Raw genomic sequence first — 177078 nt, 5'->3', positions numbered from 1 at the left:
CACGGGTAATGTCGGCGGCAGGAATTTTGCTGGCTGTAAGATCGCCGGAGTAGATCGTGGTGAACAGGTCCAGGCGAGCGCGATCCTCATCGTACGTGTAGCCATCAATGCGATACCGTGTATTGCGGATCGGACCTTCCTGGTAGAGGGGGAAGGTGCTGTCAAAATGGCCGGCCTCCTCCAGGCGTTCAAGGATCAAACGGGTAAAGATGTTTGCTGAGAAAGGCTCTTCGGTCGATAGGCCTTCTTCTACTTCGGCAACCAGCTCTTGATGGAACTCTGTAAGTGCGTCGTCACTCATGAACGATCTCCTTGAATGAACGCTTCAAGGGCCGCCGTTATATCTATAGAGAAAGTGGACAGCGCGCGAACATCAAGCGTGTAGGTGGCTTCAGTAATTGCTACGGGGAGTGAGGCTCGGAGCAGGCGCGGGAACCCGCCCGTAACAGAATAGCAGTCCATCCCACGCACCTGTACTCTTGGTGCACTGCGCGCAATATCATCCCCTGGTAGAAGGCCACGGCGCAGAATAGCGTTCTCGAAAGTAAGACGAGCGGCCTGGCTAGGCAGTCGGTCAGCGATCGCAACGATCAGGTCACGTAAAGTATGGCCATCTTGTGCTTCGACCATTCGCACATGAAGTAGCTCGAGCCGACGGAGATCAGTTGTGTCCAGTTGATCAAGTTTTGAGACCGTGATTGAGGCTGCGGGACCGATGGAGCTCTTGACTTCCAAGGCATGTCCAACTCGATCGAAGTCATGTAACCCGTCTCGTGGAGATGTCCATGTATCGAGACAGCCTGGATCAATAATCAAGAGTTTCTCTAGCACGACTAGCTCACCGATCAGTCCGACTGTCTCCCAGCGAGAGAGTCCATCATGCCGATCCCGAAGAAATTGGCGCCAAGCGTCAAGGCGAGCCAGAAACTGTTCTAATGCATCTGCACTGTTCGCCTGGACCGAAGCGGCAACAACATCTGCACAGATAGTCGTGAAAAGGTCGCGTCTTGTGCTGTCCTCGAGGGAAAGCACAAGAAAGATTCCTGACGCGTCTGGCACGGCATTCAGACGCATGCCACCAAGCTCGAAAAGAGCATCTGGTGCAGGGGCTGTCTGAAGCATCAGGCATGGCGCGCCATCCATCGCGCGCATCCCTGCAAGGATATCGAGGGGTACCTCCGTAGAGATAAGCTTCGACCGAAACTGATGAGCTACGGGCGCGGTCTGCGCGAGCTCATCCCAGGCATCGTTCAGTGCGGAAAGCCAAGTCATAGTTCCTCGCGCAGCAAGACACTGTTGAAAAGGAAAATACGTTTGTCAGCGGCATTACTATCGGGGAAGCTGACTACCACGCTGATAACCGGCCTATCAGCCGATTCGACCTTCGCTACTTCAGGATCGATGGGATAGATGATCAGGAGACCATTCTGCGGGTGTCGACCTCGAACCTTTCTGATGCACTCACCCGAGGGAACGTCAGTGTCGCCCAATCTGCGCGATCTGCGCTCCATATTCGTATGAGATAGAGCTTCTTCAAACTCCGCGTCGGTCAAATCGATAGCTTGATCAAGGGGACTGAGGGCCGTACCGATAATGAAGCGATCGGTGGGTAGAGGCCGTGCATTCCTTGGCTTTCGGGGTTCGCGCAGAACGCATTTACGCGACTGCTCCGCTATCGTGACCTCTTTCTTATTCCCTGTAGCGAGAAAGATTGTCCAGTCGGTAAGTTCGGGATGTTCCATCACCAACTGTGCATTGATATACGAAGCTAGAGCGCTGCCATTCAGCTGGAGGCTTTCCGGGGGGAAAGTGAGATCCTTGAGATATGCGGAGACTCTCTGTCCGGGAACGCCAGACCATAGTACACCGTCCGCCGTTTTTCCTGGCGGTCCGGGGCGAGCGGGATTTTCCGTGCCTTTTCCGAGACTGCGAATGAAGTCGTCAGTCACGTCGGCATTGAGATCCAGCGTCCTTTTGTCATTGAACATGACTGTCTGAATCTTGCCTTCACCGGCGTAGCTACTCTGACGTTCCTCAGCGTGGCGCTGCTTGTTCTTCGCGGTGACTTTCAAGACATCATGAACGGCAACCTTCAAACCGAATTCTTTCGGTGTGCCCCCCCTCTGCTCCATCTCGAAGAACTGAGCTCGCAGCTCCTTCTGAGCTGTAGCCACGTACCTGAACCAGTCCTCCATATCGGGAGTGGTATAGAGGCGGCAAAGGTCGGCAAAGCCCCGACGATAGCCGAACCACCGTCCCATCTGCAAAAGACTGTCATATTGATGAGATGTACGGAGGAAGTAGCTTGAGGACAGTCCCTCGAGCGTCAAGCCTCGTGAGAGCTTATCACCGCCCACAGCGATGACCGAAAGGCCAATACCTTTGTAGAGGTCATAATCGATGTCCGCCTTCGTCTTGCCATTCGCGGTGATCACCTTGATCTTGTCCGAACTGTCAGCAATTCGTACGCGGACCTGGTCCCAGGTAAGATCAATTGTGTTGCGGCCGTGCACGGTGGGCCTCACTGCGCGCGTTGTGGAGAAAAAGTCGGTGTCCCACACCCCCTTTAAGCGTCGCAGGGTCTCTTGGTCGCCATTCGAGATCATTGCGCGCACCGTATGCAGGTATCGCTCGACTTGGCGATGAACCTCTTCGTGCACGTCGACGAACCGCGAGACGTGGACAAGCATGGAGTTGTGCTCGGTGCATTGTCCGCGTGCCGAACGCGCGGCGCACGTAAGGAGGAAGCTGTCTATTGCTTCTTCCAGGCTGGGAGGGATGACGTCCTGTCCGTTGAATCGTGGCTTGAGCGTCTTGTCATGCTTTTCCGGTATCCAGTTCTCACCCAACTGATCGAACGGACGGACGAGAGGCAGACCGATGCTATCGGCATCGTCGGTTGTCCCGAAAACAGCTGCCGGACCAAAGTAATCATCCGGTGGGGTAAGAGCCGATATGAAGGTCGACGGGAAGAGATCAGGACCATAATCCTTCGCCGACCTTTCGTCGTGAATAAAGATATTTGCAAACGGTGTCGCTGTGTATCCCAAGTAGACGCGCCGCTCGAACTTCATCAGCAGCTTGCGTATTTCACCGTTGACGCGTTTGGGGTCGTATTCCTCCTTGAACGTGCCATCCTCAAGCAGGGGCTGGTCACCTGTATCAACCGAAGCCTGATCAGCCTCATCATCAATGACGAGGACAGGGGCTGTTTTTGCTAGAGCAGGCAGGCGGGCGATCCAATTGTTCAGATTTTCAAGCACCTTTGCGTTCTTCTTGACGATGAAAAGACAAGGTTTGCTGTCTGGTGAGAAGTTGGCTTGGTCCGCGAGCTTCTGACTGAAGTCCCCATTCATGTCCGCCATTGTGAGGCTATCGACGAGCAGAGGAGTGAAGGTGCCAACACCGATTGGCCTCAAGGGCTGGTTTGTCTGGCGGTTCTTTGGATTGGTGTCATAGCCTAAAACGTCAAGATCGAAGCGCTTCTGCGTCTGGAGACGCAGAATTTTGTGCATACCGGCGAGTACGATGATGATGCGGTATCCCGCATCCGCAGCGCGATTGACAACGCCTGCATAACTGGCGGTCTTGCCTGACTGCACATCACCAACAACCAACCCCCGCCAATCCCAGGTCCCAGCACGGCATGGGTCGTCCATGGCTTCGAGAATGCGAGCAGTGCTCTCCTTGAGCTCATTTCTGGAGTGTTCAGGCCACTTATCCTCCTCGAGCTTGCTGAGGTAGCGTTGCATGAAATGGCCTGCCTGCCTGCGCTCACCGACATACCAGGGCGCCGGACGGTCGCCTTCTTTACCCTTCAGGAAAAGAGCCGGTCCCTGTTCGGTGATAAAGATGGTCCAGAGTAATCGCGTTGCGGCTTCAATCTGCTCTGGGCTGACGGTCTGCTTTGTAGTTAAGGTGAAAATGGGGGCATCAAGTTCAAGAAGTTTTGTGATTGAGGTACGGTCGATCTTCTCACCGGCCTCTTTCTGAATTTGCAGAATTTTCCTCGCTCTCAGTGCGAGCGCCTCAACGACTTCAAACATTATTGCCCCCTAGTTTTCGTGTCAGTTCCACCTTGAGTCTTGCCAAGTCCCCGGGTAGGTTGAAAAGAAGAATGTCAACGCGTTGATCAAGCGTCATGCTCTCGGGCAGTAGGCGGCTCAATTCGGCCAACTGATCAGCCAGTGATGCTATTTCATCAGCATGCAGCGTCGGAGTTTCTCTACCCTCTGATTCAGAAACATCCAGCCAGATGCGTTCAACCGGGACACTTCTCTCGATAATGGACAGCATTGCATTCAGAGCGCGAAGTCCGCGAGCCGCCTCGCGGTAAGCGGCGATAACCGGATGATCCCGATTGATACGGTACAGCGTGCCGTTTGGCCCTTCAGTTGCCAGCCATACGGCGAGTGCTTCGCGTGCCCCCCCACGGACGCGTGGTCCCTGTCCACGAAACGCGAATACTTCGCGTGCTTCCTGTCTGCAACGTCCAGCTATCGCTGTCAGGCGGGCTCTGAGGGCTCCTGGCGGGCGGGCCTGTGATTTCCTGACGTCAATACGCCAATCCCGGTCCATGTCAGTTGGAAGGTCGATCTGAATACGAGCAAGACGACTGGTTTCGTCTCTTGTCCATGCTCGAGAGCCACCAAGTCCGAGCCAGCTGCCAGGTACGAGCAAGCGCTTACCCCGGTAGACGTAGAAGCCTTGGCGTGCAGCCCATCCACCAGGACCGCCCGCTGCCTCATACTCGCTGTCACTGGAGAACCGGTCACGATGGGGCAACACGCAGGGCTTCACGCTGAATGAAGAGCCCGTGAGCCTGATTCTTTCGACTGGCATGCTAATGGTGGCCGGATGTTGAGACTGGAAGGGGTCCCAGGCTTTGACCGGTCGTCCGTTGAGGATGATGACAAGTCGTTCGGCATCACCATTGATGAAACGATGAAATACCATGCCGAGATGGCCGCGGATTTCTTCCAGTCGAAGGTAAAAGGCCTCTTTGGAAAGACCAGAAAGGCCGCTCAGTTCATCGATGTTTTCCCACAACACGACCGTGCCAGATTGGAGGGAAAGCAGCTTTGCCACAAGCGAGTGATTCGGCAGCGGGTCTGGAACAGTGGCCACCCAGCCGCGTGCTGTAATGACCCCGACATCCATGGTGATTGCGGTGGTGCTCTCTGCCGTTCTGGAGACCACAGTCATGCGGCTGCTCTGAGAGAGCGACGCTGTTTTTAGTCCCATGCCGAAACGGCCGAGGTCGTTGTCACTTCTGACTGCCCCTGGGCTATCACCACCGAGCTGCATGGCCTCGGTGAGTCGTTTCTCGTCCATGCCGCTCCCGTTATCGAGCATGGCAGCAGTCGGATTTCCGTCGTTCCATTGAACGTCGACCTCGAGGACGGAGGCGCCTGCGGTGATGCTGTTATCGACCAGATCGGCGATTGCAGTTTCAGGGGAATAGCCCAACCCCCTGAGGGAATTGATCAGTGCGGAAGCCCTTGGTGAGATATCGACAGTACGTTCCGAGGCCATGTCAGGCGACCTGCCGATGAGTAGCATCTTTTTTGCCGGAGGTCCCTGCCAGCTGAGCCTTTCTATGATCATTGCCAGGCACAAGCCAAACATCCTGGATCGTTTGGAGTGATACTCCATCGTCATCGTCTTTGACGGAAATTCCTGGGCTTTCCCTATCCGTAAGATTCAGAACAACGGAAACTTCATTAGGACCAGCATCATAAGCATTCTTCACAAGCTCAAACACAACCAGCTTACGGCTGCCAATCAGTTCATCTCCAAGCAACTGAAGTACGTTAGCTCGCGGGCGAAATCGCTGCTTGAAATCTTCTTGATTGATGCTCACCCGAATTACCTAGTGCTAGAAACAGAAAAAGCCTCACAGGGAGGTTTTAAGCAATATTGAATGGTGGTGATTTTCATCGCTACAGTCCCTGTAGAGATCAAGGCGTTGGGCGGCCTCTTCAGTTTGGCCAGTATCCTATCCAGCCTTCAGCGACGCAACAATCGCTTCCATCACAGGGGAACATACCGCATTCCCCATGAGCTTGACCCTATCCCTACGGCTTACTTGCGGGAACTGATACTTGTCAGGGAAGCCCATTGCTTGGCGAAGCTCATCAGGCTGGAGCATGCGCATCATGTGGCCTTCCGGAGTCGGCTTCACGTAAGCAAATCGATCTACGGTGGTGATGGTACGTAGCGGCTCGCTCATCCGTTGCCAGCCACCGGCACCATCGGTGCCGTAGTAGACGATGAGGAAAGCCTTGTCCGGGCCAAGTTCAGCAATGGCGCGCTCTGCACGTGCCAGCGTGTCCTTGGCGCGGCGCTCGGTTCGCAGTGGGTTCATCTTGTAGGTGCCTTCCGGCGCCAGGATGTCCCAAACAGTCCGGTAGCTCGGGCGTAGCGGCAGGATCTCCTGCGACTGTTCCTGTAGGTCGGCGATCATGAATAGGCGGCGGCGACGCTGGGCGACACCAAATAGAGAGGCATCGATGATCTGCTCGTGCACTTTGTATTTGAGACGAGCCAGTTCGGCCTTGAGTTCGTCGTAGCGGGCCCAAGGTTTCATGTGGACGACGTTTTCCAGGGTGATCCAGCGCGGCTTCATGACTTCGGCGTAGCGGATGACCTGGAAGGCAGTGTCCTTGCTTTCTTCCGAGCGCGGCTTTGCACCACGGGCGCAGGTATGGTGGGTGCATTCAGGAGAGGAGATAAGCAGGTCGATCGGGCCGGTTTTGGCCAGAACCTCTTCGGGCGTGAGGCTGCGCAGATCCTGCTCGAAGACATGTGCGTCCTTGAAGTTGAGTTTGAAGGATTCTACGGCCGGACCCCAGAGGTCGACACCACCAACAATTGTGGCCCCAGCTTCACGAGCCCCCAGGCTGGCACCGCCAGCACCGCAGAACATGTCAAAAGCGCGTATCTGTTCCATTGGAAACTCTTCCATTCTTTCAGTCTCGCCAGGCTACCAGGTTCCCGGCATCATTCAACCAATTTTATGAACAAGGACAGTCAATGAGCGACAACCTGGTGTTTTCTCTGGAGCAGTTGGAAACCGCCGATCTGTTGATCGACGCAAGGTACGCCGGCGGGCGCAAAGGTAACGCAAGCGATGACCCTTTGACTAAGCTGTTGAGCCTAAGCAATGGCGGTGGCTTCCGGATTCGAGGGACGTACGAGGATCCTCGGTTGATCGTCCTGACCTCCAGCATGGAGGACTTGGACTGGCCGGATAATTTGGATCTGACGACGGGCATATTCACTTACTACGGGGACAACAAGAAGCCGGGACGAAAGCTGAATGAAACGCCTCGCCGCGGCAATTTTCTACTGGAGCTGGTGTTCAGCCGGTTGAATGCCGGTGAACGGGACAAAATTCCACCCATTCTGATCTTCACCAAGGCCGGCATTTACCGTGATGTGGTGTTCCGTGGTTTGGCTATACCGGGGGCCATTGGAAGCACGCACAACGATGACTTGGTTGCGGTATGGCACACCACCGCCGGGCAACGCTTCCAGAATTACAGGGCGACCTTCACTGTATTGAATCTGCAGAACACCCCCCGCGCTTGGCTGAACGACATTATCCATGAAGGGGTTGTAGGAGTCGACAGTAAGCATGCTCCTACAGAGTGGTTGAAGTGGATCAAGTCCGGTCAGTACACGCCACTGATTGCCAAGCGCTCACAGCCGGTACGCTCGAAGCTGGAACAGCTACCCTCCTCCACATCGGACAAGGCGATACTGGCCAAACTGCATCAGCACTTCCAGAGCAATCCCTATGCCTTCGAGCATTGCGCAGCTAATCTGGTCAGGCTGTGCCTGCCGAATACGGTGGAGCTGGATCTGACCAGGCCATTCCGCGATGGTGGTCGCGATGGTATCGGCAAGCTGCGTATCGGGCGCCCGGAAACGTCCGTGCTGGTGGATTTCGCGATTGAGGCCAAGTGCTACGGCCTGGGGAACTCCGTGGGTGTACGCGAGGTGTCGCGATTGATTTCCCGCCTTCGTCATCGTCAGTTCGGTGTTTTGGTAACGACGTCCTGGGTTAATCATCAGGCGTATTCAGAGATCGTGGAGGATGGTCACCCGGTGATGATTCTCTCAGGCAAGGATGTGATCGAGCTGCTGAAGGAGTCTGGTTTGAATACGCTGGACTCGCTCGGAAAATGGCTTGAAGCGACTTACCCGATCACTAAGGCCACCTGAATGTGCGCCGATATCCTCACGCCCGAAGAACGCGCCCGGATGATGGGGAAGATCAAGGGGCGAAACACGAAGCCGGAAATGGCGGTGCGCTCGCTCTGCCATGCGATGGGCCTGCGCTTTCGCCTGCACCGTAAGGACCTACCCGGCTCACCCGACCTAGTCTTCCCGAAGTACCGGCTGTGCCTTTTCGTGCACGGCTGCTTCTGGCACCGCCACCCGGGATGCAAGTACGCCTATACACCTAAGACGCGATTGGATTTCTGGCTGCCGAAGCTGCAGCGGAATGTGGAGAGGGACCGGAAGAAGGAGGAAGCGTTGAGGGCATTGGGGTGGCGAGTTGCGGTGGTTTGGGAGTGCGAGATACGCCAACCTGAAAAACTGCGACTGCACTTATTGAAGCTATTCGGCCAGCACTAACGATTTTGATTTCCAGCGAGTTGCCAGCTACACCCTCAGTAGGCAGGGAGCAGTACACCTATAATTTCGAATTCTGAGGGTACTGTAATGACCAAGCGCGAGCAGATTCCTTTCTTCACCGACATTATCGGGATCGTTTTCTTCTCGCTGTAACGCTGTTGATACCCTGCCTCCATCCCAAGCAAGGCCTTACGCTATCCATCGCGCCTGGACTGATGACAGCGCTCGTTGCAACTCAGATTCCTGGTGCTCTGAATATCGATCTAACCTCCAGTTGACGCTCGAATTGCACCAATTTACCGGGCAAACGCTGAGCCCTTGGTAGTGCAACAAAGAGGACTGGATCGAATTAACTGGGAGGTCGCTGGACGTACAGAATCGTTCGTGTAGCATCCCGCTTAAGCGCACCACACCGGTGTACCAAGGCGGTGTCACACTCGAGATTTTCAGCAGAGAAAGTCCTTTATAGTTAGGGACTTACGAAATTGAGGCGCCCACCTGCCATACCCCAGAAGGCAATTCAACCGCTGCGGCTGTCCCTTTCTAGACCTGACACGGTTCATCACATAGCTGGTATGAACCCGATTAAAAAGTTGATCTGCTATTCCTTGGCCTTGCCATTCTTTACTGATGATCTCTCGACTTTGCAATGCTATCGCGCCTAGTCACGCATCCATGCAGACATCATCAGACTGACACTCTTAAACCTAGACATTAGCTGATACCCGCAAAGGGTTGTCGATATCGTCTGAGCAGCGTGACGCCAACACTGCAACTACTCGTATGCACCGCAGCTGAAGTTATCACGGTGGATTGTCAAGCTACCGGGACCCGACTACATCCTGTCAGAACAGCCTAAAGGGGCTTATGGATCCCCCTTCATATGTATGGTCCGATTTAAAAAAAGGAACCCAAAATTTCCGGATTCTAGAATTTTTCTGGTGCATTTTTTACGTACAACCTCTACGTACAATGCAAAAACGAAAACCCCCGTAACTCATTGAATTACAGGGGTTTTCTGAATATGGCGGAGAGATAGGGATTCGAACCCTAGGTACCGGTGAAGGTACAACGGATTTCGAATCCGTCCCATTCGGCCACTCTGGCATCTCTCCAACGGCGCGCATCATAACAGCGTGGTTTAGGAAAGCAAAGCTCGAATCGAGATTTTTTTCCGTGCTATCAGATGCTTGCGTCGATTAAAGCGGTACGCCGAGACGATTGGCGACTTCTTCGTAGGCTTCGATCACGTCACCGAGGCCCTGGCGGAAGCGGTCTTTGTCCATCTTCTTCTTGGTGTCCTTGTCCCACAGGCGGCAGCCGTCCGGGCTGAATTCGTCGCCCAGGACGATGGAGCCGTCGTGGAACACACCGAACTCCAGCTTGAAGTCCACCAGCAAGAGGCCTGCGTCGTCGAACAGCTTGCTCAGCACGTCGTTGACCTTGAGGGACAACTCCTTCATGCGCGCCAGTTGCTCAGCGGTGCCCCAGCCGAAAGCCACGACGTGGGATTCGTTGATGAACGGGTCGCCCTTGGCGTCGTCCTTCAGGAACAGTTCGAACGTGTAAGGGTTGAGCTTGAGGCCCTCTTCCACGCCCAGGCGCTTGACCAGGCTGCCGGCGGCGTAGTTACGCACGACGCACTCGACCGGGATCATGTCGAGCTTCTTGACCAGGCACTCGTTGTCGCCCAACAGTTTGTCGAATTGGGTCGGAATGCCGGCCTCTTCGAGTTTCTGCATGATGAAGGCGTTGAACTTGTTGTTCACCATGCCCTTGCGATCAAGTTGTTCGATGCGCTTGCCGTCGAACGCCGAGGTGTCGTTGCGAAACAGCAGGATCAAGCGGTTGGCGTCGTCGGTCTTGTAAACCGATTTGGCCTTGCCGCGGTAGAGTTCTTCACGTTTTTCCATGATGGGCTCCGCTTTGAGTAAGGTGGGCTAGGCGATGTGTCGCCAGTCGAGCCCTGAATCTTGATCGGCCAGTTGCAGCCAGTCCGGGTCGCACCCTAGGGTGTCGACAAAACATTGCCGGGCAAGCGTCGGCAGGTTGTTCTTGCTGCTCAAGTGGGCCAGGACCAGGTGTTGCAGGTCTTGCCAGCCCAACTCATACACCAGGTACGCCGCCTGATGGTTGTTCAAATGTCCCAGCTCGCCGCCCACCCGCTGCTTGAGAAAGTAGGGGTAATGACCGCGCGCCAGCAGGTCTCGACAGTGGTTGGACTCGATCATCAACGCATCGAGGTCGCGGTAACCGTCCAGCACCTTGGAGCAGTAGGAGCCCAGGTCGGTGAGCACGCCAAAACGCCGCTCACCATCACTGAATACATACTGCGTGGGTTCCTGGGCGTCGTGCGCGACGGCAATCACATCGATGCTCAACGCACCGATTTGCAGTTGCTCGCCACCGGCCAGGAATCCTGCAGGCTCAATGGGTTTGCGCATCCCGCGCAAGGTGCCGCGACTGAGGTACACCGGAAGATTGTAGCGCCGAGACAGCAAACCCACGCCATGCACGTGGTCGGCATGTTCGTGGGTCACCAGAATCGCGCTCAGCTGCGAGGGGTGAACCCCCAGGCGCTGCAGGCGCCGCTCGGTTTCTTTTAAGGAGAAACCACAATCCACCAGCACATACGTGTCGTCGTGGGCGACCAGCGTGCCGTTCCCTTGGCTACCGCTACCGAGAACAGCAAAACGCATTGGCTCAGCCCAGGTTGTCCTGAATCACGCCCAACACTTTGCGCGCTGTTTCAGCTGGCGCAACGGTGTTGATGTTCTTCTCGACGGTGACTTGCACGCTTTCGCCAACCTTGCTCAAACGAACCTGGTAACGCTCGGCACGGGTCTCGATCTCTTCTTTGGTCGGCGCACTGCCGAACAATTTGCTGAAGAAACCTGGCTCTTCATCTTTACGCTCGGCTTTCTCAGCCACGTTGATGTAGTACAAGCCCAGGCTGCGGTTGATGTCTTCAACACGCCACGGGCCTTGCTCCAGGGCGCGACCAACACTGGCCCAGGCACGGTCCAGGTCTTCACCCAGGTTCAGCACCACGTTGCCGCTGCCGTCTTCGGTGAGGCTGACGCGGCTTGGAGTGTCGTAATCACGCGCGGCGAGCAGGGAAACCGAACCGCCCTTCTCGGAGATACGGCTCATGCTCGCCAGCATCTCGTCGACCAAGGCCGAATCGACGCCGGTGTTGACCGAACGGTTGGTGAAGTCCACGTTGGCGGTGCTGCCGGCAGGACGCTCGGCGCTCACCACGTAGACCTCACTGGTGTTGCGTTGCACGCCTGGCTCGATGCGCACGCGCACACGGGCTTCGCTGTCAGCGGCGACACCGCCAGCCTGCAGGCGCTTGGCCATGGTGGCGGACAGTTCGCTGCCCTGCTGCCATGCCGTGGTGAATTCACCGGTCTGCGGGCGCTGTTCGTCGATGCGGAAACCGTTGTCCTGGAAGAACTGCACGGCCACCGGCCAGACTTCGGCAGGTGGGCGCTGGGCTACGATCCAGCGGTTGTCACCGCTCTTCTGCAGGCTGTAGTCGCTGGCATCCGCCACGGCCGAGATCGGCTGTGGACGCGGCACCACGTACTCACCCTTGGTAGTGTCGTCAGCCACGTTACGCGGGATCGGCAGCAACGGGTCAAGGCGCTTGGCGACATTGACGTCTGGCGGCAGTTGCATCGGTTTGGTTGCTTGGGCTTCCAGGTAATCGCTACCGCGGTCGCGGAAGTAGCCTTCCGGGCCCCAGATCCAACCGCAGCCACTGGTGCTGGAGATAATCAAGGCAAGTGCGGAAAGTCCGGCCAATCGCTTCATGCGTAGTGCTTCCTCAATTAAACCAGGACGCCGGACTGGCGCAGGGCCTGTCGCAGCGGTTCGTGACAGGCTTCGCTGAGACGGGTGAGCGGCAGACGGATACCGTCCGGCATCAGGCCCATTTCATACAATGCCCATTTCACGGGGATAGGGTTGGATTCGATAAACAGTGTCTTGTTGAGCGGCATCAGCTTCTCGTGGATCGCACGGGCGGTCACGGCGTCACCTGCGATGGCAGCGGCGCACAGCTCGCTCATGGCACGCGGAGCCACGTTGGCGGTCACGGAGATATTGCCCTTGCCACCCAGCAGGATCAGCTCGACAGCGGTGGCGTCGTCACCGGAATACACCAGGAAGTCACTGCTCACGCCGGCCAGGATGTCCTTGGCGCGCTGCAGGTCGCCGGTGGCTTCCTTGATACCGATGATGTTCGGCACGGTGGACAGGCGGATCACGGTCGCAGCCTGCATGTCGCAAGCGGTGCGGCCTGGCACGTTGTAGAGGATCTGCGGGATATCGACGGCTTCGGCGACAGCGCGGAAGTGCTGGTACAGGCCTTCCTGGGTCGGCTTGTTGTAGTACGGGGTCACCAGCAGGCACGCGTCGGCACCTGCCTTTTTGGCGTTCTTGGTCAGTTCGATCGCTTCACGCGTCGAGTTGGCGCCCGTGCCAGCGATTACAGCGATACGGCCGGCCACGCGCTTGACCACGAATTCGATGACCTGGATGTGTTCTTCCACATCGAGGGTGGCCGATTCACCCGTGGTGCCGACCGCCACGATGGCGTTGGTGCCTTCTTGCAGGTGGAAGTCCACCAGTTTGCCCAGGCTGTCCCAGTCGAGATGACCTTGTGCATCCATGGGTGTGACCAGTGCCACCATACTGCCCGCAATCATGCAACCGCTCCTGCCGGAAAAAGAGAGCCGTAATGGTACTGGCGCCAAGATGCTTGCACAAGCAAAGTACCGCCTGAGGATGCGTTCTGGCGTAACTAAACGACAGGCAATGCCATCATTGGGCCAAAGCGTGGCTTGAAGCAGGCTGAAATACGCTCGATCACGTAATGAAAACGCCACCTCCTATCCCTTGGCGGCGCTTTTCGCTACCCTTCATGCTTTGATCGATACGGCCCTCACAGTATCGACCGCTCATCGTTTTAGGAAGGCTGCATGTCCACCCCCACAGTTCGCGAACAATTCCTTGTTATCAGTGCCCTCGGCGCCAACCCCATGGAGCTGACCAACGTCCTGTGCCGCGCCAGCCATGAAAACCGCTGCGCCGTCGTGACCTCCCGCCTCACCCGCCACGGCGAATGCAGTGCGCTGGTGTTGCAGATCTCCGGCACCTGGGACGCCCTGGCGCGCCTGGAAACCGGCTTGCCAGGCCTGGCCAAGAAGCACGACTTCACCGTCAACGTGGTGCGCAGCGCTGCCCTGGAAAACCGTCCGCAGGCCCTGCCTTATGTAGCCTATGTCAGCTCGGCCTACCGTTCGGACATCGTCAACGAGCTGTGCCAGTTCTTCATCGACCATAACGTCGAACTGGAGAACCTGACCTGCGACACCTACCAGGCCCCGCAAACCGGCGGCACCATGCTCAACGCCACGTTCACCGTGACCTTGCCAGCCGGCGTGCAGATCAGCTGGCTGCGCGACCAGTTCCTGGATTTCGCCGATGCGCTGAACCTCGACGCCCTGATCGAACCATGGCGCCCACAGAACCCAATGTAAGGAAGTAACCATGGCGGTTGTCATCGACCAACCCGTAGCCGATTTCGAAGCCCAGGCCACCAGTGGCCAGACCTTCAGCCTTGCGGCCCTGAAAGGCAAGCAAGTGGTGATCTACTTCTACCCCAAGGACAGCACCCCCGGCTGCACCACCGAAGGCCAGGGTTTCCGTGACCAGCACGCCGCGTTCAAGGCTGCCAATACCGAGGTGTTTGGCGTGTCGCGCGACAGCGTGAAGTCCCACGAGAACTTCAAGGGCAAGCAGCAATTCCCCTTCGAGCTGATCAGCGACAAGGACGAAGCAGTCTGCCAGCTGTTTGATGTGATCAAGCTGAAGAAGCTGTATGGCAAGGAATACCTGGGTGTAGATCGCAGCACGTTCCTGATCGACAAGGATGGCGTGCTGCGCCAGGAATGGCGCGGCGTGAAGGTTCCAGGGCATGTGGATGCGGTTTTGGCGGCGGCGCAGGCGCTGAACAAGGCCTGAAACGCGCGCTCATGGTGACGGCTTTGCTGCAGTGAGCGGGCTTGCCCGCCCACTGCACAGTCACAACAGGGGTGCGACTACCGGCTCCTGCCGCGGCCACGCATCCAGCACCGCCTTGAACAGCGTTGCCAGGGGAATCGCGAAGAACACTCCCCAAAATCCCCACAGCCCGCCAAACAACAACACTGCACAAATAATCGCTACCGGGTGCAGGTTCACTGCCTCCGAGAAGAGCAGCGGCACCAACACATTGCCATCCAGGGTCTGGATGATGCCGTACACCGCCATCAAGTAAATGAACTGGTCACTCCAACCCCACTGGAACAACGCGATCAGCATCACCGGCACCGTCACCACCACCGCGCCCACATACGGCACCACCACCGACACACCTACCAGCAGTGCCAGCAAGGCCGCATAGTTCAGGTCCAGGGCAATGAAGGCGATATAGGTCACGCCACCACAGATGATGATCTCGATCACCTTGCCACGGATGTAATTGGCGATCTGCCGGTTCATCTCCTCGGCTACACGGGTGATCAACGCCCGTTCGCGTGGTAGATAGCCACGCACCCAGCGACCGATCATGGCGCGGTCCTTGAGGAAGAAGAACACCAGGATCGGCACCAGCACCAGGTAGATCATGATGTTGACCAGCAGCGGAAGGCTGGACAGGGAAAAGGTCAAAGCCCACTGCCCGAATTTTCCGATCTCGCCGCGCGCCACTTCAATGGCCTGCAACACCTGCTCATCCGACACCAGGTGCGGGTATCGCTCCGGCAGCAGCAACAACAGCGACTGCCACTTGGCGAGCATGCCCGGCAACTCGTTGAACAAGGTAATCAGTTGGTGCCACAGCAACGGCAACACCACTACGATAAACAGCACCAGCAGCCCCATGAACAACGCAAACACCAGCCCCACTGCCGCACCGCCCGGCAGGCGCAAACGCTCCAGCGTGGTGACCAGGCCCTGCATCAAATACGCCAGCACCATCCCCGCCAGTACTGGCGCCAGCATGCCGCCCAAGGTGAGCACGGCCGTGAAGGCCAGAAATAGCAGGACCGCCAGCACCACGGCTTCTTCATCGGAGAAGTAGCGCTGGATCCAGTCTCGTAACACTTTGAACATCAATCAACCTCGGGTGATGGTGGGCAAACGGATCAGGCCTTGCGCAACCAGTAACGGTACACACCGGCGGCGTCTTCTTCATGCAGCAGGGTATGCCCGGCCAACTTGGCAAACGTGCGGAAATCCCGCTGGGAGCCGGCATCCGTGGCGATCACCTTAAGCACTGCGCCACTGGCCAACCGATTAAGCTCCAATTTGGCCTTGAGCAAAGGCAACGGGCAATTGAGGCCGCTGGCATCGAGTTCGGCATCGCAGGCTACAGCGTCGGTCATGGTTTTGCTCCGGGCATGGGTTGGGGTTGCTTAGAATATCTGGTCCGAAGCTCAGTGTCCGGCTACAGTAAGCTCTTTGTCGAAAGGCTCTGTGCATGACTTTTTTGCGCCCTACCCTGCTGACGCTGGCTTGCCTGCTGGCCTCCCCAGGCTTCGCTGACGACCTGCCGTCACTTGGCGACGCCAGTTCTGCCATTGTCTCGCCACAACAGGAATACCAACTGGGCCGCGCATGGCTGGCCTACCTGCGGGGCCAGGTCTCGCAGCTCAACGATCCGCAGCTCAAGGATTACGTCGAGACCAGCGTGTACAAGCTGGTGGAAACCAGCCAGGTAAATGACCGACGCCTGGAATTCATCCTGATCAACAGCCCGCAACTGAACGCCTTTGCCGCGCCCGGCGGTATCGTCGGGGTCAACGGCGGCCTGTTCCTCAACGCGCAGACCGAAGGCGAATACGCTTCGGTGCTGGCCCACGAATTGGCGCATTTATCCCAGCGCCATTTCGCCCGCGGTGTCGAAGCGCAACAGCGCATGCAGATCCCCATGATGGCCGCGCTGCTCGGCGGCATCATTGCCGCTGCTGCAGGCGCAGGCGATGCCGGTATCGCCGCAATTGCCGGCACCCAGGCGGCGGCCATCCAGGAACAACGCCGCTTCTCGCGCCAGAATGAGCAGGAAGCCGACCGTATCGGCATCGTCAACCTGGAAAAGGCCGGCTACGACCCGCGCTCGATGCCCACCATGTTCGAGCGCCTGATGCGCCAATACCGCTTCGATGCCAAGCCACCGGAGTTCCTGCTCACTCACCCGGTCACCGAGTCTCGGATCGCCGACACCCGCAACCGTGCCGAGCAAGCCAAGGCCGGCGGCAAGGAAGACAGCCTGCGCTACCAACTGATTCGTGCGCGGGTGCAACTGCAATACGAAGACACCCCGGGGCTTGCGGCCAAGCGCTTTCAGGCGCAATTGGACGAAAATCCAAAAAACGATGTGGCGCGGTACGGCCTGGCCCTCGCCCAGATCAAAGGCTCGCAGTTCAAGCAAGCGCGGGACAACCTGGCCCCGTTGCTGGCCAAGGCGCCCGCAGATATCACCTATAACCTTGCGCAGATCCAGTTGGACATCGACAACAACCACTTGCCCGATGCCCAGCAACGCACAGACAAGATGCTCACCCAGTACCCCAGCAACTATCCGCTGAACCAGATACGAGTGGACTTGCTGCTCAAGCAGAACCGCACCGCGGACGCAGAAAAAGCCTTGGACGGGCTGCTCAAGTCTCGCCCTGATGATCCCGACGTGTGGTACCAGGTCGCTGAGACACGCGGCTTGTCCGGCAACATCATCGGCCTGCACCAAGCCCGTGCCGAGTACTTTGCCTTGGTGGGTGACTTCCAGCAGGCCATCCAGCAACTGGATTTTGCCAAGCGCCGAGCCGGCAGCAACTTCCCGCTCTCGTCACGCATCGACGCACGCCAACGTGAGCTGATCGAACAGGAACGCCTGGTCAAAGGCATGATGAGCTAACGCTCTCGCCCACAAAAAAGCCCCGCCCTCGTTAAACGAAGGCGGGGCTTTTTATTGGCTGGGTCGCTTATTCAGCCAGTTTGAAGGTAATGAAGCTTGCGCGACCTTGACGCAATACGCGCATCGACACCGTACGGTTCTTCGGCAGCGCCTTGGCGATGTCGGCAAACTCCTTGGTGGTGTTGATCGCCTGATTGTTCAGGTGAGTGATCACGTCACCAGGCTGCAGACCGATCAGGGCCGCAGGACCGTCCTGCACTTCCTTGATCACCACGCCGCTCTTGAGATCGAAGCTCTTTTTCTGCTCATCGGTCAGTTCAACCACCGCGATGCCCAGGCGATTGCTGCTGCGCTCGGCACCCGGCTTGGCGTTGCCCAGGGCATCCAGGCTTGCGCCTTCTTCAGGAATGGCACCCACAGTCAGCTCAACGGTCTGGCGCTTGCCTTCACGGATCACTTCCAGCTTGGCCTTGCTGCCGGCCTTGAGGGCGCCCACCAGGTGCGGCAGGTCAGCCGACATCACGATCGGCTGGCCATTCATGCTCAGGATCACGTCGCCGACTTGCAGGCCACCCTTGGCCGCCGGGCCGTCATCCTGGATCTGCGCGACCAGGGCGCCAGCTGGCTTGTCCAGGCCGAAGGACTCAGCCAGGTCTTTGTTCACTTCCTGGATAACCACGCCCAACCAGCCACGGCTGACCTTGCCACCCGTTTTCAGCTGGTTGGAAACGTCCATCGCCACGTCGATTGGGATGGCGAACGATACGCCCATGAAACCACCGGAGCGGGTATAGATCTGCGAGTTGATCCCCACCACTTCGCCCGCCAGGTTGAACAGCGGACCACCGGAGTTGCCCGGATTGATCGGCACGTCGGTCTGGATGAACGGTACGTAGTTTTCGTTCGGCAGACTGCGACCGATGGCGCTGACGATCCCTTGGGTCACGGTATGGTCAAAACCAAACGGCGAACCGATGGCAACGACCCACTGGCCAGCCTTCAAGTCCTGGGATTTACCCAGTTTAAGCACGGGTAGGTCCTTGCCTTCGATCTTGAGCAGCGCCACGTCGGAACGCGGGTCAGTGCCCACCAGCTTGGCTTTGAGCTCACTGCGATCAGCCAGGCGTACCAAAATCTCGTCGGCATCAGCAATCACATGGTTGTTAGTGAGGATGTAGCCATCTGGCGAGATGATGAAGCCCGAGCCCAGGGACTGTGCCTCACGCTGGCCACCCCCACCGCGCGGGGCGCGTTGTTGCGGCATGCCACGCTCGAAGAACTCACGCAGCATCGGCGGCAGACCTTCCAGGTCCGGCATTTGCTGGTTGGAGACTTTGCGGTCCGGCAGTTTTTGCGTGGTACTGATGTTCACCACCGCTGGCGAGGCCTGCTCGACCAACTGGGTAAAGTCAGGCAGTTCGGCCGCTTGCGCAGGCAAGGCCTGGCCCAGCACCAATACCGTGGCGACTATGGATAGGTAGGATTTCAAACGTGGTATCGACATACAGCTCCCGTTACGACGAGCAGGGTTGAGCGAGAGGGTTCAAGAAACGCCGGAAACTGCCACCGACATCTTTGTTCCGCGAACAAAGCAAGGCCAGAGCCGACAAGCCCTGACCTATAAAAAACATGAGAGATTTTTGCAAGTGAAAATGCTGATCCGGACATTTCATGCTCTCGGCAGCCAACCTAGCGTGGAAGTACAGTGAAAGGTCAGGATGAACATAGGATTAACGACTCACGGCTTGGCGTCTGGCTTTTTCTCACCGCGCACCGACAGTGCGATACGTTCGGCGGTACCGATAGGGATTTCTCCGACAACCGTCACCATCATTTCGCCATCCACCGTGTTCAGCCGACGGGACACAGCAACCGTAGGCCCCAATTGGGTACGGGTTTCGGTCACGCTCGCGTCCTTGATCGGCTCAAGGAACACCGAGAATCGTGCCAGACCATCTTCGTACATCAAGCTGTCGAACGTCGCTTTGGTCTGGGCATCTTTATGCACGCCGCTCTTGGTCAGCTGAAAACCGGGTGGCAGCCATTCCATGTGCCAGGTCTCGATAGGCGCGACTCCAGAGGCGTCGCTTTTGGCAGCAGCCAGGGGGGTGCACTCGCTGCTGGGCTGCAGGTCGTGATCATTCGGCGAGGCTGAGGTGTCAAGGCGCGTGAACTGGAACCGCTCAAGTAACTGTCCCTGGTCATTGAGCAGCAACGACTTGAGGGGTAATGCGGTTTCACGGTCCAGGTGCAACTCAAACCCATAGCGATACTGGTCTCGCGGCGTGATTGAAACGATCACCGCATTACGACCGGCCACGCGGGATTTGCCGATGACGGCCAATTCATAGAATTCATTGAGTTTCTGCGGATCCAGCGCACGCGATGGGGCATCACGCGAACTGCCAATGCCGGCGACGAGGGTGCCGCTGACGCATTGAGTGCGACCATCTACACGCAGGACTTCCTGGGCAGAGCCGTCGAGCTGCAAGAGCCGCTCACGGACTTGACCATCCTGGACACGATGCCAGATGTCATGGGTAGAAAAACTGCCATTACGCTCGTAGACGAACGTACCTTGAAAGCTTTGCTGCTGCTCTGCACGCCCAAGTCGAGTCAGCCAGTCTTGGGCTTCATCGGCATGGGCGGGTAATGCAAGCCAACTACTGAGCAAAAGCGTAAGGAGCGGTATGGCGCGCATAGAGCTCCTTACGAATCAGCGGTTTTCCAAGCTTGCAGCGCGAGCATATGGCAGAGCGCTTTCAGTGCCTTTCAGCGCCGATTCCTGAGCGTGTTGGCGCAGGTAGCCCGGAAGACGCTGATCCTGCCAGCCGGATTGCCCTTGCAACACACCGTTGGCCATGGGGCCTGTGGCGTCAGAGCTTTCCTTGTAGCCGGCCAGAACTGCTGGGCCTTTGACTTGCGGACCGGCCATGACCGGTTGCTGAGTCTGCTGGGCCAGTTCGGCACCGGCGATTTCGTCCTGGTTGTACAGGCGAACACCGGCCAGTACGGCAACAGTCACCGAGGCAGCTACCGCTAGGCGACCCAGGCTACGCCATGGACCACGAGCAGCCTTAGCCGGAACGGCTTCATCAGCCAGTGCAGCAGAAACGGCCGCAGCAATATCCAGACGAGGGATTAGAAGATCCTTGTGCATCACCGCCCGAGCGACTTGGTAACGAGACCAGGTGTCACGGGTTTCGGCATCATCAAATGCATTGAGCACTCGACGAAGTTCCAGTTCATCCGCTTCGTTATCCATCACTGCGGACAGCGATTCCTGCAGGGCATCACGACTCATGGCGGTTCCTCTCTTGGCTGTCGCCGCTGTCTTTAGTTCTCTTGCAACAACGGTTGCAAGGCTTTATCGATGGCTTCCCGGGCCCGGAAAATCCGTGACCTTACAGTCCCCACCGGACACTGCATGACGCTCGCAATGTCTTCGTAACTCAGACCATCGAATTCACGTAAAGTTAACGCCGTACGTAAATCTTCTGGCAGTTGCTGAATTGTGCGATGGACGGTGCCTTCGATCTCGTCGCGCAGCAATGCACGCTCCGGCGACTCGAGATCCTTGAGGCCGTGATCACCATCGTAAAATTCTGCATCTTCTGAACTCACATCGCTATCGGGTGGGCGGCGTCCGCGAGACACCAGATAGTTCTTCGCCGTGTTGATGGCGATGCGGTATAGCCACGTATAAAACGCACTATCACCGCGGAAGTTGCCTAGTGCACGGTAGGCCTTGATAAAGGCCTCCTGTGCAACGTCCTGCGCTTCATGGGTGTCGTGCACAAACCGCACGATCAACCCGAGAATTTTGTGCTGGTATTTCAGCACTAGCAGATCAAATGCTCGCTTGTCGCCGCGTTGAACGCGCTCGACCAGCTGCTGATCCTCTTCCTGGGTTAGCATGAACACTCCTCGTTGTACTTGAAGGAGGCTTGCATAACTAAACGATCAGGCTTGCAAACATAGACTCGGTCTTTTCGCAAAAGTTCTCCCCCTTCAAGCAAGTTTCCGGCACGCACTGATTTGGCACACACGAAAAACGCAGCGCGGGCAACGCCGGCTGCGCGAATAATCTTGTCGCCGGTTTTCTGACGCGTCCAATGCTCCCGACGGGCCAATAAACTCAACGTTTTCCCAGCTTTCGGGCAACCTGCTATTGAGTCGGGGCTTATGCAAAAAGTTCCCGCTTCAATAACTGGCCGATTTTACCCTGGCCGTGCACCGTAATCTCACATTGCCACGAATGCCCGGCTATTGTGCCGGTCAGCCCCTCTATATACTAGTGGCCCGTGTGACCCTTTGATTCGCCGATCCAGGCGTCCTGTTTGCGCCACCTCTTCGGATCGCTTTTTGCGGAATCCTTCAAATGAGCCAACAGTTTCAACACGATGTCCTGGTGATTGGTAGCGGCGCGGCCGGTTTGAGCCTTGCACTGACCCTCCCCAGCCACCTGCGGATTGCGGTACTGAGCAAAGGCGACCTGGCCAACGGCTCGACATTCTGGGCCCAGGGTGGTGTCGCCGCCGTGTTGGACGACACCGACACGGTGCAGTCCCACGTCGAAGACACCCTCAACGCCGGCGGCGGCCTGTGTAATGAAGAGGCGGTGCGCTTTACCGTGGAGCACAGCCGCGAGGCGATCCAATGGCTGATCGACCAAGGCGTGCCCTTCACCCGCGATGAACACGCGGGCAGCGATGACGGTGGTTTCGAGTTCCACCTGACCCGTGAAGGCGGCCACAGCCACCGGCGTATCATCCACGCCGCCGACGCCACGGGCGCCGCCATCTTCAAGACCTTGCTCGACCAGGCCCGCCAACGCCCCAACATCGAGTTGCTGGAGCAGCGCGTTGCCGTCGACCTGATCACCGAAAAGCGCCTGGGTCTTGAGGGCGAACGCTGCCTGGGCGCCTACGTGCTCAACCGTGCCAGTGGTGAAGTGGACACCTACGGCGCACGCTTCACCATCCTGGCATCCGGCGGCGCAGCCAAGGTCTACCTCTACACCAGCAACCCCGACGGTGCCTGTGGCGACGGCATCGCCATGGCCTGGCGCTCGGGCTGCCGGGTGGCCAACCTGGAATTCAACCAGTTCCACCCCACCTGCCTGTATCACCCCCAGGCCAAGAGTTTTCTGGTTACCGAAGCCCTGCGCGGCGAAGGTGCACACCTGAAGCTGCCCAACGGCGAACGCTTCATGCAACGCTTCGACCCACGCGCCGAACTGGCCCCACGGGATATCGTCGCCCGCGCCATCGACCACGAAATGAAGCGCCTGGGTATCGACTGCGTATACCTGGACATCAGCCACAAGCCCGAAGCCTTCATCAAGACCCACTTCCCCACCGTCTACGAGCGCTGCCTGGCGTTCAATATCGATATCACCAAGGGCCCGATCCCGGTGGTACCGGCCGCGCACTACACCTGTGGCGGCGTGATGGTCGACCAGCATGGCCGCACCGACGTACCCGGCCTCTACGCCATTGGCGAAACCAGCTTCACCGGCTTGCATGGCGCCAACCGCATGGCCAGCAACTCGCTGCTCGAATGCTTCGTCTATGCACGTTCGGCGGCAGAAAACATTCTTGAACAACTGCCGCACATCCCCGTGCCGGCCGCCCTGCCCCGCTGGGATGCGAGCCAGGTCACCGACTCGGACGAAGACGTGATCATCGCCCACAACTGGGACGAGCTGCGGCGCTTCATGTGGGACTACGTGGGCATCGTGCGCACCACCAAGCGCCTGCAGCGGGCTCAGCACCGGGTGCGCATGTTGCTGGACGAGATCGATGAGTTCTACAGCAACTACAAGGTCAGCCGCGACCTGATCGAGTTGCGCAACCTGGCCCAGGTGGCGGAACTGATGATCCGCTCAGCCATGGAGCGCAAGGAAAGCCGAGGCCTGCATTACACCCTCGACTACCCCGAGATGCTGCCCGAAGCCCGCGACACTATCTTGGTGCCAACCACCTACGGCGGCTGAACTTCAAGCGCACCCGCAAGCGCCGATGCACATCGGCGGCCTGCGCGTCCGTGGGTACGCAGACCGCACGCACCCGCCACTGACCCGGCAGCCGGTAACGCAACACCACAATAAGCGGCAGCGCCAGGCTGTCGGGACGCAACTGCACCGCGTGCCAGCCACGCTCATCGCTGAGTAGCTGCCAGCCGTCTTCATCACGGCGCAGGCCACGAATCGACGAACGGTGAGTCAGCAGGACATGACGCGGCACAGCCCAGGCCGCATGCGCCAGGCAAGCGAGTATCCCGAGGCTTGCATAAGGCAGGTCGAGCAACAACAGCGCAGCCAACGCGAACAGCTGGGCAAGGAGGTACGCCGCCAGCAACAGCCGTGAGGCCTGCCAGCGGCATTCAAAGACGGGATTACTTGGGCTGGACACGATCCAGGATCATCCGAACCATGCGCTGCAGCTCAGGATCGTCGGATTCGGCACGTTCCATGAACCAGCCGAACATGTCTTGGTCTTCGCAGGTCAGCAGCCTGACGTAGAGGTCGCGATCCACCTGGTTGAGCGTTGCATACACCTCCTTGGTGAAAGGAACCAGCAACACATCCAATTCCAGCATGCCACGACGGCTGTGCCAGTAGAGACGATTGATTTCTACATCTTCGACCATGGAACGCTCCTCAAATAGGCGGCAAGTATACAGGCCCGACGACACCCGAACACTCGGCTTTGGTCGCCCATATGGAAACTATCCATTTGCCGGGCGCCCCTCTATGATGCACCCATGACTTTTTGACCTGCGATGACCCATGGCTGACTCTGCTTTCTTCTGCCCCCTGTCCCACGAAGGCGTTCTCGCCGTCCGCGGCTCCGATGCTGCCAAGTTTTTGCAGGGCCAACTGACCTGCAACCTCAATTACCTGAGCGAAACCCAGGCTAGTCTTGGCGCGCGCTGCACGCAAAAGGGGCGCATGCAGTCGAGCTTCCGCATCCTGCTGCAAGGTGATGGCGTACTGCTAGCCATGGCCACCGAACTGCTGGAACCGCAGCTGGCAGACCTGAAGAAATACGCCGTATTTTCCAAATCCAAGCTCACCGACGAAAGCGCCGCCTGGGTGCGTTTCGGCCTTGTAGGCGCAGATCAGGTACTCGCCGGCCTTGGCCTTGAGCTACCAGCCGAGACCGATACCGTTGCACGCACCGATACCCTGGTTGCCATCCGCGTATCCCCAGGCCGCGCCGAACTCTGGGTACCCGCCGAACATGCCGATGCCATACGCACCCAACTGGCCGCACAACTTGAAGAAAAACCCCTGAATGAATGGCTGCTGGGCCAGATCCGCGCCGGCATCGGCCAGGTCATGCCGCAAACCCGCGAACTGTTCATCCCGCAGATGCTCAACCTGCAAGCGGTCGGCGGCGTGAGCTTCAAGAAAGGCTGCTACACCGGCCAGGAAATCGTTGCGCGCATGCAGTACCTGGGCAAGCTCAAGCGTCGCCTATACCGCTTGAGCCTTGATGCAACCGAAATGCCCGAGCCAGGCACCCCGCTGTTTTCCCCCAGCCATAACAGCGCCATCGGCGAAGTGGTGATTGCAGCAAAAGCTGACCAGGTGATTGAACTTCTGGCCGTGCTGCAAGCCGAAGCAGCCGATAGTGGCGATGTGCATTTAGGCACACTGGAAGGCCCCGGTCTGCAACTGCTCGACCTGCCCTACACACTCGACCGTGATCGAGAGATCCAGCGTTAGTCGCCGTACCTTTTTGCAACACCCTAGAGAGCATGAATGAACAAGCTGGCGGAAAAAGTCCAACAGGCTTTGGTTACGGCCATCGACAACGATGACCTGGTTCTGCCGACTTTGCCGGAAGTGGCCCTGGAAATTCGCCGGGCCGCCGAAGATCCGGAGATCAGCATCAGCCACTTGAGCAAAGTGATCGGTCGCGATACCGCGCTGTCGGCGCGCCTGATCAAAGTGGTCAACAGCCCGTTGTTGCGCGCAACCCAGGAAGTGACCGACCTGCACACCGCCATCACCCGGCTGGGCACCAACTACAGCAGCAACCTGGCCATCGGCCTGGTGATGGAGCAGATCTTCCACGCCCGTTCAGAGGCGGTGGAACAGAAGATGCGCGACGTGTGGCGCCGCAGCCTGGAAGTGGCCGGCGTGAGTTATGCCCTGTGCCGCAGCCACAGCCAGCTCAAGCCAGACCAGGCGGCCCTTGGCGGCCTGGTGCACCAGATCGGTGTGCTGCCGATCCTCACCTACGCCGAAGATCATTACGAATTGCTCTCGGACCCGGTCAGCCTCAACCATGTGATCGACAGCATTCACCCCTTGCTGGGAGACAAACTGCTGCGTGGCTGGGATTTCCCCGAAATGCTCGCCAACCTGCCCGGCCAGTACCTGAACCTGGAACGGGATTCGGCCAGCCTCGACTACATCGACCTGGTACAGATCGCCGTACTGTATTGCCATCGCGGCACCGATCATCCGTTGGCGAGCGTGCCGGTCTCCAGCCTGCCGGCACTCAAGAAGCTACGGGTCGACCCCTACAGCGAGGTGCTGCGCGCCGAACTGGATGAAGCCCGCTCGATGTTCTATTGATCAACCGGCGATAAAACTTACCCGCACCTTCAGCCCAGCCTGTTCGCCATCGTGCAGGCTGATCTGCGCCAGGTGCGCGCGACAGATCTCGCCGACAATCGCCAGCCCCAGACCCGAGCCCATGCCCTGCTGGCTGCGGCGATAGAAACGTTCGAACACCCGGTCGCGCTCATCCTGGGGAATACCGGGGCCATCGTCTTCAACCTCCAGAACCGCCGGCGCCGTCACCCGCAAGATCACATTGCCGCCCGGCGGTGTGTGGGCCAGGGCGTTGTCTACCAGGTTGCTCAATAACTCATTGAGCAGTGTCGGCTCGCCGCGCAGCCAGACCGGCTCATCGGCCTCCAACGCCAATGCAACGCCACGGGCGTGGGCCAACGGCGCCATGGCCATCCCCAGCTCACGGGCCAACTGGCTGAGGTCCAACAACTGCGCGCCACCTTCGGCAATTGCCCGGGCGCCATTTTCGATGCGCGCCAGGGACAGCAACTGGTTGGCCAGGTGGGTCAGGCGATCGGTGCCCTGGGCAGCGGTTTCCAGGGTGCTGCGCCAGATCAGCGGGTCTTCGGCACGCAGGCCTAGTTCCAGGCGGGCCTTGAGCGCCGCCAAAGGCGTGCGCAGTTCATGGGCCGCATCGGCAATAAACTGCGCCTGACGCTCGAATTGGCCACGCAGGCGCTCGGTGAAGTGATTGAGGGAGCGCACCAACGGGCCGAACTCATGCTGCACTTCTACCAGCGGCAATGGGCGCAGGTCGTCCGGCTGGCGTTCTTCCACCGCTGTACGCAAGCGCTCCAGCGGGCGCAACGCAGCGCTCACGGCAAACCACACCAGCAACAACGCTCCCACGGCGAGCATGCCCAAGCGCAACAAGGTATCGGCCATCAGGCTGCGGGCCATGCTTACCCTGGCTTCGTCGGTTTCGGCCACGCGGATTTCCGCCATGCCGTTCATATTCGGTTCGGAGACCGCCTTGAGCAGGCTCACCACCCGCACTGGCTGGCCCTGATACACGGCATCGTAGAAGCGCGCCAACGCCGGGTAATCGTCGGTACGCGGCGTGCCCGGCGGCGGACCGGGGAGGTTTTCGTAGCCCGAGATCAGCTTCTGGTCGATGTCATTGACCTGGTAATAGATACGCCCCGCGCTGTCATAGGCGAAGGTGTCCAGGGCCACATACGGCACGTTGGCGCTGAGGGTGCCGTCCACCTGGGTCAAGCCGGCGGCGATAGTACGGGCAGAAGCCAGCAAGGTACGGTCGTAGGCCGTATCCGCAGCCTCGCGACCGTTCCAGTAGGCACTCATGCCACTGGCCAACATCAACAGCACCAGCAGCAGCGCCAGGTTCCACAGCAGCCGCCAGCGCAGGCTGCTGGGCTTATGCATCGCGGGCTTCCAGCAGGTAGCCAAGGCCACGGAAGGTCACGATGGCGATGGGCTGGCCGTCGAGTTTCTTGCGCAGGCGGTGCACGTAGATTTCGATGGCATCGGGGCTGGCTTCTTCGTCCAGGCCAAACACCTGGGAAGCCAGTTGCTCCTTGCTCATCACCCGGCCCGGGCGGGCGATCAGCGCTTCGAGCACCGCTTGCTCGCGGGATGTCAGAGTCATCAACTCACCCCCCACCGTGAAGCGTCGCGTATCGAGGTCATACACCAGCACGCCGCACGTTTGCTGGCGCTCGCCGCCCAACACGCTGCGTCGCAGCAGCGCCTTGACCCGCGCTTCCAACTCCGTCAGTTCAAACGGCTTGGCCAGGTAGTCGTCCGCGCCGAGGTTCAGCCCATGCACGCGGTCTTTTACATCGCTGCGCGCCGTGAGCATCAGCACTGGCAGGTTTTTCCCACGGGCCCGCAAGCGCGCCAGCACCTCAAAACCATCCATGCGCGGCAGCCCCACATCCAGGATCGCCGCTGCGTATTCCTCGCTGCTCAAGGCCAGGTCCGCCGCCACGCCGTCGTGCAATACGTCGACGGTCAAACCCGTGCTCTTGAGCGCCTGGGCGACACTTTCGGCAAGCTGCAGATGGTCTTCTACCAAGAGGACACGCATGGATTTCTACCTCGTTCAGGAGTGGTCGACGCCACGCTTTGCCGGGGAGTTTACAGGCGCCACCTGCCCTGTGAAGCCCGAAAACATTGAAAGGCCATTGAAAGGTTAGTGAAAGCTTCGCCCTTTAGCATCCAGCCACGGTGGGTCAGGCCTGCCGAGCGACCTGATACGTCGCGCCCGAAAAACGCCTCGAAGCGTTTTCGCCAAAATAAGAACAATAACGGAGTACACCACGATGCTGTCGACACAGCCCCAGGCTCTCGCGCCTGTGCGTTTCTCTCGCCTCACCCAGACCGCCCTCGCCAGTGCCGCTGCCCTTGCCGGCTTTTCGCCGATCAGCCAGGCTGCCTTCTTCGAAGACAGCAGCGCCACCCTCGAAACCCGCAACATGTACTTCAACCGCGATTTTCGCGACGGCACCAGCGCGCAACAATCCAAGCGTGACGAATGGGCCCAGGGCTTCATGCTCAACCTGCAATCGGGCTACACCGACGGCACCGTCGGCTTTGGCGTGGATGCGTTGGGCATGCTGGGGGTCAAGCTCGACTCCAGCCCCGACCGCACCGGCACCGGCCTGCTGCCAACCCACGACGATGGCCGCGCCGCCGACGAATACTCCAAGCTGGGCCTGACCGGCAAAGTGAAGATCTCCGCCACCGAATTGAAGATCGGTGCGCTGATCCCCGAACTGCCGATCCTCAAGCCCAACGACGGGCGCATCCTGCCGCAAACCTTCAACGGTGGCCTGATCACTTCCAAGGAATTCAAAAACCTGGTGTTCACCGGTGGCCGTCTGGATAAAGCCAAAGACCGCGACGACAGCAACTACGAAGACATCGCCCTCAACAACAAGAACAGCCGCTTCGTCAGCGGCGCCACCGGCAAGCACTTCAATTTCGGCGGCGCCGACTACAAGTTCGCCGACAAGATCACCGGCAGCTACCACTTCGCCCAACTCGACGACGTGTACCGCCAGCACTTCCTTGGCCTGGTAGCCGCCCGCCCGATGGGCCCCGGCACCTTCGCCACCGACCTGCGCCTGGCCATCAGTGATGACACAGGCAGCGCCCGTGGCGGCAAGATCGACAACACCTCCCTCAACGGCCTGTTCAGCTATGCCCTCAATGGCCATAAGCTCAGCGCCGGCTACCAGCACATGTCGGGCGACAGCGCGTTCCCGTATGTGGATGGCAGCGACCCGTACCTGGTCAACTTCGTCCAGATCAATGACTTTGCCGGCGCCGAAGAACGCTCCTGGCAGGCGCGCTACGACTTCGATTTCGTCAAACTGGGCATTCCCGGCCTGAGCTTCATGAGCCGTTACCTGTCGGGTGACAACATCAAGCTCAAGAACGGCGACACCGGCAAGGAGTGGGAGCGCAACAGCGAGATCAAGTACGTGGTGCAAAACGGCACGTTCAAGGACGTGGCCGTGCGCCTGCGCAATGCCACGTATCGCTCCAACTATTCAGCCCGTGATGCGGATGAAATGCGCTTGCTGGTCAGTTACAGCATTGCTCTTTGGTAAGTGTGCTCTGGTAAGTAGCACCCATAACAACAATGAAGGAGAAACCCATGACCCTTTCACTGCGTAAATTGGCCCTCGCCGCCGGCTGCATGCTGTTCGCCGGCCAACTGCTGGCCGCCGACGAGCCCAAGCGCCCGGAATGTATCGCCCCGGCCTCCCCCGGCGGTGGTTTTGACCTGACCTGCAAACTGGCGCAGAGCGCGCTGGTCAACGAAAAGCTGCTGAGCAAGCCGATGCGCGTGACCTACATGCCCGGCGGCGTGGGTGCGGTGGCCTACAACGCGGTGGTCGCCCAGCGCCCGGCGGATGCTGGCACCCTGGTGGCCTGGTCCAGCGGTTCGCTGTTGAACCTGGCCCAGGGCAAGTTCGGCCGCTTCGATGAAAGCGCCGTGCGTTGGCTGGCAGCGGTCGGCACCAGCTACGGTGCCATCGCGGTGAAAGCCGATTCGCCCTACAGGACCCTCGACGATCTGGTCAAAGCCCTGAAGAAAGATCCGGGCAGCGTGGTGATTGGTTCCGGCGGCACCGTGGGCAGCCAGGACTGGATGCAAACGGCGCTTATCGCCAAGGCCGCCGGGATCAACCCGCGTGAGCTGCGGTATGTGGCGCTCGAAGGTGGCGGCGAAATCGCCACCGCCCTGCTCGGTGGCCATATCCAGGTGGGCAGTACCGACATCTCCGACTCCATGCCGCACATCCTGAGCGGCGACATGCGCCTGCTGGCGGTGTTCTCCGAGCAGCGCCTGGACGAGCCAGAAATGAAGAACATTCCTACCGCCAAAGAGCAAGGCTACGACATCGTCTGGCCGGTGGTACGGGGTTTCTACCTCGGGCCAAAAGTCAGCGATGCCGACTACGCCTGGTGGAAAGAAGCCTTCGACAAACTGCTGGCCTCCGAGGAGTTCGCCAAGCTGCGTGACCAGCGCGAGCTGTTCCCGTTCGCCATGACCGGCCCGGAGCTGGACACCTACGTGAAGAAACAAGTGGCTGACTACAAAGTGCTGGCCAAAGAGTTTGGCCTGATCCAGTAATCGCCCCTCTGTAGGAGCGGGCTTGCCCGCGAAAAACGTCAACGATGACGCGTGCTGCCTGGATAAACGCGGTGTTCTTTCGTTCTTCGCGAGCAAGCTCGCTCCTACAAAAGCGGCCTAGGAGTCTCCTATGCTTTTACAACGCATTTTCGCCTCTGTGATGTTGCTGGTCTGCGCCGGCCTCGCACTGATGGCCTGGCCGTATCAGGCTGCATTTTCCTACGAACCAGTGGGGCCTCGCGCCTATCCGCTGCTAATGCTCGGCCTGATGAGCCTGGGGCTGATCTACATGATCATTCGCCCGCAGCCCACCAAACATACGGAAGAAGAACCCGCGCTAGACCGCGAAACCCTGATCAAGATCGCCATGTGCGTGGGCCTTTTGATCGTGTTCGCCGGCACCTTCGAGCCCCTGGGCTTCATCCTCAGCAGCATGCTGATCGGCATCCCCATGGCACGCCTGTATGGCGGCCGCTGGTTGCCGAGCGTGGTGATCGTCAGCCTCATGGCCATCGGCCTGTACCTGCTGTTCGACAAAGCCATGGATGTACCGCTGCCCCTGGGCCTGCTCGACGTTCTGGAGAACTGACATGGATACTTTCAGCTATTTGGGCCAGGGCTTCGGCGTTGCACTGTCCCCGTACAACCTGGTGACTGCGCTGTGCGGCACCTTGATCGGCACCGTGGTCGGCCTGCTGCCGGGCCTGGGTCCGATCAACGGCGTGGCCTTGTTGATCCCTATCGCATTTGCCCTGGGCCTGCCGCCGGAATCGGCGCTGATCCTGCTGGCGGCCGTGTACCTGGGCTGCGAATACGGCGGCCGTATCAGCTCGATCCTGCTCAACATCCCGGGCGAAGCTTCCACCGTGATGACCACCCTCGACGGCTACCCCATGGCCCGCAAAGGCCTGGCCGGTGTCGCACTGTCGTTGTCGGCGTGGAGTTCGTTCATCGGCGCGTTTATCGCCACCTGCGGCATGGTGCTGTTTGCACCGTTGTTGGCCAAATGGGCGATTGCCTTCGGTCCGGCGGAATATTTCGTACTGATGGTGTTCGCGATTGTGTGCCTGGGCGGCATGGCCGGTGACAAACCGCTGAAGACCTTCGTGGCGGCGCTGATCGGTCTGTTCCTGTCGGCGGTCGGTATCGACGCCAACAGCGGCGTGTACCGTTTTACCGGTGACAACATCCACCTCACCGACGGCATCCAGTTCGTGGTGTTGGTGCTGGGCCTGTTCTCCATCAGCGAGATCCTGTTGCTGCTGGAAAAAACCCACCGTGGCCAGGAAGCCGTGAAAGCCACCGGACGCATGATGTTCAACCTGAAGGAAGCGTCTGCGGTGTTCGTGGTGAATATTCGCTGCGGCCTGCTGGGCTTCATCATGGGCGTGTTGCCCGGTGCTGGCGCTACCTTGGCCTCGGCCGTTGCCTACATGACCGAAAAACGCCTGGCCGGTGCCAGCGGCAAGTTCGGCCAGGGCGACATGCGTGGCCTGGCAGCCCCGGAAACCGCCATTGGCGCATCCGCCTGCGGCGCCCTGGTGCCCATGCTGACCCTCGGCGTACCCGGCTCGGGCACCACGGCGGTGATGATCGGCGCACTGTCGCTGTACAACATCACGCCGGGTCCCCTGCTGTTCCAGCAGCAACCTGACATCGTCTGGGGCCTGATCGCTTCGTTGTTTATCGCCAACATCATGCTGGTGATCCTCAACATCCCGATGATCCGCATCTTCACCCGCATCCTCGCCGTGCCGAATTGGGCGCTGGTGCCGGTGATCGCCATCATCACGGCAATCGGTGTGTACGCGGTTCACGCCACCACCTTCGACCTGTTCCTGATGGTGGGCATCGGTATCTTCGGCTACATCCTGCGCAAGCTCGACTTCCCGCTGTCGCCAGTGCTGCTGGGCTTTATCCTCGGCGGGCTGATGGAGCAGAATTTGCGCCGTGCGCTGTCGATCTCCAACGGTGCGCTGGACATCCTCTGGTCGAGCCCGATCACCTTTGGTGTGTGGGTGCTGACCGCGTTGATGCTGATGTTCCCGCTGGTGCGTATCTACCGTAAACGTGCCCTGCAGCGTCGTGCCGTGGCCGATGTCTGAGGTCACCTTTAAACATTGGTGGGGAACACCGCTGGTCGGCCTGGCCGGCGGTTACCTGGCCAGCCTGGTTGGCTGGCCTTTGCCGTACATGGTCGGCTCGTTGCTGGCGATTATCCTGGTGCGTTGCCTCACCCCGTGGCAGTTGGCGGAGATTCCCGGCGGGCGCAAATGCGGCCAATGGGTGGTGGGGATTGGCATCGGGCTGCACTTTACCCCGGTGGTGATCGAGCAGGTGATGAGCCATTTCGGGCTGATCTTCTTTGGCGCGTTGGTGACCAGCCTGTCGAGCATCGTGGGGGTGTGGTTGATGCGGCGCAGCGGTGAAGACCGCGCTACTGCGTTTTTCTCCAGCATGCCGGGCGGCTCCGGTGAGATGGTCAACCTGGGCGCGCGCAACGGCGCGGTGCTCAGCCGGGTTGCGGCGGGGCAGAGTTTGCGGGTGTTGGTGGTGGTGCTGTGTGTGCCGGCGATCTTCAAGTATGTGCTTGAAGGCGGTGCGCCGCAGTTTCATCCGGCGCCGGTGAGTTGGCCGTGGTTGTTGATGTTATTTCCGCTGGGTGCGCTGGTGGCCTGGGGCTGGCAGCGTTTGCGTCAACCAAACCCTTGGCTGTTCGGGCCGCTGCTGGTGAGTGCGACAGCCAGTGTCGTGTGGGATTTGCACATCGGCCTGCCCGACGGCGGCAGCCAGATTGGCCAATGGTTGATCGGCAGCGGTTTGGGTTGCCACTTCAACCGGCAGTTCTTTCGCCGGGCACCTTCGTTTATGGCCCGCACCTTGGTGGGCACGGCCTTGACCATGGCGCTGGCCACATTGGCAGCGGTGGGTTTAAGCGCCCTGACCCACCTGGACCTGCGCTCGCTGACGCTGGGCATGATGCCCGGCGGGATTGCCGAGATGAGTTTGACGGCCGAGACCTTGCAACTGTCGGTGCCGTTGGTGACGGCGATGCAGGTGATGCGGTTGCTGTTTGTGTTGTTTTTGGCGGAGCCGTTGTTCAGGCGTTGGAATCGCCAGCCCGAAAATATTTAAAGCCTTGTCAGGATCCAAATGTGGGAGCGGGCTTGCTCGCGAAGGCGGTGTATCAGTGCCAGATTTGCTGCCTGACACTCCGTCTTCGCGAGCAAGCCCACACACACATTGGATTGTGGTCAGCCGCTAGAGCAGCGGCAACCGCCACTCGATCGGCGTCTCGCCGTTTTGCTCAAGAAACTTGTTGGTGCGGCTGAAATGCCCGCAGCCCAAGAACCCGCGATAGGCCGATAACGGCGACGGATGCACCGACGTCAGCACCAGGTGCTTGGTGGCATCCACCAGTTTCTGCTTGCCCTGGGCATGGGCGCCCCACAGCAAAAATACCAGGTGCGGCTGGTGCTGGCTGACCACCTCGATAATCCGATCGGTAAAGAACTGCCAGCCCTTGCCCGCATGGGCGTTGGCATTGGCGCGCTCCACGGTCATGGTGGTGTTGAGCAACAACACCCCCTGGTCGGCCCAGCTTTGCAGGCAGCCGTGGTTGGGGATGTCGATGTTCAGGTCGCGCTTGAGTTCTTTGTAAATGTTCACCAGCGACGGCGGCGTGGGTATGCCCGGTTGCACCGAGAAGCACAGGCCGTGGGCCTGGCCTGGGCCGTGGTAGGGGTCTTGCCCCAGGATCACTACCTTGACCTTGTCCAGTGGTGTGGAATTGAGCGCGTTGAAAATCAGCGGGCCGGGCGGGTAGATCTCTTTGCCGGCGGCGTGTTCCTGGCGCAAAAACTCGCGCAACTGGGCCATGTACGGCTGCTCGAACTCATCCCGCAGGGCGTGTTTCCAGCTGGGTTCGAGTTTGATACGGTCGTCTTCGGTCATGGTTGAATGGTCTTGTAAAAAAGAATGGAGCGAACCCTAGGAAAGCCGACCCCGCTTGTCAATTGATCTGACACACATCCGCCGCTTTCCTACCAAGGGATCATACTGATCCTTCACTTCCCCGAATGAGGTCATGATGAACCTGCACTTCGAAGAGCTGACCGGCAGTGACGGTGCCCGCATCGGTATCGCCAGCCTGGATGCGCCAAAGTCCCTCAACGCCCTGTCCTTGCCGATGATCCTGGCCCTGGGCGAACGCCTGGATGCCTGGGCCAAGGACCCGAAAATCGTGTGTGTGCTGTTGCGCGGCAATGGGCCCAAGGCCTTCTGCGCCGGCGGCGAAGTGCGCAGCCTGGCAATCGCCTGCCTTGAACAACCCGGTGTGGTGCCCGACTTGGCCGCAGCGTTTTTTGCCGCGGAATACCGCCTCGACTATCGCCTGCATACCTACCCCAAACCATTGATCTGCTGGGGCCACGGCTACGTGCTGGGCGGGGGCATGGGCCTGCTGCAGAGCGCGGCGGTGCGGATTGTCACGCCGAGCAGTCGCCTGGCCATGCCCGAGATCAGCATCGGCCTGTACCCCGACGTAGGCGCCAGCTGGTTCCTGTCGCGCCTGCCCGGCAAGCTCGGCGTGTTCCTGGGCCTTACCGGTGCCCACATCAACGGGCGCGATGCCCTGGACCTGGGCCTGGCCGACCGTTTTCTGCGCGACGATCAACAAGACGAACTGCTCGACGGCCTGCTGCAACTGAACTGGCAAGAGCAAACCGCCATGCAGCTCAACAGCCTGCTCAAGGCCCTGGCCCAGGAAGCCGTCGACCAGCAACCCGAGGCGCAATGGCTGCCCCGCCGCGCACAGATCGACGAATGGCTGGACGTCAGCGATGTGCGTTGCGCCTGGCGCGCCTTGAGCCCACTGCGCGAGCACAGTGACCCGCTGTTCAAGCGCGCCGGTACCACCTTGAGCGAAGGCTGCCCCCTGACGGCGCACCTGGTGTGGGAACAGATCCAGCGTGCGCGCCACCTGTCCCTGGCCCAGGTATTCCAGATGGAATACACCTTGAGCCTCAATTGCTGCCGTCACCCGGAGTTCAGCGAAGGGGTGCGCGCGCGGCTGATCGACAAGGACCAGACGCCCCACTGGCATTGGCCGGACATCAACCGCGTGCCGCAGGCGGTGGTCGACGCGCACTTTCACAAGGCGTGGGAAGGCCGGCACCCGCTGGCGGATTTGTCGGATTACTAAAGCGTTTACCCACAAAAAAGCGGCGCATCATGCGCCGCTTGCAGTACAGGCCTCTCAACGGTGACCGCCGCGGCCACCTCCATGATCGGAACCACGTCCGTGCCAACCATTACCACCCTGATCGCCCCAGCCTCGGTTTGGATAAGGGCGGTAACCGGCGCGGGGGCCGGCCGGGTAGTAGCGCGGTGCCGGTTGGTAATAACGCGGCGCCGAGTAGTAACGCGGTTGAGGCGCGTAATAACGCGGTGCAGGGTAGTAGTCACGGCGGTATTGATAGGCCGTGCCACCGCCGTAGTAGTACACCGGCGCCGGTGAGGTGTAGACCTCGGATCGATAGTAGCTCTGGCCTCCATCGTAGTAGGGCACACAAGCAGAAAGGGTTAGACCGAGTAAAGCGCTGAGCAGCAGTCGTCGATACATGGCGGCCTCCTGGACCGCGAAAGAGCACCTCCAGCGACGCTGGGGGGCGGCATTCAGCTTTCACTGAATGACGAAATATCTGACATCAAAAACCGAATCTGGTGCGCTTTGGTAACAGTTTGATACATCTGTGTAGATGAACGGATACAGCCCCATACAGCCACGCCTGAATAGGGTTTGCCTATCGGTAAGCTTTATCGATTCAGTAAATTTATGTGGCTCGAAACTTTGTCGATTGCGATGATGTCACTATGATATCGCGCGCTGCCAGGAGGCTCTAGCGTGCGCCCTTCGCTAATATCGCCGGATTCGAGCCATGAAAATCTCAAGTAAGCTGCTGCTTTCATTTCTACTGTGTGCGCTGGTCACCCTCGGGGTTGGCCTGCTGGGTATCAAAGGCGTCGTTCGACTGGCCTCCGCCCTGGAACTGACGTTCTCCAACAATCTGGTTTCGGTGAGTAACACAGCAGCTACCCTCAATGGCCTGGTCGCCCACAACCGTGGCCTGTATCGCTTGATGGACGCCAGCAAAGGCGATGTCGCCGCCCAAGACCGTGACCGTGTGCGCCAGGACATCGCCAACGAACTCAAGCGCAGCCAGGCGGCCTACGCCACCTACCGCGCCACACCGCTGGAAGACGACGAACGGGCGGCGGGCGACAAGCTCGACCAGATCTGGCCTACCTATATCAACAACTCCGAGCGCGTCATCGCGATGCTCGATGGCAACCAAGTCGAGCAGGCCCGCAGCCAGCTCAACTCGACCAACAATGAACTGTTTCGCGAGGCTCGCGAGCTGATCCGCGTGATGATCGACTCCAACAACCGCCAGATCAAGGAAGGCGCCGCCGCCGCCGATGACCTGCGCAACAGCGCGTTGACCTGGATGATCAGCGGCATCGTGCTGGCGTTCATCATTGCAATCGTCATTGGCGTACTGATCACCCGCCTCATCACGCGCCCCATTGCCCAAGCGGTGCACAGCGCCCAGCGCATTGCCCAGGGCGACCTCACCCAAGCCATCGTCACCAACCGCACCGACGAAGCCGGGCAACTGCTGATGGCCCTGTCGGACATGCAAGGCGGCCTCAAAAGCACCCTGGTGGAAATCGCCAACGCCTCCGACCAACTGGCGTCGGCGGCCGAAGAACTCAGCGCCGTCACCGATGAGAGCAGCCGTGGCCTGACCCGCCAGAATGACGAAATCCAGCAGGCCGCCACGGCCGTCAACCAGATGACCGCCGCCGTGGATGAAGTGGCCAGCAACGCCGTCTCCACCTCCGAAGCGTCACGCCAGGCCACCACCGAAGCCGAAGACGGCCGCCAGCAGGTGGAACAGGCCGTGACCGGCATGGGGTCGATGGTGAGTGAGATCAACGACTCCACCCAGTCGGTGGCGGACCTCGCCGGCCAGGTGCGTGAAATCGGCAAAGTGATCGATGTGATCCGCGGCATCGCCGACCAGACCAACCTGTTGGCCCTTAACGCCGCCATCGAAGCGGCGCGTGCCGGTGAACAGGGTCGCGGGTTTGCGGTGGTGGCCGATGAAGTACGGGCCCTGGCCCATCGCACCCAGACCTCCACCGTCGATATCGAAAAGATGATCGGCGAAGTGCAGGTTGGCGCCGATGACGCCGTGGCCGCCATGACCAAGAGCCTGACCTGGGCCAACAACACCCAGGTCCTGGCGCAGAACGCCGGCGAGGCGCTGCAACGCATTACCGCCAGCGTGGCGAAGATCAACGAACGCAACCTGGTGATTGCTTCGGCTTCCGAAGAACAGGCCCAGGTCGCCCGCGAAGTGGACCGCAACCTGCTGAACATCCAGGACCTGTCCACCCAGACCGCCGCCGGTGCGCACCAGACCAACGCCTCCAGCCAAGACCTGTCGCGCCTGGCCACCTCCTTCAATGTGCTGGTGAGCAAGTTCCAGCTGTAAGCGCTTCATTGCAGTGCATCGGCGCACCCGCGTGATGCACTCGCCCCTCCTCCTCAACGTCCCTCCTGGGGTGCCCGGCTGATAAACCGGGCATCCCAGCCACTTGGCACGACTCTCGCTTTGGCTCTGTCGTGCAGGATTGATAACAGGTTCGCGGCACCACAATTTGCAATGGCCGACTAGGGTTCCGGCTCGCGTAAAGCGAGTGGCTGGTCCGAGAGTTGGCGACCTCCAGTTGAGGTTACACGGCGGGATAAAAGCCCGGGAGACAAGCCACCGTTCACGGTGCCGCGTTGCTCCTGCTCGCCCTTGATCAACTGGAGAAGCCCCATGCCCTCGCTACGATTACCCGCCCTGCTCGCCGCCGCGTTTGCCGCCGTGTTGAGCGTCCAGGCCCAAGCCGCCCCCAAAGATCACTTCAGCGTGTGCTGGACCATTTACGCTGGCTGGATGCCGTGGGAATACGCCGGCAGCCAAGGCATCCTCGACAAGTGGGCGAAGAAATACGGCATCACCATCGACATGGTGCAACTCAATGACTACGTCGAATCCATCAACCAATACACAGCCGGCCAATTCGACGGCTGCACCATGACCAACATGGACGCCCTCACCATCCCCGCCGCCGGTGGCGTGGACAGCACCGCACTGGTGGTCAGCGACTTCTCCAACGGCAACGACGGCGTGGTGATCAAGGGCACTGGCAAGACCGTGGCCGACCTCAAGGGCATGAACGTCAACCTGGTGGAACTCTCGGTGTCCCACTACCTGCTGGCCCGTGCACTGGAGTCGGCCGACCTCACCGAAAAAGACCTGAAAGTGGTCAACACCTCCGACGCCGACATCGCCGCCGCCTTCAACACCGACCAAGTGCAGGCCGTGACCACCTGGAACCCGATGCTTTCCGAGATCAAGGCCAAGCCGGGCGTGACCGAGGTATTCGACTCCAGCAAAGTTCCGGGCGAAATCATGGACATGATGGTGGTCAACACCCAAGTCCTCAAAGACAACCCGGCCCTGGGCAAAGCCCTCACCGGTGCCTGGTTCGAAACGGTCGCACTGATGAACGCCAAGGGCGCCGCCAGCACCGAGGCCCTGGAACACATGGCCAAGGCTTCCGGTACCGACCTCAAGGGTTTCCAGGCGCAACTGGACACCACCAAGCTGTTCGCCACGCCCCAGGAAGCCCTGGCGTTTGCCACCAGCAAGCAATTGCCGACCACCATGCGCAAGGTCGCCGAGTTCTCGTTTGAACACGGCCTGCTCGGTGAGGGCGCCAAGGACACCAGCGCCGTGGGCATGAGCTTTGCCAATGGCGTGACCAGCGGCGACACCGCCAACCTCAAGCTGCATTTCGACCCCAGCTACGTGCAGATGGCCGCCGACGGCACGCTGTAAGAGGACCTGGCCATGCGCCTGATCAACCGTCACCCGGAACGCGCCAGCCGCCTGCTGTTGGTGTTGCTGCCCTTCGCCCTGCTGCTGTTCGCCTACTTCGTAGGCTCGGCCGAGCGCCTGGCAGACAACCCCAACGACAAGCTGCTGCCCAGCGCCATGCAAATGGGCGACGCCATAAAGCGCCTGGCCTTCAGCGCCGACAGCCGCACCGGTGAATACCTGCTGTGGCAAGACACTGCATCGAGCCTGCAGCGCCTGGCGATCGGCCTGGGGATCAGCGCCCTCGCCGGCCTGTGCCTGGGTATCGCCGCCGGCACCTTGCCGCTGTTTGGTGCCCCCTTGTCGCCGCTGCTGACGGTGCTGTCGATGGTGCCGCCGCTGGCGATCCTGCCGATCCTGTTCATTGTGTTTGGGCTGGGGGAGTTGTCGAAAGTGATGCTGATCGTCATCGGCATCACCCCGGCCTTGGCGCGAGACCTGGAACAGCGCGCGCGGGAAATTCCCGTCGAGTTGCTGGTGAAAGCGCAGACCCTCGGTGCGTCCACCTGGACCCTGATGCTGCGGGTGGTATTGCCACAGTTGCTGCCGCGCCTGCTGATCTCGCTGCGGCTGATGCTGGGCTCGGCGTGGTTGTTCCTGATCGCCGCCGAGGCCATTGCCTCCACCGACGGCCTGGGCTACCGGATTTTCCTGGTACGCCGCTACCTGGCGATGGACGTGATTTTGCCCTACGTGGTGTGGATCACCCTGCTCGCCTGGCTGATGGACTGGGGCCTCAAGGCCCTGACCCGACGCGCGTTCCCCTGGTACGAAGGAGCGCGGGCATGAGCTTTATCAGCGTCAACAATGTGTGGCAGCGCTATGGCGACCAGGTGGTGCTCGAAGGGCTCAACCTGCAGGTGGCCGAAGGGGAGTTCTGCACCCTGGTGGGCACCTCCGGCTGTGGCAAGTCCACCTTCCTGCGCCTGCTGTTGGGCCAGGAAACCGCGAGCAAGGGCCAGATCCTGCTGGACGGCCAACCGCTGGCCGCCGAGCCGGATGCCAGCCGTGGCGTGGTGTTCCAGCGCTATTCGGTGTTCCCGCATTTGAGCGTGCTGGACAACGTCGCCCTGGGCCTTGAGTTGCCCCGCTCGCGCCTGCTGGGCCGGCTGTTTGGCCAGGCCAAGCGAGACGCCCGGGAACAGGCCGCTGCGCTGCTGTATAAAGTCGGTCTCGGGCATGCCCTGGACAAGTACCCGGCGCAACTCTCCGGCGGTATGCAGCAACGCCTGGCCATCGCCCAGGCCCTGATCATGAAACCCCGCGTGTTGCTGCTGGACGAACCCTTCGGCGCCCTCGACCCGGGCATTCGCAAAGACATGCACCAGTTGCTGCTGGAGCTGTGGCGCGAAACCCGGCTGACGGTGTTCATGGTCACCCACGACCTCAGCGAAGGCTTCAGCCTCGGCACGCGCCTGCTGGTGTTCGACAAGGTCCGCGTCGACCCCCACGCCCCCGGTGCCTATGGCGCCCGCATCACCTACGACATCCCTTTGAACAGCGAACGCCGCAAGGCGCTCGCCGCTGAACTTGGAGCGACAGCCCAATGACCGATTCCACCCCACTGTTCCCACCGTTTGCCGAAGAAATGCTGCCCGGCGGCGGCCACCGTTCTTTCGTGCTCAAGCGCGGCCAACTGCTGCGCCTCACCGACCTGCGCGGCGGTGCCAACGTCAGCCTCACCTTGCTCAATGCCAACGAAAAAACCGAGCGCCTGAACCTGCCCGACAGCCTCAAATGCCAACACACCGCCAAGCTCACCACGGGCCACTGCCTGTACTCGGACATGGGTCGCGTGCTGGCCGCCATCACCGCCGACACCTGCGGCTGGAGTGACAGCATCGGCGGTGTGCTCTGCGCCAGCGAAGTCGCCGAAAAATACGGCCAGGGGCGCTATCAGGAGCTGCGCAATGGTTTCTTCCGCAACGGCACCGACAACCTGCTGGTGGAGCTGGGCAAGTGGGGCCTGGGCCTGTCCGACCTGCTGATGACCCTCAACCTGTTCAGCCGCGTCAGCGTGGATGGCGACGGCGGCCTGCACTTTGTGCCGGGCAATTCCAAGGCCGGTGACTACATCGAGCTCTACGCACCGATGGACACCCTGGTGGTGCTCACCGCCCTGCAACACCCGATGGACCCCAACCCCGTCTACGCGCCCCAACCGCTGAAACTGAGCTGGATGAACGCCGACCAAAGCGTCGCCGAACACTGCCGCACCTCGCGCCCGGAAAACGAGCGCGGCTTTATCAACACCGACCGTCTGTTCGCCTGAGGAGCCATCATGTCTATCGCATTGAAACAACCTGAGGCCGCGGTGTACCGCGCCACCATCCCCGCCGGCGAGCCGTGGCTGATGGAGGTCAAGGCCGGCCAGACCCTGCGCATCCTCGACCTTGAGGGCAACCAGGCGGTCGACACGCTGTTCTACAGCGTCAAAAACCCCAAGGAACGCTACGACGTGCAGCGCACCCTGCGCAGGCAGAACAGCGTGTACTTGGGCACCGGCAGCGTGCTGTATTCCAACCTGGGCCAGCCGATGCTGACCATCGTCGAGGACACCTGCGGGCGCCACGACACCCTGGGCGGCGCCTGCGCCCAGGAGAGCAACACCGTGCGCTACGCCCTGGAAAAACGCTACATGCACAGCTGCCGCGACAACTACCTGCGGGCCTGCGTCCACGACGGGCGACTGGGCAAGGGCGACATCGGGCCGAACATCAATTTCTTCATGAATGTGCCGGTGACAGCCGACGGTGGGCTGACGTTTGAGGACGGTATTTCCGCCCCCGGCAAGTACGTGGATTTGCGCGCGCAAATGGATGTGATCGTGTTGATTTCCAACTGCCCGCAACTGAACAACCCGTGCAATGCCTACAACCCCACCCCTGCGGAGCTGCTGGTATGGAACTGAAATTAAAGCGCTTGCGCCTTTGGCTGTTCACCCTGTGCCAATCCCGCGCCGGGCAGTGCCTTAACAAACACTGAGGGTCAAACATGTGGGAGCGGGCTTGCTCGCGAATACGGTGTGTCAGCAAGTGCATCTGTCACTGAAACTCCGCGTTCGCGAGCAAGCCCGCTCCCACATTTGGATCTCCACTGATTTCGGAATTTGCGCTGCGGACGACCGTAGCGTCACCTTCACTTTGCGGGACGGCCCGCAGGGTTTTGCCATGTTCGAAAAACTCTTGATCGCCAACCGTGGCGCCATCGCGTGCCGCATCCTGCGCACCTTGCGCGAGTTGCACGTCAAAGGCATCGCGGTGTACGCGCAAGCCGATGCCGCCAGCCTGCATATCCAGCAAGCCGACGAAGCCTACAGCCTCGGTGAAGGCGCGGCGGCGAGCACTTACCTGGCGGTGGAAAAAATCCTCGCCACCGCCAAGGCCTGCGGTGCCAAGGCCATCCATCCGGGCTATGGCTTCCTGTCAGAAAACGCCGCCTTTGCCGAGGCCTGCGAAAATGCTGGCATCGCCTTTGTCGGCCCGACGCCAGAACAACTGCGGGTGTTCGGCCTCAAGCACACTGCCCGGGCCCTGGCCAAGCACCACCAGATCCCGTTGCTGGAAGGCACCGAACTGCTCGACAGCCTCGACGCCGCCCTGCTGGCCGCCGACCAGGTGGGCTACCCGGTAATGCTCAAAAGTACCGCAGGCGGTGGCGGCATTGGCATGCGCGTATGCCGCAGCGCCGCAGAACTGAGTGAGTCCTTCGAAGCGGTCAAGCGCCTTGGGCAAAACAACTTCAGCGATGGCGGTGTGTTTATCGAGAAGTACATCCAGCACGCGCGCCACCTGGAAGTGCAGGTGTTTGGCGATGGCGCCGGTGAGGTCATCGCCCTGGGCGTGCGCGACTGCTCGGTGCAGCGGCGCAACCAGAAGGTGCTTGAGGAAACCCCGGCACCGAACCTGCCCGACGGCATGGCCGATGCACTGTGCGCGGCCGCCATCAGCCTGGCCAAGGCGGTGAATTACCGCAGTGCAGGCACCGTGGAATTTATCTTTGACAGCGCCGATGGCCGCTTCTACTTCCTTGAAGTGAACACCCGGTTGCAGGTGGAACACGGCGTCACCGAGCAGGTGTGGGGCGTGGACCTGGTGCGTTGGATGGTGCAATTGGCGGCGGGTGAACTGCCGCCGTTGAATGAGCTGGTATTGAAACCGCAAGGCCATGCGATTCAGGCACGGTTGTATGCCGAAGACCCAGGCCGGGATTTCCAGCCCAGCCCAGGCCTGCTGACCTGCGTGGAGTTCCCGGCGGCCGAGGGCCTGCGCATCGACACTTGGGTGCAAGCCGGTTGCGAGATCCCACCGTACTTCGACCCGATGATCGCCAAGCTGATCGCCTGGGCGCCCACCCGCGAACAGGCACGCCTGGATCTGCATCAGGCCTTGAGCCACAGCCAACTCTACGGCGTGGAAACCAACCGCGATTACCTGCGCCAGATCCTGCTCGCCCCGCCCTTCGCCAGCGGCCGGCCGTGGACCCGTTGCCTGGAAGACCTGGTCTACACCGCCGACACCTTCGAAGTGCTCAGCGCCGGCACACAAACCAGTGTGCAGGACTATCCCGGCCGCCTCGGTTACTGGGCCGTGGGCGTGCCGCCGTCAGGGCCGATGGACAGTCGCGCGCTGCGCCTGGGCAATCGTCTGCTGGGTAATAGTGACGGCGCCGCCGCGCTGGAAATCACCATGAGCGGGCCGCTGCTGCGCTTTAATTGTGCGGCGGTGGTCGCCGTCACTGGTGCAGACATTCCGCTGCTGCTGGACGATCAACCGGTGCCGATGAATACCGCGTTGCTGATCGCGGCCGGTTCGGTATTGAGCCTGGGCACCCTCGCCGGTGCCGGCGCACGCAGTTACCTATGCCTGCGCGGCGGCCTGCAAGTGCCGGACTACCTGGGCAGCAAAAGCACCTTCACCCTCGGCCAGTTTGGCGGGCATGGTGGGCGGGCATTGCGGGCCGGGGATGTGTTGCATCTGTTGCCGTTGACCGATGTGAGTGCGGGGCACCAGCTGATAGCCCAGCCATTGCCGCCCACACGCACCCTGCGGGTGATCTACGGCCCCCACGGCGCGCCGGAATACTTCAAGCCTGCGTACATCGACACCTTCTTCGCCACCCAATGGGAAGTGCATTTCAACTCCAGCCGCACCGGCGTGCGGCTGATCGGGCCCAAGCCTGAATGGGCACGCACCGATGGCGGTGAAGCGGGGCTGCATCCGTCGAATATCCACGACAACCCCTATGCCATCGGCGCGGTGGATTTTACCGGGGACATGCCGGTGATCCTCGGGCCGGATGGGCCGAGCCTGGGTGGGTTTGTATGCCCGGTGACGGTGATCGAGGCAGACCTGTGGCAACTGGGGCAACTCAAGGCCGGGGACAAAATCCGCTTCGCGCCCGTCAACCTCAAGACTGCCCGTGCGCTTGCCTTGAAATGGGATCAGGTGCCTGAGCCAAGTCAGCCCTCTCACGTCATCGAGTCGCCGGTGGTGCTGGACATCGGCCACGCTGACACGCGCCTGGTAGCTCGCCTTGCCGGTGATACTCACCTGCTGCTGGAGATCGGCGCGCCGGAGCTGGACCTGGTGCTGCGCTTTCGCGCCCATGCCCTGATGCAAGCCCTGCAAACCCTCGCACTGAAGGGCGTGATCGACCTGACGCCGGGCATCCGTTCGCTGCAGGTCCACTACCAGCCCGAACAACTGCCCCTCGCCGACCTGCTGGCCCTGATCGCCCACGAGTGGAGCGCCGTGTGTGCCACGCAGAACCTGCAAGTGCCCTCGCGCATCGTGCATTTGCCCCTGTCGTGGGACGACCCGGCGTGCCAGCTGGCCATCGAAAAGTACATGACCACCGTGCGCAAGGACGCGCCCTGGTGCCCGAGCAACCTGGAGTTCATCCGGCGCATCAACGACCTGGCCAACCTCGATGAAGTGCGCCACACCGTGTTCGATGCCAGCTACCTGGTGATGGGCCTGGGCGATGTGTACCTGGGCGCCCCGGTGGCCACGCCGCTGGACCCGCGTCATCGGCTGGTGACCACCAAGTACAACCCGGCGCGTACCTGGACCGCCGAAAACTCGGTGGGTATCGGCGGCGCCTACTTGTGCGTGTACGGCATGGAAGGCCCCGGCGGTTATCAGTTTGTGGGGCGGACCTTGCAGATGTGGAACCGCTACCGGGACGTGGCGGCGTTTGAAGGCAAACCGTGGCTTTTGCGCTTCTTTGATCAGATCCGGTTCTACCCGGTGAGTGCTGACGAGTTGCTCCAGATCCGTCGGGACTTCCCGCTGGGCCGCTTCGAGCTGGGCATCGAACAGAGCCAGTTGAACCTCACCGAATACCAGGCATTCCTGGCGCGCGAAGCCGAAGGCATCAGCGCGTTCCGTGAGCAACAGCAACACGCCTTCAACGCCGAACGTGAACGTTGGATCGCCAGCGGCCAGGCGCATTTCGACAGTGAAGAGCTGGCGGCGCCGATGGCGGATGACACACCGTTGCAGGCCAATGAGTACAGCATCGACAGCCATATCGCCGGCAACCTCTGGCAGGTGCAGGTGGCGACCGGCGAGCGGGTCGCGGCCGGCGATGTGCTGGTGATTCTGGAGTCGATGAAAATGGAGATCCCGGTGGTGGCGCCCTTTGCGGGCATCGTGCGGGAAATTCCCGTGCAACCGGGCAGCGGCATTGGCGCAGGCCAGCGGGTCGTGGTGCTGGAACGGGACTGACCAGCGCTGTATCGTGCAGGCATTGACCCGTCCTGCACGATGCTCCCATGACCACAGCAACCCTCTGCCCCGCCTGCGGCGCCCGTAACGACTGCTCCTTGGCTGACCCACGCACCGCAGACCAAGCCTGCTGGTGCTACAGCGTCACCATTGATCCGGCCGTGCTCCAAGCCCTGCCGCAGGAACTGCGCAACAAAGCGTGCCTGTGCCCGCGCTGCGCCCAGGCAGATGAGCAGCTGCGCACAACCGAGCGCTCGTAATGCGGGTTGATCGGTTGCTCAGCAATCTTCCTCGGTTCAATCGCAAACAGGTGCGCCTGTTGCTGGTTGAACGGCGGGTGACGGTGGATGGCGTAGCGGTTGGCGATCCTCACCACGAGGTGCGGGCATTCAGCCAGGTGTGCGTGGACGATGAGGTGGTGCAAGCGGGCAAGCCGGCGCGCTACTTCATGCTTCACAAACCCCAAGGGTGTGTGAGTGCCACATCGGACCCGCAGCACCCGACTGTCCTTGAGCTGCTGGATGAGCCGGATATCGACGATCTGCATATCGCCGGTCGTCTGGACTTCAATACCACGGGCCTGATGCTGATCACCAATGACGGCCAGTGGTCGCGGCGCCTCACGCAACCGCAGACCAAGCTGCCCAAGATCTATCGGGTAGAGACAGAACAGCCGATCGGCCCCGAGTACGCCGCCACCTTTGCGGCGGGCCTGTACTTTGCATTCGAAGACCTCACCACCCAACCCGCCGACTTGGAACTGTTGGGCCCGACGACAGCGCGACTGAGCATTATCGAAGGGCGTTATCACCAGGTGAAGCGCATGTTCGGGCATTTCGACAACAAGGTTATTGGCCTGCATCGGGAGCAGATGGGGCCTCTGGTGCTGGATGCTGAGCTTGCACCGGGCGAATACCGGGCACTGACCGACGAAGAAATCCGACAGGTCTGACGACCGTTCGGCCGGTGACGGCAAAAAACCGCTTCATCGCCTTGCGAGGTGCCACCTCTGCTGCTTGAATCACAATCACCAGCCAAATTATGACTGGCGAGTCGCCTATACCTCCAAGAAACACTTTGCCCGCCCGCAACGCTTGATCTGCGGACACCTCCGGCAAAATGCCCGCCATAACAACACCCGTCGACCAGCCTGTATCGGATCGACATGGGCCCTCACTTTCCAGGCGTATGCCTACCTGTCACAAAGCTCGTGCAGAGTGATCTGCGCGCCCTACCCGCTTGCCAGGAGTCTTACGACATGAGGCCAGAAATCGCTGTGTTGGATATACAGGGTCAGTATCGGGTTTACACGGAGTTCTATCGCGCGGAGAAGGCTGAAAAGACCATCATCCTGGTCAACGGCTCGATGGCCACCACGGCATCCTTCGCCCAAACCGTCAAAAGCCTGCACCCGCAATTCAATGTGGTTTTGTACGATCAGCCCTACGCCGGTCGTTCAAAAATCCATAACCGTCACGAGCAAATGCTGACGAAGGACGTTGAGGGCCAGATCCTCCTGGAGCTTATCGACCACTTCGCCGCCGAGCATGTGCTGTCCTTCTCCTGGGGCGGCGCCGCCACCCTCGTCGCCCTGGCCCACCGGCCACGGCGCGTGGAAAAAGCCGTGATCAGTTCGTTCTCGCCGGTGATCAACGCTCCCATGCGTGACTACCTGGAACGCGGCGTCGACTACCTGGGCAACCTTGACCGCGACCGTGTGGGCCACCTGGTCAACAGCACCATCGGCAAGCACCTGCCGTCGCTGTTCAAGCGCTTCAATTACAAGCATGTGAGCAGCCTGGCCGAACATGAATATGGGCAGATGCACTTCCATATCAGCCAAGTGCTCAACAGCGACCGGTTGTGCTACCTCAAGGCCGCCAGGCAGATCGACATTCCGGTGTTGTTTGTAAACGGTGAGTGGGACGAATACACCAGCGCCCAAGATGCCAAGCTGTTTGGCCAGCATGTGGCCAACAGCAGCTTCAGCACCGTGCAAGCCACCGGGCATTTCCTGGACATGGAACACAAAGCAGCGTGCAGGGATACCCGAGAGGCGGTGGTGGGGTTTCTGAAACCCGAGCGGCAAGTCAGTCGATTGCGGTATCACCAAGGCCAGACCCACCATGCCTTTGCGATTTGAAATGAACAACCCGGCAAACGCCCTCTTGTGTGGGAGCCGGGCTTGCCCGCGATGCAGGCACCTTGGTGTGGCAGGCATACCAAAGTGAAGCTATCGCAGGTAAGCCAGCTCCCACACAAGCATGCGTGAGGCACGTAACCCACACATTTTTGAAGAAAAACTTCAAATCCCGCCGAACATCTGGTACAAAGTCAGCCGCTCTGAGCGGGTATAGTTTAATGGTAGAACAGTAGCTTCCCAAGCTTCCGACGAGGGTTCGATTCCCTCTACCCGCTCCACTTAAATTCTGCGCCCGCGTCAGGTTGATTCTTGACGAGGGATGCATAAAAAAACCGGTCCTGGGTGGCCGGTTTTTTTATGCTTTCAATTCAAGGCTCACGTCTTGAAGCCCCTTAATCAATCATTGCCTATCAGCTCTGCAGAACGCCCGGCAATCGGCCTGGTTTGAACCATTCAGCTCAAACAGCATTAAGCCGCTCAACCATATCCGGGAAGCGCTCAACCAACTTGATCAACAGCGCCGCCTGAGCATTGGGCTTGGACTTAGACTGCTCCCAGTTTTTCAGCGTGTCAGGACTGGTCCTGATCTGCCGGGCGAATACGGGCTGTGACATGTGCAGCTTTTCACGGATGGAAATGATCTCAGCAGCCGTCACCTCTGGAGGCGCAAGGGCCTCCACTTCGTACTGACGAAGCGTAATCTTCCCCTGCCGGTGTTCAGCCATTTCGCCAACACCCTGCATCAGTTCTGCAAACAGATCGCGCTTTTTCATTTTCCACCTCGTTTTTTCAGCTCTGCCTCAATGGCAGCTTTCAGTGCTTTCTCCTGATCAGCGGTCAGGTTCGCCATTTCATCCTTGTCGTAGATCGCGAACATCCAAAACTGACCGTCATTCATCAGCCAGTAGTAAATGACACGCAGCCCACCACGTTTTCCCTTGCCTCGGCGAACATCCTGCCAGCGGAGCTTTCTGAAGCCTCCGGTACGTGGCATCACATCGCCTGCTTCAGGGTTCGCCTGCATTTCGGTCTGAAGCTGGCGATACTCATCGTCAGTCAAGTAGTCACCGACCGTGACGGTGAAGCTTGTGGTTTCGAAGAAGACCGTTTTCATAGGAAGAAGTATAGGCAAGTTGCTTACACTTAAAATAACTCATCCATGGGCCACCGTCATCCTCAGGGCGCGGCGTCGTGACAGGCGGTGCGGGGTCAGCCGCCCCGTAAATTCTTGTATCGCTGCTTGTATAACGAACCGAGACGAGGGATGCATAAAAAAACCGGTCCAGGGTGGCCGGTTTTTTTATGCTTTCAATTCAAGGCTCACGTCTTGAAGACCCTTAATCAGTGATTGGCCATTAGGATTAGACTTAGACTGCTCCCAGTTTTTCAGCGTGTCAGGGAACCCGACTTTCAATATGTAACGCGCCCTTATCCATCCAAAGGACGAACCAGGATGCGCACATCCGCCCCAGTAACTTCGAGGCAAGCCGTCAGAAAAGTCGTGGGATTGGTGCTGATCATCCCACTGCTGCTGCCGTTCATTCAGATTCCCTTCGATCTCAAAGGCCTGCCATCGATAGCCACCCTGGCAGGATCGTTCTATGGCGCGTGGTACGCACGGCAACATACCAGCCGAGGCGTGGCCATCAGCGCAGGAGGCTTGGCGCTACTCAATTTCGGCTCGTGGCTGGTGCTGTCGCAACCGTCGATCGTGTGGTTTATCGTCCAGGTCGCTTGGGCCTATGGGTCGGGCAACTGGATTCACTGGCGTTTTTAGCGGCCGCAGCATTTAGACCGCAAGAAACGGGTTTTCCCAACAGCGTGCAGGATGGACAGTGGCACCGGAGATATTCAAGGATTACGCCCATGTCATACGAATACAAACGCATGCCCTCCCCCGTCGGCCAGCTCACGCTGGTGGCGCGCAACGGCAAACTCAACGCCATCTTGTGGGAAGTCGAGCGCGCCAATCGGGTGCGGCTGGGCGAGTTGCACCAAGCCAATGACAACCCGGTGCTGCTGGAAACCGAGCGCCAGTTGCTGGAGTACTTCGCGGGCACCCGCAGGCATTTCGAGGTGGCGTTGGACTTTACCGGCACTGACTTTCAGAAACAGGTCTGGCACGCCCTATTGACCATCCCCTTTGGCGAAACCCGCAGCTACAGCCAGATCGCCCAGCAGATCGGCAACCCCAAAGCCGTGCGGGCGGTGGGGGCGGCCAATGGGCGTAACCCTATTTCCATCATCGCGCCGTGTCACCGGGTGATCGGTGCATCAGGCGGCCTTACAGGGTTCGCCGGAGGGTTGCAGGCCAAGCAATATCTATTGGCGCTCGAAGGCCCAGGCCAGGCGCAAATGACGTTCTGACAACTGACATAAAAAACGGCGACTGGAGATATTCCAGCCGCCGTTTTTTATGTCGCATGAAGCCCTCAACCGTCGCCTTGATGCCCCTTACCGTAGGTCGATGCCAACGCACGGGCCTTTTGCAGACGCTCCTCCAGCTTGGGCAACGTCTCATCCACCAGGGCCTTTATTTCCGGTACATCGGACGCTGCACCCTCCTGCTTGAACAGGGCAATGGCGTCTTCATTTTCCTTGACCTGCTGCGCGGTATAAGCGGCGTCGAACGAGTCGCCATCCTTGAGTTCGGGCATCAGGGTCTCAGCCTTGTCGACGATCTTCTCCCTCGGCGCCACTGGCAAGTCGAGCTTCTTGGCGATGGCTGCAAGATGCTGGTTGGCCAGGGTGCGCTCGTTGATCACCTCGATGGTGTAGTCCTTGATTTCCTGGGACGTGGTCTTGGCGTGGGCCATGCGACTGGTTTCGATATCGGCCATACCCTTGGCCGAAGCCTGCTCGATGAATTCAGCAGGCGACTGGGCGAAAGCATTGCTGGCGCCGAGGCCCAGCAGCATCGCGAAACTGGCGGTGCGTAACCGGATAGCCATGCGGCTCATGATGGGTTCCTCCAGGGCAAAAAATTGGTGCGGGGGAACACACCCCGCCTTGAATTCGAATTTTCAGGGCGGTAAAGGTTTAGAAAAAACTTGTTAGTGCGACGAACGGTTGCCAGCCAGATCCTTCTAATCACTATTCAACGCTCAACACCCCCTCCACCCGTCCCATCAACCACTGCAACCCCGCATCGCCACCCCGTCGTGCATGCCACGCCAATTCCAGCGCAAACGAGGGAATATCAAAGGGTGGCGGCACGGTCACCAAATGCTCGTGATCAATGTTGAGCACGCCCCTGGATGACACCGTCAAAATCAAATCCGTACCCTGGATCAACTGCGGCGCCACACCCCAATGCGGCAGGCTGATTGCCACATGCCGCCGCTCACGAATCGCGGTCAAAGCGCGCTCGATTTCCGGCGTGCCACTGCCGCGCATTTCCAGCAACACATGGGGGCGCGACAGGTAGGTGGGCAGGTCCAGCGTGCCGTTGTGCGGCAGGCTGTCACGGTCCACGAGGCAGGTGTAATGCTCCTCGAACAGCGCCGTGGTGCGCAGTTCGGCGGGCCGGTCGGGAAACACACCCGCAGCCAGATCAAGTTCGCCATTAAGCACGCCCTCGATCATGCCTTCACGGCTGGCCTGGATGATCTGCAAGTCGATACCGGGAGCTTCCCGACGCAGGGTACGCACCAACCTCGGTAGGAAAATCGCTGCGCTGTAGTCCGACATCGCCACACGAAACCGCCGCTTGGCCGATGCCGGGGCAAACCGGTTCGGCGCCAGCAAGGCTTGCACATGGGCCAAGGCTTCGCCCAGCGGTGTAGCCAATTCCAACGCTCGCGCTGTCGGCACCAGGCCACCGCCCTGGCGTACCAGCAATGGGTCAGCCAGCAAATCCCTTAAACGTGCCAGCGCGTGGCTCACCGCCGGCTGGCTCAGGTGCAAGCGCTCGGCGGCGCGGGTGACGTGTTGCTCAGTGAGCAAGGCATCGAGAATCACCAACAGATTGAGGTCGATGCGGCGCAGATCATTCATCAGCTGCATGCTCGGCATAAGAACTTGGAATTTAAATTTGCGCGATGAATAGCCTAGAGTCCAGCCAAACCTCTGGGAGATGTGCACATGACGACGTTGCATTGGGCGGGTGTATTGGCATTGGCGGTGATCGCCGGCGCGGTGGTGCCGTTTCAAAGTGCGATCAACGCCAACCTCGGGCGTGGCCTCGGCCATCCATTGTGGGCCACGCTGGCGTCATTGCTGGTGAGCATCATCGTGTTGCTGCCGGTGATGCTCGCGCTGCGTTTGCCGCTGCCAAGCCTGGCGTTTATCAGCAAGGCACCTTTGTGGATGTGGGCCGGGGGCGCATTTGGCGTGTGCTTTATTTCCCTGGCGCTGATGCTGTTGCCCAAGCTGGGCGCGTCGGGGTTTATTGCATTGGCGATTGCCGGGCAGATGCTCGCCTCGCTTCTGCTCGACCACTTCGGCCTGTTCGGCCTGGTGGAGCGCCAACTGACAACGCCCCGCATGGTGGGGGCGTTGTTGTTGATCGGCGGCGTGGCGTTGATTCAGTTCAGCGCCGCTCCCGCCCCTGCCATGGCGACATCGGGCTGATCAGCCTTTGTCGAGGGTGCGCAATTTTTGTGGCAGGCCCCACAGCAACAGCGCGGCAGCCAACAGTGCGCACACACCGATCACATACAGCGCCGGGGTGGTGCTGCCGGTGAGGTCTTTGATACGCCCCACCATCACCGGGCTGACAATGCCGCCGAATTGCCCCAGGGTATTGATCACCGCAATCCCGCCCGCCGCACCAGCCCCAGCGCCGGCCAGCAGCTTGGGCGGCAGGGTCCAGAAGGTCGGGATCGAAGCGATGATGCCGGCGCCCAGCATGCCCAAGGCAATGATCAGGAACGTGGTGTGGTCAGCAAAGATCCCTGCACTGAAGAAGCCCACTGCCCCCAGAACCACCAGACCGCAGACAAACTTGCGCCGCTCGCCGGTGGCATCCGACAACCGCCCGATCACCACCATGCTGATGGCACCGCACACATAGGGAATGGCGGTCAGCAGGCCGATCATCACCGGGCCCTGGGTACCGGCGCTGCGGATCAATTGCGGCGCCCAGAAGTTGAGGCCATAGGACGCGACCTGGATCAGGAAGTAGATAAACCCGAGCATCAAAAAGCCTGGGATGCGGATTGCCGACAGCAACGAACCGCCGTGCTGGTTCGGCTCATGCTTGGCGATACAGCTCGACAACAAGGTCTTCTCCGCCGATGTCAACCAATGCGCATCATCGATACGGTCCTTGAGCATCGTCAGCACCAGGAAACCCAAGCCAATGCACGGCAGGCCACCCAGCAGGAACAACCAGTGCCAGCCGCGCATCTGCAACACGCCGTCAAGGTGTTCCAGCACCAGGCCGGAGAACGGAGCCCCTACCAGGCCGGCGAAGGCCGACGCCAGGAACAGCATCGATGTGATGCGCCCACGGAAATGCTGCGGGAACCAAAGGGTCAGGTAGTACAACACGCCGGGCGCGAACCCCGCCTCCATTGCGCCGATCAGAAACCGCAGCACATAGAACTGCCATTCAGCGGTGACAAACACCATGGCCGCCGTCGCCAGGCCCCACGACATCATGATCCGCGCGATCCAGCGACGCGCGCCGACTTTGTACAGCATCATGTTGCTCGGCACTTCGAAGATCACATACCCCACCACAAACAACCCGGCACCCAGGCCGTAGGCGGTATCGCTCAAGCTCAGATCAGCTTGCAACTGGAATTTGGCGAAGCTGATGTTGATGCGGTCAAAAAACGCGAACAGGTAGCACACCATAATCAGCGGCATCAGTCGCCACGCAACCTTGTTTACCAAGGCTTTTACAGCGTCGGTTCCATCGGCCGGGCGTGCGCCGGCCTCGAAGATATTCGTGCTCATGCTTTCTCTCCAGCGGGCTGCTCGCAGGCGCCCGATTGTTGTTGTTGTCTGGTGCGGCGTTACAGCGTGGCGATGTACGCCGGCGGTGGATGCAGGTCGCAGTTGCGCCCGGCCTTGGCCACCTGGCCGGGCAATTCATGGCCCAGCAGCGCGGGCAGGCGCCGGGACATTTCCAGCAGATGGGGCAGGTTGATGCCGGTGGAAATCCCGACTTCTTCGCAAAGGTTTACCAAGTCTTCGGTGCAGATATTGCCCGACGCCCCCGGTGCAAATGGACAGCCGCCCAAGCCGCCAAGCGCCGCGTCGAAACGTCGAGCGCCAGCCTCATAGGCGGCCAGCACATTGCACAACCCCAAGCCACGGGTGTTGTGAAAGTGCAGGGTCAGGTCGCTGGCGGACACCCGCTCCAGCACCCGTTTTACCAGGCGCTCCACCTGACGCGGATTGGCCATGCCCGTGGTGTCGGCCAGGCTGATGCCTTGGATACCCAGTGCTTGGTACGCCTCGACGATTTGCACCACACGGTCCTCATCGATCTTGCCCTCGAACGGGCACCCAAAGGTGGTGGCAATGCTGCCATTGAGGCGTACCGGGTAGTCCGCGGCAAAACGCGTGATGTCAGCAAACGCCGCCAACGACGCCTCGCAGCGCATGCGCATATTGGCCAGGTTGTGGGTCTGGCTGGCGGACATCACCAGGTTCAGTTCGTCGGCGCGGGACTCGATGGCGCGCTGGGCGCCCTTGAGGTTAGGGATCAGTGCCACGTAGATCACGCCGGGCTTGCGCGTGATGCCCTGGAAGACCTGTTCGCCATCACGCAAGGCCGGGATGGCTTTGGGCGAGACAAACGAGCCGGCTTCGATCCGTGAAAAACCGGCGAGGGAAAGCTGGTCGATCAAGGCGATCTTGTCGAGGGTTTCGACCCAGGTCGGCTCGATCTGCAGGCCATCGCGCGGTGACACTTCCTGCACGATGAGCGCATCGGAATAATCGGCAATCATTGCACCACTCCCGAAGTTTTCAGGCGTTGGATATCGGCACCGGTCAGGCCCAGGCCGTCGAGAATAGCGTCGGTGTGCTGGCCCAGCGTGGGGCCTTGCCAGTTCACGCCGCCGGGGGTTTGCGAGAGCTTGGGCACGATGCCCGGCATCTTCACCGAGACACCGCCGGGCAACTCGGCATCCAGCAGCATCTCGCGAGCCTGGTAGTGTGGGTCGCTGACGATATCGGCCACCGAGTAGATGCGCCCGGCCGGCACTTCGGCGGCTTCCAGGGCGCTGAGCACCTGCTCGATGGGCAGGCTGCTGGTCCAGTGGGTGATCGCAGCATCGAGCAAACCGCTCTTGGCCGCGCGGCCATCGTTGTGGGCGAACTCGGGTGCTTGCGCCAGATCGGCACGGCCGATGGTGTTCATCAGGCGCTTGTAAATGGGGTCGCTGTTACCGGCGATGACCACATAGGCGCCGTCGGCGGTCAGGTAGGTGTTGGACGGCGCAATGCCCGGCAAGGCGCCGCCGCTGCGCTCACGCACATGACCGAGCATGTCGTATTCGGGCACCAGGCTTTCCATCAGGTTGAACACGCTTTCAGCCAGGGACACATCCACAATCTGCCCATCGCCCTGCCCGGTCTTGACCCACAGCAGCGACATCAGCGCGCCGATCACACCGTGCAACGAAGCCAGGGAATCGCCCAGGCTCACCCCCACCCGCGCCGGTGGCGAGTCCGGGTTGCCGGTGGTGTAGCGGATGCCTCCCATGGCCTCGCCGATGGCGCCGAAGCCTGGGCGATCGCGGTACGGCCCGGTTTGACCGTAGCCGGATATACGCACCAGGGTCAGCTTGGGGTTGAGGGCATGCAACACCTCCCAACCCAGGCCGAGTTTCTCCAGGCCACCGGGGCGCAGGTTTTCGATCAGCACGTCGGCATCGCCGAGCAGTTGCTTGATCAAGTCCAGGCCTTCCGAGGACTTGAGGTCCAGCGCCAGGGATTTCTTGTTACGCGATTGCAGGTACCACCACAGCGAAGTGCCTTCGTGCAGCTTTCGCCATTTGCGAAGCGGATCGCCCTGGCCCATGGCTTCGATCTTGATCACCTCGGCGCCAAACTCGGCCATCAGCCGGGCGGCGAACGGCGCGGCAATCAGAGTTCCGATCTCGATCACCTTGATACCGCTCAGGGGAGCCGTCATGGGGTGTACCTCTTGTTCTTGGAATGTGGGGCCAAGACTAGAGGGCAAGCCCAGGAGAAATCCAACCGTCAGTTGGCAAGGAGCGTTCGCGAAGCGCGAACGATCAAAGCATTATCTGTAGGAATTCGCGCCATTGCTCAGGTAATCAAAGAGCAAGCGGCTCACCGGCGACAACTGCGCCTCGTCACGCACCACCAGAATCAAGCGGCGATCCGACCAGTCATCCGTCAGCGGCACGGCATGCAAACCCAAGGCGCGGCCAAATAATTCGTAGGCCTTGAGCGGCAGGATGCCGATGCCCATATTCGCCTGGACCATGCGGCACATCGCATCGAACCCCGGCACATGAATGCGCAAGCGCAACATCTTGCCGGCTTCGCGAGCGGCGGCGTGGGTGCGCATATTGATCGAGCTGGCGGCATGCAGGCCGACGTAGTCACTGTCCAGGGTTTGCGAGAACGCCAGGCGCTCATGGGATGCCAATGGATGATCCGCCGGCATCAGCACCACCAGCTTGTCCAGGCGATAGGTCACGCTGGGCAGGCCCTTGGTATCGGTGTCACAGGAACAGATACCCAGGTCCGCCACGCCGTCGAGCACGCCTTGCACTACGCCGTTGCTGGGGCGCTCTTCGAGGTCGGTTTTGACTTCGGGGTGAAGCTCGGAAAAATCCCGCAGGTTTTCAGGCAGAAACTGGATGATCGCCGACAGATTGGCCAGCATGCGCACATAGCCGCGCACCCCGTGACTGTGTTCGCCCAGTTCCAGGCCCATCTTTTCGACGTTGAACAGCATCTGCCGCGCATGGTGCAACAGGGTTTCGCCAGCGGCGGTCAGGCCCATGCCCTTGGCGCGCCGTACAAACAGGTTTACGCCCAGCACCTGCTCCAACTCCATCAGGCGCTTGCTGGCGGCCGACACCGCAATGGCTTCGCGGCTGGCCGCACGGGTGAGCGTGCCCTCCTCAAACACTGCGACGAACAACTGCAGGGTGATCAGGTCCAGGCGACGCACCAGGCTCTTGTGCAACATCAGTGACGCTCATTGGCCAAGCGGTTGATCTGGGCCTGCTCCACCACCGGCTGCGGTGCGCCATGACTCACCGCCTGCAACATCGCCCGGCCTACGGTCTCGGTGCTCACCACCCAGCTGGGTTTAATCCGTCGAAGGAACGAGAGCAACGGCCCCAACACGGTATAGAAAGATTGATACAACGGCGTTTTCGAGCGCACACCATGCAGCGGCTGGATCACCCCAGGCCGAAACAGGTACACCGCCTTGAACGGCAGGCGCAGCAACGCGTTCTCGGTCTTGCCCTTGACCCGCGCCCACATCGACTTGCCCGTCTCGGAACTGTCGGTACCGGCGCCGGACACATAGATAAAGGTCATCTGCGGATTGAGCCGCGCCAGGGTGCTGGCGGCGACCAACGTGAGGTCGTAGGTAAGGTGGGTGTACTGGGTCTCGCCCATCCCCGCCGAGGAAACGCCGAGGCAGAAGAAGCAGGCATCGAAGCCTTGCAGCAGGTTCTCCAGAGGCTGGAAGTCCAGCATGTCGCCGTGCAACACCTGGTGCAGCTTGCCGTGCGCCTGGGTCAACGGCGTGCGGCCCACGGCGACCACTTCCTGGACATCGGCGGCCAGCAGGCATTCACGCAGCACGCCTTGGCCGACCATGCCGGTGGCGCCGAATAGTAGAACTCTCATGGGGGGACCTCAGCAGCAAGCTCAAGTTGAACGCAGTTCGCCTTGTAGCTTAACGCTTGCTGCCGGTGACTGCCCCTTTTAGAACGCGTTGCGGAAAATCTCCTCAATCTGACGCTGATCCGCCCGGCGTGGGTTGGTCAGCCCACATGCGTCCTTGAGCGCATTGGTGGCCAGCAAGGGAATGTCCTGCAACTTGGCGCCCAGTTCCCGCAAACCGGCGGGAATTTCAACGTCGTGGGCCAAGCTACGAATGGCGGCGATGGCGGCTTGGGCGCCCTCTTCATCGGTGATGCCCTTGATATCGGCACCCAGGGCGTGAGCCACGTCACTCAGGCGTTTGGCGCTGACGCTGGCGTTGAAGCTTTGTACGTGGGGCAGCAGCACCGCGTTGCATACACCGTGGGGCAGGTCGTAGAAACCGCCCAGTTGGTGGGCCATGGCGTGTACAAAACCCAGCGATGCGTTGTTGAAGGCCATGCCGGCGAGGAACTGGGCGTAGGCCATGTTTTCCCGTGCGTCCTTGTCGCTACCGTCGCGTACAGCCAGGCGCAGGTTGGCGCTGATCAGCTCGATGGCCTTGATGGCGCAGGCGTCGGTGATCGGTGTCGCTGCGGTGGATACGTAGGCTTCGATGGCGTGGGTCAGGGCGTCCATGCCGGTGGCGGCGGTGAGGCCCTTGGGCATGCCGACCATCAGCGCCGGGTCGTTGACCGACAACAGCGGCGTGACGTTGCGATCAACGATGGCCATTTTTACGTGGCGGCTTTCGTCGGTGATGATGCAAAAACGCGTCATCTCGCTGGCGGTACCGGCGGTGGTGTTGATGGCCACCAACGGCAGTTGCGGCTTGCTCGATTGATCGACACCTTCGTAGTCGCCGATATGCCCGCCATTGGTGGCACACAGGGCGATGCCCTTGGCACAGTCATGGGGCGAGCCGCCGCCCAGGGACACCACGAAATCACAAGCGCTTGCCTGCAACAGCGCCAGGCCTTTTTCGACGTTCTCAACATTTGGGTTGGGCTTGGCGCCGTCGTAGATCACCGAATCGATGTCCTGCATCGCCAGTTTCTCGGCGATCATGCTGGCCACGCCGGCCTTGGCCAAACCGGCGTCGGTGACGATCAGCGCCTTGTGAAAACCGTAGTTACGAATAGCGGTCATGGCTTCGTCGAGGCAGTCGGTGCCCATGATGTTGACGGCGGGAATAAAGAAGGTGCTGCTCATGGCGAATCCTCGGATAGCGGTTATGCCTACAGCATCGACCTCACTTGCCTACGCCATGTTGATCAGGATCAACGCCCGCTCGTGATAAAGTCGCCATCCAGCCGATTTCGAGTAGACCCGCCGCAATGAAGGATTTCCAGGATATTGACGCCCACCTTGAAGACTGGAGTACGTTGCGCAGCGCTATCGACTTCAACGCGATTCTGATCGGTAACGGGGCCAGCCGTGCGATCTGGGAAGACTTTGCCTACGACTCGCTGTTCGAAAATGCGCGCACCGTCGAAGAAAAGCCCTTGAGCCCATCCGAACTCAGCGTATTCGATGCCCTGCAAACCCGCAGTTTCGAGCAGGCCCTGGGGGCGTTGAAAACCACCAGCCGGGTCAACAAGGCCCTGGCCGTCAGCTCGGCCGCGCCGCGTAATCGCTACTACGCGATCAAGGAAGCATTGATCAACACCATCCACGGCGTGCATATCCCGTGGCGCCTGGTACAACCGTCGACGCTGGCGACGATCAACGCTGAACTGGCGAACTATTCCAAGGTATTTACCAGCAACTACGACCTGCTCAACTACTGGGCGATCCTGCATATGCCGGGCATCGACGACCTGTTCCGCAGCGCCGATGCCAGCTTCGACCTGCGCGACACCCGCACCGAAGCCACGCGCATCCTCTACCTGCACGGCGGCCTGCACCTGGTGCGCAACCTTGATGGCACCGCGCGCAAACTGCCGTCCACCGACAGCACCCTGCTCAGCAGTTTTGCCATCAACAACACCCTCAAGACCCTGGACGATGTGCCGTTGTTTGTCAGCGAAGGCAAGGTGGAGGAAAAGCTCAAGACCATCCGCAGTTCGGATTATCTGTCGTTTTGCTATGAGCAACTGCTCAACCATGAGGGTGCGTTGTGCATCTTTGGTCACGATCTGGGGACGCAGGATAAACACCTGGTGGATGCAATTCGCCAGGCCAAATTGACCACCCTGGCGATCTCGGTGTCAGGGCGCAGTGACGGGTTTATTCGCCAGCAGAAGCGGCGGTATTCGCAGTTGTTTGATGGGACGGGGGTTGAACTGAGGTTTTACGCGGCGCGTACTCATGCGCTGGGTGACCCCGCACTGTCCGTCCCTGTGGAACGCTGATCTCCAGAACAAAGGAGATCAACTGTGGGATTGCATTTCAAGTCAACGTCGCAGTCACTCTTCGGCGCTGTGCACCACCACCAGCAACTGCGCCTGCACCGGCCCAACCGACCTCAGCCGATGGGGCTTTTGTGCATTGAAGTGCAACGCATCGCCGCGCTCCAGAATCACCCGCTCGTTCATGAAATCCACTTCCACCTGGCCTTCATGCACGAACAAAAACTCCTCCCCCACGTGCTCCTTGAAGGTCTTGTCGGTGAACTCTGCCGGCGGGTAAATGATGAACGGCAGCAGGCTGCGTTCGCTGACCTGGTGGGCCAGCACCGCGTAACCCGGTGAGGTGTCCGGCCGTTCGTGGCTGCGCACCAGGCTGTAACTGTCGAGGCTGACGCGCTCTTCGCTGAACAGCTCTTCGACCTTCACGTTCAACGCCTTGGCCAGTTTCAACGCGGCAGCAATCGACGGCGTATTCAACCCGCGTTCGACCTTGGACAGGTAACTCTTGGTCATCCCGGTTTTTTCAGCCAGGGCCTCAAGTGTCACGCCAAGTTTTTTTCTCAATAATTTCAAACGGATAGACATGCGCTGCGATTAATCCATGCAGTAAGCGATACGCTGTGCTTGCCAATGACACAAAGTGTCATATAGCATCTTAAGTGTCATTTGTAGCCACCGAGGGCATCCGATATGGCCAAGACATTAGCACTCCCCAAAGACCAACTGGTCAAGCAAGCGCTGATCCAGATGCAAAACACCCTGGCGGATAATACGTGGACCGACCGCCAAAAGCTGGCGCTCACGTGTCGCATCCTGTTCGAGAACGGTCATGACTCTGGCCTGGCCGGGCAAATCACTGCGCGCGGGCCTGAGCAAGGCACCTACTACACCCAGCAATTGGGCCTGGGGTTTGACGAGATCACCGCCAGCAACCTGCTGTTGGTGAACGAGGATCTGGAGGTGTTGGAAGGTCATGGCATCCCCAACCCGGCCAACCGCTTTCACAGCTGGGTGTACCGTGGTCGACCGGATGTAAATTGCATCATCCACACGCACCCCACCCATATCGCTGCGCTGTCGATGCTGGAAGTGCCGCTGCAGGTGTCCCACATGGACCTGTGCCCACTGTATGAAGACTGTGCGTTCCTGGAAGCTTGGCCGGGGGTACCGGTGGGCAATGAAGAAGGTGAAATCATCACCGAGGCCTTGGGCGACAAGCGCGCGATCCTGCTCTCGCACCACGGCCAATTGAGCACCGGGGCGAGCATCGAGGAAGCCTGTGTGATCGCGCAATTGATCGAGCGCGCCGCCAAGTTGCAGCTGCTGGCAATGGCCGCCGGCACCATCAAGCCGATCCTGCCGGAACTGGGGCGCGAGGCCCATGACTGGATCTCCCGGCCTAAGCGCCATGGCGCCGCGTTCAACTACTACGCCCGGCAGAACCTGCGCAAACACGCCGATTGCCTGAACTGATTGCTCTATTTCCAGCGGAGAATCCCCATGTCCAGCCCCACCATTCACGGCATCATCGGCTATACCATCACCCCGTTCAGCCACGATGGCCAACACGTTGACCTCGACGCCCTGGGCCGCTCCATCGACCGCTTGATCGCCAGCGGCGTACACGCCATCGCGCCCTTGGGCAGCACCGGTGAGGGCGCGTATTTAAGCGATGCCGAATGGGACGAAGTGAGCGCCTACAGCCTGGCCAAAATCGCCCGGCGCGTGCCCACCATCGTCAGCGTCTCCGACCTCACCACCGCCAAGGCCGTGCGCCGTGCCCGCTATGCCGAGGCCAATGGCGCCGACGCGGTGATGGTGCTGCCGGCGTCTTACTGGAAACTCAGCGAAGCGCAAATCCTCGCCCACTACGCTGCGATTGGCGACAGCATTGGCGTGCCGATCATGCTCTACAACAACCCGGCCACCAGCGGCACGGACATGTCGGTGGACTTGATCCTGCGCATCATCAAGCAGGTGCCCAACGTGACCATGGTCAAGGAAAGCACCGGGGATATTCAACGCATGCACCAGTTGCATCGCCACACTGACGTGCCGTTCTACAACGGCTGCAATCCGCTGGCGCTGGAAGCCTTCGCAGCAGGGGCCAAGGGTTGGTGCACGGCGGCGCCGAACCTGATCCCACAGCTCAATCTGGCGTTGTATGACGCGGTATTGGCCAATGACCTGACAGCGGCAAGGGCGTTGTTCTACCAACAGTTGCCGTTGCTGGAGTTCATCCTCAAAGGTGGCTTGCCAGCGACGATCAAGGCGGGGCTGCGCCTGACCGGGTTGGACGCGGGAGATCCACGGCTGCCGGTGTTTGCGCTGGACGACACGGCGTGCAGTCAACTGAAGGCCCTGTTGGACGCCGCCTGAATAAAAACGCCCCGGCTCTTGTGAGTTCGGGGCGTCGGGTGGTGCGACAGACTCACGTCTTATCTTTGATCGTGCTCGTTGGGCCATTGGCTTTGACGCTTGCAATGCCATTGTCCCGCGCCGCTGTCGAGGAATACTGCTCGCTGTTGCCGATCACCTGGTGATTGGCAGCCTTGAGGTTGAAGTACGGCTGGCCATTGGTGGCCACTTTTCTCTCATAGCGCTCGTCATGCGGGCTGTTGGTCTGCACGGAAGCAATGCCGTTTTGCGCTGCGCTGCGAGTGCCGTAGCGCTCGCTGGTCAGAATGATTTCCGCGTTCGCCGCCTTCAATACGAAACGGAACTGCCCATCGCTGCTCTTGCTCAACTCATACCATCCAGCCATGACTTTCTCCTTTTTGAGTGGGATTTTGTTCACTAGCTCGTAGGAGTTAAGGCTTATGCCGGCGTTATTTCCAGCCGGGCATTGGCGACGACACATTTAACTAGAGACAAATGACAATGGTTCTCGATACCATTCGCGACTTTTCCACGTCGTGCTTCGTCAAGAAGGATCTCCATGTCTCGTCCCAAGCCCGACCCGTCGTCGGCCGATGCCTTTCGCGGGTTTTATACAGACATCCTGTATTTCCTGCGCAAACGCACGGACAACGCCAGCGACGCCGCAGACATGACCCAGGACGTCTTTACCCAGTGGCTGGACTACCGCGACCGCGCCAAGGTCGAGCAGCCACGGGCGTTTCTGTTCCAGATGGCGCGCAACCTGCTACGTGATCACTGGCGCAAACAGAAGGTGCGGCAAACCGTCCACCAGGACCAGGCCGCCCTGGACGCCGAGCCGGTCAGCGACGAGCAAAACGATCCCATGGCCGCCGCGCAACGGTTGCAACGCCTGGAACAGCTGAAAGAAGTCCTCGCCGAACTCTCGCCCCGCAGGCGAGAAGCCCTTATGCTGCACCGCTTCGAAGGCCTGAGCCAGGCGCAGATTGCCGAACGCATGGGCATTTCCACCAGCATGGTGGAAAAACACATCACCTTCGCCCTGCTGCATTGCAAGCGACGCCTTCAAAACGACCCCGGCACGGAGCAGCCAGAATGAACCGCCTGAGCGACATCGACGCCCTGGACATCGAGCACAGCGACACCATCGATGCCCAAGCCGCCAGCTGGTTTGCCCGCAACCGCAACGCGCCCGATCGAGCCGAGCGCAAGGCCTTTGCCGACTGGCATGCCAGCCCGGCCCATGCGCGCGCCTATGCCGAGTTCGAACAACTGTGGGCCGACCTGGCCCAGTTGCAGCAACTGAACAAACCCGTGGCGCTGCACAAGCGCAAACCGTCAATCCTGCGCCCGGCGCTGGCGGTGGCCGCCGCCGTGATGTGCGCAATGCTCACCCCCCAGATCGGCGCGCCCCGCACGCTGTATCACAGCCAGGTTGCCGCCCACGCCAAGGGCATGCGCACCCTGAACCTGCCCGATGGCAGCACGCTGTACGTGAATGCCAACACGCGCTTGCGCCTGGATTTCAGCGCGCACCAACGCATCGTGCACCTGGACAAGGGCCAGCTGTACATCGAAGTGGCCGCCGACAAGGAACGCCCCCTTTACGTGCAAGCCGGCGAGGCCAATGTGCGCGTGGTCGGCACCGGCTTCGATGTGCGCCGCAGCCAGCAGCAACTGGTGGTCAGCGTCGCCCACGGCCAAGTGGCCTTTGAGCCAGGCGGCAAAACCCCGGTCACGCTGCTCGGCGCCCAGCAACGCGCCAGCTACAGCTATGCCAAAGGCACCCTGCAGCAGCAAACCCTCACCGCCGAGGAAGTCGCTGACTGGCGCAGCGGCCACTTGGCGTTTCGCAACCGCGAACTGGCCAGCCTGATCGATGAATTGAGCCTGTACCGCCCGCAAGCACCGTTGCAGGTGAACCAGGCGGTGGCGCAGTTGAAGGTATCCGGCAATCTGGATGTGAATGACCCCGACGCCTTGCTCAACGCCCTGCCCGCCCTGCTGCCGGTAAAAACCGTGGCCTCGGCCGATGGCATCGTCAGGATCGAACCGAGCAAATAACCTCATTTGAGAATATTTTGCATTCGCAGGTGTGGATTTTTTTGTCTGCCCCGTCTTCTCCCGGTCTGCGTTTGATACGCACGCCTTTCAGGTCATTTGGCCACACCGGGGGATTTCATGTTTCGCGCGCCTTGCCACGCTTCGCACCTGTTTCTTCGACCGACGCTGATCGCGTCCAGCCTGGTTTTCAGCCTCGGTGCCCAGGCTCAATCGTTCACACTGCAACTGCCGGCCCAAGCGCTGGCCACGTCCCTGAGCCAGGTGGCGCAGCAGGCGAAAATCCAGCTGCTGTTCGATGAAGCACTGCTCAAGAACGTGCAGGCGCCGGCACTCAACGGTGAGTTCACCCCCGAAGTGGCGATTCGCACCCTGCTGCAAAACGGCGAGTTCACCCTGATCAAAGTCGGCAGCACCTACGTGGTAAAGCCCGAAGAGGCAAAAACCACCCAGAGCGGCGCGATCCAGCTGGACGCCCTGAGTGTGATCGGCACCGGTAACGCGGTGGACTCCAGCACCGTAGGCCGCTCTACCTTGAGCCAGGCCGATATTGACCGTTATCAGCCCGACAACATCCCTTCACTGCTGCAGACCCTGCCCGGTGTGTCCATGGGCGGTTCGCCCAAGCCGGGTGGCCAGACCATCAATATTCGCGGCATGGGCGATGCCGAAGACGTGCCGATGACCGTGGATGGCGCGACCAAAAGTGGCTTCGAGCGCTATCAGCAAGGCACGGTGTTCATCGAGCCCGAGCTGATCAAAAGCGTTGAAGTGGAGAAAGGCCCCTACTCGCCGTTCACCGGTAACGGCGGTTTTGGCGGCACGGTCAATATGATCACCAAGGATGCCCCGGACCTGCTCAAGGACGGGCGCAACTTCGGCGCGATGACCAAGTACGGCTACGCCAGCAACACCCACGAGCAGGTCTACAGCGGCGCGGTGTATGGCCGCACCGACGACGGGCGCATGGATGGCCTGGTCTACCTGACCAAGCGCGATGGCGACGATTTGAAGCTCGCCGGCACACCGCCCGACCCGCGCAATCAATACCCGATCAACCCCAAGCGCCTGCCCAACAGTGCACAGGATGTGGAAGGTGCGCTGTTGAAGGTCAATGCCCACTTTACCGATGAGCACAGCATGGGCCTGTCCTACTCCAGTGCCCGCAGCGAGCGCATGGCGCCGTTCTCGGCCAAGAGCTACCCGACACCGCCGACACAATCGGCCATCGACCGCTACGGCTACGAAGGCGCACTGAAGCGTTTTCTGGCCGACCGCGAGACCGTGGACACCACCTGGTCGGGCAAGTATCAATACCAGCCTCTGGACAACCCGCTGATCGACCTGAAGGTGAGCTACTCATTTTCCAAGACCGACCAAGTCGATGAGCGCGCCGCCAATGCCGTGATTGGCCTGGCCACCGGTGGACGCAAGATGGAAACGTCCTACGCCGACCGCATCCTTGAGCTGCGCAACATCAGCCTGCTGACCACCGGCCCACTGGAACACGCGGTGACCACCGGCGTGCAAATCCGCAAACACACGCGCGAAACCGAAAGCTGGATGCCGGGCGCGACCTATAACACCCCCAGGTACAACTACGGGCACTTCCAGCCGTACTTCATGCCCCACGGCAAGGTCGACACCCACTCGTTCTACCTGCAGGACGCGGTAACCATTGGCGATGTGACCATCACCCCATCCCTGCGCTACGACCACGTTCGCAACCGCGGCGAAGCCAACGATGCGCCGTACTACAGCAGCCCCGACCCCAGTGTCGGTCATGACTACAGCGACCGCACCTACACGGGTTGGTCGCCTCGTCTGGCCGTGTTCTGGAACATGACCCCGGATGTGGCCTTCTTCGCCAGCTGGAACCGCACCTGGCGTGCGCCGGTCATCGATGAACAGTACGAAGTACAAGGCCCCCTCAGCACCCGCAGCGCCACCAGCCTCAACCTCAACCCGGAGCGCATCACCGCGATTACGGCGGGTAACGTCACCCACTTCTCGGGCCTGTTCACCCGCGATGACAACCTGCAACTGCGCACCACGCTGTTTCACAACCGCATCGAAGACGAAATCATGAAGGCCACCGGCATCGGCTGCGAACGGCAACTGACCGTGCCCGGCAATATCGATACGGTGTGTTCCGACGCAGCGGCCAGGACCAACTATCGCAACGTCGGCGGCATGACCATCAAGGGCTTCGAGTTGGAAAGCTACTACGACTCCACGTACGTGTTCGGCTCTGTGACTTACTCTTGGGCGACCGGCAAACGCGACAACCCCTACACCAACCCCTGGGCCACCGACCTGCACGTATGGGCCCGGGATATTCCACCGGCCAAGTGGGTGGTGGTGCTGGGTACCAAGATCCCCAGCTGGGACGCGCAGGTGGGCTGGCAAGGCCAGTTCGTGCGCAAGACCGACCGCGTGCCCACCGACATCTACGCCGGCGGCCTGAACTCCACCATCGGCGACTTTATCTACGACCAGACCGAAAACCCCAGCTACGACACCCAGGGCCTGTTCGCCAATTGGAAACCCCAGCAGGCCGGGCTCAAGGGCACCGAGATCAACTTCACCGTCGACAACCTGTTCAACCGCAGCTACCAACCGGCCCTCAGCGGTGAAGGGGTGTACAGCGAGGGGCGCAACGCCAAGATCAGCATTACGCGTTACTTCTGAAAAACTGTACGGATAAATCCGTACCCAGCTGTAGGCCCGCAAACGGCGGGGGTTGTGGCTAGATGGGTGTCCCTTGAAGCCCTCAGCATTTCGGATTCGTCCCATGAGCTCCCGCGAAAATACCGGCATGGCCCTCGGCCTGCTGGGCGTCATCATCTTCAGCCTGACCCTGCCCTTCACCCGCATTGTGGTGCAGGAAATCCACCCGCTGCTCAACGGCCTGGGCCGCGCGTTGTTCGCAGCGATCCCGGCGGCGGCGCTGTTGCTGTGGCGCCGTGAGCAGTGGCCGACCTGGCGCCAGGTGCGCGGGCTGTGCCTGGTGATTGCCGGGGTGATCCTCGGGTTTCCAGTATTGTCGGCGTGGGCCATGCAAACGTTGCCTGCGTCCCATGGCGCGCTGGTTAATGGCCTGCAACCTCTGTGCGTGGCGCTGTATGCGGCGTGGCTGTCCCATGAGCGACCGTCAAAAGCCTTCTGGGCCTGCGCCGCGTTGGGCAGCGGCCTGGTGTTGAGCTACGCGTTGATCACCGGCGCCGGCAGCATCCAGGCGGGGGATTTGCTGATGCTCGGCGCGATTGCCGTGGGTGGCCTGGGCTATGCCGAGGGCGGCCGATTGGCCAAGGAGATGGGCGGCTGGCAAGTGATCTGCTGGGCGCTGGTGCTGTCTACACCGCTGTTGATCGGCCCGGTGTGGTACCTGGCGGCGCAGCATCAGGGGGCGATTTCCATGCGTGCCTGGTGGGCGTTTGGCTATGTGTCACTGTTCTCGCAGTTTTTGGGGTTCTTTGCCTGGTATGCGGGGCTGGCCATGGGCGGGATTGCGCGAGTCAGCCAGATCCAGCTGTTGCAGATCTTTTTCACCATCGCGTTTTCGGCGCTGTTCTTTGGTGAACAGATCGAGCCGATCACCTGGGTGTTTGCGTGTGGGGTGATTGTGACGGTGATGTTGGGGCGTAAGACCAGCGTACAGCCAGCGCCAGTAGTAAAGGCTGGCACAGTCTAAATGTGGGAGCGGGCTTGCTCGCGAAGGCGGTGGGTCAGTTGTAGATGTACTTGCTGACACACCGCATTCGCGAGCAAGCCCGTTCCCACAGGGGTTCTGCGTTCAGTTTAAGAAACCATCCGCCCGCAGCAGGGTTTCCAGGCAATGTTCGGTGATGTGGTAGAACGCCTTCAATTCCTGGATCTTCTCCAGCAACTGCGCGTTATCCACCGGCTCGGCCCGCTTCACCGCCAAAATCATCTTGTTCTTGTTGGTGTGGTCCAGCGAGATGAACTCAAACACCTTGGTCTCATAACCACAGGCTTCCAGGTACAAGGCGCGCAAGCTGTCGGTGACCATCTCGGCCTGCTGCCCCAGGTGCAAACCGTACTGCAGCATTGGCTTGAGCAACGCCGGGCTTTGGATCTGCAAGCGGATCTGCTTATGGCAGCACGGCGAACACATGATGATCGACGCTCCCGAGCGGATGCCGGTGTGGATCGCATAGTCGGTGGCGATGTCGCAGGCATGCAGGGCGATCATCACGTCCAGTTCGCTGGGAGCCACGCTGCGCACGTCGCCACATTTGAACACCAGCCCCGGATGCTCCAGGCGCGCGGCGGCGGTGTTGCACAGGGTGACCATGTCTTGGCGCAATTCAACACCGGTCACTTCGCCCTCGGCCTTGAGGGTGTTGCGCAAGTAGTCGTGGATAGCGAACGTCAGGTAGCCCTTGCCCGAGCCGAAATCGGCGACGCGCACCGGCTGGTCCAGCTTCAAGGGTGAAGTGGTGAGCGCATGGCTGAACACTTCGATGAACTTGTTGATCTGCTTCCACTTGCGCGACATCGACGGGATCAGCGCCTGCTTGGCGTCGGTTACGCCCAGGTCGGCGAGAAAGGGCCGGCTGAGGTCAAGGAAGCGATTTTTCTCGCGGTTGTGCTCCGCCGACGGCGCTTCGCGCAGTTGCTGGGGCTTGCTTTTGAACAGCGAGCTTTTGTTCTTCTTGCTGTATTCCAGCTGGGCTTCGTCGGTCAGCGACAGCAGGTGCGCGTTCTTGAACTGAGTAGGCAGCAACTCGGCAATCGCGGCAACGCCGTCGGCCTGGGGGAAGTTCTTGGTGATGTCGCGGGTCTTGTAGCGATAGACGAAGGACAGGCAGGGCTGTTCCTTGACGATTACCGGCTTGATGATCAGCCGCTGCAGCTCGGCTTCTTCACCGACGTACTTGGCCAGCACCAGCTTGATAAAGGCGTTCTGCGCGAGGCTGTCGCTGAGCAGTTCGATGAACTGGGCGTGATGATCGCTGACAGGTTGAGCGGTGACGGACATGAACAAAAACGCCTCGGGCTGGGAATGCCGGGCATTTTAGGGGGGATGGGGGTTTAGGGCACGGGGTTATTTGATCAACGGTAATGGTATTGCCAACACAAAAATAAAATGTGGGAGCGGGCTTGCTCGCGAATGCGGTGTGTCAGTCGATACATCCGGCGACTGATGCACCGCATTCGTGAGCAAGCCCGCTCCCACATCTAGAACTGCATTGTCTGGCTTACTCGAGTACGACCAGGCGGTTGGGCAGCTCGTTACGCGTCTGCGTCACCGGCACATGCACCTTGAGCAACTCGCCACAGGCTTCAATGCAACTGATAAACCCCGCCAACGTCTGCCCCTGTTTCACCTGCTGGGTAAACGCCTTGACGATCACATCCCAACTGCCGTCATCCAACCGCTTGGAAATCCCGTCATCCACCAGGATCTCCACATAGCGCTCGGCCTCGCTGACAAAAATCAGCACGCCGGTGCTGCCCAGGGTGTGGTGCAGGTTCTGCTCCAGGAACTGACGCCGCGCCAGGTTGGAGGCGCGCCAATGGCGCACCGAACGGGGGATCAGGCGTGTGGTGACCTTGGGCAAGCGAAACACCAGGCACAACACAATGAACGTCGCCCATTGCGCCAACAGCAAGGTGTACATGGTCAGGTAGCCCGACAGGTAATGCACCACGCCCGGCACCACCAGCGCGATCAAACTGGCCCACAACAGCGGGATATAGGCGTAGTCATCGGCGCGAGCGGCCAGCACCGTCACCAGTTCCGCGTCGGTGGTTTTCTCCACGCGGGCAATCGCTTCGGCGACTTGGCGCTGCTCGTGTTCAGTCAGTAATGCCATGGTTGTGCTTGCTCTCTCATTATTATCATCACCAGCCCCCCGAGGCCCCGCCGCCGCCGAAGCCGCCACCGCCGCCCCGGAAGCCACCGCCTCCACCACCGCCGCCGCCCCGGCCACTGCTGCTGAGGATCGCCAGCAGGATCGCGCCTATCGGCAAGCCCATACGGTGACACAGCCACAACACGCCGATCAGCAAAACAAACAGGCCGATGGAAAACCCGGGATTATCCTTGGCAAAGTTGGCGTCCGCCACATGGGCCGGCACCGCCAGCGGTTCTCCGCCCACCACTTGCAGCATCGCCGCCACGCCATCGCTGATGCCCTGGCTGTAGTTGCCGGCCTTGAACTTGGGCGCAATCACCTGGTTGATGATCACCCACGACTGCGCATCGGTGAGCACGCCTTCCAGGCCGTAGCCGACTTCGATGCGCAATTTGCGCTCATCGCGGGCCACGATCAACAGCGCGCCGTTGTCCTTGCCCTTCTGGCCGATGCCCCAGTGACGGCCCAATTGATAACCGAAGTCCTCAATGGGCACGCCCTGTAGGTCGGGCACGGTGACCACCACGATCTGGTCGCCGGTGGTCTGCTCCAGCGCCTGTAACTGCTGGGTCAGTCGCGCACGCGTGGGCTCGTCGATCATCTGGGCGGTGTCCACCACCCGCCCGGTCAGCGCCGGGAAGCTCAGCGCTGCCTGGGCCACGCCCACGCAGGCCAGCAGCCACAGCGCCAGGCCTATCCTTAATAAACCCATCGACACCTCAATGCAGCATTACTTGAACTTCACTTGCGGCGCTTTATCGGCGTCGGCACTGGTGGCTTCAAACGAGGCGCGGATCGGCAAATCGCTGTACATCACGCTGTGCCACAGGCGGCCAGGGAAGGTACGGATCTCGGTGTTGTAGGCCTGCACCGCCTGGATAAAGTCGCGGCGGGCCACGGCGATACGGTTTTCGGTGCCTTCCAGCTGGGATTGCAGGGCCAGGAAGTTCTGGTTGGCCTTCAGGTCCGGGTAGCGCTCGGACACCACCATCAAACGGCTGAGGGCACCGCTCAGGCCATCCTGGGCTTGTTGGAACTGCTTGAGTTTTTCCGGGTTGTCGAGGGTGCTGGCATCCACCTGGATCGAGGTGGCCTTGGCCCGCGCTTCGATTACAGCGGTGAGGGTGTCCTGCTCATGGGCGGCGTAACCCTTGACCACTTCCACCAGGTTGGGGATCAGGTCGGCACGCCGCTGGTACTGGTTCTGCACCTGGCCCCAGGCCGCCTTGGCCTGTTCGTCCAGGGTCGGGATGTTGTTGATGCCGCAACCGCTGAGTACGGTACTAATCAGTAACAAAACTGCGGCTTTCACGCCCCAGCGGTAGCCCTGTGCTGCTTGCATGGTGTTTCTCCTGGCGAACCTAGATGGAATTTGGCAGGCGTGAGGCATAATCCGCTGCCACGACTGGATTGCATCGAATCAATCAGCTAAAAAGATGCCCACCGCTTATAAGAGTTCCGAAGTGTGCGGCATTTGTCGGTATAACACTCGAACAACAACATACGTTCCCCACATTTTGGCAGAACAGCGCATTTTCGCTGTGCCGTGTGCCAAAAAAGGATATTCATGAAGAAGCTGTGTTTGCTCGGCCTTGTTGCCACTCTGGCCAGTCACCCCGTATGGGCAGAAACAAAGCCTGCTGCGCTTAAAGACAAGGACGCCTTTGTCAGCGACCTGCTCAAGCAGATGACCCTCGATGAGAAGATCGGCCAATTGCGCCTGATCAGCATCGGCCCCGAAATGCCCCGCGAGCTGATCCGCAAGGAAATCGCCGCCGGCCGTATCGGCGGCACCTTCAACTCCATCACCCGCCCGGAAAACCGTCCGATGCAGGACGCGGCCATGCGCAGCCGCCTGAAGATCCCGATGTTCTTCGCCTACGACGTGATCCACGGCCATCGCACCATTTTCCCCATCAGCCTGGCCCTGGCCTCCAGCTGGGACATGGATGCCATCGGTCGCTCCGGGCGCATCGCCGCCCAGGAAGCCGCCGCCGACAGCCTCGACATCACCTTTGCGCCGATGGTCGATATCTCCCGCGACCCGCGCTGGGGCCGTACCTCCGAAGGTTTTGGCGAAGACACCTACCTGGTCTCGCGCATTGCCGAAGTGATGGTCAAGGCGTTCCAGGGCGTAAGCCCGGCCAATGCCGACAGCATCATGGCCAGCGTCAAGCACTTTGCCCTTTACGGCGCGGTGGAAGGCGGTCGCGACTACAACGTGGTCGACATGAGCCCGGTCAAGATGTACCAGGACTACCTGCCGCCGTACCACGCGGCGATCAAGGCTGGCTCCGGTGGCGTGATGGTGGCGCTCAACTCCATCAACGGCGTGCCCGCCACTGCCAACACCTGGCTGATGAACGACCTGCTACGCCGCGACTGGGGCTTCAAGGGCCTGGCCGTGAGCGACCACGGCGCGATCTTCGAGTTGATCAAGCACGGCGTAGCCAAGGACGGGCGTGAAGCCGCCAAGCTGGCGATCAAGGCCGGTATCGACATGAGCATGAACGACTCGCTGTACGGCAAGGAATTGCCGGGGCTGCTCAAGTCCGGCGAGATCGAACAGAGCGACATCGACAACGCCGTGCGCGAAGTGCTCGGCGCCAAGTACGACATGGGCCTGTTCAAAGACCCGTACCTGCGCATCGGCAAGGCCGAGGATGACCCGGCCGACACCTACGCCGACAGCCGCCTGCACCGTGCCGACGCGCGCGACATCGCACGCCGCAGCCTGGTGCTGCTGAAAAACCAGAACAACACCCTGCCACTGAAAAAATCCGCGACCATCGCCCTGGTCGGCCCGCTGGCCAAGGCGCCGATCGACATGATGGGCAGTTGGGCCGCCGCCGGTAAGCCCGAGCAATCGGTGACCCTGCTGGACGGCTTGAACGCCGTGATCGGTGAAAAAGGCAAGATCATCTATGCCCGTGGCGCCAACATCACCAATGACAAGGCGGTGGTGGACTACCTCAACTTCCTCAACTTCGATGCCCCGGAAGTGGTGGATGACACCCGCGCGCCCCAGGTGCTGATCGATGAGGCCGTCAAAGCCGCCAAGGATGCGGATGTGATCGTGGCCGCCGTGGGCGAGTCCCGTGGCATGTCCCACGAGTCGTCCAGCCGCACCGACCTGAACATCCCGCAGAGCCAGCGCGACCTGATCAAGGCGTTGAAAGCCACCGGCAAGCCGTTAGTGCTGGTGTTGATGAACGGCCGTCCGCTGTCGATTCTGGAAGAGAACCAACAGGCCGACGCGATCCTGGAAACCTGGTTCGCCGGCACCGAAGGCGGTAACGCCATCGCGGACGTGCTGTTTGGTGACTACAACCCATCGGGCAAACTGCCAATCACCTTCCCGCGTTCGGTGGGGCAGATCCCGACCTACTACAACCACCTGACCGTTGGCCGACCGTTTACCCCCGGCAAACCGGGCAACTACACCTCGCAGTATTTCGATGACACCACAGGTCCCCTGTTCCCGTTCGGCTATGGCCTGAGCTACACCACCTTCAGCCTGTCGGACATGGCGCTGTCGTCCACCACCCTGAACAAGAGCGGCAAGCTCGACGCCAGCGTCACCGTGACCAACACCGGCAAGGTCGATGGCGAAACCGTGGTGCAGCTGTACATACAGGACGTGGCCGGCTCGATGATCCGCCCGATCAAAGAGTTGAAGAACTTCCAGAAGGTCATGCTCAAGGCGGGTGAAGAGCGCACGTTGCACTTCACCATCACCGAAGAAGACTTGAAGTTCTACAACACCCAACTCAAGTTCGCGGCGGAACCGGGTGAGTTCAATGTACAGATCGGGTTGGATTCCCAGGATGTGCAGCAGCAGACCTTTGAATTGCTCTAAAGCCTGGTGAGGTAAAAAATGTGGGAGGGGGCTTGCTCCCGATAACGGAGTGTCAGTCACACATTTACTGGCTGATACACCGCTATCGGGAGCAAGCCCCCTCCCACATTTTCCCTCAGAGCTCTAACTAACCGCGTCGGTCCAGCAGGTTAACCACCAACCGATCAATCCACCCCCACACCCGCTGCTTCACCCTTCGCCACAACGGCCGCGCCTGCCAGGCCTCCAGGCTTACCGCCAGGCTCTGGGCAAAATCGCGCTCGAAGCTGCCCGCCACCGCCCGCGTCAATTCCGGGTCCAGCGCCTCAAGATTGGCGTCCAGGTTGAAGCGCAAATTCCAGTGATCGAAGTTGCACGACCCCACACTCACCCAATCGTCCACCAGCACCATTTTCAGGTGCAGGAAACACGGCTGGTATTCAAAGATCTGCACCCCCGAGCGCAACAGGCGCGGGTAGTAACGGTGCCCGGCGTACCGCACGGAAGGGTGATCGGTACGCGGCCCGGTGAGCAGCAACTTCACCTCCACGCCACGCCCCGCCGCACGGCGCAACGCACGGCGCACACCCCAGGTGGGTAAAAAGTACGGCGTGGCCAGCCAGATACGCTGCTGGCCGCTGTTCAGGGCGCGGATCAGCGATTGCAAAATGTCGCGGTGCTGGCGGGCGTCGGCATAAGCGACGCGCCCCAGGCCAGGCCCGGTGGCGGGCATCCTGGGCAAGCGCGCCAGGCCAAAACGAGTAGCGGGCTTCCACTCCCGGCGGGCAGCGTTGGCATGCCATTGGCGATCGAACAGGGCCTGCCAGTCCAGCACCAGCGGGCCGCTGATTTGCACCATCACTTCATGCCAGTCGGCCGTGTCGTTGCCCGGCGTCCAGAACTCGTCGGTAACGCCAGTGCCGCCCACAAATGCGACGGTTTGATCGATCAGCAACAGCTTGCGGTGGTCTCGGTATAGGTTGCGCATCCAGCGGCGCCAGTTCAGGCGATTGTAGAAGCGCAACTCCACGCCCGCGTCGGTCAAGCGCTTACGCAGCCCGAGGGTAAACGCCAGGCTGCCGTAGTCATCAAACAGGCAGCGCACCTGCACACCGCGTTCGGCGGCCAGTACCAGCGCTTGCACCATGGCCTCGGCGCAGGCACCCGCCTCCACCAGGTACAACTCAAGCTCGACTTGTCGTTCGGCGCGGGCAATGTCCACCAGCATCTGTGGGAAAAAACTCGGACCGTCGATCAACAACTCGAAGCGGTTGGCGCTGCGCCACGGGAACACTGCGCCAGCCATGGTCAGCGCGCCGTAAAGATCAGCACCGCACCCACCGGCACCGACAAGCTGATGGAGGCCAGGCCGGCCGCCTTGCGCAATGCCGCTACGCCTGGCATCAAGTCAAAATCCTCGGCGTGCAACACCAGCGGTTCCAGGGTCACCACCTGAAAACGTCGGTCATCCAAGCGGGTCGCGAGCAGTTCGGCGCTGTAGGTCTGGGTCTTGCCATGCAGGGTGACGCTCAGCGGTAAGCGCAACTCCAACTGCGCGCCAGGGGCCAAATCGTTGATGGGTTGCAGGTTGATTTGCGCGTTGATCAGCGCGTCGGGGAAGGTCTTGATCTCGAACAACTGATTGCGCATGCGCTCGTCGCGCATCGGGATGCCGCTATTGACTGACTCCAGCTCCACTTCAACCTGTGCAGCGCCTTTGCCGTCGACCTTGCCGTGCAACACCAAAAAGCGATGGACCTCGGCGATCTCGGTGTTCTTGCTGGTGACGAACGACAGGCGCGAGGACTCGTTATCCAGGTACCAATCGGCATGGGCGGGCACGGCAGCGGCGGCCAGCAGGGCGAGGGCCAGGGGTTTGATTGACATTGAAGACTCGTGGGGCGAAAAACCTGCACGAACCTTAAGCGCATTGTCACAAGCGACGCAAATCCAATGTGGAATAGGGCTCTTGTGGGAGGGGGCTTGCTCCCGATGGCGGTGGTTCAGTCATAAATTAGTTGGCTGATACACCGCTATCGGGAGCAAGCCCCCTCCCACATTTGTTCTGTGGCGGCTGTCAGATCAGTGTGCGCTGAACCTCACCCACTGCCTGTTCCAAACTGGCCATATGCAAATTCAACACCCGCTCCACGGGCGCCTGATGCATCGGCCAATGCAACGCCATGCTCCCCACCAATCGCCCATTGGCCCGCACCGGCAACGCCACGGCGCGAATCAAGAACGGCAATCGCACCGGGTACTCCCAGTACCCTTCAGTGCGCTGACCAAACCCTTGGTGCTGGGTTTGCTCACAGGCGCGGTATTGCTCATCGGCTGCCACCCGGTCACGTCCGGCCAAGCGCTGCACCTCTTCGGCAGGCAATTGGGTGAGGCACGCCTTGCCCATCGCCGAATGAAACAGGCTGGCGTGCTGGCCGACGATCTGGCAGTTGTTGGGGTACAGCTTGCGCAACACGCCAGGGATCGCGCTTTCCATGACTTCCAGGCGCTCGCCATCAAAGCAGGACAGGTCCACCACCAACCCGGTGCGCTCGCTGAGTTCCAGCAGCCAGGGCGCGGCGCTTTCCACCATCTGGCGCTTGAAGCGTTGTTGGGTATCGCCGAACAGGCGCTGGGCGCGCAGGCGGTAACGCCGGTCGCTGAGGCCGCGGTAAACCCAGCCTTGGTCCTGCAGGGTCAGCAACATGCGTGACACGGTGGCCTTGGGCAACCCCGTGAGGTAATGCAACTCCTCCAGCCCCAGGGCCTGGTGCTCGCCCAGCAATTCGACGATTGCCAGTGCACGTTCAACCGAGCGTACGGTGCCTGTATCGGCCATGTTCGATCTCCCTGATGCCGGTGGATGATCATTTTTCACAGCAAGATACAGGCCCGGTTGCGCTTCAACCGGTCGATTCAAGGCACGCCGGCGGTCGACGTTGCACCCAGCGCGTCAGTTGTTCATGGGCGTAGGCCAGTTGCAGCACCGCCCGATCCGCCTGGGCCGGGCCGATGATCTGCACCCCCATGGGCAAACCTTGGGGGTTGAATCCCACCGGCACGCTCATGCTGGGCAGGCCGGCCAACGTCGGGCCGATCACCACTTCCATCCAGCGGTGGTAAGTGTCCATTTCGCGCCCACCGACAAGGCGCGGCCACGCCTGCTGTGCATCGAAAGGGAACACTTGAGCGGTGGGCAACAGCAAATAATCGTAACGTTCGAACAATTTGGCCAGGGCGCGATACCACTCGCTGCGGTCTACCGAGGCTTGGTACACCTGCTGCGCGCTCAAGCCCAGGCCGCCCTCCACTTCCCATTGCGCTTCGGGCTTGAGCAGCGTGCGTTTGTGCGGGTTGGCGTAGGCCGCGCCGAGGTTGCCATGCACCAGCCAATGGCGATGCACCAGCCAACTGCGCCACAGGCGGGCCATGGAAAAGTCCGGCTGGCAGCTTTCCACTTCACACCCCAGCGCGGCGAAATCGCCGAGGGACGCTTCGCACAGGCTAAGCACACCGTCGTCCATCGACAGGTAGCCGTTGTAGTCGCCCAGCCAGCCCAGGCGTACACCTTTGAAGTCACGTTGCAAAGGTTCGCCGAAAACCGCCGGATCCTCCTTGGAGGACAACGGCACCCGAGGGTCGTAACCGGCCTGGATACTCAGCAAGCGCGCCACATCTGTCACGCTGCGGCCCATCGGGCCTTCGGTACCCAGCTGCTGCACGAACAGCTCCGGCGTGGGCCCATACGGCACCCGGCCCTGGGACGGGCGCAGGCCGAACACATTGTTGAAGGCTGCCGGGTTACGCAACGAGCCCATCATATCGCTGCCGTCGGCCACCGGCAGCATGCGCAGCGCAAGGGCCACCGCCGCCCCGCCGCTGCTGCCGCCCGCGACCAGGCTTGGGTCATAGGCGTTGCCCGTGGTGCCGAACAGGGTGTTGTAGGTTTGCGAGCCCAGGCCGAACTCCGGCACGTTGGTCTTGCCGATAATGATCGCGCCACTGGCCCGCACCCGCGCCACGCTGATGGCGTCTTCGCTGGGCACATGCTCGGCGAACAAGGGCGAACCCAGCGTGGTGCGCAACCCCTTGGTGGCCGCCAGGTCCTTGATCGCCTGGGGCATGCCGTGCATCCAGCCGCGTGACTGGCCCTGCTGCAACTCACGATCACAGGCTCGCGCCTCGGCCAGCACGTCATCGGCATCGCGCAGTGACACCAGCGCCTTCACATCCGGGTTAAAACGCTGGATCTGCGCCAGGTACGCCTGCATCACCTCTTCGCACGACACCTCGCGCGCATGGATCGCCCGCGACAACTCGGTGGCATCCCAATCAACAATACTCAAGGCTTCACCTCTCTGGAAAACGGCAGCGGTTTCTTGGCCCGTGGCGCCTCCTGCATGCAGTAAGTGCCCAGCAGGGTCAGTACGCAAGCAAACAGTACGTAGAACGACGGCGCCACCGGCGTGCCCAGCACCTTGCTCAGCCAGGTCACGATCAACGGCGCAAAGCCACCAAACACCATGACCGCCACGTTATAGGCCACCGACACGCCCGTCGAGCGCACCTCGATGGGAAACTGCTCGGCCAACGCGGTGGGTGCCGGGCCGAAAAAACCGCCGATAGCGGTGCACAACATCACCTGCATCACCAACAGACGCTCAATGGAGGGTGCGGCGGCCACCCACACATACAACGGGTAGACCATCACGAAAAACGCCAAGGTGAACGCCATCAATACCGGGCGCCGCCCCAGGCGATCCGACAGCAGGCCCGACAGGGGAATGACCACAGTCATCAGCGCCACTGCGAACATCTGCACCATCAACACCTGGTCCAGCGGCAGGCCGAGGTTTTTGTGGGCGAAGGTCGGCATATTCACCAGCACCACGTAGAACGACACCGTCGCGCCGCAGGCCAGACCCATCGACACCAGGATGCTGCGTCGATGCTCGCGCACTACCTGCATCAGGCTCGGCGCCGGGCCGGTCGCCTGCTTGCGTGCCTCGATGAATTCTTCCGGGTCTTCCATGTGCCGGCGAATCCACAGCCCTACCGGACCGATCAGCAAACCGAACACAAACGGCAGGCGCCAGCCCCATAGGTCGAGGGTTTGGGGCGAAAAGAAGTGAGTGACCATCGCCACCATCGCCGCGCCGCCAAACACTGCCAGGCACTGCCCCACCAACTGCCAGGAGCCATACAACCCCTTGCGATGGGCCGGCGCACTTTCCACCAGAAACGCCGTGGCGCTCGCGTACTCACCGCCGGTGGCAAAGCCCTGGAGCATGCGCGCCACCACGATCAGCATCGGCGCACCCATGCCGATGGCGGCGTAATTGGGGGCAAAGGCGATCAGTGCGATAGACACGGTCATCAGCCGGATAATCAGCTGCATCGCGGCCTTGCGGCCTTTGCGATCGGAATACATCCCCAGCAGGATGCCGCCCACCGGGCGCATGAAAAAGCCCACGCCAAAAGTCGCCAAGGCCATCAGCAGCGAGGCGTATTCGTCGTCCGAGGGGAAAAACTGCCGGGCAATGATGCTGGCCAGAAAGCCGTAAACAATGAAGTCATACCATTCCAGCGCATTGCCGATCACGGCCGCCACTACCTGGCGGGTGCGGGATGCGCCTGGTTTTGAAGTCTGCATGAGGAACACTCCATTCAGTTTGTAGGAGCGAGCTTGCTCGCGAAAAACGAACAGGCGACTCGGGCACTCAGAAAACGCTGCGTTATCGTTAACGACCTTCGCGAGCAAGCTCGCTCCTACAACCAGCTCTCGGCCAGCGCGCCCCAGTAGGCGGCACCGGTCAGCAGGATGTCGTCGTTAAAGTCGTAGGCGGGGTTGTGCACCATCGGCCGCGACACGCCATTGCCGATGAACAGGTAGCTGCCAGGGCAGCGTTGCAGCATCCAGGCAAAGTCTTCGCTGCCCATCAGCGTGCGGGTGTTGCCGTCCACCGCGTCGGCGCCGAGCAAGGCCACGCCGACTTGGCGGGCGAATTCGGTTTCGGCCGGGTGGTTGACCAGCACCGGGTAGGCCGGGCGGTGTTCGATCTGCACGGTGCAGCCGAAGCTGTCGGCCTGGGTGCGAATGATCGCGAACACCCGCTCCAGCATCTGCTCGCGCACCTTGGGGTTGAGCGCGCGCAGGCTCAACCGCAGCAGCGCTTGTTGGGGGATCACATTGGCAGCCTGCCCCGCTTGCAAGGCACCGACGGTCACAACAGCCGCTTCCTGGGTGTCGATATTGCGAGCTACCACCGTCTGCAACGCCATGACCATGCTCGCCGCCGCCACCAGCGGGTCCACCGTCAGATGGGGCATGGAGCCGTGGCCGCCGACACCTTCCAACGTCACCGTGAGCAAGTCCTGGGACGCCATCATCGGCCCCACTCGCAAGCCCAGGTGCCCGGCGGGAAGGCCCGGCATATTGTGCATGCCGAACAGGCCGTCGCAGGGGAAGCGCTCCAGCAAACCGTCGGCGAGCATAGCTTCGGCGCCGCCCTGGCCTTCTTCGGCGGGCTGGAAGATCAGGTTCAGGGTGCCGTCAAATTGCCGCGTGGCCGCCAGGTATCGCGCCGCGCCCAGCAGCATCGTGGTGTGGCCGTCATGCCCGCAGGCATGCATGCAACCGGCGTGCTGGCTGGTGTAGGAAGCGCCGGTGTTTTCGATGATGGGCAAGGCGTCCATATCGGCGCGGATACCCAGGGTGCGTGGGCTGCTGCCGTTGCGCAGTACGCCGACTACGCCAGTCTTACCGATGCCGGTGTGCACCTCATAACCCCAGCTTTCCAGGGATTTAGCAACGAGCGCTGAGGTACGGTTTTCTTCGAAGCCGAGTTCAGGGTGGGCGTGGATATCGTGACGCACGGCGTGCAAGTCGCCGGCAACGTCGCTGAGCCAATCCAGGATGTGCTGGTGTGGGCGCATGGTGATTCTCCTCACAGGCGGGTGTTCCCGTTCGTGTTTGCTGCACAGCGCCAGCTAACCGCGATGTGAGCGCAAGGACAATCAAAGGTGGTTCCACTGGGTGGAACCTCAGGGCAGCAGGCGACAGCCCTGGCGGTCGCCGAACCAGCGGGCAGTGTGGGTGCGCCCCAACCCGCTGGCGGTGACTTCGCTGCGCTCGGGGTTATCGCTGAACGCACTGGTGGCCACGTATTGCTTCACATAACCCCGGCAATAGTCAGCAGGGTTATTCGCTACGTAGCGGCACGAGCAATATTCCTTCGCGGTGTAGGCCGCGATGATATCGGGGAAGGCTTGCAGGTTGACGCGCTCATGCCAGACCCAACCCGCAAGGGCGAGCAACAATAAAAGAAACACGCTGGTAAACGGCCGACGACGGATCATGGCTGCACCGCCGCAAGCACGCGCTTGAGCAGTTCGTTATGGCGATAGCGGCCATCGCGGTCGTCGCCATAACGCACGATCACCAGGCGCTCGGCGGGCAACACATACAGCGCCTGCCCCCAATGCCCGAGGGCAGCGAAGGTGTCGGCAGGCGCATCGGGCCAGGGGCGCGGCTCACCCTGGTTGAGCCACCACTGGCCGCCCGGTACGGCTTCATCCTGGCCCGCCTGGTAGTGGGCGAAAGGCTGCCGGTTGAAGGCGACCCAGTCCTTGGGCACAACCTGCTGATCACCCCAACGCCCTTCCCGCGCCATCAACAGGCCGACCCGCGCCAGATCACGAGCCGTGAGGTAGGCATAGGACGAGGCGACGAAAGTTTCATCGGCATCGGTTTCCCAGGTGGCGGTGCGAATGCCCAGCGGTTTGAACAGTGCGTCCCACGGATAGCTCATGTAAGCCTTGTGGCCGAGCATGCCTTTGAGCGCGGCGGAGAGGATATTGCTGTCGCCACTGGAGTAGCGAAAGGCCTGGCCCGGTGCGCGGGCGGCTTGGGTATCCGCCGCGAACTCGGCCATGTCGCTATGGCCACGGGTGTAAAGCATGGCCACCACTGAGGATTTGAGCGGGGCGTACTCGTAGTCTTCCTGCCAGTCGAGCCCCGAGGCCCAGTGCAGCAAGTCGGCCATCGTCACCTTCGGGTGCTGTTTCATCGGCGGGTAAAACCGAGCGACGGGGTCGGTGAGCTTGAAGCGGTTTTCCCCATAGGCCACGCCCAGCACCGTGGCCATCAGGCTTTTGCTGATGGACCAGGTCAGGTGCGGGGTGCTGGCGGTGGTGGGCTCGGCGTAGCGCTCGTAGATGATCTGGCCGCCCTGGATCACCAGCAGCGCATCGGTACGGACACCTTCGCGAGTGGTGTCATCACGCGGTGGGAAAGCGTAGGCATTCAGGGCATCGACAGCTGGGCCTTCGATCTGCGTGCCCTTGGCCCACTCCTTGTCTGGCCAGGCTTTGTCGGGCCAGGCTTCGGCGTGGGCGTTAACGGTGACGAACAGCAGGGCAACACACAACAAGCCTCTGACCATGGACGCAAACTCAACGGGGCATTCAAGCCCGCGAGCCTAGCCCAGGGCGATGACAGATTTGCGACAAAGGGGCTGTCATCCAAGCGTCACCATAACTTCATGGAGATGACACCGGGCCTGCCTAGCCTGAGTTTGGACAACAAAGTCGACCGGCCGAAATCGTGGCCGGCACTCGGAGACTCGCCATGACTCAGATCGCCCGCATCAGCGACACCGGCAATGAACGCCGTCTGCAAGCCGAACGCCTGGTTGGTGCACAGGCGTTGCAGGAAGCCCAGGCCCTGCGGTTCAACGTGTTCAGCGGCGAGTTCAACGCCAAGCTGAAAGGCGCGGAGCTGGGTCTGGACATGGATGACTATGATGTTCACTGCAGCCACATCGGTGTGCGGGACTTGAATACCGGTCGCCTGGTAGCCACCACCCGCTTGCTCGACCACGCAGCCGCCAGCACCTTGGGCCGCTTCTACAGTGAAGAAGAATTCAGCCTGCATGGCCTGCTCCACCTGCAAGGCCCGATCCTGGAGATCGGCCGCACCTGCGTCGACCCCGCCTACCGCAACGGCGGCACCATCGCCGTGCTGTGGGGTGAGTTGGCTGAAGTGCTCAACCAGGGCGGCTACAGCTACCTGATGGGGTGCGCGAGCATCCCGATGCACGACGGCGGCATCCAGGCCCATGCGATCATGCAGCGCCTGCGCGAACGCTACCTGTGCAATGAACACCTGCGCGCCGAACCGAAAAAACCGTTGCCGGCGCTGGACCTGCCGTCCAACGTCATCGCCGAGATGCCGCCGCTGCTCAAGGCCTACATGCGCCTGGGTGCGAAGATTTGCGGCGAGCCGTGCTGGGATGAAGATTTCCAGGTGGCCGACGTGTTTATCCTGCTCAAGCGCGACAACCTCTGCCCGCGCTATGCCCGCCACTTCAAGGCTGCAATGTGATGAGCCGCCTGCGGGTGTACGGGCGCATTGCCCGCGTGCTGGGGGTGGTGGCGCTGGGGCTGAGCATGGCCAGCGTATTTGGGCTGTTCGAGCGCCTGGGCATCGCCAACTCCATGGTACGGCGCCAGCGCTGGTCGCGGTTTTTCATGGCGCGGCTGACCCATGCCCTGCCCTTTCGCGTGACCGTACACGGCGAATTGCCGACGCAACCGATGTTGTGGGTGAGCAACCACGTCTCCTGGACCGATATTCCATTGCTGGGTGCGGTGGCGCCAATGTCGTTTTTGTCCAAGGCCGAAGTGCGCACCTGGCCGGTGGCTGGCTGGTTGGCGGCCAAGGCTGGCAGTTTGTTTATTCGCCGTGGTTCAGGCGACAGCCAGTTGATCCGCAAACAGATGACCCGCCACCTGGAACAACAGCATCCGTTGCTGATGTTCCCCGAAGGCACCACCACCGATGGCCGCAGCCTGCGCACCTTCCACGGGCGTTTGCTGGCCAGTGCGATTGATGCGCAGGTGGCGTTGCAGCCGGTGGCGATCCGGTACCTGCGCGATGGCCAGGTCGACCCGCTGGCACCGTTTATTGGCGATGATGATTTGCTCTCGCACCTGATGCGCCTGTTTGCCAATGACCAGGGCGATGTGGAGATTCATGTGCTCAAGCCGATTGCCTGCGCCGGGCAGGAACGTGCGGCACTGGCGCATCAGGCGCAGCAGGCGGTGCAGAAGGCGTTGTTTGGGCCGGTGCCGGAGGCTGATCAGGTGGATGCTCGCCCTGCGTTCGCTGCCTGAGCTCAAGTGAACACAGAACCCACTAAATGTGGGGTCTAAATGTGGGAGGGGGCTTGCTCCCGATAGCAGAGTGTCAGTCACTGCATACATTGACTGAACCACTGCCATCGGGAGCAAGCCCCCTCCCACATTTAGACCTCAGTAATCAGTTGGGTTTGGGCAAAGGCTTGCAGTTCGGGGTAGAAGATTCGGAAGTCTTCACTCAACGGCTCATACAACTCCCGCAACTCCTGCATCGCAAACCCCAACTCCTGCGGTTGGGTCAACCGCCGCGAAATCCCCCGCAACACCTGCTCCATCACCGCAAATTCGCGGTAAGACCCCAGCCAGTCATCCGCCGCCATCCAGGGCGCGATCTGCGCCAGTCGCCCCGGCAACTGCGGCTCTGCCGCCAGCACGCGGTACACCTGGGAGGTAAAGCGCTCCAAGGGCAGGTCGGCATACAACGCCCAATCCCGCGCCAGGCAGTGGTCGAAAAACACATCCAGGACGATCCCGGCATAGCGCCTGCGGGTGAGGCTGAAGCGCGACAACGCCTCCCCCACCAACGGGTGGCTGTCGGTGTAGCGGTCGATGGCGCGATGCAACTGGATCGCCGCCTCGATTTGCGGGCTGTACTGGCCTTGCAGGCGGCCTTTGACGAAATCGCCATAGAGGCTGCCCAGCAGTTGCGCAGGAAGTTGGCCGCCCAGGTGCAGATGTGCGAGATAATTCATGGCGCGCAGTCTACCACTGCCGTCAACGTATCGTTATAACCCGATATACCGATTTGGCCTGGACTCAGATCAAATTCATATTGGTATATCGGGATATAACGATTTAAGGTTCGCCTCATCGCGATATAACACTTCACGACACTGAGCACCTGCCATGTCCATCGACCTCGACGAAATAATAAAAGCCCTGGCGCACCCAGTCCGGCGAGACATCCTCAACTGGCTCAAAGACCCGAAAGTGCAATTCCCCGAGCAACTGCACAACCACGAATACGGCATCTGTGCCGGGCAGATCGACCAGCGCTGCGGCTTGTCCCAGTCGACCGTGTCGGCCCACTTGGCCACGTTGCAGCGGGCGGGTTTGATCAGCAGCCAGAAGGCCGGGCAGTGGCACTTTTTCAAACGCAACGAGGAAACCATCCAAGCGTTCCTCGATGCGCTCATAACCGAACTCAGCGCACCGCTGTAAAGGAAACCCCAATGCCCCTCTCGCTACTCATACTGGCCCTCAGCGCCTTCGCCATCGGCACCACCGAGTTCGTCATCATGGGCCTGTTGCCCGATGTGGCGGCGGACCTGGGCGTGTCGATCCCTGGCGCCGGTTGGCTGGTGACTGGCTACGCCCTGGGCGTGGCCATCGGCGCGCCCTTCATGGCACTGGCCACCGCCAAGCTGCCACGCAAGGCCGCCCTGGTAGCGTTGATGGGCATCTTTATTGTCGGCAACCTGCTCTGTGCCCTGGCCAGCGACTACAACGTGCTGATGTTTGCCCGTGTGGTCACTGCGCTTTGCCACGGTGCGTTCTTTGGGATTGGTTCTGTCGTGGCGGCCAACCTGGTGCCCGCCAACAAGCGTGCGTCGGCCGTGGCCTTGATGTTCACCGGCCTGACCCTGGCCAACGTGCTCGGCGTGCCACTGGGCACCGCATTGGGCCAGGCCGCCGGGTGGCGTTCGACCTTCTGGGCCGTGACGGTCATTGGTGTGGTGGCGCTGATCGGGCTTATCCGCTTCCTGCCGGCCAAGCGTGATGAAGAAAAACTCGACATGCGTGCCGAACTGGCTGCGCTCAAGGGGGCTGGCATCTGGTTGTCGTTGACCATGACCGCCTTGTTCTCCGCGTCGATGTTCACCCTCTTCACTTACGTTGCGCCGCTGCTGGGCGATGTCACCGGCGTGTCGCCACAAGGCGTGACCTGGACCCTGCTGCTGATCGGCCTGGGCCTGACCCTGGGCAACATCATCGGCGGCAAGCTGGCGGACAAACGCCTGGCCGCTACCTTGATTGGCGTATTTATCAGCATGGCGGTGATTTCCACCGTGCTCAGTTGGACCAGCGTTGCCCTGATCCCGACCGAAATCACCCTGTTCCTGTGGGCCACTGCTGCATTTGCCGCCGTGCCTGCGTTGCAGATCAACGTGGTGACGTTCGGCAAGGCAGCACCGAACCTGGTGTCCACCCTGAACATCGGCGCTTTCAACATCGGCAACGCCCTCGGTGCCTGGGTTGGCGGCACGGTGATTGCCCACGGTTTCGGCCTGACCAGCGTGCCGCTGGCGGCAGGTGCCCTGGCGATCCTGGCGCTGCTGGTGACCCTGATTACTTTCCGTCAGGGCGGTGACGCCGACCTGGCCCCTGCGACCAACTGATCCACTTCCAAAGACAAAGGTGTTTTCCCATGACGACTATTTTCGATCCGATCAAACTGGGCGACCTGGAACTGTCGAACCGCATCATCATGGCGCCGCTGACCCGCTGCCGCGCTGATGCAGGCCGCGTCCCCAACGCGCTGATGGCCGAGTACTACGTGCAACGCGCTTCCGCCGGGCTGATCCTCAGCGAAGCCACCTCGGTGACGCCGCTGGGCGTGGGCTACCCAGACACTCCGGGCATCTGGTCCAACGACCAGGTGCGCGGCTGGGCCAACGTGACCAAGGCGATTCACGGCGCGGGCGGCAAGATCTTCTTGCAACTGTGGCACGTGGGCCGTATTTCCCATGAGTCCTACCTGAACGGCGAAACGCCGGTGGCGCCGAGTGCGATCCAGCCTAAAGGCCACGTCAGCCTGGTGCGCCCACTCGCCGACTTCCCCACCCCGCGCGCCCTGGAAACCGCTGAAATCGCCGACATCATCGACGCCTACCGCACCGGTGCCGAGAATGCCAAGGCAGCAGGTTTTGACGGTGTGGAAATCCACGGCGCCAACGGCTACCTGCTCGACCAGTTCCTGCAGAGCAGCACCAACAAGCGCACCGACAACTACGGCGGCTCCCTGGAAAACCGTGCGCGCCTGCTGTTGGAAGTGACCGACGCGGCCATCGAAATCTGGGGCGCGGGCCGTGTGGGTGTGCATTTGGCACCGCGTGCCGACTCCCACGACATGGGCGACGACAACCTGGCTGAGACTTTTACCTACGTGGCCAGCGAACTGGGCAAGCGTGGCATTGCGTTTATCTGCTCCCGTGAGAAGGAAGGCGCTGACAGCCTGGGCCCGCAATTGAAGAAAGCCTTCGGGGGCGTGTACATCGCCAACGAGCGCTTTACCAAAGACAGCGCCAATGCGTGGCTGGCTGGCGGTAAAGCGGATGCAGTGGCCTGGGGTGTGCCGTTTATTGCCAACCCGGATCTGCCGGCGCGCTTGAAGGCGGATGCGCCTCTGAATGAGCCGCGTCCGGATACGTTCTATAGCAGGGGGCCGGTGGGTTACATCGACTATCCAACTTTGGCGATCTGATCGCCTATCTGAAGTAGTACAGTGATCCAATGTGGGAGGGGGCTTGCTCCCGATAGCGGTGGTTCAGTCAGCACATGTATTGACTGACACACCGCTATCGGGAGCAAGCCCCCTCCCACATTTGGATCTGTGCAGACCAGAAGAGCAACACTCCTTCACACCCCTGCAACAAAACCCCTACAAAATACTTAGCCGGCTACCTATCAACCGGCCACTCGCCAGTATATAAAGTCACCCCACAAATAAGCCGGAAGGACGATTGACCCTCCTTAGGCTTAACTGTTGACACAACCTGATGCAATTACGCATTTTGTGTTAATTGCGCAGGCTAGGGCTCAGGCGCAGCATGTCCAGCCCTGCATCAACCCAACACTGCGCTTGCTGGTGCAACTGGAAGCTGTCGGGTATTAGCAGCCATTGGCCCACCAGCCCGTTGATGTAGGCATGAATGCACACTGCGGCACGTGAAGTGTCGAGGTTTTCCGGAAGTTGCCCGCGATGAACCGCGTTGCGCAGTGTCAGGCCGATGCGCAGGTTGCATTCCAGCGTATGGGTCTGGCGTTGGCGACGCATGTCGCACATTTCATCGGTGAACTCGCACTTATGAAACAAAATCTCATTGATTCGCCGGGTTTTCGGGTCAAGGGCCACTTGATGGAACAAACGAATCAGCAGCTTGCGCATGCAGCCCAGCGGGTCGAGTTCATCCTCGCTTTCACTGGCGCGCGCCAGATCGTCCAGCGGCTCATGCAGGGTGTCGAGCAATGCCTGGAGCAGGTCGGACTTGTTACTGAAATGCCAGTAAATGGCGCCCCGCGTCACGCCGGCCAGCGCGGCGATGTCCGCCAGCGTGGTACGCGCCACGCCGCGCTCATAAAAGGCCTGCTCGGCGGCGTCGAGAATTTGGCTGCGCGTTTCCTGAGCTTCCTCTTTGGTGCGACGAACCATGGCAGTAAAACCTCAATCAGGACTCTAGAGACTACCGTTAACGCAGAATTAACAGCGGTAGACGATCATCTGAATATTTTGTGGGACGACACCGTCATGGGTGCCGAACGTAATGGAATCGAGGCTTCGGACGTTGCTTTGTCAACATTTCGCGAAACCTGTCAAGAGTTTACAAACAACCATGAACGTAAGTATATTGCGTAGCAAGCTACTTATCTACATGCCGTTTATTTTTTAAACCTTCCACCCTTCTTGTGCGCACCCTGCGCGCCTGACCCGAGGATCTTCATGCAACTTAAGCCAGCTGTTACCGCTCTGGTCACTGCCGTCGCCCTGGCATCGCTGCTCAGCGGATGTAAAAAGGAAGAAGCGGCTCCGCCCGCTCAAACCCCTCAGGTCGGCGTGGTCACCATTCAACCTCAAGCCTTTACCCTGACCTCCGAATTGCCAGGCCGCACCACGGCCTTTCGCATCGCGGAAGTGCGTCCTCAGGTCAACGGCATCATTCTCAAGCGCCTGTTCAAGGAAGGCGGCGACGTGAAGGAAGGGCAACAGCTCTACCAGATCGACCCGTCGGTGTATGACGCCACCCTTAAAAGCGCACAGGCCAGCCTGACCCAGACCAAGTCCATCTCCGACCGCTACAAGCAGTTGGTCGATGAACAGGCCGTCAGCCGCCAGGAATACGACACCGCTGTCGCCAACCGCATGACCGCCGAAGCAAACGTTCAAACCGCCCAGATCAACGTGCGCTACACCAAGGTGTACGCGCCGATCTCCGGGCGTATCGGCCGTTCTTCGGTGACCGAAGGCGCGCTGGTCAGCAATGGCCAGACCGACTCCATGGCCGTGATCCAGCAACTGGACCCGATCTACGTCGACGTTACGCAGTCCTCGGCCGAAATGCTGAAGCTGCGCCGTGACCTGGAAAGCGGCCAGTTGGAAAAAGCCGGCGCCAATGCCGCCAAGGTCAAGCTGACCCTGGAAGATGGCAGCGACTACGGCCAGGAAGGCAAACTGGAGTTCTCCGAAGTCTCGGTTGACCAGACCACCGGCTCCGTGACCCTGCGTGCCGTGTTCCCCAACCCTGACCACACCCTGCTGCCTGGCATGTTCGTCCACGCCCAGCTGCAAGCCGGTGTGAACAGCAAGGCCATCCTGGCACCCCAGCAAGGCGTGACCCGCGATATCAAAGGTATCCCGACCGCCATGGTGGTGAACAAGGACAACAAGGTCGAGCAGCGTCAACTGGTGGCCAACCGCACTTCCGGCGCCTACTGGCTGGTGGAAAAAGGCCTGAATGCCGGTGACCGCGTGATCACCGAAGGCCTGCAATTCATCAAGCCGGGCATCGAGGTCCAGGTCAAGGACGCCGACAACGCCAAGCCTGCAGGTTCCGCTCCCGCTCCTGCCGCCGCTGCTGGCCAGGGGGAGTAACCCATGTCGAAATTTTTTATCGACCGTCCCATTTTCGCCTGGGTAATTGCCCTGGTGATCATGCTGGTCGGGGCACTGTCGATCCTGAAGTTGCCCATCAACCAATACCCGGCCATTGCGCCAACCGCCATCGACATCCAGGTGACCTACCCAGGCGCGTCTGCACAAACCGTGCAGGACACCGTGGTGCAGGTCATCGAGCAACAGCTCAACGGTATCGACAACCTGCGCTATGTCGCCTCGGACAGTAACTCCGACGGCAGCATGACTATCACCGCGACGTTCAACCAGGGTACCAACCCGGACATCGCCCAGGTTCAAGTGCAGAACAAGCTGAACCTGGCGACCCCACTGCTGCCGCAAGAAGTGCAGCAGCAGGGTATCCGCGTGACCAAGTCGGTGAAGAACTTCCTGATGGTGATCGGTCTGGTGTCGGAAGACGGCAGCATGACCAAGGACGACCTGTCCAACTACATCGTGTCCAACATCCAGGACCCGATCTCGCGTACTGCGGGCGTGGGTGACTTCCAGGTGTTCGGTTCGCAGTACGCCATGCGTATCTGGCTCGACCCGGCCAAGCTGAACAACTACCAGTTGACCCCGGTCGACGTCAGCACCGCCATCGCCGCCCAGAACGTCCAGGTAGCCACCGGTCAATTGGGCGGCCTGCCTGCCCTGCCCGGCACCCAGCTGAACGCCACCATCATCGGCAAGACCCGTCTGCAAACCGCCGAAGAGTTCGGCAAGATCCTCATGAAAGTGAACGCCGACGGCTCGCAGGTTCGCCTGCGTGACATCGCGCGCATCGAACTGGGCGGCCAGAACTACAGCATCAGTGCTCAGTTCAACGGCAAGCCGGCCTCCGGTATGGCGATCAAGCTGGCATCGGGCGCCAACGCCCTGGACACCGCCAAGGCCATCCGCGCCACCGTGGCGTCCCTGGAACCGTTCTTCCCGCCAGGCATGAAGGCAGTGGTGCCGTATGACACCACCCCAGTGGTGACCGAATCGATCTCCGGTGTGGTCCACACCCTGGTCGAAGCGATCGTGCTGGTGTTCCTGGTGATGTTCCTGTTTCTGCAGAACTTCCGCGCCACCATCATCACCACCATGACCGTACCAGTGGTATTGCTGGGTACCTTCGGGATCCTCGCGGCGTTCGGCTTCACCATCAACACCCTGACCATGTTCGGCATGATCCTGGCCATCGGCTTGCTGGTGGACGACGCCATCGTCGTGGTGGAAAACGTCGAGCGGGTGATGGCCGAGGAACACCTGTCGCCTAAAGAGGCGACGGTCAAATCCATGGGCCAGATCCAGGGCGCCCTGGTGGGTATCGCCCTGGTGCTGTCGGCGGTATTGCTGCCAATGGCGTTCTTCGGCGGCTCCACCGGTGTGATCTACAAACAGTTCTCCATCACCATCGTTTCGGCCATGGCGTTGTCGGTACTGGTTGCCCTGATCTTCACCCCGGCCTTGTGCGCCACCATGCTCAAGCCGATCGACCCGGAAAAGCACGGCCAACCCAAGCGTGGTTTCTTCGGCTGGTTCAACCGCACCTTCGACCGTGGCGTTGTCAGCTACGAGCGCGGTGTGGGCAACATGATCAAGCACAAGTTTCCTGCCTTCTTCGTGTACCTGCTGGTCGTGGTCGGCATGATCTGGCTGTTCACCCGTATTCCAAGCGCATTCCTGCCTGAAGAAGACCAGGGCGTGATCTTTGCCCAGGTCCAGACCCCAGTCGGTTCGTCGGCTGAACGTACGCAAAAAGTCATCGACGACATGCGTGCCTTCCTGCTCAACGACAAGGAAGGCGAGCCTGGCGAAGGCAAGGCCGTGAAATCGGTATTTACCGTCAACGGCTTCAACTTCGCCGGCCGTGGCCAGAGTTCGGGCCTGGCATTCGTGATGCTCAAGCCATGGGATGAACGCGATTCGAGCATGTCGGTATTCGAAGTGGCCAAGCGTGCCCAGGGTTACTTCTTCGGGGCCTTCAAGGACGCCATGGTATTTGCCATCGTGCCGCCTTCGGTTCTGGAATTGGGTAACGCCACCGGTTTCGACGTGTTCCTGCAAGACCAGGGCGGCGTCGGCCACGAGAAGCTGATGGAAGCGCGCAACCAGTTCCTGGGTGCGGCCGCTCAAAGCAAGATCCTCGCGGGCGTACGTCCCAACGGTGTGAACGATGAGCCGCAGTACGAGCTCACCGTCGACGACGAGAAGGCCAGTGCCCAGGGCATTACCTTGTCGAGCATCAACCAGACCCTGGCGATTGCCTTGGGTGGCAGCTACGTCAACGACTTCATCGACCGTGGTCGGGTGAAGAAGGTGTACGTACAGGGCGAGGCCGCAGGCCGTATGTCCCCGGAAGACCTGGACAAGTGGTACGTGCGCAGCGACTCCGGGAAGATGGTGCCAATGTCGGCCATTTCCTCGGGCAAGTGGATCTTCGGTTCGCCGAAACTCTCGCGCTATAACGGTGTAGCGGCGATGGAAATCCTCGGTACCCCGGCCCCTGGCTACAGTACCGGTGATGCCATGGCCGAAGTCGAACGTATTGCCAAGGAATTGCCGGCGGGTGTCGGCTATGCCTGGACCGGCCTGTCGTACGAAGAACGCCTGTCGGGCTCCCAGGCACCTGCGCTGTACGCCCTGTCGCTGTTGGTGGTGTTCCTCTGCCTGGCGGCCCTGTACGAAAGTTGGTCGATCCCGATTGCCGTACTGCTGGTAGTACCACTGGGCGTGGTCGGTGCGTTGATGGCCACCAGCCTGCGCGGGCTGTCCAACGACGTGTTCTTCCAGGTAGGCCTGTTGGTGACGGTGGGCCTGGCGGCGAAAAACGCCATTCTTATCGTGGAGTTCGCCAAGGAGCTGCATGAACAAGGCAAGGGCATCGTCGAGTCGGCCATCGAGGCCTCCCGGATGCGTCTGCGCCCGATCATCATGACCTCCATGGCGTTCGTCCTCGGGGTACTGCCGCTGGCGATCTCCACCGGCGCCGGTTCCGGCAGCCAACACGCAATTGGTACTGGCGTAATTGGCGGTATGATCACCGCCACTGTCTTGGCGATCTTCTGGGTGCCACTGTTCTTTGCAACCGTGTCCGCCGCGGGCGAACGTAAAAAGACTGACACTACTGAAACTCCTAAAGAGGCTGGCCTATGAGCAAGTCGCTCCTTTCCTTGGCCGTCACGGCATTCGTGCTCAGTGGCTGCTCGCTGATACCTGACTATCAGCGCCCTGAGGCGCCGGTGGCCGCACAGTTCCCGCAGGGGCCGGCGTATTCGTCGGACCAGGCGCCGAGCCAGGCGGCCGTCGAGCAGGGCTGGAAGCAGTTTTTCCATGACCCTGCCCTGCAACAGCTGATCCAGACTGCGCTGGTGAACAACCGCGACCTGCGTGTCGCGGCCCTGAACATCGACGCCTATGCCGCGCAGTACCGCATCCAGCGCGCTGACCTGTTCCCGGCCGTCTCGGCCACGGGCAGCGGCAGCCGCCAGCGTGTGCCGGCCCGTGCTTCGCAGACCGGTGAAGCCGGGATCACCAGCTCGTATTCGGCAACCCTCGGGATCAGCGCATATGAGCTGGACCTGTTCGGTCGCGTGCGCAGCCTGAGTGAACAAGCGTTGCAACAATACTTCGCCACCGAAGAAGCCCGGCGCAGTACCCAGATCAGCCTGGTGGCCAACGTGGCCACCGCCTACGTGACCTGGCAGGCCGACAAAGAACTGCTCAAGCTCACCCAGGACACCCTGGGCGCGTACGAGCAGAGCTTCAAGCTCACCTCGCGCAGCAACGAAGTCGGCGTGGCCTCGGCCCTCGACCTCAGCCAGGCGCGTACCTCGGTGGAAAACGCCCGGGTCGCCCTCGCGCGCTACACCCGCCAGGTGGCCCAGGACGAAAACAGCCTGACCCTGCTGCTGGGCACCGGCCTGCCGGCGAATATCGCCAGCAAGCCACTGTCGGATGACCTGCTCAGCGAAGTACCCGCCGGCTTGCCGTCGGACCTGCTGCAACGTCGTCCCGACATCATGCAGGCCGAGTACAACCTCAAGGCGGCCAACGCCAATATCGGTGCCGCACGTGCAGCGTTCTTCCCGAGCATCAGCCTGACGGCCAATGCCGGTACCCTGAGCCCGGACCTGGGCGGCCTGTTCAAAGGCGGCTCCGGCACCTGGTCGTTCGCGCCGCAGATCAACATCCCGATCTTCAACGCCGGCAGCCTGCGCGCCAGCCTGGACTACGCGAAGATCCAGAAAGAGATCAACGTGGCGACCTACGAAAAGGCCATCCAGACCGGCTTCCAGGAAGTCTCCGACGGCCTCGCCGCGCGTGAGACCTACAAGCAGCAACTGGAAGCCCAACGTGGTTTCGTCGCCGCCAACCAGGATTACTACCGCCTGGCCGAGCGTCGCTACCGCATTGGCGTGGACAGCAACCTGACCTTCCTCGACGCCCAGCGCCAACTGTTCAGTGCCCAGCAATCGCTGATCACCGACCGCCTGGCGCAGCTCACCAGCGAGGTCAACCTGTACAAGGCCCTCGGCGGTGGTTGGAGCGAGCAAACGGCGAAGAACGAGCCGTTGAAAGAAGAAGCACCGGCGCTGAAGTTGTTCTGATGCTGTTGTAAAAAGCAGTGTCGTGATAACTAAAACCGCTTCCCTCACCGGAAGCGGTTTTTTTGTGCCCTATTTCCTGAACACTGCTGACCAAATGTGGGAGGGGGCTTGCTCCCGATGGCGGAGTATCAGTAAGCACATCGTTAGCTGACACACTGCCATCGGGAGCAAGCCCCCTCCCACATTGGATCTGTGATAAGCCCCGCTATAAACCTGTCGCCTTGCATTTGGCTCAACCTTTCAGGATAAAATTGGTCACAGATTCTTACAGACCTTAGAGGGAGCTTGTCGTAATGATCGTAGGAATCGACCTGGGGACCACCAACAGTCTCGCAGCCGTCTGGCGCGGTGATGCCGCCGAATTAGTGCCCAATGCCCTTGGGCAGTTGCTGACCCCAAGCGTGGTTGGCCTGGATGACCAAGGCCGCATCCTGGTCGGCCAGGCCGCCAAGGAGCGCCTGCACACCCACCCGCACCTGACCACCTCGCTGTTCAAGCGCTACATGGGCAGCGCCACCGAAGTGCGCTTGGGCGATAAGTCCTTCCGCCCGGAAGAGCTTTCTGCGCTGGTGCTCAAAAGCCTCAAGGAAGACATCGAACGCACCTACGGCCATACCGTCACCGAAGCCGTGATCAGCGTGCCCGCCTATTTCAGCGACGGCCAACGCAAGGCCACGCGCATTGCCGGTGAACTGGCCGGGCTCAATGTCGACAAACTGATCAACGAACCCACCGCTGCCGCCCTCGCCTACGGCCTGCATCAGCGTGATAAAGAAACCTCGTTCCTGGTGTTCGACCTCGGTGGCGGCACCTTCGACGTGTCGATCATCGAGCTGTTCGACGGGGTGATGGAAGTTCGCGCCAGCGCCGGCGACAACTTCCTCGGCGGCGAAGACTTCGACACCCTGCTGCTGGAACACTTCGTCGACAGCCAGCGCAATGCCGAGGGCTTCCCGCCCACCAGCAGCGTGCTGCAAGCCCTGCGCCGCGAAGCCGAGCGCGTGCGCAAGGCCCTGGGCCAGGACGACAGTGCCGAGTTCGCCCTGCGGGTGGACGGCCAGCAATGGGTCAAAACCATCACCCAGCAGGAACTGGCCAAGCTCTACACCCCACTGCTCGAACGCCTGCGCGCGCCCATCGAACGCGCCCTGCGCGATGCGCGGATTCGCGTCGGCGACCTGGATGAAATCCTGCTGGTGGGCGGCACCACGCGCATGCCGCTGGTGCGTAAACTGGCCGCCGGTTTGTTCGGCCGCTTCCCGTCCATCAGCCTCGACCCGGACCAGGTGGTTGCTCATGGCGCCGCGATCCAGGCCGCGCTCAAGGCCCGTTCGGCGGCGCTGGAAGAAGTGGTGCTGACCGACGTGTGCCCCTACACCCTGGGCATCGAAACCTCTAACCAGTACGGCGGCCATATCGAAAGCGGCCACTACCTGCCGTTGATCGAACGCAACAGCAGCGTGCCGGTCAGCCGGGTCAAGAGCGTGGTCACCCTGCACGACAATCAGAGCCAGGTGCTGCTCAAGATCTACCAAGGCGAAAGCCGCCTGGTCAGAGACAACATCGAACTGGGCCAACTGGACATCGCCGTGCCCAAGCGCAAGGCCGGTGAAGTCTCGCTGGATGTGCGCTTTACCTACGACAACAACGGCCTGCTGGAAGCCCAGGTGAGTATCCCGCTGACCGGCGAGCAACATTCGCTGGTGATCGAGAACAACCCCGGAGTGCTCAGCCCGGACGAGATCCAGCAACGCCTGCAAGCCCTGGCCCAATTGAAGGTTCACCCCCGCGACCAGCAGGTCAATACCGTGCTCACCGCGCGCCTCGAACGGCTCTACCAGGAAAGCCTGGGCGAACTGCGCGAGCAACTTGGCCACTGGGCCGGGCAGTTCCAGCAGGTACTCGACACCCAGGACGAACGCCGCATCCGCGACGCCCGCAGCGAATTGACCCGTCAACTTGAGCAGCTCGACAACGGGTTCTGGCGCTAAGGGAAAACCACATGGATTGCTGGACCGTACTGCAACTGCCGGAAGACGCGGACGAGCGCACGATCAAGCGCACCTACGCGCGACTGCTCAAAAGCTGCCGCCCGGACGACGACGCCGAAGGCTTCCAGCGCCTGCGCGAAGCCTATGAAGAAGCGCTGGCCTATTCACGCTGGCGGGCCGACTGGGAAGAAGACGAGACCACCACCGTTCAAGCCCCCGTGGCCGAACAGGCCTATGGCAACCTCAACGACCTCGCCGAGTTGATGGACGTAAGCGCCCTGCACCCGGCTGCTGTCGAAGCGCCCAAGGCCAACCCTGCACAAGCCCTGCTCAGTGGGCTCACTGCCGACAACTTCCAGGAACGCTGGGGCCAGGCCATCCAACAGGACTGCACCGACGCCTTCCAGGCGGGCCTGTTGCGCCATTGTTTCGATCACCCGCAAGAGCGTGCTGACATTGCCCGTTGGGCCGTACAGCACCTGGAATGGCTGACGCCCTGGCAACAGGTCGCCATGACCCCTTGGCAGCACGACACACTGAGCGGCGAGTTGCTGCAGGTCTACCGCCAAACCTTGCAGGACCTGCTGGAGCAAAAGGCCGAGCGTGAGTTCATCAGCCAGTTGACGCAGTACAGCAACCAACCCTGGCTGCGGGTATTCGACCTGCAGCAGCAGTGGCAGCGTATGGTGCTGCAACTGCTTCACGAAACCACCTGGAGCGTGCCGCTGTTCGAGCGCGTGTGCAACGCCTTCGGCTGGGACGACCAGAAAGGCGTGTTCCCGGAACCGGCCTGGATGTGGCGCGAACTGGTATCGCGCTGCGAGCAGGAAAGCTTTTTCGCCAACCTGCAAGACAAGGCCCAAGAGACCCGTCATCCGCCTGCCGATGCCCAGGCCGCGCGCCTGTTGCTCACGCCGATGTCGGCCAGCCAGCAAAAGCGCATGATCGACGGCTTTGGCCAAAACGAGTGGAGCGCTTGCCAGCACCTTGGCGAAGTCTTGACCTGGCGCTACCCGCAGCTGCTTGAACGCCTCCCGCAAAGCGATGCGTTTTTCTGGCGCAAATTTGTCCCGCGACCGATCTACACCCAGGTGTTCATTCGCGTGTGGGGGGTGTTCGCGCTGGGCATCGGCTTGAGCCTACTCAATACGACCGCAAAGCTCGACATGCAGTCGACCCTTCTGTTCATGCTGATGGCGTTCGTCCCCGCTGGCGTGGCGTTTCGCGTTACCCAGTTCTGGGCCAGCATGAGCTCAAACTACCGGGTACCCGACCTGTGGCTGAGCCAGTACCTGATCCCCAAACGCCTGAACCCCAACAAGTATTGGCTGGTGATCCGCCACGGCGTGCCCCAGGCGCTCATGCTGGTGACCTGCGGGCTGATGCTGGGAGTGCTGGGCATGGTCACCTATGCCGGTGCACTGGCAATCAACCTGCTGCACAAAAAACGCATCGGCCACATCAGCCATAAATTCAGCCAAGGCTACCCGTGGCTGAACGGTTTGCACTGGGCGTTCTGGAGCCCGCTACAAGCCGCGTTCCTGGCGGTGATGGTGGCGGTAATCATTGCCGCACAGCATTACTTGCCGGCGGTGCCCTGGACCCACTTCGATCCGCCCAAGTCATAACCCAAAATGCCGGGCCTTAATGCCCGGCACTTTGCGTTCGATCATCGCCCAAAACCCGCCACCCCCCGATTGAAGCGCTCCCGTACCGCCGCGCACCATGGCCCACACCTGCATAACCCCAATAACAACAGGTCCTAACGCCATGAGCACTTTCCACCCGCGCCGGCTTTTGCTGGCAACCGCTGTCGCCAGTCTTGCCCTGCCCGTTGCTGGCGAAGAACGCGGCTTTGTCGAAGACGCCAGCGCCAACCTCAACCTGCGTAACTTCTTCTTCAACCGTAACTACACCAACCCCACCAAGACCCAGGGCGGCGCGCAGGAGTGGACGCAGAGTTTCATCCTCGACGCCAAGTCCGGTTTTACCCAGGGCACCGTGGGTTTTGGCGTGGATGTGCTGGGCATGTACTCGGTCAAGCTCGATGGCGGACGCGGCAGCGGTGGCACCCAGTTGTTGCCACTGGACCATGACGGCCGTCCGGCGGCTGAGTTTGGGCGTCTGGGCGTGGCATTCAAGGCACGCATCTCGAAGACAGAAGTGAAGGTGGGCGAATGGATGCCGGTGCTGCCGATCCTGCGCTCGGATGACGGCCGCTCCCTGCCGCAAACCCTGCGCGGCGGGCAGATCACGTCGAAGGAGATCGCCGGCCTGACCCTGTACGGCGGCCAGTTCCGCGCCAACAGCCCGCGTGACGACAGCAGCATGACTGATATGTCGATGACCGGTAAAACCGCGTTCACCTCCGACCGTTTCAACTTCCAGGGCGGGGAGTATGCGTTCAACGACAAGCGTACCCAGGTCGGCCTGTGGAACGCCCAGCTCAAGGACATCTATCGCCAGCAGTACGTCAACCTGATCCACAGTCAGCCCCTGGGCGCCTGGACCCTGGGGGCCAACCTCGGGTTTTTCTACGGCAAGGATGACGGCAGTGCCCGCGCCGGTGAGTTGGACAACAAAACCTGGTCCGGCCTGTTCTCGGCCAAGTACGGCGGCAACACCTTCTATGTGGGCCTGCAAAAACTCACCGGCAACAACGCCTGGATGCGCGTCAACGGCACCAGCGGCGGCACCCTGGCCAACGACAGCTATAACGCAAGCTACGACAACGCCCAGGAAAAATCCTGGCAGGTGCGCCACGACTACAACTTCGCCGCCCTCGGCGTGCCGGGCCTGACCCTGATGAACCGCTATATCAGCGGCAGCAACGTGCACACCGGCACGATCACCGACGGCAAGGAGTGGGGCCGCGAGAGTGAGCTGGGCTACACCGTGCAAAGCGGCGCGCTGCGGGACCTGACCCTGCGCTGGCGCAACTCCAGCATGCGCCGGGACTACAGCAACAATGAATTCGATGAAAACCGGCTGATCGTCAGTTACCCGATCAGCCTGCTGTAAACCGTCATCGACCTTGCTGTATGGTGCGCGCCTGCCGCTGCTGAGCTCAATCAGCAGCGGCCTCCAGACGAGCCCGGCCCACACCATGAAATCCTTCGCCCCTGCGTCCCTGCTGCTTGCCCTGGCCCTGAGCCTGGGCGGCTGCATCGGCGCGCCCATCGCCCTGACACCGCAGACCGAACAGCGCCTGCAAACCCAGGCGCCGATCCGCTTCCTGCTGACCTTCGATGACGGCCCCAGCGCCTCGGGCTACAACAACCCGAGCCGATCGGTGGTGGCTGACCTGGCGCACAACCCGATCCTGCCGGGGATCAAGGCGGTGTTCTTCCTGCAGACCGAAGCGGCCCGCTCGGGCGGTAGCTCACGGGGTCGCAAGACCATGGAGCGTGAATACGCGGGCGGCCATATCCTGGCCTTTCATACCGCAACCGGCTTTCATACCAACCACCGCTGGCTGAACAACGCCGAGCTGGAAAGCACCCTCACCCAGGGCGCCAGCGACATCGCCGCAATCACCGGCGCACCGCCGCGGCTGGTGCGCCCACCGTTCTGGAACTACGACCGGCGCACCTTTGCCGCCTACCAACGCCATGGCATGCAGGTATTGCTCACCGACCTGAGCGCCAATGACGGCAAGATCTGGGGGTTCAACGCCAGCCCCCGTCGTCGCGCCAACCTGAACCGGCAGTTGTCAGTGGTACGCGAACGTATTGCCCTGGGGGAATTGCCGACCGTGGATGGGGTGATCCCGGTGGTGGTGACCTTCCACGACATCAACCGCTACACGGCGCGGCATATGCAGGAGTACTTGCAGATATTGCTCGATAGCGCGCAGATCACCGGGTTCAAGACCGCCGCACAACCGTTTTATACCGACCGTGATGCGCTGGAACGCGCGGCGCTGGCCAGGTCGGTCAAGGATGTGAGCGAGCCGGTGCACCTGCCGGGGGTGTGGAATTGGGTGTGGGATGCCGATTCGCACTGACTCTTAAGCCATATGAAGATCCAATGTGGGAGGGGGCAAGCCCCCTCCCCCATTTGACTATGTTTCAGGATCAGGATTGCTGGCGCGACTCCACACCCAACTCATCCCACACCGATTCGGCCAAGTGAAACGTCGCATTCGCCGCCGGGATCCCGCAGTAGATCGCACTTTGCATCAGCACCTCCTTGATCTCGGCACGGGTCACCCCATTGCTGGCGGCAGCGCGCAGGTGCAGCTTCAGCTCGTCCGTGCGGTTCATGCCGATCAACATCGCAATGGTGATCAGGCTGCGCGTGTGCCGGGGCAAGCCCGGACGGGTCCAGATATCACCCCAGGCGTGGCGGGTGATCATTTCCTGGAACTCGCTGTTGAACTCGGTCAGGGCATTGAGGCTGCGGTCGACATGGGCATCGCCCAGCACTTCGCGGCGCACCTGCAGGCCTTCGGCATAACGTTGTGTCTCGTCCACGAAAAAGCTCCTCAGCGGGCCAGCAAAAATTCGATCACCCGATCACTGAACGCAGCACCGGCCTGCACATTGGACAGGTGCGCCGCATAGAACTCGGCGTATTCGGCACCCTGTACATGGTTCTGGATAAAGTGGCTGCCTTCAGGCGGTGTGACTGCGTCTTCGGTGCCGGCAATGACCAGGGTCGGCACTTTGATCGAGGCCAATTGCGCACGAAAGTCCGCGTCCCGCACGGCGGCGCAGTTGGCGGCGTACCCTTGGGGCGATGTGGCGGCGAGCATGTCGGTAATCTGCCGGGCCTGGTGCGGGTTGGCTGCGGCAAAATCGGCGGTAAACCAGCGCGCTATCGACGCATCGCGCAACGCCACCATCGCCGCCGCGCCATCGCGCAGGACCATCTCGATACGCGGGTTCCAGATCTCTGGCGTGCCGATCTTGGCGGCGGTGTTGCACACCACCAGCCGCTGCAGGCGCTCACCGGCGTGGACACCCAGCCACTGGCCGATCAAGCCGCCCATGGACAGCCCGCAAAAATGCGCACGCGGGATCTGCAACGCATCCAAGAGCGCGATCACGTCGCGGCCCAATTGCTCGATGCTGTAAGGCCCCTCGGTGACCAGGGATTTGCCATGGCCACGGGTATCCACGCGCAGCACGCGAAAATGCTCGGTGAACGCCGGGATCTGGATGTCCCACATATGCAGGTCGGTGCCCAACGAGTTGGACAGCACCAATACCGGCGCGTCGACCGGACCGTCCAGTTGGTAATGCAGTTCGCCATCGGCGAGTTGTACAAAAGCCACGGGTTTCTCCTTAAGCAAAGTGTTCGGTAACAGCGCGGCTGACCCAGGTTTGGGCCTGGCCCAGGTAATGGGCCGGGTCAAGCAGGTGGTCAAGTTCTGCGGCGGACAACTCGGCCGTGATGTGCGGTTCATCCGCCAAGACCGCACGCAGGTGGCGCTCCTCGGCAACGGCCCGTTTGCAGCACTGCTCCAGCAGATGATGCGCCGTCTCGCGCCCCAGACGCTGGGCCAGCACGATGCTCACCGCTTCGGCCAATACCAGGCCCTGGGTCAGGTCGAGGTTGCGGCCCATGCGTTCGGCGTCCACTTCCAAGCCTTCGCTCACCAGCAAGGCCTGCTGCAACGCACCGGATACCAGGCGGAAAATCTGCGGCAGGGTTTCCCATTCGGCATGCCACAGGCCCAGGCTGCGCTCGTGTTCCTGGGGCATGGCGCTGAACATCGTCGCCACCAGGCCCGGGACTCGGGTCGCAGCGCTGATCAGCACCGCAGCGCCCACCGGGTTGCGTTTGTGGGGCATGGTGGACGAACCACCCTTGCCCGGTGCCGACGGTTCAAAGACTTCGGCCGCTTCGGTCTGCATCAACAGGCTGAGGTCACGCCCCAACTTACCGAGGCTGCCGGCGATCAAACCGAGGACGCTGGCACACTCCACCAGGCGATCCCGTTGGGTGTGCCAGGGCTGTTCGGGCAAGGCCAGTTGCAACTCTGCGGCCAAGGCTTCGGCCACTGGCATCGCCTGCTCGCCGAGAGCCGCCAAGGTGCCGGACGCACCGCCCAATTGCAGCACCAGCAGGCGCGGTTTCAGTTCGGCAAGGCGCTGTCGGTTGCGGGTCACCGCCCCCAGCCAACCGGCGATCTTCATCCCCAGCGTGACCGGCGTCGCATGCTGCAACCAAGTACGCCCCGCCAACGGGACTGCGGCGTAACGCTGGGCCTGGGCGGCAAGAATATCGCCCAGCCGCGTCAGGTCGGTTTCAATCAATTCCAATGCCCGCCGCAGTTGTAGTACCAACCCGGTGTCCATCACATCCTGGCTGGTAGCGCCCAGGTGCACATAGCGCTCGGCCTCGGCATCTTCGCTGGCGATCAACTTGCCCAGGGCCTTGACCAATGGAATCGCCGAATTCCCCGCCGTGGCAATCGCCACGCCCAGGGCGTCCACGTCATACAGCGAGGCCAGGCAGGCCTGGGCAATCGGCGCCACGGCGGCCTGGGGTATCAACCCAACCCGAGCCTCGGCGCGGGCCAGGCCCGCTTCGAAATCCAGCATGCCCTGCAGGCGTCCCTGGTCGCAGAACACCTCGGCCATGCTGTCCGCCGTGAAGTAAGCGTCGAACAATTGGTTGCTCGTGCGCAGCGTCATAACCGTCCCTTACAGATCGTGGTGCAAATACGCCGCCTGTTTCGGCAAGCGCAAGCTGAACAGGAAAGCGATTGCCATCATCGCCGTGACATACCAATAGAAACTGTTTTCCAAGCCGATGGATTTGAGGCTCAGCGCAACGAATTCCGCCGAGCCGCCAAAGACCGCGTTGGCCACCGCATACGCCAGGCCCACACCCAGGGCGCGCACCTGAGGCGGAAACATTTCGGCTTTCACCAGGCCGCTGATGGAGGTGTAGAAGCTCACAATCGCCAAGGCCAGGGTGATCAGCACAAAGGCCAGGAACGGGCTGCTGACGGTTTTGAGGGTCAGCAGGATCGGCACCGTGAACAGCGTCCCCAGGCCAGCGAACCACAGCATCGAGTTACGGCGGCCGATCTTGTCCGCCAGCATGCCGAACACCGGCTGCATGCACATATAAAGGAACAGCGCGCCAGTCATGATGTAACTGGAGGTCTTGGCGTGCATGCCCACGGTGTTGACCAGGTACTTCTGCATGTAGGTGGTAAAGGTGTAGAAAATCAGCGAGCCACCGGCGGTGTAGCCCAGCACCGTGATGAACGCCGCCTTGTGGTCGCGAAACAGCGCGGCAATGCTGCCGGCGTCCTTGTCTTCGCGCATTTCCTTGCTGGTGGTTTCCTTGAGGGTGCGACGCAGCAACAGGGAGATCACCGCCGCAATGGCGCCGATCACAAATGGAATGCGCCAGCCCCAGGCCCGCAGTTCTTCTTCGCTGAGGACCTGTTGCAGGATCACCACTACCAGCACTGCCAGCAATTGCCCGCCGATCAGGGTCACGTATTGGAACGAGGCGAAGAACCCGCGCTGGCCCTTGAGCGCCACTTCACTCATGTAGGTGGCGGTGGTGCCGTATTCGCCGCCCACGGACAGGCCCTGGAACAGACGCGCGACCAGCAGCAGGATCGGCGCCCAGACGCCGATGTCTTTGTAAGTGGGCAGGAACGCGATGACCAGGGAGCCGGCGCACATCATGAGCACCGAGATCATCATCGAGTTTTTACGCCCGTGCTTGTCGGCCACCCGGCCAAACAGCCAGCCACCAATGGGGCGCATCAAGAAGCCGGCGGCGAATACACCGGCGGTGTTGACCAACTGGACAGTGGGGTTGTCCGACGGAAAAAACGCCGGGGCAAAGTAAATGGCGCAGAAGGCATAGACGTAGAAGTCGAACCATTCGACGAGGTTGCCGGAGGATGCACCGACAATGGCAAAAATCCGTTTGCGGCGTTCTTCTCCGGTGTAGTGACTGGTTGTTGTTGTCATGGTTTTTACTCAGTGGGAACGGTTATAGCCTAGACATACTTTGCAACAAGCTCGTTCCGCAACAAGACCTTTGGATGTGTATTGCTTGGGAGGGCCTCATCGGGAGCAAGCCCCCTCCCACACTTGATAGGCGGCGCGGTCAAAATGTGGGAGGGGGCTTGCCCCCGATGGCGTCCTCAAGGCCACCTCAATAATCGAAGAACACCGTCTCCTGCTCAGTCCCCTGCAAAACCACATTCCACTGATACACACCTTGCTCATCGCGCTTGGCAATCAAGGTGCTGCGACGCTCGGCAGGCACACACGCCAGCAACGGGTCATTCCCATTCAGCGCCTCGCCATCAAAGTAAATCCGCGTCAGCAGGTGCTTTACCAGGCCCCGTGCAAACACCAGCACCACCAGGTGCGGCGCCTGCGTGGTGCCCTTCAGGCCTGGCACGGCACCCGGCTTGATGGTGGTAAAGCGAAACCGCCCTTCCCCATCCACCGGCACCCGGCCAAAGCCTTCGAAGCTGGGGTCCAGGGCTTTGTCCTGTTCGTCTTCCGGGTGGTCGTATTTGCCGGCGGCGTTGGCCTGCCAGACTTCCAGCATGGCGTCGTTGACGACATCACCGTTGCCATCCACCACTTGCCCGCTGATGGCCACGCGCTCGCCCAAGGTGGCGGCGGTGGTCAGGTCTTCGCGGTTCAGCCAGGTCAGGCCAATGTGGTAATACGGCCCGACGGTGTGGGACGTGGTCGCGTTGAGGGTCATTTCATTTCTCCATCGGCGTGGCGTCGCGGCCGCGCAGGACGATGTCCCAGCGGTAGCCGAGGGCATAGGAAGGAATGGTTTTTTCCAGATCGAAACTGGCGATCAAACGCTCCTTGGCGCGGGTATCGGGCACGCAGTTGTAGATCGGGTCGTACTGCAACAGCGGGTCACCGGGGAAGTACATCTGCGTCACCAGCCGCGTGAGCACGCTGGGGCCGAACAGCGAAAAGTGGATATGGGCCGGGCGCCACGCGTTGTGGTGGTTGCCCCAGGGGTAGGCGCCAGGCTTGATGGTCTGGAACTGGTACCAACCCTCGGCGTCGGTGACGGTGCGACCGGTGCCGGTGAAATTTGGGTCCAGCGGTGCATCATGCAGGTCGCGCTTGTGGTTGTAGCGGCCGGCGGCGTTGGCCTGCCAGATCTCCACCAGAATCCCCGGCACTGGCAGGCCGTTTTCGTCGAGGACACGGCCATGCACGATAATGCGTTCGCCCTGGGGCTCGCCTTCATGCTGGGCGGTGAGGTCATTGTCCTTCTCGTTGACCCGCTCGGCGCCCACCGTCGGGCCGGTAATTTCGGACAGGGAATGGGGCAGGAACACCAACGGCTGGGACGGCGAACGCAGGTTCGTCGACTGATAGGCCGGGTGCAGGTAATCAGGTTGAGTGCCCGCTTGCGGGCGCCGGTATCCAGGCTTGTCACTCATGGTGCAGTCCTCTCTTATTAGATACGTTCAATCGCCAGGGCCAAGCCTTGGCCGACGCCCACGCACATGGTCGCCAGGCCTTTGCTGCCGCCGGTTTTTTCCAGTTGATGCAGGGCCGTCAGCACCAGCCGCGCGCCACTCATGCCCAGGGGATGGCCGAGGGCAATGGCGCCACCGTTGGGGTTGACCTGCGGGGCGTCGTCGGCGATGCCCAGTTCACGCAGCACGGCCAGGCCTTGGCTGGCGAAGGCTTCGTTGAGTTCGATCACATCAAAGTCGGTAACGGCCAGGCCCAGGCGCTCCACCAGTTTGCGTACCGCCGGCACCGGGCCGATGCCCATTACACGCGGCGCCACACCGGCGCTGGCCATGCCCAATACGCGAGCGCGGGCAGTAAGGCCATGTTTCTTGACCGCTTCGGCAGACGCCAGGATCAGTGCCGCCGCACCGTCATTCACGCCCGAGGCATTGCCGGCGGTAACGGTTTTGTCCGGGCCGTTGACCGGCTTGAGTTTGGTCAGGGCTTCCAGGGTGGTGTCGGCCCGTGGGTGTTCATCATGCTCGACCACGGTCTCGCCTTTTTTATGGGCGACGCGCACTGGCACGATTTCCTCGGCGAAATACCCGGCAGCTTGGGCGGCGGCAGTGCGTTGCTGGCTACGCAGGGCGAAGGCGTCCTGGTCGGCGCGGGACACGTTGTAGTCATCGGCAACGTTGTCGGCGGTCTGTGGCATGGCATCCACGCCGTACTGGGCCTTCATCAACGGGTTGATAAAACGCCAGCCGATGGTGGTGTCTTCCAGCTTCATGTTGCGCGAGAACGCCGCATCAGCCTTGCCCATCACGAACGGCGCGCGGGACATCGACTCGACGCCACCGGCAATCGCCAGCTCCATTTCACCGCTGGCAATGGCGCGGAAGGCCGTACCGATGGCGTCCATGCCCGAGGCGCACAGACGGTTGAGGGTCACGCCGGGAATGCTTTCGGGCAGGCCCGCCAGCAACAGTGCCATGCGTGCGACGTTGCGGTTGTCTTCGCCCGCCTGGTTGGCGCAGCCGAAGAACACTTCATCCACCGCGCTCCAGTCCACTCCAGGGTTACGTTCGATCAAGGCTTTGATCGGCAATGCCGCCAGGTCATCGGCGCGCACGGTGGACAGGCCACCGCCGAAACGGCCGATGGGGGTACGAATGGCATCACAGATAAATACTTCACGCATCAGGCTTCTCCCGGCGCTTGGCCATGGGCCGCCGCCGTACGGGCTTCAAGGTCGCGCAGAGCGGTCAGCTCTGCATCAGTGGGTTCGGCAGTGGTGTCGACCTGGTCGGCAAAACGAATTGCCCAACCGGTGGCCGCCACCACCTGTTCACGGGTCACGCCGGGGTGCAGCGCGGTGACCACGAATTCATGGGTGCCCTCTTCCGGCTCCATGATGCACAGGTCGGTAATAATCCCTACGGGACCTGCGCCCGGAAGGCCGAGGCGCTTGCGCGAATCGCCGCCCTCGCCATGGCCGACCGACGTGATGAAGTCCAGCCTGTCCACAAACGAACGGGCGGACTGCTTGAGGATGATCAACACGCTCTTGGCCGAGCCGGCAATTTCCGGCGCGCCACCGGCACCCGGCAAGCGCACGTTGGGCTGGTGGTAATCACCGACCACGGTGGTGTTGATATTGCCGAAACGGTCGACCTGGGCGGCGCCGAGGAACCCCACGTCGATGCGCCCGCCTTGCAGCCAGTAGCGGAAAATCTCAGCGGTGGGCACCACCGTGTCGGCAGTTTCCGCCAGCTCGCCATCCCCGATGGACAGCGGCAGTACCGATGGCTTGGCGCCAATGGGGCCGGACTCGTAGATCAGCACCACGTCCGGCGACGATGTGAGGCGCGCCAGGTTGGCGGCCTTGGACGGCAGGCCGATGCCCACAAAGCAGACTGCGCCATTCTTGAGGCGGCGCGCGGCGGCCACGGTCATCATTTCGTTGGTGGAGTACGTCATGACCGGGCCCCCTGTGCGGTGGCCAGCTTGGCCTGGAATTCACTGAAGTCAGCGGTGCCGTGGATGTATTCGTCGATCCAGGCGGTAAAGGTCCCACGGTCGCGGGCGATGGGGTCCCACGCCTGGTAGAAGCGGTTATCCCGTTCGTTGTAGCCGTGGGCGTAGGACGGGTGTGCGCCACCGGGCACATGGCACACCGCAGTCAGGGCCCAGGTCGGCAGCACGCAGCTGTTCATGGGTGCATTCAAGTCATCGACGATTTCTTCGACGGTGACGATGCAACGCTTGGCCGCCAGGGCCGCTTCCTTCTGCACGCCAAGGATGCCCCACAGCAACACGTTGCCCTTGCGGTCGGCCTTTTGCGCATGGATCACGGTGACGTCCGGGCGCACCGAGGGCACCGCCGCCAGCACTTCGCCGGTAAACGGGCACGTTAGGGTCTTGATCAGCGGGTTGACCTTAGGCAGGTCGGAGCCGGCGTAGGCACGCAACACCGCGAACGGCAAACCGGAGGCACCGGCAACATAGGCATTGGCCAGGTCGGCGTGGCTGTGTTCTTCGATCTCCAGCGGTTGCGGCCAGTGCTTCTCGACCGCATCACGCAGGCGATGCAGGGAACCCACGCCTGGGTTACCGCCCCAGGAGAAAATCAACTTGCGGGCGCAGCCGGCACCGATCAACTGGTCGTAGACCAGGTCGGGAGTCATACGCACCAGCGTCAGGTCTTTCTTGCCCTGACGAATGATTTCATGACCCGCTGCCGCAGGGATCAGGTGGGTGAAGCCTTCCAGCGCAACGGTATCGCCGTCGTTCACGAAGTGCTTTACCGCATCACGCAGCGCGAGGATTTCAGCCATGGGGTCAGGCTCCCGGTGTGGATCGAAAGTGGCGCCGGGGGGCGCCGCGATGCCTTGAAGGTTAAGCGGGGGTAATGGGCCAAACAATCCGATAATCGACTCAGTGTTCGATTATCGAACGCAATGTTCCCCCAACTTCGCTTCCACACGCCTTACCTGTACCTGGCCTCAAGTGGCATCGGCGTGACTGACCATGCCTTTGATCAGCACGGCCGCCGTGGCCAACGCCGCCGGAATCACCAGTGCCGTCAGCACCTGCTCGAAATTCCAGCCCAGGCCCAGCAACGTAGCGCCCATCCACGCACCAAGGATTGCGCCAAAGCGGCCGATGCCCAGCATCCATGACACGCCGGTCGCCCGACCTTGGGTCGGGTAGAACCGCGCCGCCAGCGACGGCATCGCCGATTGCGCACCGTTGACGCACATGCCGGCAATCAGCACCAGGGTTGCCAGCAACGTGATATTGCCCAGGCTCTGCCCCACTGCGTAGGCAAACACCCCCGCCAGCAGGTAGAACGTGCCGATAACCTTGTGGGGGTTGAACCGGTCCATCGCCCAACCCACCCCCACGGCGCTCAACACGCCGCCAAACTGGAACAGCGCGCCGATAAACGCGGCCTGTTCCATGCTGGCACCGCTGTCGCGCATCAAGGTGGGTAGCCAACTGGTGAGCAGGTACACAATCACCAGGCCCATGAAGTAGGTGAGCCACAGCAGCAAGGTGCCGGCGCTATAGGTACCGGAGAAGATCACCGCAAACACATTGCGGGCCTTCACGGTTTTTTGCTCGGGCACGCTGAACGCGGTGGCTTGGGCGACAGTGGCCGGGTCGATGGGTGAGAGGGTCTTGCGCACCTTGTCGGCGCCGCGATTGTGCACCACCAGGTAACGCGCCGACTCCGGCAGCCATACCACCAGCACCAGCGCCAGGATCAATGGCAGGATGCCGCCGATCATCAACAAGGCGTGCCAGCCGAAGGCCGGAATCAGTTTGGCCGAGATAAAACCACCGCCGGCCATGCCCAGGTTGAAGCCGCAGAACATGCTGGTCACCAACAGCGATTTGTGGCGTTCCGGGGTGTATTCGGACAGCAAGGTCGTGGCATTCGGCATGCCGGCCCCCAGGCCCAGCCCGGTGAGGAAGCGCAACACCAGCAGTTGATCGACGTTGGTGCTGTAGGCCGAAGCCAGGCTGAACGCGCCAAACAGCACCACCGCACCCACCAGCACAACTTTGCGCCCAAAACGGTCCGCCAACGGGCCGGACCCCAATGCGCCGAAAACCATGCCGATCAACGCGGCGCTCATCACCGGGCCCAGGCTGGCGCGGTCGATGCCCCAGTCCTGGGACAGCGCAGGTGCGATAAAGCCCATGGCGGCGGTGTCGAGGCCATCGAGGAAGACAATCAGGAAACACAGAATCACCACACGCCATTGATAACGCGACAGTGGCTGGGCATTGATAAAGGACTGCACGTCCAGGGTTGTACCGACTGAGGTCTGATTCATTATTGTTATTTCCACACCGATGGCGGGCGGACGACCTGGGGTCGTCATTATTATTGCGCACAGTGCTCAGGGCGCTGCCGCACATTAATAAGCCTGGGGAAATACCGTCAATTCATCAAACCGGGATCTGTGCGGTCACCGAACACCTTAGGCAAACAACTGCGCACTCAACTCGCGGCTGGCGCTGAGCATGCTGGGCAGGAAGCGCTGCTCCAGTTCACTGCGGCTGACCCGCCCGGCGTGGGTGCTGACGTTGAGGGCCGCCAGCACCTGGCCGGACGCGTCATACACCGGCACGGCAATGGAGCGCAGGCCTTGCTCCAGTTCCTGGTCGACGATGCACCAGCCTTGCTGACGCACTTGCTGCAGGCATTCGAACAACGCCTGGGGCGTAGTCAGGGTGCGGCTGGTCTTGGTGTGCAGCTCGGCGTGGTCGAGGTAATCCTGCAGCGAGGCGTCGTCCAGTGCCGCCAGCAGAATGCGGCCCATGGAGGTGCAATAGGCCGGCAGGCGCCCGCCCACCGACAGGTCTACGGAAATCAGACGCTGGGTGGTGGCTGAACGGGCGATATAGAGGATGTCGTCGCCTTCGAGGGTGGCCATGTTGCAGGCCTCGTGCAGTTGCTCGCTCATGCGGTCCAGATAAGGTTGGGCCGATACGGCCAAGGGCGTGGACGACAAGTACGCGTGGCCCAGGGTGAGTACCTTGGGCAGCAGCGAATAGGTACGCCCATCGGTGGTGGCGTAGCCCAGTTTGATCAGGGTGTGCAGGCAGCGGCGTACGGCAGCGCGGGGAATTTCGGTGCGATGGCTGATCTGCGCAATGGTGAGGTGACGCTTGCGCTCCTGGAACGCCTGCACCACGGCCAGGCCACGGGCCAGGGAGGTCATGAAGTCCGGATCGCCGGTAAATGCCTGGATCCGCTTGGCCGCAGAGGCAACGATCGGCGGCGCCACTGACGCGAAGGAGTTGCGCAATTGATCGTTCATGACGGGATCCTTTTCTTATTGTCGCCGCAAAGGGAGATTTGCCAGCTATTACAAGCCCCACAGGCCGGGGCGCACAAGGCAATGCTCGCAACAATGGGCGATTATCGAACACTCATCCGATAATCGCAATTTTCGCCCAGGCGGCCGGTACCAATTGCGCAATGTTAGTGCGCCCTTATAACGCCCGATATATCGATGGCATTTATGGCGCCAGAATTTCAGCAAAGACTGACATTGCTGTGCAACAAAACCCTTACACGAAGTTGACGCTTTTTAACTTTATGCCGATAGTGTTATTCAAATGCGCCGCTATAATGCAACCTGTGCGCAGGTCAGTCCGGTTTCAATATCGGGATCAGAGCTCGCCACGTCATGCACAGGCGGTGCATGAAAGGTCGCAACTACCTGCCTTGAATGATTGCAATAACACCTGGTCTCTCGTGCCGAGTTCAAACTTGAACGCTTTGCGGGTTCAACTTTAAACCGCTTGAGGGCGGCATTCAGGCATAACGCTGCAACGTAATGACACTCAACTCAATTAGGTAACAATGTGACGAAAGATGAACTGCGCGCGGAACTTGAGCGCCAGGAGCAACGTTACAAGGACGTTTACGGCGGGGAAGTCACCACCTACGCCGCCCAGCCTGAACCTGAACGCAAACCATGGCGCAAGCGAGCCAGCCTGCTTGACCAGGCGTTTGCCCAGGAAATCCAAAAGATAGAACAGGAGCTCAAAGCCGAGGAGCCATAAGCGACCCGGTTTGAGCCTCAAGGTCCGGCCCTGGCTGCTGGCGCATTGCTAGCAGCCGGCCAGCTTACACCCTACAGATGTCAGTAAAATTTCATACAAATGTTTCAGGCATGACGTTTTAGTGACAATTCCCCGCCCGATCGCCCCTGCGCTTTATAAATCAAAGACTTGCCAAAGCCCCGAAAACCCTGGGATGCACGCCTGTCCCCGCGATTTTTTCGACGAAGATTGTTACCGGTGAGCAGCTAGTGCATCGATTACTGAGGTTTTCTGGCATAATCGCGCCCCCTTACGACCGGGTCAGAAAACCTTCATGATCGATTTATTCAGCGGACTGGATGCTTGGGTTCTAGTGAGCCTGTTGCTCGCCCTGGCCTTTGTCCTCGCCTTCGAGTTCATCAATGGCTTTCATGACACCGCTAACGCGGTGGCCACAGTCATCTATACCAAAGCCATGCCGCCGCACCTGGCCGTGTTCTTCTCCGGGGTGTTCAACTTCCTCGGCGTGTTGCTCGGGGGTGTGGGTGTCGCCTACGCCATCGTGCACCTGCTGCCCGTGGAGTTGTTGATCAATGTGAACACCGGCCACGGCCTGGCCATGGTCTTCTCGCTCTTGGCAGCGGCGATCACCTGGAACCTGGGCACCTGGTACTTCGGTATCCCGGCTTCCAGCTCCCACACCCTGATCGGCTCGATCCTCGGCGTGGGCCTGGCCAACGCCCTGATCAACGATATCCCCCTGGCTGACGGTGTGAACTGGCAGAAGGCGATCGATATCGGCGCCTCCCTGGTGTTCTCGCCGATGGCCGGTTTCCTGGTGGCGGCCCTGGTGCTGATCGGCCTGAAATGGTGGCGCCCACTGTCAAAGATGCACAAGACTCCAGACCAGCGCCGCAAGCTTGACGACAAGAAGCACCCGCCGTTCTGGAACCGCCTGGTACTGGTGATTTCGGCGATGGCCGTAAGCTTCGTGCACGGCTCCAACGATGGCCAGAAAGGCATCGGCCTGATCATGCTGGTGCTGATCGGCATCGTGCCGGCGCAGTTCGTGCTCGACCTGGGCAGCACCACCTACCAGATCGAACGTACCCGCGATGCAACCCTGCACCTGAACCAGTTCTACCAGCGCAACCACGAGACCCTCGGTGAGTTCCTGGCCCTGGGCAAGAGCGTGAAGAACGACCTGCCGGGCAAGTTCCAGTGCAACCCGCAACAGACCGAGCCGACTATCGAAGCGCTGCTGAGCACATTGAAAGGTGTCTCCGACTACCATTCGCTGACCGCTGACCACCGCATCGAAGTGCGTCGCTACCTGCTGTGCCTGGACGACACCGCGAAAAAGGTCGGCAAGCTGCCGGGCCTGGAAGCGCGTGAGAAGTCAGACCTGGACAAGCTGCGCAAAGACCTGACCGCCACCACCGAGTACGCCCCGTTCTGGGTGATCCTCGCCGTGGCACTGGCCCTGGGCCTGGGCACCATGGTCGGCTGGAAGCGCGTGGTACTGACCATTGGCGAGAAGATCGGCAAGCAGGGCATGACCTATGCCCAAGGCATGTCGGCACAGATCACCACCGCGAGCATGATTGGCCTGGCCAACATCTTCAGCTTGCCGGTATCGACCACCCACGTACTGTCCTCGGGTGTGGCCGGTACCATGGTCGCCAACAAGAGCGGCCTGCAAGGTGGCACCGTCAAGACCATCCTGATGGCCTGGGTCCTTACCCTGCCAGCCACCGTGGGCCTGTCGGCCGGTTTGTTCTGGTTGGCGTCGAAGGCGCTGGGTAGCTGATAAGCCACCTGCAATAAAACCAAATGTAGGAGGGGGCTTGCCCCCGATAGCGATGTATCAGTCACCTAATACAGTGACTGACAGTCTGCTATCGGGGGCAAGTCGAATCGTCGCACCGCCCCTCCCACATTTGCATTTGGGTTGTTTATTAAATCGTGGCCAAAAAAAAGGGCGACCGAAGTCGCCCAAAATGCCTTGCGTGCTCATGTAACCCGGAAAGACTTAGGGTTTTTTACGCTTATTCGCGTCTTTCCAGATAAAAAGTCCAAACCCTGCAAAAAACACCACCATGAGGCTGACCGTCAGCACTCCGGCAAACACCACATTATCGATAAACATGACCGGCCTCCTGCACTTGCCCTGTTGCGATAGGGCTAAGTTAATGGAGAAGGCGTATTGAAAAATTGACGGGGATCAATGTCGCCCACAACGGGGCGTAAAGAAGGGCAATAACTGACCTGCATCAAAGAATGCAGGTCGTTTTAACGCTTTTTCGGTTTGTTCTTGGGTTTTTTCTTAACTTTGCCCAGGGGCATTGCCTGTTCAAATGCCTGGCGCACTTCATTCAAGCGCTTGTCGTTGAGATCATGGACACGTTTGGCCCGTTCGGCATTCAGGTCGATCAGCTTGTCGTCATCACTCATGGCTTGGCGTACTTCTTGGCGGGAATGGCTCAATAATGCGGCCTGCCCCGCCTCACCGCAAATCAGCGGGCGACAAAATGCAGGCCATCGCCCAAAATCGGCACTTTCCCAGGCACTGGAGACGCGATCAGGTGGCACTGCACAAGGACCTTCCGCCGTTGCTGGCCTTGCGTGCCTTTGAAGCCGTGGCGCGGCACTTGAGTTTTATCAAGGCGGCCAGCGAGTTGTCGGTGACTCAAAGCGCATTGAGCCACCAGGTGCAAAAGCTTGAGCAGCACCTGGGCAAGCCGTTGTTTATCCGACGCACCCGCGCCATAGACCTGACCGTCGACGGCCAGCGATATTACGATGAGATCCGCCCTGCCCTGGATGCCATCGCGGCCGCAACCCTCACCCAACGGGTAGCGCCAAGCACCACCGTATTGCGCATCGGCCTGCTGGCCTCCTTTGCCACGTTGTGGCTGGCCCCGCGCCTGGCCGGGTTTCTCAACCGCTTCCCCCATATCCAGGTGGAACTGGTACCCGCAATTCAATTGGCAAACGTGGCGGGTGCCGAGGTCGACCTGGCCATTCGATACGGCAAGGGTGACTGGCCAGACGTGCAGGCCACACGGTTGATGTCGGAAGTGCTCATGCCGGTGTGCAGCCCCTCGTTCAAGGCACGGCATGACAGCCCGCTGCTGATGGCCACCTCCCACCGCCCGTTCGAATGGACCGATTGGTCCGAGCACTATCACATCGACCTCGCCAGCCACCCTCGCGTGATGCTGCACGACTACAACATCGTGGTCGAAGCCGCCGTGGCCGGTCAGGGCATCGCCATGGGTCGTCATCGCCTGATCGAGCGCAGGCTCAAGGACGGCAGCCTGGTGCCCGCCTTCGATTGGCCGCCCTACCACAGCGACATCGGCTACTGGCTGATCGCGCCCCAAGGCACTGCCCGTGAAGCGGCGCAATGTTTCAGCCAATGGTTGCAGGAAGCCTGCCGCGACGCGTGAGTTTTTTCGATACGTCCCGTGAGATCTATCCGTTTGTCGCCCATCGCGCAAGCCAACATGCTCAAGCCTCCAACCTTGAGGATTGATCATGAGCGACTCCCTGCGCCAACGCGTCCAAGCCCTCGGCCTGACCCTGCCCACTCCCAGCCAGCCGGCGGCCAACTACATCAACCATGTCATCAGCCAGAACCAGCTGTTTGTCTCCGGGCAAATTCCGCTGGTGGACGGCAAGCCGGCCTACGTGGGCCGCGTCGGTGAAGCCCTCAGCGCAGCAGAAGGCACCCAGGCCGCAGAACTGGCCGCGCTCGGCCTGCTAGGCCAGTTGAGCGATGCCTTGGGGGATGACCTTTCACGCCTGGTGCGCACCCTGCGCCTGGGAGTGTTTATCGCCAGCAGCGCCGACTTCACCCAACAAAGCGCGGTCGCCAATGGCGCCTCCAACCTGCTGGTCAACGCCCTGGGCGACAAAGGCCGGCATGTGCGCACCGCCGTCGGTGTTTCCAGCCTGCCGGCCGGTGTGGCGGTGGAGGTTGACGCGATTTTCGAGCTGCGGCCATGAGCCCGCTGCACGTCCAGCCACTGCGGGATGAAACCCCCGGCCTTCAGTCGGGCCTGGTGCACTTCAACCACGCCGGCGCCTCCCTGCCCAGCCAGGCGACCCTCGACGCAATCATCGAGCAACTGCACCGCGAAGCCCGAGACGGCCCGATGGAAGCGGGCGAGTATGGTGCCGTGCTTGTTGAGAAAGCCCGCCGCGCCGCCGGACAATTGCTCAATGCCCCTGCCACCTCGATTGCGTTTGCCAGCAGCGGGTCGGCCGCCTGGAACATGGCCTTCCAGGCCTTGGGCCCCTGGCGGCCCGGCGATCGCATCCTGGTGGGCCGCCACGAATGGGGCGGCAACTTGGCGAGCATGCAAGTTGCCGTAGAGGCCGGCGCCCGCGTGGAAGTCATCCCCTGCGATGCCACCGGCGCCACATGCCCGCAGGCGCTGGAGGCGATGCTCGACACTCGGGTAAAGCTGATCGACCTCACTTGGCTGCCGGCCAACGGCGGGCTGATCAACCCTGCCCAGGCCATCGGCGAAGTGGCCAGGCGTCACGCCATCCCTTACTTCATCGATGCTGGCCAAGCGGTCGGCCAGGTGCCGGTGGATGTGCAGGCGCTGCACTGCGATGTGCTCAAGTCGGCCGGCCGCAAGCACTTGCGCGGGCCACGGGGTACGGCGCTGCTGTATGTACGGCCGGCATTTGTGCAGCACTTGAACCCGGCCCAGCGCGATGTGTTTTCCGCGCCCTGGACCGCCGATGGTTTCGACCTGCGCAACGACGCCCGGCGCTTTGAAACCAGCGAAGCATCCTTCGCGTTGTTGGCCGGGTTAGGCAATGCGTTGCAGGAGATGAATCGGCTGGGTATCGAACAGGTGTGGGAACAGGTCGCACACACCAGCCAGCGAATCCGCGAAGGCTTGCGCAAGATCCAGGGCATTTCCCTGCACGACCTGGGCAGCCATCACTCAGGCTTGATCGCGTTCAACCTCGCCGGCTGGGACGCGTTTGAACTCAAACGGCGATTGGGGTTGGAGCGCATCAACATCGGCGCCAACGGCGTGGCCTACACCCCACTGGATATGCAGGCCCGGGGCCTGACCAGCGTTGCGCGGATCTCCGTCAGCCCGCTCAACAATGACCTGGACATCGAACGGCTGCTGGCCGCCCTAAGGCAACTGCGCGATTAAACCTCGACGTCCACCCACAAGCCCTGGCGCGGCGCATCCTCGATCAACGGGATGACCGGCACGGTGTTGTCGGCATTGAGCAGATCGCCCGGAATCGCCAGGTGCTGCTCTGGGTCTTCATCGGCTTCGCGCCGGCGTTTTTGCTGCTCTTGCTGGCGACGTTGTTCTTCGCGCAACAGGAAGGTCGACTGCTCGGCATCGCCCTTTTTCAAATCGATCGTACTTTCATTGGAGCCCGGTTGTACTGGCACCACGGGCGGAATATCCGGCTTCTGGCGCACCGGATCGAGTTGTGACGTGACCGGCACAACGCTGACGGGCAGCATGGGTGGCAGCATAAGGTTTGTTCTCCTGATCAACAGGCTGTCGGCGGGTGCCAGGGCGACTTGAGCGCAGGCTTGCCAAGCTGTGACCCAGTCGACACTCGCAAGTGCCCGCCACCCGTCGATTGAAACTTCGATCGCCCCTTCAAACGGAGTAGTTTTTGTCAGAGTCCTTGGGCGGGGGGCCGTGTTCCGTTAAGATAGTCGGCTTTTTCACGGCGGGAGTCAGGCAGCATGGCGCAGCAGTATCAACCGGGGCAACGCTGGATTAGTGACAGCGAAGCAGAGCTGGGGTTAGGCACCGTTCTGGCACAGGACGGCCGCTTGTTGACCGTGCTCTATCCGGCCACTGGCGACACCCGCCAGTATGCGCTACGGAATGCGCCCCTCACCCGCGTGAGGTTCTCGCCGGGCGACAGCATCACCCATTTCGAAGGCTGGAAAATGACCGTACAGGAAGTCGACGACGTCGATGGCCTGCTGGTCTACCACGGCCTCAATGGGCAGAACGAGCAGGTCACCCTGCCGGAAACCCAGCTCTCCAACTTTATCCAGTTCCGCCTGGCCAGCGACCGTCTGTTCGCCGGCCAGATCGACCCACTGGCCTGGTTCTCGCTGCGTTACCACACCCTGGAACACACCAGCCGCCAATTGCAGTCCTCCCTGTGGGGCCTGGGTGGCGTGCGTGCGCAGCCGATTGCTCACCAACTGCACATTGCCCGTGAAGTCGCCGACCGCATCGCGCCACGGGTCTTGCTGGCCGACGAAGTAGGCCTGGGCAAGACCATCGAAGCCGGCCTGGTGATCCATCGCCAATTGCTGTCGGGCCGCGCCAACCGCGTACTGATCCTGGTACCGGAAAACCTGCAGCACCAGTGGCTGGTGGAAATGCGCCGCCGCTTCAACCTGCAGGTTGCGCTGTTCGACGAAGAACGCTTTATCGAAAGCGATGCCGCCAACCCGTTCGAAGACACCCAGTTGGCCCTGGTGGCCCTGGAATGGCTGGTGGACGACGAAAAGGCCCAGGACGCGCTGTTCGCCGCCGGCTGGGACCTGCTGGTGGTCGACGAAGCCCACCACCTGGTGTGGCATGAAGAAAAAGCCAGCCCGGAATACAGCCTGGTCGAGCAACTGGCCGAAGTGATCCCAGGCGTGCTGCTGCTTACCGCCACCCCGGAACAACTGGGCCAGGACAGCCACTTCGCGCGCCTGCGCCTGCTGGACCCGAACCGCTTCCACGACCTGGCCGCCTTCCGCGCCGAGAGCGAAAACTATCGCCCGGTGGCCGAAGCCGTGCAGCAATTGCTGGATAAAGGCCGCCTGTCGCCAGAAGCGCACGCCACCATCCAAGGTTTCCTCGGCAACGAAGGCGAAGCGCTGCTCACCGCCGTCAACGATGGCGACACCGAAGCCAGCGCCCGCCTGGTGCGCGAGCTGCTCGACCGCCACGGCACCGGCCGCGTGCTGTTCCGTAACACCCGCGCCGCAGTGCAAGGCTTCCCCGAGCGCAAGCTGCACGCCTACCCGCTGCCGAACCCGGACGAATACCTGGAATTGCCGCTGGGCGAACACGCCGAGCTGTACCCGGAAGTCAGCTTCCAGTCCCAACCGGACATCGAAGAAGAAAACCGCTGGTGGCGCTTCGACCCACGGGTCGAGTGGCTGATCGACCAGCTCAAAATGCTCAAGCGCACCAAGGTCCTGGTGATCTGCGCCCACGCCGAAACTGCCATGGACCTGGAAGACGCCCTGCGCGTGCGCTCCGGTATTCCGGCCACGGTGTTCCACGAGGGCATGAACATCCTCGAACGCGACCGCGCCGCCGCCTACTTCGCCGATGAAGAGTTCGGCGCCCAGGTGCTGATCTGCTCCGAGATCGGCAGCGAAGGCCGCAACTTCCAGTTCTCTCACCACCTGGTGCTGTTCGACCTGCCGTCCCACCCCGACCTGCTGGAACAGCGCATCGGCCGTCTGGACCGGATCGGCCAGAAACACGTGATCGAACTGCACGTACCGTACCTGGAAACCAGCCCGCAAGAGCGCCTGTTCCAGTGGTACAACGAGGCACTCAACGCGTTCCTCAATACCTGCCCGACCGGCAACGCCTTGCAGCACCAGTTCGGCCCGCGCCTGCTGCCGCTGCTGGAAGAAGCCGACGACGGCGAGTGGCAAGCCCTGATCGACGAAGCCCGTGCCGAGCGCGAGCGCCTTGAAGAAGAGCTGCACACCGGCCGCGACCGCCTGCTGGAGCTCAACTCCGGCGGTGCCGGTGAAGGCGATGCGCTGGTGGAAGACATCCTGGAGCAAGACGATCAGTTCGCCCTGCCGATCTACATGGAAACCCTGTTCGACGCCTTCGGCATCGACAGCGAAGACCATTCGGAAAACGCGCTGATCCTCAAGCCCAGCGAAAAAATGCTCGACGCCAGCTTCCCCCTGGGCGACGACGAAGGCGTGACCATCACCTACGACCGTAACCAGGCGCTGTCACGCGAAGACATGCAGTTCATTACCTGGGAACACCCGATGGTGCAAGGCGGCATGGACCTGGTGCTGTCCGGCTCCATGGGCAACACCGCCGTGGCGCTGATCAAGAACAAGGCGCTCAAGCCGGGCACCGTGTTGCTGGAACTGCTCTACGTCAGCGAAGTGGTTGCGCCGCGTTCGCTGCAACTGGGCCGCTACCTGCCGCCGGCCGCCCTGCGCTGCCTGCTGGATGCCAATGGCAACGACCTGTCGAGCCGTGTGTCGTTCGTGACCTTGAACGACCAGCTCGAAAGCGTGCCACGGGCCAGCGCCAACAAGTTCATCCAGGCCCAGCGCGACCAGCTGACGCCACGGATCAACGCCGGTGAAGACAAGATCACCCCGCAACATGCCGAGCGCGTGGCCGAAGCCAAGCGCCGCCTGGCGGCGGACACCGACGAAGAACTGGCGCGCCTGACTGCGTTGCAAGCGGTCAACCCGACCGTGCGTGACAGTGAGTTGGTGGCGCTGCGTAACCAGCGTGAGCAAGGTTTGGCGATGCTGGATAAAGCCGCGCTGCGTCTGGAAGCAATCCGAGTCCTGGTCGCAGGCTAAACAAGAAGGCCCGCGCAATGCGGGCCTTCTTTCAGCTGTCTTGAGGGCCCCATCGGGGGCAAGCCCCCTCCCACATTGGACCTGTGAACACAGTCAAATATGGGGCGGGCTTGCTCGCGAAGGGGTCACCTCGGTCTTAAGCTGTTACCGCCGAAGCCGGCACCTCCACCCCACTCAACCCCTCTTTCATCTTCTTGGCATCGCGCACAAAGCTGCGCGAGGCCTGGAACAAAAACAGCATGGTCAAGAACAGCGCCACCGGAATCAGGTACATGGCGTCATGCAAGCCCACCGCCTTGTAAGCCTCGGTCATCTGCTCCGCCCCCGCCGCATACATCGCCGAATGGGCAAAGTAATCAGACAAGCCACCCACCACAATCGGCCCCATGCCCCCGCCCAGCAAATACAAGCCTGCAAAAAACAGCGCCATCGCCGTGGCCCGCAGGCGCGGTTCAACCACGTCCTGGATCGCCGTGTAAACGCAGGTGTAGAAGTTATACGCAAACAACCAGCCCACGCTGAACAGCGCCACAAACACGCCAATCTCGATGCGCCCGGCGTGTAACGCCCAGGCAGTCGTGACCGTGGAAATGATCAGGCTGAACGCTGCAAACAACAGGCGCCCATTGGGTACGCGCTGATGGATCTTGTCGGCAATCCAGCCGCCCAACGTCAAGCCCACCAGGCCGGTCAACCCGACAATCACGCCGGTGGCCACGGCCGCCTCCTGCAATGGCATCAGGAAGTAACGCTGCAGCATCGGCACCAGGAATGAGTTGCAGGCATAAGTGGCAAAGTTGAAGCACAGCCCCGCCAGCACCAGCCAAAGGAAAGTCGGTACCGCCAGGATGCGGCGAATCGGGCGATCGACGCGCTCCTGGGAAACACGCACGGTTTCAGCCGCGCCGCGCTTGGGTTCCTTGATAAAAAACATGAACACCGCAAGGATCATCCCCGGCACCGCGGCGATAAAGAACGGCGCACGCCAGCTGTCAAACGCCTTGACCATCCAGCCGATGGTGAAGAACGCGAGCAGCAGGCCCAACGGCAGGCCCAGCATGAAAATCCCCATGGCTCGCGCGCGGCGGTGTGCGGGGAACAGGTCGCCGATCAGCGAGTTGGCCGCCGGCGCATAGCTGGCTTCACCAATACCGATGCCCATGCGCACCAGCAAAAAGGTCCAGAAGCTGCCGACCATGCCATTGACCGCCGTGAGGCCGCTCCAGGCGAACAGGCCCCAGCCCATCAGCTTGCTGCGCGAGCCGGTGTCGGCCATACGCCCCAGGGGCAGGCCGGCAATGGCATAGACGATGGTGAACGCGGTGCCGATGATGCCGAGCTGAAAGTCGCTCAGGTGCCACTCCATGCGGATCGGCTCGATGATGATCGCCGGAATGGTGCGGTCAAAGAAGTTGAACAGGTTGGCAAGGAACAGCAGGAACAGAATGCGCCAGGCATTCGCCGCTTGGGTCGAGTTCTGCATGGGTCCGTCTCTTTTATTGTTATGAGAGCTGCGATGCCCGATGCATCCTGCCCGGTACCTGCAACATAGTCAGGCGGGCGGTACTTGTCTGTAATGATTCGTAAAGCTGATAGGGCATGATTGAGCCCGGCATTACGGGACTTTCCCTACAAAAATATATGTGTGCCACCCCCTTCCCAATGGCCATGGCCCGGATAGAATGGCGAGCCTTCCGTAACACCTACCCCCCTTACTTTTCTTACTTGATGACGCCCATGTCCGAAGCCAGTCCGTGTCTGAGTTGCGGTGCCTGCTGTTCACACTTTCGTGTGTCTTTCTTTTGGGGAGAATGCGCCTCGTCCGGCGGCACTGTGCCCGATGACTTGGTGGTGCAGATCAATCCGACACGCGTGGCGATGATCGGCACCGACCAGAAACCCACACGCTGCTGCAGCCTGGAGGGAGAAGTGGGCAAAAGCACGAGCTGTTCAATCTATGCTCAACGCTCCAGCCCCTGCCGCGAATTTGAAGCGTCCTGGCACGAAGGCATACAGAACGTCGACTGCGATGCCGCCCGCGCTGCCTTCGGTTTGCCGCCTCTGCAAGCTCCGTTTGAGCTGGAGCTGCCCATCAGCGCTTAGCATCAAACGCTATCGATGGCATGCCAAAATCGTTGAGAGCAAAGTGCCATTACCCATGGCGAAACGCCTGGGGCTTCTATACTCGACTCCATAGGTCATCGCCGTAGGCAGTGACGTAATGACTCTATGGTGGGCATGCTATGGAATGGCTCGGTCTGCATTTCTTTACCGACCTCCCCGAAAGCGGGCATTTGTTACTCAATTGCAGTCATAACCCCTTTCTGGTGTTGCTGGCCTACCTGGTCGCGTGCGCGGCAGGTTTCGGCACACTCGACATGGCCGAACGCGTCGGCCATGTCGAAGACCCCACCGCACGTCGCCACTGGCGCTGGCTTGGGGCGGGCTGCCTGGCGGGCGGTATCTGGTCCACTCACTTCATCAGCATGCTGGCCTTCCAGGCGCCGATTGCCATTCATTACGAATTGATCACCACCTTTACCTCGCTGCTGATTGCGCTGGTGGCGTCGTTGTTTGCCATGAAAACTCTCAGCCATCCTCACCTGCGTTTTCATCAGTACCTGCTGGCGTCGGTGTGGATGGGCATCGGCATCGCGCTGATGCACTACGTCGGCATGTCGGCCATGCAATCCCAGGCCGAACTCTACTTTGAAACAGAGCTGTTCCTGGCCTCGGTCACCATCGCCATGGGCGCGAGCCTTGCAGCATTGCTGCTGTCGAGCTACCTGCGCAACGGCAGCGGGGTATTCCATCAACTGCTCAAATATGCCGCCAGCCTGGTGTTGGGCGCGGGCATCCTGAGCATGCACTTCACCGGCATGGCCGCCATGCGCCTGATGGTGCCCACGGGCGCCGACCTGTCGCTGCCGCTGGACAACAACCCGATTCAATTGGGCCTGTCTGTGGCGGTCATCACCTTGCTGGTGATCGGCAGCAGCATCAGTGCCGCCCTGGCCGACAAGAAGCTGCAACACAAGGAGCGCGACTTGCGGCGGGTCAACGCCCTGCTCAGCGAACTGGACCAAGCGCGCGCCTCGTTGCAACAGGTGGCCCATTTCGATGCCCTGACCAACCTGCTCAATCGCCGGGGCTTCAACCAGATCTTTGCGGAGAAACTCGACGAGAAAACCAACTCACACGGCATGATGGCGGTGATCTTCCTCGATATCGACCACTTCAAGCGCATCAATGACAGCCTTGGCCACGACGCCGGGGATCAGTTGCTCACTGTGCTCGCCGCGCACATCAAGGGTTCGGTACGCAGCCATGAAGATGTGGTGGCACGCTTTGGTGGCGACGAGTTCTGCATTCTGATCAGCATCCATCACCGCGATGAAGCCCGACACCTGGCGCAGCGCATCATGCAAAAGATGAAAGAACCCATCGAACTGGCCGGCCGGCGCATGGTGATGACCACCAGTATCGGTATCAGCCTGTTTCCCGATGACGGCCTGACCTGTGAAGAACTACTGAAAACCGCCGACCTGGCGCTTTACCAATCCAAAGACACCGGGCGCAATAGCCTGACCTTCTTCAGTTCCAACCTCAAGACCCGGGCCTTTCTCGAACTGCAACTGGAAGAAGAACTGCGTGGCGCCCTGCGCACGCGCAACCAACTGGTGCTGTTCTACCAACCGATCTTCGACATGAAGCTGGGCAAGGTCACTCGCCTGGAGGCCCTGGTGCGCTGGCAACACCCGCAACACGGCTTGCTGGCGCCAGACCGTTTTATCGGCATCGCTGAAAACAATGGGTTGATTGCCGAACTTGATCACTGGGTCTTGCGCCAGGCCTGCCATGACCTGAGCCTGCTATCGGACCGGGGTTACACCGAACTGACCATGGCCGTGAACTGCTCCGCCCTGAACCTGGCCCGGGATGAACTGGCCGATGAGATCGAGGACGCGCTGCGCTTCAGCGGCATCGACGCCAACCGTCTGGAATTGGAAGTCACCGAAAACGCGCTGATGGGCAATATCAGCAGCACCCTGGCGCTGTTGCGGCAAATTCGTGCGCTGGGGGTGTCCCTGGCCATCGATGACTTTGGCACCGGCTACTCCTCCCTCGCCTACCTCAAGCGCCTGCCCCTCAACACCTTGAAGATCGACCGCTCGTTTATCCAGGACATCCCCAAGTCCACCGCCGACATCGAGATCGTCCAGGCCGTGATCGGCATGGCCCACACCCTGCACCTGCAGGTGGTGACCGAAGGCGTGGAAACCCAGGCCCAGTTCGAACTGCTGCTCAAGCATGGCTGCGACTTTGTCCAGGGCTACCTGCTGAGCCCGGCGGTGCCGGCCAGCGACATCATCGGCGTGATCCAGGGCATCGAGATGCGCAACCCGCTGTACCCGTTCAGCACCGCGGGCACCAAGGACAACGGTGCACCGAAAGAACCTTCCCCTACCCGCGCCGGGCCCACTTCAATCGTCAGGCCAATTCGCTGACGCCCAATCTTTGGCATTTAGCCATCATTCACCTAAAGAATGCCGACGAACGGCCGATTCATCAGAGTCTGGCCACGTTTGCCCTGTAAACATCGGGGTCCAATTCAACCGTGCCGGACAAGGACGCACTGTAAAAGTCGCGAACTCCCATTGCGTGATGGCCCTAAGATTTGCTTCAGCCATCCGCCCAGGCACATGGCGCACAATGACTTCCAAGAATAACTCTGCCACCGTGGTATCCGACGTGTTGCTCCCAGCTCCTGCGGACAAGCCCTCAGGTTCAAAGGCATTGAGCAGCGCGCGCCCGCTGGCCACCCAGCAATACCTGTACTTCACCGAAACCAACACCGACCGCATCCTCGACAACCTCGACGGCCTGCGCGACATGGTGTTCCCGCGTGCGCCGCACCTGGAAATCGATGGCGAGCAGCGTAGCGAACAGGAATTCCCTTCGGTGTGCCTGATCGGCCTGGGCCGCTGTGGTTCCAACATCGCGCTGGACGTGGCGGAGCTGGTGTACAACGCACGCAAGTTCTACCTCAACGAATTCAGCACCGAAGACAAGTCCCTGGACAAGGGCTACAGCCCGGCCCAATGGATTCGCAACAACCTGCGCCTGGGCGGCGGCAAGGCCAGCAAACCGGTGTTCCTGGTAGAACCGCTGGTGATGCTGGGCGACCTGGACAAGGACATCGCCGGGCGTATCCGTTTCTCGCGCAAGGGCGAAAAAAGCGGCTTTCTGCGCGACTACAGCAAAATGAAAATCATGGACCTGTCGGAAGTCCATGCCGGTGGTGCCGGTAACGCGCCGATCCTCGGCCAATACCTGGCCAAGATCATCCTCAACAAAGACACCCAGCGTTTTTCCAGCCCCGACTGGAAGATGATCCACTCCTACCTCATCGACTCTTGCGGCATCAAGGCCAACCAGTCGCGCCTGTACTTCTCGATCTTCAGCGCGGGCGGCGGTACCGGTTCGGGCATGGCCTCGGAGTTCGGCCTGGCCCAGCAACACTCGTACATGAACAAGACCTTCGACACCAAGCCCGCCGACGAGCACGACAGCAAGAGCGGCCACGCGTTTGTGTTCGAGCCGATCTTCACCAGCGGTATCTGCGTGCTGCCGAACATTTCCGATCACCGCAGCGAGATGTCCGAGGCGCTGCACATCAACGCCGGGCGCTTGTTGTGCAAATACCTGTCGGAAGAATGGGATTTCTCGTACAACTTCGCCAATGAAGACAGCAGCGAAGCCAGTGTGAAGGGGCGTATCCGGCCCTGGAACGCGATGATGCTGATCTCCAACGACATCATGCGTTACGCCGAAGAGAGCGATGACGGCAATATCCAGAACATTGATGTCAATGCCATGGAGAAACACGCCAACCAGTACATCTCCCAGCAGATCTTCAACATCCTTACCGCCCAGGCGGTGACCACCGACTACGACCAGAACTACTTCCGTCGCGCCGGTATCGACATTGGCGAAACCATCCGCCTGGATGCCAACGACCTGTTTATGAGCCTGGCGGGCCCGGTGGCGATTGCCTACGCAGAATCCGTGGTCCCGGAAACCCCGCCGCCGTCGAGCGACAAGTTCAAGGTGTTCGATAAAGAGCCGCAGCGCCTGAACATCGACGACCTGTTCTTCCGCTCCATCGACCTGCCGCACTTCAACAAGGTCACCCAGGCCATCGAAGGCATCAGCCTGCTGCCGATTGAATCCAAGCGCTACAAGGCCTCCCTGGAGCAATACAAGAACTCCGGCTATGACGCGGCGGCGCTGCACGACCTGCACTTCTTCAAGAACTGTTCGTCGGTGGTGTCCATCGTCTCCCTGCCCAAGGACTACAAGCTGTCCTACATGGACCTGAACCGGCTCAAGACCCACCTCAACAGCCTGTTCCCCAATACCACCCTCAAGCGCTACGCCTTGGTGATCGGCGCCTCGGCCAACCTGTCGCTGACCACCCTGATCGCCAAAAGCCCATGCCTGTCGGACGACTTCCTCACGCTGATCGTGGCCTTTATCAAGCGCTGCTTTGCACGCAACCCGTACCGCTTCGATGACACGCTGGACAACTCGATCCTGGACTTCATCATCCACGAGGACTTCGACGAAGACCGTATCGACGAGTTGCTCAACGAGTTTGAAAACCCGGCGAAGATCCTCGATACCAACTGGTACGCGATCAAGCCGATGTATGAGAAGAAGTACCGCGAGCTGATCAACGACAAAGAGAAGTTTGTGTCGATCAATGACATTCGTTTGTCACGGGACTGCGTGAAGAAAGCGGTCAAGTACTTGCGCGAGATTTACCGTCATCGCATTGGCAAGACCAAGGTGATCTCGTTGAACAACCACACCGGCAAGACTGCCTGAGAAACAACGACGGCGCCGCGTGGCGCCGTCGTCGTCTCAGCGGGCCTGCTGTTGGCGCAGGAAGGCGAGGATCTTTTGCTCGTCAGCGGCCTTCGCAGGTCGAGGCAGTTGCTGGGGCCAGTGGCTGTCATGGTTGCCGAAGAACTGCTTCTGCTCGGCCTTATCCCAGCCGCGGATTTCCCGGGACGCCGACTCCCACCAGCCATGCCGGCACACATCGTAATAAGGATGGGCAGGCGCCGAACTGCCGTAGAGCAGGTCCCGTCCGACCCGCTTCATGTGCTTGCGATGATTGCGCAACTGCCACTTGATGCGCAGCCGCTGCCAGGGGGACGGCACCGGCTTGACCGTAGGCACGTCCAGGCATCGTGCGACCAGCTTGGGGCCGAAGGTTTCACCGTGCAGGCTGAAAAAGTGTGCCTGCATGGCATGGAAGAAACGCTTGTCGGCGTAATAGTGATGAACGAACTTGCGGGCCTCGCGCACCGTATTGCCGCGCATGGCGAAGGAAATCGCGACTTGCTCGATGGTATGGATCTGGAACGAACCTGCCGTCCACTCGTCGATCAAGCGGATCGAGGTGTCAAACAGCGGCGCATCACTACTGCGCACGCCACACAGGCCGCTGTTGTAGAGCTTGAAGCTGTTACTGGCGCAGATGCCATGGGCACTCAGGTGCTGGCCCAGCTTGAGGTACTCCGCACGCTTGCAGACGTAGCTCCAGTCATATTCGAACTCGTCCATCACATACTGGCCAGGCTCGATAAGGTCGAGCACGCGATGCGGGGACTTGAGAAACAGCGTGTCAGTGTCGACGAACAGGGTTTTGTCCGCGAACGTCAGGCCGTGGGCAATGGCACAGGCCTTGCGACGGTGGGTATAGCCGTTTTCGCCTTGCCATTGGGCCAGGACCTGCTCATCCAGCTCGATGGTTTCCACCGGCCAGCCGGTGTAGTCCTGAGGGCGATCGGTCATGACGCGGATACACAGCGACTCGCCTTGCTTGAGATGTGACAGGGCGGTAAGGATGCTGAACTTGGCCTCGCGCCGATAAACATCCTGGTTACCGTAGATAAGGTAGAGCAACTGGTGCGACGTTTTCTCAAGGGGGGGCGCTGACGGCATGACTGGCTCCATGGAACAAGCGGCGAACTCTACCGGAATCCGGCGCAAATTCACCCCATCCCACAGCAATATCTGACAGATGCCTGCCGTTTATTCACACGAAGAAACAATTCGGCCAGCCTTCCGGCGTTAAAGAAACTGTTCCCGTGACGTGCGCGTCACCCTCGGCTGTGACCTTTCTCCACGGCAAGATGCCATCATCGCTGCTGCGGTTACTCCGCTACACACTTGCTGCAGCAAAAAACCTGCACCTTTTTTGTGCGCGACTTTATTGTGGCGCCCTTTCCTGGATCAGAATCCACGGCGAAACCACCACCGCCCACAGGCTTGGATCACGCTCGACCAGGTCCAATGCCCGCGTCGCAGACACTTCCCCAAGGCTGCCCGAGGCCAGCCAGGCAGCGACTTTGTCGCGGTTGTCTTCGGCCATTCCCTCGGCGGCTTCGATCAAATCCAGGCTGGCGTCGACCCACAATAGGGCACCCTTGGCAAAGAACGGCTCAAGCTCCTTCCAGGAAATTTCGGCGGTTTCACCGAGCAGCTTGGCATAGAGGGTGCTAGGTTCTTGCGTCATGGGAATTCACCTGAGTAAAAAATCGGCGCAATCATAACGTCGCGACTCTCGTAGAAAAACCCAGTTGCAAATGAGTCATCGATAGAAAGTGTCAGGAAAGCCAAGGATTGCCCGAGACTCTGGCAGCACCCCGCCGCAATTCTGTCTTTTTCTTTCATTTAAGCGACACCCCCGGGTTTTGCCCCCAGCAGCCAGCTTTTCAAGCGATCAACCGGCGCTCTACACTGTACCGGTACAGTTGCCAGGGCACGGCCGGGGGGATATTCGAGATATCTGATCCGGTTCTGCTGCTCACAAGGCCGCTAGAACTATAAAAAATACAACACCAAGAGTGGAGCACTATGAATAAGGCTACTAAGCAGATTTCCAAACTGTTTGCCGCTATGGTCCTGGCTGGGGTTGCCGGCCATTCGTTCGCAGCCGACACCATCAAGATCGGCATTGCCGGCCCTAAAACCGGTCCGGTGACGCAATACGGCGACATGCAGTTCATTGGCGCCAAACAAGCGATCAAAGACATCAACGCCAAGGGCGGCGTCGATGGCAAATTGCTCGAAGCCAAGGAATACGATGACGCTTGCGATCCTAAACAAGCCGTTGCCGTAGCCAACAAAGTGGTCAACGATGGCGTCAAGTACGTAATCGGCCACCTCTGCTCCAGCTCCACTCAGCCTGCGTCCGACATCTATGAAGACGAAGGCGTGATCATGATCACCCCAGCTGCCACCAGCCCGGACATCACCGCCCGTGGCTACAAGCTGATCTTCCGCACCATCGGCCTGGACAGCGCCCAGGGCCCTGCGGCCGGCAACTACATTGCCGACCACGTCAAGCCTAAGGTCGTTGCCGTCCTGCACGACAAACAGCAGTACGGTGAAGGCATCGCCACCGCCGTTAAACAGACCCTCGAGAAAAAAGGCACCAAGGTTGCCGTCTTCGAAGGCCTGAACGCCGGTGACAAAGACTTCTCCTCGATCATCCAGAAGCTCAAGCAAGCCAACGTCGACTTCGTCTACTACGGCGGCTACCACCCTGAGCTGGGCCTGATCCTGCGCCAAGCCAAGGAAAAAGGCCTGAACGCCAAGTTCATGGGCCCCGAAGGCGTGGGCAACGACTCCATCTCGCAAATCGCCCAGGGTGCTTCCGAAGGCCTGTTGGTTACCCTGCCCAAGTCGTTCGACGCCGAGCCTGAGAACAAGGCCATCGTTGACGCCATCAAGGCTGACGGCAAGGACCCAAGCGGCCCGTTCGTGTTCCCGGCGTACTCCGCTGTTGAGCTGATCGCCAAAGGCATCGAAGCCGCCAAGAGCGAAGACACCGCCAAAGTGGCCGCCGCCATCCACGCGGGCACCTTCAAGACCCCTACCGGCGATCTGAGCTTTGACGCCAAGGGCGACCTGAAGGACTTCAAATTCGTGGTCTACGAATGGCACTTCGGCAAACCAAAAACCGAAGTTTCCCCTCAGTAAGCCAGGCGTTACTGGTCCAACAAGCCCACTGTGAGAGCAGTGGGCTTTGTTTTACGAGGTTTATGGGCCTGTCACCCGCGATCCGGGCGCTGGCCCACCTGAAAATCTTAAAACCGTCACCAGCGGTTCGCTGGCAAACGCCTTGGGCAAATGTGGTCACAGAACACAGCCCAGTGCCGGAACATGACTCCACCAGTGAAATGCGTATCGGGTTTTTAGGAGCGCTGTAATGCCTGAGATCTATCATTTTTTCCAACAGCTGGTTAATGGCCTGACCATTGGCAGCACCTATGCCTTGATAGCCATTGGCTACACAATGGTTTACGGCATCATTGGAATGATCAACTTCGCCCATGGCGAGGTGTACATGATTGGCTCCTACGTGGCCTTCATCGCCCTTGCCGGGCTGGCCATGATGGGTATCCATTCCCTGCCGCTGTTGATGACCGCTGCGTTTATCGCCTCGATCGTCGTAACCAGTGCCTATGGCTACAGTATCGAACGCGTTGCGTATCGCCCCTTGCGTGGCAGCAACCGTCTGATTCCGTTGATTTCTGCCATCGGCATGTCGATTTTCCTGCAGAACACCGTATTGCTGTCCCAGGACTCCAAGGACAAGTCCATCCCCAACCTGATCCCCGGGAGCTTCACCTTCGGTCCTGGCGGCGCAGAAGAAGTGCTGATTTCCTACATGCAGATCCTGGTCTTCGTTGTCACTCTGGTGGCCATGCTGGGCCTGACCCTGTTCATCTCCCGCTCTCGTCTGGGGCGCGCCTGCCGGGCCTGCGCCGAAGACATCAAGATGGCCAACCTGCTGGGCATCAACACCAACAACATCATCGCCCTGACCTTCGTGATCGGTGCCGCACTGGCTGCCGTCGCGGCGGTGCTGCTGAGCATGCAGTACGGCGTGATCAACCCCAACGCCGGTTTCCTGGTAGGCCTCAAGGCCTTCACTGCGGCGGTCTTGGGCGGCATCGGCAGTATCCCGGGCGCGATGCTCGGTGGCCTGGTGCTGGGTGTGGCCGAAGCGTTCGGCGCCGATATCTTCGGCGACCAATACAAGGACGTCGTGGCGTTCGGCCTCTTGGTTCTGGTGCTGTTGTTCCGTCCGACCGGCATCCTGGGCCGTCCGGAGGTTGAGAAAGTATGAGCAGATATCTTAAATCGGCGTTTTTCAGCGCCTTGCTGGTATGGGCCGTGGCCTTTCCGGTACTCGGCCTCAAGCTGAGCATTGTCGGCATCAACCTGGAAGTGCATGGCACCGGTCCCGTGACCCTCACCATCATTGCCCTGTGCTCGGTGCTGATGTTCCTGCGCGTGCTGTTCAGCGATCAGTTCAGTGCCTTGCTCAAGAGCAACCGTGGCCCGTTGGTATCGCCCAAGGTCAGTCAATTCCTGACCCTGCCGCGCACCCAGCGCTACATCATCATTGGCCTGATCGTGGCCGCGTTGGTCTGGCCGTTCTTCGGCTCGCGCGGCGCAGTCGACATCGCCACCCTGATCCTGATCTACGTGCTGCTGGGCCTGGGCCTGAACATCGTGGTGGGCCTGGCCGGCCTGCTCGACCTGGGTTATGTGGGCTTCTACGCCGTGGGTGCCTATACCTACGCGCTGCTGTCGCACTACCTGGGCTGGAGCTTCTGGATCTGCTTGCCGTTGGCAGGCATGGCGGCGGCGACGTTCGGCTTCCTGCTGGGCTTCCCGGTGCTGCGTTTGCGTGGTGACTACTTGGCCATCGTGACGTTGGGCTTCGGTGAAATCATCCGTCTGTTCCTGCGTAACCTCACCGATATCACCGGCGGCCCCAACGGCATCAGCAGCATTCCCAAGCCGACGTTCTTCGGGCTGTCGTTCGACCGTACCGCCGCAGAAGGCATGCAGACCTTCCACGAATACTTCGGCATCGACTACAACCCGGTGAGCAAAGTGGTGTTCCTGTACCTGGTGGCGCTGCTGCTGGCACTGGCCGCCCTGTTCGTGATCAACCGCCTGCTGCGCATGCCGATTGGCCGTGCATGGGAAGCGCTGCGCGAAGATGAGATCGCCTGCCGTGCCCTGGGCCTGAACCCGACCATCATCAAGCTTTCCGCCTTCACCCTGGGTGCAGCGTTCGCCGGTTTTGCCGGTAGCTTCTTCGCGGCGCGCCAAGGCCTGGTGACGCCGGAGTCATTCACCTTCATCGAGTCGGCGATCATCCTCGCCATCGTGGTACTGGGTGGCATGGGCTCGCAGCTGGGCGTGATCCTGGCAGCCATCGTGATGATCCTGCTGCCGGAAATGATGCGAGAGTTCAGCGAATACCGCATGTTGATGTTCGGCGCCATGATGGTGCTGATGATGATCTGGCGTCCTCAAGGCCTGCTGCCCATGCAACGTCCACACATGGAGCTGCGCAAATGAGCCGCGAGATCCTGAAAGTCGAAAACTTGAGCATGCGCTTCGGCGGCCTGCTGGCGGTCAACGGCGTGGCCCTGACCGTGAAAGAAAAACAAGTGGTTGCGCTGATCGGCCCCAACGGCGCCGGCAAGACCACAGTGTTCAACTGCCTTACCGGTTTCTACAAGCCCAGCGGTGGCAGCATCCTGTTGGACGGCCAGCCGATCCAGGGCCTGGCCGGTCACGAGATCGCCCGCAAGGGCGTGGTGCGCACCTTCCAGAACGTGCGGTTGTTCAAGGACATGACGGCGGTCGAGAACCTGCTGATCGCCCAGCACCGTCACCTGAACACCAACTTCCTGGCGGGCCTGTTCAAGACCCCGGCGTTCCGCAAGAGCGAGCGCGAGGCCATGGAATATGCGGCGTACTGGCTGGACAAGGTCAACCTCACCGAGTTTGCCAACCGCCCGGCCGGCACCCTGGCCTATGGTCAGCAACGTCGCCTGGAAATCGCTCGCTGCATGATGACCCGCCCGCGGATCCTCATGCTCGACGAACCGGCCGCCGGCCTGAACCCCAAGGAAACCGAAGACCTCAAGGCGCTGATCAGCGTGCTGCGTGAGGAGCACAACGTCACGGTGCTGCTGATCGAACACGACATGAAACTGGTCATGAGCATTTCCGACCACATCGTGGTGATCAACCAGGGTACGCCACTGGCCGACGGGTCGCCGGAACAGATCCGCGACAATCCGGAAGTGATCAAAGCCTATTTGGGGGAAGCGTAAAATGCTGCAATTCGAAAACGTTTCCACTTTTTACGGCAAGATCCAGGCCCTGCACAGCGTCAATGTGGAAGTGCGCCAAGGGGAGATCGTTACCCTGATCGGTGCCAACGGCGCCGGTAAATCCACCCTGCTGATGACCCTGTGCGGTTCGCCCCAGGCCTACAGCGGCAGCATCCGCTACATGGGTGAAGAGCTGGTGGGCCAACAGTCGTCCCAAATCATGCGCAAGAGCATTGCGGTGGTGCCGGAAGGCCGTCGCGTGTTCTCACGCCTGACCGTTGAAGAGAACCTCGCCATGGGCGGGTTCTTCACCGACAAGGGCGACTTCCAGGAGCAGATGGACAAGGTGCTGCACCTGTTCCCACGGCTCAAGGAACGCTTCAGCCAGCGCGGTGGCACCATGTCTGGCGGCGAGCAGCAAATGCTCGCCATCGGCAGGGCGCTGATGAGCAAGCCCAAGCTGTTGCTGCTGGACGAACCTTCGCTGGGCTTGGCACCGATCATCATCCAGCAGATCTTCGACATCATCGAACAACTGCGCAAGGACGGTGTCACGGTGTTCCTGGTAGAACAAAACGCCAACCAGGCGCTGAAAATCGCCGACCGTGCCTATGTGTTGGAAAACGGCCGGGTGGTGATGCAGGGGACTGGCGAGCAGTTGCTGACCGATCCGAAAGTGCGCGAGGCGTACTTGGGCGGTTAACCGAATCGGCGCATGAATGTGGGAGGGGGCTTGCTCCCGATGGCGGTGGATCAGTCACAGACAATGAGACTGACACACTGTCATCGGGGGCAAGCCCCCTCCCACATTTGTTTCGTGCCACCTGAATTTATTTTTGATGGGGCTGTAACAGATTCCATCCGACTGCCTCTAGTGGTACAAGCCGGCACTCAAGCCCGCCAACTCAACCCACTGCTGGAGAATCACCATGACCACCAAACTGTCCGCCGCCTCCCTCGTTTTGGCCCTGGGTTCGGCCCTGAGCCTGTCCTCCCTGACCACCACCGCCCACGCCGCCGACGACATGCAAAAATGCTTCGGCGTCGCCGAAGCCGGCAAGAACGATTGCGCAGCAGGCGCTGGCACTTCCTGCGCCGGCACCTCGAAAACCAAAGACCAGGCCAACGCCTGGAAACTGGTCCCCGCCGGCACTTGCACCAACACCCCAAGCACCACCTCGCCGACCGGTTTCGGCCAAGAAGCGGCCTTCACCGCCAAGTCCTGATACCTCACTCAGCCTGAGCACTGATGATGACACTTTCATCCCCACAGGCGCCCGGCCTCCCACGCCGGGCAGGGCTGGGCCTCAAGCACGAGCACTTCAGCGAAGTGCTCGACACCTCCCCATACATCGGTTTTTTTGAAGTGCACGCCGAAAACTACATGGTGGCCGGCGGCCCGTTTCATCACTACCTGGGGTTGATCCGCGAACAGTACCCGCTGTCCATGCACGGCGTAGGCCTGTCCATTGGCGGCGAAGGTCCACTGGACCGTGAACACCTGGCACGCTTGGCCAGGCTGATCGAGCGCTATCAACCCCACGCCTTTTCCGAACACCTGGCGTGGTCCAGCCACGGCCCGGTGTTCCTCAATGACCTGCTGCCACTGGCTTACGACAGTGCCACCCTGCAACGAGTATGCGAACACGTTGACCAGGTGCAGCACACCCTCAAGCGGCCAATGTTGCTGGAGAACCCATCGACCTACCTGCAATGGCAGCGCTCCACGCTGGACGAGACCGACTTCATCAGCGAGATCATCCGGCGCACCGGCTGTGGCCTGCTGCTGGATGTGAACAACGTCTACGTGTCGTGCATCAACCACCGGCGTGATCCCCATGCCTATATCGATGCCCTGCCCTTGCATGCCGTGGGTGAGATTCATCTGGCGGGCTTTGCCGAAGACACCGACAGCCTCGGCGACCGCCTGCTGATCGATGACCACGGTGCCGCCGTCGATAACGCCGTGTGGCAGCTGTATGAACACCTGCTCGCACACACCGGGCCGGTGGCGACGCTGATCGAACGGGACAATCAGCTGCCCGCTTTCAACGTGCTGCTCGCGGAAGCTGAGCACGCCGACTGGCATTTACGGCAGGTACGCCCATGAGCCTTCACGACGCGTTTGCCAAGGCCCTCCTGGCCCCCGACCTGCCCTGTCCCGACGGCCTGTTCAGCACGAACGGCGCCGACCCAGCCAGCCGTTTCGCGGTGTATCGCAACAACGTATACAGCGCGTTGATCAATGCGTTGGCCACTGCCTATCCCGTGACCCTGCAACTGGTGGGCGATGATTTTTTCCGTGCCATGGCCAGCCTTTACATCCAAGCGCACCCGCCTGCCGGCCCGTTGATCAGCGAGTACGGCAACACCTTGGCCGAGTTCATCCAAGGCTTTGAGCCTGCGGCCAGCGTGCCCTACCTGGCGGACGTCGCACGGCTGGAGCGCTTGCGGGTACGCGCCTATCACGCCGCTGATTGCCAGCCGCTGGACCAACACGCCCTACTCCAGGCCCTGCAAGGCCAAACCGACCTGGGACGGCTGCGCCTGCAACTGGCCCCTTCGCTGGGCACGCTGGATTCTCCGTATGCCGTGGTCGCCGTGTGGGCAGCCCATCAGATCGAAGGCGGCTTGGCCACCCTCAACCGCTGGCATGCCCAGGGTGCACTGGTGCTGCGCCAAGGCCTGGCGGTCAAGGTGTTCGCCATCGACAGTGGCTCGGTGGTCTTTATCAATTGCCTGGGCCGGGGAACGACATTGGAACAGGCCGTGGAGCAAGCGCTGGCCGCCGCCCCCGAATTCGACCTGCACCAATGCCTCACCCTGCTGATCAGCTACAACGCCATCACTCATCTGCACACAGAACAAAAGGTAGTGCCATGAACACTTTCGCACCGTGCCTGGTAAAACGGGCCATTCAGCTTTTTGAGCAAATCCCCTACAGCCTGATCGCCTTTGTCGCACGCTTTTCCATCGCCGCCGTGTTCTGGAAATCCGGGCAGACCAAGATCGAAGGCTTTGCCGTGGACCTGATCAGCGGCACTTTCCAACTGGGGGAGCCTCGGCTCGCGGCTTCGACCCTGCCGCTGTTTCGCAGTGAATACCACGTGCCGTTGCTGTCACCGGAAGTGGCGGCGTATCTGGCGGCGTTTGCCGAGCATTTTTTCCCGGTATTGATCCTGGTGGGATTGGCCACGCGCTTTTCGGCCTTGGCGCTGATCGGCATGACCTTGGTGATTCAACTGTTCGTCTATCCGGATGCCTACCCCACCCACGGCACCTGGATTGCCTTGCTGCTGTTGTTGGTGGCCAAAGGGCCTGGAGGCCTGTCCATCGACCACCTGATCGCCCGCCGCTACCGCTAAAGCCGATCGAGGGCTTCGCCGCTGCGCTTGAACCACTGCACCAGGTAATCGGCCAGCACCTGGGTACGACGCGGCAGGCCACCCAGGTAGGGATGAACCAGGTACATCGGCATGCTCCGCGTCTGGTAATCGCGCAGGAGCCAGCGCAATCGGCCGTCAGCCAGTTCCGCATGAAGCACGTAGGAAGGCAGACGCGCGATGCCGGCGCCCACCAGTGCAGCCTTTTTCAGCAGGTTGTAGTGGTTGGAGGCAAAAGTGCCGCTGACCCGCACCCGCAGCAACTCATGCTGTTGGTGGTACAGCCACTCTTCGCGACCGCTGTAGTGGCTGTTGAGCAGGCAGCTGTGCGCCACCAGCTCCGCCGGGGTCTGCGGCTCGCCGTATTGCTTTAGGTAGGCCGGGCTGGCGCAGGTCATTTCGTGCCAGGCCAGCAGCGGCTTGGCCACCAGGCGCTCGTTTTCAATCGCCCCTGAGCGAACCCCCAGGTCAAAGCCGTCCCGCGCCAGGTCCCGGTAGCTGTTGTTCAACTCCAGTTCGATCTGCACCTGCGGGTATTGCTTGGAAAACTCCAGCAACAGGCCATCAAAGAAGGTTTCTCCCAGAGACACCGGAACCGTCATACGCACAGGTCCGGACAAATCGTCCTTGAGCCGGGCCAATGCCTGACGCGCTCGATCCACTTGTACCACCAATGCCTGGGCCTGTGGCAGCAGCGCCGCACCGGCAGCGGTGAGACTGAGCTTGCGGGTGGTGCGGTGCAGCAATACCACGCCGAACTGCGCTTCGAGCTGGCTGATGCGCTTGGACAGCTGGCCCTTGCTGCAGCCCAATTGTTCGGCGGCCAGGGTAAAACTGCCGGCTTCGATCAGTACGGCGAAGGCCGCCAGATCATCCATCTCGCTCATGGATTGTTTCCATTTGAAAACCAAAGGTTGCTTATTAGCACGTTTATTCAGCAAAAAAGCCACTCTAGACTGAACCCTCACTAACCCCTCTGGAGACACGCACCATGAAAATCCTGTTGATTGGCGCCAGCGGCACCGTCGGTTCAAAGGTCAAGGCAGAACTGGCACAGCGTCATGAAGTGATCAGCATCGGTCGCAGCAGCGGCGACTTCCAAGTGGATATCAGCGACAGCGCCTCGATCCGCCAACTGTTTGAACAGACCGGCAAGTTCGACGCCCTGGTCTGCGCGGCGGGCAGCGTGAACTTTGTGGCACTGGGCGAGATGAGCGAAAGCGACTTTGAGCTGGGCCTGCGGGACAAGCTGATGGGCCAGGTCAACCTGCTGCTGATTGGCCAGGCGTACGCCAACGACGGCGCCTCATTCACCTTCACCAGCGGCATTCTCAACCGTGACCCCATTCGTACCGGCGCGTCGGCGGCCCTGGTCAACGGTGCAATCGATGCCTTTGTCAAAGCGGCCGCGATTGAATTGCCACGGGGCCTGCGGGTCAACTCGGTGAGCGCGAATGTATTGGTTGAAGCCATGGACAGCTATGCGCCGTATTTCCGTGGCTACAAACCCGTGCCGGGTGCCGATGTGGCATTGGCCTACGCCAAAAGCGTAGAGGGCTTGCAGACCGGCCAGACTTTCATCGTCGGCTAAATCCTGCGTCCGTAAGAATTGCCTGAAGCTGGCCGGTGGGGTTGTGATGCACCGCCAGCCTGCGTAACGTGGCGGCACTTGTCTGGAGACCCCCTATGCGTGCCGCCCGTACCCTTGCCTTGTTTGCACTGCTGCCCCTGTTCACCGCCTGCCAGATGTTCGAGAGCGAGCCGGCCAAGCCTTCGCTGGCAGGGCTTACGCGCATGCAAGGCGAACTCACGGCGGTGGGCGGCAAGCTGTTGTTCCAGCCGTGCAGCGACCAGCGCAACTACGTGGTCAACGACACCGGCGGCACCAATATCCTGCAGGAGGCCGCCTCCCTCGCCGGCCAGCAAGGCGCATTGTTTGCCGACCTGCGCGGCAAGTTCTCCGGCGTCGCCACCGGCACCCAGGGCTCGGTGGACCTGCAACAACTCTATCGTGTAGAACGCTCGACCTCGGCCTGCGACGACCCGGACTTCAAGCGCATGATCCTGCGGGCCAACGGCCACAAGCCGGCCTGGGCGATGAATGTCACCGCCAAGGGCATGGTGCTGGAGCGCGAAGGCCAGCCGCCGTTGGCGGTGCCGTATGTGGAAGAGCAAATCGGTGAAGGCCGCTTCAACCTGATGACCGAAGCCAACAATCAGCACGTCGAGCTATGGGTAGCCCCGCAACGCTGCGTGGACAGCGCCAGCGGCAGCCTGCAACACATGACCGCCGAGTTGCGGGTCAATGGCCAGGTCCAGCGTGGTTGCGCGTCGTTCGGCGGCTCACGCGACGACTGACGGCGCCCTGCGCTGTTTTAATATGACGGGAAACCGCCATTGGGGCTTATAATCGCCGGTTTGCAAAACAGCCGGCCTCTTTGCCCGCCGCCTACCGGATCCCGTCATGTTACGAATCACCGAACTCAAGCTGCCCATCGACCATCCCGAAGAAGACCTGCGGCCTGCCATCGTGCAGCGCCTGGGCGTCGCCAGTGATGACCTGCTCGATTTCACCCTGTTCAAACGCAGCTACGACGCGCGCAAGAAATCCTCGGAGCTGTGCTTCATCTACACCATCGACTTGAACGTAAAGGGCGAGGCCGCCCTGCTGAACAAGTTCGCCGATGACCGCAACATCAACCCGGCACCGGATGTCAGCTACAAAGTGGTTGGCCAGGCGCCGGAAGGTCTTGTGCAACGTCCAATCGTGGTGGGTTTTGGCCCCTGCGGGATCTTCGCCGGGTTGTTGCTGGCGCAGATGGGCTTCAAGCCGATCATCCTGGAGCGCGGCAAGGAAGTGCGCCAGCGCACCAAGGACACCTGGGGCCTGTGGCGCAAAAGCGTGCTCAACCCTGAGTCCAACGTGCAGTTCGGTGAAGGCGGCGCCGGGACCTTTTCCGATGGCAAGCTGTACAGCCAGATCAAGGACCCCAAGTTCCACGGCCGCAAAGTTCTGCATGAGTTTGTGAAAGCCGGCGCGCCGGAAGAAATCCTCTACGTCAGCAAACCGCACATCGGTACCTTCCGCCTGACCGGTGTGGTGGAAAACATGCGCGAGCAGATCATCGCCCTTGGCGGTGAAGTGCGCTTCGAACAGCGCGTCACCGACGTGCTGATCGAAGACGGCCAACTCAATGGCGTCGTTGTGGATGGCGGCGAACAGATCCTGTCCAAGCATGTGATCCTGGCCCTGGGCCACAGCGCCCGCGACACCTTCCGCATGCTCCACGGCCGTGGCGTGTACATGGAAGCCAAGCCGTTCTCGGTGGGTTTCCGTATCGAACACCCGCAATCGCTGATCGACGCTGCGCGCCTGGGCAAATACGCCGGGCACCCCAAGCTTGGCGCCGCCGACTACAAGTTGGTACACCACGCCAAAAACGGTCGTTCGGTCTACAGCTTCTGCATGTGCCCTGGCGGCACCGTGGTGGCGGCCACTTCCGAGCCGAACCGCGTGGTCACCAATGGCATGAGCCAATACTCGCGTAACGAGCGCAACGCCAACTCCGGCATTGTGGTTGGCATCACCCCTGAGGTGGATTACCCAGGTGGCCCGCTGGCCGGTATCGAGCTGCAGGAACGCCTGGAGTCCCACGCCTACATCCTTGGCGGCAGCAACTACGAAGCCCCGGCACAACTGGTGGGTGACTTCATCGCGGGCAAACCGTCCACGGCCATTGGCAGCGTGGAGCCGTCCTACAAGCCGGGCGTAGCCCTGGGTGACCTGGCCCTGGCCTTGCCGGACTTCGCCATCGAGGCGATCCGTGAAGCGCTGCCGGCGTTCGAGAAGCAGATCAAGGGTTACTCGCTGCACGATGCAGTGTTGACCGGCATCGAGACGCGCACGTCGTCGCCACTGCGCATTACCCGTGACGCGTCGATGCAGAGCCTGAATGTCAAAGGCCTGTTCCCGGCCGGTGAAGGCGCCGGTTATGCCGGTGGGATTCTGTCGGCGGGTGTGGACGGTATTCGGATTGCCGAAGCGTTGGCGCGGGATATGTTGGGCATCGAGGCCTAAAAGCGCATGGGTCCAAATGTGGGTGGGGCTTGCCTCCTCCCACATTGGTTTTAGGTGCGGTCAGATATTTGCGCGCAAGACTGTCTGCGGCAGCGGCTCGCCACGCTCCACGCTCGCCGCGACGGCCGCAATGAGAGCGTCCAACTCATAGCCTTGCGCGGCCAGCCACGCCTGATCGTAATAAGTCGTCGCATACCGCTCGCCCCCATCACACAAGATCGCCACGATCGACCCCGACTCCCCCGCCGCGTTCATCTGCTGCGCCGCCACCAACGCCCCTATCAGGTTGGTCCCGCTGGAACCGCCAACCCGCCGCCCCAAACGCCCGGCCAGGTAATGCATGGCCGCCAGCGACAGCGCGTCCGGCACCTTGACCATCGCATCGATAACCTTGGGCAGGAATGACGCCTCCACCCGTGGCCGGCCGATGCCTTCTATGCGCGAGCCACAGTCCAGCCGTAGGCTGGCGTCGCCACTTTGGTAGAAATCGAAAAACACTGAGCGCTCGGCATCGGCGCAAAGCACGCGAGTGCTGTGCTGGCGATAGCGCACATACCGACCCAGGGTCGCAGTGGTGCCGCCGGTGCCGGGGCTGGAGATCAGCCAGTTGGGCTCCGGATAGTGTTCAAAGCGCATCTGCTGGAAGATCGATTCGGCGATGTTGTTGTTCGCCCGCCAGTCGGTGGCGCGTTCGGCGTAGGTGAACTGGTCCATGAAATGACCACCGCTTTCCTGCGCCAGACGTTCGGATTCGGCATAGATCTGCGTCGGATCTTGTACCAGGTGGCTCTTGCCGCCATAGAAGGCGATCTGCGCGATCTTCTCCTGGGAGGTGGTGGCGGGCATTACGGCAATGAACGGCAGGCCGAGCATGCGCGCAAAGTAGGCTTCGGAAATCGCGGTGGAGCCACTGGAGGCCTCGATCACCGGCGCACCCGGCTTGAGCCAGCCATTGCACAGCGCATACAGGAACAACGAGCGCGCCAGCCGATGCTTGAGGCTGCCGGTGGGGTGGCTGGACTCATCCTTGAAGTACAACGCGATACCCGGCAAGCCCTGCAACGGCAAGGGAATCAGGTGGGTGTCGGCACTGCGCTGGAAGTCCGCTTCGATGATGCGAATGGCTTCGCGGGCCCAGGGGCGGTGGTCGCTCATGACGGGAATCTCTAAGGGTTTTCAGCACCAATCTTAGGAGGTTTCCTACACTCCACACAGATACAGTAACGACTCAATTGGACACACAATCACGCGGCGTGAAAACGGCGTTGGCGGCCTCCTCCGCTTATAACAAATAAGAATATAACTTTTGTTTTAACAACTAACGGTACGGGTTAGGGTACCCACCTATTGAACCTTGATTGGAGAGCATCCCTTGCCTCTGCGTAGCACTTTCACCCGTTTCTTCCAGCTGGAAGCGGCCAGCGGCCTGTTGTTGATCGCGGCTGCCGCTCTAGCGTTGATCATCAACAACTCACCGTTGTCGCACCTGTACAACGCCTTTCTTGAGGTACCGGTGGTGGCACAGGTTGGCGCGTTGATAATCGCCAAGCCCGCCCTGCTCTGGATCAACGACGGCCTGATGGCCCTGTTCTTCCTGCTGATCGGCCTGGAGGTCAAGCGCGAGTTGCTCGACGGCCACCTGTCCAAGCCTTCCCAGGTGGTGCTGCCGGGAGCGGCGGCCATCGGCGGCATGGTGGTGCCGGCACTGATCTACTGGGCAATCAACAAGGATTACCCCGCCGCGCTGTCCGGCTGGGCGATCCCCATGGCCACCGACATCGCCTTCGCCCTCGGCGTGCTGGCCCTGTTGGGCAAGCGTGTGCCGGTGTCGTTGAAGCTGTTTTTGATGACCCTGGCCATCATCGATGACCTGGGGGCGATCATCGTCATTGCCCTGTTCTATTCCGCCGACCTGTCCGGGGCCTCCCTGGCAGGCGCGGGCCTGTGCTTGATTGCATTGATCGCCATGAACCGCCTGGGAGTGATCAAGCTCGGGCCGTACCTGATCATCGGCCTGATCCTGTGGGTGTGCGTACTCAAGAGCGGCGTGCATGCCACCCTGGCCGGTGTGACCCTGGCATTTTGCATCCCGCTGCGTACCAAGAACGCCGAGCCGTCGCCATTGATGACCCTGGAACACGCCCTGCATCCGTGGGTGGCCTACGGCATCCTGCCGCTGTTTGCCTTCGCCAACGCCGGTGTGTCCTTGGCCGGGGTCAGCCTGGAAAGCTTCACCCACCATGTGCCGATGGGCATTGCCACCGGCCTGCTGGTGGGCAAGACCATCGGCGTGTTCGGCCTCACCTGGTTCGCCGTCAAGACCGGCCTCGCCGCCCTGCCCTCCGGCGCCAATTGGGGCCAGGTATTCGGCGTGGCGATCCTGTGCGGCATCGGCTTTACCATGAGCCTGTTTGTCGGCTCCCTGGCGTTTGTACCGGGCGCCAGTGAGTTTGCAGGGGAGGATCGCATGGGGATTCTGACCGGGTCGATATTGGCGGCGTGTATTGGGTATGCGGTGACGGCGATGGCGAGTCGCAAGAAAGCTTGAAGACACCGCTCCAAAAACCAAAAAGCCCCCCTCGGTTTGAACCGAAGGGGGCTCCACCTCTCAGACCTTATAGGTCATCAAAGCTGTCCCGTAGGAACTTCCATACGTGATAAGCACGCAGGCAGTTCACTACGAGGTTCCACGTACGTCGTGCAAACTTAGACATACTCGGCCCTCCGTGAGTTGGGCCATACCTCCAGCGCACTTACCGGAACACGTGGGCCTTCGGATGCTGTCACCGCGTCCTTTGAGGTGGCTGGGTTGATGGGCCTCCCGCATGAATCCGGCACGGATTACTAGCCCGTGGCGGTCGGTCCAAAACCTTCGACACTGACCCGGCCAACCTACAAAGCAACGAACGTGGAACGGTGTGGATACTAACTGAGCACTCGACTTGAAGGTGTAACCGCGCGCAATCGAGTTCGTGGATAACTCTAGAGTTTTATGTCAATTTTTTGCGGAATGTACCGAAAAATAAAACTGTTATACATACCGACCACCGCTCATCGCAGTACCTTGCAAGCCAGCGTACTCGACAGTAGTATTTCCCCCATGTCATCGCGTCCTGTGAGTATGCAAGCCGGTTTAAAACCAGGCAGGCAATAAAAAACCGCCCTACTAAGGCGGTTTTTTATTGCCTGCCTTTTATTTCGAACTTCCACTCTCCAGTCATTAGAATTCGGGCGAGGCTCCCACTGCTTTAACCTTTTGAAATCGACAAAAAACCCCAACCGGTCACCCGGTTGGGGTTTTTTGTTTCTACACCCGGCGTTTAACGCGTAACGCGGCTGGTACCGTCAACGGTCATGATGCGCACACGGTCGCCAATGCGGAAGATTTCATTCTCCTGCACCGCCTGTACGTAGGCGCGCGTGCTGCCGTCGTCTTCGCGAACGGTGATTTCTACGCCTTGGGTGCGGGTCAGGCCTTCTTCGGTGGCCGAGCCCAGCAGGCCGCCGGCGACGGCGCCGATCACTGCCGTCACGATGCTGCCGCGGCCGCCGCCGATGGCGCTGCCGCCAACGCCGCCGATAACGGCACCGGCAGCGCCGCCGATTGGGGTCTTGGTGCCTTCGATTTTCACCGGACGCAGGGATTCAATGGTGCCCATGCGCACGGTCTGCACACGACGCGCTTCATCACGGGAATACGAGTCGCCGGTCAGACTCGAGGCGCAGCCACCCAGCAACAATGACAGGGTGGTAAAGCAGGCAACCAGTAAAACGGACTTACGCATAGCATCAACTCCAAAGGACAGGGGTTCATTAAACGCTGCAGGTTGGCGCCTGTCACGGCCAGCACGGCAGAAATCTGTTTTCATTCAGCCTTAGTACAGACTGCCAGTACCCGAAAACTCGACCAACGGTATCTCAGCTTTTGTGCCAAGAGATGTCATGACGGTTTCTTCATTGTAGCCGCACAGCCGCCTGCGACCGAAGCCTCTTGAATAGAGACGTCGGCGCACAGGGCAACATTCAGGTTAAACGACGAAAGGTGCGACTCAGGGCGCCAGGCGCTCGCGGGTCCATTCGGTATCTTGCAGGCGGTAGTTCAGACGGTCGTGCAGGCGGCTGGCGCGGCCTTGCCAGAACTCGATGCGCTCCGGCAGCAGGCGATAGCCACCCCAGTGTTCTGGGCAGCCCGGCTGCGTATCGCAAAAGCGCTGTTCAGTGGCCTTGAGCAGGTCCTGCAGTTCTTCACGATCACGAATGACCTTGCTCTGCGGTGATGCCCACGCCCCCAGACGGCTACCCAGTGGGCGAACCTGATAGTAAGCATCCGACTCTTCAGGCGTGACCTTGACCACCCGCCCCTCGATACGCACTTGGCGCTCCAAGGTCGGCCAGAAAAAGGTCATGGCCGCGAAGGGCCGTGCCGCCAGTTGTTCGCCCTTGGCGCTCTGGTAGTTGGTGAAGAAGGTAAAGCCCTGCGCATCCAAGCCCTTGAGCAGCAGGATGCGGCAGTGCGGACGCCCGTCCTGGTCGACGGTGGCCAAGGTCATGGCATTGGCCTCCACCGGCGGCTGCTCGGTTTTCACCGCGTCACCGAACCATTGGTGGAACAACGCAAACGGTTCGCTCGGAGCCTGGGCCTCGCTCAAACCATCCCGTGTGTAGTCTCGGCGCATATCGGCCAGGGCCTGGGTCATGCAGCTTTATCCTTCTGGTTCAACGGATCAGTTTTTCGCCTGGTCGTTCGCCGGTGCAGCGGCCTTGGCTTTAACCGCAGCCGGTTTCTTGGCAGCAGGCTTGGCCGGGGCCTTTTTGGCGGCTGGTTTGGCAGCAGCTTTCTTGGCAACGGGTGCCTTTTTCGCAGGGGCTTTGGCAGCAGCAGGCGCCGGTGCCGGAGCATTCTGCACGGCAACCATCTCAGCCACAGGCGGAGTCTTGCCCGAGTTGTACTTGCTCAACAGGGCCAACATAGTTGTACGCTGAGTGAACATAATTTCCATGCGACGGTTCAGCGCACGGCCCTGGGTGCTGTCGTTGGCGGCACGCGGCATCAAGTCGCCCATGCCACGCAGCATCAGGCGGTCTTGCTTCAGGCCGCTGAGGCTGAAGATGGACGCGATGGATTGCGCACGCTCCTTGCTCAACGCCTGGCTCGCAGGCGCGGTACCCGTGGCATCCACATGGCCCAGTACCAATACGGCAGTCTTGGGATCGGCTTCAACCGCCTTGGCAACACGGGTGAACGGACCCAAGGTGACCGGCAACAGCATCGCCGGGCGCTTAGGGTTGTAGGAGCCGTCTACCGGCGCGATCACCACCAATACGTTGTCACGGCGTTCCAGCTGCAGGTTGCTGTCCTTGATGGCAGCACGCAGGCGTGGCTCGTAGTCGTCGAGCCAGGCTTGGGTAATTTTCGGGTCAGGCATCGGCACGTTGGTCACATCGACCTTGGCCAGTGGCTTTGGCTTGCTTTCGAACGGCCACCACCAGTGAGTTTCGCTGTCGGTTTTGGCGACGGCAGCGGCATCAGGTGCTGGCGTGGCGGCCTTGAGATCGGCTTTCAAATCGGCCTTGGCGTCGGCAGCCTTGTCGTCAGCGCTTTTGGAGGAGAACGGCCACCAGCTGGAGCCGGTATCAGCCTTGGCAGCAGGCGCGGCAGCGGCGGCTACGGGTGAGGCAGGCTTGGCACCAGCGGCAGGCTTGGCGTCGGTTTGAGCGACTGCGTCCTTGGTCGCCGCCTTGTCGGATCCAAATGACCACCAATGCCCGCCATCGGCATCATTTTGTGGAGTTTGTGCGCAGCCAGTAATGGTGAGGCAAAGCGCCAGTGCCAAGGACTTGTTCGATAACATGATATATCCACAAAATGAGAAAAACCGGAGGGCCTGGATGACCCGTTAAACAGACGCTTGAAGGAGAATAAAGTTACAACTTTTCCTACAGCACCTTCTTATAGTTGCCTTTGTAACAAAAAAACGTGAAACAGCAAGGGGTTTACAGACAACCGGCCAATATTCCGACCAACTTCTGTGCGCGTGGGTCCATAAGTACATAAGGGCCCAATGTATTAGTCACGAAACCAAACGCTACATCATGCTCCGGGTCGGCAAACCCCACCGAACCACCTGCCCCAGGGTGACCAAACGCACGCGGGCCAAGGCCGAACGTGGCATTGGGCAGTTGCGGTTGATCCAACATGCAACCCAGGCCAAAACGGGTTTGTGTCAACAATGTTTTATCCGGCCCGATACTGTGCTCACGGGTCAATTGTTCGAGCATGTCGGCTTCGAGCAAACTTCCGTCCAACAACCCGCTATAAAAACCCGCCAGGCTGCGTGCATTACCGTGGCCATTTGCCGCTGGCTGCTGCATGCGTCGCCATTCGGGCTTATTAGTGCTGGTCAGAATAGACGGTGGATTGGCAAATGCTCGTGTAGTCATCGCCGTCGGCTCACGCATCATTACTTGCAATAACCGTTGTGCGGCTTCATCACCCATATTGCCTTTGCTGCGCGCTATATGGGCGACGCGATAAAACTCTTCATCAGCCAAACCTACGTGAAAGTCCAGCCCGAGCGGCCGTGCAACCCGCGCCACGATCGATTCTCCCGGGCCACGACCATCGGCGCGACGCAGCAGTTCACCCACCAGCCAGCCATAGGTGATGGCCTCGTAGCCATGGCCCTGGCCCGGCGTCCACCACGGCGCTTCGGCGGCCAGGGTGTCGACCATCAACTGCCAGTCGTACAGGGCTTCGGTGGGCAGCATTTCACGAATCGCCGGCAGCCCGGCCTGATGGCAGAGCAACTGGCGCAGGGTGATGGTTTCTTTCCCGGCGGCGGCAAATTCCGGCCAGTATTTGGCAACCGGAGCATCCAGTTGCAGCTTGCCTTCGGCCACCAGTTGCAGGGCCGTGACGGCGGTAAAGGTCTTGGTGCAAGAGAACAGGTTGACGATGGTGTCGCTGTGCCAGGCCTCGGCGCCGTCCTTATCGGCGGTGCCCGCCCACAGATCGACCACGGTTTGGCCACCGATCTGGATGCAGAGCCCGGCGCCACGCTCTTGCGGGTCATCGAACAACGCGGCAAAAGCTTCGCGTACCGCTTCGAACTGGAGTTCGTAATGACCCTGAATCTGCACCGGACGCCCTCAGAAAAAACGCTAAAAAGTGGCGGACATTGTTCCAGCCCTTGTAGGATTTGTGAACCCGTCACCCCTTAATCAATGGCCATTGCCGCCGTGCCCACCGGCGTGTCCACCGCCCTTCCCTGCGCCTTTGCCCTCATGCCCAGCATTGCCGCCTTCGCGCTCGCGAACAGCGCTCGCGGCCTTGGCCTTTTCAGCTTCCTTGCCCAGTTGATCGACCGCCGCCAGGTTGCTTTTACGCACGCTTTCGACAAAGCCCTGGAACGGTACATCGGTGATACCGACCAGACCAAAATGGCCGTTTTCACCGTCCAGCAAGCGACCGGTCACCGGCTGATCGAGGTATTGGAACCAATGCACACCGACAATCGACGGTTCGGCCATGGCCTGCTTGAGGAAGTTGCCATAGGCCACGCCACGGTCGTCTTCCTTCGCCAATTGGGTTACCCCACCCCAGAACGGGCCACGGTCGGCGGAGCCAAAGTTGAACTCGGTAATCAACACCGGTTTGTCCAGCGCGCGCAGCGCGGCAAAGTCGTAACCGTCCTGGGGTTTGAGGGTGTACATGTTGAAGCTCAGCACATCGCAGTACTGGGCGCACGATGCCACCGCTTCCGGGGTGCTCACCGCATAGCGACCGCCCAGCAACAGTTGGTTGGGCGCGTGCCATTTAAGCGAGTCGGAGATGGTTTTGAAGTAGGCGTCGGCGAAAGTCTTCTGGAAGTATTTGAAGTCTGCTTCGATTTCCGGGTGCTCGGCATTCGGCATCGGCGGCTCGAAGCCTGGGTCTTCCATCAACTCCCAACCGGCCAGCTGGATGCCCCAGGCCTTCGACAGGCCCGCTTCGTTGCGGTATTTGTCGCGCAGTTGCTTGAGGAACGCACGCTTGGCCGGTACATCGGTGGTCATGCGCAGCGTGCCGTAGGCCAGGGCGTAGCGGGATTTCGGGTCATCGCCGGGACCGGCCCAGGCCAGCTCGTTATCGGCGAAGAAACCGATCAACCAAGGGTCGTCACGGTGATCGCGAGCGGCAATGGCCACGGCGCGCTCGGTGGCCATGGCAAAGCGCGGGTCGAACGGGTCGGGCATGCCCCCCCACCAGTCGGTGCCGGTACTGATGCTGGCGTAATCGCCGACAATCGACAGCGGCAAGGTGTAGGGCACGCGGTCGGCGGTGGCCAACTCCTCGTCGCTCCAGTTGCCCACGGTGTTGAAACCCCAGGCTTGCAGGCGGTCGAGGGTGTGGGTAACCCAGCGTTTCTGGTCGAAGCCGTCGCCGCCATAGGTGCGTTGCAGGTTGGCGCCATAGAAGTCATACCAGCGCCCGGCACCAAAACTGCGGCCCTCGCCCGCGCCATTGCCGGTGCGGCTATCGCTGCTGCCGTAATACTTGTCGAAGGGTTCACCCCCCTTGGGCAACGCCGCGAACATCCATTCGCGGCCCGCCACGTAGGTCTGGCTGTTGTCCGGGGCCACGGTGTTTACACCCAGCGAATAGAAGGGATGACCTTCCGGCGTCACCAGGTACCAGCGGCCGTCGCGCTTCTCGGTGCGGAAAAACCCGCTAGCGTCGAAGGCAGGCCCTTTGTTCCAGCCGCCGTATGGGTCCAGGGCGGATTTATCCCGCGTAGCCAGCCAGCCCTGAAGCTGTTGCTGCTCCCTGGCGGCGGCGGCCTTGAGTTGTTCGTCGCTGCTGACCTTCTCTGGCCAGCGGGCACGGGTGGACTGGCCGTAGGCATCCACCAGTTCGCTGTAGGCGGCCTTGAATACCGGCTCGCTGTCCTGAACGCCAAAGCGCTCCAACAGGATGCTTTGGGCAACGTTGGGCTTGATCATCGACAGCGTGACCGAGACCACCTGGCTGCGGTCGATTTCACCCGCGCTGCTGCCCAGCATTACACGCTGGCCGTCTACGGTGATCGGCATCGGCGGCCCGGCCTTCATGCCCTGGCTCAGCGGCGAATTGGCTTGCAGCGGAATCAGCAGGGTCTGCGCGGGCCCTGCCGGCAGGTCGATGCGACTGAGCAAGGTCTTGCCGTCGGCACTCTGCACCTTGACGTAGAGGGTCAGCGCCCAGTCCATCGCGCTCTGGATACGCAGGCTCATGGCGCTGGACTGGGACCAGTCCCACACACCCGCTTGCGGGCTGAGCACCAGGCTCGGTTCGGCGGCAGGGTTAAAGGTGATACGGCGCAGCACCTCGCCTTCGGGGGTTTGTTCGGCGTTGTATTGGGGCAGGCTGGCGTCCTGGGTCGCCACCTTGACCACATCGGCAGGCCGGACGAAGTTGAACAGGGTCTGTTGCCCGGCAGGTGCGGCCAGCAAGGGCGCAGCGAACAACAGGGCAAATAGAGCAGGCAGCGTGCGAATCATACGAACAAGGTTCTCCCGGACGGCCGATGAATGGCCTGGTGACATGATTGAGGTAGACCACAAAGTGGGCGAAACCGCCCACAGTGGCTTAAGAAATTTCGCGCCTGAAGGGCGGCAAAGCATTAAGAATAGCTTTGCCGTAGCGCTGAGTGACCAAACGGCGGTCAAGCAAGGTGATGGTGCCCCGGTCTTGCTCGGTGCGCAGCAAGCGCCCGCAGGCCTGGACCAGCTTCAGGGACGCATCCGGCACGGAGATTTCCATGAACGGGTTGCCGCCCCGCGCTTCGATCCACTCGGCCAATGCGGCCTCAACCGGATCGTCCGGCACCGAGAACGGGATCTTGGCGATCACCACGTGCTCACAATAAGCACCGGGCAAGTCCACGCCTTCGGCGAAACTGGCTAGGCCGAACAGTACGCTGGAATCGCCACCGTCCACCCGTGCCTTGTGTTTGTTGAGGGTTTCCTGCTTGGAGAGGTTGCCCTGGATAAACACCTGCTTGCGCCAGTCACGGTCGAGGCCGTCGAACACGTCCTGCATCTGTTTACGTGACGAAAACAGCACCAGGGTGCCGCGTGAACCTTCGACCAATTCCGGCAGGTCGCGAATGATCGCCGCCGTATGGGCGGCTGCATCACGCGGGTCGGCCTTGAGGTCGGGCACCCGCAGCACGCCGGCATCAGCGTGATGGAAGGGGCTTGGCACCACGGCGGTCACGGCCTTTTTCGGCAGGCCTGCGCGCATGCGGAAGCGGTCGAAGGTGCCCAGGGCGGTGAGCGTCGCCGAGGTCACCAGGCAGCCGTAGGCCACGTTCCACAGGTTGCGGCGCAGCATTTCGGCAGCGAGGATGGGGCTGGCGTTGACCTCGATATCAAACAAGGCACCGCTTTCCGACAGGGTCAGCCAACGGGCCATGGGCGGGTTGTCTTCCGGGTCTTCGACGGTGAAGGCGGTCCACAACTCCCAGTTGCCCTGGGCACGGGACAACAGGCTGCCGAACAGGGGGTACCATTCTTCGGCCTGGTTGCTGGCGATACCGATGTTGACCTCGCCGTCCATGCCCTCTTTAAGCAGGTCGGTGAGACGGGTAAAGAGGTCAGTCAGGCGTGAGAAGCCCTTCTTCAACTCGATGCCCATTTCGCGCATATGCTCGGGGATCAAGCCGCCGACAAAGCGGTGACGCGGCCGCTCGCGGCCTTCCACGTCTTCACCGGGCTTGAAGTCGGCCACCTGCTCGCAGGCGCTGAACATGAATTGCTGCTGGGTCTTGATCTCCCGCGCCAGCTCCGGCACCTGTTCGATCAACTTGCCCAGGTCGCCCGGCAACGGGTGCTGGGCGAGCAACTTGGTCAGGTTTTTGGCGGTGCTCTCCAGCCAATCGGCGGTGGAACGCAGCCGGGTGTAATGGGCGAAGTGGCCGATGGCCTTGTCCGGCAGGTGGTGGCCTTCGTCGAAGACGTAGAGGGTGTCGCGCGGATCCGGCAGCACGGCGCCGCCGCCCAGGGCCAGGTCGGCCAGCACCATGTCATGGTTGGTGACGATCACATCGACCTTGCCCATACCTTCACGGGCCTTGTAGAAAGCGCATTGGCCGAAGTTGGGGCAATGCCGGTTGGTACACTGGCTGTGATCGGTGGTCAGGCGCGCCCAGTCGGAATCTTCCAGGGCGGTGGGCCAGCTGTCGCGGTCGCCGTCCCACTTATTGCCGGCCAGTTTTTCGATCATGCTGGTGAACAGCTTCTGGCTGACTTCATCGACCTCGATCTTGAAGCCTTCTTCTTCGAACAACGACGCCGTGGCGGTTTGGGCGTGGCCTTCCTGCAGCAGTACGTCGAGCTTGGACAGGCACATATAGCGCCCACGCCCCTTGGCCAGGGCGAAGGTAAAGTTCAGGCCGCTGTTGCGCATGAGGTCGGGCAGGTCTTTGTAGACGATCTGCTCTTGCAGGGCGACGGTGGCGGTGGCGATCACCAGGCGCTTGCCAGCGGCCTTGGCGGTGGGAATGGCGGCCAGGCTGTAGGCCACGGTCTTGCCGGTACCGGTGCCGGCCTCGACGGCCACGACCGCAGGCTCACCTTCGCGGCGACCTTCGTCGTCGGTGTCGATATCCCCGAGGACCTTGGCCACTTCGGCGATCATCAGGCGTTGGCCATAACGCGGTTTCAAGCTCTTGGCTTCGAGAAAACGCGAATAGGCGCCCTGGATCGTGGTTTTGAGTTCAGTGCTGATCATGGATAGTCGGGCGCAAAAAACGCTGGATAAATTTTCAGTGGTTCGGATCGGCCGCTATCATACCCCGCTAATTAATCCCGCGCAGAACGGAGTACTTCAATGACCGCGTTTAGCCTCGCCTACACCCTGCATGTATTGGCCGCCCTGATCTGGGTCGGCGGTATGTTTTTCGCCTGGATGATCCTGCGTCCCGCCGCAATGACGGCGCTTGAGGGCCCTGCCCGGCTCACGCTATGGGCAAATGTGTTTCAACGTTTTTTTGTGTGGGTGTGGGTCGCGGTGGCGGTTTTGCCGATCAGCGGCATTGGCTTGCTGCAACTGCGCTTCAACGGGTTTGAGACGGCCCCGCGTTATGTGCAGGTGATGATGGGCTTGTATCTGGTGATGACGGCGCTGTTTATCCGTATCCAGGCGTTGAAATTCCCGGCATTGCGCGCGGCGGTGGCGGCTGAGGATTGGCCAGCAGGGGCTGCGGTGTTGGGGCAGATTCGTCGGTTGGTGGGGATTAATTTGCTGGTGGGGTTGGTGGTGGTGGCGGTGGCTTCGGCTCGGCCGATGTTCTGAGTCAACCTTTAATCCGCTATCGGGAGCAAGCCCCCTCCCACATTTTGACTGCGTTCACATATCAAAGTGTGGGAGGGGGCTTGCTCCCGATAGCGTCAAACCAAACGACTCAAAACCTTTGGACAGTCACAGCACCCGCAGGCCCCGCAGGCCCCGGCTGCCCTTCCAACCCAGGGCGGCCCTTCTCGCCGCCGTCGGCCTGGTACACCAGGCAGCCCTTGGACTGCCCGCCACGCCCTGGCTTGCCTGCCGTGCCGGCCAGACCACCGGCACCACCGTCCACCCACACCTTGATCTGCTCGGCCGGGAAGCTTTGCGGCAGTTCAACCCGTACCAGCGCCCCTGCTCCACCAGGCAAGCCGTCGCCACCGTTGTCGCCATTGGCTCCGCGCCCGGCCGAACCCCAGGTGCAACCTGGGTCCACGCCGTTGGCGCCATCCAGCCCGGCGTACCCCTGGGCACCGGCACCGCCACGGGCATCCACCGAGAGTTCTTCGGCCACCAGGGAATTGATGCGCAAGGTCAGGTCGCGCCCGGCCTTGGCAGGTTTTTCGTGGGTACCGGGGGCGCCGCGCGAGGTGATCTGGCTGCCGTGATCCAATTGCGCATGGCGTACCTGCAGTTGCAACGCGGTATTACCCGGCACAATGGCGATACGGGCTTCGCGGCCCAGGTGCAGCTCGTCCACGGTGACCTGGCTGATGGTGGCCGGAATCAGCAGGGTGCCGTAGTCCGCCACGTCCAGGCGCTCCAATTGCAGCACACTGGTACTGCTGGGCAGGCGCATCAACGAGTTGGTTTCAACACTGACGCTCTGGGCCAGGGCAACGGGGCTGACCAACAGGGCCAACAGTAAAACCTTGCGCATCGTGAAGCTCCCTTGAATTTCTTCGAAAAACTGTGTCTGGTTTTTTTCTTTGGACGCACAGTAACGACTTCTACCGGCGATTTGCCAGTGAAGGTTCAAAAAAGTTAATAAACGCGAAGGTTCAGCGAGGATCGCCGGCAATGCCCCTGTGGATCCCACAGGGGCAAGGGCTGTCAGCGGTTGATCTGGATTTCCGTGCGACGGTTCAAGGCACGGCCTTCAGCGGTTTTGTTGTCGGCCACCGGATGGCTTTCGCCGGCGCCGGTCACGGACACAAAGTTGCTGCGAGGCACGCCGGCACCAATCAGGTAATCGGTGACCGAATGGGCGCGTTTTTCCGAGAGTTTCTGGTTGTAGGCGTCTTTACCTACACTGTCAGTATGGCCGCTGACCCGCAGTTGGGCGCTTGGGGCCTCTTGTTTCAGGCGCGTGGCGATGGTGTCGAGCTTGGTTTTATCCGCCGCCGTCAGCTTGGCCGAGTCGAACTGGAAGTGCACATCGCGAATCACGATGGTTTCTTCCTTGACCACTACCACCTCCTCAACCACCGCCGCGACCGGCACCGGCGGGCAACCATCGGCATCCACCTGCACGCCTTTGGGCGTGCCTGGGCACTTGTCACGGCTGTCCGGCACGCCATCGCCGTCTTCGTCGCCATCGCCATGTACCCAGCAATAGGCACCGGCCATACCGCCGATCAACAACGCGCCGTAGCCTGCGTAGGCAGAGCTTTCAGTTGCACCGATCGCCGCACCGGTCACACCGCCAACGGCGGCGCAGGTGGGCCAATCGGTTTTTTGCAAGCCTGCGCAACCTGTCAATACACCGGTTAGCAGAACCAAGGGTAGAGCTGTCCGCATGATGCTCATCTGATTTCTCCTGAGGGGATCGGCGGGGGCCGATGGGTGGAGTAAAGACGGCTCTTTTCATCTGCGCCACTACGCGGACACCCCGCATTTATTGGGGATTCACAGACAAAGCTGGCTTTTCGCAATCGTGCGCTCTAGGCCCGCACGCTCAGCCGCGCTAGTCTCTACGGTCCTGATGTGAGGATCTCTGATGACCGCCGGTATTTCCGCCCGTACACCCCAACAAGCCCTGGCCGCTCTGCTCGACCAACACCGCCCCAAGCGCCTGCTATTGCTGGGCGCCAGCCGGTTCCCGGCGTTGGAGGCTTTTCAAGCGGCGCACCCCGACACTCACGTCGCCGTCGCCCCGCCCGGCCCGCTGCCGGCGGCCCTGGCGGCGCAACGTTTTGACCTGGCGCTGGTAGTCGATTGCCTGGAGCATTTGTCAAAGCCACAGGGCCTAACCTTGCTCGGCGGCATCCGCAACCTCAACGCCAGCAAGATTGCCGTGCTGGTGGACCTGGGCGCCTGCGACTGGAAAGACACCGACTTCTTCTCCCTGGCCCTGCAGGCCGGCGAGCGCTTTGAGCGCGATGAGCAGGTTCTGACACTGTTTACCTACGATCTGCTTGACTATAAACAGGTGCCAGACTGGCTCAACGCCCGCTTCTGGGCCAACCCGGAAAATTTTGGAAAGTATTGGTGGTAACCCGATACGTACCTAGGCGGTGCGTACTTCGTTAAGTAACTCAGGGTGACGGTCGAGCACCTTGAGTAACTTAATGAGGGCTAACGGTGGTTTGGTCTTACCGGTTTCATAACGTGAAAAGGCGTTTACCCCTCCCCCGAATATCTCGGCAGCTTCCCTCTGATCCAGCGCAAGCTTCTTACGCACCATGGCAATAAAGCCAGGATCTATGAGGTTCGCGTTCACACGCTTGGAAAATTCCCGCATTGCTTTCATGACACGATCTGATTCAGCCAGATCCAGGATCGACTCCGTGCAAGACGGGCAAAATTCACCCGTCACATTCGCAATGACCGTGCTCTCACCTTTGTACGAATACGGCAGGTCGCGCGTGTCATGGACCAAACCCGCAGCGCCGCAAACAGGACATCTCATTGTTCATAACTCCTTGAAGGACACGATCAATACATCTTCGATAACCGTGAGTTTCAGGTATACGCTCCCCGCTTTCGTGTACGGGCGGTAAACGTCTTGCCAGACCGTGTGATCGCCATGGGTGGTCATGCTCTTATAAAAGTCCCTTGGTTCAAGAGCCAGCACCACCGCCAGCATGTCGCAAAGATCAAGGTTAAGTGCCTCAGCTCCGACGCGTGCAGAGTGGGTGGTGCGCACGTTCCCTCTTTCAATCAGAGCCTTGACGATAGTCAGCTTGCAGTGAGGCGTCTTCTTCTCCACGTTCGAACTTAGCCTATTAGGTTTTTATTTGGCAAGTAGGTTAATTAAACCCAAGCTCGCCCTTTAGAGTGTCTAAGGGGCGCAAATGGAAACTCAGCGCTGTTCAGCGTGCCAGCAACGAAGTGTCTCAAAGCGTGAAACGAGCGGTAGCCTCCCCCTTGTCGTCGAGTTCCCCTGCGATCCTCTGTAGTATCGATTCCTACGCAACGAGCGAGCTTTTCTGCGGTAGAACCAAGGTTTGGCTAACGTTATGTCTGACAGAATCTAAAAGTATTGGTGGTAACCCAATGAGCACCTCCATTTGCCCCTGCGGCAGTGGCAACCTGCTGGATGCCTGCTGCGGCCATTATCACGCCGGCCACCCGGCACCCTGCGCCAGCGCGCTGATGCGCTCGCGCTACAGCGCCTATGTACTGGGGTTGGTGGACTACCTGGTGGCAACCACCCTGCCCGCGCAACAGGCCGGCCTGGACCGCGAGGCGATCAGTGCCTGGAGCGCCCAGAGCACCTGGCTGGGCCTGGAGGTGGAGAGCTCCGAGGTGTTTGGCGGCCAGCCGGAGCATGCGTTCGTGACCTTTACCGCGCGCTGGCATGACAGCACCGGCGAACATAGCCACCGCGAGCAGTCTTCTTTCGTACAGAATGACGGGCGCTGGTACTTCATCGACCCCACCGTTGAGGTGAAGGCCGGACGCAACGATGCCTGCCTGTGCGGCAGCGGGCAGAAATTCAAGAAGTGCTGCTCCAGCTACCTCTGACCCTACAGGACCAACGCCATGCTCCGGATCTACAGCTTGATGCTGGCGTTAACCTTCGGCCTGACCGGCTGTACATCCTGGTTCGAGGACGACTCACCGCCGCCCCATGTCTCCCTGGTCAAGGTCGAAGTGGTACGGGCCAAGCTGCTGGAGCAGAAATTCAAGCTGTTCTTTCGCGTCGACAACCGCGACGACTCGGACCTTACGGTGCGCGGCCTGATCTACAAGGTGACCTTGTGGGATTTTGTGCTGACCGAAGGCGAGTCCAATGAATGGCTCACGGTGCCGCCTCGGGGTCATAAATTTTTCCGGGTATCGGTGCGCACCAACCTCTGGCCGCAGATCCGCGATGTGGTGCAGATGCTGAAAAAACCTGATCGCCCCGTGCCCTATCGCCTGGAAGGCGAGCTCAAAACCGGATTATTCATCGGTTATGACGTGCAGGTGGCCCACAATGGCGAGATAATCCCCGGCGATTTTATTCCGGAGCGACATCAATGACTCAGCAACCCCATGTCCATGGTCCTGACTGCAACCACGATCACGATCACCATGATCACGACCACGGCCATGTCCACGGCCCGAACTGCGGCCACGCTCACCAGGAGCCGGTGCGCAATGCGTTGAAGGACGTTGGCCGCAACGATCCTTGCCCATGCGGCAGCGAGAAGAAATTCAAGAAGTGCCACGGGGCTTGATGCCCTGATCCTGCCAATGCAGGAGCTGGCTTGTGTGAGAGCGGGCTTGCTCGCGAATACGGTGTATCAGCCACTGGATTTATATCTGACCCACCGCTTTCGCGAGCAAGCCCGTTCCCACATTGGACTGCGTTTCACATTCAGGTTTTGCGCAGGAACTGCAACTCAACTTCCAGCCCCCCGCCCTCCCGATTCCTCAAGCTCAATTGCCCCTCATGCGCCCTGGCGATGGTATGCGCGATGCTCAATCCCAACCCATACCCGCCGGTCTCGGCATTGCGTGAGCCTTCTACCCGATAAAACGGCTCCATCACCTGCTCCAGCTGTTCCTGGGGAATCCCCGGGCCCCGGTCGCTGATGATGATCCTCAAGCTGTCCGCGTGGTCGTCAACCCGCACCACCACCTCGCGACCATAACGCACCGCGTTTTCCAGCAGGTTCTGCACACACCGCTTGAGGCTGCGGGCATACCCCGGCAACGGCTGTTTCGCGCGGCCTTCGATGCGCACGCTCTCGCCCACGTCCTCCAGATCCGCCTGCAAGCTTTGCAGCAAGGCATTGATATCGATGTTCTGCCGGGTCTCGTTGATTTCACCGCTGCTGACAAAGTCCAGCGTACTGGCGACCATGTGTTCCATTTCTTCCAAGTCACTGCGAAAACGCTCACGGGTACGGCTGTCGTCAAGCATCTCGGTGCGCAGACGCAGGCGTGTGATCGGTGAACGCAGGTCGTGGGAAATGGCCGCGAGAAAGCGCGTGCGTTCGGCGATATTGGCGATCAGGCGTTGCTGCATTGCATTGAATGCCTGGGCGGCGCGACGCACTTCGGTAGGGCCGTCCTCGGACAACGGCGGGCGCTGGATGTCGCGCCCCAGCGCTTCGGCCGCCTTGGCCAAGGCGTTGAGCGGGCGGATGGCCAGGCGCACCGCCACCAGGGCAATCACCACCAGCACCAATACCCGCAGCAGATAAATACGCATCACGTAGTCGAACAGCAAGTCCAGCGGCGAGGTGCTGGTCCAGCCTTGTTCCTCACGCGCATCCACCTGCAACCAGCGGCCATCCGGCAGCCGCAGATCAATAAGAAACTGCCCCACCACCGGCTTGGAACCGAGCAAGGTCGACAGCCCGGCGGTTTGCCCTTCGCCATCGACCAGGGACAAACGCAGCAGGATCAAGGTCTGGGCGTAGCCGGTTTTTTCCGACAGCACTTTTTTGATCAGGCGCTCAGTGGGCCGATCACTGTCGGTGAGGCGGCTGGGCGTATTGCTGGCTTGATCACTCAAGGTCAGGCGGAAATGCGGCGCGTCCAGCAACTTGATCAGCAGGTCGGCCTGCTGCGGGTCGCTGTGCACCAGCCGCACGACGTCCGCCAGCCGCGTGGCGATCAACCGCGCCGGGATTTCCAGTACCTGGCCGTGGCGCCGGTCGTACCAGATGCTGCTGGTCAGGGCCTGGGCCGCGAGCATGCCGCTGACCAAAATCAGTACCAACCGCCCAAACAGCGAACGCGGCAGCAACCTCACGACTCCAGCGCCACATCATCGGCGGTGAGCATGTAGCCCTCATTGCGCACGGTCTTGATCAGGCCCGCCGGCAGTTGCGAGCGCAAGCGGCTGACGCACACGTCGATGGAACGGTCGAACGGCGTACTGTCCTTGTCGAACACATGGTTGAGCAAAAAGTCGCGGCTCAGCGGCCGGTTGGGGTGCTGCAACAACAGGCGCAACACGCGGTAGTCCGAGTTGCCCAGGCTGACCACCACGCCGTCCGGCGACAGCAATTGCCGCGCCCGCGTGTCCAGTTGCCAGCCGGCAAAACGAATGCTCGGCGCCTCATCCAAACGCGCACGGTCGGGAAAACTCTGCACCCGGCGCAACACCACCTTGATGCGCACCAGCAACTCACGAGGGTCGAACGGCTTGGGCAGGTAATCGTCGGCGCCGATCTCCAGGCCGACGATGCGGTCGATCAACGAGCCCTTGGCAGTGAGCATCACCACCGGCGTGTTGGAACTCACCCGCAGTTCGCGGCACAGGCTCAGGCCGTCTTCGCCGGGCAGCATCAGGTCGAGGACGATCAGGTCGATGACATTCAGTTCCAGGCGCCGACGCATCTCCTTGCCATCGGCGGCGGTGGACACCTGGAAACCGGCATCGCTCAGGTAGTCGCAGAGCAACTGGCGAATTTGCGGGTCGTCATCAACGATCAGGAGGTGGTCTTGCTTGGCCATGGGCAGTCAATCCGAAAAACTATAAAACGCAGCAAATAGCCGAAAGTTCAGCCAGCCGGGTACGCAAATGTAATGGAATGTTGTAGGAACCGATAATCACGCATCAGCGATACAAAGCCCGGGCATGGCAGGGGAAATCGCTCTTTAGACTACCGAACCTAAATGAGAGTAATTGTAATTTAGACTCGGATGCATCCTATGTCACAGCCCATCACATTGCCCACACCCCGCAGCCACACGCTGCAAAATACCCTGGCCCCCATGTTCGGCCTGCTCGCCGCCGGCAGCGTCACCCCGGTTGCCTGGGCCGACGCGAGCAGCGCCACCACTAACGACTCCGTGCTGAGCCTGCCGGAAATCAAGGTCGACGGTGAAGCCACCTCCACCTTCAAGGTCGACCGGGTTACCTCGGCAAAAATCAGCCAGCCGCTGCTGGATGCGCCGCAAAGCGTGACCATCGTGCCCCAGCAGGTGCTCAAGGAGCAGAACGCACAGACCCTGCAGGAAGTGCTGCGCAATGTGCCAGGTATCACGTTTATGTCCGGCGAGGGCAACCTGGGCTGGGGCGATCTGTTCTCGATTCGCGGCTTTTCATCCGAGCAAAGCCTGACCGTGGACGGCGTGCGCGATGCCGGCATGTCCACCCGAACCGACACGTTCAACCTGCAACAGGCCGAAGTGTTCAAGGGTACGGGGTCTATCGAGTCCGGGGTTTCTGCGGTGGGTGGCAGCGTTAACCTGGTGAGCAAAGAAGCCCACCTGGGCGATGCCAACCGAGTGTCTGCCGGTATCGGCACCGATGCGTACCGCCGCCTTACCGCCGACCTGAATAAACAGCTGAACGACACCACCGCCGTACGCATCAACCTGATGAAGCACTACAACCAGGTCTCCGAGCGTGACGACGTGGACTACGACCGCTGGGGCATCGCCACCTCGTTCGGGTTCGGCCTGGGCACCGACACGCGCTTTTTCATCGACACGTTTTACCAAAAAGACACCAACACCCCGGACGGCGGCGTGCCCATCCAGCGTGGCACTCACGGCGACCGCATGCCCGGCGTGAAACGCTCCAACTGGTACGGCGACTCCAGCCTCTACACCCAAGAGAACAAAACCACCTCGCTGACCGCGCGTTTCGAGCACGACTTCGACTGGAACGACGCCCACCTGCGCAACCAGACCCGCTGGGAACGCAGCGACAACTTCGCCGTGCTCTCCCCGGCGCGCTTTTTTGCCGCCGACGCCAGCGGCCAGAAAACCTGCACCGGCACCCGCTGTGCGACGCTGGGCTACACCGGTGTAGGCCCGATCAGCCAAGTGCCGGGCAGTACGGTAAATGCCTACACGGACTACGTAAATAACAGCAACACCGCCTACGGCATCCTGCGCGGCAGCGACTTTGGTTTGTCCAAGCGCTACACCATCCTGGATAACCAGACCGACTTCAGCTTCACGTTCAACACCGCCAGCCTGCAACACGCGGTGGTCTCGGGCCTGGAGTTCTATCACGAGACCTACGGCGGCTTGAAACGCAACGCCGAAGTGCCGGACGGCAACCTGCTGTTCGACATGAGCAACCCCAGCCATAGCTTCGCCAGCACCTACGTGACCAAAGGCGTCGGCGAGCCACGCTCGGTGATCGACAACGCTGGCATCTACCTGGGCGACACGGTCACCCTCAACGACCAGTGGCAAGTGTTGGGCTCGCTGCGTTACGACAACTGGCAGGCCGAAACCCGCCAGCGCGGCCAGGCCACCACCAGCAGCAGCGACGGTGCGGTCAGCGGTCGGGTGGGCGCAGTGTTCAAACCGTTGCCCAACGGCAGCATCTACGTGTCCTACAGCGAAGCGGCACAACCCTCGGCACTCGGCGCGTCCACCAACAACCAGATCTACGGCGCCGCAAGCACCAGCAATTACAGCCCGGCCAAATCCAAGACCTACGAGCTGGGCACCAAGTGGGACATCGCCCACGACATGCTCAACGTCACGGCGGCGATCTTTCGCACCGAACTGGAAAACCCCTGGGAATACCAGGACGGCGAATCCGCCCCGGTACGTGCCCTGCCCGCCAAGCGTGTGGACGGTATCGAGTTGGGCCTGCAGGGCAATATCACCCCGCGCTGGACCGCCTACAGCGGCTTCTCGGCCCTCAAGAGCGTGCAGACCAAAGGCATCAACAAAGGTGCCGAAGCCAAGAACGTTCCAGACCTCACCGCCAACCTGTGGACCACCTACGCCGTCACCGACGCCCTGAGCCTGAGCTACGGCGAGCAATACGTGGGCCGGCGCCGCTACACCGACAACAAATACGTCGGTGGCTTGAACAACAACAGCAGCTACGCCAGCGGCGCCTCCGGCGTGTATGCGATCTACACCCGCGACCACGAAAAAGCCCCCGGCTACTGGCTGAGCAACGTGGCGGCGCAATACAAGGTGAACAAGGACACCACGGTCAACCTCAACCTCAACAACCTGTTCAACACGTTCTACTACAGCCAGGTGGGCGCCTCCCTCGACGGCTTCCAGCTCTACGGCATTCCGGGCGCCGGGCGCACCCTCACCGCCAGCGTTGATTATGAATTCTGAATTTCCCGCATCTGGAGCCCTTGTCATGCGTAAACCCCGTCAACTGCTCAAGCTCGCCGTCGTGTTCGCCGCATTGGTTCTCGGCCACGCCGAAACCGCTGCGGCCCAGTCAATCACCGATGTGCTGGGCCGCAAGGTCGAAGTCAGCGACCACGTAAAGCGCGTTGTCCTGGGTGAAGGCCGACTGATTTCGGCCTTTGCCTTGCTCGACCGCGATACGCCGTTCCAGCGCATCGTCGGCTGGCAGAACGATATGAAGCTGCTGGACCAGCACACCTATAACGCCTACGTGGCGAAATATCCGACGGTAAAAGACATCCCGCTGATCGGCCAGGCCTCGGAACAGAGCGTCAGCGCCGAGGAAATCCTCTCGCTTAAACCGGACCTGGCGGTGTTCAGCATTTCGGGCCATGGCCCCACCGAGCACAGCCCGGTGGCCGACGTGCTGGCCAAGGCTGGCATCCCGGTGTTGTTCGTCGACTTTCGCATCAACCCGGTGCAAGGCACCCACGCCAGCATGAATGCACTGGGCCAGGCCCTGGGGCGCGAAGCCCAGGCCAAGGCGTTTTTGGATTTCTATGACCAGCACATCAAGGTCATCACCGATGCTGTCGCCACCCTGCCCTCTGGCCCGCGCCCAAGCGTCTTTCTTGAGCTGCTGGCCGGTGTCTGGCAAGCGCCCGGGCATACCACGGGCAAGAGCGGCATGGGCGAACTGATCACACTGGTCGGCGGGCGCAATATCGCCGCCGGCGTGGTGCCGGGTGCACTGGGGGATATCAGCGTGGAGTACGCGCTCAAGGCCGACCCGGACGTGTACATCGCCACGGGTAACCGCAAGCCGGGGCTTATCCTGGGCGCCGGGGTTGAGCCTGGCGAGGCCCAGGACGCTTTGGCGCGCGTATTGGCGCGGCCCGAATTTGCCAATCTTCGTGCCATCCGCGAGGGCAATGCCCACGGCCTGTGGCACGACTTCTACAACTCGCCGTACAACCTGCTGGCGATTGAAGCGTTGGCCAAGTGGGTGCACCCGCAGCTGTTCGACAAGCTAAATCCGCAGGCGACCCTGGAGCAGATCAACACGCAGTTTTTGGGGATGCCGTTGCAGGGTGCTTATTGGATCGATGCCCAAACGAAGTAACACCACAGGGCAATGTGGGAGGGGGCTTGCTCCCGATAGCGATGGATCAGCCATATATGCACTGGCTGACACACTGCTATCGGGGGCAAGCCCCCTCCCACAGTTTTAAACCTCATTGTTTTCTAGATTGTGTGAGCCTCATGACCACTCAAACCCTCGACCTCGCCAGCGCCACCCACGGCTACCGACGCCTGCTGGCACGGCGCGCCTGGCTGCTGGCCCTGCTCGGCAGCGCGCTGGTCTGCGCCATTCTGGTGGACCTGGCCAGCGGCCCGTCAGGCATGGGCCTGTGGGCCTTGCTCGATGGGGTTGTGCACCCCTCCCACCTGAGCGCCACCGACCAGGTGATCATCTGGAACGTACGCCTGCCCTACGCATTAATGGCGGTATTGGTCGGCTGCGCGCTGTCGCTGGCCGGGGCCGAGATGCAGGCGATCTTGAATAACCCGCTGGCCAGCCCGTTTACCTTGGGCGTGTCATCGGCGGCCGCCTTGGGTGCGTCCCTGGTGATTGTGTTTCCGGTGACCACGCTGTGGGTGTCGGCCAACACCGCAATTTCCATCTCAGCCTTCATCTTCGCGGCAGCCTCGGTATTTTTGCTGCAAGCCATGTCGCGCCTGCGCGGAGCGGGGGTGGAGAGCCTGGTGTTGTTTGGCATTGCGTTGGTGTTCAGTTGCAACGCCGTGGTGGCCTTGCTGCAACTGGTGGCCACCGAAGATGTGCTGCAACAACTGGTGTTCTGGACCCTGGGCAGCGTCACCCGCGCCAACTGGGACAAGCTGGGCATTTTGGCGCTGGTGGTCGCAGTGGTGCTGCCGTTCTCGTTTAGCGCCGCGCCACGCCTGACCCTGTTGCGCATGGGTGAAGACCGTGCGCAGAGCTTCGGTGTAGACGTAAAGCGTCTGCGGTTTTTTTCGTTGCTGCGCATCAGCCTGCTGTCGGCTACTGCCGTGGCGTTTGTAGGCACTATCGGATTTATCGGCCTGGTGGGTCCGCATATCGCGCGGATCCTGGTGGGCGAAGACCAACGCTTCCTGCTGCCCGCCAGCGCCTTGACCGGAGCACTGCTGCTGTCGCTGTCATCGATTGCCAGCAAGCTGATCATGCCCGGCGTGATCGTGCCGGTGGGCATCGTCACCGCCTTGGTGGGCGTGCCGATTTTTGTGGCGCTGGTGTTCAAGCGTGGGAGGCAGTTATGAGCAAAGGCTTGAGCGTACGCAACGTCAATGTCAGTTATGGCCGTCGGCAGATCGTGCATGACCTGAGCCTGCCGACGCTGCCCCAGGGCAGCCTGACCGCGTTGATCGGCCCCAACGGCGCGGGTAAATCCACCTTGCTGCGCGCCGTGGCCGGGCTGGAAAAAATGCAAGGCGTTGTGCGATTAGGTGACCTGGACCTGTCGGCCATGTCGGTCGCCGAGCGTGCACGACGGGTGACCTATATGCCGCAAAACCTGCCGCCGGGCTTGAGCCTGAGCGTGATGGAAAGTGTGATCGCCGCGTTGCGCGTGGCCAGTGTGGAGGGCGTCCCACTGTCCAGCGAGGCCTGCCTGCGCGAAGCGTTCGAGGCATTGCAGCGCATCGGCATCGCCCATCTGGCCGACCAACTGTTGAGCACCTTGTCTGGCGGCCAGCGCCAACTGGTCAGCCTCGCCCAACTGATTGCGCGTCGGCCCCAAGTGATGCTGCTGGACGAACCCACCAGCGCCCTCGACCTCAACTACCAACTCAAAGTCATGGACTGCGTGCGCGGCCTGGTGCGTGAACACAACCTGATTGCGGTGGTGGTGCTGCACGACATCAACCTGGCCGCGCGTTTCGCCGACCAGATCGCCGTGCTGCGCCAGGGCCGCCTGTACGCCAGCGGCGCGGCGGATGACGTACTCGACCCGTTGCTGTTTGCCGAGGTGTACCGCGTGCGGGCACGCATCGAGCGTTGTTCGCAGCAGTCGTTGCAGGTGTTGGTGGACGGCGCGGTGTGAAATGCTTCTAAGGGTATACGCAAATGTTTCATTGAATTTTCGTACACCCAGCATCACCTATACCTACAGGCATTCGCTCAATTGGAGAGCTTCATGATCGACCTGTATTACTGGACAACCCCCAACGGTCACAAAGTGTCATTGTTCCTGGAAGAAGCCGGCCTGCCCTACGAGGTGCACCCGATCAATATCGGCCAGGGCGACCAGTTCAAGCCGGACTTCCTGAAGATCGCTCCCAACAACCGCATTCCGGCCATCGTCGATCAAAACCCGACCGACGGTGGCGCGCCGATTTCCCTGTTCGAATCCGGCGCAATTCTTTTGTACCTCGCGGAAAAAACCGGCCAGTTCATTCCAAAAGACCTACGCGGTCGCCAAGAAACCCTGCAATGGCTGTTCTGGCAAATGGGCGGGCTGGGGCCAATGGCGGGTCAGAACCACCATTTCAGCCAGTTCGCACCCGAGAAGATTCCCTACGCGATCAAGCGCTATGTAGATGAGACGGCTCGCCTGTATGGCGTGCTGGATCGGCGCCTGGCGGATCGTGCTTTTGTGGCAGGCGAGGCCTACAGCATTGCCGACATGGCGATCTACCCGTGGATCGTTTCCCACAAGTGGCAGAGCCAGCGGTTGGAAGATTTCCCACATCTGCATCGCTGGTTCAACAGCATCAAGGAACGGCCGGCGACGGTGCGGGCGTATGAATTGGTGCAGAAAGTGAACCCGCCGAAGCCCTGATCTTAAGTCGTACAGGGTCTAAATGTGGGAGCGGGCTTGCTCGCGAATGCGGTGGCTCAGTCAATGCAGATGTGATTGACCCACCGCATTCGCGAGCAAGCCCGCTCCCACACTTAAATCTGCACCCGTCTTAAGTTCTCATCCAATTGCCAAAACTCCCGCTTGCGTCGTTCCGTCGCGCTCACTAACGTAGCGCCTTTACTGACGCTACCCCCCGCAGGAGCTTTGCCATGGCCTCGCCAGCCCTCTCACATTTTCTTCCCCGGTTCGGCGTTGCCGCGGCAGTGGCCAGTGCATTGAGCCTGGCCGGTTGCCAGCTCCAGAGCACCCAGGACACCCTGCCGCCGGTCGCCGGTGTGCAGCCGATCAAAGGCCTGGCGCAAAACGTGTCCGTGCGCCGCAATGCCCAGGGCATGCCGTTGATCGAAAGCAACACCTTCCACGACGCGCTGTTCAGCCTGGGCTATGTGCACGCCAGTGACCGCATCACCCAGATGGTCACCCTGCGCCTGCTGGCCCAGGGTCGCCTGGCGGAGATGTCGGGGCCCGAGGTGCTGGATGTCGACCGTTTCATGCGGGCGGTCAACCTTAAAAAGAGCGCGGGCGAGCTGTACAACGCCTCAAGCCCACGCCTCAAGCGCTTCTTCGAAGTGTATGCGCGTGGCGTCAACGCCTACCTGTTCCGCTACCGCGACAAGCTGCCTCCAGACCTGGCTCAGACCGGCTACAAGCCTGAGTACTGGAAACCGGAAGACTCGGCATTGCTGTTCTGCCTGCTCAATTTCAGCGAGTCGGCCAACCTGCAGGAAGAAATCTCGTCCCTGGTATTGGCGCAAAAAGTCGGTGTCGACAAGCTCGCCTGGCTGACGCCAAGCGCGCCGGATGAAGCGATCCCGCAGGCCGAAGCGGAAAAACTCAAGGGCGTGAACCTCAGCCAGATCACCGGCCTGGCCGGGCTGGACACGGTCAGCCAGCAACTGAGCCGCCTCAACTCCCTGGCGGTGACCACGTCGAGCAACTGGGCGATTGGCCCACAACGCAGCCGCAGCGGCAAAAGCCTGCTGGCAGGCGACCTGGCCGCCCAGCCGCAAGCGCCGTCGCCGTGGAGCTACGTGCAGATCCGCGCGCCTAAGTACCAAGCGGTGGGAGCATCGATTGCCGGTTTGCCGACGCTGTTGTCTGGTTTCAACGGCAAGGTCGCGTGGAGCATGAGCACCGTCAAGGGCGACACCCAGGACCTGTTCCTGGAAAAAGTCCGACGCCAGGGCAGCGCGCTGTACTACGAGAACAACGGCAAATGGCTAGCCGCCGGCGTGCGCAACGAAACCTTCTTCGTCAAAGGCCAACGCTCAATTCGCGAAGTGGTGTACGAAACCCGCCACGGCGCCCTGCTCAACAGCAGCCAGGCGCTGACCACCGGCTTGGGCCTGGCCCTGCAAACCGCCGACTTCAAAGACGACAAGAGCCTGGACGCGTTCTTCGACCTGTCCCGTGCGCAAAACGTCGCCAAAGCCTCGGACGCCACCCGCGAAATTCGCGCCATCCCACTGAACATGCTGTTCGCCGACGCCAGCAACATTGGCTGGCAAGTCACCGGCCGCTTCCCCAACCGCCGCGAAGGCGAAGGCCTGCTGCCATCACCGGGCTGGGACGCGCGCTTTGACTGGGACGGTTACGCCGACGCGATGCTGCACCCCTATGACCAGGACCCGGCCCAGGGCTGGATCGGCACTGCCAACCAACGCACCGCACCGCGCGGCTATGGCATGCAGTTGTCCAACTCGTGGGACGCACCGGAGCGCAGCGAGCGCCTGGCCCAATTGGCCAATGCGGGCAAGCACGACAGCCGCAGCATGATCGCCATGCAGTACGACCAGACCACCACTTTTGCTGCCAAGCTCAAGACCATGTTCCAGGCACCCGGCATGGCCCAGCCGCTCAAGCAGGCGATTGATGCACTGCCGGCGGCCGAGCAGGCCAAGGCGCGTGAGGCGTTCAATCGCCTGATGGCCTTTGACGGCCGCCTGGTATCGACCTCCGCCGACGCGGCGCTGTACGAACTGTTCCTGCAGGAAAGCACCCAGCAGATCTTCCTCGACGAACTCGGCCCGCAAAACAGCGCCAGCTGGAAAGCGTTTGTCAGCAACGCCAGCCTGTCCTACGCCGCCCAGGCCGACCACCTGCTGGGCCGCGAAGACAGCCCGTTCTGGGATGACGTGCGCACGGCGCAGAAAGAAGACAAACCGGCAATCCTGGCCCGCAGCCTGGCCGCCGCCATCAGCGCTGGCGACCGCCAACTGGGCGCCGATCACAAGGCCTGGCAGTGGGGCAAGCTGCACACCACCACCTGGAAAAACACCAACGGCCAAGTGATTCGAGGTCCGTTGGCCTCCGGTGGCGACCACAACACCCTGAACCCGGCGCCGTACAACTGGGGCCAGGACTTCACGACAAGCCAGGTGCCAGCACTGCGCATGATCGTTGACTTCGGCCAGGTGGAACCGATGATGGGCCAGGGCGGCACCGGCCAATCCGGCAACCCCGCCAGCCCGAACTATGCCAATGGCATCGACCCGTCGCTCAAGGCGCAGTACCTGAGCTTCCCGATGCAGCCGCAGAACTTTGAGAAGGTGTATGGCAAGGCTCGGTTGACACTGACCCCAGGCAAATAACCCGGCTCCATCTGAAGGAACCGGATCAAAAATGTGGGAGGGGGCTTGCTCCCGATGGCAGTGTGTCAGTCAACAGATCAGTTACTGATACACCGCAATCGGGAGCAAGCCCCCTCCCACATTTGGACCGCGTGCAATCAGATAGAACTTCTCTCGCCGCACCCTCCTCATACCTGATAAGCCCATCGCCCCCGGCACGCCCATGGACCTTGTCATCGCCCGCCCCGAAGGCCTCTACTGCCCCGCCGGCGACTTCTACATCGACCCCTGGCGCCCAGTGGAACGTGCGGTCATCACCCACGCCCATGGCGACCACGCCCGCACCGGCAACAGTCACTATCTAGCCGCCGCCCCCGGCGAAGGCATATTGCGTTCGCGCCTTGGCCAGGACATCAACCTGCAAACCCTGGCCTATGGCGAACGCTTGAATCATCACGGCGTTACCCTGAGTTTTCATCCGGCCGGGCATGTACTGGGCTCGGCCCAAGTGCGCCTGGAATACCAAGGCGAAGTCTGGGTGGCGTCCGGCGACTACAAGGTCGAACCCGATGGCACCTGCGCGCCGTTCGAACCGGTGCGTTGCCACACCTTTATCACCGAATCCACCTTCGGCCTGCCGATCTACCGCTGGCAGCCCCAGGCGCAGATTTTTGCCGGGATCAATGAGTGGTGGCAGGCCAATATCGCAGCTGGCAAGGCCAGCGTGTTGTTCTGTTATTCCTTCGGCAAGGCCCAGCGCATCCTGCATGGCATCGACGCCAGCATCGGCCCGATCCTCAGCCATGGCGCCGTCGAACCTTTGAATCGGGTGTACCGCGAAGCCGGCATTTACATCCCCGAAACCCTCTACGCCGGAGATGTCCAAAAGAGCGACCCACTGTTGCGCCAAGCCCTGATCATCGCGCCACCCTCCGCAGGTGGCAGCAGTTGGATCAAGCGTTTCGGCGACTACAGCGACGCCTTCGCCAGCGGCTGGATGCGCCTGCGTGGCACCCGGCGGCGGCGCGGGGTGGACCGTGGCTTTGTGCTGTCGGACCACGCCGATTGGCCGGGCCTGTTGTGGGCCATCGAACAAACCGGCGCCGAACGGGTAATGGTTACCCACGGTTCTGTGGGCGTACTGGTGCGCCACCTGCGGGAAAAGGGCCTGGATGCCCAGGGATTTACTACCGAATACGGCGATGACGAAGAAGAGGCCAGCGTATGAAAGCCTTTGCCGAGTTGTACGCCAACCTCGATGCCACCACCTCCAGCAATGCCAAGCTTGCCGCGTTGCAGGCCTACTTCCGCCAGGCCCCGCCGCAAGATGCCGCGTGGGCGGTGTACTTCCTCTCCGGCGGACGACCTCGGCAACTGGTGCCCACGCGCTTGCTACGGGACATGGCCACCGAAGCGTCCGGTATCGAGCCGTGGTTGTTTGAAGAGAGCTATCAGTCGGTCGGTGACCTGGCAGAGACCATTTCCCTGCTGTTGCCGGAATCCCCCTACACCTCGGACGACGGGCTGGCCGTGTGGTTGGAAGAAAAACTGCTGCCGCTGCGCGGCCTGCCGCCCCTGGAGTTGGCCGAACGCCTGCCCGCGTTATGGGCGCAACTGGATCAACCCAGCCTGATGGTGTGCATCAAATTGATCACCGGCAGCTTTCGCGTGGGGGTGTCCAAGTTGCTGGTGACCCGCGCCCTCGCCGCCCTGGCCGACCTGGACAGCAAGCGCGTGGCCCAACGACTGGTGGGCTACACCGATTTGTCCAATCGCCCCACGCCTGAAGGTTATCTGAAGCTGATCGCCGCCGAATCGGCCGACGAACATGCGCAACGGGGCGGACAGCCGTATCCGTTTTTTCTCGCCCATGGCCTGGCGCAACCTGTGGAGCAGTTCGACACCTTGCTCGGCTCCCCCGCCGACTGGCAGGTGGAGTGGAAGTGGGACGGCATCCGTGCGCAGCTGGTCAAGCGCGAGGGCCGCTTGTGGATCTGGTCCCGTGGCGAAGAATTGATGACCGAGCGTTTCCCCGAACTCCACGGCCTGGTGCACGGCCTGCCCGATGGTACGGTAATCGACGGCGAGATTGTGGTGTGGAAAGACGCGGTGCAACCTTTCGCCCTGCTGCAACAGCGGATAGGGCGCAAGACGCTGGGCAAGAAGGTGCTCGAAGAGGCACCGGTGGCCGTCCTCGCCTATGACCTGCTGGAACATCAGGGTGACGATTGGCGTAACCATGCCCAGGCCGAACGTCGCGCCCAGCTTGAGCAACTGATCGCCCGATGCAACCAGCCGGTATTACGGCCCTCCCCGCTGTTGACGGGCACAAGCTGGGCCGACCTTGCCCAACAACGCGAAGCCTCCCGCAGCCTCGGCGTGGAGGGCATGATGCTCAAGGACCGCAAAGGCCTGTATGGCGTAGGCCGCACCAAAGACATGGGGCTGTGGTGGAAGTGGAAAGTCGACCCGTTCAGCGTCGATGCCGTGCTGATCTACGCCCAGCGCGGGCATGGCCGGCGCGCCAGCCTCTACAGCGACTACACCTTTGCCGTATGGGACGGCCCACCCGGCAGCGAGCGAACATTGGTGCCGTTCGCCAAGGCGTACTCCGGGCTGACCGATGAAGAGATGCGCAAGGTCGATGGGATTGTGCGCAAGACCACCGTGGAAAAATTCGGCCCGGTGAGCAGTGTCACGCCCAGCATGGTGTTCGAACTGGGGTTCGAGGGGATCGCCCTGTCCAAGCGGCACAAGAGCGGAATTGCGGTGCGGTTTCCCAGGATGTTGCGCTGGCGGCAGGATAAGGCGGTGGAGGAAGCCGATAGCCTGGCCACACTGCAAGACTTACTGACCTAGCCTAAATCCCATGTGGGAGGGGGCTTGCCCCCGATTGCAGTGTGTCATTCAGCCCAATTGCTACTGACACTCCGCGATCGGGAGCAAGCCCCCTCCCACATTTGGATCTTCATCTGAGCCGAAATGGTGCGCTGGATTTTCAGTGCCCACTTTCGGGCACCTCCTACACTCAGCTTTTCTTATTCCTACCTTTTAAAACGCTTATTCGGAACTATGGTGCAGAAATTGCTACCTGTGTTGCGTCTGACACCGTTCAGTAACAGTCCTAAACGCGCCACAAGCGCTTATCTTGGTTTCCAGGGATTACATAATGAAAAAAGCATTGCTGACCCTTTCTGCACTGGCTCTGTGCATGGCCGCCGGTACCGCGCTGGCCAAGGAATACAAGGAATTGCGTTTTGGTGTCGATCCGTCCTACGCGCCGTTTGAATCCAAGGCCGCCGATGGCAGCCTGGTGGGCTTTGATATCGACCTGGGCAATGCCATCTGCGCTGAGCTGAAAGTGAAATGCAAGTGGGTCGAAAGTGACTTCGACGGCATGATTCCAGGCCTCAAAGCCAACAAGTTCGACGGTGTGATTTCGTCCATGACCGTAACCCCGGTGCGCGAAAAGGCCATCGACTTCTCCAGCGAGCTGTTCTCCGGCCCGACATCCCTGGTGTTCAAGAAAGGCGCAGGCTATTCGACACCTGAGTCCCTCAAGGGCAAATCCGTGGGCTACGAGCAAGGCACCATCCAGGAAGCCTACGCCAAGGCCGTGCTGGATAAAGCCGGTGTGACCACCAAGGCCTACGCCAACCAGGACCAGGTGTACGCCGACCTCACCTCCGGCCGCCTCGATGCCTCGGTGCAAGACATGCTGCAAGCCGAACTGGGCTTTTTGAAGTCGCCAGCCGGTGCCGGCTACGAAGTCAGCGCTGCCATCGACGACCCGTTGCTGCCGTCGAAAACCGCCATCGGTATCAAAAAAGGTAACACCGAGCTGAAGGCTCTTTTGGATAAAGGTATCAAAGCGTTACACGATGATGGCACCTACGCCACCATCCAGAAGAAACACTTTGGCGATCTGAACCTGTACAGCGGCAAGTAATGCGCCTGGAGCGCCCTCCCCTGGAGGGCGCTTTTTTATCGCCATAGGTCCTGATTTATGTTCGAAGAACTGTTGCAAACCCTTGGGCTGAGCGCGCTCAGCTTGAAGGGTTTCGGCCCGCTGTTGCTGCAAGGCACCTGGATGACCATCAAGTTGTCGGTGCTGTCCCTGGCCGTCAGCGTGTTGCTCGGCCTGCTCGGCGCCAGCGCCAAATTGTCCAGCCTGGCCCTGTTGCGGGTTCCCGCCCAGCTTTACACCACCTTGATTCGCGGCGTACCCGACTTGGTGTTGATGCTGCTGATTTTCTACAGCCTGCAAACCTGGCTCACCGGCCTTACCGATTTTATGGAATGGGAGTACATCGAGATCGACCCATTCAGCGCCGGGGTGATCACCCTGGGCTTTATTTACGGTGCGTATTTCACCGAGACTTTTCGCGGCGCGATCCTCGCCGTGCCCCGCGGCCAATTGGAAGCCGCCACGGCCTACGGCCTCAAGCGTGGCCAGCGGTTTCGCTACGTGACCTTCCCGCAGATGATGCGCTTTGCCCTGCCAGGCATCGGCAATAACTGGATGGTGATGCTCAAGGCCACGGCCCTGGTGTCGATCATCGGCCTGGCCGACTTGGTCAAAGCCGCCCAGGATGCGGGCAAGAGCACCTATCAACTGTTTTATTTCCTGGTACTCGCCGCGTTGATCTACCTGTTGATCACCAGCGCGTCCAACTTTGTGTTGCGCCGTCTTGAACGTCGCTACTCCGCAGGCTCACGGGAGGCGGTGCGATGATCGAACTCTTGCAGGAATATTGGCGCCCCTTCCTTTACAGCGACGGCCAGCACATCACCGGCCTGGCCATGACGATGTGGCTGCTCAGCGCCGCACTGGTCATCGGCTTTGTGCTGTCGATCCCGCTGTCCATTGCCCGTGTATCGCGCAATCGCCTGGTGCGCTGGCCGGTGCAGTTCTACACCTACCTGTTTCGTGGCACACCGCTCTATATCCAGTTGCTGATCTGCTACACCGGCATCTACAGCATCGCCGCCGTGCGCGAACAACCGCTGCTGGATGCGTTTTTTCGCGACGCCATGAACTGCACCATCCTGGCCTTCGCTCTCAATACCTGCGCCTACACCACGGAGATTTTCGCCGGGGCGATCCGCAGCATGGCCCACGGCGAAGTGGAAGCGGCCAAGGCCTATGGCTTGAGCGGCTGGAAGCTGTACGCCTACGTGATCATGCCCTCGGCGTTGCGCCGCTCGCTGCCCTACTACAGCAATGAAGTGATCCTGATGCTGCACTCGACCACGGTGGCCTTCACCGCGACCATCCCCGACATTCTCAAAGTGGCGCGGGATGCCAACTCGGCCACGTTCATGACCTTTCAATCATTTGGCATCGCTGCGCTGATCTACCTGACCGTGACCTTTGCGTTGGTGGGGCTGTTTCGCCTGGCGGAGCGTCGTTGGCTGGCCTTTCTCGGGCCGAGTCATTAAGGAGTGTTCATGCGTCATCAGGTACATGATCTGATCGCGCCAGTGCCAGGCACGGCGCGGCAGATTCACAGCTTCCACTTCGGCCCGGAGCAGGCTGCGGGCAAGGTTTACATCCAGTCGTCGCTGCATGCCGATGAATTGCCGGGCATGTTGGTGGCGTGGCACTTGAAGGTGCGCCTGGCCGAGCTGGCGGCGGCCGGGCGCCTGCGCAGTGAGATCGTGCTGGTGCCCATCGCCAACCCAGTGGGCCTGGAACAGGTGTTGATGGATATCCCGCTGGGCCGCTATGAGCTGGAGAGCGGGCAGAACTTCAATCGGCTGTTTGTGGACCTCAGTGAAGCGGTCGGTGATCACATCGAGGACTTGCTCAGCGACGATCCGCAGCACAATGTGCGTTTGATCCGCAGCACCCTGGCCAACGCGCTGGCGGCGCAAACCGCCCACACCCAGTTACAGTCCCAGCGCCTGGTGCTGCAACGCCTGGCCTGCGATGCCGATATGGTGCTGGACCTGCATTGCGACTTCGAAGCCGTGGCGCACCTGTACACCACGCCCGAGGCATGGTCCCAGGTCGAGCCGTTGGCGCGCTATATCGGTTCGGAGGCAAACCTGTTGGCCACCGATTCCGGCGGACAATCCTTCGATGAGTGCTTCACCCTGGTGTGGTGGCAGTTGCAGCAGCGCTTCGGCGAGCGCTTCCCGATCCCCCTGGGCAGCTTTTCGGTGACCGTCGAGTTGCGTGGCCAGGGCGACGTCAACCATGGCCTGGCCGCCCTCGATTGCCAGGCGATCATCGACTACCTGATTCACTTTGGCGCCATTGCCGGCAACGTGGCGCCCCTGCCCGACCTGCCCTACCCGGCCACGCCGCTGGCCGGCGTTGAACCGGTGGCCACGCCCGTGGGCGGCCTGCTGGTATTCAGCGCCCTGCCCGGTGAATACCTGGAAGCCGGGCAACTGATTGCCGAAATCATCGACCC

At 60.8% G+C, this 177078-nt stretch carries 165 protein-coding genes, 2 tRNA genes and 1 riboswitch (1 of these 168 cut by a window edge); of the genes, 87 read left to right on the top strand and 80 right to left on the bottom strand.

Going from position 1 to position 177078, the window contains the following annotated elements; translation table 11 throughout:
• From DYL59_RS04950 to DYL59_RS04925, 6 genes are all read right to left on the bottom strand, one after another.
• The coding region (locus tag DYL59_RS04950) for a hypothetical protein (RefSeq protein WP_202877192.1) at positions 1-301 on the bottom strand (301 nt) is incomplete at its 3' end.
• Positions 298-1272: a PD-(D/E)XK motif protein gene (locus DYL59_RS04945; RefSeq protein ID WP_135288165.1), complete on the bottom strand. Its 975-nt coding sequence runs from the start codon at positions 1270-1272 to the stop codon at positions 298-300. The genes DYL59_RS04945 and DYL59_RS04950, both read right to left, overlap by 4 nt.
• A complete protein-coding gene (locus tag DYL59_RS04940; protein ID WP_135288164.1) occupies positions 1269-4046 on the bottom strand; it encodes a Z1 domain-containing protein in 2778 nt (925 codons plus the stop codon). The genes DYL59_RS04945 and DYL59_RS04940 overlap by 4 nt, the downstream gene beginning before the upstream one ends.
• Positions 4039-5535, bottom strand: a complete 1497-nt coding sequence (locus DYL59_RS04935; RefSeq protein ID WP_167496652.1) for an ATP-binding protein — start codon at positions 5533-5535, stop codon at positions 4039-4041. Before DYL59_RS04935 ends, DYL59_RS04940 begins: the two co-directional genes overlap by 8 nt.
• A 1-nt stretch (position 5536) precedes the next feature.
• Complete coding sequence (locus tag DYL59_RS04930; RefSeq protein ID WP_186605984.1) at positions 5537-5863, bottom strand: ATP-binding protein; 327 nt, start codon at positions 5861-5863, stop codon at positions 5537-5539.
• 135 nt (positions 5864-5998) lie between these two features.
• A complete protein-coding gene (locus tag DYL59_RS04925; protein WP_135288162.1) occupies positions 5999-6952 on the bottom strand; it encodes a DNA cytosine methyltransferase in 954 nt (317 codons plus the stop codon).
• Between the two features lie 83 nt (positions 6953-7035).
• On the opposite strand from DYL59_RS04925, the gene DYL59_RS04920 reads away from it, so the two are divergent.
• Both DYL59_RS04920 and DYL59_RS04915 read left to right on the top strand, forming a co-directional pair.
• Positions 7036-8229, top strand: coding sequence for a restriction endonuclease (locus DYL59_RS04920; RefSeq protein ID WP_135288161.1), 1194 nt, complete (start codon positions 7036-7038; stop codon positions 8227-8229).
• On the top strand, positions 8230-8646 hold the full coding sequence (locus DYL59_RS04915; RefSeq protein ID WP_135288160.1) for a very short patch repair endonuclease: 417 nt from the start codon (positions 8230-8232) through the stop codon (positions 8644-8646). It abuts the gene before it with no gap.
• 1025 nt (positions 8647-9671) lie between these two features.
• On the opposite strand, the gene DYL59_RS04910 is transcribed toward DYL59_RS04915, so the two are convergent.
• From DYL59_RS04910 to dapA, 5 genes are all read right to left on the bottom strand, one after another.
• Positions 9672-9761, bottom strand: a tRNA-Ser gene (locus DYL59_RS04910).
• A gap of 84 nt (positions 9762-9845) precedes the next feature.
• Positions 9846-10559: a phosphoribosylaminoimidazolesuccinocarboxamide synthase gene (purC, locus tag DYL59_RS04905; protein ID WP_003172493.1), complete on the bottom strand. Its 714-nt coding sequence runs from the start codon at positions 10557-10559 to the stop codon at positions 9846-9848.
• Positions 10560-10586: 27 nt separating this feature from the next.
• The gene (locus DYL59_RS04900) at positions 10587-11345 is read right to left on the bottom strand and encodes an MBL fold metallo-hydrolase (protein WP_135288159.1); all 759 of its coding nucleotides are present in this window, start codon (positions 11343-11345) and stop codon (positions 10587-10589) included.
• Between the two features lie 4 nt (positions 11346-11349).
• On the bottom strand, positions 11350-12465 hold the full coding sequence (bamC, locus tag DYL59_RS04895; RefSeq protein ID WP_135288158.1) for an outer membrane protein assembly factor BamC: 1116 nt from the start codon (positions 12463-12465) through the stop codon (positions 11350-11352).
• Positions 12466-12482: 17 nt separating this feature from the next.
• Positions 12483-13361, bottom strand: coding sequence for a 4-hydroxy-tetrahydrodipicolinate synthase (gene dapA, locus DYL59_RS04890; RefSeq protein ID WP_135288157.1), 879 nt, complete (start codon positions 13359-13361; stop codon positions 12483-12485).
• 273 nt (positions 13362-13634) lie between these two features.
• Here dapA and DYL59_RS04885 point away from each other — a divergent pair, with 273 nt between their 5' ends.
• Together DYL59_RS04885 and DYL59_RS04880 are read left to right on the top strand one after the other, a co-directional pair.
• On the top strand, positions 13635-14195 hold the full coding sequence (locus DYL59_RS04885; protein ID WP_003172487.1) for a glycine cleavage system transcriptional repressor: 561 nt from the start codon (positions 13635-13637) through the stop codon (positions 14193-14195).
• A gap of 10 nt (positions 14196-14205) precedes the next feature.
• On the top strand, positions 14206-14679 hold the full coding sequence (locus tag DYL59_RS04880) for a peroxiredoxin (protein WP_135288156.1): 474 nt from the start codon (positions 14206-14208) through the stop codon (positions 14677-14679).
• Between the two features lie 60 nt (positions 14680-14739).
• Here the strand turns inward: DYL59_RS04880 and DYL59_RS04875 are convergent, their stop codons facing one another.
• A complete protein-coding gene (locus tag DYL59_RS04875) occupies positions 14740-15810 on the bottom strand; it encodes an AI-2E family transporter (RefSeq protein ID WP_135288155.1) in 1071 nt (356 codons plus the stop codon).
• A 32-nt stretch (positions 15811-15842) separates the two neighbouring features.
• A complete protein-coding gene (locus DYL59_RS04870; protein WP_135288154.1) occupies positions 15843-16082 on the bottom strand; it encodes a sulfurtransferase TusA family protein in 240 nt (79 codons plus the stop codon).
• A 95-nt stretch (positions 16083-16177) separates the two neighbouring features.
• Between DYL59_RS04870 and DYL59_RS04865 the strand changes: the two genes are divergently transcribed.
• Complete coding sequence (locus tag DYL59_RS04865; RefSeq protein ID WP_135288153.1) at positions 16178-17611, top strand: M48 family metalloprotease; 1434 nt, start codon at positions 16178-16180, stop codon at positions 17609-17611.
• A gap of 67 nt (positions 17612-17678) precedes the next feature.
• On the opposite strand, the gene DYL59_RS04860 is transcribed toward DYL59_RS04865, so the two are convergent.
• The 4 genes from DYL59_RS04860 to rpoE form a co-directional block, all read right to left on the bottom strand.
• Positions 17679-19115: a DegQ family serine endoprotease gene (locus tag DYL59_RS04860; protein ID WP_135288152.1), complete on the bottom strand. Its 1437-nt coding sequence runs from the start codon at positions 19113-19115 to the stop codon at positions 17679-17681.
• A gap of 234 nt (positions 19116-19349) precedes the next feature.
• A complete protein-coding gene (locus tag DYL59_RS04850) occupies positions 19350-20312 on the bottom strand; it encodes a MucB/RseB C-terminal domain-containing protein (protein ID WP_135288150.1) in 963 nt (320 codons plus the stop codon).
• Positions 20313-20327: 15 nt separating this feature from the next.
• Complete coding sequence (locus tag DYL59_RS04845) at positions 20328-20915, bottom strand: sigma-E factor negative regulatory protein (protein ID WP_034096393.1); 588 nt, start codon at positions 20913-20915, stop codon at positions 20328-20330.
• 32 nt (positions 20916-20947) lie between these two features.
• A complete protein-coding gene (gene rpoE / locus DYL59_RS04840) occupies positions 20948-21529 on the bottom strand; it encodes an RNA polymerase sigma factor RpoE/AlgU (RefSeq protein WP_003172477.1) in 582 nt (193 codons plus the stop codon).
• A 463-nt stretch (positions 21530-21992) separates the two neighbouring features.
• On the opposite strand from rpoE, the gene nadB reads away from it, so the two are divergent.
• Positions 21993-23609 (top strand): L-aspartate oxidase, encoded by a 1617-nt coding sequence (gene nadB, locus DYL59_RS04835; protein WP_135288149.1) that lies wholly within the window; start codon positions 21993-21995, stop codon positions 23607-23609.
• On the opposite strand, the gene DYL59_RS04830 is transcribed toward nadB, so the two are convergent.
• Together DYL59_RS04830 and DYL59_RS04825 are read right to left on the bottom strand one after the other, a co-directional pair.
• Positions 23578-24027 (bottom strand): protein YgfX, encoded by a 450-nt coding sequence (locus tag DYL59_RS04830; RefSeq protein ID WP_135288148.1) that lies wholly within the window; start codon positions 24025-24027, stop codon positions 23578-23580. The genes nadB and DYL59_RS04830 overlap by 32 nt on opposite strands.
• Complete coding sequence (locus DYL59_RS04825) at positions 24011-24265, bottom strand: FAD assembly factor SdhE (protein WP_135288147.1); 255 nt, start codon at positions 24263-24265, stop codon at positions 24011-24013. The genes DYL59_RS04830 and DYL59_RS04825 overlap by 17 nt, the downstream gene beginning before the upstream one ends.
• 139 nt (positions 24266-24404) lie before the next feature.
• Here DYL59_RS04825 and ygfZ point away from each other — a divergent pair, with 139 nt between their 5' ends.
• Both ygfZ and DYL59_RS04815 read left to right on the top strand, forming a co-directional pair.
• Positions 24405-25346, top strand: a complete 942-nt coding sequence (gene ygfZ, locus DYL59_RS04820) for a CAF17-like 4Fe-4S cluster assembly/insertion protein YgfZ (RefSeq protein WP_135288146.1) — start codon at positions 24405-24407, stop codon at positions 25344-25346.
• Between the two features lie 36 nt (positions 25347-25382).
• Positions 25383-26204, top strand: coding sequence for an HDOD domain-containing protein (locus DYL59_RS04815; RefSeq protein ID WP_135288145.1), 822 nt, complete (start codon positions 25383-25385; stop codon positions 26202-26204).
• Here the strand turns inward: DYL59_RS04815 and DYL59_RS04810 are convergent, their stop codons facing one another.
• On the bottom strand, positions 26205-27590 hold the full coding sequence (locus tag DYL59_RS04810) for a sensor histidine kinase (RefSeq protein WP_135288144.1): 1386 nt from the start codon (positions 27588-27590) through the stop codon (positions 26205-26207).
• Positions 27583-28254: a response regulator gene (locus DYL59_RS04805; protein ID WP_017736361.1), complete on the bottom strand. Its 672-nt coding sequence runs from the start codon at positions 28252-28254 to the stop codon at positions 27583-27585. The genes DYL59_RS04810 and DYL59_RS04805 overlap by 8 nt, the downstream gene beginning before the upstream one ends.
• Positions 28255-28489: 235 nt before the next feature.
• Here DYL59_RS04805 and DYL59_RS04800 point away from each other — a divergent pair, with 235 nt between their 5' ends.
• The 5 genes from DYL59_RS04800 to DYL59_RS04780 all read left to right on the top strand — a co-directional run bounded on the left by DYL59_RS04800 (position 28490) and on the right by DYL59_RS04780 (position 33948).
• Positions 28490-29782 (top strand): OprD family porin, encoded by a 1293-nt coding sequence (locus DYL59_RS04800; protein ID WP_135288143.1) that lies wholly within the window; start codon positions 28490-28492, stop codon positions 29780-29782.
• A 47-nt stretch (positions 29783-29829) separates the two neighbouring features.
• Positions 29830-30813 carry a Bug family tripartite tricarboxylate transporter substrate binding protein gene (locus DYL59_RS04795; RefSeq protein WP_135288142.1) on the top strand — a complete coding sequence of 328 codons (984 nt, stop codon included), beginning with the start codon at positions 29830-29832 and terminating at the stop codon, positions 30811-30813.
• 130 nt (positions 30814-30943) lie between these two features.
• On the top strand, positions 30944-31402 hold the full coding sequence (locus tag DYL59_RS04790) for a tripartite tricarboxylate transporter TctB family protein (protein WP_135288141.1): 459 nt from the start codon (positions 30944-30946) through the stop codon (positions 31400-31402).
• A 1-nt stretch (position 31403) separates the two neighbouring features.
• A complete protein-coding gene (locus DYL59_RS04785) occupies positions 31404-32918 on the top strand; it encodes a tripartite tricarboxylate transporter permease (protein ID WP_135288140.1) in 1515 nt (504 codons plus the stop codon).
• Positions 32911-33948 (top strand): AbrB family transcriptional regulator, encoded by a 1038-nt coding sequence (locus DYL59_RS04780; protein WP_135288139.1) that lies wholly within the window; start codon positions 32911-32913, stop codon positions 33946-33948. The genes DYL59_RS04785 and DYL59_RS04780 overlap by 8 nt, the downstream gene beginning before the upstream one ends.
• A 126-nt stretch (positions 33949-34074) precedes the next feature.
• Here DYL59_RS04780 and ung read toward each other — a convergent pair whose 3' ends face one another.
• Positions 34075-34767, bottom strand: a complete 693-nt coding sequence (gene ung / locus DYL59_RS04775) for a uracil-DNA glycosylase (protein ID WP_135288138.1) — start codon at positions 34765-34767, stop codon at positions 34075-34077.
• A gap of 136 nt (positions 34768-34903) precedes the next feature.
• On the opposite strand from ung, the gene DYL59_RS04770 reads away from it, so the two are divergent.
• On the top strand, positions 34904-36016 hold the full coding sequence (locus DYL59_RS04770; protein ID WP_135288137.1) for an enoyl-CoA hydratase/isomerase family protein: 1113 nt from the start codon (positions 34904-34906) through the stop codon (positions 36014-36016).
• A gap of 54 nt (positions 36017-36070) precedes the next feature.
• Here DYL59_RS04770 and DYL59_RS04765 read toward each other — a convergent pair whose 3' ends face one another.
• Positions 36071-36436 carry a hypothetical protein gene (locus DYL59_RS04765; RefSeq protein ID WP_135288136.1) on the bottom strand — a complete coding sequence of 122 codons (366 nt, stop codon included), beginning with the start codon at positions 36434-36436 and terminating at the stop codon, positions 36071-36073.
• A 316-nt stretch (positions 36437-36752) separates the two neighbouring features.
• On the opposite strand from DYL59_RS04765, the gene DYL59_RS04760 reads away from it, so the two are divergent.
• The 11 genes from DYL59_RS04760 (at position 36753) to DYL59_RS04705 (ending at position 48964) form a co-directional block, all read left to right on the top strand.
• On the top strand, positions 36753-38375 hold the full coding sequence (locus DYL59_RS04760) for a methyl-accepting chemotaxis protein (RefSeq protein ID WP_135288135.1): 1623 nt from the start codon (positions 36753-36755) through the stop codon (positions 38373-38375).
• A gap of 168 nt (positions 38376-38543) precedes the next feature.
• Positions 38544-38645, top strand: a riboswitch (guanidine-I (ykkC/yxkD leader).
• A gap of 60 nt (positions 38646-38705) precedes the next feature.
• Positions 38706-39773, top strand: coding sequence for a putative urea ABC transporter substrate-binding protein (locus tag DYL59_RS04755; protein WP_135288134.1), 1068 nt, complete (start codon positions 38706-38708; stop codon positions 39771-39773).
• A gap of 12 nt (positions 39774-39785) precedes the next feature.
• Entirely contained in the window at positions 39786-40601 is an 816-nt protein-coding gene (locus DYL59_RS04750) for an ABC transporter permease (protein ID WP_135288133.1), read from the top strand.
• Positions 40598-41362 carry an ABC transporter ATP-binding protein gene (locus tag DYL59_RS04745; RefSeq protein ID WP_135288132.1) on the top strand — a complete coding sequence of 255 codons (765 nt, stop codon included), beginning with the start codon at positions 40598-40600 and terminating at the stop codon, positions 41360-41362. The genes DYL59_RS04750 and DYL59_RS04745 overlap by 4 nt, the downstream gene beginning before the upstream one ends.
• A complete protein-coding gene (locus DYL59_RS04740) occupies positions 41359-42084 on the top strand; it encodes an urea amidolyase associated protein UAAP1 (protein ID WP_135288131.1) in 726 nt (241 codons plus the stop codon). The genes DYL59_RS04745 and DYL59_RS04740 overlap by 4 nt, the downstream gene beginning before the upstream one ends.
• Before the next feature lie 9 nt (positions 42085-42093).
• Positions 42094-42723 (top strand): urea amidolyase associated protein UAAP2, encoded by a 630-nt coding sequence (locus DYL59_RS04735; RefSeq protein ID WP_135288130.1) that lies wholly within the window; start codon positions 42094-42096, stop codon positions 42721-42723.
• Between the two features lie 259 nt (positions 42724-42982).
• Positions 42983-46543 carry an urea carboxylase gene (uca, locus tag DYL59_RS04730; protein ID WP_135288129.1) on the top strand — a complete coding sequence of 1187 codons (3561 nt, stop codon included), beginning with the start codon at positions 42983-42985 and terminating at the stop codon, positions 46541-46543.
• 47 nt (positions 46544-46590) lie between these two features.
• Positions 46591-46803 carry a cysteine-rich CWC family protein gene (locus DYL59_RS04725; RefSeq protein WP_135288128.1) on the top strand — a complete coding sequence of 71 codons (213 nt, stop codon included), beginning with the start codon at positions 46591-46593 and terminating at the stop codon, positions 46801-46803.
• Positions 46803-47495 (top strand): pseudouridine synthase, encoded by a 693-nt coding sequence (locus DYL59_RS04720; RefSeq protein WP_135288127.1) that lies wholly within the window; start codon positions 46803-46805, stop codon positions 47493-47495. Before DYL59_RS04725 ends, DYL59_RS04720 begins: the two co-directional genes overlap by 1 nt.
• A 306-nt stretch (positions 47496-47801) precedes the next feature.
• On the top strand, positions 47802-48686 hold the full coding sequence (locus tag DYL59_RS04715; RefSeq protein ID WP_135288126.1) for an alpha/beta fold hydrolase: 885 nt from the start codon (positions 47802-47804) through the stop codon (positions 48684-48686).
• A 204-nt stretch (positions 48687-48890) separates the two neighbouring features.
• A tRNA-Gly gene (locus DYL59_RS04705) sits at positions 48891-48964 on the top strand.
• Between the two features lie 180 nt (positions 48965-49144).
• Here the strand turns inward: DYL59_RS04705 and DYL59_RS04700 are convergent.
• Together DYL59_RS04700 and DYL59_RS04695 are read right to left on the bottom strand one after the other, a co-directional pair.
• Positions 49145-49459 carry a helix-turn-helix domain-containing protein gene (locus DYL59_RS04700; protein WP_017529609.1) on the bottom strand — a complete coding sequence of 105 codons (315 nt, stop codon included), beginning with the start codon at positions 49457-49459 and terminating at the stop codon, positions 49145-49147.
• Positions 49456-49800: a type II toxin-antitoxin system RelE/ParE family toxin gene (locus DYL59_RS04695; RefSeq protein WP_135288125.1), complete on the bottom strand. Its 345-nt coding sequence runs from the start codon at positions 49798-49800 to the stop codon at positions 49456-49458. The genes DYL59_RS04700 and DYL59_RS04695 overlap by 4 nt, the downstream gene beginning before the upstream one ends.
• A 396-nt stretch (positions 49801-50196) precedes the next feature.
• Here DYL59_RS04695 and DYL59_RS04690 point away from each other — a divergent pair, with 396 nt between their 5' ends.
• Complete coding sequence (locus DYL59_RS04690; protein ID WP_238340603.1) at positions 50197-50463, top strand: hypothetical protein; 267 nt, start codon at positions 50197-50199, stop codon at positions 50461-50463.
• Between the two features lie 89 nt (positions 50464-50552).
• On the top strand, positions 50553-51053 hold the full coding sequence (locus DYL59_RS04685; RefSeq protein WP_135288123.1) for a methylated-DNA--[protein]-cysteine S-methyltransferase: 501 nt from the start codon (positions 50553-50555) through the stop codon (positions 51051-51053).
• Between the two features lie 65 nt (positions 51054-51118).
• Here the strand turns inward: DYL59_RS04685 and DYL59_RS04680 are convergent, their stop codons facing one another.
• Together DYL59_RS04680 and DYL59_RS04675 are read right to left on the bottom strand one after the other, a co-directional pair.
• Complete coding sequence (locus DYL59_RS04680) at positions 51119-51646, bottom strand: DUF4142 domain-containing protein (RefSeq protein WP_135288122.1); 528 nt, start codon at positions 51644-51646, stop codon at positions 51119-51121.
• 133 nt (positions 51647-51779) lie between these two features.
• Entirely contained in the window at positions 51780-52691 is a 912-nt protein-coding gene (locus DYL59_RS04675) for a LysR family transcriptional regulator (protein ID WP_420359264.1), read from the bottom strand.
• A 78-nt stretch (positions 52692-52769) separates the two neighbouring features.
• Between DYL59_RS04675 and DYL59_RS04670 the strand changes: the two genes are divergently transcribed.
• Positions 52770-53258 carry a DMT family transporter gene (locus tag DYL59_RS04670; protein WP_135288120.1) on the top strand — a complete coding sequence of 163 codons (489 nt, stop codon included), beginning with the start codon at positions 52770-52772 and terminating at the stop codon, positions 53256-53258.
• Here DYL59_RS04670 and DYL59_RS04665 read toward each other — a convergent pair whose 3' ends face one another.
• The 6 genes from DYL59_RS04665 to yiaY all read right to left on the bottom strand — a co-directional run bounded on the left by DYL59_RS04665 (position 53259) and on the right by yiaY (position 59714).
• Entirely contained in the window at positions 53259-54590 is a 1332-nt protein-coding gene (locus DYL59_RS04665) for an MFS transporter (protein WP_135288119.1), read from the bottom strand.
• Between the two features lie 59 nt (positions 54591-54649).
• Positions 54650-55591 (bottom strand): hydroxymethylglutaryl-CoA lyase, encoded by a 942-nt coding sequence (locus tag DYL59_RS04660; RefSeq protein WP_135288118.1) that lies wholly within the window; start codon positions 55589-55591, stop codon positions 54650-54652.
• Positions 55588-56781, bottom strand: coding sequence for a CaiB/BaiF CoA transferase family protein (locus DYL59_RS04655; RefSeq protein ID WP_135288117.1), 1194 nt, complete (start codon positions 56779-56781; stop codon positions 55588-55590). The genes DYL59_RS04660 and DYL59_RS04655 overlap by 4 nt, the downstream gene beginning before the upstream one ends.
• 111 nt (positions 56782-56892) lie before the next feature.
• Positions 56893-57813, bottom strand: a complete 921-nt coding sequence (locus tag DYL59_RS04650; RefSeq protein ID WP_135288116.1) for a LysR family transcriptional regulator — start codon at positions 57811-57813, stop codon at positions 56893-56895.
• Complete coding sequence (locus DYL59_RS04645; protein ID WP_135288115.1) at positions 57813-58487, bottom strand: NAD(P)H-binding protein; 675 nt, start codon at positions 58485-58487, stop codon at positions 57813-57815. Before DYL59_RS04645 ends, DYL59_RS04650 begins: the two co-directional genes overlap by 1 nt.
• A 78-nt stretch (positions 58488-58565) precedes the next feature.
• Positions 58566-59714: an L-threonine dehydrogenase gene (gene yiaY, locus DYL59_RS04640; RefSeq protein WP_135288114.1), complete on the bottom strand. Its 1149-nt coding sequence runs from the start codon at positions 59712-59714 to the stop codon at positions 58566-58568.
• Positions 59715-59839: 125 nt separating this feature from the next.
• Here yiaY and DYL59_RS04635 point away from each other — a divergent pair, with 125 nt between their 5' ends.
• A complete protein-coding gene (locus DYL59_RS04635; RefSeq protein WP_135288113.1) occupies positions 59840-60856 on the top strand; it encodes a DUF4917 family protein in 1017 nt (338 codons plus the stop codon).
• 54 nt (positions 60857-60910) lie between these two features.
• Here DYL59_RS04635 and DYL59_RS04630 read toward each other — a convergent pair whose 3' ends face one another.
• Positions 60911-61438, bottom strand: a complete 528-nt coding sequence (locus tag DYL59_RS04630; RefSeq protein WP_135288112.1) for a helix-turn-helix domain-containing protein — start codon at positions 61436-61438, stop codon at positions 60911-60913.
• A gap of 105 nt (positions 61439-61543) precedes the next feature.
• Here DYL59_RS04630 and DYL59_RS04625 point away from each other — a divergent pair, with 105 nt between their 5' ends.
• On the top strand, positions 61544-62326 hold the full coding sequence (locus tag DYL59_RS04625) for an aldolase (RefSeq protein WP_135288111.1): 783 nt from the start codon (positions 61544-61546) through the stop codon (positions 62324-62326).
• Positions 62327-62353: 27 nt separating this feature from the next.
• Positions 62354-63232, top strand: coding sequence for a dihydrodipicolinate synthase family protein (locus tag DYL59_RS04620; protein ID WP_135288110.1), 879 nt, complete (start codon positions 62354-62356; stop codon positions 63230-63232).
• Positions 63233-63284: 52 nt separating this feature from the next.
• Here DYL59_RS04620 and DYL59_RS04615 read toward each other — a convergent pair whose 3' ends face one another.
• Positions 63285-63617 (bottom strand): YegP family protein, encoded by a 333-nt coding sequence (locus DYL59_RS04615; protein WP_135288109.1) that lies wholly within the window; start codon positions 63615-63617, stop codon positions 63285-63287.
• Positions 63618-63791: 174 nt separating this feature from the next.
• Between DYL59_RS04615 and DYL59_RS04610 the strand changes: the two genes are divergently transcribed.
• The 4 genes from DYL59_RS04610 to DYL59_RS04595 all read left to right on the top strand — a co-directional run bounded on the left by DYL59_RS04610 (position 63792) and on the right by DYL59_RS04595 (position 68987).
• Positions 63792-64331, top strand: coding sequence for an RNA polymerase sigma factor (locus tag DYL59_RS04610; protein ID WP_135288108.1), 540 nt, complete (start codon positions 63792-63794; stop codon positions 64329-64331).
• The gene (locus DYL59_RS04605) at positions 64328-65296 is read left to right on the top strand and encodes a FecR family protein (RefSeq protein WP_135288107.1); all 969 of its coding nucleotides are present in this window, start codon (positions 64328-64330) and stop codon (positions 65294-65296) included. The genes DYL59_RS04610 and DYL59_RS04605 overlap by 4 nt, the downstream gene beginning before the upstream one ends.
• A gap of 117 nt (positions 65297-65413) precedes the next feature.
• A complete protein-coding gene (locus DYL59_RS04600; RefSeq protein ID WP_135288106.1) occupies positions 65414-67984 on the top strand; it encodes a TonB-dependent receptor in 2571 nt (856 codons plus the stop codon).
• Positions 67985-68087: 103 nt separating this feature from the next.
• Positions 68088-68987: a DMT family transporter gene (locus DYL59_RS04595; protein WP_135288105.1), complete on the top strand. Its 900-nt coding sequence runs from the start codon at positions 68088-68090 to the stop codon at positions 68985-68987.
• 102 nt (positions 68988-69089) lie between these two features.
• On the opposite strand, the gene DYL59_RS04590 is transcribed toward DYL59_RS04595, so the two are convergent.
• The 4 genes from DYL59_RS04590 to DYL59_RS04575 all read right to left on the bottom strand — a co-directional run bounded on the left by DYL59_RS04590 (position 69090) and on the right by DYL59_RS04575 (position 72520).
• Entirely contained in the window at positions 69090-70298 is a 1209-nt protein-coding gene (locus DYL59_RS04590) for a class I SAM-dependent methyltransferase (protein WP_135288104.1), read from the bottom strand.
• A 220-nt stretch (positions 70299-70518) separates the two neighbouring features.
• On the bottom strand, positions 70519-71136 hold the full coding sequence (locus DYL59_RS04585; RefSeq protein WP_028619297.1) for a TPM domain-containing protein: 618 nt from the start codon (positions 71134-71136) through the stop codon (positions 70519-70521).
• Positions 71137-71164: 28 nt separating this feature from the next.
• Positions 71165-71890 (bottom strand): TPM domain-containing protein, encoded by a 726-nt coding sequence (locus DYL59_RS04580; RefSeq protein WP_135288103.1) that lies wholly within the window; start codon positions 71888-71890, stop codon positions 71165-71167.
• Positions 71891-71908: 18 nt separating this feature from the next.
• Positions 71909-72520, bottom strand: coding sequence for a LemA family protein (locus DYL59_RS04575; protein ID WP_135288102.1), 612 nt, complete (start codon positions 72518-72520; stop codon positions 71909-71911).
• A gap of 225 nt (positions 72521-72745) precedes the next feature.
• Here DYL59_RS04575 and bglX point away from each other — a divergent pair, with 225 nt between their 5' ends.
• On the top strand, positions 72746-75037 hold the full coding sequence (bglX, locus tag DYL59_RS04570) for a beta-glucosidase BglX (RefSeq protein ID WP_135288101.1): 2292 nt from the start codon (positions 72746-72748) through the stop codon (positions 75035-75037).
• Positions 75038-75164: 127 nt separating this feature from the next.
• Here bglX and DYL59_RS04565 read toward each other — a convergent pair whose 3' ends face one another.
• From DYL59_RS04565 to DYL59_RS04530, 8 genes are all read right to left on the bottom strand, one after another.
• Positions 75165-76322 carry a phospholipase D-like domain-containing protein gene (locus DYL59_RS04565; protein WP_135288100.1) on the bottom strand — a complete coding sequence of 386 codons (1158 nt, stop codon included), beginning with the start codon at positions 76320-76322 and terminating at the stop codon, positions 75165-75167.
• A gap of 2 nt (positions 76323-76324) precedes the next feature.
• Positions 76325-76903: a YceI family protein gene (locus DYL59_RS04560; RefSeq protein WP_135288099.1), complete on the bottom strand. Its 579-nt coding sequence runs from the start codon at positions 76901-76903 to the stop codon at positions 76325-76327.
• A 190-nt stretch (positions 76904-77093) separates the two neighbouring features.
• Positions 77094-77855: an IclR family transcriptional regulator gene (locus DYL59_RS04555; protein WP_135288098.1), complete on the bottom strand. Its 762-nt coding sequence runs from the start codon at positions 77853-77855 to the stop codon at positions 77094-77096.
• Between the two features lie 64 nt (positions 77856-77919).
• Complete coding sequence (locus DYL59_RS04550; RefSeq protein ID WP_135288097.1) at positions 77920-79362, bottom strand: amidase; 1443 nt, start codon at positions 79360-79362, stop codon at positions 77920-77922.
• The gene (locus DYL59_RS04545) at positions 79359-80669 is read right to left on the bottom strand and encodes a citrate-proton symporter (protein WP_135288096.1); all 1311 of its coding nucleotides are present in this window, start codon (positions 80667-80669) and stop codon (positions 79359-79361) included. Before DYL59_RS04545 ends, DYL59_RS04550 begins: the two co-directional genes overlap by 4 nt.
• A 116-nt stretch (positions 80670-80785) precedes the next feature.
• Positions 80786-81952 (bottom strand): M20 aminoacylase family protein, encoded by a 1167-nt coding sequence (locus DYL59_RS04540; protein ID WP_135288095.1) that lies wholly within the window; start codon positions 81950-81952, stop codon positions 80786-80788.
• A 108-nt stretch (positions 81953-82060) separates the two neighbouring features.
• Positions 82061-82375: an amidase gene (locus tag DYL59_RS04535; RefSeq protein ID WP_135288094.1), complete on the bottom strand. Its 315-nt coding sequence runs from the start codon at positions 82373-82375 to the stop codon at positions 82061-82063.
• On the bottom strand, positions 82372-83460 hold the full coding sequence (locus tag DYL59_RS04530; protein WP_135288093.1) for a serine hydrolase domain-containing protein: 1089 nt from the start codon (positions 83458-83460) through the stop codon (positions 82372-82374). The genes DYL59_RS04535 and DYL59_RS04530 overlap by 4 nt, the downstream gene beginning before the upstream one ends.
• Positions 83461-83645: 185 nt before the next feature.
• Here DYL59_RS04530 and olsB point away from each other — a divergent pair, with 185 nt between their 5' ends.
• Together olsB and DYL59_RS04520 are read left to right on the top strand one after the other, a co-directional pair.
• Entirely contained in the window at positions 83646-84401 is a 756-nt protein-coding gene (olsB, locus tag DYL59_RS04525) for an L-ornithine N(alpha)-acyltransferase (protein ID WP_122487961.1), read from the top strand.
• Positions 84401-85192 carry a lysophospholipid acyltransferase family protein gene (locus DYL59_RS04520; RefSeq protein ID WP_135288092.1) on the top strand — a complete coding sequence of 264 codons (792 nt, stop codon included), beginning with the start codon at positions 84401-84403 and terminating at the stop codon, positions 85190-85192. The genes olsB and DYL59_RS04520 overlap by 1 nt, the downstream gene beginning before the upstream one ends.
• A 131-nt stretch (positions 85193-85323) precedes the next feature.
• Here DYL59_RS04520 and DYL59_RS04515 read toward each other — a convergent pair whose 3' ends face one another.
• Positions 85324-85908: an acyl carrier protein phosphodiesterase gene (locus DYL59_RS04515; RefSeq protein WP_135288091.1), complete on the bottom strand. Its 585-nt coding sequence runs from the start codon at positions 85906-85908 to the stop codon at positions 85324-85326.
• Between the two features lie 154 nt (positions 85909-86062).
• Between DYL59_RS04515 and DYL59_RS04510 the strand changes: the two genes are divergently transcribed.
• The 3 genes from DYL59_RS04510 to DYL59_RS04500 are packed head-to-tail and all read left to right on the top strand — an operon-like array spanning position 86063 to position 88640.
• Positions 86063-86377 (top strand): ArsR/SmtB family transcription factor, encoded by a 315-nt coding sequence (locus DYL59_RS04510; RefSeq protein ID WP_017736896.1) that lies wholly within the window; start codon positions 86063-86065, stop codon positions 86375-86377.
• 11 nt (positions 86378-86388) lie between these two features.
• The gene (locus DYL59_RS04505) at positions 86389-87555 is read left to right on the top strand and encodes an MFS transporter (protein ID WP_135288090.1); all 1167 of its coding nucleotides are present in this window, start codon (positions 86389-86391) and stop codon (positions 87553-87555) included.
• A 29-nt stretch (positions 87556-87584) separates the two neighbouring features.
• Entirely contained in the window at positions 87585-88640 is a 1056-nt protein-coding gene (locus DYL59_RS04500) for an alkene reductase (RefSeq protein WP_135288089.1), read from the top strand.
• A 315-nt stretch (positions 88641-88955) separates the two neighbouring features.
• On the opposite strand, the gene DYL59_RS04495 is transcribed toward DYL59_RS04500, so the two are convergent.
• Positions 88956-89588 carry a TetR family transcriptional regulator gene (locus DYL59_RS04495; RefSeq protein WP_135288088.1) on the bottom strand — a complete coding sequence of 211 codons (633 nt, stop codon included), beginning with the start codon at positions 89586-89588 and terminating at the stop codon, positions 88956-88958.
• A 288-nt stretch (positions 89589-89876) separates the two neighbouring features.
• Here DYL59_RS04495 and DYL59_RS04490 point away from each other — a divergent pair, with 288 nt between their 5' ends.
• From DYL59_RS04490 to DYL59_RS04460, 7 genes are all read left to right on the top strand, one after another.
• A complete protein-coding gene (locus DYL59_RS04490) occupies positions 89877-91025 on the top strand; it encodes an efflux RND transporter periplasmic adaptor subunit (protein WP_135288087.1) in 1149 nt (382 codons plus the stop codon).
• Positions 91026-91028: 3 nt separating this feature from the next.
• Entirely contained in the window at positions 91029-94190 is a 3162-nt protein-coding gene (locus tag DYL59_RS04485; RefSeq protein ID WP_135288086.1) for an efflux RND transporter permease subunit, read from the top strand.
• Entirely contained in the window at positions 94187-95644 is a 1458-nt protein-coding gene (gene adeC, locus DYL59_RS04480) for an AdeC/AdeK/OprM family multidrug efflux complex outer membrane factor (RefSeq protein ID WP_135288085.1), read from the top strand. Before DYL59_RS04485 ends, adeC begins: the two co-directional genes overlap by 4 nt.
• A 293-nt stretch (positions 95645-95937) precedes the next feature.
• Positions 95938-97635: a molecular chaperone HscC gene (locus tag DYL59_RS04475; protein WP_135288084.1), complete on the top strand. Its 1698-nt coding sequence runs from the start codon at positions 95938-95940 to the stop codon at positions 97633-97635.
• Between the two features lie 11 nt (positions 97636-97646).
• Entirely contained in the window at positions 97647-99263 is a 1617-nt protein-coding gene (locus DYL59_RS04470; protein ID WP_135288083.1) for a J domain-containing protein, read from the top strand.
• Between the two features lie 142 nt (positions 99264-99405).
• The gene (locus DYL59_RS04465; protein ID WP_135288082.1) at positions 99406-100656 is read left to right on the top strand and encodes an OprD family porin; all 1251 of its coding nucleotides are present in this window, start codon (positions 99406-99408) and stop codon (positions 100654-100656) included.
• 85 nt (positions 100657-100741) lie between these two features.
• Positions 100742-101641, top strand: coding sequence for a polysaccharide deacetylase family protein (locus DYL59_RS04460; protein WP_135288081.1), 900 nt, complete (start codon positions 100742-100744; stop codon positions 101639-101641).
• A 70-nt stretch (positions 101642-101711) separates the two neighbouring features.
• Here the strand turns inward: DYL59_RS04460 and pcaC are convergent, their stop codons facing one another.
• The 11 genes from pcaC to pcaR all read right to left on the bottom strand — a co-directional run bounded on the left by pcaC (position 101712) and on the right by pcaR (position 112399).
• Positions 101712-102110, bottom strand: a complete 399-nt coding sequence (gene pcaC / locus DYL59_RS04455) for a 4-carboxymuconolactone decarboxylase (protein WP_135288080.1) — start codon at positions 102108-102110, stop codon at positions 101712-101714.
• An 11-nt stretch (positions 102111-102121) separates the two neighbouring features.
• Positions 102122-102913, bottom strand: a complete 792-nt coding sequence (gene pcaD, locus DYL59_RS04450; RefSeq protein WP_135288079.1) for a 3-oxoadipate enol-lactonase — start codon at positions 102911-102913, stop codon at positions 102122-102124.
• 10 nt (positions 102914-102923) lie between these two features.
• Entirely contained in the window at positions 102924-104279 is a 1356-nt protein-coding gene (locus DYL59_RS04445; RefSeq protein ID WP_135288078.1) for a 3-carboxy-cis,cis-muconate cycloisomerase, read from the bottom strand.
• 9 nt (positions 104280-104288) lie between these two features.
• Complete coding sequence (locus tag DYL59_RS04440; RefSeq protein ID WP_135288077.1) at positions 104289-105584, bottom strand: MFS family transporter; 1296 nt, start codon at positions 105582-105584, stop codon at positions 104289-104291.
• A gap of 187 nt (positions 105585-105771) precedes the next feature.
• A complete protein-coding gene (gene pcaG / locus DYL59_RS04435) occupies positions 105772-106338 on the bottom strand; it encodes a protocatechuate 3,4-dioxygenase subunit alpha (RefSeq protein ID WP_135288076.1) in 567 nt (188 codons plus the stop codon).
• 1 nt (position 106339) lies between these two features.
• Positions 106340-107044: a protocatechuate 3,4-dioxygenase subunit beta gene (gene pcaH, locus DYL59_RS04430; protein ID WP_135288075.1), complete on the bottom strand. Its 705-nt coding sequence runs from the start codon at positions 107042-107044 to the stop codon at positions 106340-106342.
• 17 nt (positions 107045-107061) lie between these two features.
• Positions 107062-108267 (bottom strand): 3-oxoadipyl-CoA thiolase, encoded by a 1206-nt coding sequence (gene pcaF, locus DYL59_RS04425; protein WP_193557533.1) that lies wholly within the window; start codon positions 108265-108267, stop codon positions 107062-107064.
• Positions 108264-109043 carry a CoA-transferase subunit beta gene (locus DYL59_RS04420; RefSeq protein WP_135288073.1) on the bottom strand — a complete coding sequence of 260 codons (780 nt, stop codon included), beginning with the start codon at positions 109041-109043 and terminating at the stop codon, positions 108264-108266. The genes pcaF and DYL59_RS04420 overlap by 4 nt, the downstream gene beginning before the upstream one ends.
• Positions 109040-109900: a CoA transferase subunit A gene (locus DYL59_RS04415; RefSeq protein ID WP_135288072.1), complete on the bottom strand. Its 861-nt coding sequence runs from the start codon at positions 109898-109900 to the stop codon at positions 109040-109042. The genes DYL59_RS04420 and DYL59_RS04415 overlap by 4 nt, the downstream gene beginning before the upstream one ends.
• 168 nt (positions 109901-110068) lie before the next feature.
• Positions 110069-111409, bottom strand: a complete 1341-nt coding sequence (gene pcaK, locus DYL59_RS04410; protein WP_135288071.1) for a 4-hydroxybenzoate transporter PcaK — start codon at positions 111407-111409, stop codon at positions 110069-110071.
• 147 nt (positions 111410-111556) lie between these two features.
• Positions 111557-112399: a pca regulon transcriptional regulator PcaR gene (pcaR, locus tag DYL59_RS04405; protein WP_135288070.1), complete on the bottom strand. Its 843-nt coding sequence runs from the start codon at positions 112397-112399 to the stop codon at positions 111557-111559.
• Between the two features lie 550 nt (positions 112400-112949).
• Here pcaR and DYL59_RS04400 point away from each other — a divergent pair.
• Both DYL59_RS04400 and DYL59_RS04395 read left to right on the top strand, forming a co-directional pair.
• Positions 112950-113150 carry a hypothetical protein gene (locus DYL59_RS04400; RefSeq protein WP_003172389.1) on the top strand — a complete coding sequence of 67 codons (201 nt, stop codon included), beginning with the start codon at positions 112950-112952 and terminating at the stop codon, positions 113148-113150.
• A 313-nt stretch (positions 113151-113463) separates the two neighbouring features.
• Positions 113464-114939 carry an inorganic phosphate transporter gene (locus tag DYL59_RS04395; protein ID WP_135288069.1) on the top strand — a complete coding sequence of 492 codons (1476 nt, stop codon included), beginning with the start codon at positions 113464-113466 and terminating at the stop codon, positions 114937-114939.
• 222 nt (positions 114940-115161) lie between these two features.
• On the opposite strand, the gene ccoM is transcribed toward DYL59_RS04395, so the two are convergent.
• Together ccoM and DYL59_RS31325 are read right to left on the bottom strand one after the other, a co-directional pair.
• The gene (gene ccoM, locus DYL59_RS31910) at positions 115162-115278 is read right to left on the bottom strand and encodes a cytochrome c oxidase subunit CcoM (RefSeq protein ID WP_337678412.1); all 117 of its coding nucleotides are present in this window, start codon (positions 115276-115278) and stop codon (positions 115162-115164) included.
• 143 nt (positions 115279-115421) lie between these two features.
• On the bottom strand, positions 115422-115583 hold the full coding sequence (locus tag DYL59_RS31325; protein WP_017844811.1) for a hypothetical protein: 162 nt from the start codon (positions 115581-115583) through the stop codon (positions 115422-115424).
• A gap of 131 nt (positions 115584-115714) precedes the next feature.
• Here DYL59_RS31325 and DYL59_RS04390 point away from each other — a divergent pair, with 131 nt between their 5' ends.
• The 3 genes from DYL59_RS04390 to DYL59_RS04380 all read left to right on the top strand — a co-directional run bounded on the left by DYL59_RS04390 (position 115715) and on the right by DYL59_RS04380 (position 118318).
• A complete protein-coding gene (locus tag DYL59_RS04390; protein WP_135288068.1) occupies positions 115715-116581 on the top strand; it encodes a LysR substrate-binding domain-containing protein in 867 nt (288 codons plus the stop codon).
• Between the two features lie 88 nt (positions 116582-116669).
• Positions 116670-117140 carry a RidA family protein gene (locus DYL59_RS04385; RefSeq protein ID WP_135288067.1) on the top strand — a complete coding sequence of 157 codons (471 nt, stop codon included), beginning with the start codon at positions 116670-116672 and terminating at the stop codon, positions 117138-117140.
• Complete coding sequence (locus DYL59_RS04380; protein WP_135288066.1) at positions 117137-118318, top strand: aminotransferase class V-fold PLP-dependent enzyme; 1182 nt, start codon at positions 117137-117139, stop codon at positions 118316-118318. The genes DYL59_RS04385 and DYL59_RS04380 overlap by 4 nt, the downstream gene beginning before the upstream one ends.
• Here the strand turns inward: DYL59_RS04380 and DYL59_RS04375 are convergent.
• The gene (locus DYL59_RS04375; protein WP_105698657.1) at positions 118315-118656 is read right to left on the bottom strand and encodes an aspartate-semialdehyde dehydrogenase; all 342 of its coding nucleotides are present in this window, start codon (positions 118654-118656) and stop codon (positions 118315-118317) included. The genes DYL59_RS04380 and DYL59_RS04375 overlap by 4 nt on opposite strands.
• A gap of 219 nt (positions 118657-118875) precedes the next feature.
• On the opposite strand from DYL59_RS04375, the gene rapA reads away from it, so the two are divergent.
• Positions 118876-121722 carry an RNA polymerase-associated protein RapA gene (gene rapA, locus DYL59_RS04370; protein WP_135288065.1) on the top strand — a complete coding sequence of 949 codons (2847 nt, stop codon included), beginning with the start codon at positions 118876-118878 and terminating at the stop codon, positions 121720-121722.
• A 136-nt stretch (positions 121723-121858) separates the two neighbouring features.
• Here rapA and DYL59_RS04365 read toward each other — a convergent pair whose 3' ends face one another.
• Positions 121859-123205 (bottom strand): spinster family MFS transporter, encoded by a 1347-nt coding sequence (locus DYL59_RS04365; RefSeq protein ID WP_135288064.1) that lies wholly within the window; start codon positions 123203-123205, stop codon positions 121859-121861.
• Positions 123206-123459: 254 nt separating this feature from the next.
• Here DYL59_RS04365 and DYL59_RS04355 point away from each other — a divergent pair, with 254 nt between their 5' ends.
• The 3 genes from DYL59_RS04355 to DYL59_RS04345 all read left to right on the top strand — a co-directional run bounded on the left by DYL59_RS04355 (position 123460) and on the right by DYL59_RS04345 (position 128613).
• Entirely contained in the window at positions 123460-123825 is a 366-nt protein-coding gene (locus DYL59_RS04355; protein ID WP_135288062.1) for a YkgJ family cysteine cluster protein, read from the top strand.
• Between the two features lie 140 nt (positions 123826-123965).
• Positions 123966-126230, top strand: coding sequence for a putative bifunctional diguanylate cyclase/phosphodiesterase (locus DYL59_RS04350; protein WP_135288061.1), 2265 nt, complete (start codon positions 123966-123968; stop codon positions 126228-126230).
• Positions 126231-126435: 205 nt separating this feature from the next.
• The gene (locus tag DYL59_RS04345; protein ID WP_135288060.1) at positions 126436-128613 is read left to right on the top strand and encodes a hypothetical protein; all 2178 of its coding nucleotides are present in this window, start codon (positions 126436-126438) and stop codon (positions 128611-128613) included.
• A 36-nt stretch (positions 128614-128649) separates the two neighbouring features.
• On the opposite strand, the gene DYL59_RS04340 is transcribed toward DYL59_RS04345, so the two are convergent.
• Positions 128650-129738, bottom strand: a complete 1089-nt coding sequence (locus DYL59_RS04340) for a hypothetical protein (RefSeq protein ID WP_135288059.1) — start codon at positions 129736-129738, stop codon at positions 128650-128652.
• A gap of 268 nt (positions 129739-130006) precedes the next feature.
• The gene (locus DYL59_RS04335) at positions 130007-130312 is read right to left on the bottom strand and encodes a DUF2288 domain-containing protein (protein ID WP_135288058.1); all 306 of its coding nucleotides are present in this window, start codon (positions 130310-130312) and stop codon (positions 130007-130009) included.
• A 341-nt stretch (positions 130313-130653) separates the two neighbouring features.
• Between DYL59_RS04335 and DYL59_RS04330 the strand changes: the two genes are divergently transcribed.
• The 9 genes from DYL59_RS04330 (at position 130654) to DYL59_RS04290 (ending at position 138313) form a co-directional block, all read left to right on the top strand.
• Positions 130654-131781 carry a branched-chain amino acid ABC transporter substrate-binding protein gene (locus DYL59_RS04330; RefSeq protein ID WP_135288057.1) on the top strand — a complete coding sequence of 376 codons (1128 nt, stop codon included), beginning with the start codon at positions 130654-130656 and terminating at the stop codon, positions 131779-131781.
• A 229-nt stretch (positions 131782-132010) separates the two neighbouring features.
• Positions 132011-132934 (top strand): high-affinity branched-chain amino acid ABC transporter permease LivH, encoded by a 924-nt coding sequence (gene livH / locus DYL59_RS04325; RefSeq protein ID WP_135288056.1) that lies wholly within the window; start codon positions 132011-132013, stop codon positions 132932-132934.
• On the top strand, positions 132931-134184 hold the full coding sequence (locus DYL59_RS04320) for a high-affinity branched-chain amino acid ABC transporter permease LivM (protein WP_135288055.1): 1254 nt from the start codon (positions 132931-132933) through the stop codon (positions 134182-134184). Before livH ends, DYL59_RS04320 begins: the two co-directional genes overlap by 4 nt.
• Positions 134181-134948, top strand: coding sequence for a high-affinity branched-chain amino acid ABC transporter ATP-binding protein LivG (gene livG / locus DYL59_RS04315; RefSeq protein ID WP_135288054.1), 768 nt, complete (start codon positions 134181-134183; stop codon positions 134946-134948). The genes DYL59_RS04320 and livG overlap by 4 nt, the downstream gene beginning before the upstream one ends.
• Position 134949: 1 nt before the next feature.
• Entirely contained in the window at positions 134950-135651 is a 702-nt protein-coding gene (locus DYL59_RS04310) for an ABC transporter ATP-binding protein (RefSeq protein WP_135288053.1), read from the top strand.
• A 226-nt stretch (positions 135652-135877) separates the two neighbouring features.
• Entirely contained in the window at positions 135878-136174 is a 297-nt protein-coding gene (locus DYL59_RS04305; protein WP_135288052.1) for a BufA1 family periplasmic bufferin-type metallophore, read from the top strand.
• A gap of 23 nt (positions 136175-136197) precedes the next feature.
• On the top strand, positions 136198-137058 hold the full coding sequence (gene bufB / locus DYL59_RS04300; protein WP_135288051.1) for an MNIO family bufferin maturase: 861 nt from the start codon (positions 136198-136200) through the stop codon (positions 137056-137058).
• The gene (locus DYL59_RS04295; RefSeq protein ID WP_135288050.1) at positions 137055-137831 is read left to right on the top strand and encodes an HvfC/BufC N-terminal domain-containing protein; all 777 of its coding nucleotides are present in this window, start codon (positions 137055-137057) and stop codon (positions 137829-137831) included. Before bufB ends, DYL59_RS04295 begins: the two co-directional genes overlap by 4 nt.
• Entirely contained in the window at positions 137828-138313 is a 486-nt protein-coding gene (locus DYL59_RS04290) for a DoxX family protein (RefSeq protein WP_135288049.1), read from the top strand. The genes DYL59_RS04295 and DYL59_RS04290 overlap by 4 nt, the downstream gene beginning before the upstream one ends.
• On the opposite strand, the gene DYL59_RS04285 is transcribed toward DYL59_RS04290, so the two are convergent.
• Positions 138310-139218, bottom strand: coding sequence for a LysR family transcriptional regulator (locus DYL59_RS04285; RefSeq protein WP_135288048.1), 909 nt, complete (start codon positions 139216-139218; stop codon positions 138310-138312). The genes DYL59_RS04290 and DYL59_RS04285 overlap by 4 nt on opposite strands.
• Before the next feature lie 104 nt (positions 139219-139322).
• On the opposite strand from DYL59_RS04285, the gene DYL59_RS04280 reads away from it, so the two are divergent.
• From DYL59_RS04280 to DYL59_RS04270, 3 genes are all read left to right on the top strand, one after another.
• Entirely contained in the window at positions 139323-139922 is a 600-nt protein-coding gene (locus DYL59_RS04280; protein WP_135288047.1) for a short chain dehydrogenase, read from the top strand.
• Positions 139923-140017: 95 nt separating this feature from the next.
• Positions 140018-140689, top strand: a complete 672-nt coding sequence (locus tag DYL59_RS04275) for a COG3650 family protein (protein WP_135288046.1) — start codon at positions 140018-140020, stop codon at positions 140687-140689.
• 106 nt (positions 140690-140795) lie between these two features.
• Positions 140796-142409 (top strand): NAD(P)/FAD-dependent oxidoreductase, encoded by a 1614-nt coding sequence (locus tag DYL59_RS04270; RefSeq protein ID WP_135288045.1) that lies wholly within the window; start codon positions 140796-140798, stop codon positions 142407-142409.
• Positions 142410-142469: 60 nt separating this feature from the next.
• Here the strand turns inward: DYL59_RS04270 and DYL59_RS04265 are convergent, their stop codons facing one another.
• Positions 142470-143564: a PLP-dependent cysteine synthase family protein gene (locus DYL59_RS04265; protein ID WP_135288044.1), complete on the bottom strand. Its 1095-nt coding sequence runs from the start codon at positions 143562-143564 to the stop codon at positions 142470-142472.
• A 217-nt stretch (positions 143565-143781) separates the two neighbouring features.
• Here DYL59_RS04265 and nhaA point away from each other — a divergent pair, with 217 nt between their 5' ends.
• Positions 143782-144957: a Na+/H+ antiporter NhaA gene (gene nhaA, locus DYL59_RS04260; RefSeq protein ID WP_135288043.1), complete on the top strand. Its 1176-nt coding sequence runs from the start codon at positions 143782-143784 to the stop codon at positions 144955-144957.
• A gap of 772 nt (positions 144958-145729) precedes the next feature.
• On the opposite strand, the gene DYL59_RS04255 is transcribed toward nhaA, so the two are convergent.
• From DYL59_RS04255 to dinG, 6 genes are all read right to left on the bottom strand, one after another.
• Entirely contained in the window at positions 145730-146194 is a 465-nt protein-coding gene (locus tag DYL59_RS04255) for an outer membrane lipoprotein (RefSeq protein WP_003231137.1), read from the bottom strand.
• A 264-nt stretch (positions 146195-146458) separates the two neighbouring features.
• A complete protein-coding gene (gene pdxH, locus DYL59_RS04250) occupies positions 146459-147106 on the bottom strand; it encodes a pyridoxamine 5'-phosphate oxidase (protein ID WP_135288042.1) in 648 nt (215 codons plus the stop codon).
• Positions 147107-147133: 27 nt separating this feature from the next.
• Positions 147134-148261, bottom strand: coding sequence for an OmpA family protein (locus DYL59_RS04245; protein WP_135288041.1), 1128 nt, complete (start codon positions 148259-148261; stop codon positions 147134-147136).
• 142 nt (positions 148262-148403) lie between these two features.
• Entirely contained in the window at positions 148404-149549 is a 1146-nt protein-coding gene (locus tag DYL59_RS04240; RefSeq protein WP_135288040.1) for a serine hydrolase domain-containing protein, read from the bottom strand.
• 81 nt (positions 149550-149630) lie between these two features.
• Complete coding sequence (locus DYL59_RS04235; protein WP_135288039.1) at positions 149631-151928, bottom strand: beta-galactosidase; 2298 nt, start codon at positions 151926-151928, stop codon at positions 149631-149633.
• Positions 151929-152016: 88 nt separating this feature from the next.
• The gene (gene dinG / locus DYL59_RS04230) at positions 152017-154161 is read right to left on the bottom strand and encodes an ATP-dependent DNA helicase DinG (protein WP_135288038.1); all 2145 of its coding nucleotides are present in this window, start codon (positions 154159-154161) and stop codon (positions 152017-152019) included.
• A 99-nt stretch (positions 154162-154260) separates the two neighbouring features.
• On the opposite strand from dinG, the gene DYL59_RS04225 reads away from it, so the two are divergent.
• On the top strand, positions 154261-154725 hold the full coding sequence (locus tag DYL59_RS04225) for a CopD family protein (protein ID WP_135288037.1): 465 nt from the start codon (positions 154261-154263) through the stop codon (positions 154723-154725).
• Positions 154726-154834: 109 nt separating this feature from the next.
• Here DYL59_RS04225 and DYL59_RS04220 read toward each other — a convergent pair whose 3' ends face one another.
• Positions 154835-155593 (bottom strand): collagen-like protein, encoded by a 759-nt coding sequence (locus DYL59_RS04220; protein WP_135288036.1) that lies wholly within the window; start codon positions 155591-155593, stop codon positions 154835-154837.
• Between the two features lie 173 nt (positions 155594-155766).
• The gene (locus DYL59_RS04215; protein ID WP_135288035.1) at positions 155767-156462 is read right to left on the bottom strand and encodes a PA1041 family peptidoglycan-binding anchor lipoprotein; all 696 of its coding nucleotides are present in this window, start codon (positions 156460-156462) and stop codon (positions 155767-155769) included.
• A gap of 190 nt (positions 156463-156652) precedes the next feature.
• Between DYL59_RS04215 and DYL59_RS04210 the strand changes: the two genes are divergently transcribed.
• Complete coding sequence (locus tag DYL59_RS04210; RefSeq protein WP_135288034.1) at positions 156653-157150, top strand: DUF6231 family protein; 498 nt, start codon at positions 156653-156655, stop codon at positions 157148-157150.
• A 12-nt stretch (positions 157151-157162) separates the two neighbouring features.
• On the opposite strand, the gene DYL59_RS04205 is transcribed toward DYL59_RS04210, so the two are convergent.
• On the bottom strand, positions 157163-157564 hold the full coding sequence (locus DYL59_RS04205) for a type II toxin-antitoxin system MqsA family antitoxin (protein WP_135288033.1): 402 nt from the start codon (positions 157562-157564) through the stop codon (positions 157163-157165).
• Positions 157565-157567: 3 nt separating this feature from the next.
• On the bottom strand, positions 157568-157864 hold the full coding sequence (locus DYL59_RS04200) for a type II toxin-antitoxin system MqsR family toxin (RefSeq protein WP_135288032.1): 297 nt from the start codon (positions 157862-157864) through the stop codon (positions 157568-157570).
• Between the two features lie 287 nt (positions 157865-158151).
• Between DYL59_RS04200 and DYL59_RS04195 the strand changes: the two genes are divergently transcribed.
• From DYL59_RS04195 to DYL59_RS04185, 3 genes are read left to right on the top strand one after another with little or no spacing between them, the layout of a single operon-like run.
• Entirely contained in the window at positions 158152-158622 is a 471-nt protein-coding gene (locus DYL59_RS04195) for a YchJ family protein (protein WP_135288031.1), read from the top strand.
• Between the two features lie 18 nt (positions 158623-158640).
• Entirely contained in the window at positions 158641-159123 is a 483-nt protein-coding gene (locus tag DYL59_RS04190) for an LEA/WHy family protein (protein ID WP_135288030.1), read from the top strand.
• Entirely contained in the window at positions 159120-159320 is a 201-nt protein-coding gene (locus DYL59_RS04185; protein WP_003189235.1) for an SEC-C metal-binding domain-containing protein, read from the top strand. The genes DYL59_RS04190 and DYL59_RS04185 overlap by 4 nt, the downstream gene beginning before the upstream one ends.
• A 140-nt stretch (positions 159321-159460) precedes the next feature.
• Here the strand turns inward: DYL59_RS04185 and DYL59_RS04180 are convergent, their stop codons facing one another.
• The gene (locus DYL59_RS04180; protein WP_135288029.1) at positions 159461-160846 is read right to left on the bottom strand and encodes an ATP-binding protein; all 1386 of its coding nucleotides are present in this window, start codon (positions 160844-160846) and stop codon (positions 159461-159463) included.
• Positions 160843-161553, bottom strand: coding sequence for a response regulator (locus DYL59_RS04175; protein ID WP_135288028.1), 711 nt, complete (start codon positions 161551-161553; stop codon positions 160843-160845). Before DYL59_RS04175 ends, DYL59_RS04180 begins: the two co-directional genes overlap by 4 nt.
• Before the next feature lie 210 nt (positions 161554-161763).
• On the opposite strand from DYL59_RS04175, the gene DYL59_RS04170 reads away from it, so the two are divergent.
• The 12 genes from DYL59_RS04170 to DYL59_RS04115 all read left to right on the top strand — a co-directional run.
• A complete protein-coding gene (locus tag DYL59_RS04170) occupies positions 161764-164145 on the top strand; it encodes a TonB-dependent receptor (RefSeq protein WP_135288167.1) in 2382 nt (793 codons plus the stop codon).
• Positions 164146-164170: 25 nt separating this feature from the next.
• A complete protein-coding gene (locus DYL59_RS04165; RefSeq protein WP_135288027.1) occupies positions 164171-165286 on the top strand; it encodes an ABC transporter substrate-binding protein in 1116 nt (371 codons plus the stop codon).
• 140 nt (positions 165287-165426) lie between these two features.
• Positions 165427-166485: a FecCD family ABC transporter permease gene (locus DYL59_RS04160; RefSeq protein WP_135288026.1), complete on the top strand. Its 1059-nt coding sequence runs from the start codon at positions 165427-165429 to the stop codon at positions 166483-166485.
• Positions 166482-167267, top strand: coding sequence for an ABC transporter ATP-binding protein (locus tag DYL59_RS04155; protein ID WP_135288025.1), 786 nt, complete (start codon positions 166482-166484; stop codon positions 167265-167267). The genes DYL59_RS04160 and DYL59_RS04155 overlap by 4 nt, the downstream gene beginning before the upstream one ends.
• Before the next feature lie 93 nt (positions 167268-167360).
• Positions 167361-168005: a glutathione S-transferase N-terminal domain-containing protein gene (locus DYL59_RS04150; protein WP_135288024.1), complete on the top strand. Its 645-nt coding sequence runs from the start codon at positions 167361-167363 to the stop codon at positions 168003-168005.
• A 230-nt stretch (positions 168006-168235) separates the two neighbouring features.
• Entirely contained in the window at positions 168236-170677 is a 2442-nt protein-coding gene (locus tag DYL59_RS04145) for a penicillin acylase family protein (protein ID WP_135288023.1), read from the top strand.
• A 202-nt stretch (positions 170678-170879) separates the two neighbouring features.
• A complete protein-coding gene (locus tag DYL59_RS04140) occupies positions 170880-171884 on the top strand; it encodes a ligase-associated DNA damage response exonuclease (protein WP_135288022.1) in 1005 nt (334 codons plus the stop codon).
• Positions 171881-173515, top strand: a complete 1635-nt coding sequence (locus DYL59_RS04135) for an ATP-dependent DNA ligase (protein WP_135288021.1) — start codon at positions 171881-171883, stop codon at positions 173513-173515. The genes DYL59_RS04140 and DYL59_RS04135 overlap by 4 nt, the downstream gene beginning before the upstream one ends.
• A gap of 310 nt (positions 173516-173825) precedes the next feature.
• Positions 173826-174605, top strand: coding sequence for a transporter substrate-binding domain-containing protein (locus DYL59_RS04130; RefSeq protein WP_027604451.1), 780 nt, complete (start codon positions 173826-173828; stop codon positions 174603-174605).
• Between the two features lie 57 nt (positions 174606-174662).
• Positions 174663-175391, top strand: a complete 729-nt coding sequence (locus DYL59_RS04125; protein ID WP_135288020.1) for an ABC transporter permease — start codon at positions 174663-174665, stop codon at positions 175389-175391.
• On the top strand, positions 175388-176098 hold the full coding sequence (locus DYL59_RS04120; RefSeq protein WP_135288019.1) for an ABC transporter permease: 711 nt from the start codon (positions 175388-175390) through the stop codon (positions 176096-176098). The genes DYL59_RS04125 and DYL59_RS04120 overlap by 4 nt, the downstream gene beginning before the upstream one ends.
• Before the next feature lie 9 nt (positions 176099-176107).
• Positions 176108-177078 carry the 5' portion of a succinylglutamate desuccinylase/aspartoacylase family protein gene (locus tag DYL59_RS04115; RefSeq protein WP_135288018.1) on the top strand. 148 nt of this gene lie beyond the right edge of the window, so the window shows 971 of its 1119 coding nt (coding positions 1-971); its start codon is at positions 176108-176110; its stop codon lies beyond the right edge, outside the window.

This window comes from Pseudomonas kairouanensis, assembly GCF_004682055.1.
GTDB classification, from domain to species: domain Bacteria; phylum Pseudomonadota; class Gammaproteobacteria; order Pseudomonadales; family Pseudomonadaceae; genus Aquipseudomonas; species Aquipseudomonas kairouanensis.
This window is presented reverse-complemented; position numbering and strand designations above follow the sequence as displayed.

Coding starts and splice junctions, on each gene's coding strand:
- DYL59_RS04945 (WP_135288165.1), bottom strand. CDS start 1,272: ATGACTTGGCTTTCCGCACTGAACGATGCCTGGGATGAGCTCGCGCAG.
- DYL59_RS04940 (WP_135288164.1), bottom strand. CDS start 4,046: ATGTTTGAAGTCGTTGAGGCGCTCGCACTGAGAGCGAGGAAAATTCTG.
- DYL59_RS04935 (WP_167496652.1), bottom strand. CDS start 5,535: ATGGCCTCGGAACGTACTGTCGATATCTCACCAAGGGCTTCCGCACTG.
- DYL59_RS04925 (WP_135288162.1), bottom strand. CDS start 6,952: ATGGAACAGATACGCGCTTTTGACATGTTCTGCGGTGCTGGCGGTGCC.
- DYL59_RS04920 (WP_135288161.1), top strand. CDS start 7,036: ATGAGCGACAACCTGGTGTTTTCTCTGGAGCAGTTGGAAACCGCCGAT.
- DYL59_RS04915 (WP_135288160.1), top strand. CDS start 8,230: ATGTGCGCCGATATCCTCACGCCCGAAGAACGCGCCCGGATGATGGGG.
- purC (WP_003172493.1), bottom strand. CDS start 10,559: ATGGAAAAACGTGAAGAACTCTACCGCGGCAAGGCCAAATCGGTTTAC.
- DYL59_RS04900 (WP_135288159.1), bottom strand. CDS start 11,345: ATGCGTTTTGCTGTTCTCGGTAGCGGTAGCCAAGGGAACGGCACGCTG.
- bamC (WP_135288158.1), bottom strand. CDS start 12,465: ATGAAGCGATTGGCCGGACTTTCCGCACTTGCCTTGATTATCTCCAGC.
- dapA (WP_135288157.1), bottom strand. CDS start 13,361: ATGATTGCGGGCAGTATGGTGGCACTGGTCACACCCATGGATGCACAA.
- DYL59_RS04885 (WP_003172487.1), top strand. CDS start 13,635: ATGTCCACCCCCACAGTTCGCGAACAATTCCTTGTTATCAGTGCCCTC.
- DYL59_RS04880 (WP_135288156.1), top strand. CDS start 14,206: ATGGCGGTTGTCATCGACCAACCCGTAGCCGATTTCGAAGCCCAGGCC.
- DYL59_RS04875 (WP_135288155.1), bottom strand. CDS start 15,810: ATGTTCAAAGTGTTACGAGACTGGATCCAGCGCTACTTCTCCGATGAA.
- DYL59_RS04870 (WP_135288154.1), bottom strand. CDS start 16,082: ATGACCGACGCTGTAGCCTGCGATGCCGAACTCGATGCCAGCGGCCTC.
- DYL59_RS04865 (WP_135288153.1), top strand. CDS start 16,178: ATGACTTTTTTGCGCCCTACCCTGCTGACGCTGGCTTGCCTGCTGGCC.
- DYL59_RS04860 (WP_135288152.1), bottom strand. CDS start 19,115: ATGTCGATACCACGTTTGAAATCCTACCTATCCATAGTCGCCACGGTA.
- DYL59_RS04850 (WP_135288150.1), bottom strand. CDS start 20,312: ATGCGCGCCATACCGCTCCTTACGCTTTTGCTCAGTAGTTGGCTTGCA.
- DYL59_RS04845 (WP_034096393.1), bottom strand. CDS start 20,915: ATGAGTCGTGATGCCCTGCAGGAATCGCTGTCCGCAGTGATGGATAAC.
- rpoE (WP_003172477.1), bottom strand. CDS start 21,529: ATGCTAACCCAGGAAGAGGATCAGCAGCTGGTCGAGCGCGTTCAACGC.
- nadB (WP_135288149.1), top strand. CDS start 21,993: ATGAGCCAACAGTTTCAACACGATGTCCTGGTGATTGGTAGCGGCGCG.
- DYL59_RS04825 (WP_135288147.1), bottom strand. CDS start 24,265: ATGGTCGAAGATGTAGAAATCAATCGTCTCTACTGGCACAGCCGTCGT.
- ygfZ (WP_135288146.1), top strand. CDS start 24,405: ATGGCTGACTCTGCTTTCTTCTGCCCCCTGTCCCACGAAGGCGTTCTC.
- DYL59_RS04815 (WP_135288145.1), top strand. CDS start 25,383: ATGAACAAGCTGGCGGAAAAAGTCCAACAGGCTTTGGTTACGGCCATC.
- DYL59_RS04810 (WP_135288144.1), bottom strand. CDS start 27,590: ATGCATAAGCCCAGCAGCCTGCGCTGGCGGCTGCTGTGGAACCTGGCG.
- DYL59_RS04805 (WP_017736361.1), bottom strand. CDS start 28,254: ATGCGTGTCCTCTTGGTAGAAGACCATCTGCAGCTTGCCGAAAGTGTC.
- DYL59_RS04800 (WP_135288143.1), top strand. CDS start 28,490: ATGCTGTCGACACAGCCCCAGGCTCTCGCGCCTGTGCGTTTCTCTCGC.
- DYL59_RS04795 (WP_135288142.1), top strand. CDS start 29,830: ATGACCCTTTCACTGCGTAAATTGGCCCTCGCCGCCGGCTGCATGCTG.
- DYL59_RS04790 (WP_135288141.1), top strand. CDS start 30,944: ATGCTTTTACAACGCATTTTCGCCTCTGTGATGTTGCTGGTCTGCGCC.
- DYL59_RS04785 (WP_135288140.1), top strand. CDS start 31,404: ATGGATACTTTCAGCTATTTGGGCCAGGGCTTCGGCGTTGCACTGTCC.
- DYL59_RS04780 (WP_135288139.1), top strand. CDS start 32,911: ATGTCTGAGGTCACCTTTAAACATTGGTGGGGAACACCGCTGGTCGGC.
- ung (WP_135288138.1), bottom strand. CDS start 34,767: ATGACCGAAGACGACCGTATCAAACTCGAACCCAGCTGGAAACACGCC.
- DYL59_RS04770 (WP_135288137.1), top strand. CDS start 34,904: ATGAACCTGCACTTCGAAGAGCTGACCGGCAGTGACGGTGCCCGCATC.
- DYL59_RS04765 (WP_135288136.1), bottom strand. CDS start 36,436: ATGTATCGACGACTGCTGCTCAGCGCTTTACTCGGTCTAACCCTTTCT.
- DYL59_RS04760 (WP_135288135.1), top strand. CDS start 36,753: ATGAAAATCTCAAGTAAGCTGCTGCTTTCATTTCTACTGTGTGCGCTG.
- DYL59_RS04755 (WP_135288134.1), top strand. CDS start 38,706: ATGCCCTCGCTACGATTACCCGCCCTGCTCGCCGCCGCGTTTGCCGCC.
- DYL59_RS04750 (WP_135288133.1), top strand. CDS start 39,786: ATGCGCCTGATCAACCGTCACCCGGAACGCGCCAGCCGCCTGCTGTTG.
- DYL59_RS04745 (WP_135288132.1), top strand. CDS start 40,598: ATGAGCTTTATCAGCGTCAACAATGTGTGGCAGCGCTATGGCGACCAG.
- DYL59_RS04740 (WP_135288131.1), top strand. CDS start 41,359: ATGACCGATTCCACCCCACTGTTCCCACCGTTTGCCGAAGAAATGCTG.
- DYL59_RS04735 (WP_135288130.1), top strand. CDS start 42,094: ATGTCTATCGCATTGAAACAACCTGAGGCCGCGGTGTACCGCGCCACC.
- uca (WP_135288129.1), top strand. CDS start 42,983: ATGTTCGAAAAACTCTTGATCGCCAACCGTGGCGCCATCGCGTGCCGC.
- DYL59_RS04725 (WP_135288128.1), top strand. CDS start 46,591: ATGACCACAGCAACCCTCTGCCCCGCCTGCGGCGCCCGTAACGACTGC.
- DYL59_RS04720 (WP_135288127.1), top strand. CDS start 46,803: ATGCGGGTTGATCGGTTGCTCAGCAATCTTCCTCGGTTCAATCGCAAA.
- DYL59_RS04715 (WP_135288126.1), top strand. CDS start 47,802: ATGAGGCCAGAAATCGCTGTGTTGGATATACAGGGTCAGTATCGGGTT.
- DYL59_RS04700 (WP_017529609.1), bottom strand. CDS start 49,459: ATGAAAAAGCGCGATCTGTTTGCAGAACTGATGCAGGGTGTTGGCGAA.
- DYL59_RS04695 (WP_135288125.1), bottom strand. CDS start 49,800: ATGAAAACGGTCTTCTTCGAAACCACAAGCTTCACCGTCACGGTCGGT.
- DYL59_RS04685 (WP_135288123.1), top strand. CDS start 50,553: ATGTCATACGAATACAAACGCATGCCCTCCCCCGTCGGCCAGCTCACG.
- DYL59_RS04680 (WP_135288122.1), bottom strand. CDS start 51,646: ATGAGCCGCATGGCTATCCGGTTACGCACCGCCAGTTTCGCGATGCTG.
- DYL59_RS04675 (WP_420359264.1), bottom strand. CDS start 52,691: ATGCAGCTGATGAATGATCTGCGCCGCATCGACCTCAATCTGTTGGTG.
- DYL59_RS04670 (WP_135288120.1), top strand. CDS start 52,770: ATGACGACGTTGCATTGGGCGGGTGTATTGGCATTGGCGGTGATCGCC.
- DYL59_RS04665 (WP_135288119.1), bottom strand. CDS start 54,590: ATGAGCACGAATATCTTCGAGGCCGGCGCACGCCCGGCCGATGGAACC.
- DYL59_RS04660 (WP_135288118.1), bottom strand. CDS start 55,591: ATGATTGCCGATTATTCCGATGCGCTCATCGTGCAGGAAGTGTCACCG.
- DYL59_RS04655 (WP_135288117.1), bottom strand. CDS start 56,781: ATGACGGCTCCCCTGAGCGGTATCAAGGTGATCGAGATCGGAACTCTG.
- DYL59_RS04650 (WP_135288116.1), bottom strand. CDS start 57,813: ATGTTGCACAAGAGCCTGGTGCGTCGCCTGGACCTGATCACCCTGCAG.
- DYL59_RS04645 (WP_135288115.1), bottom strand. CDS start 58,487: ATGAGAGTTCTACTATTCGGCGCCACCGGCATGGTCGGCCAAGGCGTG.
- yiaY (WP_135288114.1), bottom strand. CDS start 59,714: ATGAGCAGCACCTTCTTTATTCCCGCCGTCAACATCATGGGCACCGAC.
- DYL59_RS04635 (WP_135288113.1), top strand. CDS start 59,840: ATGAAGGATTTCCAGGATATTGACGCCCACCTTGAAGACTGGAGTACG.
- DYL59_RS04630 (WP_135288112.1), bottom strand. CDS start 61,438: ATGTCTATCCGTTTGAAATTATTGAGAAAAAAACTTGGCGTGACACTT.
- DYL59_RS04625 (WP_135288111.1), top strand. CDS start 61,544: ATGGCCAAGACATTAGCACTCCCCAAAGACCAACTGGTCAAGCAAGCG.
- DYL59_RS04620 (WP_135288110.1), top strand. CDS start 62,354: ATGTCCAGCCCCACCATTCACGGCATCATCGGCTATACCATCACCCCG.
- DYL59_RS04615 (WP_135288109.1), bottom strand. CDS start 63,617: ATGGCTGGATGGTATGAGTTGAGCAAGAGCAGCGATGGGCAGTTCCGT.
- DYL59_RS04610 (WP_135288108.1), top strand. CDS start 63,792: ATGTCTCGTCCCAAGCCCGACCCGTCGTCGGCCGATGCCTTTCGCGGG.
- DYL59_RS04605 (WP_135288107.1), top strand. CDS start 64,328: ATGAACCGCCTGAGCGACATCGACGCCCTGGACATCGAGCACAGCGAC.
- DYL59_RS04600 (WP_135288106.1), top strand. CDS start 65,414: ATGTTTCGCGCGCCTTGCCACGCTTCGCACCTGTTTCTTCGACCGACG.
- DYL59_RS04595 (WP_135288105.1), top strand. CDS start 68,088: ATGAGCTCCCGCGAAAATACCGGCATGGCCCTCGGCCTGCTGGGCGTC.
- DYL59_RS04590 (WP_135288104.1), bottom strand. CDS start 70,298: ATGTCCGTCACCGCTCAACCTGTCAGCGATCATCACGCCCAGTTCATC.
- DYL59_RS04585 (WP_028619297.1), bottom strand. CDS start 71,136: ATGGCATTACTGACTGAACACGAGCAGCGCCAAGTCGCCGAAGCGATT.
- DYL59_RS04580 (WP_135288103.1), bottom strand. CDS start 71,890: ATGGGTTTATTAAGGATAGGCCTGGCGCTGTGGCTGCTGGCCTGCGTG.
- DYL59_RS04575 (WP_135288102.1), bottom strand. CDS start 72,520: ATGCAAGCAGCACAGGGCTACCGCTGGGGCGTGAAAGCCGCAGTTTTG.
- bglX (WP_135288101.1), top strand. CDS start 72,746: ATGAAGAAGCTGTGTTTGCTCGGCCTTGTTGCCACTCTGGCCAGTCAC.
- DYL59_RS04565 (WP_135288100.1), bottom strand. CDS start 76,322: ATGGCTGGCGCAGTGTTCCCGTGGCGCAGCGCCAACCGCTTCGAGTTG.
- DYL59_RS04560 (WP_135288099.1), bottom strand. CDS start 76,903: ATGTCAATCAAACCCCTGGCCCTCGCCCTGCTGGCCGCCGCTGCCGTG.
- DYL59_RS04555 (WP_135288098.1), bottom strand. CDS start 77,855: ATGGCCGATACAGGCACCGTACGCTCGGTTGAACGTGCACTGGCAATC.
- DYL59_RS04545 (WP_135288096.1), bottom strand. CDS start 80,669: ATGCAGACTTCAAAACCAGGCGCATCCCGCACCCGCCAGGTAGTGGCG.
- DYL59_RS04540 (WP_135288095.1), bottom strand. CDS start 81,952: ATGCGCCCACACCAGCACATCCTGGATTGGCTCAGCGACGTTGCCGGC.
- DYL59_RS04535 (WP_135288094.1), bottom strand. CDS start 82,375: ATGATCCGTCGTCGGCCGTTTACCAGCGTGTTTCTTTTATTGTTGCTC.
- DYL59_RS04530 (WP_135288093.1), bottom strand. CDS start 83,460: ATGGTCAGAGGCTTGTTGTGTGTTGCCCTGCTGTTCGTCACCGTTAAC.
- olsB (WP_122487961.1), top strand. CDS start 83,646: ATGACTCAGATCGCCCGCATCAGCGACACCGGCAATGAACGCCGTCTG.
- DYL59_RS04520 (WP_135288092.1), top strand. CDS start 84,401: ATGAGCCGCCTGCGGGTGTACGGGCGCATTGCCCGCGTGCTGGGGGTG.
- DYL59_RS04515 (WP_135288091.1), bottom strand. CDS start 85,908: ATGAATTATCTCGCACATCTGCACCTGGGCGGCCAACTTCCTGCGCAA.
- DYL59_RS04510 (WP_017736896.1), top strand. CDS start 86,063: ATGTCCATCGACCTCGACGAAATAATAAAAGCCCTGGCGCACCCAGTC.
- DYL59_RS04505 (WP_135288090.1), top strand. CDS start 86,389: ATGCCCCTCTCGCTACTCATACTGGCCCTCAGCGCCTTCGCCATCGGC.
- DYL59_RS04500 (WP_135288089.1), top strand. CDS start 87,585: ATGACGACTATTTTCGATCCGATCAAACTGGGCGACCTGGAACTGTCG.
- DYL59_RS04495 (WP_135288088.1), bottom strand. CDS start 89,588: ATGGTTCGTCGCACCAAAGAGGAAGCTCAGGAAACGCGCAGCCAAATT.
- DYL59_RS04490 (WP_135288087.1), top strand. CDS start 89,877: ATGCAACTTAAGCCAGCTGTTACCGCTCTGGTCACTGCCGTCGCCCTG.
- DYL59_RS04485 (WP_135288086.1), top strand. CDS start 91,029: ATGTCGAAATTTTTTATCGACCGTCCCATTTTCGCCTGGGTAATTGCC.
- adeC (WP_135288085.1), top strand. CDS start 94,187: ATGAGCAAGTCGCTCCTTTCCTTGGCCGTCACGGCATTCGTGCTCAGT.
- DYL59_RS04475 (WP_135288084.1), top strand. CDS start 95,938: ATGATCGTAGGAATCGACCTGGGGACCACCAACAGTCTCGCAGCCGTC.
- DYL59_RS04470 (WP_135288083.1), top strand. CDS start 97,647: ATGGATTGCTGGACCGTACTGCAACTGCCGGAAGACGCGGACGAGCGC.
- DYL59_RS04465 (WP_135288082.1), top strand. CDS start 99,406: ATGAGCACTTTCCACCCGCGCCGGCTTTTGCTGGCAACCGCTGTCGCC.
- DYL59_RS04460 (WP_135288081.1), top strand. CDS start 100,742: ATGAAATCCTTCGCCCCTGCGTCCCTGCTGCTTGCCCTGGCCCTGAGC.
- DYL59_RS04445 (WP_135288078.1), bottom strand. CDS start 104,279: ATGACGCTGCGCACGAGCAACCAATTGTTCGACGCTTACTTCACGGCG.
- DYL59_RS04440 (WP_135288077.1), bottom strand. CDS start 105,584: ATGACAACAACAACCAGTCACTACACCGGAGAAGAACGCCGCAAACGG.
- pcaG (WP_135288076.1), bottom strand. CDS start 106,338: ATGACCCTCAACGCGACCACGTCCCACACCGTCGGGCCGTATTACCAC.
- pcaH (WP_135288075.1), bottom strand. CDS start 107,044: ATGAGTGACAAGCCTGGATACCGGCGCCCGCAAGCGGGCACTCAACCT.
- DYL59_RS04420 (WP_135288073.1), bottom strand. CDS start 109,043: ATGACGTACTCCACCAACGAAATGATGACCGTGGCCGCCGCGCGCCGC.
- DYL59_RS04415 (WP_135288072.1), bottom strand. CDS start 109,900: ATGGCTGAAATCCTCGCGCTGCGTGATGCGGTAAAGCACTTCGTGAAC.
- pcaK (WP_135288071.1), bottom strand. CDS start 111,409: ATGAATCAGACCTCAGTCGGTACAACCCTGGACGTGCAGTCCTTTATC.
- pcaR (WP_135288070.1), bottom strand. CDS start 112,399: ATGAACGATCAATTGCGCAACTCCTTCGCGTCAGTGGCGCCGCCGATC.
- DYL59_RS04395 (WP_135288069.1), top strand. CDS start 113,464: ATGATCGATTTATTCAGCGGACTGGATGCTTGGGTTCTAGTGAGCCTG.
- ccoM (WP_337678412.1), bottom strand. CDS start 115,278: ATGTTTATCGATAATGTGGTGTTTGCCGGAGTGCTGACGGTCAGCCTC.
- DYL59_RS31325 (WP_017844811.1), bottom strand. CDS start 115,583: ATGAGTGATGACGACAAGCTGATCGACCTGAATGCCGAACGGGCCAAA.
- DYL59_RS04385 (WP_135288067.1), top strand. CDS start 116,670: ATGAGCGACTCCCTGCGCCAACGCGTCCAAGCCCTCGGCCTGACCCTG.
- DYL59_RS04380 (WP_135288066.1), top strand. CDS start 117,137: ATGAGCCCGCTGCACGTCCAGCCACTGCGGGATGAAACCCCCGGCCTT.
- DYL59_RS04375 (WP_105698657.1), bottom strand. CDS start 118,656: ATGCTGCCACCCATGCTGCCCGTCAGCGTTGTGCCGGTCACGTCACAA.
- rapA (WP_135288065.1), top strand. CDS start 118,876: ATGGCGCAGCAGTATCAACCGGGGCAACGCTGGATTAGTGACAGCGAA.
- DYL59_RS04365 (WP_135288064.1), bottom strand. CDS start 123,205: ATGCAGAACTCGACCCAAGCGGCGAATGCCTGGCGCATTCTGTTCCTG.
- DYL59_RS04355 (WP_135288062.1), top strand. CDS start 123,460: ATGTCCGAAGCCAGTCCGTGTCTGAGTTGCGGTGCCTGCTGTTCACAC.
- DYL59_RS04350 (WP_135288061.1), top strand. CDS start 123,966: ATGGAATGGCTCGGTCTGCATTTCTTTACCGACCTCCCCGAAAGCGGG.
- DYL59_RS04345 (WP_135288060.1), top strand. CDS start 126,436: ATGACTTCCAAGAATAACTCTGCCACCGTGGTATCCGACGTGTTGCTC.
- DYL59_RS04340 (WP_135288059.1), bottom strand. CDS start 129,738: ATGCCGTCAGCGCCCCCCCTTGAGAAAACGTCGCACCAGTTGCTCTAC.
- DYL59_RS04335 (WP_135288058.1), bottom strand. CDS start 130,312: ATGACGCAAGAACCTAGCACCCTCTATGCCAAGCTGCTCGGTGAAACC.
- DYL59_RS04330 (WP_135288057.1), top strand. CDS start 130,654: ATGAATAAGGCTACTAAGCAGATTTCCAAACTGTTTGCCGCTATGGTC.
- livH (WP_135288056.1), top strand. CDS start 132,011: ATGCCTGAGATCTATCATTTTTTCCAACAGCTGGTTAATGGCCTGACC.
- DYL59_RS04320 (WP_135288055.1), top strand. CDS start 132,931: ATGAGCAGATATCTTAAATCGGCGTTTTTCAGCGCCTTGCTGGTATGG.
- livG (WP_135288054.1), top strand. CDS start 134,181: ATGAGCCGCGAGATCCTGAAAGTCGAAAACTTGAGCATGCGCTTCGGC.
- DYL59_RS04310 (WP_135288053.1), top strand. CDS start 134,950: ATGCTGCAATTCGAAAACGTTTCCACTTTTTACGGCAAGATCCAGGCC.
- DYL59_RS04305 (WP_135288052.1), top strand. CDS start 135,878: ATGACCACCAAACTGTCCGCCGCCTCCCTCGTTTTGGCCCTGGGTTCG.
- bufB (WP_135288051.1), top strand. CDS start 136,198: ATGATGACACTTTCATCCCCACAGGCGCCCGGCCTCCCACGCCGGGCA.
- DYL59_RS04295 (WP_135288050.1), top strand. CDS start 137,055: ATGAGCCTTCACGACGCGTTTGCCAAGGCCCTCCTGGCCCCCGACCTG.
- DYL59_RS04290 (WP_135288049.1), top strand. CDS start 137,828: ATGAACACTTTCGCACCGTGCCTGGTAAAACGGGCCATTCAGCTTTTT.
- DYL59_RS04285 (WP_135288048.1), bottom strand. CDS start 139,218: ATGAGCGAGATGGATGATCTGGCGGCCTTCGCCGTACTGATCGAAGCC.
- DYL59_RS04280 (WP_135288047.1), top strand. CDS start 139,323: ATGAAAATCCTGTTGATTGGCGCCAGCGGCACCGTCGGTTCAAAGGTC.
- DYL59_RS04275 (WP_135288046.1), top strand. CDS start 140,018: ATGCGTGCCGCCCGTACCCTTGCCTTGTTTGCACTGCTGCCCCTGTTC.
- DYL59_RS04270 (WP_135288045.1), top strand. CDS start 140,796: ATGTTACGAATCACCGAACTCAAGCTGCCCATCGACCATCCCGAAGAA.
- DYL59_RS04265 (WP_135288044.1), bottom strand. CDS start 143,564: ATGAGCGACCACCGCCCCTGGGCCCGCGAAGCCATTCGCATCATCGAA.
- DYL59_RS04255 (WP_003231137.1), bottom strand. CDS start 146,194: ATGCGTAAGTCCGTTTTACTGGTTGCCTGCTTTACCACCCTGTCATTG.
- pdxH (WP_135288042.1), bottom strand. CDS start 147,106: ATGACCCAGGCCCTGGCCGATATGCGCCGAGACTACACACGGGATGGT.
- DYL59_RS04245 (WP_135288041.1), bottom strand. CDS start 148,261: ATGTTATCGAACAAGTCCTTGGCACTGGCGCTTTGCCTCACCATTACT.
- DYL59_RS04235 (WP_135288039.1), bottom strand. CDS start 151,928: ATGATTCGCACGCTGCCTGCTCTATTTGCCCTGTTGTTCGCTGCGCCC.
- dinG (WP_135288038.1), bottom strand. CDS start 154,161: ATGATCAGCACTGAACTCAAAACCACGATCCAGGGCGCCTATTCGCGT.
- DYL59_RS04225 (WP_135288037.1), top strand. CDS start 154,261: ATGACCGCGTTTAGCCTCGCCTACACCCTGCATGTATTGGCCGCCCTG.
- DYL59_RS04220 (WP_135288036.1), bottom strand. CDS start 155,593: ATGCGCAAGGTTTTACTGTTGGCCCTGTTGGTCAGCCCCGTTGCCCTG.
- DYL59_RS04215 (WP_135288035.1), bottom strand. CDS start 156,462: ATGAGCATCATGCGGACAGCTCTACCCTTGGTTCTGCTAACCGGTGTA.
- DYL59_RS04210 (WP_135288034.1), top strand. CDS start 156,653: ATGACCGCCGGTATTTCCGCCCGTACACCCCAACAAGCCCTGGCCGCT.
- DYL59_RS04205 (WP_135288033.1), bottom strand. CDS start 157,564: ATGAGATGTCCTGTTTGCGGCGCTGCGGGTTTGGTCCATGACACGCGC.
- DYL59_RS04195 (WP_135288031.1), top strand. CDS start 158,152: ATGAGCACCTCCATTTGCCCCTGCGGCAGTGGCAACCTGCTGGATGCC.
- DYL59_RS04190 (WP_135288030.1), top strand. CDS start 158,641: ATGCTCCGGATCTACAGCTTGATGCTGGCGTTAACCTTCGGCCTGACC.
- DYL59_RS04185 (WP_003189235.1), top strand. CDS start 159,120: ATGACTCAGCAACCCCATGTCCATGGTCCTGACTGCAACCACGATCAC.
- DYL59_RS04175 (WP_135288028.1), bottom strand. CDS start 161,553: ATGGCCAAGCAAGACCACCTCCTGATCGTTGATGACGACCCGCAAATT.
- DYL59_RS04165 (WP_135288027.1), top strand. CDS start 164,171: ATGCGTAAACCCCGTCAACTGCTCAAGCTCGCCGTCGTGTTCGCCGCA.
- DYL59_RS04160 (WP_135288026.1), top strand. CDS start 165,427: ATGACCACTCAAACCCTCGACCTCGCCAGCGCCACCCACGGCTACCGA.
- DYL59_RS04155 (WP_135288025.1), top strand. CDS start 166,482: ATGAGCAAAGGCTTGAGCGTACGCAACGTCAATGTCAGTTATGGCCGT.
- DYL59_RS04150 (WP_135288024.1), top strand. CDS start 167,361: ATGATCGACCTGTATTACTGGACAACCCCCAACGGTCACAAAGTGTCA.
- DYL59_RS04145 (WP_135288023.1), top strand. CDS start 168,236: ATGGCCTCGCCAGCCCTCTCACATTTTCTTCCCCGGTTCGGCGTTGCC.
- DYL59_RS04140 (WP_135288022.1), top strand. CDS start 170,880: ATGGACCTTGTCATCGCCCGCCCCGAAGGCCTCTACTGCCCCGCCGGC.
- DYL59_RS04135 (WP_135288021.1), top strand. CDS start 171,881: ATGAAAGCCTTTGCCGAGTTGTACGCCAACCTCGATGCCACCACCTCC.
- DYL59_RS04130 (WP_027604451.1), top strand. CDS start 173,826: ATGAAAAAAGCATTGCTGACCCTTTCTGCACTGGCTCTGTGCATGGCC.
- DYL59_RS04125 (WP_135288020.1), top strand. CDS start 174,663: ATGTTCGAAGAACTGTTGCAAACCCTTGGGCTGAGCGCGCTCAGCTTG.
- DYL59_RS04120 (WP_135288019.1), top strand. CDS start 175,388: ATGATCGAACTCTTGCAGGAATATTGGCGCCCCTTCCTTTACAGCGAC.